160 protein-coding genes, 1 pseudogene and 2 riboswitches are annotated in these 172,828 nt (G+C 56.0%); of the genes and pseudogenes, 61 read left to right on the top strand and 100 right to left on the bottom strand.

Translation table 11 applies throughout. From position 1 onward, the window contains the following. Positions 1-47: 47 nt before the first annotated feature. Both CMO10_RS02930 and CMO10_RS02925 read right to left on the bottom strand, forming a co-directional pair. Positions 48-1,055: an ABC transporter permease gene (locus CMO10_RS02930; protein WP_297018792.1), complete on the bottom strand. Its 1,008-nt coding sequence runs from the start codon at positions 1,053-1,055 to the stop codon at positions 48-50. Between the two features lie 195 nt (positions 1,056-1,250). Further along, positions 1,251-2,840 carry an ABC transporter substrate-binding protein gene (locus tag CMO10_RS02925; protein ID WP_297018791.1) on the bottom strand — a complete coding sequence of 530 codons (1,590 nt, stop codon included), beginning with the start codon at positions 2,838-2,840 and terminating at the stop codon, positions 1,251-1,253. Positions 2,841-3,701: 861 nt separating this feature from the next. On the opposite strand from CMO10_RS02925, the gene CMO10_RS02920 reads away from it, so the two are divergent. Together CMO10_RS02920 and CMO10_RS02915 are read left to right on the top strand one after the other, a co-directional pair. Next, positions 3,702-4,115: a universal stress protein gene (locus CMO10_RS02920; RefSeq protein ID WP_044826937.1), complete on the top strand. Its 414-nt coding sequence runs from the start codon at positions 3,702-3,704 to the stop codon at positions 4,113-4,115. 66 nt (positions 4,116-4,181) lie between these two features. Then, positions 4,182-5,852 carry a BCCT family transporter gene (locus CMO10_RS02915; RefSeq protein WP_297018790.1) on the top strand — a complete coding sequence of 557 codons (1,671 nt, stop codon included), beginning with the start codon at positions 4,182-4,184 and terminating at the stop codon, positions 5,850-5,852. A gap of 125 nt (positions 5,853-5,977) precedes the next feature. Here the strand turns inward: CMO10_RS02915 and CMO10_RS02910 are convergent, their stop codons facing one another. Then, entirely contained in the window at positions 5,978-6,436 is a 459-nt protein-coding gene (locus CMO10_RS02910; RefSeq protein WP_297018789.1) for an META domain-containing protein, read from the bottom strand. A 225-nt stretch (positions 6,437-6,661) separates the two neighbouring features. Here CMO10_RS02910 and CMO10_RS02905 point away from each other — a divergent pair, with 225 nt between their 5' ends. The 6 genes from CMO10_RS02905 to CMO10_RS02880 all read left to right on the top strand — a co-directional run bounded on the left by CMO10_RS02905 (position 6,662) and on the right by CMO10_RS02880 (position 12,227). Next, the gene (locus CMO10_RS02905; RefSeq protein WP_297018788.1) at positions 6,662-7,657 is read left to right on the top strand and encodes an Ldh family oxidoreductase; all 996 of its coding nucleotides are present in this window, start codon (positions 6,662-6,664) and stop codon (positions 7,655-7,657) included. A 302-nt stretch (positions 7,658-7,959) separates the two neighbouring features. After that, positions 7,960-8,805: a phosphonate ABC transporter ATP-binding protein gene (phnC, locus tag CMO10_RS02900; RefSeq protein WP_297018787.1), complete on the top strand. Its 846-nt coding sequence runs from the start codon at positions 7,960-7,962 to the stop codon at positions 8,803-8,805. 70 nt (positions 8,806-8,875) lie between these two features. Then, positions 8,876-9,892 (top strand): phosphonate ABC transporter substrate-binding protein, encoded by a 1,017-nt coding sequence (gene phnD, locus CMO10_RS02895; RefSeq protein ID WP_297018786.1) that lies wholly within the window; start codon positions 8,876-8,878, stop codon positions 9,890-9,892. A gap of 68 nt (positions 9,893-9,960) precedes the next feature. Then, entirely contained in the window at positions 9,961-10,773 is an 813-nt protein-coding gene (gene phnE / locus CMO10_RS02890) for a phosphonate ABC transporter, permease protein PhnE (protein ID WP_297018785.1), read from the top strand. Positions 10,774-10,776: 3 nt separating this feature from the next. Beyond that, positions 10,777-11,424 carry an LbetaH domain-containing protein gene (locus CMO10_RS02885; RefSeq protein ID WP_297018784.1) on the top strand — a complete coding sequence of 216 codons (648 nt, stop codon included), beginning with the start codon at positions 10,777-10,779 and terminating at the stop codon, positions 11,422-11,424. A gap of 101 nt (positions 11,425-11,525) precedes the next feature. Continuing rightward, complete coding sequence (locus tag CMO10_RS02880; protein ID WP_297018783.1) at positions 11,526-12,227, top strand: DUF1045 domain-containing protein; 702 nt, start codon at positions 11,526-11,528, stop codon at positions 12,225-12,227. A 53-nt stretch (positions 12,228-12,280) separates the two neighbouring features. On the opposite strand, the gene phnN is transcribed toward CMO10_RS02880, so the two are convergent. Genes phnN through phnG form a run of 8 tightly spaced genes read right to left on the bottom strand, consistent with a single transcriptional unit; the run spans position 12,281 to position 18,700 of the window. Then, positions 12,281-12,895, bottom strand: coding sequence for a phosphonate metabolism protein/1,5-bisphosphokinase (PRPP-forming) PhnN (gene phnN, locus CMO10_RS02875; RefSeq protein WP_297018782.1), 615 nt, complete (start codon positions 12,893-12,895; stop codon positions 12,281-12,283). Further along, entirely contained in the window at positions 12,892-14,034 is a 1,143-nt protein-coding gene (locus tag CMO10_RS02870) for an alpha-D-ribose 1-methylphosphonate 5-triphosphate diphosphatase (protein ID WP_297018781.1), read from the bottom strand. Before CMO10_RS02870 ends, phnN begins: the two co-directional genes overlap by 4 nt. Beyond that, the gene (gene phnL, locus CMO10_RS02865) at positions 14,027-14,731 is read right to left on the bottom strand and encodes a phosphonate C-P lyase system protein PhnL (protein ID WP_297018780.1); all 705 of its coding nucleotides are present in this window, start codon (positions 14,729-14,731) and stop codon (positions 14,027-14,029) included. The genes CMO10_RS02870 and phnL overlap by 8 nt, the downstream gene beginning before the upstream one ends. Before the next feature lie 14 nt (positions 14,732-14,745). Beyond that, entirely contained in the window at positions 14,746-15,528 is a 783-nt protein-coding gene (gene phnK, locus CMO10_RS02860; protein ID WP_363928322.1) for a phosphonate C-P lyase system protein PhnK, read from the bottom strand. Beyond that, on the bottom strand, positions 15,528-16,454 hold the full coding sequence (locus CMO10_RS02855) for an alpha-D-ribose 1-methylphosphonate 5-phosphate C-P-lyase PhnJ (protein WP_297018779.1): 927 nt from the start codon (positions 16,452-16,454) through the stop codon (positions 15,528-15,530). The genes phnK and CMO10_RS02855 overlap by 1 nt, the downstream gene beginning before the upstream one ends. Positions 16,455-16,458: 4 nt before the next feature. After that, entirely contained in the window at positions 16,459-17,592 is a 1,134-nt protein-coding gene (locus CMO10_RS02850; protein WP_297018778.1) for a carbon-phosphorus lyase complex subunit, read from the bottom strand. Between the two features lie 2 nt (positions 17,593-17,594). Next, positions 17,595-18,203 (bottom strand): phosphonate C-P lyase system protein PhnH, encoded by a 609-nt coding sequence (gene phnH, locus CMO10_RS02845; protein ID WP_297018777.1) that lies wholly within the window; start codon positions 18,201-18,203, stop codon positions 17,595-17,597. Beyond that, entirely contained in the window at positions 18,203-18,700 is a 498-nt protein-coding gene (phnG, locus tag CMO10_RS02840) for a phosphonate C-P lyase system protein PhnG (protein WP_297018776.1), read from the bottom strand. Before phnG ends, phnH begins: the two co-directional genes overlap by 1 nt. Positions 18,701-18,833: 133 nt before the next feature. Between phnG and phnF the strand changes: the two genes are divergently transcribed. After that, positions 18,834-19,547, top strand: coding sequence for a phosphonate metabolism transcriptional regulator PhnF (gene phnF, locus CMO10_RS02835; RefSeq protein WP_297018775.1), 714 nt, complete (start codon positions 18,834-18,836; stop codon positions 19,545-19,547). A gap of 24 nt (positions 19,548-19,571) precedes the next feature. On the opposite strand, the gene CMO10_RS02830 is transcribed toward phnF, so the two are convergent. Both CMO10_RS02830 and CMO10_RS02825 read right to left on the bottom strand, forming a co-directional pair. Beyond that, on the bottom strand, positions 19,572-20,207 hold the full coding sequence (locus CMO10_RS02830) for a trimeric intracellular cation channel family protein (RefSeq protein ID WP_044826950.1): 636 nt from the start codon (positions 20,205-20,207) through the stop codon (positions 19,572-19,574). Continuing rightward, on the bottom strand, positions 20,204-21,181 hold the full coding sequence (locus CMO10_RS02825) for a LysR family transcriptional regulator (RefSeq protein WP_297018774.1): 978 nt from the start codon (positions 21,179-21,181) through the stop codon (positions 20,204-20,206). The genes CMO10_RS02830 and CMO10_RS02825 overlap by 4 nt, the downstream gene beginning before the upstream one ends. A 104-nt stretch (positions 21,182-21,285) precedes the next feature. Between CMO10_RS02825 and pcaH the strand changes: the two genes are divergently transcribed. The 3 genes from pcaH (at position 21,286) to map (ending at position 23,513) form a co-directional block, all read left to right on the top strand. Further along, positions 21,286-21,999, top strand: coding sequence for a protocatechuate 3,4-dioxygenase subunit beta (gene pcaH / locus CMO10_RS02820; RefSeq protein WP_297018773.1), 714 nt, complete (start codon positions 21,286-21,288; stop codon positions 21,997-21,999). A 3-nt stretch (positions 22,000-22,002) separates the two neighbouring features. Further along, positions 22,003-22,632 carry a protocatechuate 3,4-dioxygenase subunit alpha gene (gene pcaG / locus CMO10_RS02815; protein ID WP_297018772.1) on the top strand — a complete coding sequence of 210 codons (630 nt, stop codon included), beginning with the start codon at positions 22,003-22,005 and terminating at the stop codon, positions 22,630-22,632. A gap of 131 nt (positions 22,633-22,763) precedes the next feature. Then, a complete protein-coding gene (gene map, locus CMO10_RS02810) occupies positions 22,764-23,513 on the top strand; it encodes a type I methionyl aminopeptidase (protein ID WP_297018771.1) in 750 nt (249 codons plus the stop codon). A 113-nt stretch (positions 23,514-23,626) separates the two neighbouring features. Here map and CMO10_RS02805 read toward each other — a convergent pair whose 3' ends face one another. Together CMO10_RS02805 and CMO10_RS02800 are read right to left on the bottom strand one after the other, a co-directional pair. Continuing rightward, positions 23,627-25,819 (bottom strand): malate synthase G, encoded by a 2,193-nt coding sequence (locus CMO10_RS02805; protein WP_297018770.1) that lies wholly within the window; start codon positions 25,817-25,819, stop codon positions 23,627-23,629. A 212-nt stretch (positions 25,820-26,031) separates the two neighbouring features. Further along, a complete protein-coding gene (locus tag CMO10_RS02800; RefSeq protein WP_297018769.1) occupies positions 26,032-27,453 on the bottom strand; it encodes an MFS transporter in 1,422 nt (473 codons plus the stop codon). 442 nt (positions 27,454-27,895) lie between these two features. Between CMO10_RS02800 and CMO10_RS02795 the strand changes: the two genes are divergently transcribed. Together CMO10_RS02795 and CMO10_RS02790 are read left to right on the top strand one after the other, a co-directional pair. Then, positions 27,896-28,849, top strand: coding sequence for a TAXI family TRAP transporter solute-binding subunit (locus CMO10_RS02795; protein WP_297018794.1), 954 nt, complete (start codon positions 27,896-27,898; stop codon positions 28,847-28,849). Between the two features lie 74 nt (positions 28,850-28,923). Next, the gene (locus CMO10_RS02790; RefSeq protein ID WP_297018768.1) at positions 28,924-30,690 is read left to right on the top strand and encodes a TRAP transporter permease; all 1,767 of its coding nucleotides are present in this window, start codon (positions 28,924-28,926) and stop codon (positions 30,688-30,690) included. Between the two features lie 64 nt (positions 30,691-30,754). Here CMO10_RS02790 and CMO10_RS02785 read toward each other — a convergent pair whose 3' ends face one another. The 4 genes from CMO10_RS02785 to CMO10_RS02770 all read right to left on the bottom strand — a co-directional run bounded on the left by CMO10_RS02785 (position 30,755) and on the right by CMO10_RS02770 (position 34,629). Continuing rightward, on the bottom strand, positions 30,755-30,946 hold the full coding sequence (locus CMO10_RS02785; protein WP_044827285.1) for a PLD nuclease N-terminal domain-containing protein: 192 nt from the start codon (positions 30,944-30,946) through the stop codon (positions 30,755-30,757). A gap of 121 nt (positions 30,947-31,067) precedes the next feature. Next, complete coding sequence (locus CMO10_RS02780; protein ID WP_472910347.1) at positions 31,068-32,267, bottom strand: BaiN/RdsA family NAD(P)/FAD-dependent oxidoreductase; 1,200 nt, start codon at positions 32,265-32,267, stop codon at positions 31,068-31,070. A 67-nt stretch (positions 32,268-32,334) separates the two neighbouring features. Further along, on the bottom strand, positions 32,335-33,426 hold the full coding sequence (locus CMO10_RS02775; RefSeq protein WP_297018766.1) for a GGDEF domain-containing protein: 1,092 nt from the start codon (positions 33,424-33,426) through the stop codon (positions 32,335-32,337). A gap of 186 nt (positions 33,427-33,612) precedes the next feature. Further along, positions 33,613-34,629, bottom strand: a complete 1,017-nt coding sequence (locus tag CMO10_RS02770) for a GGDEF domain-containing protein (protein ID WP_297018765.1) — start codon at positions 34,627-34,629, stop codon at positions 33,613-33,615. Between the two features lie 245 nt (positions 34,630-34,874). Here CMO10_RS02770 and CMO10_RS02765 point away from each other — a divergent pair, with 245 nt between their 5' ends. Further along, positions 34,875-35,813, top strand: a complete 939-nt coding sequence (locus CMO10_RS02765; RefSeq protein ID WP_297018764.1) for a TPR end-of-group domain-containing protein — start codon at positions 34,875-34,877, stop codon at positions 35,811-35,813. A gap of 90 nt (positions 35,814-35,903) precedes the next feature. On the opposite strand, the gene CMO10_RS02760 is transcribed toward CMO10_RS02765, so the two are convergent. Beyond that, positions 35,904-36,581 carry a D-lyxose/D-mannose family sugar isomerase gene (locus CMO10_RS02760; RefSeq protein ID WP_297018763.1) on the bottom strand — a complete coding sequence of 226 codons (678 nt, stop codon included), beginning with the start codon at positions 36,579-36,581 and terminating at the stop codon, positions 35,904-35,906. A gap of 269 nt (positions 36,582-36,850) precedes the next feature. Here CMO10_RS02760 and CMO10_RS02755 point away from each other — a divergent pair, with 269 nt between their 5' ends. From CMO10_RS02755 to CMO10_RS02745, 3 genes are read left to right on the top strand one after another with little or no spacing between them, the layout of a single operon-like run. Beyond that, the gene (locus CMO10_RS02755; RefSeq protein ID WP_297018762.1) at positions 36,851-37,585 is read left to right on the top strand and encodes an SIMPL domain-containing protein; all 735 of its coding nucleotides are present in this window, start codon (positions 36,851-36,853) and stop codon (positions 37,583-37,585) included. 35 nt (positions 37,586-37,620) lie between these two features. Further along, on the top strand, positions 37,621-38,445 hold the full coding sequence (locus tag CMO10_RS02750) for an rRNA large subunit pseudouridine synthase E (RefSeq protein WP_363928321.1): 825 nt from the start codon (positions 37,621-37,623) through the stop codon (positions 38,443-38,445). A gap of 6 nt (positions 38,446-38,451) precedes the next feature. Further along, complete coding sequence (locus tag CMO10_RS02745; protein WP_297018761.1) at positions 38,452-39,339, top strand: 23S rRNA (adenine(2030)-N(6))-methyltransferase RlmJ; 888 nt, start codon at positions 38,452-38,454, stop codon at positions 39,337-39,339. Positions 39,340-39,414: 75 nt separating this feature from the next. On the opposite strand, the gene CMO10_RS02740 is transcribed toward CMO10_RS02745, so the two are convergent. Next, positions 39,415-40,119: a ChrR family anti-sigma-E factor gene (locus tag CMO10_RS02740; protein ID WP_297018760.1), complete on the bottom strand. Its 705-nt coding sequence runs from the start codon at positions 40,117-40,119 to the stop codon at positions 39,415-39,417. Next, positions 40,116-40,706: a sigma-70 family RNA polymerase sigma factor gene (locus CMO10_RS02735; RefSeq protein WP_297018759.1), complete on the bottom strand. Its 591-nt coding sequence runs from the start codon at positions 40,704-40,706 to the stop codon at positions 40,116-40,118. The genes CMO10_RS02740 and CMO10_RS02735 overlap by 4 nt, the downstream gene beginning before the upstream one ends. 213 nt (positions 40,707-40,919) lie before the next feature. Between CMO10_RS02735 and CMO10_RS02730 the strand changes: the two genes are divergently transcribed. From CMO10_RS02730 to CMO10_RS02710, 5 genes are all read left to right on the top strand, one after another. Next, positions 40,920-42,263: an NAD(P)/FAD-dependent oxidoreductase gene (locus tag CMO10_RS02730; protein ID WP_297018758.1), complete on the top strand. Its 1,344-nt coding sequence runs from the start codon at positions 40,920-40,922 to the stop codon at positions 42,261-42,263. Then, positions 42,260-43,093 carry a DUF1365 domain-containing protein gene (locus CMO10_RS02725; RefSeq protein WP_297018757.1) on the top strand — a complete coding sequence of 278 codons (834 nt, stop codon included), beginning with the start codon at positions 42,260-42,262 and terminating at the stop codon, positions 43,091-43,093. Before CMO10_RS02730 ends, CMO10_RS02725 begins: the two co-directional genes overlap by 4 nt. Positions 43,094-43,098: 5 nt before the next feature. Further along, positions 43,099-44,376 carry an SAM-dependent methyltransferase gene (locus tag CMO10_RS02720; protein ID WP_297018756.1) on the top strand — a complete coding sequence of 426 codons (1,278 nt, stop codon included), beginning with the start codon at positions 43,099-43,101 and terminating at the stop codon, positions 44,374-44,376. Continuing rightward, positions 44,363-45,709, top strand: a complete 1,347-nt coding sequence (locus tag CMO10_RS02715) for an MFS transporter (protein WP_297018755.1) — start codon at positions 44,363-44,365, stop codon at positions 45,707-45,709. Before CMO10_RS02720 ends, CMO10_RS02715 begins: the two co-directional genes overlap by 14 nt. A gap of 86 nt (positions 45,710-45,795) precedes the next feature. After that, positions 45,796-46,287, top strand: coding sequence for a DUF3833 domain-containing protein (locus tag CMO10_RS02710; RefSeq protein ID WP_297018754.1), 492 nt, complete (start codon positions 45,796-45,798; stop codon positions 46,285-46,287). Here the strand turns inward: CMO10_RS02710 and CMO10_RS02705 are convergent. From CMO10_RS02705 to CMO10_RS02695, 3 genes are read right to left on the bottom strand one after another with little or no spacing between them, the layout of a single operon-like run. Then, positions 46,250-46,696, bottom strand: a complete 447-nt coding sequence (locus CMO10_RS02705; protein WP_297018753.1) for a nuclear transport factor 2 family protein — start codon at positions 46,694-46,696, stop codon at positions 46,250-46,252. The two genes, CMO10_RS02710 and CMO10_RS02705, sit on opposite strands and share 38 nt — an antisense overlap. Continuing rightward, on the bottom strand, positions 46,693-47,460 hold the full coding sequence (locus CMO10_RS02700; protein WP_297018752.1) for an SDR family NAD(P)-dependent oxidoreductase: 768 nt from the start codon (positions 47,458-47,460) through the stop codon (positions 46,693-46,695). The genes CMO10_RS02705 and CMO10_RS02700 overlap by 4 nt, the downstream gene beginning before the upstream one ends. Continuing rightward, positions 47,457-48,239 (bottom strand): DUF6134 family protein, encoded by a 783-nt coding sequence (locus CMO10_RS02695; protein WP_297018751.1) that lies wholly within the window; start codon positions 48,237-48,239, stop codon positions 47,457-47,459. The genes CMO10_RS02700 and CMO10_RS02695 overlap by 4 nt, the downstream gene beginning before the upstream one ends. Before the next feature lie 153 nt (positions 48,240-48,392). Between CMO10_RS02695 and CMO10_RS02690 the strand changes: the two genes are divergently transcribed. Then, a complete protein-coding gene (locus tag CMO10_RS02690; protein WP_297018750.1) occupies positions 48,393-49,181 on the top strand; it encodes an RluA family pseudouridine synthase in 789 nt (262 codons plus the stop codon). On the opposite strand, the gene CMO10_RS02685 is transcribed toward CMO10_RS02690, so the two are convergent. From CMO10_RS02685 to CMO10_RS02675, 3 genes are all read right to left on the bottom strand, one after another. After that, positions 49,128-50,054 (bottom strand): AEC family transporter, encoded by a 927-nt coding sequence (locus CMO10_RS02685; protein WP_297018749.1) that lies wholly within the window; start codon positions 50,052-50,054, stop codon positions 49,128-49,130. The genes CMO10_RS02690 and CMO10_RS02685 overlap by 54 nt on opposite strands. A 29-nt stretch (positions 50,055-50,083) precedes the next feature. Further along, positions 50,084-50,530 (bottom strand): methylglyoxal synthase, encoded by a 447-nt coding sequence (locus CMO10_RS02680; protein ID WP_297018748.1) that lies wholly within the window; start codon positions 50,528-50,530, stop codon positions 50,084-50,086. A 158-nt stretch (positions 50,531-50,688) separates the two neighbouring features. Further along, positions 50,689-51,636: a LysR family transcriptional regulator gene (locus CMO10_RS02675; RefSeq protein WP_297018747.1), complete on the bottom strand. Its 948-nt coding sequence runs from the start codon at positions 51,634-51,636 to the stop codon at positions 50,689-50,691. Positions 51,637-51,759: 123 nt separating this feature from the next. Between CMO10_RS02675 and dctP the strand changes: the two genes are divergently transcribed. Genes dctP through CMO10_RS02650 form a run of 5 tightly spaced genes read left to right on the top strand, consistent with a single transcriptional unit; the run spans position 51,760 to position 55,970 of the window. Continuing rightward, complete coding sequence (dctP, locus tag CMO10_RS02670) at positions 51,760-52,776, top strand: TRAP transporter substrate-binding protein DctP (RefSeq protein ID WP_297018746.1); 1,017 nt, start codon at positions 51,760-51,762, stop codon at positions 52,774-52,776. 30 nt (positions 52,777-52,806) lie between these two features. Continuing rightward, positions 52,807-53,310, top strand: coding sequence for a TRAP transporter small permease (locus CMO10_RS02665; RefSeq protein ID WP_297018745.1), 504 nt, complete (start codon positions 52,807-52,809; stop codon positions 53,308-53,310). A 16-nt stretch (positions 53,311-53,326) separates the two neighbouring features. Then, a complete protein-coding gene (locus CMO10_RS02660) occupies positions 53,327-54,607 on the top strand; it encodes a TRAP transporter large permease (protein WP_297018744.1) in 1,281 nt (426 codons plus the stop codon). A 14-nt stretch (positions 54,608-54,621) separates the two neighbouring features. Continuing rightward, positions 54,622-54,975: a hypothetical protein gene (locus CMO10_RS02655; RefSeq protein ID WP_297018743.1), complete on the top strand. Its 354-nt coding sequence runs from the start codon at positions 54,622-54,624 to the stop codon at positions 54,973-54,975. Further along, positions 54,972-55,970 carry an alpha/beta hydrolase gene (locus CMO10_RS02650; RefSeq protein WP_297018742.1) on the top strand — a complete coding sequence of 333 codons (999 nt, stop codon included), beginning with the start codon at positions 54,972-54,974 and terminating at the stop codon, positions 55,968-55,970. Before CMO10_RS02655 ends, CMO10_RS02650 begins: the two co-directional genes overlap by 4 nt. Before the next feature lie 157 nt (positions 55,971-56,127). Here the strand turns inward: CMO10_RS02650 and lpdA are convergent, their stop codons facing one another. The 8 genes and pseudogenes from lpdA to CMO10_RS02610 form a co-directional block, all read right to left on the bottom strand. Then, the gene (gene lpdA, locus CMO10_RS02645; protein ID WP_297018741.1) at positions 56,128-57,534 is read right to left on the bottom strand and encodes a dihydrolipoyl dehydrogenase; all 1,407 of its coding nucleotides are present in this window, start codon (positions 57,532-57,534) and stop codon (positions 56,128-56,130) included. Positions 57,535-57,558: 24 nt separating this feature from the next. Then, the gene (gene odhB / locus CMO10_RS02640) at positions 57,559-58,833 is read right to left on the bottom strand and encodes a 2-oxoglutarate dehydrogenase complex dihydrolipoyllysine-residue succinyltransferase (protein ID WP_044827268.1); all 1,275 of its coding nucleotides are present in this window, start codon (positions 58,831-58,833) and stop codon (positions 57,559-57,561) included. 108 nt (positions 58,834-58,941) lie between these two features. Further along, positions 58,942-61,854 (bottom strand): annotated as a pseudogene (locus CMO10_RS02635) (2-oxoglutarate dehydrogenase E1 component). A gap of 70 nt (positions 61,855-61,924) precedes the next feature. Further along, positions 61,925-62,800, bottom strand: a complete 876-nt coding sequence (gene sucD, locus CMO10_RS02630) for a succinate--CoA ligase subunit alpha (protein ID WP_297018740.1) — start codon at positions 62,798-62,800, stop codon at positions 61,925-61,927. A gap of 2 nt (positions 62,801-62,802) precedes the next feature. Then, positions 62,803-64,032, bottom strand: coding sequence for an ADP-forming succinate--CoA ligase subunit beta (sucC, locus tag CMO10_RS02625; protein ID WP_297018793.1), 1,230 nt, complete (start codon positions 64,030-64,032; stop codon positions 62,803-62,805). 140 nt (positions 64,033-64,172) lie between these two features. Next, positions 64,173-65,123, bottom strand: coding sequence for a malate dehydrogenase (mdh, locus tag CMO10_RS02620; protein ID WP_044827264.1), 951 nt, complete (start codon positions 65,121-65,123; stop codon positions 64,173-64,175). Positions 65,124-65,741: 618 nt separating this feature from the next. Further along, on the bottom strand, positions 65,742-66,869 hold the full coding sequence (zapE, locus tag CMO10_RS02615; protein ID WP_297018739.1) for a cell division protein ZapE: 1,128 nt from the start codon (positions 66,867-66,869) through the stop codon (positions 65,742-65,744). 97 nt (positions 66,870-66,966) lie between these two features. After that, positions 66,967-67,956 (bottom strand): CorA family divalent cation transporter, encoded by a 990-nt coding sequence (locus tag CMO10_RS02610; protein WP_297018738.1) that lies wholly within the window; start codon positions 67,954-67,956, stop codon positions 66,967-66,969. 218 nt (positions 67,957-68,174) lie between these two features. On the opposite strand from CMO10_RS02610, the gene CMO10_RS02605 reads away from it, so the two are divergent. Continuing rightward, positions 68,175-70,793 (top strand): mechanosensitive ion channel family protein, encoded by a 2,619-nt coding sequence (locus CMO10_RS02605; RefSeq protein ID WP_297018737.1) that lies wholly within the window; start codon positions 68,175-68,177, stop codon positions 70,791-70,793. A 36-nt stretch (positions 70,794-70,829) separates the two neighbouring features. On the opposite strand, the gene CMO10_RS02600 is transcribed toward CMO10_RS02605, so the two are convergent. The 3 genes from CMO10_RS02600 to nadA form a co-directional block, all read right to left on the bottom strand. Next, positions 70,830-71,255 (bottom strand): NUDIX hydrolase, encoded by a 426-nt coding sequence (locus CMO10_RS02600; protein ID WP_297018736.1) that lies wholly within the window; start codon positions 71,253-71,255, stop codon positions 70,830-70,832. Between the two features lie 6 nt (positions 71,256-71,261). Next, positions 71,262-72,101: a carboxylating nicotinate-nucleotide diphosphorylase gene (gene nadC / locus CMO10_RS02595; protein WP_297018735.1), complete on the bottom strand. Its 840-nt coding sequence runs from the start codon at positions 72,099-72,101 to the stop codon at positions 71,262-71,264. Positions 72,102-72,179: 78 nt separating this feature from the next. Then, the gene (gene nadA, locus CMO10_RS02590) at positions 72,180-73,202 is read right to left on the bottom strand and encodes a quinolinate synthase NadA (protein ID WP_297018734.1); all 1,023 of its coding nucleotides are present in this window, start codon (positions 73,200-73,202) and stop codon (positions 72,180-72,182) included. A gap of 368 nt (positions 73,203-73,570) precedes the next feature. Here nadA and CMO10_RS02585 point away from each other — a divergent pair, with 368 nt between their 5' ends. Next, positions 73,571-73,795 (top strand): hypothetical protein, encoded by a 225-nt coding sequence (locus CMO10_RS02585; RefSeq protein WP_297018733.1) that lies wholly within the window; start codon positions 73,571-73,573, stop codon positions 73,793-73,795. A gap of 100 nt (positions 73,796-73,895) precedes the next feature. On the opposite strand, the gene CMO10_RS02580 is transcribed toward CMO10_RS02585, so the two are convergent. From CMO10_RS02580 to fsa, 7 genes are all read right to left on the bottom strand, one after another. After that, positions 73,896-75,284, bottom strand: a complete 1,389-nt coding sequence (locus tag CMO10_RS02580) for a glutamine synthetase family protein (protein ID WP_297018732.1) — start codon at positions 75,282-75,284, stop codon at positions 73,896-73,898. A 68-nt stretch (positions 75,285-75,352) separates the two neighbouring features. Continuing rightward, positions 75,353-75,844: a class I SAM-dependent methyltransferase gene (locus CMO10_RS02575; protein ID WP_297018731.1), complete on the bottom strand. Its 492-nt coding sequence runs from the start codon at positions 75,842-75,844 to the stop codon at positions 75,353-75,355. Between the two features lie 105 nt (positions 75,845-75,949). After that, positions 75,950-76,555, bottom strand: coding sequence for a glutathione S-transferase family protein (locus CMO10_RS02570; protein WP_297018730.1), 606 nt, complete (start codon positions 76,553-76,555; stop codon positions 75,950-75,952). Positions 76,556-76,641: 86 nt separating this feature from the next. Continuing rightward, a complete protein-coding gene (locus CMO10_RS02565; protein WP_297018729.1) occupies positions 76,642-76,947 on the bottom strand; it encodes a YrhK family protein in 306 nt (101 codons plus the stop codon). Positions 76,948-77,037: 90 nt separating this feature from the next. After that, the gene (locus tag CMO10_RS02560) at positions 77,038-77,988 is read right to left on the bottom strand and encodes a tyrosine recombinase XerC (protein ID WP_297018728.1); all 951 of its coding nucleotides are present in this window, start codon (positions 77,986-77,988) and stop codon (positions 77,038-77,040) included. Continuing rightward, positions 77,967-78,656: a DUF484 family protein gene (locus tag CMO10_RS02555; protein WP_044827252.1), complete on the bottom strand. Its 690-nt coding sequence runs from the start codon at positions 78,654-78,656 to the stop codon at positions 77,967-77,969. Before CMO10_RS02555 ends, CMO10_RS02560 begins: the two co-directional genes overlap by 22 nt. Before the next feature lie 128 nt (positions 78,657-78,784). Further along, positions 78,785-79,441: a fructose-6-phosphate aldolase gene (fsa, locus tag CMO10_RS02550; RefSeq protein ID WP_297018727.1), complete on the bottom strand. Its 657-nt coding sequence runs from the start codon at positions 79,439-79,441 to the stop codon at positions 78,785-78,787. A gap of 171 nt (positions 79,442-79,612) precedes the next feature. On the opposite strand from fsa, the gene CMO10_RS02545 reads away from it, so the two are divergent. Beyond that, entirely contained in the window at positions 79,613-81,844 is a 2,232-nt protein-coding gene (locus CMO10_RS02545; RefSeq protein WP_297018726.1) for a primosomal protein N', read from the top strand. A 22-nt stretch (positions 81,845-81,866) separates the two neighbouring features. Here CMO10_RS02545 and CMO10_RS02540 read toward each other — a convergent pair whose 3' ends face one another. Next, on the bottom strand, positions 81,867-82,652 hold the full coding sequence (locus CMO10_RS02540) for a substrate-binding periplasmic protein (protein WP_297018725.1): 786 nt from the start codon (positions 82,650-82,652) through the stop codon (positions 81,867-81,869). A 345-nt stretch (positions 82,653-82,997) separates the two neighbouring features. Here CMO10_RS02540 and CMO10_RS02535 point away from each other — a divergent pair, with 345 nt between their 5' ends. From CMO10_RS02535 to atpC, 6 genes are all read left to right on the top strand, one after another. Continuing rightward, on the top strand, positions 82,998-83,636 hold the full coding sequence (locus tag CMO10_RS02535; protein ID WP_297018724.1) for a glutathione S-transferase family protein: 639 nt from the start codon (positions 82,998-83,000) through the stop codon (positions 83,634-83,636). Between the two features lie 418 nt (positions 83,637-84,054). After that, the gene (locus CMO10_RS02530; RefSeq protein ID WP_044827248.1) at positions 84,055-84,612 is read left to right on the top strand and encodes a F0F1 ATP synthase subunit delta; all 558 of its coding nucleotides are present in this window, start codon (positions 84,055-84,057) and stop codon (positions 84,610-84,612) included. Continuing rightward, complete coding sequence (gene atpA, locus CMO10_RS02525) at positions 84,612-86,144, top strand: F0F1 ATP synthase subunit alpha (RefSeq protein ID WP_297018723.1); 1,533 nt, start codon at positions 84,612-84,614, stop codon at positions 86,142-86,144. The genes CMO10_RS02530 and atpA overlap by 1 nt, the downstream gene beginning before the upstream one ends. Positions 86,145-86,174: 30 nt before the next feature. Then, positions 86,175-87,065, top strand: coding sequence for a F0F1 ATP synthase subunit gamma (locus CMO10_RS02520; RefSeq protein ID WP_297018722.1), 891 nt, complete (start codon positions 86,175-86,177; stop codon positions 87,063-87,065). A gap of 52 nt (positions 87,066-87,117) precedes the next feature. Continuing rightward, positions 87,118-88,536: a F0F1 ATP synthase subunit beta gene (atpD, locus tag CMO10_RS02515; protein WP_297018721.1), complete on the top strand. Its 1,419-nt coding sequence runs from the start codon at positions 87,118-87,120 to the stop codon at positions 88,534-88,536. 41 nt (positions 88,537-88,577) lie between these two features. Continuing rightward, positions 88,578-88,982 carry an ATP synthase F1 subunit epsilon gene (atpC, locus tag CMO10_RS02510; RefSeq protein ID WP_044827245.1) on the top strand — a complete coding sequence of 135 codons (405 nt, stop codon included), beginning with the start codon at positions 88,578-88,580 and terminating at the stop codon, positions 88,980-88,982. A gap of 81 nt (positions 88,983-89,063) precedes the next feature. On the opposite strand, the gene CMO10_RS02505 is transcribed toward atpC, so the two are convergent. The 4 genes from CMO10_RS02505 to CMO10_RS02490 form a co-directional block, all read right to left on the bottom strand. Further along, the gene (locus CMO10_RS02505; RefSeq protein WP_297018720.1) at positions 89,064-91,604 is read right to left on the bottom strand and encodes an ABC transporter permease; all 2,541 of its coding nucleotides are present in this window, start codon (positions 91,602-91,604) and stop codon (positions 89,064-89,066) included. Positions 91,605-91,664: 60 nt separating this feature from the next. Beyond that, a complete protein-coding gene (locus CMO10_RS02500) occupies positions 91,665-92,111 on the bottom strand; it encodes a response regulator (RefSeq protein WP_297018719.1) in 447 nt (148 codons plus the stop codon). Between the two features lie 322 nt (positions 92,112-92,433). Then, complete coding sequence (gene ccmI, locus CMO10_RS02495; RefSeq protein WP_297018718.1) at positions 92,434-93,693, bottom strand: c-type cytochrome biogenesis protein CcmI; 1,260 nt, start codon at positions 93,691-93,693, stop codon at positions 92,434-92,436. Between the two features lie 20 nt (positions 93,694-93,713). Beyond that, entirely contained in the window at positions 93,714-95,696 is a 1,983-nt protein-coding gene (locus CMO10_RS02490; protein WP_297018717.1) for a heme lyase CcmF/NrfE family subunit, read from the bottom strand. A 226-nt stretch (positions 95,697-95,922) separates the two neighbouring features. On the opposite strand from CMO10_RS02490, the gene CMO10_RS02485 reads away from it, so the two are divergent. Further along, a complete protein-coding gene (locus CMO10_RS02485; RefSeq protein WP_297018716.1) occupies positions 95,923-96,942 on the top strand; it encodes a cation diffusion facilitator family transporter in 1,020 nt (339 codons plus the stop codon). Between the two features lie 97 nt (positions 96,943-97,039). On the opposite strand, the gene CMO10_RS02480 is transcribed toward CMO10_RS02485, so the two are convergent. The 5 genes from CMO10_RS02480 to CMO10_RS02460 all read right to left on the bottom strand — a co-directional run bounded on the left by CMO10_RS02480 (position 97,040) and on the right by CMO10_RS02460 (position 101,781). Continuing rightward, positions 97,040-97,795, bottom strand: coding sequence for a PhoH family protein (locus tag CMO10_RS02480; protein WP_044827239.1), 756 nt, complete (start codon positions 97,793-97,795; stop codon positions 97,040-97,042). 339 nt (positions 97,796-98,134) lie between these two features. After that, the gene (arsJ, locus tag CMO10_RS02475) at positions 98,135-99,361 is read right to left on the bottom strand and encodes an organoarsenical effux MFS transporter ArsJ (protein ID WP_297018715.1); all 1,227 of its coding nucleotides are present in this window, start codon (positions 99,359-99,361) and stop codon (positions 98,135-98,137) included. A 5-nt stretch (positions 99,362-99,366) separates the two neighbouring features. Continuing rightward, complete coding sequence (locus CMO10_RS02470; protein ID WP_297018714.1) at positions 99,367-100,392, bottom strand: ArsJ-associated glyceraldehyde-3-phosphate dehydrogenase; 1,026 nt, start codon at positions 100,390-100,392, stop codon at positions 99,367-99,369. 12 nt (positions 100,393-100,404) lie between these two features. Further along, positions 100,405-101,436 (bottom strand): ACR3 family arsenite efflux transporter, encoded by a 1,032-nt coding sequence (gene arsB / locus CMO10_RS02465; RefSeq protein WP_297018713.1) that lies wholly within the window; start codon positions 101,434-101,436, stop codon positions 100,405-100,407. Continuing rightward, complete coding sequence (locus tag CMO10_RS02460) at positions 101,437-101,781, bottom strand: ArsR/SmtB family transcription factor (protein ID WP_297018712.1); 345 nt, start codon at positions 101,779-101,781, stop codon at positions 101,437-101,439. Positions 101,782-101,941: 160 nt separating this feature from the next. Between CMO10_RS02460 and CMO10_RS02455 the strand changes: the two genes are divergently transcribed. The 3 genes from CMO10_RS02455 to CMO10_RS02445 all read left to right on the top strand — a co-directional run bounded on the left by CMO10_RS02455 (position 101,942) and on the right by CMO10_RS02445 (position 105,050). Then, positions 101,942-102,265 carry an ArsR/SmtB family transcription factor gene (locus CMO10_RS02455; protein WP_297018711.1) on the top strand — a complete coding sequence of 108 codons (324 nt, stop codon included), beginning with the start codon at positions 101,942-101,944 and terminating at the stop codon, positions 102,263-102,265. 51 nt (positions 102,266-102,316) lie between these two features. Beyond that, positions 102,317-103,354 carry a permease gene (locus tag CMO10_RS02450; protein WP_297018710.1) on the top strand — a complete coding sequence of 346 codons (1,038 nt, stop codon included), beginning with the start codon at positions 102,317-102,319 and terminating at the stop codon, positions 103,352-103,354. 103 nt (positions 103,355-103,457) lie between these two features. Next, entirely contained in the window at positions 103,458-105,050 is a 1,593-nt protein-coding gene (locus tag CMO10_RS02445; protein WP_297018709.1) for a peptide chain release factor 3, read from the top strand. Positions 105,051-105,127: 77 nt separating this feature from the next. Here CMO10_RS02445 and CMO10_RS02440 read toward each other — a convergent pair whose 3' ends face one another. The 3 genes from CMO10_RS02440 to CMO10_RS02430 all read right to left on the bottom strand — a co-directional run bounded on the left by CMO10_RS02440 (position 105,128) and on the right by CMO10_RS02430 (position 107,374). Beyond that, positions 105,128-105,457, bottom strand: a complete 330-nt coding sequence (locus CMO10_RS02440; protein ID WP_044827231.1) for an AzlD family protein — start codon at positions 105,455-105,457, stop codon at positions 105,128-105,130. Further along, positions 105,454-106,299 (bottom strand): AzlC family ABC transporter permease, encoded by an 846-nt coding sequence (locus CMO10_RS02435; RefSeq protein ID WP_297018708.1) that lies wholly within the window; start codon positions 106,297-106,299, stop codon positions 105,454-105,456. The genes CMO10_RS02440 and CMO10_RS02435 overlap by 4 nt, the downstream gene beginning before the upstream one ends. 166 nt (positions 106,300-106,465) lie before the next feature. Beyond that, positions 106,466-107,374 (bottom strand): LysR family transcriptional regulator, encoded by a 909-nt coding sequence (locus CMO10_RS02430; protein WP_297018707.1) that lies wholly within the window; start codon positions 107,372-107,374, stop codon positions 106,466-106,468. 156 nt (positions 107,375-107,530) lie between these two features. Between CMO10_RS02430 and speB the strand changes: the two genes are divergently transcribed. Further along, positions 107,531-108,586 carry an agmatinase gene (speB, locus tag CMO10_RS02425; RefSeq protein WP_297018706.1) on the top strand — a complete coding sequence of 352 codons (1,056 nt, stop codon included), beginning with the start codon at positions 107,531-107,533 and terminating at the stop codon, positions 108,584-108,586. A gap of 53 nt (positions 108,587-108,639) precedes the next feature. Here speB and CMO10_RS02420 read toward each other — a convergent pair whose 3' ends face one another. Further along, entirely contained in the window at positions 108,640-109,422 is a 783-nt protein-coding gene (locus CMO10_RS02420) for an AraC family transcriptional regulator (protein ID WP_297018705.1), read from the bottom strand. A 488-nt stretch (positions 109,423-109,910) separates the two neighbouring features. On the opposite strand from CMO10_RS02420, the gene CMO10_RS02415 reads away from it, so the two are divergent. The 6 genes from CMO10_RS02415 (at position 109,911) to CMO10_RS02390 (ending at position 120,025) form a co-directional block, all read left to right on the top strand. Beyond that, complete coding sequence (locus tag CMO10_RS02415; RefSeq protein ID WP_297018704.1) at positions 109,911-112,022, top strand: methyl-accepting chemotaxis protein; 2,112 nt, start codon at positions 109,911-109,913, stop codon at positions 112,020-112,022. A gap of 336 nt (positions 112,023-112,358) precedes the next feature. Beyond that, positions 112,359-113,510, top strand: coding sequence for an efflux RND transporter periplasmic adaptor subunit (locus tag CMO10_RS02410; RefSeq protein WP_297018703.1), 1,152 nt, complete (start codon positions 112,359-112,361; stop codon positions 113,508-113,510). 2 nt (positions 113,511-113,512) lie between these two features. After that, complete coding sequence (locus CMO10_RS02405; RefSeq protein ID WP_297018702.1) at positions 113,513-116,704, top strand: efflux RND transporter permease subunit; 3,192 nt, start codon at positions 113,513-113,515, stop codon at positions 116,702-116,704. A 1-nt stretch (position 116,705) separates the two neighbouring features. After that, positions 116,706-118,157 (top strand): efflux transporter outer membrane subunit, encoded by a 1,452-nt coding sequence (locus tag CMO10_RS02400; protein WP_297018701.1) that lies wholly within the window; start codon positions 116,706-116,708, stop codon positions 118,155-118,157. A gap of 95 nt (positions 118,158-118,252) precedes the next feature. Then, the gene (locus tag CMO10_RS02395) at positions 118,253-118,864 is read left to right on the top strand and encodes an alpha-ketoglutarate-dependent dioxygenase AlkB family protein (protein ID WP_297018700.1); all 612 of its coding nucleotides are present in this window, start codon (positions 118,253-118,255) and stop codon (positions 118,862-118,864) included. Between the two features lie 117 nt (positions 118,865-118,981). Then, positions 118,982-120,025: a LacI family DNA-binding transcriptional regulator gene (locus CMO10_RS02390; protein WP_297018699.1), complete on the top strand. Its 1,044-nt coding sequence runs from the start codon at positions 118,982-118,984 to the stop codon at positions 120,023-120,025. Here CMO10_RS02390 and CMO10_RS02385 read toward each other — a convergent pair. After that, positions 120,017-120,601: a DNA-3-methyladenine glycosylase I gene (locus tag CMO10_RS02385; RefSeq protein WP_297018698.1), complete on the bottom strand. Its 585-nt coding sequence runs from the start codon at positions 120,599-120,601 to the stop codon at positions 120,017-120,019. The two genes, CMO10_RS02390 and CMO10_RS02385, sit on opposite strands and share 9 nt — an antisense overlap. A gap of 289 nt (positions 120,602-120,890) precedes the next feature. Between CMO10_RS02385 and CMO10_RS02380 the strand changes: the two genes are divergently transcribed. From CMO10_RS02380 to folD, 3 genes are read left to right on the top strand one after another with little or no spacing between them, the layout of a single operon-like run. After that, positions 120,891-121,187: a YggT family protein gene (locus tag CMO10_RS02380; RefSeq protein ID WP_297018697.1), complete on the top strand. Its 297-nt coding sequence runs from the start codon at positions 120,891-120,893 to the stop codon at positions 121,185-121,187. A gap of 37 nt (positions 121,188-121,224) precedes the next feature. After that, the gene (locus tag CMO10_RS02375) at positions 121,225-121,557 is read left to right on the top strand and encodes a DUF167 family protein (protein ID WP_297018696.1); all 333 of its coding nucleotides are present in this window, start codon (positions 121,225-121,227) and stop codon (positions 121,555-121,557) included. Beyond that, positions 121,554-122,453, top strand: a complete 900-nt coding sequence (gene folD / locus CMO10_RS02370; protein ID WP_297018695.1) for a bifunctional methylenetetrahydrofolate dehydrogenase/methenyltetrahydrofolate cyclohydrolase FolD — start codon at positions 121,554-121,556, stop codon at positions 122,451-122,453. The genes CMO10_RS02375 and folD overlap by 4 nt, the downstream gene beginning before the upstream one ends. 62 nt (positions 122,454-122,515) lie before the next feature. Here folD and CMO10_RS02365 read toward each other — a convergent pair whose 3' ends face one another. Then, on the bottom strand, positions 122,516-123,400 hold the full coding sequence (locus tag CMO10_RS02365) for a DMT family transporter (RefSeq protein ID WP_297018694.1): 885 nt from the start codon (positions 123,398-123,400) through the stop codon (positions 122,516-122,518). Between the two features lie 42 nt (positions 123,401-123,442). Between CMO10_RS02365 and CMO10_RS02360 the strand changes: the two genes are divergently transcribed. Further along, positions 123,443-124,456, top strand: a complete 1,014-nt coding sequence (locus tag CMO10_RS02360; protein ID WP_297018693.1) for a LysR substrate-binding domain-containing protein — start codon at positions 123,443-123,445, stop codon at positions 124,454-124,456. Here CMO10_RS02360 and CMO10_RS02355 read toward each other — a convergent pair. Next, on the bottom strand, positions 124,436-126,442 hold the full coding sequence (locus CMO10_RS02355; protein WP_297018692.1) for an SLC13 family permease: 2,007 nt from the start codon (positions 126,440-126,442) through the stop codon (positions 124,436-124,438). The two genes, CMO10_RS02360 and CMO10_RS02355, sit on opposite strands and share 21 nt — an antisense overlap. A 175-nt stretch (positions 126,443-126,617) precedes the next feature. Here CMO10_RS02355 and CMO10_RS02350 point away from each other — a divergent pair, with 175 nt between their 5' ends. Beyond that, positions 126,618-127,856 (top strand): winged helix-turn-helix domain-containing protein, encoded by a 1,239-nt coding sequence (locus CMO10_RS02350; RefSeq protein ID WP_297018691.1) that lies wholly within the window; start codon positions 126,618-126,620, stop codon positions 127,854-127,856. Positions 127,857-127,953: 97 nt separating this feature from the next. On the opposite strand, the gene CMO10_RS02345 is transcribed toward CMO10_RS02350, so the two are convergent. The 7 genes from CMO10_RS02345 to CMO10_RS02315 form a co-directional block, all read right to left on the bottom strand. Next, positions 127,954-128,724 carry an SDR family NAD(P)-dependent oxidoreductase gene (locus CMO10_RS02345; RefSeq protein WP_044827215.1) on the bottom strand — a complete coding sequence of 257 codons (771 nt, stop codon included), beginning with the start codon at positions 128,722-128,724 and terminating at the stop codon, positions 127,954-127,956. 78 nt (positions 128,725-128,802) lie between these two features. Further along, positions 128,803-129,810 (bottom strand): ABC transporter ATP-binding protein, encoded by a 1,008-nt coding sequence (locus CMO10_RS02340; RefSeq protein WP_297018690.1) that lies wholly within the window; start codon positions 129,808-129,810, stop codon positions 128,803-128,805. 38 nt (positions 129,811-129,848) lie between these two features. Beyond that, entirely contained in the window at positions 129,849-130,679 is an 831-nt protein-coding gene (locus CMO10_RS02335; RefSeq protein ID WP_044827213.1) for a carbohydrate ABC transporter permease, read from the bottom strand. Between the two features lie 10 nt (positions 130,680-130,689). Continuing rightward, positions 130,690-131,562, bottom strand: a complete 873-nt coding sequence (locus CMO10_RS02330) for a carbohydrate ABC transporter permease (protein WP_044827212.1) — start codon at positions 131,560-131,562, stop codon at positions 130,690-130,692. A 148-nt stretch (positions 131,563-131,710) separates the two neighbouring features. Beyond that, the gene (locus CMO10_RS02325; RefSeq protein WP_297018689.1) at positions 131,711-133,021 is read right to left on the bottom strand and encodes an ABC transporter substrate-binding protein; all 1,311 of its coding nucleotides are present in this window, start codon (positions 133,019-133,021) and stop codon (positions 131,711-131,713) included. Positions 133,022-133,218: 197 nt separating this feature from the next. Continuing rightward, positions 133,219-134,169: a sugar-binding transcriptional regulator gene (locus CMO10_RS02320; protein WP_297018688.1), complete on the bottom strand. Its 951-nt coding sequence runs from the start codon at positions 134,167-134,169 to the stop codon at positions 133,219-133,221. Between the two features lie 192 nt (positions 134,170-134,361). Then, positions 134,362-135,384 (bottom strand): aspartate-semialdehyde dehydrogenase, encoded by a 1,023-nt coding sequence (locus tag CMO10_RS02315; RefSeq protein ID WP_044827209.1) that lies wholly within the window; start codon positions 135,382-135,384, stop codon positions 134,362-134,364. A 483-nt stretch (positions 135,385-135,867) separates the two neighbouring features. Between CMO10_RS02315 and CMO10_RS02310 the strand changes: the two genes are divergently transcribed. The 4 genes from CMO10_RS02310 to sigJ all read left to right on the top strand — a co-directional run bounded on the left by CMO10_RS02310 (position 135,868) and on the right by sigJ (position 139,252). Beyond that, positions 135,868-137,013: an SAM-dependent methyltransferase gene (locus CMO10_RS02310; protein ID WP_297018687.1), complete on the top strand. Its 1,146-nt coding sequence runs from the start codon at positions 135,868-135,870 to the stop codon at positions 137,011-137,013. A gap of 247 nt (positions 137,014-137,260) precedes the next feature. Beyond that, entirely contained in the window at positions 137,261-137,677 is a 417-nt protein-coding gene (locus CMO10_RS02305) for a hypothetical protein (RefSeq protein WP_297018686.1), read from the top strand. A 134-nt stretch (positions 137,678-137,811) separates the two neighbouring features. Next, on the top strand, positions 137,812-138,246 hold the full coding sequence (locus tag CMO10_RS02300) for a carboxymuconolactone decarboxylase family protein (protein ID WP_297018685.1): 435 nt from the start codon (positions 137,812-137,814) through the stop codon (positions 138,244-138,246). 103 nt (positions 138,247-138,349) lie between these two features. Next, complete coding sequence (gene sigJ, locus CMO10_RS02295) at positions 138,350-139,252, top strand: RNA polymerase sigma factor SigJ (protein ID WP_297018684.1); 903 nt, start codon at positions 138,350-138,352, stop codon at positions 139,250-139,252. Between the two features lie 56 nt (positions 139,253-139,308). Here sigJ and leuB read toward each other — a convergent pair whose 3' ends face one another. The 20 genes from leuB to ccoN form a co-directional block, all read right to left on the bottom strand. After that, complete coding sequence (gene leuB / locus CMO10_RS02290; protein ID WP_297018683.1) at positions 139,309-140,412, bottom strand: 3-isopropylmalate dehydrogenase; 1,104 nt, start codon at positions 140,410-140,412, stop codon at positions 139,309-139,311. 89 nt (positions 140,413-140,501) lie between these two features. Then, the gene (leuD, locus tag CMO10_RS02285) at positions 140,502-141,113 is read right to left on the bottom strand and encodes a 3-isopropylmalate dehydratase small subunit (protein ID WP_044827204.1); all 612 of its coding nucleotides are present in this window, start codon (positions 141,111-141,113) and stop codon (positions 140,502-140,504) included. Positions 141,114-141,117: 4 nt separating this feature from the next. Continuing rightward, entirely contained in the window at positions 141,118-141,306 is a 189-nt protein-coding gene (locus CMO10_RS02280) for a hypothetical protein (protein WP_044827203.1), read from the bottom strand. 11 nt (positions 141,307-141,317) lie between these two features. Further along, on the bottom strand, positions 141,318-142,724 hold the full coding sequence (gene leuC, locus CMO10_RS02275) for a 3-isopropylmalate dehydratase large subunit (RefSeq protein WP_044827329.1): 1,407 nt from the start codon (positions 142,722-142,724) through the stop codon (positions 141,318-141,320). 582 nt (positions 142,725-143,306) lie between these two features. Further along, positions 143,307-143,711 (bottom strand): 50S ribosomal protein L19, encoded by a 405-nt coding sequence (gene rplS / locus CMO10_RS02270; protein WP_044827202.1) that lies wholly within the window; start codon positions 143,709-143,711, stop codon positions 143,307-143,309. 3 nt (positions 143,712-143,714) lie between these two features. Then, a complete protein-coding gene (gene trmD, locus CMO10_RS02265; RefSeq protein WP_044827201.1) occupies positions 143,715-144,431 on the bottom strand; it encodes a tRNA (guanosine(37)-N1)-methyltransferase TrmD in 717 nt (238 codons plus the stop codon). A gap of 3 nt (positions 144,432-144,434) precedes the next feature. Then, positions 144,435-145,109 carry a ribosome maturation factor RimM gene (rimM, locus tag CMO10_RS02260; protein ID WP_044827200.1) on the bottom strand — a complete coding sequence of 225 codons (675 nt, stop codon included), beginning with the start codon at positions 145,107-145,109 and terminating at the stop codon, positions 144,435-144,437. A 47-nt stretch (positions 145,110-145,156) separates the two neighbouring features. Continuing rightward, a complete protein-coding gene (gene rpsP, locus CMO10_RS02255; RefSeq protein WP_297018682.1) occupies positions 145,157-145,570 on the bottom strand; it encodes a 30S ribosomal protein S16 in 414 nt (137 codons plus the stop codon). Positions 145,571-145,719: 149 nt separating this feature from the next. Continuing rightward, positions 145,720-147,207, bottom strand: a complete 1,488-nt coding sequence (gene ffh / locus CMO10_RS02250) for a signal recognition particle protein (protein ID WP_044827199.1) — start codon at positions 147,205-147,207, stop codon at positions 145,720-145,722. A gap of 266 nt (positions 147,208-147,473) precedes the next feature. Then, positions 147,474-148,331, bottom strand: coding sequence for a pantoate--beta-alanine ligase (panC, locus tag CMO10_RS02245; protein WP_297018681.1), 858 nt, complete (start codon positions 148,329-148,331; stop codon positions 147,474-147,476). A 45-nt stretch (positions 148,332-148,376) separates the two neighbouring features. After that, positions 148,377-149,222, bottom strand: coding sequence for a 3-methyl-2-oxobutanoate hydroxymethyltransferase (gene panB / locus CMO10_RS02240; protein ID WP_297018680.1), 846 nt, complete (start codon positions 149,220-149,222; stop codon positions 148,377-148,379). A 213-nt stretch (positions 149,223-149,435) separates the two neighbouring features. Beyond that, positions 149,436-150,134: a cyclic nucleotide-binding domain-containing protein gene (locus CMO10_RS02235; protein WP_044827196.1), complete on the bottom strand. Its 699-nt coding sequence runs from the start codon at positions 150,132-150,134 to the stop codon at positions 149,436-149,438. A gap of 79 nt (positions 150,135-150,213) precedes the next feature. Next, entirely contained in the window at positions 150,214-150,402 is a 189-nt protein-coding gene (gene ccoS / locus CMO10_RS02230) for a cbb3-type cytochrome oxidase assembly protein CcoS (RefSeq protein WP_044827195.1), read from the bottom strand. 4 nt (positions 150,403-150,406) lie between these two features. Beyond that, positions 150,407-152,779, bottom strand: coding sequence for a heavy metal translocating P-type ATPase metal-binding domain-containing protein (locus CMO10_RS02225; RefSeq protein ID WP_472910346.1), 2,373 nt, complete (start codon positions 152,777-152,779; stop codon positions 150,407-150,409). Between the two features lie 47 nt (positions 152,780-152,826). After that, a complete protein-coding gene (locus CMO10_RS02220; protein WP_044827193.1) occupies positions 152,827-153,345 on the bottom strand; it encodes a FixH family protein in 519 nt (172 codons plus the stop codon). Positions 153,346-153,377: 32 nt separating this feature from the next. After that, positions 153,378-154,883, bottom strand: coding sequence for a cytochrome c oxidase accessory protein CcoG (ccoG, locus tag CMO10_RS02215; RefSeq protein ID WP_297018678.1), 1,506 nt, complete (start codon positions 154,881-154,883; stop codon positions 153,378-153,380). Between the two features lie 314 nt (positions 154,884-155,197). Then, positions 155,198-156,070 (bottom strand): cytochrome-c oxidase, cbb3-type subunit III, encoded by an 873-nt coding sequence (gene ccoP / locus CMO10_RS02210; protein ID WP_044827191.1) that lies wholly within the window; start codon positions 156,068-156,070, stop codon positions 155,198-155,200. A 15-nt stretch (positions 156,071-156,085) separates the two neighbouring features. Then, entirely contained in the window at positions 156,086-156,247 is a 162-nt protein-coding gene (locus CMO10_RS02205) for a cbb3-type cytochrome c oxidase subunit 3 (RefSeq protein ID WP_082049488.1), read from the bottom strand. A 15-nt stretch (positions 156,248-156,262) separates the two neighbouring features. Continuing rightward, positions 156,263-156,994, bottom strand: coding sequence for a cytochrome-c oxidase, cbb3-type subunit II (ccoO, locus tag CMO10_RS02200; RefSeq protein WP_044827190.1), 732 nt, complete (start codon positions 156,992-156,994; stop codon positions 156,263-156,265). Between the two features lie 14 nt (positions 156,995-157,008). Then, positions 157,009-158,466, bottom strand: a complete 1,458-nt coding sequence (ccoN, locus tag CMO10_RS02195; protein ID WP_044827328.1) for a cytochrome-c oxidase, cbb3-type subunit I — start codon at positions 158,464-158,466, stop codon at positions 157,009-157,011. 419 nt (positions 158,467-158,885) lie between these two features. Here ccoN and CMO10_RS02190 point away from each other — a divergent pair, with 419 nt between their 5' ends. From CMO10_RS02190 to CMO10_RS02180, 3 genes are all read left to right on the top strand, one after another. Then, positions 158,886-159,392: a hypothetical protein gene (locus CMO10_RS02190; protein ID WP_297018677.1), complete on the top strand. Its 507-nt coding sequence runs from the start codon at positions 158,886-158,888 to the stop codon at positions 159,390-159,392. 109 nt (positions 159,393-159,501) lie between these two features. Beyond that, on the top strand, positions 159,502-160,347 hold the full coding sequence (gene dapF, locus CMO10_RS02185) for a diaminopimelate epimerase (RefSeq protein ID WP_297018676.1): 846 nt from the start codon (positions 159,502-159,504) through the stop codon (positions 160,345-160,347). A 186-nt stretch (positions 160,348-160,533) separates the two neighbouring features. Then, complete coding sequence (locus CMO10_RS02180; RefSeq protein ID WP_297018675.1) at positions 160,534-161,730, top strand: phosphoglycerate kinase; 1,197 nt, start codon at positions 160,534-160,536, stop codon at positions 161,728-161,730. An 82-nt stretch (positions 161,731-161,812) separates the two neighbouring features. On the opposite strand, the gene CMO10_RS02175 is transcribed toward CMO10_RS02180, so the two are convergent. The 10 genes from CMO10_RS02175 to gpmI all read right to left on the bottom strand — a co-directional run bounded on the left by CMO10_RS02175 (position 161,813) and on the right by gpmI (position 172,272). After that, the gene (locus tag CMO10_RS02175; RefSeq protein WP_297018674.1) at positions 161,813-162,799 is read right to left on the bottom strand and encodes a squalene/phytoene synthase family protein; all 987 of its coding nucleotides are present in this window, start codon (positions 162,797-162,799) and stop codon (positions 161,813-161,815) included. Between the two features lie 94 nt (positions 162,800-162,893). After that, entirely contained in the window at positions 162,894-163,472 is a 579-nt protein-coding gene (locus tag CMO10_RS02170) for a hypothetical protein (RefSeq protein ID WP_297018673.1), read from the bottom strand. Between the two features lie 317 nt (positions 163,473-163,789). Further along, the gene (locus tag CMO10_RS02165; RefSeq protein ID WP_297018672.1) at positions 163,790-164,635 is read right to left on the bottom strand and encodes an alpha/beta fold hydrolase; all 846 of its coding nucleotides are present in this window, start codon (positions 164,633-164,635) and stop codon (positions 163,790-163,792) included. A 36-nt stretch (positions 164,636-164,671) separates the two neighbouring features. Further along, entirely contained in the window at positions 164,672-165,478 is an 807-nt protein-coding gene (locus CMO10_RS02160; protein WP_297018671.1) for a methyltransferase domain-containing protein, read from the bottom strand. A 120-nt stretch (positions 165,479-165,598) separates the two neighbouring features. Continuing rightward, entirely contained in the window at positions 165,599-165,787 is a 189-nt protein-coding gene (locus tag CMO10_RS02155) for a hypothetical protein (RefSeq protein WP_044827183.1), read from the bottom strand. Between the two features lie 78 nt (positions 165,788-165,865). After that, on the bottom strand, positions 165,866-166,417 hold the full coding sequence (locus tag CMO10_RS02150) for an RNA pyrophosphohydrolase (protein ID WP_297018670.1): 552 nt from the start codon (positions 166,415-166,417) through the stop codon (positions 165,866-165,868). Positions 166,418-166,460: 43 nt separating this feature from the next. Next, positions 166,461-167,984, bottom strand: a complete 1,524-nt coding sequence (locus CMO10_RS02145) for a divergent polysaccharide deacetylase family protein (RefSeq protein ID WP_297018669.1) — start codon at positions 167,982-167,984, stop codon at positions 166,461-166,463. Positions 167,985-168,042: 58 nt separating this feature from the next. After that, a complete protein-coding gene (locus tag CMO10_RS02140) occupies positions 168,043-169,344 on the bottom strand; it encodes a S41 family peptidase (protein ID WP_052657436.1) in 1,302 nt (433 codons plus the stop codon). Then, the gene (locus CMO10_RS02135; RefSeq protein WP_297018668.1) at positions 169,341-170,651 is read right to left on the bottom strand and encodes a murein hydrolase activator EnvC family protein; all 1,311 of its coding nucleotides are present in this window, start codon (positions 170,649-170,651) and stop codon (positions 169,341-169,343) included. The genes CMO10_RS02140 and CMO10_RS02135 overlap by 4 nt, the downstream gene beginning before the upstream one ends. 28 nt (positions 170,652-170,679) lie before the next feature. Next, the gene (gene gpmI / locus CMO10_RS02130) at positions 170,680-172,272 is read right to left on the bottom strand and encodes a 2,3-bisphosphoglycerate-independent phosphoglycerate mutase (RefSeq protein WP_297018667.1); all 1,593 of its coding nucleotides are present in this window, start codon (positions 172,270-172,272) and stop codon (positions 170,680-170,682) included. A gap of 273 nt (positions 172,273-172,545) precedes the next feature. Further along, positions 172,546-172,651, top strand: a riboswitch (glycine riboswitch). A gap of 3 nt (positions 172,652-172,654) precedes the next feature. Next, positions 172,655-172,777: riboswitch (glycine riboswitch) on the top strand. Positions 172,778-172,828: the final 51 nt, after the last annotated feature.

Below are 172,828 nucleotides of genomic sequence, written 5' to 3'. Positions count from 1 at the left end.
AATGCCCAGAATTCCGATCCAGGCGGTCAGCGGGATTTCACGTAATCTCATCGCGGATGCCTCAGTCTCGGATTGGCGACAATGGCGACGATATCGGCCGCCATGTTGAGCAGGATATACACCGCCGCAAAGATCAGGCCACAGGCCTGCACAACGGGCATGTCACGCACTGTCACGGCATCAACCATATACTGGCCCATACCCGGATAGACGAAGACAACCTCGACCACGACAACACCAACCACGAGATAGGCAAGGTTAAGCGCCACCACGTTGACGATCGGGGCAATGGCGTTCGGTGCTGCGTGTTTGACAATCGCCTTGAACGCGCCAAGGCCTTTAAGCTCGGCCGTCTCCATATAGGCCGATGACATGACGCTGATGATCGCTGCACGCGTCATGCGCATCATGTGGGCCAGAACAACCATCACAAGGGTGGCTGTCGGCAAGGCAATTGCCGCCAGTCGTTCCGACCAGGGCATATTGTCATAAACCGTGGACGGGAAGGTCGCGCCCCCCATCTGAACGGCAAAGAACACGATCAGGATATAACCGATAAAGAATTCCGGCAGCGAGATCGCCGCAAGCGAGACCACGTTGATCACGCGATCCGGAATGCGGTTGCGATAGTGAACTGCAACCATGCCAAGACCAACCGCAAGCGGGACGGAAATTGCTGCAGCAAAGAAGGCCAGGAACAGCGAGTTGCCAAGACGTTTGGTGATCTGTTCGGTCACCGGCGCGCCACTGGCCCAGCTATTGCCAAAGTCGCCTTGGACAACCCCGCCAAGCCATTCGAAATAGCGCGTGGTGATCGGGCGATCCAGACCAAGGTCTTCGCGGATATTGGCAATCGACTGCGGTGTTGCAGACTGCCCAAGATAGGTTTCGGCGAAATCACCCGGAAGGGCTTCAACGCCAGCAAAAATCAGGACTGAAACAGCCCAGAGCAACAACACACTCAAGCCCAGTCGTTCGGCAATCAGTACCGATAACGGATGGGTTTCTTTCAGTCTGTGTCGTGCGGCTCGCACGCCGGCCAAAGGACTGGCCATGAACACATACTCCCCTAATTGGCCTGAACGGAAATTCAAGACGGGTGGGACGGCAAAGGGTGTTTTGCCTCCATCTGGAAATTTCGATCAGACCATGTGTCAAACAAACAGGCGAACAACAAGACGGGGACCACGGCCCAAAAGGCCGTGATCCCGCAAGTCTTCAGTCAAAGGAATGCAAGGCACTCCGACGAATTAGCTGTTGAGCCACAGACGCGTCGCAACATAACCGTTCGACATGTCATTACCGATGTCATCGACAAAGCCGGAAACGTTGGTCGTGGTTGCGTTCACGAAGTCGTTGAACATCGGCAGGATCAGACCACCGGTGTCACGGACCATCAGCGCCATGTCGTGGTACATTTCCTTACGCTTGGCCTGGTCGAGTTCCGCACGTGCTTCAAGAAGGATCTTGTCGAACTCGGTATTGAAGAAGCGGGTGTCGTTCCAGTCAGCGCTCGACAGATAGGCGGTCGAGTACATCTGGTCCTGGGTCGGACGACCACCCCAGTAAGAGGTCGAGAACGGCTGAACGTTCCAGACGTTCGACCAGTAACCGTCACCCGGCTCACGTTTGATTTCGATGTCGATACCGGCTTTTTTCGCGGTTTCCTGATACAGGACCGCAGCATCAACGGCACCCGGGAAGGCCACGTCGGACGTACGCAACAGAACCGAACCGTCATGGCCGGACTTCTTGAAGTGGAAGGCTGCCTTGTCCGGATCATATGCGCGCTGCTCGATTCCTTCCGGGAACAGGGCATAGGTTTCGTTGATCGGGAAATCGTTACCGACCTTGCCGTAACCGCCAAGGATCTTTTCGACCATGGTTTCGCGGTCCATCGCATATTTCAGCGCCAGACGCAGGTCGTTGTTATCGAACGGTGCGGTGTTGCAATGCATGATGAAGACATAGTGGCCGCGACCCGAAGTGGTCTGAATTTCGACATTCGGTGCACGCTTGAGAAGGCCAACGGTCTTCGGATCAACGCGGTTGATGAAGTGAACCTGACCCGATGACAGGGCTGCCATACGTGCGGTCGCGTCGTTCATCACGATCATTTCGACGGAATCAACAAAGCCGCGATCGGTGCGCCAGTCATTTTCGTTTTTAACAAACGTTGCGCGCACGCCGGCTTCGAAATTGTCGATCTTGAACGGGCCGGTACCGATACCGGCATTCGGGTTGTCATAACCACCACCCGGCTGGATCACGAGGTGGTAGTCACTCAGCAACAGCGGAAGGTCGGCATTGCCTTCAGACAGCGTCAGAACAAGGTCGCCGCCCTTGTTTTCGATGCCCTTGATCGAGCCCAGAACACCCAGCGCGCCGGACTCGGACTTTTCGTCGGTGTGGCGGTTCAGGGTTTTGACAACATCGTCGATGGTCAGTTCTGCGCCATCATGGAACTCGACACCCTTGCGGATTTTGAACGTCCAGACCGATGCATCTGCATTCGGTTCCCAGGATTCTGCAAGCGACGGAACGGCAAGGCCGCTGGTCGGATGCGATTCAACCAGGGTGTCACCCCAGTTGCGGTTCATGGCAAAGGTGAATTGCGAAGAAGATTTTGCCGGATCAACAACGTCGGTCGAAGAGCCGCCCTGAAGGCCAAGTTTCAGATGCCCGCCGCGTTTGGGTTCCTGCGCCATGGCCGACTTGCCATAGAGGCTTGTGGCTGCAGCAAGGGTCAGGCCGGCGGCCATCGAACGGCCGATGAATTCACGACGGTTCATTTCATGTGCGGTGACGCGTGACGCGAAATGCTTGATAGGGTCAGTCATCCCTGTTCCTTCTCTGATGCTTTTGGTCTTGTTGAATTATTTAAATGGTGTGGCAGTACCTGCCCGCGATTTGGTTGTGCTTGGTTTTGCGGGTTTGGGTGTCGTTCGGACACAAACGGGCATGCAGCAAAAAGACGTGCTGTTGCGCCATGTCACCGTTTTGCACAGTTTGTGAACTCCCCCGTTTGGCCACAATAAATTTCCCCTTTCGGGTGTGTGCACGGCCATGGATGGTTGCCTCTGACGAGGTGCATCCAGCAAATATGTTCGCTCCGAACCAATGATGTCCGGGCGCGAAAGCACATGTTGTGTGGGACAGACAGTGCACAAATCGCGCACATCGTGACACGAGTTTGGGGCCTGCATCAAGCCAAGTGCGCGGTGCAGTATGTTTTTTCGGCATCCGGGGATAGATTTCTGGTCGCAAATCTTCTCTGAAAAATAGAATAGATATCCGATGGATTTTTCCAAGAAACGCCTTGCCTGATAAGGGGTTTACAGGTGGGGAAACCGCTGTCGCACTTGGCGTGATCTTCGTATGAAAAAAAAATTAAAATTTTCGGGTTCGAACATCAAAAATGCCCATCAAGGGCCTGGTTGGGCCTGTTGGCAAATCAAAAAATAATCGCTTTGACGATTCGACGAGAAGCCCAGAGTTGCACTGGAAACAGCGTAATTTTCACGAACAAATATTGTCAAATATGACGCACAAGTTTTGCAGCAAATATTGCAGTAATGTTTGTGTGCACTTTCGAAAGTGCCTTTTTGATTTTGATGACCGTCGATGTTAGGCTCTGAGCGCTACCCTGATATTTTGTGAAATCATGAAGTTCAGGGGTGGTGCACATAACGGAGGAATGAATGTATCAGAAGATGCTCGTGCCTGTCGATTTGGCCCACGTTGATAAATTGGATAAAGCAATTAAAACGGCGGTCGATCTAGCCAAGCATTACAAGGCCGAGATAAGCCTTCTCGGTGTCGGTACCAACACACCGTCATCGGTTGCGCATACACCGAAGGAATTTGAACAGAAACTGCAGGCATTTGCCGAGGATCTGGCGTCCAAACACGGTGTAAGCACCAAGGCCGTTACCCACATTTCGCATGATCCCGCGGTGGATCTTAGCAAGGAACTTGTCGCCAAGGCCGACGAACTGGGCGCTGACGTCATTGTCATGGCATCGCATGTGCCCGGTATTGCCGACCACATTTTTGCGTCTCATGGCGGATATGTGGCGTCTCACTCGGATCTTTCCGTATTCCTCGTGCGTTAGGGAATACGAACGAACAATTTTACGGCTAGGGGTAGCTGTATATTCATTTAACCTAGGGAGTTTCAAATGGGGTCTGAAGCTGACACGGGCATTGAAAGCCCGGACGGTGCAGCGAACCCGATTGATACAGAATATGAAATCGGGCAGGACAATATCCAGGCAGAGATCGGGCCATTTGGATTGGATGTCCATAACCCGGTCTTTCTGATTTCGGGTCTTGCAATTGTTGCTTTCGTCTTTCTTACCCTGGCCTTTCAGGAAAGTGTCGGGCCGATGTTCAACGACCTGCGTGGTTGGCTGACATCGTCGCTTGACTGGTTCTTCCTGTCTGCGGCCAACGTATTTGTCGTGTTGTGTCTGTTCCTGATTGTTTCACCGCTTGGCCGTGTGCGCCTTGGCGGTGCGGACGCAACACCGGATTATTCCTATTCCGGCTGGTTTGCCATGCTGTTTGCTGCAGGCATGGGCATTGGTCTGATGTTCTATGGCGTGTCTGAACCGATTTCGCATTTCACGTCCTCGATGGGCGGGATTTCGGTCGGCGATGATGGCATGCGTACCGACTGGGCGCCGCTGGGTGCTGCTGCCGGTGATACGGATGCTGCCTTCGATCTTGGCATGGCTGCGACCATCTTCCACTGGGGGCTGCACCCTTGGGCGATCTATGCCACGGTGGCGCTCGCACTGGCGCTGTTTTCGTTTAACAAGGGTCTTCCGCTGACCGTTCGTTCGATCTTCTATCCGATCTTTGGCGAGCGCGTCTGGGGTTGGACCGGTCATATCATTGATATTCTGGCCGTGTTTGCGACCCTGTTTGGTCTTGCGACCTCGCTTGGTTTCGGCGCGGAACAGGCCAATGCCGGGCTTGATTACCTGTTTGGCATTTCTGTTTCCGATACCTCGAAGGTCTTCCTGATCATCGGGATTACCGGCGTGGCACTGATTTCGGTTCTGGCTGGTCTGGATGCAGGGGTTAAACGCCTTTCGGAGATCAACATGATCCTGGCAGCCCTTCTGCTGCTGTTTGTTGTGGCGGTTGGCCCGACGATGGAAATCATTACTGGTTTCTTCTCAAGCCTGCTTTCCTATGCGGAGTATCTGCCGGCGCTTTCGAACCCGATCGGTCGTGATGATGCCAACTTCAGCCAGGGCTGGACGTCCTTCTATTGGGCGTGGTGGATTTCCTGGTCACCGTTTGTCGGCATGTTCATCGCACGTGTTTCGCGTGGCCGTACGGTCCGTGAATTCATCACCTGCGTTCTGATCATTCCGTCGCTGGTTTGTGTCCTGTGGATGACTGCCTTTGGCGGTACCGCCGTTCACATGGTGACCGAAGGCGTTTCGTCGATTGCCGAAGCCGGTCTGCCGATCAAGCTGTTCACCATGCTTGACCAGCTTCCGATGCAAGCCATCACGTCCTTCATCGGCATTGTCCTTGTGATCGTGTTCTTTGTGACCTCGTCTGACTCCGGTTCGCTCGTGATTGATACCATCACGGCAGGCGGCAAGGTCGACGCACCTGTTCCGCAGCGTGTGTTCTGGTGCACCTTCGAGGGGCTGGTCGCAATTGCACTGTTGCTTGGCGGTGGTCTCGGCGCATTGCAGGCAATGGCCGTATCGACGGGCTTCCCGTTTGCGATTGTGCTGCTGTTTGCCTGCTACTCGATCATTCAGGGTCTGCGCTCTGAACCCAAGGCGGTTGGCGCGAACTCCGAAGCGACCGAAAGCAAAGACTAAAATATCGACATTTATGTATCGCGGCGATCTGATCGCTGCGATACATCGTCAAACGAAAGGGGCACCATTTGGTGCCCCTTTTTGCTGTGCGCAACATGCTGCGCTGAAATCTGTACCTGGAATGTTCAGGGTGCAGTGGAAGTCAGCTCGATCACGACGTTGCCGGCGCTGTCTTTGAGAACCAGGTTGCCATCGACCATGTCCCAACTGTTGACCAGAACAAGCGCACCGCTAAAGGCACTTTCGATCCGCATGGCTTCTTCTGCGATACAGAACTTCCGTGTCATGGCAAGCTGCGCAACACCAAGCGACGCTCCGGATTGCTCGTAGCCGCCGGAATACTGATTGCAGCCGGCATTGCCAGAAACCATGCCATCGGCGGAAAAGGTGGCGGTTGCCATTGCAGTTTCTGTCGGCGACAGGGTGCCATTGCCGTCTTTGACCTGCACCAGATGCCATTCCTGACCGGCAACATCTGACCACGGTGTGTTCATTGTGCTGGTTGATGTCGCGCTGCAGGCTGCAAGCAACAGCGACGAGGCCAGAGCGACTGATGAAACGATTGCGTGCTTTGCCCGATGCATTTCCGATTTCCTGTTCTGCGTGTTCCGTGATGGGCAACACTGCCATCTGTGCGTGGAATGAGGATAGCACATTTTAAATGTCGATTGGCCAAACGTGGTGTCGGTGTGCGCTGCAATGAAAACGCCTTTGCGCGCGGGCATGGCTTGCGGCTATGGTGAGTTTCCCTTTGGCGCAGGATCCGTGCGCCGATACAGCCCCAGTTTCAAAGCCAAGGTCACCAGACGATGAAGATTTCCCTCAAAGATGCCCACGCGCTTGTGTGTGAAACGCTGATGCGCTGCAACGTGCGGGCGGATAATGCCGCATCGGTCGCGACTGCGTTGGTCAATGCCGAGGCATCTGGCCAGGGTGGACATGGATTTCGTCGGGTGCCGGCCTATTCCGCACAGGCAAAGATCGGCAAGGTCGATGGCATGATCAGTCCGGTCTTTGAAAAGCCCGTACCCGGTGTGTTGCGCATTGATGCGCAGCATGGCTTTGCCTATCCGGCCCTTGATCTGATGATGGAACATCTGCCGGATATGGCGCGCAGTCAGGGGATCGCGATTGCATCAATCCATCGATCGCACCATGCAGGTGTTATGGGCTTGACCGTCGAACGCCTTGCCGAGCAGGGATTGGCAGCCATGATGTTTGCCAATGCGCCCGCTGCAATGGCGGCATGGGGTGGTCGCCGTCCGATGTTTGGTACAAACCCGATTGCCTTTGGCGTGCCGGTTGGTGATGCCGGTGATCCGATCATTATTGACCTCGCCCTTTCAAAGGTTGCCCGCGGCAAGATCATGGCGGCCCGACAAAAGGGCGCGGAGATTCCCGATGACTGGGCGCTTGATGTCGATGGCAATCCGACAACGGACGCCCAAAGGGCGCTGGATGGCACGATGATCCCGGCCGGTGGTGTAAAGGGTGCAGCCCTTGCCATGATGGTCGAGCTTCTGGCCGCCGGTTTGACCGGTGCACAGTTCGGTCATCAATCCTCGTCGCTTTTTGATGACAAGGGTGCGCCGCCTGCATTGGGCCAGTTGATCATCGCAATCGATCCGATGGCAACCGGCGGGGCCGGGGTAATGGATCACCTTGCCAGCATCGCAAACGAGATCGCCGCCGAAGAAGGCGTGCGCTTGCCCGGCCGTCGTGGCAAGCAAGCCCGTGCACTTGCCGAAGCCGAGGGGCTTGATGTCGAAGACGACATCATCGATACGATCAATGGCATCAAATAAAGATTTCCGATTTTAAAGAGTAAACCGGACCTGCGGATTTCACGGTTGGTTATTTATTTTTGCAAACTCTTGGGATGCGGAATTACTCACACAAATATGATGCCAATTTGTGTGAATGTTACAGAAAGTCGTTCATTTTTCGATATGAACGCTGTTTTCAATATTTGATGTATAGACAAGTTTGATTGTTGTCGGGGCGATATGCGCCGCGTAATCATCGAACTGTAACATCAGTGTCACCGTAGAGTCGCGGTTTGTGCGTAGCTTCTTGATCCAGCGAAACACATTCAGGCGACTCTTTGATGCTGGTTGTAGATATCTCTGGACTGAACAAAAGCTTTACCCGCGACAAGCGCGCTCTTAGGGACGTGAAACTGCAGGTACGTGAAGGCGAAATGGTCGCCCTGATCGGCGCATCAGGTTCAGGCAAATCCACTTTGATCCGTCATATTGCTGGTCTGTTGCGCGGGGATCGCGATGGCGGCAAGATCGCTGTGTTTGGTGAAACTATTCAGGAAAATGGGCGGATTTCACGCGGGGCACGCAAAGTACGTTCTGAAATCGGTGTTGTTTTCCAGCAGTTCAATCTGGTCAGCCGTCTTTCGGTTCTCACCAACGTTCTGATGGGGCTTTTGGGTCGTGTTCCGGCATGGCGCGGGTCGCTTGGCCTGTTTACCAAGGCCGAAAAGATGCGCGCCATGAGTGCGCTGCATCGCGTTGGCATTGATGCCCATGCTGCCAAAAAGGCTCGTAACCTTTCAGGTGGTCAGCAGCAGCGCGCAGCAATTGCACGCACCATCACACAGGGTGCCCGCCTTATTCTTGCTGACGAGCCGATCGCATCGCTTGATCCGGCATCCTCGCGCAAGGTGATGAATACGCTTGATCGTGTGAACCGCGAAGACAACGTCACCGTCATCGTATCGCTTCATCAGGTTGATTACGCCAAGGACTACTGCAAACGCACCATCGCCATGCGCGATGGTGAAGTTGTTTTTGACGGACCGTCAACCGAACTGACGCCGCAATTCCTGCAGGAATTGTACGGCGAACATTCTTCCGAGCTTTTTGCCGATGGTGCGACGGAGGCCGCAGCGCCTGCCTCAAAACCCGTCGCAGAAAAGGACCTGGCTGTCGCAACAAGCTAGCCGGGCCAGTTGTCATGACTGCCTTACCTTCTCGAAACATGTCCAAATCTATTCTGACAGGGGACTTCTAATGAACGTTAAGACAATCGCATCCGCAGCATTTGCGGCCACGATGCTGGCATCCGTCGTTGCCAAAGCCGATGTAGAATTCAAGCCGCTGGAGCAGGATCCGGAAAGCCTTGTTTTCGGCATCATTTCCACGGAATCGACTTCCAACCTTAAAGCTCAGTGGCAGCCGCTGATCGACGACATGTCCGAAGCACTCGACATGGAAGTCGAAGCGTTCTTCGCACCGGACTATGCCGGCATCATCGAGGGCATGCGTTTTGGCAAGGTTCACGTTGGCTGGTTCGGCAACAAGTCCGCGATGGAAGCTGTTGACCGTGCGGGTGGCGAAATCTTCGTTCAGACCTCCAAATCCGATGGTTCGAACGGTTACTATTCCCACATCATCACCCAGGCTGATAACGACAAGCTGAACTCGCTTGAAGATCTTCTGAAATGTGATGGTTCGCTGAACTTCGGTATCGGTGATCCGAACTCGACCTCGGGCTTCCTGGTTCCGTCCTACTATGTGTTTGCACAGAACGGTGCTGATCCGAAAGAGTGCTTCAAGACTGTTCGCAACGCGAACCACGAAACCAACCTGATGGCGACTGCCAATGCACAGGTTGATGCCGCTGCCAACAACTCCGAGCAGCTTGCACGTACCCAGATGAACAAGCCGGAAGTCACCGAAAAGGTCAAAGTGATCTGGACCTCGCCGCTGATCCCGTCTGACCCGATGGTGTATCGCAAAGACATGTCGCGTGAACTGAAATCACGCATCAAGGCATTCTTCCTCGGTTATGGCCGCTTTGGCGATGTTGAAGGTGCCAAGGAAGTTCTCGCCAACAACTCTGATGGCATGGGCCTCTTCATGGAAAGCTCCAACGCGCAGCTTTATCCGATCCGTCAGCTTGCACTGTTCAAAGACAAGCTGAAAATTCAGAACACCGAAGAGCTTTCTGATGAAGAGAAAGCAAAACGTGTTGCTGAGATCGACGAGAAACTTGCTGAGCTCGACATTCTGGTTTCCTACCAGTAATCGGACTTTCGACGGGGAGTGCACGCATCGTGCGCTCCCTGTTTGCTTTTACTTCCGGGATTTAAATGATGAACAGCAGCATTTCTTCGACATCATCTGTCGCAACGGAGCTCCCGCCGCGTGATCTGAAACGCTCGGCCTCAAGCTTCCTGCTTTGGGCGGTTATCCTTGGTCTTCTGGCTATGTCGTGGGAGGGCGCGGACATGCGTCCGATGACGCTGTTTGAAAACAGCGGCAACATGGTCGACTTCGCCGAGGGCTTCTTCCCGCCGGACTTTCTGATGTGGAAGATGTATGTCGAAGAAATGTGGATCACCATCCAGATCGCGATCTGGGGTACAGCACTTTCCATCGTGTGTTCCATCCCGTTTGGTATTCTTTCCTCTGAAAACATCGTGCCGTTCTGGGTCTATCAGCCGGTTCGTCGTTTGATGGACTCCTTCCGTGCGATCAACGAAATGGTCTTTGCCATGCTGTTCGTTGTTGCGGTCGGGCTTGGTCCGTTTGCCGGTGTCCTGGCGCTTTGGATTCACACCACGGGTGTTCTTGCCAAACTCTTTTCCGAGGCGGTCGAGGCAATTGATCCTGAACCGGTCGAAGGCATTCGGGCGACCGGTGCCAATGCCCTTCAGGAAGTTATTTTTGGCGTCATCCCGCAGGTTCTGCCGCTGTGGATTTCCTATTCGCTCTATCGCTTTGAATCGAATGTGCGCTCCGCAACGGTGCTTGGCATTGTGGGGGCCGGTGGTATCGGCATGGTGCTTTGGGAATATATCCGCGGTTTCTATTACGCCGAAACGGCCGCCGTCATGATCATCATCATCATTTCTGTCAGCCTGCTCGACATGGGTTCGCAGCGTCTGCGCAAACTGGTGACCTGATCGATGGGGTTCAAGATCACGCAGGCCAAACCGGCGATGAAGGCATTGTCGGAACGGCCAACGATTGATGACAGTGCGATTGTTGTCGATTGCGACATGGGGGTCTGGACCGAAGTCGGTGCACGCACCTCCATGCGCGAAACGAAAATGGATGATTATTCCTATGTCGTGAATGACAGCGAGATCATCTACTCTGATATAGGCAAGTTCGTAAACATCGCCGCGCATACGCGCATCAACCCGGGACAGCATCCGATGGACCGGGCCTCGATGCATCATTTCCAGTATCGTTCCAGCGCCTATGAACTGGGTGAAGACGATCGTGCCTTCTTTGACTGGCGCCGTGAAAAGCGTGTTCGTCTTGAACATGATGTCTGGATCGGGCACGGGGCGATTGTGCAAGGTGGTGTGACCATCGGCATCGGTTCTGTTGTTGGTTCCGGTGCGGTGGTGACCAAGGATGTCGCGCCCTACACGATTGTGACGGGCATTCCGGCCGCCCCCCTTCGTCCAAGGTTTGAGGCCGACATCGTCGATGCCCTGCTGCGCATTCGCTGGTGGGACTGGTCGCACGAAATGCTGCGCGAAAGATTGCAGGATTTCCGCAAGCTTTCGGTTCGTGATTTCTGCCTGAAATACGATACCGTCTAAGCAATCGGACTTTCTCAGTGATAAGATCCGCGCCGGAGGTTAGTCTAAATTACTCCGGCGCTTCTTGTTTCCTCATCTGTTTTTATTTCCAGAGCTCATCCATGATCGAACAATACCAACGCTATGGCATCTACTACGCGCCAGAACCGCAAAGCGCGTTGGGGCAGTTTGGCAATACCTGGCTTGGGCGTGATCCGGAAAGTAGCGACAGTTTGGCGCGTCCGGCAGTCACGGGCTTAAGCGATGCTGACATCGCGGCAGGAACAACATCACCCCGCCGCTATGGCTTTCACGGCACACTTAAACCGCCCTTTGCATTATCGGTCGGTAAAGATCGGGCTGAGCTTGAAGCATCCCTTGCCAGCCTTTGCCAAACAATCGCGCCGGTCGCCTGCGGGCCATTGATGTTAAAATCAATCGGCCGGTTTCTGGCGCTTGTCCCGACCAAGCCGGTTGCGCCTTTGGCCGATCTTGCGGCAACGCTGGTGCGTGAACTTGATGCTTTCCGCCAACCTGAAGATGAAGCGGCAATGAACAAGCGCCGTGCGGCGGGCCTGACGGATCGGCAGGAAGAAAATCTTGTGCGCTGGGGTTATCCCTACGTCATGGAAGAATTTCGCTTCCACCTGACATTGACCAATAAGCTTTCTGATGACCAGATCGTGCCGTTTACAAACGCACTATCTGATTTGGTCGCAACGCTTTGCGAGGCGCCGTTTGTGGTTAGAGAAGTCTGCCTGTTTGGGGATCCAGGCGATCAGAAACCGTTCAGATTACTGAAGCGGTTCCCGCTTGCAGGATAGAAAAATGCTGCGCTTTCAGGGTGCAGCATTTTGGGTGTGCCAGTGCGAGGGGTTTAAGCGCGGTTGGCGATGGATTGCGGTATTTCCAGTGCGTGGATGAAGCGCGCAATGCCGGTCTCAAGGTCTGCATCATTATCGACGTGAACAACGTAATCGCCTTCGACCTGATAAGCCGATGCGCGCGCAAGGCGGCGCTCGATATCAAGGGCATCTTCGCGCCCGCGGGCCTGAAGACGGTTGCGCAGGGCCTCGCTGCTGGCGCGGACATTCACAACCCGGATATTGTTCTGCCCAAGCAGGGCACAGGCATCCTCGATCACGCTGCGTGACACATTGACGATAACGGTTTTGCCCGCTTCGACTTCATCGAGCACATGGCGCGGAATACCATATCCCAGATCATGTGCCTTCCAGCTTAGAAGGAACGCGCCCTGACGTGCCATCTGCCCGAAATCTTCGGGGCGGACGGGGATGTGGATTTCGCCCACCGATCCGGCCGGGCGGGTGATGCAGCGCCGCGGAAAGCAGAACTGCTTGTCCCTGGCCAGTCTGTCACGGGCTGCATCAAGAAGGGTGTCCTTGCCAACGCCACTGGGGCCGACGACGAGGACAAGGAGCCCGTATCCAGAAGTACTGGTATGTGTGGGGGCTGCGGGGGTGCCGGTCATGACACCCTTATCCCTTCGCGCCAGACACCGCGCACAATCGGATGGTGCGGGGAATGATGCACCCGGATCAGATCACCGCGCTTGCCAACCGCGATCTCGCCGCGATCATGAAGGCCGACCTGTGTGGCCGGATTAAGCGACACGGTTCGAATAGCGCGCGGCAGGTCATAGCCATCAAACTCGTCAAACAGCTTCATCGCCCCGTGCAAAAGACTGTGCGGGACATAGTCGCTTGAAATGATGTCGAGATAGCCCTGCTTTGCCAGCTCACCGGCGGCAACATTGCCGCTATGCGATCCGCCGCGCACAAGGTTCGGCCCGCCCATCATAACACCAAGCCCGCCTTCATGTGATGCCTTGGCGGCTTCAAGCGTGGTCGGGAATTCAGCCACGGTCATTTTGTCTGCCACTGCCTCTGCCACGTGGGCTTCGGTTGCGTCATCATGGCTGGCAAGGGCTAGGCCCTTGGCGTGGGCTTGTTCAACCACATGGCGACGGTGTTTTTCGGAATAAAGCTCCGCATCGCGACGGCGGGTGGCGATGAATTTGCGCATCTCCTCGTCGCTGAGGCCATACTTGCCCTGGTAATAGGTGTAATAGGCATCAAGGCTGACGAACTGACGCTGCCCCGGTGTGTGGTCCATCACCGAAAGCATGCTGACCAGTGGCAGGTCGATCAGTTGACCAAGGGCCTCAACCATGCCCGGGAAGGATGTCTCGCAACGCAGATGCAGTTTATGGTCCGCACGCAGCAGCGCATTTTCCAGCGCGTGCTCAAGTGCCTTGACCGATTCAATCAGTCGCACAATGCGCTCGGAGCCTTCGTTGACATCGCCAATGGAAACCGCGTCAAACACGGTGGTGATCCCGGCACTGGCGACCTGGTTGTCATGGGCGACAACGGCGGCAGTGGCCGGCCAGCGGGTTTTCGGGCGCGGGGTGAGGTGCTTGTCGAGATTGTCGGTATGCAGCTCGACCAGACCCGGCATCAGATAATCGCCGCCCATGTCCTCTGCACCCGGAAGGTTCGAGGCGCGATCAGAAATATCGCTGATCTTGCCGTCCTTGACCTGCACGGCTCCGTCAATGACTTCGTTTGCCAGAACCAGTTTGGCATTGGTGAAAATCTGTTCAGTCATTGGCCCCAACTTTAAAGGAAGTCACATCAAACGACCCGGTGCAGACTGCATCACGGGTTTCATGGTCGTGGAAAATACCGGCGATTGCCGCACCACGGCTTTTGGCTTCTTCAATCAGCGCCAGAACTGTGGCGCGATTTTGGGCGTCAAGCGATGCGGTCGGCTCATCAAGCAACATGATCGGATAATCTGCAATAAAGCCACGCGCGATATTCACGCGTTGCTGTTCCCCACCCGAAAAGGTCAGTGGCGAGAGCTGCCACAAACGTTCGGGGATGCGAAGGCGGGTTAAAAGGTCACGCGCCTTTTCGGTTGCCGCCGTGCGATCCGTGCCAAGTGCAACAAGCGGCTCGGCAACGATATCAAGGGTCGGCACACGCGGGATCACGCGCAGGAACTGCGACACATAGCCCAGCGTCCGCTTGCGGATCTCAAGGATCGAATGCGGGCTGGCGGTGGTGATATCAAGCCAGTCGCCATCATGGAACACCTTGATGGAACCTTGGGAGCATGTGTAGTTGGCATAAAGCATGCGCATGAAGGTACTTTTCCCGGAACCGGATTCACCGGTCAGCGCGATGCAATCGCCAGCCGAAAGCATGAATTCGATGCCTTCAAAAACCGGGATGGTCACGCTGCCCTGAGTATGGAGGGTAAAGCTTTTCGCGACGTTTTGAGCATGAAGCATTTCAGACATTTTCTTCGCCCCGATCAGTTCTGCAGAATGGAAGAAACAAGCAGCTGCGTATAGGGATGCTGCGGGTCATCAAGAACCTGATCGGTCAGACCATGTTCAATCACCTTGCCCTGTTGCATCACCATCAGCCGGTGCGAAAGAAGCCGTGCGACTGCCAGATCGTGGGTGACGATGATCACCGCAAGATTAAGATCGTGAACCAGCCCGCGCAGCAGATCGAGCAATCTGGCCTGAACAGAAACATCAAGCCCACCCGTGGGTTCGTCCATAAAGACGAGGCGCGGGCTGGTTACGAGGTTGCGGGCAATCTGCAAACGTTGCTGCATGCCGCCCGAAAAGGTTGATGGCAGGTCATCAAGGCGCTCTGACGCGATTTCGACCTTGCCAAGCCAGCTGTCCGCATTGCTGCGAATGTTGCCGTAATGACGATCCCCGATCGCCATCAGCCGTTCGCCAATATTGGCGCCGGCGCTCACATTCATGCGCAATCCATCACGCGGGTTCTGATGCACAAAGGCCCAGTCGGTCCGCATCAGAAGGCGGCGCTGTGCTTCTGACATCTGATAGACATCGCGCACACCATCAATGCGGGTCTGGTATTCAACAACACCCTTGGTCGGTTCCTGCTGGGCGGAAATACTGCGCAGCAAAGTGGATTTACCCGATCCGGATTCCCCAACGATGCCAAGAACTTCACCGGGGCGGAGTTCAAAGCTGACATCCTTGCAGCCAACCCGGTCGCCATACATCATGGTCAGGTTGTCAACGCGCAGAAGCGGTTCGTTCATCTGGGTCATTATTCTGCTGCCTTTCCGCGATCTGCGGTGCCAAGGGGTTGGTCATGATGTTGCGGGCCGCGATGGCCGGCGTCCTGTCGTTCTGCGCAGTAATCAGTGTCGGAGCAGACAAACATCCGGTTGCCCTGATCATCGAGAATGACTTCATCAAGGTAACTGTCACGCGCACCGCACATGCCGCATTCGTCTTCCCAGGTCTGGACTTCGAACGGATGGTCTTCGAAATCGAGGCTTTTGACCTTGGTGTAGGGCGGCAGGGCATAAATGCGCTTCTCACGACCGGCGCCAAAAAGCTGAAGGGCTGCCATATCGTTCATTTTCGGATTGTCGAACTTTGGCGTCGGCGACGGATCCATCACATAGCGATCATCGACCATCACCGGATAGGCATAGGTGGTCGCGATATGGCCATGACGTGCAATGTCTTCATACAGCTTCACATGCATCAGGCCATATTCTTCAAGCGCATGCATCTTGCGTGTTTCGGTTTCGCGCGGTTCAAGGAAGCGAAGCGGCTCAGGGATCGGCACCTGATAGACCAATACCTGATCTTCGCGCAGTTCCTTTTCCGGGATGCGGTGACGGGTCTGGATGATCGATGCCTCGGCGGTTTTTTCTGTGGTGGCGACCTGTGCGGTCTTGGCAAAGAACTGCCGGATCGAGACCGCATTGGTGGTGTCATCCGCCCCCTGGTCAATGACCTTAAGCGTATCATTCGGTCCGATCACAGCAGCTGTTACCTGAACGCCGCCCGTACCCCAACCATAGGGCATCGGCATTTCGCGTCCGGCAAACGGTACCTGATAACCCGGTATGGCCACGGCCTTAAGCAGCGCGCGCCGGATCATGCGTTTGGTCTGTTCATCAAGATAGGCAAAGTTATAGTCCGGTGCCCCGTCGGCCGGATTTTTGACAGTCTGTTCCATGGGATTACTCCGCGGCCTCGGGTTGGGATGTGCCATTTTCGGCTTCGGACTTTGCCAGGCGTTCCTCGACCTCGGCGCGCATGCGGCGCACCAGCTCAAGTTCGCCCTGGAAATCGACATAGTGTGGCAGTTTGATATGTTCGACAAAGCCGGTGGACTGGACATTGTCGCTATGTTCCATCACGAACTGGCTGTCCTGTGCCGGGCCCATGATCTGTTCGCCCATTTCATTGGCGCGCATGGCACGATCAACCAGCGCCATCGAAATGGCTTTGCGTTCGTTTTGACCAAACACCAATCCGTAACCACGGGTAAATTGCGGCAGCTTGGTTTTCGATCCCTTGAACTTGTTGACCGTCTCGCACTCGGTCAGTTCGATGTCACCGATATCAATCGCAAAGCCGAGTTCCTCGGGCTCGATCTCGACTGACACGGTGCCATAGCGGATTTCACCGACAAAGGCGTGGCTGTTGGCGTAGCCCCGCTGGGTGGAATAGCCAAGTGCCAGAACAAATCCCTCATCCCCGCGCGACAGGTTCTGCAGGCGCAGATCACGTCCAGCCGGGAATTTGACCGGCTCGCGGGTCAGGTCGGCCACCGGGGCGTTTTCATCGACCGGAACCGGTTCGTCCTGAATAAGACCTTCATAGTTCAAGATGTCATCCAAGACCCGTGGCATGTTTTCATCGACTGGTTGTTCACCACTTGGTGCTTCGGTCGGTGCTTCGCCATTTGCCATCAGGGTGAAGTCGAGAAGACGGTGCGTGTAATCAAAGGTTGGTCCCAGGATCTGCCCGCCGGGCAGGTCCTTGAAGGTTGCCGAAATGCGGCGCGACACATCCATCTCGGCGGTCTTGATTGGCTTGGAAAACGCAAAACGTGGCAGCGTCGTGCGATAGGCCCGCATCAAAAAGATTGCCTCGATCAAATCACCCCGGCCCTGCTTGATGGCAAGGGCAGCCAGATCACGGTCATAAAGTGACCCTTCTGCCATGACGCGGGTCACCGACAGCGACAGTTGCTGTTCGATCTGATCGGTTTCGATTTCGGCAATATCCTTGTCGCCCCGGCGCTGCTCGGCCAGAAGCTTGTGAGCATTGTTGATGGCGCGTTCGCCACCTTTTACCGCAACATACATGATTAATTGACCTCGATCCGGGTGGTGCGCGACAGGGCGGCGATCTGGGTTGGGCTTGCGAAAATCACATCAACACCGCACGGAAACAGGTGATGGTTCTCTGCCCGCCAGGCGTGGAAACTTGCCGGCAGGTCCTTGATCGCAAGGCTATGCGTGTCCTTGATGCCCGGACCCGAAAGGGTCATAGACGGGCGATCGGAAATCTCATCAACCATCAGGATCAGGGTCGCCGATTGATCCGGGTATTCCGCATTGCCAACGGCAAGGTCGGTAATGAAGGACAGGTCATCGGAAATGCGCGCGACCGCAAAGTCGGCCTGTTTGACATCGGTGCTGATCGGGCAACCGCAATGGAATTTCAAATGATCGCAAGCGGATTTGGTCGCGCATGAGGGCGCCAGCCACACGGTGGTATCCATATCCGCCATGGCAAGAAGGGCTGCCGTCGCAGCTTCGTTCAACCCATCAGGCGCTGCAACATTGACCGGCAGATCATAAATCCGACCGGGGCGCGACATGGCATCAAGCAGGGCGCGAAACACGGCGTTTGAATCAAAGGCCGCGTGGTCAAAGCCCGGCAGCAAGTCACTTGTCTGGGATTGCAGGGTCATCAATCGTCTCCGCGGACAAGGGTGAAGAAATCAACTTTGGTGGCGGCAACCTTGCGCGCATGATCGCGTTTGGCGGCGGCCTGTTCGGTGGCGAGGGTTTCGATGAAATCGCTTGCCGATCCGTCGCGCAGCATCACTGCATCAAAGAGCGCGGCATATTGCGCCTGAATGCGGTCGCGTCCCTTGACGTAGGAATGCCCGACGGTGCCATCCGATAGGGTGACGGCACAGCGAGTCACCGTCATTTCACCAAGGTTAAACCGCTGCCCGGTGCCGCCAGCGCGAGCACGCACCATCACCATGCCGATCTGCGGTTCGCGCAGGTGGGTCCAGTTTTCGCTGCTGTGATTTTCCGACCACTGCGCTTCAAGCCGGGCACGCGATGTACGGGCCAGAACTGACATCCATTTCTGACGTGCGGCAATTTGCGGGTCGGTGGGGGTGTCTGCATTCCGGTTCTGATCGGTCCGGGCATTCGGGGCGGGGTGCGCCGTCATCAAACTGATCCCTTTTCAACTTATGTCGACAAATTCAAAGTTTGTCTAGACGTCTATACCTATTGACGTTATAAGACGATCCAGAACCAAAGGCAAAGGTCTTGCGGTGAAAGTTTTATGAACGGGGAATGTAATGGATTGGGAGCCGGGCCTATCTATCTGGAAGCAAATAGAAAAGCAGCTTCTGGCTGATATCTCCGACGGTGTATTTGCGCCCGGTGACAAGATGCAGACCGAGATGGAACTTGTCCGGCGTTTTGGTGTGAATCGCCATACCGTGCGTCGCGCAATGGCCGCACTTGTCGATTCCAATGTTGTCCGTGTCGAGCAGGGGCGTGGTGCCTTTGTTCAGGAACAGATCCTTGATTACCCGCTGGGATCGAAAACCCGCTTCTCGCAGATCGTGTCGGGCCGGCACCGGTTGCCAGATAAGCGCTTGGTTTCGTCCGAAGTGCTTAAAGCCACTGCAACCGTCGCACAATTCCTTGATGTCAAGCCGGGTACGCGGGTGATTGAACTATTCTCGGTTTCCGAGGCTGACGGTGTGCCGCTTGCGGTGGCGACAAGTTACCTGCCGGCGGCCCGCTTTGACGGTATCGTCGAAATATTTGTCGAGACCAAGTCACTGACCGAGGCATTTAAACGTTTCGGGATTGATGATTACAGCCGCAAGACCACCCGTATCTCCGCGACCCTGCCGTCATCCCGAGTGGCGAACTTGCTTAAGCAGGCGCGCAATCGGCCGGTGATTTCGACCGAAAGCGTTGATGTCGATTCTGCTGGCGTGCCGATTGAATATGGCGTGACCGCCTTTTCAAGTGATCGGGTTCAGTTGATCGTCGAGTAGGCGCGCAAACCGGTAAATTGCCGTCTAGTACTCCCGGCCCGGACGTGCCTTGTAGACCGGGAAGCTTAGCTTGAACTTGATTGCGCAGGCGCGCATCAGGAAGGCGGCAAAGAAGGCAATCACCGCAATCGGACCACTGGGCAGTGCAAGGATAGCCGTGCCGATTACATAGATCCCGGCGCCTACCAGCGCACAGGTAATATAAATCTCTGGCCTCAGGATCAGCGGTATTTCATTACACACAACATCCCGCACCATCCCGCCAAAGGTCGCGGTGATCATACCCAGAATGACGGCCACCAAGGGCGATACGCCGAGGTTCAGCCCAATGGCTGCTCCGGTTACGCCAAACATTGCAAGCCCCAAGGCATCGAGCCACAGCAAGGCAACATAACGTCGCTCAACCAGATGGGCGGTGAAGTATGTTAGGACTGCAGCCCCGATACAGGTCACAAGCCAGGTGATGTCCCGGATCCAGAAGACCGGTGTCGCGCCGGTAATCACATCGCGCACTGTGCCGCCGCCGATCCCGGTAAAGGTCGCAATCAGCACGAACCCCATAATGTCCATCTGACGCCGGGATGCCTCAAGCGCGCCGGTAATCGCAAAAACAGCAACCCCGGCCAGTTCAAGCCAATAGATGATTTCTGTAATCGTCATGATGTCCTTTGCGGGGCCTGCCCCTGATCGGGTTGCGAAACGGGTTCTTTGGTTGGCATGCGTAATCGGGTTGCCGCAACATCTTCAAGCTGTTCGCGCAACCAGCGATGCGATGGATCATGCTGATAACGTTGGTGCCAACACATGAAAATCGGCAGATCAAGCGTACCGTCTTTAAGTTCGGTTATCGGCATTGGTGCGCGGGCGAAATCACGCAGGGCATGCTTTTGCAAAAGGCTGGGCAAGGTTGCGATCATGTTGCTTCCGCGCAAGAATTCGGCAATGGCGGTGAAGTTGGGCACCCGCAAAACGATGTTGCGATCAACGCCCTGACTTTCAAGCATGTCATCAAATTCAAGCGTGCGGTTATTGCCATAGCGCACCGTGACATGACGTGCTTCAAGGTACTCATCGACGCTTTGTGGGGCGCCCCGCATATCCGGATCATAAAACACCATATAATGATCGGTCAGAAGGCGCTTTTGCACAATATCGACCCCCTCGGGCGGGCGCGGCGAAATCAGAAGGTCACAGTGATTTTCGCGCAGCAAGGCCGGGCCTGGCAAAAGTGATGGCACCACCGTCATCCGGATGTTGGCAAGTGCATCCTCAAGGTTACGAAACAGGGTCGGTAGCAAAAGATCACGCTGCAGATCATTGGCGGCAATCGTCAGCGTCATCGATGCGCCATCGGGTTCGAAATCCGCACCGCTGGCAAAGGCCTGCATCTGATCAAGAAGAAACCGCGCCTGTTCGGCCAGGTTCTGCGCATGCGCCGTTGCCACAATGCCGCGGCCGGATTTGGTGAAAAGCGGGTCGCGCATGATCCGGCGCAATTTGGTCAGATTGTGACTGACCGCAGATTGCGTCACGCCAAGCCGTTCGGCCGCCGCCGTTACCGACCCTTCTTCGAGAACGGCCAGAAACAGACGCAGCGCATGGCCGTCCAGTTCCAAATGATCAAAATTGCTCATGAATAATATGATAAATGATGCATTTATTTTATGCAATTGGCCGCGCAGGATGCCCTTAACGCGGACATTCAACTGTCCGGAGCATCATCTGCGGAGGAAACATCATGGAATTTTATCAGCGTGACAGAACGCTTCAGCCCGCTGGCTACACGCCGATTTACAAGACATCGGTCGCGCGTTCGCCGCGCCAGTCACTGCTGTCGCTGCAAGGGTCCTTGTCCGAGGTCACCGGTCCGGTTTTTGGTCAGAATGAACTGGGTCCGCTTGATAACGATCTGATCCGCAACTATGCCAAGGATTGCGATCCGATCGGCGAACGCATCATCGTTCATGGTCGGGTTCTGGATGAAAACAACCGTCCGGTGCCCAACACACTGGTCGAATTCTGGCAGGCCAATGCCGGTGGGCGCTATCGCCACAAGAAAGATACCTATCTCGCACCGATTGATCCGAACTTTGGCGGCTGTGGTCGGGCACTGACCGATGAAAATGGCTACTACTTCTTTCGCACCATAAAGCCGGGCCCGTATCCGTGGCGCAACTACGTCAATAGCTGGCGTCCGGCCCATATCCATTTCTCGGTCTTCGGATCCGGTTTTGCCCAGCGCCTGATCACCCAGATGTATTTCGAAGGCGATCCGCTGATCAAGGAATGCCCGATTGTCCATGTCATTCCTGACGAGGATGCGATCAACCGTCTGATTGCACCGATTGATCTGAATGGCTCGGTGCCGCTCGATACCATTGCCTACAAGTTCGACATCGTTCTGCGCGGCCGTCGTTCGACCCTGTTTGAAAACCGTCTGGAAGGAAACTGATCCATGGTGCAAAACCTTGATTATCTCAAAGAAACAGCCTCCCAGACGGCAGGCCCCTATGTGCATATCGGGCTTATTCCCAAGCAGGCCGGTTTTGACATCTTTGAAAACAACTTCACCAACATTCTGGCCGATGAGAACACCCGTGGGGAACGCATCATCATCGAAGGCCGGGTGATTGATGGCACCGGTACGCCGCTTCGTGATGCACTGCTTGAAATCTGGCAGGCCAATGCGGACGGTCGCTACAACCACGAACTTGATCGTCAGAAATCTGGCAAGGTCGATGACGACTTCCGCGGTTGGGGCCGGACGGGAACCGATTTCGATACCGCAGTCTATCGTTTTGAAACCATCAAGCCGGGCGTGGTTTCGGGCCGCAATAATCGCGATATGGCACCGCATATCAATTTTTGGATCGTGGCACGCGGGATCAATATCGGTTTAAACACCCGGATGTATTTCGCGGATGAAGCCGACAAAAATGCCAATGATCCGGTGCTGAACCTGATCGAGCAGCATGAACGCCGCAAAACCCTGATTGCAAGCCGTGATGACAGCGGCCCGGTGCCGGTCTATCGCTTTGACATCGTGCTGCAGGGTGAAAACGAAACCGTGTTCTTTGATATCTGATCATCCCTTGATCGGATCGAACCCCAATATGTTGCGACGGCCATTCATGTTGGCCGTCGTTTTTTTTGTGGGGTCTTTGATACAGAGCAGGTTTTCTTGACTTTGCATTACGGCATCGCAATAAGCATTCCATGACAATTTCATCGGAAAAAGAACTCGAACAGATGCGCAAGATCGGGCGCATTTGTGCCCGTGCGCGTGACGTCATGGGGGCCGCTGCCGTTCCCGGGATTACGACCGCCGAGCTGGATCAGATCGGGCGCAAGGTTCTTGAAGATGCCGGGGCCATTTCCGCCCCCGAAAGCGAATATAAATTCCCCGGTGCGACCTGCATCAGTGTCAATGATGCCGTCGCCCACGGCATCCCGGGGGATCAGGTGTTGGCCGACGGTGATCTGGTCAATATCGATGTATCGGCATCGCTTGACGGGTATTTTTCCGATACCGGTGCCAGCTTCATCTGTGGCACGGCAAAACCCGAACTCGTTAAACTGTGTGAAGACGGCAAGAAAGCGATGTGGGCGGGTATCAAGGTGGTGCGCGACAAGGCCCCGATCCGCGAGATCGGCCTAAAGATCGAAAACTTTGCCCGCAAGGGCGGCTATACCCTGATCCGCAATCTTGCGAGCCACGGCATTGGCAAATCCCTGCATGAACATCCCCACACTATTCCGACCTGGGATGACCCAAAAGAACGCCGGGCGCTCAAGAAAGGGCAGGTGATCACGATTGAGCCCTTCTTGTCGCTTGGCGCGAAATGGGCGCTTGATAGCGAGGATGGCTGGACGCTTTATGCCGATACCGGTGATGCGACCGTGCAGTATGAACACACCCTTGTCGTGACCGACAAGGGTTATGAGATCATGACACTGGGCAACTGAACCCGGTTAGAAATGCTGCGCGTTATGCTGCAGCATTTTCTTGCAACATAAAAGCCGCCCGAACGGATCGGGCGGCTTTTGTTTTTGGTCTGCTTTGGTGCGTGGTATTGCGATCAGGCGCCGTATTTTGCCTTGGCTTCGCGACGGCGTGCATGCAGGACCGGCTCGGTGTAACCGTTCGGCTGCTCACGCCCCTTGAAGACCAGATCACAGGCTGCCGCAAAGGCGACGCTGTCATCAAAGTTCGGGGCCATGTTGCGATAGGTCGGGTCCCCTTCATTCTGCTTGTCGACGACAGCCGCCATACGCTTCATGGTTTCCATCACCTGTTCTTCGCTGCACAGGCCATGATGGAGCCAGTTGGCAATATGCTGGCTGGAAATGCGAAGCGTCGCACGGTCTTCCATCAGGCCGACATCATTGATATCAGGCACCTTGGAACAACCAATGCCGCTATCGATCCAGCGGACAACATAACCCAGAATGCCCTGGGCATTGTTATCAAGCTCTTCCTGGATTTCGCTTGGCATCGGTTTGATGTCACCCAGACGCGGGATCGCCAGAATGTCATCAAGGCTTGCACGTTCGCGTTTGCCGATCTCGTCCTGAACGGCACGGACATCAACCTGATGATAGTGAATGGCATGCAGGGTTGCAGCCGTCGGCGACGGAACCCAGGCGCATTTCGCCCCAGCCTTCGGATGGCCGATCTTGGCTTCCATCATTTCGGCCATGCGGTCCGGCTTAGCCCACATGCCTTTGCCGATCTGGGCAACGCCCTTCATGCCGCATTCAAGACCGATATCGACGTTCCAGTTTTCATAGGCGGCGATCCAGTACTGGTCCTTCATCGCTTCCTTGCGGACCATCGGGCCTGCTTCCATGCTGGTGTGGATTTCGTCACCGGTACGATCAAGGAAGCCGGTATTGATGAAGACCACACGGTCCTTTGCGGCACGGATGCATTCCTTGAGGTTCACCGTCGTGCGGCGCTCCTCATCCATGATGCCGACCTTGAGCGTATGTTCGGGCAAATCAATCGCCTGTTCGACAAAGCCAAACAGATCGTTGGTCAGCTCGACCTCTTCGGGGCCGTGCATTTTCGGCTTCACGATATAGACGCTGCCATGGCGCGAATTCGAAAGTTCGTTATTGCCGATCACGTCATGCTTGGCGATCAGGCTGGTCACCATGGCATCAAGGAAGCCTTCCGGGACTTCGTTGCCATTGGCATCAAGCACCGCATCGGTAGTCATCAGATGACCGACATTACGGATCAGCATCAGGCTGCGACCCGGCAAGACAACTTCATTGCCATCAACACCCTTATAGGTGCGGTCCGGGTTCAGGCGACGGGTGATCGTCTTGCCACCTTTCTCAAACTTTTCCTCAAGCGTGCCTTTCATCAGTCCAAGCCAGTTGCGATAGGCAACGGTCTTGTCGTCGGCATCAACGGCGGCGATCGAATCTTCGCAGTCCTGAATGGTGCTGACAGCGGATTCCATAATCACGTCGCACACGCCTGCGGCATGTTCCTTGCCGATCGGGTGGGTCGGATCGATATGGATTTCGACATGCAGGCTGTGACGACGCAGCAGGATGTCGGTAAGTTTACCGTCCTTTTCGTTGTACCCGATGAACTGCGACGGCAGTTCAAGTGCGGTTTCGCTGCCATCTGACAGGGTCACAACCAGCGTCCACCAGCCAGAACCGTCTTCACGGACTTCGTAATTGGTGGCATCGGCATGTTTACCGGTCGCAAGCGGGGCGCATTCATCAAGGAAGTTCGCCGCATAGGCGACAACGGCTGCACCGCGTTTCGGGTTGAAACCCTTGGTCTTTTCCTTGCCATCGGCCTCGTCGATGACATCGGTGCCATAAAGCGCATCATAAAGGCTGCCCCAGCGTGCATTGGCAGCATTCAGCGCATAGCGTGCATTCATCACCGGCACGACCAGCTGCGGGCCTGCAACCCGGCCGATTTCCGGGTCGACATTGGTGGTGGTGATATAGAAATCATCACCTTCAGGCAGGAGATAACCGATCTCGGTCAGGAATTCCTTATAGGCTGCCGGATCACGCGGCTGGTCCTGACGCGAAAGATGCCATTCGTCGATCTTGGCCTGCAATTCGTCGCGCTTTGCCAGCAGCGCCTTGTTGCGTGGTCCAAGTTCGGTGACGAGCTTTTCAAAGGATGCCCAGAACTGATCGGAACTGATCCCTGTTCCCGGAATGACTTCGTTGGCCACCAGATCATGCAGCACTTTTGCAATCTGAAGACCACCTTCTTGGATGCGTTGGGTCATGTTTTCTCTCACCAGACTTGGAACTGTTTCGGGCGGCAAATGTGGTTTTGCCAGCAAGCGCAACGCGCGCCGCAAAGCCAACCCGCCTATCGTTGGTTCACAACATATGGGTTGAAGCCGGGGCGGGTCCACAGCCTGTTTCAAATTTACGGGATGTTTTCCGTATTATGGAAGCGCCCCCGATGGGTGCCGAGTGATTCGGTAACCTGTGCTCAGGTTTTCGTGTCCGTTTCCGGATCGGCCGTTTCATCACCGTCTGCTGCCGGAACCTGACCGATATCGTCCGGATGGGCCGTACCATCCGGGGTTAGCAAATCTTCCAGATCGTGCGGATCAAACGGCTTTTGCCCGGTTTCATCCTTGGCCGGGTTGCCTTCATCATTGTCTTCGGTGCTGACATCGTCGGTAATCGGTGACAATTCAAAGGCCATCGGCGTTGTACGTGGAACAGCAACGAACTGACCTTGTTCCTCGATCGAGATACGACGACCAAAGCCTGCGCGATACATCGCAAAACTCGCAACGGAGATACCGATAATGGAAAACAGAACCGGCAATGCCCACGGGCCAAAATGCCCGATTGCACTCGACCCCAGAAGCGGACCGGTGGCAGCCGACGCACCATAAATGATCAAAAGACCACCCGATGCCGGAACGATATCTTCGGGTTCGAGATAGTCATTCACATAGGCCACGGCCAATCCGTATACCGGCATGATAAACACACCCGTGATCCCGCCCCATACCGTCAGATTTTCGCGCACAAGATCGGGTGCAATCAGCGGGAAGATCCCTGAAATCGCAAGCCCGGTCAAAACAAAGATCATGACATATTGCCGAGGCACCATGTCCGATATCTTGCCGATCGGGAACTGCATGATCATGCCGCCCAGAATGACAAAGAACATGAAATAGGCGATGTCATTGGTTGCAAGGCCAAGGTCGGCGGCAAAGACTGGACCGACACCATAAACCGCACCAGAAAGCACGCCGGCACCAGATGCTGCGACAAAGCCAAGCGGGGAAATCTTGTACAGGCGACGGAACGTCATGCGTTCGCCACTAACCGCAGAAGGCGGTGGCTGACGGGTAAGGGCCAGTGGAACCAGCGACAGTGACAGCAAGACGGAGGCAACCGTAAACAGCTCGAAACTGCTGACCGGCGCACCATTGAGCAACAGCTGACCAATCGCCAGACCGCCAAGGGACACCGTCATGTAGATCGCAATCGTCCCGCCGCGCGAGGTATTGTCAGCCTGCGCATTCAGCCAGCTTTCAATCACCAGATACAGACCGGAAACACAAAGCCCGGTCATGATGCGGAAAAGCGACCATGTGATTGGATCGACCAGAACAGCATGCAAAAGCGTGATCGCGGAGGCGGCCGATGCCAGGGCGGCAAATGTCCGGATATGCCCCACCCGGTTCACAAGGCTTGCGCCCCAGATGATGCCGGCAACAAAGCCGATATAATAGGATGCCATGATGATACCGGTATAGACCGGTGCAAATCCCTCGGCAGAGGCGCGCAGCGCCAGAAGCGATGATTGCAATGACGCCCCACTGTTAAGCGCAAAGGCAGCAAACAGTGTGGCAGACAGTGCAATGATCAGGGCGACCGGCGAACGCGGCATGGCTTCCTCGTTTGAATTTCAAGATGGCAGGCACCCTGCGGTAGGGGATCAGGCCTGTCAATCTTTACAAGCCTTTGGCCAATAAGGGGATAAGTGCATTTTGGGTTTAACACCACAGTGCACAAGAAGTTCCGTCAAATTTGTTGCCTTTCTTTAAGCCTGCGGAACTTGCGCGCATAGTGCCGCTTTTGCGCAACTGCTATGTGTAAACGGGCCATGTTTCGGGCCGAAACCGCCTTTGAATTGTGAAAATCGCACAAGCAGCTTGACCTTGGGGGAATTGATGCTTTCTATGGACCCAAATCAGGCGCATTTTGCCAAAATCGGATTGAAACGGGGTTGGTTTTTGCGCTTCGCCACCAGACTTTCGGTCCACCGGCCATAAACGGCATTCAAGCCAGACGGTGAACCCACCATACAAGGGGAGGAAACCTTGAAAATTATGCGCACTCTCGGCGTGATTGCCGCCGGTATGATGGCCCTGTCGGTGGCAAATGCCGCGCAGGCCGAAACCCGTGTCACCCTGAAATCGGCCAAGGCCGCTTCATCCTACTATCAGATGGCAGCCCAGTTTGCCGAAGCGATGAAAACCGGTACCGACGGTGACATCATCGTCACGGTCGAGGAAAGCCAGGGTTCGGTTCAGAACGTCATGGAAGCCATGGTACGTCCGGGCAACTATGTCTTTACCTCCCCGCCCGGTCTGGTGAGCCTGGCACAGAACGGCAAAGGCCCGTTCGATGGCCGTCCGACCGAAAAGTTTGCCGAAGTCCGCGCCCTGTTCCCGATCCCGTCGCTGACCATGCATTTCGTCATGCGCGCGGATTCCGGTGCGACCAGCTTTGCCGATCTCGAAGGCAAAACCATCCTGCTCGGCAAGGGATCGTTTGGCGCGCGTGAAGGTGAAAAATACCTTCAGCTGTTTGGCCTTGAAGGCAAGGTTGATCTGGCCGATGCCGAACTGTCCAACGCCGTTGCGGCCCTTAAAAACGGACAGATCGATGGTTTCGTAACTGCTGGCTCCTGGCCAGCTCCGAACGTGATCGAAGCTGCTGCAGGTACTTATGTGACGGTGCTGTCGCTTTCCGAAGAACAGCTTGCCGAAACCAAGCGTGACAAGACGGTTATTCCGGCTGGTACCTATAACGGTCAGAGCGAGGACATCACCACAGCATCGCTTTCGGTTGTTGCCTTTGCCACCACCCAGATGGACGCAGACACGGCTTATGCGCTGACCAAAACCTTCTGGGACCAGAAGACTGCAATGGGTGAAAGCTCATCCTGGTGGAATGGTGTGACGCCGGAAATGCTTGCCAACATCACTGGTAAAATGCATCCGGGTGCGCTTCGCTATTATGACGAAGTCGGTTTTTCCGTTCGCGATGATCAGCGCTGATCGCTGATCCGATCACATGTTAAAGGCCCGGCAGAACTGCCGGGCCATTTCTTATCAAGCAAGCCATTTACGATATGTCAGCCTCTACTCGCCCCTTCTGGATCGCCCTTGGCGCCGTTTCGATTGCCTTTCACCTTTGGCTGATCTTTTCAGGATTGGTGCCCAATCTTGTCAGCCGTCCGATCCACATGGCGCTGGCCTTGCCCTGGGCGCTGATCTTTGTCGCCAAAACCCCGGCTCAGAAAATCTCGGGCATCTTTTTGACCATTATTGGTCTGATCGGATGCGGCTGGCTTGTCATCAATCATCAGACACTTGGCGATCAATACGGATTTCTGATTGGCAATAGCCAGATCATGCTGGCAGTCGCACTGTTGCTGGTCGTGCTTGAAATGGCGCGCCGCGCGATTGGTTGGCCCCTGCCAACCGTGGCGGCGATTGCGCTTCTTTATGCGTTGTTCGGGCAACATGTCCCGGGCGAGTTTGGCCACGCTGGCCTGCCGATCGAAAGCATGCTGGGTACCCTGACCATTGCCGAGGGCGGCCTTTGGGGCAGTCTGACCGGTGTGTCGGTCAATATCGTTGCAATTTTTGTGATTTTTGGCGCGGTTCTGAATGGCGGCGAGGCCGGTCAGGGCTTCATGAATGTTGCTGGCGCGGCTGCCGGTCGGCTCAAGGGCGGGGCGGCGAAGGTTTCGGTGGTGTCATCGGCCCTGTTTGGTTCGATATCCGGGTCAGCGTCCGCCAATGTCGCTTCGACCGGGGCGATTACCCTGCCGGCCATGACCAAGCTGGGTTACCCCAAACGCCTTGCCGCGGCGGTTGAGGCGGTGGCATCAAGCGGTGGTCAGATTATGCCGCCATTGATGGGGGCAGGGGCCTTTGTCATGGTCGAGCTTACCGGCAAGCCCTATGTCGATATCATGGTCGCGGCCATGTTGCCGGCCGTGCTTTACTTCCTTGCCGTATGGGTTGGCATCAATGCTTTTGCCCTTCGCTTTGACTTGCCGGGTGTGCCCAAGGAAGATCGCCCAAACATGCGTGCGGTTCTGATTACGTCGGGCTTTTTCCTGGTGCCGTTTACCATCCTGCTGTGGGGCATGTTTGTCGGTGACTATACGCCGCAATATGCAGCCTGCCTGGCCCTTCTGGCCGGGGCGGCGTTGTTGTTGCTTGATGCGGATCTCAGTGTTGATCTTGCGCGCAGCAAGGAACGTTTTACCGATGTGTGCCTGAATGCCGGGCGTCAGGTGGCGATGATCGGGTCGATCATTTTGTGTGCCTCGATCGTGATCGGGGTGCTTGGCCTGACCGGGCTTGGTGTGAAGATTACCTCGCTCCTGATTTCCGGATCGGGCGGGATGCTATGGCCTGCCCTTCTTTTAACTGCCCTTGCCTGTCTGATCCTTGGCATGGAAGTCCCGACCACGGCGGCCTATGTCATTTGCGTCTCGGTCGCCGGTCCTGCCCTGATTGAATTGGGGTTAGAACCGCTTCAGGCGCATCTGTTCATCTTCTGGTTTGCGCTGCTTTCGACCATTACGCCACCGGTCTGCGGGGCGGTGTTTATTGCCGCCGGCATGGTCGAGGAAAACTGGCTCAAGGTTGCCGGGACGGCCATGGCGCTGGGCATCGGGCTTTATATCGTGCCGCTTGCCATGATTGCCAACAGCACCCTGATCGAGCTTGCCAGTCATCCGGTTTGGGCGGTGGTTGCCGGGCTTAAGGTTGCGCTTGGATTGACGGCGATTTCCTATGGGCTGATCGCTCCAAAACCGATCCTGGTCAGGGTCGGGTTGATTGGCGTTGGGGCTGTTGTGATCTTTGCCGCCGGTATATAGACAAACAAAAAGGCCGACAGTTTCCTGTCGGCCTTTTTGTCATTGAGGGAAATGATGTCCGGTTTTATGCGGTCGCGCGTCCGCTGCGCGGTCCGGCAAAGAACCAGATAATCAGGCCGAGGACCGGCAGGATAACAACAAGGACAGTCCACAGGACTTTCGAGCCGGTGCTTGCACCACTGCCCATAATATTCACGATCGCCCAAATATCGGCGATCAGGACGAGAAGTCCGAGAATTCCACCATATTCAAACATGTTCCAACCTCACATTTGTTGCAGCGGTGTTTGCACCGCGCTTACAACTCAAACGGTTGATGTCACAAGTTGTTCCCGCACGGCCTAAATGGTGTGCAAAGAATGGTTGGTGAAAGATCGTTTAAACGACTTGTCCGGCGGACCAGCCCGACGACCAGGCCCATTGAAAATTAAAGCCACCTAGATGTCCGGTGACATCAACAACTTCGCCGATGAAATAAAGTCCGGGCACATCGCGGGCTTCCATGGTTTTCGATGACAGGGCGTTGGTATCGACCCCGCCAACCGTGACCTCGGCCGTGCGATATCCTTCGGTGCCGCTCGGTGTCAGGGCCCATTGATTGACATCCATCGCAAGCTTGCGAAGCGCCTTATCACCGGTTTCACCAATCGGACGATCAAGGCCATGGATGGATGTAATCATCTGCGCAAGCCGGTTGGGCAAAATGCGCGACAGAACCGTATGCACTGCCTGTTTCGGGTTCTCACCCTTGGCAGTTTTCAAAAGATCAAACGCGTCTTCTTCCGGATTGAGGTTGACCGTGATGGCATCACCTTCGTTCCAGTAAGATGAAATCTGCAGGATGGAGGGCCCGGAAAGTCCACGATGGGTAAACAGCAACCCTTCGCGGAATTGTTTTTTGTTGCATTGCACAATCGCATCGACCGAGATACCGGAAAGCTCGCCAGTGCGGGCGCGCAGGTCGGGATCAAACACGAACGGCACAAGGGCCGCACGGGTTGGGATGACATTGATGCCGAACTGTCGGGCAATCTGATAACCAAAGCCGGTCGCGCCGATTTTCGGGATCGACAGTCCACCACAGGCAACGACAAGCGATTCACATGTCCATTGCGCGCCGGTGCGCGTGGTGACGTCAAAGCCGCCATCTTCGCTCTTCATGATGTTGGAAATCTCGGTGTTGAGTTTGATCGTCACATCGGCGGCGTCGCATTCATCAAGCAGCATGTCGATGATCTCAAAGGACGACTCATCGCAAAACAGCTGGCCCAGTGTCTTTTCGTGCCAGGCGATGTTGTAGCGATTTACCAGATCAAGAAAGTCATGCTGCGTATATCGCTTGAGCGCCGACACACAGAAACGCTTGTTCTCGGAGATGAAGTTTTCCGGGCTGGTATGGATATTGGTGAAGTTGCAACGCCCACCGCCGGAAATACGGATTTTCTGCGCCGGTTTGGCCGCATGATCAACCACCACGACGGACCGTCCGCGTTTTCCTGCTTCAATCGCGCACATCAGGCCGGCCGCACCCGCCCCGATGACAAGAACATCAATCTTTTTCAAGCCCGTCAGATCCATTCAAATGAGTTTCGGACCTGCTTATACGTGGAAATCGTGCCCTTGTCAGTGCCAGTGGCGGAAATTGCTATTGGGCTGCGATATCTCTGATGTCACGTGGCTGAGGTGCGCGACCATCTGTGGCGATCTGCTTCTCGCTGGCGACCTGATTACGACCGTTTTCCTTGGCGAAATAAAGCGCCATGTCGGCCCGCTCAATCAGTTTTGCCACCGGTTCACCCGGGCGGAATTCGGCAACCCCGATGGATGCCGTCACCTTGCCAATGATGGTGCGGCCCGTTTTGGTCACGACCTTGTGGGTTTCGATATAATGGCGCAAATGATCGCCAAACAGCATCGCATTGCCAAGCGATGTGCTGGGCAGGATGATGGCAAATTCCTCGCCGCCATAACGGGCAGCGGTATCCTGACCCTTGACGTTGCGTTTAAGCGATTCCGCCAGCAACCGGATCACCTGATCGCCAATTTGATGGCCATAGGTGTCATTGAATTTCTTGAAGTGATCAATATCGAGAAGCAACAGGCTCAGCGGCTGGCCATCTTCCATGGCGTGCATCATGCCTTCGCGCAATTGCATGTCGAACGCCTTGCGATTGGCGATGCCGGTCAAACCATCCGTGAGGGCCTCGCGTTTGAGGTTTTCCATATCCTCGCGCAAGCGCGTGATTTCGCATGAGCTGTTGGTCAGCCGGTTTTCAAGCGTGCGGTTGACACCTTCCATCTCGCGCGTTGCACCAAGCAGGGTATGAAGCGCCTGTTCAAGATTGCTGAGATCACGGTTCTTGTCCCCGACATAGGAACAGAAATGATCCAGCGCCTTGTTATATTTCCGCGTATCGACGCCGACCTTGTGAACGGTATCAAGAATGCTGCCAAGTTGTTGGCGCAGGTCATTTGAAATGCGTTCGATGATTTCGTTTTCGCGCTTGTCGCTAAAGAAACGTGTATGGAGTTCTTTGCATTGGGCCTCGTCGAACTCGCGATGGTTGCTGCGCAGAATGTCGATCGTCCGGCAAAGATCGAAATTGGTTTTCGCGACATAGGTAAAGAAAATCTGGAAATTGTCCGGGTGTGAAATCACGCCAAGTTCTGCCATCAACGCCAGCGCTGCATTGGTGTGCCTTTGTGCTGTGTTGTGATTAAACCCGTACGCGCTCATCAATTGCCTGCAGTAGAATTATGTCTCCGAAACTCGCGGCAATATCCTATGCAAACGAATAGAGAAACGGTTTGATTTAAGTCATGAAACGCAGGGCTTTAGACCAAAGTTTCTGATTTTCTGGTGCGGAGCAATGAATTGATGCGCCAGACTGGCCTGGCATGATCTGGTTGGGCGCGAATTGCCCTATGCGCTTTCGGCGTGATTGATCGGTTGGGTCAGAAGGTCATTCTGGTTCATCACGCAGTTTCGACCATTTTCCTTGGCCAGATAAAGCGCCTGATCGGCGCGTTCGATCACCCGGCTCAGTGGTTCACCCAGCTGATAGGTCGCAACCCCGATGGATGCGGTAATGCGGCCCAGGTCTTCGTTGCGGTTGATGCTTTTAAGATGCAGCGATTCAATTGATGTCCGGATGTTCTCCGCGACCCGCATGGCATCGCTTAAGGTCGTAGCCGGAAGGATCACGGCAAACTCCTCGCCGCCATATCGGGCGGTGGTGTCGCGCCCTTTGACGTTTTGCTGCAGGGTCTTTGCCAGGGTACGGATGACCTGATCCCCGGCCTGGTGGCCGTGCGTGTCATTGATCCGTTTGAAGTGATCGATATCGATCAAAAGGATGCTGAGGCACTCGCCACCTTCCATGGTTGCCATGGCGGCATCGCGCAGGCTTTCGTCAAACGCCTTGCGGTTGGCAATCCCTGTCAGCCCGTCGGTGTGAGCTTCACGTTTCATTTCCTCAAGATCGAGAAGCAACTGGGTGACTTCGACCGGCGCCTGATCCGTGTCTTCCTGCTTCTTGGTGCTTTGATGTGCGGTGGATGGCGTGCCAACGCCCAGAAGGTCGTTGGTTGCATCGCGCAGGTCGGCAGTATTGATGACGTCCTTGCCGTTCGAGATGCGATCAATCAGATCTGACATCTGCTGCAGCAGGTCATTTGAAACGGTTTCGCGCAGAAGCTCGACCCGGCCCGGTTCGATAAACCGTTGATAGAGTTCATGACATTTCACATCATCAAGCGCGCGCTTGTTGCTTTGAAGAATGTCAATCAGGGCCACAAGGTCTTCGTTGGACTTTTCCACATAGGCAAAAAACACAGCATAATTGATCGGGTTTGCGCTCAAACCCAATTCATCAATTAATTCCAGCGCTTCACGCGACAGCGCGTAAGAACGCTGACGGTATTGTTCTTGCTGAGGCATTCCGGGGAACCTGAAGGAGTGGTATCGTGGAATTTGTAGGCACTTCTTTAAGTCTGGGACGCGCATTGTGCACCTGCGTTATATCAGTTTTGTCACATGCGCGTATAGAGTGCGTAGGTTGTAATTTTATCGGTTTATTCACGTCTGCATCCTAGGCTGCTTTGCCCCGGGGTGCTTTCATCGGGAAACGGCTTCGGTCCGAAAAAGAAAAACGGGAAAACAAGATGCGGAAACTATCGGCTTTGATGGCTGCAATCGCCGTCCTGTTGGGCTTTGTTGTGTCGGGCACACCTGCCATGGCACAGACCAGCGGTTCCGACGACCAGACAACCGTCAATGGCCATGTCACCGACAGTACGACCGAAACCCCGACGATTGATTATCGACCGATCTCTGCCGAAGAACGCTCCAACATGCCCCCCCTGATGGAGCGTTACGTTCTTGATGAACTGAAAAACCTGCGCACCGAAATGCAGGGCATGCGCGCCGAATTGCTGCGCGAGGTCGTTAACCGCCAGCTAGAGGCCATCGACAAGGCGATTTCATATTCGTCGAACACGGTGACCTATTTCTTCTATTTCGTGGCCGCCGTCGGTGCGCTTCTGACCATGCTGGGCTGGCAGTCCTTGCGCGAATTGAAGTCAAGCGTGCGCAATCTGGCCAATACCGAACTGCAACGTCTGTCGCAGGAATTCGAAGGGCGCCTGACCTCGCTTGAAAACGAGCTGCTGTTGAAATCCAAACTGATCAACGAACATCAGCACGAGATCGAGCGCCCCCAGACCATTCATGCCCTGTGGCTACAGGCCAACCAACTGAGCAACCCGCGGGCAAAGATCGAAACCTATGACAAGATCCTCGAACTCGCACCCGGCGATCCGGAAGTCATGGCCTATAAGGCCGATGCGGCGCTTCAGCTTGGCGATCGTGACTGGGCACTTAGTCTGTGTAACCGGTTGCTGGCCGAGGAGCCCGAAAGTGCCAATGGCCATTATCAGCGCGCATGCGCCAATGCCGGTCTTGGGTTCAAGGAAGCCGCCCTTGCCGATCTGCAGCGTGCGGTCGAACTGTCCGATGCCATGCGCCAACCGGCCTGGGCCGAAGAAGAATTCGAACCGCTCCGCGACATGCCGGAATTCACGCAGATCCTTGGCAGCAAGGAAGACCTGCCACCTGCCGAGTAATCCGGGAATATACAATATCCAAGCAAAAAGCCCTGCAGCACTGCCGCAGGGCTTTTTGTATTTCGGACTGTACCGTCGCTTAAACGCCGCTTAGCTGCTGGGCAGTTCGTTCCAAAGCGGATGGATCGGTGCGACGTCTTCTTCGATTTCGGTAAAGCGCGCATCGCAGTCAAAGAAGTAGTTGTCCGTCAGGTCATCATTTACCTGCGAAACTTCGCCGACAATCACCGGGCCTTTGCCTTCTTCACCATAGAAGCGATGAACCAACGTGCGTGGCAGGGTAACGCTCTGCCCCGGCTCGAGAATAACTTTGCCACCAGCGGGCAGGATATTGAGCTTACCATCGGTGCGCACGCGCACTTCATTCTCGCGGTCCATCTGGCCATCATCGGTCAGGTTGCAAAGCTCGATCACGAGGTTGCCACCCCCACGCACGATGATGTCTTCCATTTTGACCTTGTGGTAATGCCACGGGCATTCCTGGTTCTCACCAACGATCATGATCTTTTCGGCATAGGGCACTTCGCCCGGCTGGCGCAGAATGCCATTGCGCAGGCAAAACAGGATCAGGCCACGCTTGTCGAAATTGCCTTCGCCGTAATCGGTAACATCCCAGCCCATCTGATGGTCACGGCACCATTTCGCCAGATCGGCTTCGCCATCCCATTGTGCCGGGCCGTAATGTGCCCATTCCGGCAGCTTGAATGCGATGGATGCATAAAGTTCCTTGGCATGCTCGATACAGGCATTGATTTCAGAACGCAGCATGGATGACCTCTTGTGGCGTTGTGTGTGGCTGTTCGGTTGAATGATTTGGCCGGGTTTTACCACGCCCGGGCGGTGAATGCGACAGTTTTTGAATGCATTCAAAAGATTTTCATTTTGGCAACAGGTGGAGAGCTTTGTCGCGTTAAACTGCCCCGCAATCGCCGTTTTTTGCGCGGATAACAGGCAGATACCGTGAAAGTCAGTGCGCGATATCATATCTGTCATATCGCCCGGAACCGGATAGACGAACTGCAGAAGGAAACTGCACCATGGCGCAATCATCGGGATTTGCAAAAGTTGTCGCGGCCATCGTGGTCGCCGGTGGATTGGCGGCATCAGGCTGGCTGGTCGGGACCGGCATTGAAAACATGCGCGCCCTTGATCGCTATGTCACGGTTAAGGGACTGGCCGAGCGCGATGTAAAGGCCGACAAGGCCGTCTGGCCGATTACATATGTTGCGACCGATGATGTGCTGCAAAACGCACAGGCCAAGATTGATGCTGATACCAACACCCTGTTTGAATTCCTCGCAAGCCACGGCATCGGGCGCGAAGCCACCGAACTGCAAAACCTGCAAGTGACCGATCAGCTTGCCCAGTCCTATCGATCCGGCCCGATTGAAAGCCGCTATATCGTCAACCAGACCATTCAGGTCCGCACTGATGATGTAGATGCGGTGGTTGCCGCGTCCCAGGATATCGGCAAGCTGTTGCAGGGCGGTGTGGTTCTGGGCGGGCAGGGATATAACCCGGGGCCTAGTTACCTGTTCACGGGGCTTAATGACATCAAACCGGAAATGATCGCAGCTGCAACCGTCAATGCCCGCGAAGCAGCCCAGCAATTTGCCACGGACTCTGGGGGTGAACTGGGCGGTATCCGTCGCGCGACACAGGGTCTGTTCCAGATTTTGGCAGCTGATGGCGCGCCCAACATGATGGAAGCCAACCAGATCAACAAGACGGTGCGCGTGGTCACCACCATGGAATATCTCATCCGGGATTAGTTGACAGCTTCGCCAAAGCTGGTTTTATGCGCGCCATGGCGCAATTGATCCTGTTTAACAAACCTTACGGCGTTCTGACGCAATTCACCGACCGTGAAAACGGCCGGGCGACCTTGGCTGACTATATCGATCTGCCCGGTGTCTATGCTGCCGGGCGTCTTGATCGCGATAGCGAGGGTTTGTTGCTTCTGACAGATAATGGCCCGCTCAATGCCCAGATTGCCCATCCGAAATTCAAAAAGCCCAAAACCTACCTGGTGCAGGTCGATGGCGAACCGACTGACGAAGCGCTTGAAGCGCTTAGGCGCGGGGTGGAGCTTAAAGACGGCATTACCCTGCCCGCGAAGGCCCGCCGGATTGATGAGCCAGCCGGACTTTGGGAACGTGATCCACCGGTACGCTATCGCAAGGCCATCCCGACAAGCTGGATTGAACTGACAATTACCGAGGGCAAAAACCGTCAGGTGCGCCGGATGACCGCCGCGGTTGGTTTCCCGACCCTGCGCCTGATCCGCCGTGCCATCGGCGATTGGACACTCGATGGTTTGCGACCTGGCGAATGGAAAGTGATCGAGGTCGAAGCACCCCAGCCAACCCATCGCAGATTATCGCCCGGATCGGCCAAGCCGCCGCGCCGCAATCAGGTGCCAGGGAACAGCAGTGCGCAAACTGATAGCCCATCCGATGGTGAACGCACTGGCACCAAACCCGGCAACGCCCGTCGCAAGGGTGGCTACAAATCAGCTCGCCAGCGCAATGCTCCCAACGATGCGGTAAACAAGGCATCCGACACTGGCCAGCGTAACGGACCGGGCGGGGCAAAGCCGGCACGTCATCGTTCGCGCCCGAAGAAAGGATAAGCCGCTATGCTCAGCTACCTGCACGGCTTCCATGCCGGGAATTTTGCCGACATGCACAAGCATGCAGCCCTTTGGCTGGTGCTTGAACACTTGCGCAAAAAGAAAAAGCCGTTCTGCGTGATCGATACCCATGCCGGATCGGGCTGGTATGATCTGGGCAGCGAACAGGCGGCCAAAACCGGCGAATGGAAAGATGGCTACGCGCGTGCCAAAGCTTGCTCCAATGCACCGGAAATGCTGCAGCATTTTCTAGGCTACGTCGCGGGCTTTGATCCGGTTGCCAAGGGTCGGGATTTTGGTGTGCGGGAAGGCGATGACTATCGTGGTCCGTTCTATCCCGGATCACCGTTTATTGTGCGCGATATGTTGCGCGAAGATGATGAACTGGTCCTGATGGAGCTGCATCCGCGCGAACATGAAACACTCCATCACCGTGTGAAGCGCGATGCGCGCATTCATCTGCACAAACGCGATGGCTATGAAGGTGTGGTCGGCATGATGCCCCCGGGCATTCGTCGCGGATTGGTGCTGATGGATCCGAGTTACGATGTAAAACAGGATTACCAAAAGGCCGCCAAGGCCGTGCGTGAAGCCTGGGAAAAATGGCCAACTGCAACCTTCATGTTGTGGTATCCGATCCTCGAAGACGGATTTGACGCCGAGCTTCGCAAATCATTTGCCGGGATCAAGGCATCTGGTGGTGTACTCTGTGCCGAACTTTCCACCGATCAGGGCGGGGCAAAGGGGCGCATGCGCGGTACGGGGCTTTTGGTTGTTAATCCGCCCTGGCAGTTTGATCAGCAACTTGGCGAAATCGGCGACTGGCTTGCGAAAACCTGCAAGCTGCCCGGGCCGGCAAAACATCAGATGCGCTGGTTGGTGCCCGCCGAATAACTGCCCATAAAAGTGAGACCCCGAAGGCAGTTTGCCAACGGGGCCTCGATGCGTTGGGACGCATTGGAACTGGTATCAGATGCCAAAGAAAGGCTGCAGCAATTTCGGCAGCAGGCGATTGAACTTCATCGGGGCATCGGTTGCGATCAGGCAGATGCATTCCTCGGCCGTGTCGGCAATCGGCTGATGATCAACGTCATCATCAAGATCCGCTACATCACCGGCACGGAACCGACCGATCTCGTCGATGTAGGATCCCTTGATCAAAAGCGTCATTTCATGACCATGGTGCCCGTGATCGGGGATCGACACACCCGGTGCGATCTTCATCAGGCGCACGGTGCCCTTGCTTTCGATTGATTTCAGCTGGAAATGCTTCACACCCGGTGCAAGCGTTTTCCAAGGAATATCATCAAGCGACATCACATCTTCGGGCAGCAAATCGGCAAGTGGCCTTGGAAGCGCACTCATGGCGCTGCCGGTGATGCTTTCTCCAACCGCAACCCGGCGGAGCGATGGCAATTCCTGTGTGACGATGTTTTCGTTCGCGGTTTCACGCTCAAGCATTGCCATGACGTGATCAAGCGAATGATCACCCATCGCCATGCTGTCTGTGGTTTCAAGCGCAGCACCGCCCATGGTTTCATACCCGGTGACCTTGTCGCGGCAATGCGGGCACACGGTCATGTGGGTTGCAACCAAAAGCTCCATGGCTTGCGATAGGGAACCACTGGCATAATCCATCAATGTCTGATCGGTTGGATGATGCTTGATATTCATGCGACACCTTCCAGTCCGCCACGCAGCTTGCCAAGCGCAAGCCGCAAACGGGACTTCACAGTCCCCAGCGGGATATCAAGACGCTCGGCAATTTCGCTGTGTGAGCAATCTTCAAAAAACGACAATTCTACGACCACCTTTTGATCGGCTGGTAATTCCGCCATCGCGGCTTTGACAAGGACGGCCTCCTGGTCACGATTGACAACGTCATCTGCCAGCGGGTCTTCGTCGACAATCAAAGTCGGGTCGGAATCATCAACCTCGATATGTTTGCGTTGCCGGAACCGGTCAATCCGAAGGTTCCTGGCGATGGTGAAAATCCACGTACTGGCCGCTGCCTTTGAGGGATCAAACAGGTGCGCCTTGCGCCAAACCTGCATCATTGCTTCCTGCGCCATTTCCTCGGCGGTCTCGGGATTGCCGCCAAACCGGAACATGTAAGCCTTCACGCGCGGAGCGAAGTGCGCAAACAGTTGCGCAAACGCTTCCCGATCGCGCGAGGTCGCGACGGAAACAATCCAGTCGGCACATCTTTTCGCCTCGACCGGATCAGCTGGTCCGGTGCGTCGTGGTGTGGTGCCGCTCATTTTGGTCTCTGGTCCCTTTTGGGGCCGCGCCAGGATCGTGTTCATCATACCAATCCTACGTCGGCCGCATTCATTTGGATCAAATAAAAATGTATGTTTTCTGCCAGATACTTACAATGACATCGCACAAATAATTCACGGTGATCTGCACGCCTTTACCGTGCGTACTCATATGTAACGCTCACACATTAACTGCAAGCAGGCCCAGCCGATATGAACATCGTCACCCCGGGAAAACTCAATATCGCTGTCGTCGGGTCCGGTATTTCCGGATTGTCTGCGGCCTGGTTGCTAAGCCAATCGCATAATGTGACGCTGTATGAAAAGGATGACCGTCCCGGCGGACATTCCAATACGGTTGATGCGGGCGCGACCCCGGTTGATACCGGCTTTATCGTTTATAATACCCGCTGCTATCCGAACCTCTGTGCATTGTTTGATCATCTCAATGTGAAAACCACACCGACCGATATGTCCTTTGCTGCCTCGATGGATGAAGGCGGGATGGAATATGGCGGTGGTGATCTTTCGGCTCTGTTTGCGCAAAAGCGCAATCTGTTCCGCCCGCGCTTTTGGAAGATGGTGCGCGATATTCTGCGTTTTTACCGCGAAGCACCCGCCGCCCTTGAAGATGGCACCGCCGAACATATCAGCCTTGGCGATTACCTGCGCGACAAGCGCTATTCCAAATCCTTTATCAATGATCATTTGCTGCCGATGGGGGCTGCGATCTGGTCAACGCCGGTCGATACCATGATGGCCTATCCGCTGGCGGCGTTTGTCCGGTTCTGTCAGAACCACGGCCTGCTTCAAATCAAGGATCGCCCGCAATGGCGCACCGTGGTTGGCGGATCGCGTGAATATGTAAAACACATGACCGCAAACATTTCCGGTGGCGTGGTTCTGGATCGTGCGATTGCCAAGGTCGGCAAGACTGCGTCCGGTGGCGCCTTTGTCGAAGACCGCTATGGCAAGCGCGAAGAATATGATCACGTCGTTTTGGCCTGCCACGGCGATCAGGCATTGGCCCTGCAGGAAACACCAGACCCGCGTGTTAGCGAATTGCTGTCGGCCTTCAAATATGAGCGCAACCTGGCGATCCTGCACAATGACGCCAGTCTGATGCCGAAAAACCAGAAGGTCTGGTCAAGCTGGAACTACCTGGCCGAGGATCATGACGGCGAGCAGAAAGTCTGCGTGACCTATTGGATGAACCGTCTGCAGCATCTTGATCCGACGCAGCCCCTGTTCGTAACGCTGAACCCGCCGCGTCATCCCGAAGAGGGCAGCGTGATCCGATCATTCCTGTACGACCATCCGCTGTTTGATGCTGGTGCGATGGCAGCACAAAAGGACCTGTGGTCGATACAGGGTGTCGATAACATCTGGTATTGCGGCAGCTACTTTGGCTATGGCTTCCACGAAGACGGCATTCAGTCCGGTCTTGCTGTGGCCGAGGCGCTTGGCAATGTCCGCCGCCCGTGGAACGTCGAAAATGAAAGTGGCCGTATTCATGTGGGTGCCGCCGCGCGTGAGCAATCAAGCGAGGCCGCATGACACTTCCTGTTGCGCATAAACCGGCATCGGCGCTGTTTGAAGGGGTGGTCACCCATCACCGGCTGCGCCCGAAAAATCACAAGTTGCGCTATCGCGTATTTTCCTTCCTGCTTGATCTTGATGAGATCGATGGTCTTGCCGCAAAGCTGAAGCTGTTCAGCCGCAACCGCTTTAACCTGTTTTCCTTCCACGACCGCGATCACGCCGATGGCGGTAAAGCCGATTTGCGTACCCGGCTTGAAGCCATTCTGTCCGATCACGGACTGGCTGATTGCGGCCACAGGATCCGCTTGCTGTGTTATCCGCGGTTGCTTGGTTTTGTGTTTAACCCGCTGTCTGTCTATTTCTGCCATCGCGCTGACGGGTCGGTTGGGGCGGTGCTTTATGAAGTCTCCAACACCTTTGGTGATCGCCATAGCTACCTGATCCCGGTGACCGATGGTGCACTGGATGACAAGAACGTGCTGCGCCAATCCTGTGCGAAGGGGTTTTATGTCTCGCCCTTTATCGACATGGTCGCCGACTATCATTTCCGCATTCGCATCCCGGATGAAAATGTTGCGGTCGCCATTCGCGAGACCGATGCCAAGGGCGCGTTTCTCAATGCCGCCTTTGTCGGTGATCGAACCGAGCTTTCTGACCGTATACTGTTAGGAGCGTTCATTCGCTACCCGCTCATGACGCTCAAAGTCGTGGCAGGTATCCATTGGGAGGCGCTCCATCTTTGGCGCAAGGGTATGACGTTCCACAAACGGCCGGCACCGCCAGAACAGGCAGTGACTTATGTGCTGGAAACCGGGACGGCAGCGGCCCAAGCAGGAAAGAGATAAAAACAATGCCAAACCGCAATCGTAATGCATCCGCCTATGCTCTTCCGCTGCGTGACCGCATCCTGCCGATGCTGGGCAGCATGACGGGCAGTCGCAGCCTTCTAAAAGCCATGCTCAAGCGTGTATTGGCGCATCTGCATTACGGGCGTTTGACCATTGTCCTGCCCGACAACGATACCCTGCATTTTACCGGTGATCAGGAAACCGACCTGCGCGCCGCCATCCATATCCATGACTGGCAGGCAATCCGCAAACTCGCCACCGGTGGCGATGTTGCCTTTGCCGAGGCCTATATGGATGGCAGCTGGAGCAGCCCGGACATCACCCATCTGATGCATTTTGCCATGCGCAATGAAACGATTGTACGCGCCCGTCTGGCGGCAGGCTTTCTCGCCCGCACGGTGGCGCGCATCGGTCATTTGCGCAACGCCAATACGCTTGAAGGCTCCAAGCGCAACATTGCCTATCACTATGATCTCGGCAACGAATTCTATCGCGCCTGGCTTGACCCCAGTATGACCTATTCCTCGGCCCTGTATCAGTCGCCTGATATGTTGCTGGACGCCGCGCAGGCAGCAAAATACGAACGCATTTGCGAACTTTCGGATCTTAAGCCGGGCGAGCGTGTGCTTGAAGTCGGCTGTGGCTGGGGTGGCTTTGCCGAACTTGCAGCCGGTAAATATCGCTGCAACGTCACGGGCCTGACGCTTTCGAACGAACAGCATGCCTATGCCCGTGAACGGCTATTGCTGCAGGGGCTGCACGATCGCACGGATATCGTTCTGCGTGATTACCGTCATGAAGAAGGTCAGTATGACAAGATCGTCTCGATCGAAATGTTCGAGGCGGTTGGCGAAGAACACTGGCCAACCTATTTCGAGATGATCCGCAAGCGCCTGAAGCCGGGCGGCAAGGCGGTTCTGCAAATCATCACCATTGATGACGACCGGTTTGAAACCTATCGCCGTGGGGCGGATTTCATTCAGCGTTACATCTTCCCGGGCGGCATGTTGCCATCCCCGACGGCACTGTCAGCAGCGGTCAGCAACGCTGGCCTTGAACTGCGTCATTCGGAATTCTTTGGCAAATCCTATGCCCGCACGCTGGCCGAATGGCAGCGCAGCTTCCAGCACGCCTGGGACGGTATTGCCAAGCAGGGCTTTGATCTGCGCTTCAAGCGCATGTGGGAATATTATCTCGCATATTGCGAAACCGGTTTTGATCAGGGCTCCATCGATGTTGGCCTGTTCGTGATCGAACATCGCGAAAATGCGTCCGACTGAATACCCCACCCAGACATCCATCTTCTATGCCCTCCCGGCAATGGCGGCAGCCGTGCCGACCATTCCGGCATATGTGTTGTTGCCCAGTTACTATGGCGACGACCTTGGCCTTGGGTTGGCGATCACGGGCGCAGTTTTATTGCTGGTGCGCATGATCGATATGCTGACCGATCCGGTGGTTGGGTGGCTGTCGGATAAAACCGGCAATCGTAAAATCTGGACCGGGGTCGGGGCGGTGATTGCCGGGATCGGCCTTTGGTATTTATTCAGTCCCCCCGAAAAGCCCGATGCGCTTTATCTTCTGATTTGGGCGAGTGTGCTGTTCCTTGGCTGGACGATGTTTCAGGTGCCCTATCTTGCGTGGGGGGCGGACCTGTCTGGTGATTATAAAAAACGAACATCGCTGACCGCCCTTCGCGAAGGGGCCGGTCTGATCGGTATTGTGCTGGCCGGGGCCATTCCGGTTCTGATCAATGCCCCGGATCGAGCTTCTGAAATCCAGACTCTTGCCATCGTCACCCTGACATTGGGGGCTGTTTTTATTGCCCTTATGATCTGGCAGGTGCCCGATCCGATTGCGCAGCATAAACGCACAAAATCGGCGGCAAATGGTATGGGATCGGGCAACCTTGTTAAGACGTTGCGTCTTGGTATGCGCAGCCTGCGCGATAATCGTTTGTTCATGCGTCTACTTGCGGCCTGGATGATCAACGGGCTTGCCGCGGGCTTGCCCGCTGTCTGCTTTCCGCTGTTTGTCCGCTATTACCTCAAGCTCGATCAGGACAGCGAGAATATCCTGATCCTGCTTTATTTCGCAGCCGCCATCATCGCCATCCCGCTTTGGGTTGTGATGGCATGCCGGGTTGGCAAACACCGCGTCTGGTGTCTGGCCATGGTGATGGCGATTATGGCCTTTGTGTTTGTGCCGGTTCTTGATGCCGGCGACTTTGGTGCCTTTGCCGTTATCTGCCTTGTGACCGGGGCTGCCTTGGGGGCGGATCTTGCCCTGCCACCGGCCATTCAGGCTGATGTGGATGACTGGGATCGATACCGGTTTGGTGTGCGACGCACCGCCCTTTTATTCGCGCTTTGGAACATGACCAACAAGCTTGCCATGGCCTTGGCGGCCGGGATCGCGCTTCCGATCCTGGGGGTCTTTGGCCTGACTGACGGGGGCGATGAAAAAACCGGTGCCTTGATCGTGCTGGTTTTGATCTATGCGGTGATCCCCATCGTATTGAAAGCAGGAGCAATCGGGATGATGTGGCGCTTTCCACTGGACAGCACCCATCAGGTTGCCATTCGTCGGCGCCTTTCACGCCGCACCGTTTGATCTTGGGATGTCAGGACAGGAGAAAATCGATGCTGCGGAATTTCATGGCGCTGTGTTTTTTGGTGCTATTAGCCGGATGTGGGTCGATGAAACCGCAGGATTTTGCGCAAAAGGAACCCCGCTTCGACGTGTTTGACTATTTCGATGGCAACAGCCGGGCCTGGGGTATTTTCGAAGACCGGTTCGGAAAGTTGCGTCGTCAGTTCACCGTCGAAATTACGGGTACGGTCAAGGACGGTGTGCTGACACTGGAAGAAGACTTTATCTATGATGACGGCGAAACGGATCGCCGTGTCTGGACCATCACCAAAACCGGTGAACACACCTATGAAGGCCGTGCCGATGACATTGTAGGCACCGCCATTGGTAGTCAGTATGGCAATGCGCTTAACTGGTCCTATGACATGGATCTTAAGGTCGGCGATGGTGCCTGGCGTGTGGGCTTCAACGACTGGATGTTCCTGCAGCCAGATGGTGTGTTGGTCAACCGCGCACGGGTGAAAAAGTGGGGCTTTGAGATTGGTGAAGTCACGCTATTTTTCACAAAGACCCAACACGTCGCGCAAGCCGCTGAATGAACCAGCGCAGCAACGGGATTTTGGCATAAAAGTTCTGCCCGGAATCCCAGTGGTCAAAATGCGATGTCAGGTGCGTACCATCTTTGTCAAAGGTGAGTTCCGACATGCCTGTGAATTCCCAATCGCCGATGACCTTGACCCGCGCACTGAATTTCCATCGCAAAAATCCTCGGTCCCCGTCAATCGCCTGATGCGTGACGATAAAGCGCGGATTATCCGCATCGGTAAAGGCCTTTGCCAGATAGGCGCAAACGTCCTTGGGGCCGCGTACCGTGGTGAACGGATCACAAAAAACAAAATCCTCTGTCACCAGATCGTTTAGCTGATCAACCGTCTCAAGCGACAGGTTCTCGTAATAGGCTGCATATGCCGCCAGCAACTGGCACTTGTTCTCGGTGATGTCGGTCATGCTCGGATCAGTTTGCGCATCAGTTTGAAGAAAAGCGGATAGGGCAGAATTCGCGTCAGCTTCAATTGCCGCACGAATGGGGGTGGAAATGCAATCTCGAATTTGTCATTGCTGCAAAGCCCGCGATAGATGAAGTCTGCGGCCTGCTCTGGCTCAAGCAAATAGGGCATTTCAAAATCGTTCTTGTCGGTCAGACGCGTTTTAACGAACCCCGGATTGATTACGCGCAGCAAAACGCCACTGCCGCTCAGTTCCGTATGAAGCGACTCACACAGATTGATCAGGGCGGCCTTGGTCGGGCCATAGGCCGATGCATTGGGCAAACCGCGATAGCCCGCGACTGATGCCATTACGGCAATCTCGCCGGACTTGCGCGCGCGCATCTTTGCCAGCAGCGGCTCGAGACAATTCACAATGCCCATATAGTTGGTATCAACATGGCTTCGGATGGTTGCAGCCGAAAAGGCATCAAGCTTCATAGGTGAATAGATCCCGGCTGCCAAAATCACCAGATCGGGCAGGCCAAACTGCGCTTCCACCGTGCCAACAGCACTATTTACCGCATTTGGATCGGTAATATTGACCGTAACCGGAGTTATATCCGGCATTTCGGATGCCAATTCATTCAATTTATCGGCATTCCGCGCGGAAATGATGACTTTTTGGTCTTCCGAAGTCGGATTTTCATGGAATTTGCGCGCTAATGCTGCACCAATGCCCGAAGATGCCCCGATAATCCAGATGGTCTGGAAGTTTTTGCTCATTCCTCGTCCTTTTGCGCGGTTTGTGTCGCGCAACTCATGCAGCGATAGGTGATGGTGGATCCATCACGTGCCTCGAACGCGAGGCCCACCCAACGGCCATCGGCATCATACCATGCGGTGGTTTCAAGCTCCCCGTCATAGGTAAACCGGGTCGCACGCAGCGTGCCGTTTGTTGTGCGCAGCATTTCGGTTTCGCTTGCGCGGATATCAACCGTGTTTGCCTTGCCGGTGATGGTATTGAGCACCGCCTCGCTGCCCAATACGCCGCAATGCCAATGATCGGTTGGAAAAATGCCCTGAGGCAAGGTTTGTTTGCCTTTCGGGCCGGTCACAATAAGCGCGCCCTGATCATCGGGTTTGGCGGTCACTTCCGTCTCATCACCATCATCATCGACCCGCACCGATAGCGCAGCCAACCGGTCATCCTGCCACAGGCTTTCGGATCGATAGTCAAAGCTATAGGCATTAAAGCCGAGAAAACTGATATCGATATTGCTTTGCGCAACTACCTGCAGGCCATCGCGCCCGTGATTGAACTGCACCACATGACTCCCGACCGGGGAATCATTGCGTCGGATCTGAAAACGAAGCTCGTTGCCATAGCGTGCAATGGGATCAAAGTTACGGCAGGTATCCGCACCTTCAAACGCATTCGTCAGGCTGGCTTGCTCGATCACCGTTTCATTGCTTGCCGCCGCGTTTGACGGCAGCGCCATGACGCCAACAAGGACGCCGGTGCCAAGCAGGACTTTCATCGAAGGTGCTATGTACGTCTTCATGATCGTTACCAAAGCCGGGTTGCAGAAGGAGTACTTCCTTCTTGTTACGCAATGGTGTGATCTGCGGATCAAACGTCATGATCATTGCTCGCCATTGCCTGATGGGGTAAGCAGGGGCTCAACGGGCCCTGACCCAAAATGAAAGGCCACGCCATGCCCCATCCGATTGCAGAAGACCTGATCGCGCATGTTCTGCACCGCGATTCCAACATCATCGTTTTGAACAAGCCGCCCGGGCTGGCGTCGCACGGTGGGCCGAAAACCTATTTCCACGTTGATGCCTATCTGCCGGATCTGAAATTTGGCATTCAGCCCGAGCCAACGCTAGCCCATCGTCTGGATCGCGATACGGCCGGCTGCCTGTTGCTGTGCCGTCATCCGAAATCATCGAAAAAGATCACCCGTCTTTTCACCGAAAAGAAGATCGGCAAGACCTATTGGGCGGTGGTGCGTGGCGCCATGGAAGACGATCAAGGTTTCATCGATGCGCCGATTGGCAAGATCAATGATGAAAGCGGCTGGACCATGCTGGTTCACGAAGACGGCCAGCCGTCCAAAACCGAATATACAGTGCTGGGCCGTGGCAAGGACGCGGATGGCAAAGACATCACCTGGCTGGAACTGATCCCGCATACCGGGCGCACCCATCAGCTGCGCGTACATCTTGATCATGTCGGACATCCGGTGATTGGTGATCCGTTCTATGGCCGCGGCGATGAACCGCCGATCTTTGGCGCACCGCCGACCCTGATGCTGCTTTCGCGCCAGATCGTCGTGCCGTTCCATGCCGACCGTGATCCGGTGATTGTCGACGCCCCGCCGCCCGAACTGATGCGCGCCGGTCTGGAGCCGTGCGGGTACGCAGGCGATTACGCCGCCCATGCAAGCTCAATTGATGCTCAATACACCGGCGATGACAGCGACGCTGAAGGCGGAGAGTAAAGTCTCAAGCGTGATAATCGATGCTATCGCTTCGGCATCGCCATTGAGTTGTCGGGCGAGGATATAGGCATTGCCCGCGCATGGCATGCCAGCATACAGAACCCCCATCGCCAAAACCATGCCATCGACACCCGCGAGATAAAGGCAGACACCGGTAATCACCGGCAGCACCGCAAGCTTGATGCTGGTGGCAAGGGCAATCGCGCCAAGCGCCTTCTTGTCCATGATAAAGCGAAGCCCGGCACCGACCGATAGCAGGCTCAGCGGCAGCGCGGCTGTCTTGAAAAGGGCTGCGGTATTTTCGATGGGCAGCGGAACGTGAATGTTGCTCACATTCAGGATTGCACCGGCGCCGGCGGCAAGGATGATCGGGTTTTTGACAATCCCGCCCATGATGCGTTTGAGGTTGCTTTTCCCGCCGCTAAAGGCGCTGAGTACGACAACGCCCAGCATGTTGGTCGCAATCACCATCACCGCAACAAAGATAATGGCAAGGGCAAGTCCCTCTGCCCCGTAAAGGGCATCGGCAACGGCCAGCAGGACGTAGCTATTGTATCGAACCGATCCCTGAAAGATCGATGTGAAAAGCGGCGTGTCACGCGTGATCAGTGGGCGGAGCAAAAGAAGGGCTGCCGACAGACCAAGGGTTGCTGCAAGCGTGACACCAACCGCAGTTCCAGCATTGCCGCTTGAAAAATCGGCGCGATAAATTTCGACGATCAGAAGTGACGGCAGCAGCAGATAATAGGTCAGCCGATCAATCCCGGCCCAGACATCGGCTGCCTTGATCAGATATCGCTTAAGCGCCGCGCCAACAAGGATGGCGGCAAAGATCGGAAAGATCGCAGCAATCAGTTCATAGGCAAGTTGCATGGCAGGCGGGGCGCTCCGGCGGCGGGGTTTTAAACTTGGCGATTGCTGTAATCGGCAAAGACCTGCTCGGGGGAATGATCGCGATATTGTTCGCAGATTTCCTCGAACTTGGGATTGCTGATCAGAAGGTCCGCTGTGCTTTGGTTGCACGCAATCGGAACCTCATAAAGGTTGGCCAGTCGGATCAGGGCGCGGACATCAACATCATGCGGATGGGGCGTCATCGGATCGGTGAAAAAGAACATGGCTTGCAGTTCGCCATGCGCAATCATTGATCCCAATTGCTGATCACCGCCAAAAGGCCCGCTTTTGAGCGGATGGATATCAAGTTCGCCAAACCGTTCCTGCAAAACCCGTCCCGTGGTGCCGGTGGCAAAGATGCGCATATTGGCGAAGGCACCCTTGTGCTTTTCAAGCCAGTCAGCCATTTCGCGTTTGCGACGGTCATGGGCGACAACCCCAACAGACAGCACCATATTTCGATCTCCGGGCCAGTAAACAGGATTTGTCATACTAATCCTGAACCCGACTTTGCGTCACGCGACAATCATCGGACCAATGCGATTTTCGTCAAAAAGCCGAATGTCGGACATCGCCAGTTTATATGACAGAACAAGTATTTAGGATGAGGTGCCTAGAGGTCTGAATGGCGTGCCACCGGCCATTTGCCCTCGGCAATCAGTTCCTGACTGACAGAATGAATTTCATCAAGAACCCGCAACAATACCGGGTCTTTCATTTTGATGCGCTGGGCGCACACCGATACCTGCCGGATCATCGGCGGGGAAAGTGGAACGGCCTTGATGGTGTGATTTTCAAGTTCGTCATAAATCGCGCATTTCGCCAGAAGGCCATATCCCTCGCCACTGGCGATCAGTTTGACCAGATGCGTACTGGCATCAATTTCCATCCGGATATCAAGGCCGCTGCCCAGCGCTGCAAATGCCTTGGCCTTCATGCGAATACCATGGATGGTGGTTGGCATGATCAGTGGGAAGCTTCCCAGCATTTCCGGTGTAATCCGGGCGGGGACGTCGCGCATCAGCTCCTGATTGCCGACAAGGAATATTTCCTCGTCGCAGATCGGATGGCAGACTATGTCGGGCAATGATGTACGGTCAAAGGAAATGGCAAAATCAAGTCGGCCTTCCTGAAGCCAACCCCAAAGATACCCGGAAAAAGCTTCGACAACGCGCAAGGAAACCTTGGGCAAGGTCTGACGCAGACGCTTGATGAGCGGGATGGCAAGCACGGTCGATGTTGCCGCAGGCAGGCCAATTGCAACTTCGCCTTCTGGTTCTTCATTGGCGGTGCCGACGGCATCAATTGTCGCATTGGCAATGGCCAGCATCTCATAGGCGCCCTTCAAAAGGACTTCACCCGCTGCCGTCGGGGTCGACCCACGGGCATGGCGAATGAGAATCGCCGTCCCCAGATCTTCCTCGAGTTTCTTGATCATATTGCTTAGTGCAGGCTGTGCGATGCCCAATCGAAGCGAGGCCTGACTAAGGCTTCCTTCCTCGCAAATAGCGGCAAAAGCAGAAAGCCGAGATAAATTAAGCTGTTGTGGAAGCAACTTCATAAGCGACCATCAAGGTATATAAGTTTATATATGGGTACTTCAGAATTATATATCACAAAAATGATATCACCGCTGCTAGCGTCAGAATTGGAATAGAAGCAAAAAATATCCGGAGGAAACATCTTGCAGATTTCAACGATCCTGTCGGCAGCCCTTGTTGCCGCCACCGCTTTCACTTGGCAGGCTGACGCGGCTGATTACACCATTGATGTGTCGCTTGATACGTCGCCGAACCATGTGCGTAACCGTTCCTTCCGCGAATTCGCAGAAGCCCTGAACGAAAAATCCGACGGTCGCCTTGAGCTGCGTATTTTCGATTCCGCTTCGAAATACAAAGGCCCGATGGTTGCAACCGCTGTTGCCCAGGGCGCGATTGATATGGCCGCACCGGCCCATCAGCACCTGTCGAAATTCGTGCCGGAAACCGGCATCCTGTTGCTGCCGATGTTCTATGGTCAGGAAAAGGACGTCATCTATAACGTGGTTGATGGCGAAGTCGGTCAGAAGCTGAACAAGATGATCGAAGACAAGCTTCGCGTTGTTGTTCTTGGCCGCCCGTTCGACCTTGGTTATGGCACGGTATTCTCTACCGATCTTCGTATGACGAAACCGGCTGATCTCGAAGAACAGATCGTGCGTGTTCCGGGCGGTGCCGCAACGCTTGAGCGTTACAAGGTCTTTAAGGCCAACCCGACCCAGATTCCGTGGTCCGACGTTCCGCAGGCCCTTCAGACCGGCGCTGTTTCGACCATCTGGGCGACCCAGGAAAGTGTCGCCAGTGCCCAGCTTTGGGATGCCGGCATCAAATACGCCTTCGAAGACAAGCAGGCCTTCATCGAATATGTCCCGATCCTGAGCCAGAATGCATGGTCGAAACTGCCTGAAGACCTGCAGCAGCTGATGATCGATACCTGGGACGAGATGGTTGACGATGTGCGTAAAGTCGCGACCAAGGCGCAGGAAGACGGCCGTCAGACCAACGCCGATCACGGTATTGAAACTGTCGATCCGGATCCGGCTGACCTTGCCGTCATGCGTGAAAAACTGATGGCAGCACAGCCGGCTATTGTTGAAGAACTCGGTATGGATACCGACTTTATCAACGAAGTATCCGCAGCTGTCGCAGCCGCTGAACAGTAAGTTCGGTCCGTAATTGGGGAATGTTTGATCATGTCACTTCGCAGCATTGCAAACGTTCTGAACTGTCTTGAAAAAGGCCTGATCGGGATGATGGCGCTTGGCGCCATCATTCTGGTGGTCATCGAGACCGTACTGCGTTATGCCGCCCCCGCCCATCTGACGGATTGGAGCGGCGAGGTCACGATCTATCTGGTTGGCTGGGCCTTGATGCTTAGTCTGCCGCATCTGGTCGCGCATGAAAAACATGTCCGTGCCGATCTTCTTCAACATCAATTCTCGCCGGCAGTGCGCTGGTTCCTTGATGTCTGTGCGACAATCATCGGGATCGTTTTCTGCGCGATCATTCTCTGGGCCGGCATTGATGTCGTGTCATTCGGAATGATGTTTGGCGAAATCAGCGACAGCTCACTGCAATTCCCGATGTGGGTGTTTTACCTCGCTGTACCGGTCGGGTTTGGAACATCGCTGCTGCGTTATGTGGTTCTGCTGATCTCCAAGCTGATGGAATTGCGGGCCTCACCGGCCGCTTCCTGACAAAGGAATTTCTTTCATGATAATCTGGTTGATGCTGGCGCTGTTCTTCGTGCTGCTGCTGGCTGGGGTTCCTATTTATCTGGTTCTTGGCAGCCTGGCTGTCATTGGCTGGCTGGTTGAAGGCACGCCATTGATTGCGTTGGCCCAACAGTTCGCCAATGAACTGAACTCCCAAACCCTTGTGGCGGTGCCGCTGTTTGTTGTGGCCGCGACCTTTATGGAACGCGGTGGCATTACCCGCGCCCTGATTGATTTCGCAAGCCTGATTGCCGGGCGCAGCCGTGGTGGCCTTGCCATCATCTGCGTCATTGCGACAACGTTCTTTGCTGCTATTTGCGGCTCGTCGGTTGCAACCGCGATGGCAATGGGAACGGCGCTTATTCCAACCATGGCTGCACGTAAATATCCGTCCAGTTTCTCGGTCGGGACCGTGGGGGCTGCCGGTACACTTGGCATTCTGATCCCGCCAAGTCTGCCTTTGCTGATTTATGGTCTGGTTGCCGAAACATCGGTACCGCAGCTGTTCCTTGCCGGTGTCATTCCGGGCCTTCTGCAGGGTGTTCTGTTTGTCGGTTATATCATCTGGTATTCCCGCAAGAACGAGCTGCCGGTTGAAGACAAGCTCGAAGCCGGCGAGGTCTTTGAACGCTTCCGCAACGCTTTGCCTGCCCTTGCCATCCCGATCCTTGTTCTTGGCGGGATCTATAGTGGCCTGGTGACGATTTCCGAAGCTGCCGGTGTTGCTGCCTTCATCGCGTTGATTGTCAGTGTGTTTGTTTACCGTGCAGTCCCGTTGCGCGACATCCCGGGCGTTCTGACCGATGGTATCCGCCAGACCGCAGTGATCATCGTGATCATCATGTCGGCCCTTGCACTGGGTCACTGGCTGACAAGTGAAGGCATCACCCGATCCATCGTAGATTTCGTCAACGAAACCGGTCTGACGAGCTGGCAGTTCCTGATCCTTGCCAACGTCGTGATGTTTGTCCTTGGCATGTTCCTTGAGGTCATCTCGGTCATTCTGATCTTCGTACCGCTGGTGCTGCCGATCATCGAACATCTGGGCATTGATCCGGTGCATTTCGGTCTGATCGTCGTGATCAACATGGAGCTGGCACTTCTTACGCCGCCGGTTGGTCTGAACCTGTTCATTCTCAAGAACATCTCAGGCGAAAACATCGGAACCGTCATCCGGGGCACCATGCCCTATGTGATGATCCTGATTGTTTTGCTGATCCTCGTGACTTTCGTTCCGCAGATCAGCATGTGGCTGCCTGAACTTGCATACGGCAAATAACGGACACAAAAAGAATGCCAATACTGACAGTAACCGTTGCCCCCGATCTGGTCGAAGAGGTGCGTTCGACAAGTGATGAACTTTCAGAAGCCCTGCTTGGCCTGATCCGAAAGCATCTGGCACCGGCCAAAGGCACCGAACAGATCATGTTCGTGCCGGCCTTTGGCGTGGTCACCGGGTGTTCCATGCTGGCGCATCTTGTTCATCGTGCATCCGAAAGCCGCACGTCAGAGGTTCGCAACAGCTGTGCACAGGCCATTGCGGACCATCTGAACGCTACGTATGGCTGTTCTGTTCGTGTCCGTTTGATTGCCACCAGTTCTGACGATATTGCGGCTTCTGATATTTTCACGGAGGTCAGCCAATGACGATGTCCGAACCTGCAATGGCCCGCACCGGGGTTTCGATTGCCTCGATCGACAGCTTCCATGTTGGCGGCGAAGTCGTCAAATTGACTGACCAGCCGAAACTTGAAATGCGTGTTGCCGGCAAGGGTGTCGCCCGTGAAGTCGATCTGAACGGATCCTATGTGACCGGGCAGGTCTATGCCAATCACGTGCGTCTTAGCCAACCGCAACACGACGCGCCCGTGATGTTCTGGCACGGCGGTGCAATGACCGGCGTTACTTGGGAAACCACCCCCGATGGTCGTCCAGGTTGGCAGTGGCTGTTTCTTGAAGCCGGTTACGACGTAATCGTCACTGATGCGGTCGAACGCGGTCGTGCGTCCTGGTCGCCTTATCCGCAGATCTACAAAGCCCCGCCAGTCTTCCGCACCAAGGAAGAAAGCTGGGCGATGTATCGCTTCGGTCCAAAATCGGGTTTCAAGGACGATGTCGCTTCGCGCCAACCGTTCGAAGGACAGCGTTTCCCGATGAGCGGGTTTGACGCCCTGGCCGCCCAGCTTGTGCCGCGCTGGACGACCCATGATGAAATGACCCTGGCGGCTTACGAGGCGCTGCTGCGCAAGGTTGGCCCGGTGCATTTGGTAACGCATAGTCAGGGTGGATGGTTTAGCCTGAACATGGTTCTGCGCGCACCAGAGCTGATCAAGTCGCTGGTCGTGATCGAACCGGCGGGGGCGCCGACCCTTTCCAAAGAGGATGCCAAGCGAATCTCGCATATCCCGCATCTGTTCGTCTGGGGCGACTATATCGAGGATGTCCCGGCCTGGAAAAACTACCGCAATGCTGCCGACGAGTTCATGCATGCGCTCAAAGGCTTTGGCGGGACGTCGAACCTTCTGGACCTGCCGCGAGAAGGCATTCGCGGCAACAGCCACGTGCCGATGATGGACGATAACAGTGCTGACATTGCCAAGCTGGTTGCGGACTGGATGGAACGCACATCCAACGCGGGCTAGCGCCTTAGCAATTTTGATTTGCCGACACCTACCAAGCCTGTCGATCCTATGATCGGCAGGCTTTTTTTGTTGCGCAGCAAACCCGTCCAAACGCGCAAAACAAAACGGCCGCCCCAAGTAAATGGGACGGCCGTTTTCAGATCAGTGAACTGATCAATTACATGTGGATTGCGCGCTTGTCCGCGTCCAGCGCAGCTTCCTTGACGGACTCGCCAAGGGCCGGGTGGGCGTGGCAGGTTCGTGCGATGTCTTCGGCAGATGCGCCGTATTCCATCGCCAGAACCACTTCGGCAATCAAATCGCCCGCAGCCGGGCCGACAATATGCGCGCCGACGACACGGTGCGATTTCTTGTCTTCGATGATTTTGACGAAGCCCTCGGTGCTTTCTATCGCCTTGGCACGACCGTTGGCGGTGAAGGGGAATTTGCCGACTTTGTAGTCGACGCCTTCTTCCTTCAGCTGCTCTTCGGTTTTGCCGACAGAGGCAACTTCCGGCCAGGTGTAAACAACACCCGGGACCTTGCCGTAATCGACATGGCCTTCTTCGCCTGCCAGCATTTCTGCCAGTGCAACGCCGTCTTCTTCAGCCTTGTGGGCAAGCATCGGACCGACGATGGTATCGCCAATCGCAAAGATGCCACCGACATTGGTCTGGAAGTGTTCGTCGGTTTTGACGCGACCACGATCGTCGAGTTCAACACCAACCTTATCCAGGCCAAGGCCCTTGGTGTAAGGACGGCGACCGATGGCAACCAGAACCACGTCAGCTTTGAGTTCCTCTGCATCGCCGCCCTTGGACGGTTCAACAGTCAGGGTCACGCCGGACTTGGTGGTTTTGGCACCGGTAACCTTGTGGCCGAGTTTGAATTCAAGGCCCTGCTTGGCAAAGATGCGTTGGGTCTGTTTGACCAGATCGCCATCCATGCCCGGCAGAATGCGGTCAAGGAATTCAACAACGGTAACTTCGGCACCCAGACGACGCCAGACGGAACCAAGTTCCAGACCGATGACGCCTGCGCCAATCACAACCATCTTCTTCGGCACTTTCGGAAGAACCAGTGCACCGGTCGAAGAGACGATTTTTTCTTCGTCGATTTCGACACCCGGCAGCGGGGTGACTTCCGAACCCGTCGCGATGACGATGTTCTTGGCGGTCAGGGTTTCTTTGCCGCCGTCCAGAAGGGCAACCTTGACTTCGGTCGGCGAGGTGATTTCGCCAGCACCTTTGACATAGGTAACCTTGTTCTTCTTGAACAGGAACTCGATCCCCTTGGTGTTGCTTTCAACAACCTTGTCCTTACGTGCCATCATCTTTTCGATGTTGACCTTCGGCTTGGAGACTTCGATGCCATGGGTATCGAAATGCTCGGTCGCTTCTTCGAACAGGTGCGAGGAATGCAGCAAAGCCTTGGACGGAATGCAGCCTACGTTCAGGCAGGTACCGCCAAGCGCGCCACGTTTTTCAACGCAGGCAACTTTAAGGCCAAGCTGTGCGGCGCGGATGGCGCAAACATAACCGCCAGGACCGCCACCGATCACGACAACGTCGTAGTTCTCACTCATGAGTTCTGTGATCCTTTTGTCTGATCAGATGTCGAGCAGAATGCGTTCCGGGTTCTCGATGCATTCCTTGACGCGTACCAGGAAGGAAACGGCTTCGCGGCCGTCAATGATACGGTGGTCATAGGAAAGCGCGAGATACATCATCGGACGAATTTCGACTTTGCCATCGATTGCAACCGGACGCATCTGGGTCTTGTGCATGCCAAGAATACCGGACTGCGGTGCGTTCAGGATCGGGGATGACAGAAGCGAACCAAAGACACCACCGTTGGAGATGGTGAAGGAACCGCCGGTCATTTCATCCATGCCCAGTTTGCCGTCACGTGCACGCTTGCCGAAATCGACAATGGTGCTTTCCAGATCAGCAAAGGTTTTTTCCTCTGCCGAACGGATGACCGGAACAACCAGACCCTGCGGGGTGCCAACGGCAACGCCGACATCGCAGTAGTTCTTGTAGATGAAGCTGTTGCCATCGATCTCGGCGTTAACAGCCGGCCATTCTTTCAGCGCCGTGGTGCAGGCTTTGATGAAGAAGGACATGAAGCCAAGCTTCACACCGTGTTTCTTCTCGAAACCGTCTTTGTACTTGTTACGGCAAGCCAGAAGGTTGGTCATGTCCACTTCGTTGTAAGTGGTCAGCATGGCCGCAGTGTTCTGGGCTTCTTTCAGGCGGCGCGCGATGGTCTGGCGCAGCTTGGACATTTTGACACGCTCTTCGCCGTCACGCAGTTCACGTTCCGGTTTCGGAGCCGCCGGGGCAGCCGGTGCCGGTGCAGCAGCGCGGGACGCCGATCCACCACCTTCGAGGAAGTTCAGAACGTCGCCCTTGGTCAGGCGGCCGTCTTTGCCGGTAGCCGGAATTTTCGACGGATCGAGGTTTTTGTCTTCGACCAGTTTGCGAACGGCCGGTGCCAGCGGATGATCGCTGTTCGACGCAGTTGCCGCTGCCGGTGCAGCAGCAGGGGCTGCTTTCGGCTCTTCTTTCTTCGCCGGAGCTTCTTCTTTTTTCGCAGCCGGGGCTTCTTCCTTGGCCGGTTCATCAGAAGCAGCAGCGCCTTCGGCGCCTTCGTTGATCATGGCGATCAGCGCACCAACTTCGACTTCGTCGCCTTCGCCAACAACCAGTTCGGCAATTGCGCCAGCAACCGGGGCGTTGACTTCGACGGTGACCTTGTCGGTTTCAAGTTCGACAATCGGTTCATCGGCAGCAACAGCTTCACCGACTTTTTTGTACCATTTTGCCACCGTGGCTTCAGATACGGACTCGCCCAGTGCGGGAACTTTAACTTCAGTCGCCATTTTTTCCTCGACCGTTTTTTCAATCAGGCAGTGTGGGTCTGCCAGGATACGAATGAATTCTAAATGAACGGATCGAACGGGCGATTGCTCGCCCGTTCGATGAAAGTGTTAGACGCTCAGTGCCTTGTCGACCAATTCGGCCTGTTCACGCAGATGAGCCTTCAGAAGACCCGTTGCCGGCGAAGCAGATGCTGCGCGACCGACATAAACAGGACGACCCGTCTTGTGCTTGATGCTCGAAAGCGTTGCTTCGATCCGGCGATCAACAAAGTACCAGGAACCCATGTTCTCTGATTCTTCCTGACACCAGACGACATCAGCATTCGGGTATTTGGCCAGTTCNGCNGCCAGTTCTTNTTCCGGCCACGGATAAAGCTGTTCAACACGCACAAGCGCAACATCTTCGATGCCACGGTTTTCGCGTTCGGCAAGCAGATCGTAATAGACCTTGCCCGACGACAGAACGACGCGNTTGACCTTTTTGTCNTCNACCAGCTTGCCGGTTTCGCNGATCACNGTCNGGAANNTNGTNCCNGNNNCNAANTCGGANAGGTTCGACACACACTGNTTGTGACGCAGAAGCGATTTCGGCGTCATCAGGANCAGNGGCTTACGGAANGANCGACGNATCTGACGGCGCAGGATGTGGTAATAGTTTGCCGGNGTCGTGCANTTCGCCACCTGCATGTTNTTTTCACCACAAAGCTGCAGGTAACGTTCCAGACGNGCGGAACTGTGTTCCGGACCCTGGCCTTCGTAACCGTGCGGCANCAGCATCACCAGACCNGACATACGCAGCCATTTGGCTTCGCCCGAGCTGATGAACTGGTCAATNATGACCTGTGCACCGTTGGCAAAATCACCGAACTGGGCTTCCCAGAGAACCAGCGAATGCGGTTCTGCAAGGGTGATGCCNTATTCAAAGCCAAGAACACCNGCTTCGGACAGTGGCGAGTTGAGAACNTCAAGCTCGGCCTGNCCNGTACGGATGTTNTTGAGCGGGGTGTATTTTGCCTCGTTGGTCTGATCGANCAGTTTGGCATGACGCTGCGAGAAGGTACCNCGCTGGCANTCCTGACCCGACAGACGCACCGGTGTGCCTTCGCACATCAGNGTCCCGAANGCCANNGCTTCTGCNGTNGCCCAATCNATGCCTTCGCCGGTTTCAAACATCTTCGCNTTGGCCTTCANCTGACGAAGGATNTTGCGGTTGATGTCANAGTCACTCGGCGNGGTNGAAAGNGCNCGNCCNACTTCCTGAAGAAGNTNTTCTTCAACNCCGGTNTNGCCGNTCCAGTCNGCATCNTCGCCATGCGAGGATGCNAGACCCGACCATTTGCCNTCAAGCCAGTCAGCCTTGTTCGGACGGTAGTTTTCNGACGCCTTGAACTCTTCATCAAGGTAATCCTGGAACGANTTGTCCAGTTCCTTGANGCGTTCTTCGNTCAGAAGACCTTCCTTGACCAGCTGNTNTGCATAGATGTCNTTGGTGGTCGGGTGTTTGCCGATCACGTCATACATCTTNGGCTGGGTGAATGCCGGCTCGTCGCTTTCGTTGTGNCCAAAGCGGCGATAGCAGAACATGTCGATNACNACGTCCTGCTTGAANTCCTGACGGAATTCGGTCGCGATNCGNGCNGCNTGAACNACAGCTTCGGGATCGTCACCATTGACGTGCAGGATCGGNGCCTGAACGACTTTGGCNATGTCCGAGCAATACGGCGAAGAACGGGAATCNGTCGGNTTGGTCGTGAAACCGATCTGGTTGTTGACCACAAAGTGGATCGTACCACCGGTACGGTANCCNTTGAGGTGCGACAGATCGAAGGTTTCNGCNACAAGACCCTGACCGGCAAAGGCCGCATCACCGTGCAGGAGGATACCCATAACCTGCTCGCGNNNNGTGTCTTTNCGCTGGGCCTGCTTGGCGCGGACCTTACCAAGAACAACNGTGTTCACNGCTTCAAGGTGCGACGGGTTTGCCGTCAGCGACAGGTGAACAACNTTNCCGTCAAATTCNCGGTCGGCGGAGGTGCCAAGGTGATACTTAACGTCACCAGAGCCCATCACGTCGTCCGGNTTGGACGGGTTGCCCATGAATTCCGAGAAGATCGCCTGGAACGGCTTGCTCATNACGTTGGCAAGAACGTTNAGACGACCACGGTGCGGCATGCCGAACACAACCTCGCGGANGCCAAGCTGGCTACCNCGTTTNAGGATCTGTTCAAGNGCCGGCATCAGGGCTTCNCCACCATCNATNCCGAAACGCTTGGTNCCGACATATTTGGTGTGNAGATAGTTTTCGAAACCTTCGGCTTCGATCAGGCGCTCAAGGATNGCTTCCTTGCCACGNGNNGTNAACTGCGTCTGNTTGCCGATGCTTTCGATACGCTGCTGAATCCAGGATTTCTGTTCCGGTTCCTGNATNTGCATGAANTCGATNCCGATCGANCCGCAATAGGTNTTGCGTGCCAGCGAGACNATCTGNCGGATGGTCGCGGTTTCAAGGCCAAGAACATTGGCNATGAANATCGGACGNTCCANNTCGGCNTCGGTAAAGCCNTANGTNTTNGGATCAAGTTCCGGATGCGGTTCACGCGGNGNNAGNCCCAGCGGATCCAGNTTCGCTTCAAGATGGCCGCGTACNCGNNAGGAGCGGATCAGCATCAGNGCGCGAATGGAATCATTGGCNGCAGCACGGATGGCNTCNGAATTNACCTGNNCNGCNGNNGGNGCTGCNTGGGGTGCCGGTGCGTAGCCCGCNATCGGAGCCGGGCGTTCGGCNTGCCCNTGTGAGACGTCGTATCCCTCCATGCCGCCAACAACCTTGGTTTCCCGTGGCTGCCAGCTCGGCCCNCGCATTTCTGCGAGGAGTTCGGAGGCGTCGTCCTGCAACCCGTCAAAAAACTCAGCCCAGCTCTGGTCAACCGCAGACGGGCTTTCCAGATACCGGGCNTAAAGTTCAGCGATGTAGGTTGCGTTCGACTCGTTNAGAATCGTGTCGAGATCTTGAGGTTTCATTTGTGGTCTTGGAAGGCATGGTCCNCAAGAAGGACCACGCCCCCCCTTGCCTTTCCTCTGACTACCCAGATTAGCCCTTCAAAGCCTTCAGCATGGTCGAGCCGAGGCTTGCCGGGGAATCGGCAACNAGNACGCCAGCGCTGCGCATGGCTTCCATTTTGGCATCCGCGGTACCTTTACCACCNGAGATGATCGCACCGGCATGGCCCATGCGTTTACCCGGAGGTGCGGTNACACCGGCGATGAAGCCAGCAACCGGTTTNTTGACNNNGGAAGCCTGCAGGAATTCACATGCTTCTTCNTCNGCCGAACCACCGATNTCACCNATCATGATGATGCCTTCGGTTTCCGGATCCTTCAGGAACAGGTCGAGGCANTCGATGAAGTTGGTGCCGTTGACCGGGTCACCACCNATACCGATACAGGTCGACTGACCCAGGCCAGCGGCCGTGGTCTGTGCAACTGCTTCGTAGGTGAGCGTACCGGAACGCGAAACGATACCGATTTTACCGCGGCGGTGAATGTGACCCGGCATGATGCCGATCTTGCATTCGTCCGGGGTAATGATACCCGGGCAGTTCGGGCCGATCAGGCGGGTCGANGAACCNTCGAGCGCGCGCTTGACNCGGACCATGTCAGCAACCGGAATACCTTCGGTGATGCAGACAGCCAGNTCGACTTTGGCGTCGATGGCTTCAAGNATTGCATCTGCNGCGAAGGGCGGCGGAACATANATGACCGAGGCATTGGCGCCGGTCNCGTGAACCGCTTCGTCAACAGTGTTGAAAACCGGCAGGTCAAGGTGCTTGGNGCCGCCTTTACCCGGGGTTACACCGCCAACCATNTTGGTGCCGTATGCCAGTGCCTGTTCGCTGTGGAACGTACCCTGCGAACCAGTGAAACCCTGGCAGATAACTTTGGTGTTTTTATCGACGAGAACAGCCATAGTTACGCGGCCTCCTTCACAGCTTTGACCACCTTCTCGGCGGCATCGGCAAGGTTGTCAGCCGANACAATCGGCAGACCCGATTCTTCGAGGATCTTCTTGCCAAGTTCGACATTGGTACCTTCAAGGCGAACGACCAGCGGNACGTTCAGGCTGACTTCGCGGGCTGCTGCCACAACGCCGTCTGCNATCACGTCACAACGCATGATACCGCCAAAGATGTTGACCAGNATGCCTTCAACNTTCGGATCCGACAGGATCAGTTTGAAAGCAGTGGTCACNCGTTCTTTGGTNGCGCCGCCACCAACGTCAAGGAAGTTAGCCGGTTCGCCACCATACAGCTTGATGATGTCCATGGTTGCCATGGCAAGGCCTGCGCCGTTGACCATGCAGCCGATGGTGCCATCGAGCTTGATGTAGTTGAGGCTGTGTTTTGCAGCTTCGAGTTCGGCCGGGTTTTCTTCGTCTTCGTCGCGCAGNTCTTCGATGTCCGNATGNCGGAACAGCGCGTTGTCGTCGAAGTTCATTTTGCAATCAAGNGCGATGATGTCGCCTTCGCCGGTGACGACCAGCGGGTTGATTTCAACCATGGCAGCATCGGTGTCGAGGAAGCACTGGTACATCGCCGACATGAATTTGACAGCTTTGGAAACCTGCTTGCCTTCAAGGCCAAGTGCAAACGCCAGTTTGCGACCGTGGAAGCCCGAGAAGCCGGCAGCCGGATCGATGTCAACGGTGACGATCTTTTCCGGGGTTGCTTCGGCAACTTCTTCGATGTCCATGCCGCCTTCGGTCGANGCCATGAAGATCACNCGNGANNANGCGCGNTCNACGAGAACCGANAGATACAGTTCGCGTGCGATGTCGCAGCCTTCTTCGATNTAAACGCGTTTGACTTCTTTGCCNTCCGGGCCGGTCTGGTGGGTNACCAGGGTGGAGCCGAGCATCTGTTCAGCGTTNNCGCCGACTTCTTCCGGGCTCTTGACGACGCGAACGCCGCCNTTNTCACCTGCNTTGGCTTCCTTGAAGGTGCCNTTACCGCGGCCACCTGCATGGATCTGGGANTTTACCACGTAAACCGGGCCAGCCTGGGACTGGGCAGCTTCGATGGCTTCCTGAGCGGTATATGCAACCTTGCCGTTCGGCACGGTCACACCGTATTTGCGAAGAATTTCTTTCGCCTGGTACTCATGAATATTCATGTTCGGTCGCTTTCTTGCCTTCCGTACGATTTCCGGTGGGTCAGAAATCTGGATTTCAATGTCCCTGCAAAAGCATATGGGACTTTGTTAAGAGGCCGCGATCATTGAAGTTTGAATAACAACAATGATTGAAAAACGGGCCGGTCAATGACCAGCCCGTTTCGCGTTCTTTAGAGCATGCCCTTGGCAGCATCGACAAGGCCGCGAACAGCGTTCACGGAATTCTCGAAGTTTGCCTTTTCGGACTCGTCGAGATTGATCTCAACGATGCGCTCCACACCGCCAGCGCCCAGAACAACCGGGACGCCGACGTAAATACCATCAACACCGTATTCGCCGCTCAGGTAAGCAGCAACCGGCATGACGCGTTTCTGGTCTTTCAGGTAGCTTTCTGCCATCGCAACAGCCGATGCTGCCGGTGCATAGAAAGCGGAACCGGTCTTGAGCAGGGCAACGATCTCGGCGCCGCCGTCACGGGTGCGCTGAACGATCTCGTCGATTTTTTCCTGCGTGGTCCAACCCATTTTGATCAGATCCGGAACCGGGATACCGGCAACGGTCGAATAACGGATCGACGGGACCATGGTGTCGCCGTGGCCGCCCAGAACGAAGGCGGTAACGTCTTTGACCGAAACGTTGAATTCTTCTGCGAGGAAGTAACGGAAACGCGCAGAATCCAGAACGCCTGCCATGCCGACAACTTTCTTCGGATCGAAGCCGGTTGCCTGCTGCATGACCCAAACCATCGCATCAAGCGGGTTGGTGATCACGATGACGAAAGCGTTCGGAGCGTGTTCCTTGATGCCCTGACCAACCTGGGTCATGACTTTGGTGTTGATACCAATCAGGTCATCGCGGCTCATGCCCGGCTTGCGAGCAACACCGGCGGTGACGATGACGACATCAGCGCCTGCGATGTCTTTGTAGTCACTGGTACCCTTGAGGTCGGCATCAAACATGTCGACGGGGGAGGATTCAGCAATGTCAAGCGACTTGCCCTGTGGCATGCCATCAACGATGTCGAAAAGGACGACGTCGCCAAGCTCTTTCAGACCGACGAGGTGAGCAAGGGTGCCACCGATATTGCCGGCGCCGACGAGCGCGATCTTGTTGCGGGCCATTCCGTTACCTTCTTCCCTATTGCGCTTCCTGGGGGTCGAAACTCAACTTGGGAGCGCGATTGAAAATTTAAACCTGCGAACGCGAAATAATCGTTCGTAAACATCGAGTGTCGTAAACTGAATCGGCACGAATGACAAGGGGAAACCCCACTGTTTTTACGAGGAAAACCGCCGGTTCGCGGTTTATTGCAACTATGGTCTAAACGCTCAAAAACCACTCACGTTGCATGTGCGAAGGTGGGCAAATGCGCAGCAAAACCAAAGCTGGTTTGCGATTGCGGCCTGCCTAAATGAAAGGCAGTACGCGCCTTTGCTGCGAATTCGTGCGTATGAACCTGATTACACTGCCGCAGCATTGCATGAAACGGCCATCAGCCATGCGATCCAGGTGGGGACATGATTTGGGCTATATGACGAATTTTGCGTGAAGCTTCGTTTACCCTGCGTCAAACGCAAGAATCACCCGGTGATAAGCGCCCATATGGCGAATAATTGCGATGATTACAAAACGGCCCGGGCGGAGTCGTTTTTGTCCGGCTTCCCGCCAGTTGGGATACTTGTACGCGACCCGGGCAACACCCGCAGGTTTGGTCGCCCGATTGTGCCAGTTTTCCGCAATCAGGTCAGGTGCGCCATATCGAGATATTCCTGACTGCGCATTTCGGTCATGCGCGACACCGTGCGCTGGAATTCAAAGGAATAATCGCCGTCGGTATAGATCTCGGTCGGATCGCATTCGATTGCACAGATCAACTTGGTTTTGTGTTCATACATCGCATCGACCAGCGTGCCGAACCGCTTGGCCCAGTCACGACGGGAGTCCGGCAGTTTCGGAATGAAATCAATCACGATGGTGTGGAAATGGGTCGCAAGCGCGATGTAATCCCCCGGACCCAGTGGCCGGGTGCAAAGCTCGTCAAAGGTGAATTTGGCAACACCGGCCCCGGCGGCAGCAATTTCGATCTTGCGACCCTTCACCGTCAGGCTGTCTGGCGCAACGCGCGCGCCTTCGGTAAGTGTGGCGAACATTTCATCAATGCGCGCAGGTGCTTCTTCGCGGGTTGTCGGATACAGGAAGACCTCGGCGGCGGTCAGGTTGCGCATGCGGTAATCGGTCGGACTGGCGAGTTCGAGCACATCAAGCTTCTGCTTGATCATGTCGATAAACGGCAGGAAGTTCTGGCGCTGCAGGCCATCCTTATAAAGATCATCAGGCACGCGGTTGGATGTCGTGACAATCACCACCCCATGTTCAAACAGCTGTTCGAACAGGCGGCCGAGGATCATCGCATCGGTGATGTCGGTAACCTGCATCTCGTCAAAGCACAGCAACCAGGCATCCTTGGCAAGGTCCTTGGCAATTGGCGGGATCGGGTCCGCGTCATCCTTTTTCTTGGTCTGGCGATAACGGTGCATGCGTTCATGCACGTCCTGCATGAAGTCATGGAAATGCACGCGACGCTTTTTTTCAATGTCGATGGTTTCATAGAACAGATCCATCAACATGGATTTGCCACGCCCGACTTCGCCGTAAATATAAAGCCCAAGCGGCGGTGTCGGCTCATCGCGCCGACGCGTCAGGCCAAACCGTTCGCGCCAGCCGCCTGTGCCGGTTGCCGGCTCGTAATGGTCCAGCGCGTGTTTCAGGCTTTGCAGCTTTTCGGCGCACAATTCCTGCATCGGATCGTGGGCCAGCTCACCAGCGGTGATTTTCGCGCGGTAACGGGAAAGCGGGCCGTCGGTCATCAACAAATCTCGGATGCAGTGAAAGAAATCAACGTCGTGACTTTGTCATAGCTCCAACTTGCATCGCATTGCAACAAGACGCTTTGCAATGCTGCTATCAGATCAGGCGCATCTTTTTGAACAGCCAGATTTCGAAAGCCGTGATCACGGCAAGAATAATTGACACCCCGACGAAGCCATACGGGCTGTCGGTTGCCGGAACACCGCCGACATTGATCCCCAGAAGTCCGGTGACAAAACTGATCGGTAGAAACAGACCGGCAATCACGGTCAGCCAATACATGGTGCGGTTCATCTGTTCGCTTTCGATCGCCATCAGGTTTTCATTCACGATCTGAAGGCGTTCACGTAGCGAATCAAATTCCTCGACCAGACGCACGGTCTTGTCGGTCAGGGCGCGGGCACGACGTTTGAATCGCTTGTCCGACCAGGCGGGTTTCAACTCGACATAATTGGCCAGCGCATCGCGTTGCGGTCCCAGATGGCGGCGCAGGCGCGATAACATATGACGGATGTCTGATCCACGTTTGCGTAGCGGGAGGGTCTTGCCTTCGGCCACGGATTCCTGATCATCTTCAAGGGCTTCGACCTCGTCCTCCATGCCGCGCACGACATTTTCAACGCGGTAAGCAAGCCGTTCGGCAACGGTCAGGACAAAGTCATCAATGCTGTTGGGTGCCTTGCCCTCGGCAATGGCGGCGCGCATGTCATCAAACGCCTTAAGCGGCTGATTGCGGAGCGTGATCACCATGTTGTTTGTGACCCAGAAACGCACCGAAATCATATCGGCCGGATCGTTTTCCGCATTCAGGTTCACCCCGCGCAGATTAAGGGAATATCCCGGATCATAGAAAAACACCGCCGGGCGGGTGCCGCGCGTTGATAGTGTGTCGGTGATGGTGGCATCAATGCCTGCCACATTGATCAGCCAGTCGCGCACCCCATCGCCCATCCAGTCCAGATGCACCCAAAGGTAATTGCCCTCGGCAATCTCGGGCAGGCCGGTTTGCAGGGCATCCCAGCCGACTGCTTGTGCCGTGCCGCTCGGGGTAATTTCAAAAGCATTGATCAACGCGGTTTTGCTCATCGCGGGCTCCTTGGCTGACCATGCGCGTACGGGTCAGGAACGGGTTTATTATCAACGCATCACTGAACGGGAACGAAACGTTAGATGATTCGTTACTGTTCTCAGTGTAGGGTTTGGCTCTGTGAACAAGTATCAAGCCAACCTGTTTACAAAACGCGAAAAGCACTCAAGAAACGGAAGCCGGGTTTGACCCCGGGCATCAATATGGATCATCAGGCATGACATCAGTTCGTCAGGTAATCGCAGGTCTTGCAATCTGTCTGTTTGCAATGACGGCCTCCTTCGGGGTGGTGGCGCAATCAAGTGCCCAGCGCTCCGAAACCGTTCAAAGGATCGAACTCGATAATGCCCAGGACCGCATCGCGGAATGGGAAAGCACGCTTGATGAACTTGAAGATTCTATTTCCGGCGAAGATATTACCGGCCGCGTGATTGCCGATGGCCGCGACCGGATCGAGACCATCCAGCTTGCCATCAATGAGCTGCGCGGGCGTGCCAATGATCGCCTGCAGCGCTTTGAAGCCGCCCTTGGCAAGCTTGGCGAACCGCCAGCAGAAGGCGAAGAAGAAGTTCCCGAAGTCGCGCGTGAACGCGAAGACATTAACGAGAATATCGCGCGCGTTGGCGGGGTGATCAAACAGCTTGAGCTGGTCAATTTCCGCGCCAGCGAACTCTCTGATCAGCTTGCCGGTCTGGCCCGCGAACGCTTTACCCGGCGTATTTTGGGTCGGGTCGATGTGCCGCTTGATCCGGTTGTCTGGTTCGATGCCTGGGGCGAAATCGTCAAGCTGCCCAGCATGGTGCAGGCGCGCTATTCCAACCTCGAACTTGAAGGCGAGGTCGCCGATCAACTTGCCGAAGTGGCCCCCGGACTGGTTCTTTTGACCTTCATCGTCATCGCCGCCCTGATTGGCGGCGAGGTGATTGTGCTGCGCTATATCCCGGCGCGCTGGAACTCTGTGCCTGACGAAGACAGGGTGTCTCTGATATCAGGCACGCGGTTCCTGTTCACCGCGCTTGTGCCTGGCATCGCGCTTTTGATTGCCTATGGCATCCTTGATTCGCGCGAAGCGTTGCTTAGCGGTGCGATGGGCGACTTTGTACTGCAATGCTTTGCTGCCGCCCTGTTCCTGTTGTTTGTCGGGGCTGCAATCCGCAGTGTTCACTCGCCGTTTGCCCCCACGTTGCGCCGCTCGGGCACAACGCCGCAGGGTGCGCGGGTTGTCGGGTTCTGTTCGCTGGCTGTTGCGGTGATCTTTGCCTTTGACATGGTGCTGCTGCAAGGGGCGACGACGCTTGGTACCTCGCTTGATATTGCGCTTGTCCAAAGCATATCAAACGTTCTGGTCATTTCGGTTCTGCTGTTCGTCTCCTCGCTTGGGCTGTTCTGGCAGCATGACGAACGCGACCGCCACGAGTTCTGGGCAAAAATCGAACGTCGTTCGCGCCGGGGGCTGAAGGTCGTCGCAATCCTGATGCCCGTGCTGATGGTTGTCGGCTATGTGGCGCTTGCCCGTTTCATCCTTGAAAACCTGATGATGGCGCTGGCCTTCCTGACTTGTTACTGGCTGCTGCGCGCCTATTGCCGCGCGCTTATGCACACCTATCTGGTGCGCCCCGAAAGCAGCGAGGACAGCACGGTCAGCGATGCGGTGCATGGCACACTGTATTTCTGGCTGCGGGTTCTGATCGATGTGGTGATGGTCTCCATCGCCGTGCCGGTCGCGGTCATGATCTTCACCGACATTGCCTGGGCCGATCTTATTCTGGCGGTTCAGCAGGCCTTTATCGGCATTCAGGTTGGCGGCATTCATTTCTCGCTGCGTTCCATCCTGCTCGCCGCCCTGATGTTTGTCATCGTGCTGGCAGTGATGCGCTTTTTCCAGCGGATGCTGAGCACACGTGTTCTGCCCAACACCAAGCTTGATCAGGGGCTGCAGCATTCTGTCTCGGCGATCTTTGGCTATGCCGGGATCTGCCTTGCCATCCTGCTTGCGGTATCTGCTGCCGGGCTTGATCTGTCCAACCTTGCCATCATCGCCGGTGCCATTTCGGTTGGTATCGGTTTTGGCATGCAAAGCATCGTGAACAACTTTGTCTCGGGCCTGATCCTTCTGGTCGAACGGCCGATCAAGGTTGGGGATTGGATCGTGGTCGGGGCCGATCAGGGCTTTGTCAAAGACATCCGGGTGCGTGCGACTGAAATCGAGACCTTTGACCGTTCCTCGATCGTTATTCCGAACTCCGAGCTGATTTCAAACCGGGTCCTGAACTGGACGCTTAAGGAACGCTCGGGCCGTGGCATCATCAAGATCGGTGTGTCCTATGGTGCGGATGTCGAAAAGGTCCGCGAGATCCTGTTTGAAATGGCCGACAAGCGCCGGGAAATCCTGACCTATCCGGCGCCGCAGGTGGTGTTCATGGACTTCGGGGCCAGCTCGCTTGATTTCGAACTGCGTTACTTCCTGCGTGACATTGGTGATGTGATTGCGGTGGCAAGTTCGATCCGGTTTGAGCTGGTGCAGCGCTTCCGCGATGAAGGCATCGAAATTCCGTTCCCGCAGCGTGATCTTAACCTGCGTGATATCGACAAACTGACCGATGCCATCCGCGATGCCGGCAAGGGTGCGCCGAAAAAGATCACCGAGGTTGAGCCAGAGGCAAAAGAAACGTCCGAGGATAAAACCGACGACACGTCGTCTGATACGGATGATAGCGGAGCCGATCAAAAGGCCGCACCGCCGTCGGCGGCCAAGGATATCTCGCGCGATCGCGATGCATCGGGACGTGAAATACCCGATGCCGGCGGCAATCCGGACGGCGATGCGCCGCGCTAATGGCGTAGCTATTCTGGGATTGTCTGGCTTTGCAAATCAGATGTCGAACAAGGCAGCCGTGATCTTCTGGCCCATCGGGGCCAGAAGGTGGCGGTCGCGTGGTGACAGCCATCTGAGTTCGGCGATCTCGCTTGCCGGGGCAAGGGTGCCTGTATAGGTGCCGGTAAAGCAGGTCATGCGAATGATCGCGTCGTCGGGCTGGTTATGCCCTTGGCCCGCAAAGGTACCCAATTGGCGCAAGGTGCCGGGCACAAGCTCGACACCGAGTTCTTCATTGATTTCACGTTTGATGGCTTCGCGCGCGGTTTCGCCCGGATCGATCTTGCCGCCGGGAAGATAGAACCGGTCGCGGCCGTGACTTCTGACCGACAGGATGTTCTCGCCATCGCGCAAAATCCAGTTGGCAGTCTCGATCACCTTGATAAGGGCAGGGTCTGTTGAGCTGTGACTGCTTTCACGCATGCGGCCTCACAGGATTGCAACATCAAGTCCGATATCAACGGCCGGTGCGGATTGGGTAATCCGTCCGACGGAAACATAGTCGACCCCGGTTGCGGCAATCGCACCGATGGTCTGAAGGTTTACACCCCCGGATGCCTCAGTCTTGCAGCGACCGGCGACAATTGCAACCGCTGCGCGCAACATATCCGGTCCCATGTTATCAAGCAGGATGATGTCTGCACCGGCGTCAGTAGCCTCTTTCACCTGATCAAGCGTGTCGCATTCCACCTCGATCTTGGGCAGGTTGGCGGCACGCGCGGCCTCGACACATTTGGTGATCGATCCGACAACACCGATATGGTTGTCCTTGATCATCACCCCGTCATAAAGCCCCATGCGGTGGTTCTGTGCACCGCCCATGCGGGTGGCGTATTTTTCCATCTTACGCCAACCCGGAAGGGTCTTGCGGGTATCAAGAAGCTTTGCCGTCGTCTCGCCCATTGCCGCGACATAGGTGCGCGTTGTGGTGGCAATGCCCGAAAGATGCTGCAGCGTGTTAAGGGCGGTACGCTCCGCGGTCAGGATACCGCGTGCATTACCCTCGACCACGGCCATGACGTCCTTGGCGGAAATCGCATCGCCGTCTTCGCAGCGCTTTTCGATCTTTGCATCCGGAACCAGCGTGCGGAAGCATTCAAGGGCGATATCAAGCCCGGCAACCACAATATCCTCGCGGGTTTCAAGCGCGACACGCAGGCGCGCATCGGCGGGAATGACATTGTCTGATGTGATGTCACCGGTGCCGATATCCTCGGCAAAGGAACGATCAATGAATTCCGCAATTTCGGCTTGGGTCAGGACGGTCATGATGGCGGGCTGCTTTGAATTCTGATGGGGAATGACAAACAGCCCCGCAAGATTTGCGGGGCTGTGAGATCAACCGGCTTAGGCCGCGTCGTCTTTTTTGACCGGAATGTTTTTTGACATTTCCAGCATGCGTTCAAGCGGCTTCACGGCATTGACGCGCAGGTCTTCAGGCATGACGATCTGCGGGCCGTTATTGACCAGACAGAGATAGAGCTTCTCAAGCGTGTTAAGCTCCATGAACGGGCAGTTGTTGCACGCGCACGATCCGTCGGCACCCGGCACCGGAATGAATTCCTTCTGCGGGGCGGCCTTCTCCATCTGGTGGATAATGTGAGGCTCGGTCGCGATCAGGTATTTCTGATCCGGACCGTTGATCACATATTCCAGAATAGCGCGGGTCGAACCGATGTGATCGGCGTGCTTGAGGATACCGTCATGGCATTCCGGGTGGGCCGCGATCTTGGCATCCGGGTTCTGGGTCTTGAGACGGATCAGCTCGCGTTCAGAGAACTGCTCATGCACGATGCACGACCCGTTCCAAAGCGTCATGTCACGGCCGGTTTTCTTGGCAAGATAGGAACCAAGATGGCGGTCCGGCGCCCACAGGATCGGCTTGTCGAGTGGGATCTGATCAATAATCTCGGCCGCATTGGACGAGGTCACGATGATATCGGACGCTGCCTTCACCTCGGCCGAGCAGTTGATATAGGTGATCGATACGTGATCAGGATGCTGTTCACGGAACTTGCGGAACGGTTCCGGCTGGCAAGAATCTTCGAGCGAGCAACCCGCCTTGGAATCCGGCAGCAGAACGGTTTTGTTCGGGCTCAGGATTTTGGCAACTTCGGCCATGAAGCGCACACCGCAGAACACGATGACATCGGCATCGGTTGCTGCTGCCTTGCGCGACAGATCAAGGCTGTCACCGACAAAGTCGGCAAGGTCCTGAATTTCCCCATCCTGATAGTAATGGGCCAGAATGATCGCGTTCTTTTCCTTTTTCAGGCGCTGAATCTCAGCTTCCAGATCAAGGGTGGGATCAATCTGCATTTCCGACATTGCGTCGGCGGAGGCCTCGGCAATGGTGATCATTTCATTCATGGCGTCTTCTCATCTCGCCTGGTTGCAAGCCGGAGATAATGCGCGGGGCCCGGCATCGCAAGTTAATGACAGTTTGAAGACTTCAATATCGCCATTGGGCAGGGATGGCAAGGAATTGGGCGGCAAAGAAAGGCTGCCTTGCGTCAACAACAGCCCATCTGATTGATAAATCTCAGTGCTGCTACCTTTGAGCAATTCTATGTTCGGCCCCGATTACGTAACGGATTGGCGATGAAACGCGCGTTCACAAACACAGTTTCGCTGTTTTTTAGCCCGCTGTTACATACCTGCCTTGTAGAATAAGAAATATGCGCGGGGTCCCGATCAGGGCATAAAGCGCATAACGAATACATATGAGAGTCTTGAATATGGATTGGGTCCCGATCGCCTTTGGTACGTTTAAAGCTGCCGCACTGCTTATCGCGATGTTCTTCGCCATCAAATGGCATTACGACCAGGGCCAAAAGTACGGCAGGCAAGCCGTCCTGCGGGCCAGCGCCAAGGTAACCGGCCTTTTCGTGCTCGCCCTTCTGGTTGTTGGCGGCATCACGCTTGCGCTTAGCAATTTCCTTGGGTTGGATCTGTCCTACTAACGATACTGCCATCTAAACGACATCGGCCCTGCGGGAGATCCAGCAGGGCCGATGTCGTTTTATCTTGATGATGCTGCGGCTTGCGCGCGGTGATCAGTGATCAAACGGAAAATCCGTAATATTCCCACTCTGCTGCCGAAACTTTCAGTGCCATCTGTTCGTATTCGGCCTGTTTGATTTTGGTAAATGCCGTGTGGAAACGTTCGCCAAGGGTGCGTTTGTTGAATTCGGATGCACCGAACTGATCAATCGCATCCAGCCAGTGACGTGGCAGGTCGTTGGGGGCCTTCGCCTCGCCAATCTCATCTTCGCACGGTTTGCCCGGATCGATTTTGCCTTCGATCCCGTCAAGCGCTGCCCCCAGGGTCACGGCTGCGACCAGATAGGGGTTGGCATCGACACCGGCAATCCGGTGTTCGAAATGGCGCGTTTTCCCCGGCGTGCCGGGTACGCGGAGCGCCACAGTGCGGTTTTCAACGCCCCAATCGTCCGAGGCTGGTGAATACATCGCCGATGCAAAGCGGCGCCAGGAATTCATGAACGGGGCGAGGAGCAACATGGTTTCGCCAATCGTGCCGCGAATGCCACCAATGGCATGCAGCATAAGCGGGCTTAGCGATCCATCCGCCTGATCGGCAAACAGGTTGTTACCATCCTGACCGGCAAGAGACAGGTGCAAATGCATGCCTGATCCGGCTTCATTGCCAAATGGTTTGGGCATAAACACCGCTTCCTTGCCAAACCGCCGTGCGACCGTCCGGATCAGGCGTTTGGCGATGATCACGTCATCGGCGGCCCGCATCAGATCGCGATAACGGATGGTCATTTCATACTGGCCCGGACCATATTCCGAAATCAGGGTTTCAAGCGTCAGATCAAGATGCTTGGCACCCTCGTAAACCGCATCAAAAAGCGGTGACATCTCGTCAATCTCATCGACCGACATGGTGTTGCGCAATTTGCTGCGCCGCTTGGTGATGGCATAGGAAGCCGGGTGATAAAGCCCCTGGGCATCCGGTGCCTGATCGACCAGATAAAATTCAAGTTCGAACGCACCCATCGGATAGAAGCCAAGCTTTTCGGCACGTTTGACCTGTGCGCCAAACACATGGCGCGGGTCAACGTCATGAGGTGTGCTGTCTTCTTCATACATGGAAATCAGAAGCTGCCCACGTCCGGTATGAGGCAGATAGCCAAGCGTGCCCGGCACCGGCCAGCAGCGGCAATCCCCGCCGCCACCGGTCTGCACAAGACCGCAATCATCAACGTCCTCGCCACTGACATCCTGCCCGAATAACGAGCTCGGCAAGCCACGGCCGGATTTATAGATGCTTTCAAGCTCGTGACGACGGATCGTCTTGCCCCGGCCAATCCCGTGAAAGTCGGTCAGGATGATGTCGATGGCTTCGACATCGGGATACTTGGCCAGAAAGTCCTGTGCTTCGGACAATTGACTTCCACTGGGTGAAGGGGCGTTTGCGGTGGCCACGGCACGATTTCCTAAGATGCTAAAATTTGGTCCGCCCAAAAGGCAAAGAACCGACGCAGGGCAGAATATTAGCCCTGATAACGACGGAAGAAATAGCGATCTTTTGGAACGCCTTCCGGGAGCGGCTCGGCAATCGTGCCCGGAACATCGATTTTCTGATCGGATGCGACGATCGCACCCTTCATCAATGCCGGCGGCAGGGTCGATCCGATAAAGGATGCGATCTTGGCATTAAGCGCCTCATCCCCGGTGCCGACATCGGAATGCACGAGTGCGACCTTGCCCTTGAAACGCTCAACCGCCTTGGGCAGGGTTTCAAAGATATCACCCAGGAACAGATGGTCATCATCGGGGATACATTTCGGGTGTGCCGCAATCTGACGATCAAAGACGAAAATCTCGCGGTCGGGCATGATTTCGCGCAGGTGATCAAAGGTGCGTCCGTTACCAAGCCCGACTTCAAGCACGATCCCGTCCTGATCCTTGATCATTTCGGCGGCCGCATTCAGGCAATCGCGTTGGGCTTGAAGGCGGCGGATAACGCTGTTCAGACGGGACATTGTGTAAAAGGCTCCGGGTTGTTTTTAGTAGGTAGGCACTTGATTTAACGGCTTTGGTCTTTGGCGCAAGCGAACATGTGTCAACTTGCGCCAAGGGGGCGCAGATCAGGCGACAAATTTGGTGGCCTCAAAGGCCGGCACGCGCGCATCAAAGGTTTCAAGCCAGCTTACCAGCGTCGGATAGCTTTCGCGCCATTTGCCGTCAAAGCGCAGATCAAGATAGCCCAGCGCACAGGCAATCGCGACATGGCCAATTGTCAGGTCACCCTCGAGCGACGGCGCATTGGCGCTCAGATGATCCAGCGACCGTTTGACCTTGGCAGCCTGATAAGACAGCCAGTCGTCATGGCGTTTGTCCTCCGGGCGCATGCGGGTTTCATAGACCTGCAGGATCGATGCATCGACAATGCCATCGCCAAGCGCCTGAAGGGTCAGGGCTTCCCACCGGGCATCGCTTTCGGTTGGATGCAGGGTGGTGCCGTCGACCTGTGCGTCAAGATACTCACAGATGACACGGCTATCGAAAATCTTGCGGCCATCATCAAGGATCAGGATCGGAATTTTACCCAGCGGGTTTTGCTGGCGCAGAGTATCGGCCGGGTCGTTGGTGTTCGACATTTCCACCGTCAGCTGGTCATAGATGCCAAGCATCTTGGCAGCGATTTTGACTTTCCGGCCAAACGGCGACGGACCACTGGAACGCAGAATCATGGATTTCCTCCGGGGATTTCGGTTATTTGCACGCAGTCTAAGGGCGAACAGTGATCGCAAGGAACTAAAATTTTCTCAAATGAGACTCAGGAACCGGAACGGGTTGCCGCCGTCGCGGTTTCGGTACCGTCTTCCTGATCCCCTTCGCCCAGTCCGGCCAGATGCAGCTCACGCGCAAGACGCACAGCCGGGCGGGCGGCAAAGAACACCGATCCAATGATAAACAGCCACGTCCCGGCCTTGACCGTTTCGTCATCGAGAAACAGGAAGCTTCCAACAATGAACAGCACAGCCGCCAGAAGGTCGACGGCGGAATAGGCAATCTCATAGGCGCTGTAAATCTGGCGGTGGCGATGGCTGGCATCAAAGCGGCGGGATCGAAAAAGCTTCATCAGACTTCTGTCTCTTGTCGCGGGGCAGGAAGGGCGGATTGTCTGCGTTAATAAACGCATGGGCGCAAAGGAGGGTTCCGACGCGCTTGGTCAGCGCCGGGCGCGCGGATGGGTGCCGTTATAGACCGCCATCAATTGCTCGGTATCCACGGCCGTATAGCGCTGGGTGGTCGAAAGCGACGCGTGGCCCAACAAATCCTGAATGGTGCGCAAATCACCCCCACCGGCCAGAAGGTGGGTGGCAAAGGAATGGCGCAGCGCGTGCGGGGTCGCAGTATCGGGCAGATTTAAAAGTTCGCGCACCTTGCGCATTTCGCGCTGGGCGACCTGTGCGACAAGGCGTTTGCCGCGTGCGCCAAGGAACAACGGATCATCGCCATTGGGCGCAAAGGGGCAGGTGCGCACGTAATCCTCGATCGCATCGCGTACGATGGGCAGAACCGGGACAAGGCGCTGCTTGTTACCCTTACCGGTGATCACCATCGAATCCCCGGCCGGGCGTTGATTGGCATTAAGATCAAGCGCCTCGGAAATACGCAACCCGCAGCCATAAAGCAGAGTGAACAGGGCTAGGTTACGTTTGCCAAGCCACGGTTCATCCTGCCAGGCATCGGCATTCTCAAGCACCGCCATCGCATCATCAGGGGCGAGTGGCTTGGGCGTGGATTGAGGCAGGCGTGGATTTCGGATCGACTGCACGGCGGCATTTTGCCCGCGCCCGGACCGTTCAAGGAACCGATAGAAATTGCGCAAGCTGGAAAGGGCCCGCGCGGTAGATGTCTTGGCCATGCCATCCATGCTGCGTCTGGCCAGCCAGCTTCGAAAATCGCGCGGGTTCAGGCGCAGCAAATCGCGGAGCGTCGGCGCATCGCCAAGATGGTCTTTCACAAAGCCCAGAAAGGCATAAAGATCGGCGAGATAGTTTTCCGTGGTGTGGTTGGATGCGCGGCGCTCATTGGCAAGCCAGCCATGCCAGTCGGCAATGGCGTCGCGCACATCCTGCGGCAGGGTGATGGCGGTCAGACCGTTTGGGTCAACCATCGACGCACACCAAACTCGATAACAGAAGCCAGGAACATGATCAGATCATTGGCCTGTGCCGGACTGAAGTAATCCGGCTCCTTGACGCCAAAGGCAACAAGCCCGACCGGATCACCATAAAACGGTGCCAGACGCACAATCGCGGCAGAGCGGATATCAGATGCCTTCGGGCCAAAGATAGCCTCATCCCCCGCATCATCGGGCAGAAGCCAGACATCCTGTTCTTCGCCAAGAACCTGATCAACCGCACCAGCGACCAAGCGACGCACCCGGCCATCACAGCTTGGAACCGGGGCTTCATTGCATTCCTCGAAACACAGCGCGATGGCATCAAGGTCGAGCAGTTCGGGCACAAGATCCTGCAACGCCTCGACAAAGGTTTCAAACCCGCGCGCGTTCAAAAGTGCCAGAACCGCACGGTGAATGCGGCTTTGGGTTTCGAGGTTGGATTTGGAAATATTGATCAGCTCGCTGGTGGCACCACGCAGCTTTTCGCGTTCATCGCGCAGGCGGGCGACGACATATTGCTGCATGTCGGCAACGCCATTGCCCAGTTCGCGCATCGGCAGATCAAGACTTTCAAGCAAGTCCGGGCGCGTAGTGAAGAATTCGGGATGTTCGGCAAGGTAGTCCGCGACATCATCGGCGCGCAAAGCTGTCTTTTCCATCGGTTCCGGCTTGAAAAGTGAGAAACAAAAAACCCGGCTGCCACAATGCGGGCTGCCGGGTTAAATGCATGTTAAAAACCTCACACGGTGCGGGTTTTTATGTGTTGGTCTCGATCAGCGATCCAAAATTACAGGATCGACTGGCCGGTTTTTTCCCAATCGGCGAGGAAGGCTTCGAGGCCTTTGTCGGTCAACGGGTGTTTGGTCAACTGACCCAGAACCTGCGGCGGGATGGTGACAACATCAGCACCGAGACGGGCCGAGTCGACAACATGCTGCGGNCCACGTGCCGANGCNACAAGNACTTCGGTGNTCCAGTTCGGGTAGTTGCCATAAACATCAACGATGTCNGCAATCAGCTGCATGCCNTCAGAGGAAATGTCATCCAGNCGGCCAACGAACGGCGAAACATANGTCGCACCGGCNTTGGCAGCCAGAATGGCCTGACCAACCGAGAAGCAAAGCGTGACGTTGGTCTGAATGCCTTCGTCNGTGAAGGTNCGGCAAGCCTTGAGACCATCAGCGGTCAGCGGCAGNTTGACGACGACATTGTCGGCGATCTTGGCAAGCTTGCGGCCTTCGGCAACCATGGTTTCNTAATCGGTNGCAGCAACTTCNGCGCTGACCGGGCCGTCNACAACGTCACAAATTTCCTTGATCAGTTCNAGAAANGGTCGGCCNGNNTTTGCTACCAGCGAGGGGTTGGTGGTGACACCGTCNACGAGGCCGGACATGGCCAGTTCGCGGATTGCGTCGATGTCAGCGGTATCGATGAAAAACTTCATTGGAATTCCTGTTTAGGACCTGTTGTTCAATGATGCGGTTAGCTGCTAGGTTCTGGATCATCTGATGACGGAACCAGATCCTTGCTGTGGGACCGTTAATTTCTGTGCCCAGTAGCTGGCGATCCTGAAAGGGCACCGGTCGGATGGGCAACCTCACGGGGTTTATAATATATGAGTGCCGCAAAGGCCACCTCTGGAAATTTGTTTGCGAATGATCCGGCCTTTGAGGTAACCGCCCAGACCGTGAGCGTCCTGCCGCCCCTGCCTTTGGCAGGCCCGTACGACTATCTGGTGCCCGATGGTTTGTCCGTTGCACCGGGCGATTTCGTTGAAATTCCTCTGGGTCGACAAATCCAGCGCGGTGTCGTCTGGGGCGATGCCAAGGGCGATGTTGACGCCGCAAAGCTGCGCGAAATTTTTGGGGTGCTGCCAACGCCCCCCATGGATGACGTGACGCGCAAATTCATTGACTGGGTATCGGCCTATACCATGTCCCCGCAGGGGGCTGTTCTTCGCATGGCGATGAGCGTCCCCGACGCGCTTGAGGCCCCCAAACCGATCTTTCGTTTTACCCTGAACCCGGAATTTGATCCGGCAAGCTTGCGCATGACGCCACCGCGCAAACGGGTTCTGGCGTTTCTGGCCGATCACCCCCCGATGGAGCAGGGCGATATCCTGCGCGAAACCGGTGCCGGGGCAAGTGTTGTTAAAGGCTTGGTCGAAGCCGGTGCCGTGCAACGTTTGATGGTCAGCCCGCCATCGCCGTTTGAGGCCCCTGATCTTGAAATTCCGCGTCCCGATTTGTCAGCCGAGCAGAACGAGGCCGCCGATGCCCTGTGCGCCCGTCTGGAGCAGGGCGGTTTTTCCTGCACGCTTCTTGATGGGGTGACCGGGTCGGGCAAGACCGAGGTTTATTTTGAGCCCGTCCGTGCCGCATTGGCAAAGGGTCAGCAGGTTGTCGTCCTGTTGCCGGAAATCGCGCTGTCGGCCCAGTGGTTGCAGCGTTTCCGCGACCGGTTTGGCGTGGAGCCCGCGCTTTGGCATTCCGAAGTCGGGCAAGCACGTCGACGTGATACATGGCGGGCGGTTGCCGATGGTTCGGCACGGCTGGTTGTCGGGGCGAGGTCGGCTTTGTTTTTGCCCTATCACGACCTTGGCCTGATCGTGGTCGATGAGGAGCATGAACACGCTTTCAAGCAGGAAGACGGCGTGATGTATCATGCACGCGACATGGCGGTGACGCGCGCGCATCTTGGCAACATTCCCGTCGTTCTCGCGTCTGCGACCCCATCGCTTGAAACATTGGCCAATGTCGAAGCCGGACGCTATCAGCGTGTTCAGCTAGGAAGTCGCCATGGCGCGGCGGTATTGCCCAGTGTCGAGATCATCGATATCCGCCAGGACAAACCCGAACGCAATCGCTGGATTACCCCGACGCTCAAGAAACGTCTGGCGGAAACCTTCGCCAGTGGTGAGCAGGCAATGCTGTTCCTCAATCGTCGTGGTTACGCCCCGTTGACACTCTGTCGCGCCTGTGGTCATCGCTTCCAGTGTCCGAACTGTACGGCCTGGCTGGTCGAACATCGGGCATGGGGTAAATTGCAATGCCATCATTGCGGCTATCAGGCCAAGGCACCCGATGCCTGCCCGTCCTGCGGGGCCGAAGGCAAGCTCGCCCCCTGCGGTCCGGGGGTGGAACGCTTGTACGAGGAAGCGGTTGAAACCTTCCCTGATATCCGGGTAGAGGTCGCGACATCCGATAACATCATGGGGCCCAAGGCCGCAGCCGAACTGATCAAGCGTGTGCATAATCACGAGGTCGATCTTTTGATCGGCACGCAGATTTTGGCCAAGGGCTATCACTTCCCGATGCTGACCCTTGTGGGGGTGGTCGATGCCGACCTTGGCTTGGCGGGGGGGGATTTGCGCGCAGCCGAACGAAGCTATCAATTGCTGACCCAGGTGGCCGGGCGTGCCGGGCGTGGTGATCGGCCGGGCACGGTGATCTTGCAAACCGCCGATCCGGCCAACCGGGTGATCAAGGCGATTGCAGCAGGTGATCGCGATGCCTTTAACGAGGTAGAGCTGTCGCAGCGCATGACCCATGGCATGCCGCCACATGGTCGGCTGGCCGCCCTTATTATAAGTGGCAAAAAGGAAAACGAGGTGGACGAAGCCGCCTGGCGTATTGGCCGTGCTGCCCCGCGCGGTGATGGGCTGATGGTATTGGGGCCTGCCCCGGCACCGCTTTCGCTGTTGCGCGGGCGCTATCGCCGCCGTTTCATGATCCGGGCTGACAAGTCGGTCAAGATGCAGGCGCTGATCCATGATTGGCTGTCAAAGGTCAAGACGCCGGGCAGTGTCCGCGTGCAGGTCGATATCGATCCCTACAGCTTTATGTGAACGGAGCTTTCGACCTCGGCGCTTACTGGGAATATTGCGACTGCCACCAGTCATAACCATCTGCACCAAGATAGCGTTCAAAGATTTCAAGCAACCGGCCATCATCGCGCATCTCGCGGATGATCTTGTCGTAATCGGCCAGAAACGCATCCTTGCCCGGATAGTCCGACGCACGAGAGAACACATTATAATAGGGCGCACGGCGCAGCGGCGGATAGAGGAAGGCAACCTTGTCGCGATAACGATTCTGCAGGCTGTCATAAATGGTGTTGAGGTAATTGACCGGCACCGCGTCAAAACGCTTTTGCAGCAGCATCGGAATCAGAAGGTCATTACGCGCTACGGTCTGGATATCGAGACCGGAATTCCAGAACGCACTGGTATAGGAATAATCGGCCGCCGCCCCGATCCGTACGTTTGACAGATCGGAAAACTCTTCAAACCGGATTGCATCCTTGTCCTCCGCCCGGACGGCAAAGCGCCAATCCAAAAGCAGATGCGCTTCATCCGGATACATAAGGTACTTGGCGCGCTTGTTGTTCATGGACAGGGTCAGAACGATATCTGACGTGCCATTGCGCGCATTGTGCAGCAACCGGCTGCCGGTATCGACAAATCGAAAGACATAATCACTGATCCCCATGGTGTTGAGGACCTCGGTCATGATGTCGATATCAATGCCTTTGGCTTCTTCGTGCCCCATCCACTTAAGCGGCGCTTCTTCGAGCCCCTCGATAATCAGGGTGCGCGCCATTGCCTGCTGGCTCATCACAAAGAGCAGCATCACGGTGGCAAGAGCACTGATCACGGATCGGGCACGCCTGTTATTAACGCATGGATGTTGGCTGTATTTCATCCGGCTTCACTTGATTGGTGCGGGCTAAATGATACGGTATCTCTCTGCGATTAACGAACAATTTCAAAAGAAATCTCTGTTCTACATCCTTGCCGCGTCCTGATCTGGCACAATGCACGTAGATGCTGCATAACAGAAAAATCGGCCTAAATGCGAAATGGTTCGTTCACTTCGAATCGCTGCTGCAGACAAGAGGATACTGTTAATAGATGACGGAAACGCCACTTCCTGCCCGGATCGAAGTCGTGCGCCGTTGCGATAACCGCATTTGAACAGATAGCTTCGAGAGTAAGATTGATGGAATACAAGCTTTTCTATGCGCCGGGGACGGCAAGTATGGCGGTGCATTGGATGTTGATCGAACTCGGCGTTCCGTTTGAGGCTATTTTGGTCGATATTGAACGTGGCGATCAACGCAATCCGAACTACCTCAAGCTAAACCCGACCGGGCGCGTGCCGACACTGGTTGTTGATGGTATGCCGTACGGGGAAACCGTTGCCCTGATGATGTTGCTGGCAGAGCGACATGCAGAAAGTGGCTTGGTGCCCGAACCTGCCAGCCTCAAAAGGGCCGAATGGCTGCAGCTTGCGATATATATTGCCAACACCCTGATGCCGGCGATGCGCGATTGGCTCTATGCGGCCAAGGATGGCGATCCAGAAGGGGCCAGTGCAGTCAAGGCGCTGGCGGAAAAACGGATCAGCTCCGTATGGGATGATTTCGAAGCCCGCCTGTTGAAAAACGGCGATTACCTTTTAGGTGATGACTTCGGGATGGTCGATATGTTGGCGATCATGCTGATGCGCTGGTCGCGCAACATGCCGTGCTCTGCCATCGACCGGCCCGGCTTGCGCGACTATGTCGAACGCATCATCCGCCGCCCTTCCTTTATTGAGCTCAGCACCCGTGAAGGATTGTCTGGCTGGCCGGCGTGACGGGGATCAAGAGAAGCAAGATCGGTGCTTCTGCTTCGTTCCGACTAAAATAACGTGATCTCGGTCACAGTAAGGACAGTTTCCTGCGCTGTTTTTGGTAGGCGATCGGTTAACTGTTCCCGTTTTGGGGGATTCGTCACCGGAATCAGGAATTCGTTAACCTTCTGCCCCGATCCCCCATGACGGGCGTCTTATAAAATAGTTGTAAGCCTGCCTTAAAAATGGGCGATTTCGGGGTGTTTTGGCCGAACTTTGCCAAAGAATGGAAAAGAGGGCGCAATTGCGCTTGCGCGGGGGTTGCCCACTCAAAGGACATGTGATACCAAACGCTCGCTTCCCGGAAGGAAACCCTTTCGGGGGATCATTTTTTTATACGTATCCGAGTCGTTCTCATAACCAGAATTGAGGGCTTTCACCGGTGTCCCAAAATACTGCCGCGACCGGGCTCCAAGGGCGCTACGCCACAGCACTATTTGACTTGGCCAACTCGGCCAACCAGCTTGATGCTGTCAAAAGCGATCTTGAATTGCTCGACCAGGCCATCGCAGACAGCGATGACCTCCGGAATGTACTCCGCAGTCCCGTGATTTCCCGGGACGTGCAGGCCAAGGCGATGGCGGCTCTTCTGGATAAACTCGGCGTTTCCGAGTTGACCAAGAAGACCGTTGGGCTTCTGTCTCAGAAGCGTCGTCTGTTTGCCCTGCCGGCTGTTATCGATTCCTACCTTTCCATGCTCTCGGCTCACAAGGGCGAAGTAACCGCACAGGTGACTTCGGCTTCCGAGCTGAAAAAAGAGCAAATCGAAGCCGTTACCGGCGCTCTCAAAGAAGTTGTCGGCGCCACTGTTAAAGTGGACCTTAAAGTTGATCCGGCTGTTCTTGGCGGTCTTGTCGTCAAGGTCGGTTCCCGGGTTTTTGATGCCTCGCTTCGTACTAAACTGCAGAAGCTCGAGCTCGCTATGAAAGGGGTTGCGTGATGGAAATCCGCGCCGCGGAAATCTCCGCTATTCTCAAGGATCAGATTGCCAATTTTGGTGCTGAAGCCGAAGTTGCCGAAGTCGGTCAGGTTCTGTCCGTAGGTGACGGTATTGCCCGTGTTTACGGTCTGGACAACGTTCAGGCTGGTGAACTCGTTGACTTCCCGGGTGGCATTAAGGGCATGGCCCTTAACCTCGAAGAAGACAACGTCGGTGTCGTGATCTTCGGTTCTGACCGTTCGATCAAGGAAGGTGACCAGGTTAAACGTACTGGCGCCATCGTTGACGTTCCGGTTGGTAAAGAACTTCTTGGTCGCGTTGTTGACGGTCTGGGTAACCCGATCGACGGCAAAGGCGAGCTGGGCGCCAAAGAACGTCGCCTTGCCGACGTCAAGGCACCGGGCATCATCCCGCGTAAATCGGTTCATGAGCCGGTACAGACCGGTATCAAGTCGATCGACTCCCTGATCCCGATTGGTCGTGGCCAGCGTGAGCTGATCATTGGTGACCGTCAGACCGGTAAAACCGCCATCATCGTTGACACTATTCTGAACCAGAAGCCGGTGAACGATGCAGCGAAATCCGACAGCGACAAGATGTTCTCCATCTATGTTGCAGTTGGTCAGAAACGTTCGACCGTTGCACAGGTTGTTAAGGTCCTTGAAGAGCGCGGCGCGATGGACAACACCATCATTGTCGCTGCGACCGCATCCGACCCGGCGCCGATGCAGTTCATCGCACCGTTCGTTGCTTGCGCAATGGGTGAGTACTTCCGTGACAACGGCATGCACGCAACCATCTTCTATGATGATCTGTCCAAGCAGGCTGTTGCTTATCGTCAGATGTCGCTGCTGCTTCGCCGCCCGCCGGGACGTGAAGCATTCCCGGGTGACGTCTTCTATCTGCACTCCCGTCTGCTGGAACGTGCTGCGAAGATGAATGACGAAAACGGCGCTGGCTCGCTGACCGCACTTCCGGTCATTGAAACCCAGGGTAACGACGTTTCCGCGTTTATTCCGACCAACGTGATCTCGATCACCGACGGTCAGATCTTCCTTGAAACCGACCTGTTCTACAAAGGCGTACGCCCGGCTGTGAACGTTGGTCTGTCGGTTTCGCGTGTTGGTTCGTCCGCACAGATCAAAGCGATGAAGCAGGTTGCTGGCTCGATCAAGCTGGAACTCGCTCAGTATCGTGAGATGGAAGCATTCGCACAGTTCGCATCGGATCTTGATCCGGCGACCCAGAAACTTCTGGCCCGTGGCGCACGTCTGACCGAGCTGCTCAAGCAGCCGCAGTACTCGCCGCTCAAGGTCGAAGAGCAGGTCGTTGTGATCTATGCTGGTGTTAAAGGCTATCTCGACAGCATTCCGGTGAACAAGGTTCGCGCCTTCGAAGAACAGTACCTGTCCGAAATTCGTTCGGCTGGCGCTGATATCCTCGATGCGATCCGCACCGAGAAGGTTCTGTCTGATGACAGCGAAGCCAAGCTTAAAGCGTTCCTCGACAAGTTCGCGAAAACCTTCGCGTAAGACTGAAACTTAGGCGAAGGAGGAAACGCAATGGCTAGTTTGAAGGATCTGCGCTCGCGCATTGCCAGCGTCAAGTCGACGAGGAAGATTACCTCGGCGATGAAGATGGTGGCAGCCTCCAAGCTCCGTCGTGCACAGGATGCAGCGGAAGCAGCCCGTCCCTATGCTGAACGCATGGGGACGATGCTGGGCCGTCTTGCAACTGCCGTCGGCAGCAATGAAGGGGCTCCAAAGCTTCTGGCCGGTACCGGTAAGGATGACGTGCATCTGCTCGTCGTCTTCACCGCAGACCGTGGCCTTTGCGGTGGTTTTAACGCATCGATCGTGAAAGCGGCTCGTCTGAAGGCAATCGCTCTTAAGGGCGAAGGCAAGACAGTCAAGATCATCTGCGTTGGCCGCAAGGGCTCAGATGCGCTCAAGCGTGAATTTGGTGACAATATTGTCGCCCGGTATACTGGCATCGAGGGCAAGAAGGGGATTGATTTCTCTTCGGCAACCGAGGTGGCAGACAAGGTTCTGGCGCTGTATGACGAAGGCGAATTCGACGTCTGCACGATCTTCTACAACAAGTTCGTGTCCGCGATTTCGCAGGTGGCAACCGCTCAGCAGCTGATCCCGTTCGCGGGTGAAGACGTTGACGGCGAGGAAGAAGCAACCGGTTCTTCCGCGGTTTATGACTACGAACCGTCCGAAGAAGCCATTCTGGCTGATTTGCTGCCGCGTAACGTTGGCGTCCAGATCTTCGGTGCAATGCTTGAAAGCAGCGCATCTGAACACGGCGCGCGTATGTCCGCGATGGATAACGCAACCCGCAATGCCGGCGACATGATCGACCGACTGAGCATCCAGTACAACCGCTCACGTCAGGCTCAGATCACCAATGAACTGATTGAAATCATTTCCGGCGCCGAGGCTTTGTAAGCGGGTCGCAGGAAGTTAACGGATAGCTTTGTCCGAGCAGGAGACAATACCTATGGCGAACAAGAAGGCGGGGAAAATTTCCCAGGTAATGGGCGCCGTCGTCGACGTTAAATTCGACGGCGAACTGCCTCCCATTCTGAATGCGCTGCATGTTGACAACAACGGTCAGCGCCTGGTTCTCGAAGTTGCACAGCACCTTGGTGAAAATGCGGTTCGTACGATCGCAATGGACACCACCGAAGGTCTGAGACGCGGTCAGGAAGTCATCGACACCGGTGATGCGATCTCGGTTCCGGTTGGTCCGGAAACCCTTGGTCGTATTCTGAACGTTATCGGTGAGCCGGTTGACGAACGTGGTCCGGTTACTGCAACCAAGACCGCACCGATCCACCGTGAAGCACCGGACTTCATCGACCAGTCCACCGAAACCGAAATCCTTGTGACCGGCATTAAGGTTATCGACCTTATCGCACCGTACACCAAGGGTGGTAAAATCGGTCTGTTCGGCGGTGCGGGCGTTGGTAAAACCGTCCTTATCATGGAACTGATCAACAACGTGGCAAAAGGCCACGGTGGTTACTCGGTCTTCGCCGGTGTTGGTGAACGTACCCGTGAAGGTAACGACCTCTATCACGAGATGATGGAATCGGGCGTTATCAATCCGGAGGGCGAATCCAAAGCGGCACTGGTCTATGGCCAGATGAACGAACCCCCGGGAGCCCGTGCACGTGTTGCTCTGACCGGTCTGACCCTTGCGGAATACTTCCGTGATGAAGAAGGCCAGGACGTTCTGTTCTTCGTCGATAACATCTTCCGCTTCACCCAGGCTGGTTCGGAAGTGTCGGCACTTCTCGGTCGTATCCCGTCTGCTGTGGGTTATCAGCCGACGCTGGCAACCGACATGGGTGCGCTGCAGGAACGTATTACCTCGACCAAAAAAGGTTCCATTACCTCGGTCCAGGCAATTTATGTCCCGGCCGATGACTTGACTGACCCGGCACCGGCAACCTCGTTTGCTCACCTTGACGCAACCACCACGCTGAACCGTCAGATCGCCGAGCTCGGCATCTACCCGGCAGTTGACCCGCTCGACTCCACTTCGCGTGCTCTGGATCCAGGCGTTATTGGCCAGGAACACTACGAGACCGCTCGTGAAGTTCAGCGTGTTCTCCAGACCTACAAAGGTCTGCAGGACATCATCGCCATCCTCGGCATGGACGAGCTTTCGGAAGAAGACAAGCTGATCGTGGCACGTGCCCGTAAGATCCAGCGTTTCCTTTCGCAGCCGTTCCACGTTGCAGAAGTCTTCACCGGTACTCCGGGCGTGTTCGTTCAGCTCGAAGACACCATCAAGGCTTTCAAAGCGATCTGCGCTGGTGAATATGACCACATGCCGGAACAGGCATTCTACATGGTCGGCACCATCGAAGAAGCCATCGAAAAAGCCAAGAAGATGGCCGAAGCTGCCTAAGGCAGCTTTGGTCCCCCTCCGGCTAAGGAGCGAGGATTGTCATGACTGATACGACTGTACTGGAACTTGTTTCACCGTCTGCCCTGCTCAAATCAGAGCCGGTCGAGATGGTCGTTGTTCCGGGCACGGACGGGAATTTTGGTGTTCTGCCCAAGCATTCGCCGATGATCTCGACCATTCGTCCGGGTGTCATCGACATCTATGCAGGTGGTAAGGTTTCCGAACGTATCTTCGTTGCTGGCGGTGTCGCAGAGGTTAATCCCGAGCGTTGCACCATTCTGGCAGAAGAAGCGGTTCCGGTTGCCGATTTGAAAGCTGACGAAGCACAGGCCCGTCTTGAAGCGGCAGAAGCCGCCCTCAAGTCCGCCGAGACTGCACACGACAAAGCCAATGCCGAGCGCGCGCTCGACATCGCTCGTGCACAGATCCAGGCCCTGACCAACTAATCGTCGGTTTCAGAATATCATTTAAAAAAGGCCGTCCCGCTGGGACGGCCTTTTTGCTTTTCGGATTTGAATTGTCTGGGTTCAGCCCCGCCAACCGGCTTGCGCCCGCAGGCCTGCCGCCTGCAAGGCCCAACCGCCGCCAAAACCAAGCACGACGATGGCGACAAAGGCTGCGGCCATCACAGGCCCGGCCAAGAGCGCAACTTGGCTGAGGTTGATGGAGCCAATCGCCTGCGCGGCGGCAATCGCAATCCCCGTCCCGACAGTCAGTCCGATCAGGCCACTGCTCGCCACCATCAGTCCGGTCTCATACGCCCCTGTTCGGGTGATCTGGGCAGGGCGTATGCCAAGTGCACGCAGCATGGCGAGTGTCTCTGTCTGGCGCTGACGCAGTGCAATCAGGCCGCAAATGATCACCAGCACCGCCCCTAGGGTTGCAAGGGTCGTCAAGCCAACCAATGCCGCAATCACCCCGTCAAACAGGCGGGTCAGCTTTGCCAGAACCACGTCGACCATGATCACCGGAACATCACGGTGGGCTGCAAGGACCGGGGCCAAGGCATCTTTTGCGTCGATCCCGTCATGCAGCGTCACCGCACTGATCACCCCGTGATCAAAGGCGGGTGTCATCGGTGACAGCACAATCGGGAAATCAAGGCCAAGGCGAGTCCAGTCGATCTCGCGCAGATTGGCTATGCGCACCGTATGTGAATGCCCCATGATATTGAGGGTCAGGCTATCGCCGATATCTGCGCTGATCGCTCTCGCGACGCCCGCATCAAGCGATGCCAGGTTTTCATTGCTGCTTTCCGCCTGCCACCACTCTCCGGCCGTGACCGGGGTGTCCGTCATATCTGTGGTCGGTCGATCCGCCCATGACATACCGCGATCCCCGCGCAGGAACCAGTGATAGCGCCGAGGGACATTTGATTGGGTTAGGGCCTCGCCATTCAGATGCGTCACCCGACCATGGAGAAACGGCATCTGACTGACCGCCTGCACCGCATCAATACCGCGCAAATCGCCTGCAAACGCATCTTGCCGTGAAGGCGGGATATCAAAGAACACAACGTCTGGCGTCTGCGATGGCAAAACCGATTTCAAATGCTGACCGGCCAGTCCGCCGAACAACACGACTGTGCTCAGGCAGGCCATCGCCAGCCCAAACGACGCGGTAATGGTCACAGTCGGGGCCGTGGGGCGGGCGATGTTGCGCAGCGCCACCCGCAGCGAAGGCGCAAAACCTTGTCGGGTTGCCAGTTTGCCCGCCAGCGCCCGGATCATCCGGCCCAGCAGGATAAAAAGACCCTGACACAGGATCAGAACGGCGAGCAGCGCGATCCCGAACAAGCCGATATCAATCAAGGCCGTCGCACTTCCAAGCAGCCCGCAGGCAAGGACGAGCTTTGCGGCAAGCAGCTTGGTCGAACGTTTGGTAGCGCCGCCCGTTTGATGGCTGTCCTGATGACGAAACAGAAGGGCCGGCGCGGACTGACACGCCTCACGGATCGGGCTGATGGCAACCAGCGCAACAAAGCCAAATACGAAGCCCGCAATCATCGGAAGATTGATGAAATCCGGCGCGATGGCAAAGCCAAGCTTTTGGCTGAGCAGTGGCGCTGCCAAATTGCCAGTGACGAGGGTCAGGGCAACTGCAATCAGGATGGCGAGGCCGGTAATCAGCACCATCTGCCAAGTGATGCTGGCGGCGATTTCCTGTGGTCGGGCACCAAGACTGCGCAGGGTGGCAAACCGGCTGCGCCGGGTCGCAAGGTCGGCAGTCAGGGCGTTATGGATGGCGCTTGTGGCAATGGCAAAAATTGCAATCCCCATCAGGCTGACAAAGGTCGATGCGAAATCGCCAATCCTTTCCAGTCCCGGAACGCCATCGGCTGCATTGACGATCCGCCAGCCACTCTCGGGAAACCGTTCCTCGATGGCGGCAATCGCCTGATCCGCACTGCGGTCGCCATCGTCTGGCAGCTTCAGCCGCACATACCAATAGACCTGCTTGCCCGGCGCCAGAAGCGGGCTGGTGCGATAATCCTCCAGTCCGACAATCACCCGTGGCCCAAGCGAGAAGAGCCTGAACTTGCGTTCGGGCTCGGCTGTTATGCTTGCCCGAATTTCGTAGGGCTGCTCGCCCAGATACAGCATATCGCCAATCATGTACCCGCCCTCATTCAGGAAGGCCGGATCAACGACAACGCCGGGCATTCCGTTGCGGCTGCCAAGGGCATCTTCAAGCGCGATATCGGGTGACAGGGCCAAACGGCCAAACAGGGGATAGGTGTGACCAACTGCTTTCAGCTCAGACAGCACTGCTGACGCGTCACCGGATGGCTGCACCATGACCCTTTGTTCGATGGTCAGGCTGACCGTGCCAAGTGTTTCAAGGAAGTGGAGTTCATCCGTCGTTAGCGCGCGGTGAAACAGCCGAAGCGAGATGTCACCACCGATGGTTTGCTGTGCGGACTGGCGCATGCCATCGCGCACCGACTGCGTCAGGCTGACGGTCAGGATCAGGATGGTCGCGGCAAAGACAAGGGTGGCAAACAGGATAACAAGGCCGACACCGGGGCGGCGCAATTCACGCAGCGCAATCCGCAAATTTGTCGGCATGAGTAGGAAGTTCATAAGCAGAGATGTCGGGCGGCGCACGGCAGTCTCGCTGGCAGAGGGTTACGGGGTCGGGGTCAACGCCAGACCCAGCCAGAATGATTCGATCATTTTCATCAGATCGATGAATTCTGTCACATCCACCGGTTTGCGCAAATAACAGTTTGCCCCGGCGGCATAACACAGATCGACATCGTGCTCGGCACCGGATGTGGTCAGGACTATGACGGGGATGGATGCGCAATTGGGATCGTTTCGGATATCGCGCAGCATTTCGCGGCCATCCTTGCGCGGCATGTTCAGATCAAGAAGGATCAGACGTGGACGTGGCGCATTGCGATACGGACCGTCCTGCTGCAAAAACTGCAGCGCGGTCATCGCATCCTTTACGTGATGCAGTTCAACCGGTTGTTTGAACTCCCGCAATGCTTCACGCACAAGGCGTGCGTCACCGGGATTGTCTTCAATCAACAACAGGTTGTTGGTTGGGCCATTCCTCTGATCCGGCATAGTGATCCGCTATCCTTACGGGTGATCTTTCTATGATCCTGATCTTCCCGCAATTTTTGTTTTATGAGCCTGACAGTCACTTGATCCCAAAGAAAAAGATGGTCCCCACCATCATGTGCATTTCCCGGGAAAAGGATGGATAAGCAATAACTTATCTATCCTTAAGTCTTAATTTCATACCGCAGCACGAACTTCAATTCAATAAGACATCAGTAAAGTTGCAGATATTAACCGTCTGTATGAGATATAATGGCTCAAAAGAACAGGGAAAAGGGCGGATGGAAAACATTTTTTCTCGGTGATTTTACGTAAAAAACACCGATCAGTTGGCTGAAATGCCGATTTCACGCGCCAGCGAATCGAATCGGGCAACAAGGCCCGGCTGGTCGGCAAAGACTTCGCCTGCCTTCTCATAGGCCGCACGTGCATCATCCTCCTGACCCAGAACCATATAGGCCTGCATCAGGCGTGCCCAGCCATCCGGATCGTTGGGATCTTCGTCAAGCCGTGCCGCCAATCCGTTGACCATCGACATGACCATTTCCTGCTGCTCTTCAGCAGTCATCTGCTGGGCGGCAGCAATATCTTCCTGACTTGGTCCGGGCGCGCGCTCCGCAAGGTTCAGGCGTCCTTCAATGTCGATGCCCTGGGCAAGGGCGGCTTCATTGATCCGGCCCACCACCATCGGCAACCACGGCGCATCAGCGGGCGCACCGTTGGCAAGCGCGATCCAGCGATCAACGGCCGCGACGACATTGCCTTCCTGGGCATCGGCAAGACCAAGATAGAACTGGATACGGGGGTCGGTGCTGTCGGTTTCGGCGGCTTCGCGCAGCACGCCACGGGCCGTGGCATTGATCTGGCCATTACTGCTGCGCACAAGGCTTTCAGCATACATCGCCAGATAATCGCCATCGCGTCCCGACCGTTTGACGGTTTCAAGAAATGCGGTCTGGGCTTCTTCCGGGCGGCCAAGCGCCATCAGGCTGGCACCAAGTAACTCCCAGGCGCGGATATCATCCGGGTTTTCCAGAAGCTTCTGCGAAAGGTCACTGACCGCACGGTTCAGAACCGACTGGCGATCCTGATTGGCATCCTGCGCCATACGCACAGCATTGATCTCATCGGTACGGCTGGCGATCGGACGATCACGCATCTCGGGGCTGCCGAGATCAAGATAAAGCCCGAACCCGCCGGCTATGAACAGCACGATGAAACCGGCGGCAATTGCCCGGATCGGGGCACTGGCCGATGTCTGTTCGCGGGTCTCACCCGACTGTTGGCGTTTGATGCGCTGATCGGCAGCCAGAATGCGACGCTGCACTTCGGTGCGCGCGGCATCGGCCTGCTCGGCACTCAGAACACCGCGTTCGATGTCGCGGTCGATCTCGGAAAGCTGGTCGCGATACACCGCAAGATCACGCGAAAGCTCATCCTCCGGGCTGCCATCGTCCAGCTCGGATGCGGTTGCTGCATCGGCGGCCTCGTTTGCCTTGGCCGCGCGGTTGCTTTGAAGGATCGGCCACAGAATGAACCCGGCCAGCAGCAGGGTAATCGCGCCAAGAACAATCCAGATGGTCATGAGTGTTTCCTGTCCTTGGCTTATTCTGCAGGTACTGCTTTGGCAGCAGTCTTGTGGGAACGGGTCGGTGCGCCGATGCGATAGCGACGGTCAGACAGCGACATCAGGCCGCCAAACACCATGACCAGCCCGCCAAACCACATCCACGGGATCATTGGTTTGACATAGAACCTGGTAATCCATTTACCGCTTTCATCCTGATCCCCGATCACGGCATAGATATCGCCGGTGAAGCTCGATTGAATGCCGGCCTCGGTGGTCGGCATGCCTTCCACCGTGTAAACGCGTTTTTCCGGCGTCAGGACGACGGTGCGCTCACCCGGTGTAGTGATGGTGATTTCCGCTTCACGGGCGGCATAGTTCGGCCCCTGATATTCACGGATGTCTGACAGGATAAAGGTATGCCCGGCAAGGTCGGTGCTTTCGCCGACCGCCAGTGACTGAACGGCTTCTTCGGTCCAAGCCTGCGATCCGGTGATACCGGCAACCACAATCGCGACACCGGCATGGGCCAGCATGGTGCCGTGGGCCGAGCGCGGCAGATTGCGCATGCGTCGCAGGCTGGTGCTGATCGGTTCGCGGAACAGTTTGATGCGGCCCGACCATTCAAGGATCGATCCGACAAACAACCAGGCCGCCAAGCCCATGCCAAATAGGGCAAAGGCCGGACCACCAGCAAGCCACAGTGTGACCAGCACGACAACAACGGTTGCCGCCAGCGCGATCTTGAGCTTGTTAAACACGCCCAGAAGATCGGCACGTTTCCACGGCATCAACGGGCCAAAGGCCATGGCGACAATCACCGGGGTGATGATCGGAACGAAGGTCGCGTTAAAGAACGGCGCCCCGACCGAGATTTTCTCGCCCGTCACGGTTTCAAGCAGCAGCGGATAAAGCGTTCCCAGCAACACCATGGCTGCCGCAATCGACAGCAGCACATTGTTAAAGACAAGCGCCCCTTCGCGCGAGATCGGCTGGAACAACCCGCCGCCCTTCAATGTCGGCGCCCGCCAGGCATAAAGCGTCAGCGATCCGCCCACAGCAATGAACAGCAGGATCAGGATAAACACCCCACGCGTCGGATCGGTGGCAAAGGCATGCACCGATGTCAGCGCACCCGAACGCACAAGGAACGTTCCCAGAAGCGAGAAGGAAAATGCCAGGATCGCCAAAAAGATCGTCCAGCTTTTAAGCGCGTCACGCTTCTCGACAACGATCGCCGAATGTAAAAGCGCAGTACCGGCAAGCCAGGGCATAAAGGATGCGTTTTCAACCGGGTCCCAGAACCACCAGCCGCCCCAGCCAAGCTCGTAATAGGCCCACCAGGAACCAAGGCCGATACCCGCAGTCAGGAATACCCAAGCGGCCAGCGTCCAGGGACGCACCCAACGCGCCCAAGCCGGATCAACCCGGCCTTCGATCAGGGCTGCAACCGCAAAGGCGAAGGCAACGGAAAAGCCGACATAGCCGAGATAGAGGAACGGCGGATGAATGGCGATGCCCGGGTCCTGAAGCAACGGGTTCATGCCTTCCCCGTCAAGCGGCGGGTTTAAAACGCGCTCAAACGGGTTGGAGGTCAGAACGATAAACAGGATAAAGCCAGCCCCGATGAGGCCCATCACACCCAAAACGCGGGCAAGCAGGGTTGGCGGAAGGTTTCGACCAAACGCTGCAACCGCTCCGCCAAACAGGGTCAGGATCAGCACCCAAAGCAGCATCGATCCTTCATGATTGGCCCAAACCCCGGTGATTTTATAAATCATCGGTTTGGAGGTATGGCTGTTATTCAGAACATTGAGGACAGAGAAGTCGGAACTGACATAGGCATAAGTCAGCGCAAGGAAACTTGCCGCGACAAGGGCAAAGCACGCAATTGCCAGACGCGGGGCTACGACAAGAAGCGCCGGATCACGTCGGGATGCCGCCAGAAACGGAATGGTGGATTGGGCGACTGCCATCACCAGTGACAGTATCAGGGCGTAATGTCCGATCTCTACAATCATATTATCGTTTCTCGTCCCTAGCAGGCCTGTTGCGGGTTCTCTCGTCTGCCCGAATGCGACATATAATCCCTTTAAAAAGGCTTGGAAACCTTGCGGAATATCAAATATGCGCTATTTGCTGCCCTAGGACGGGCGAAAATATGGCAATAGACATTACATATTGTACGCAAACAGGCTATAAAACGGTGGTCAGCAAGCGTATTGACAGGCCAGAGGTCAACAAAGCATGAGTCAATGTCCCGTCATTGACATAGCACAGAAAGAGATGTGGGCGCGTCGTGCAACGACGGCCTCCATTGTCATTGCTGCGACACTGATTTTGATCAAGGCGTTCGGTTGGTTCATGACCGATTCCGTCAGCCTCCTGTCTTCGATGATTGATAGCATGCTTGATGTTGGCACATCTGTGATCAACTTCATGGCTGTGCGTTCTGCCTGGCGTCCTGCGGATTACGACCATCGCTTTGGCCATGGCAAGGCAGAACCGCTTGCCGGTCTGTTCCAGTCGGCCTTCATGATCGGGGCGGCTGTACTGGTGTTGGCGGAGGCCGCATCGCGCCTGAATGAACCCAAGATGATCTCTTATGCCGTCGAAGGCCTGTGGATCATGGGCATATCACTGGTCATGACGATTGGTCTTGTGCTCCTCCAACGCAAGGCCGTGCGGATCTCGGGGTCTGCTGCGGTTGAAGCCGATTCGATGCATTATAGCAGCGATATCCTGTCTAACCTGGCCGTCATGGTCGCACTGTTTGGCGGCATGTCTGGCCTGGCCTGGGTTGACCCGGCGATTGGTGGTCTGGTTGCGGCCTTCCTGCTGTATTCCGCAGTCAAGGTCGGCCGGTCGTCGGTCAAGGTTCTGATGGATGCGGAACTTCCCGAATCTGATAGCCAGCGCATCATTGAACTCACCATGAAAAACCCCGACGTCATTGGCATTCACCGTCTGCGGACACGCTCATCGGGCGTGCATCGTTTTGCGGAGATCGAGCTGATCATGGATGGCGGCATGTTGATGCGCGAATCGCACACCATTTGCCACATGGTGATGGACAGCATCCGCGCGGAATATCCCGATCTTGATATCACCATCCATCCCGAACCGCCCGAAGACATCCATCTTGATGAATTCAGCGGCTATACCGAAGATCCCGAATTCTGGCACACCGGCCGTGCCAAACGCGCCGGGCAGCACGACATCCCGGTCAATAATGCCGGCGGCGAAGTCGCGGCCATGGGGCGCTAAGCCTTATCCATTTTCGGATGATACCCACAAAAAATGGCGGACCCTTTCGGGCCCGCCTTTATTGTTTGCAGTGTTTTGCAGTTTGCTGTGTCGGACCTTAAAGAACGGTCAGCATGCTTGCGACCAGCGGATGGCGGACGATGTCCTTGTCACGCAGCTGAACACAGGCGACATCCTCGACATTTTCAAGCCGTTCGGACATTTCCGAAAGACCGGACATTTCCGGCAGAAGGTCGGTCTGATCCGGGTCGCCGGTCAGGATCATGGTCGAATTCCAGCCAAGGCGGGTGACCAGCATCTTGAGCTGCCCATAGGTGCAGTTCTGGGCCTCATCAATCACGACAAAGGCGTTATTAAGCGTTCTGCCACGCATATAGCCGATCGGTGCGATCTCGATCGTCCCGTCCGAGATATAAGTCTTAAGGCGTTTGGCACCCAGACGATCATTAAGCGCATCATAAAGCGGGCGAAGATACGGGGCCATTTTGGCCTCCACGTCGCCTGGCAGGAAACCGATATTTTCCCCGGCCTCGACCGCCGGGCGGGCCAGAACGATGCGGGCGATATCGCCGTTATCAAGCGCCTCGACGGCTTTTGATACCGCAATATAGGTTTTGCCGGTGCCGGCCGGGCCAAGGGCCATGACAAGATTGAAGTTATCGATGGCATCCATCAGGGCTGCCTGGTTCTCGCTTTTCGGGCGGATGTTGCGGCGGTAGCTTTGATCGCGTTGTCCTTTCTGTTCTGGTTCGCCAAGCGGATGCCAGTCGGCATTGTTTTCATCAAACAGCTCATGAACATTGGTATTAGACTGTTGCGGACGGTTACGACGACGTGCTGCGCGCTTACCCATGACGATCACCTCAACAAAGTTGCCAAAAAAGCAAAACGCGCCATTCCGTCATGGAAAGGCGCGCATTCAATTTTCATCTTGCGATGGAAGTGGCGGTAGGAGTTTCCGCCGGTCGCAGCATGTTGCATGTGCGATCCGGGTGGCGAAAATTCTCGTTTTAAGACGCTTTTTCGCGGCACTCGGGAACCCCTCCTGCGGTCCAGTTATTGACCGTTGATTGGAATCGTACCCCTATATGCAGTGTCTTGTCACGGGTTTTTGCGCGATTAAATTTTCATGAAACAGGATTGTGAGTCTTTTCAGATGTTTATCCCGCATCTGCGAAGGAAGTTTTTTCGATCAACCCTGCGTTGACACATCTGATCGCGATGGAAGGGCGGCACTTATCACCCAGGCAAGCGTCAAAAACGCAATCGATGTCACAAGGCATCCGACCAACCCGCCATACAAATACGCAACCCCTGAAAGCACCGTACCGCTCAAACGCCCGATGGCATTCGACATATAATAAAACCCGACATTCATCGCGACCTTGTCGCCCTCGGCATAGGCAAGGATAAGGTATGAATGCAGCGATGAATTGATGGCAAAAACCACCCCGAACACCAGCAACCCACCCAAAACCGCAAGTTCAGGCGCGATGTCACGCGTGATCGCTGCGGCAATTACTGCGGATACTGCAATCAGGGCTGCGATCCAGATTTGGGCCGTTCTGCCATCCGGCTCACGGGTTTTGGCGCGCAACATCTTGGGTGCGATGGCCTGAATGAAGCCATAACCGATTACCCAAAGCGCCATGTAACTGCCAACCTCGATATGGCTCCAGCCAAGCTCGGAGGCCAGAAATACCGGCAACCCGACGACGAACCAGATATCACGCGATCCAAACAAAAACAGCCGGGCGGCGGACAACACATTGATCTTGCGATCACGCGAAAATACATCGCGGAATTTCGGCTTCATCGCACTGGCGGGGCCCGTCATCGCCGAGCCGAGCGAGATGGCAACGGCGATGAGTGTCAGTGCCAATCCCGCCGCCATCGCAAGCAACGCGCCTGAAAATCCAAGCCAGGAAAGCAGCGCCCCACCCATGAAAAAGCCGACACCCTTAAGCGCGTTTTTCGACCCGGTCAAAAGTGCCACCCAGCGGAAAAGCACGCCTTCGGCGTTGGCCGGCACCAAAACCTTGATCGCCGATTTGCTCGACATCTTGGTCAGGTCCTTGGCGACACCCGATGCCGCCTGAAGCCCCATGACATAGGCGACCGAAATCGCGGGCAACCAATCGGGACTGGTAAATGAAAGCGCAGTCAAGGATGCGATTTGCAATGCCAGTCCGGCAAACAGGGTAAAGCGCAATCCGCGCGCCTGTGCCAGCCATCCGCCCACCAGATTGGTAACGATCCCGGCCACTTCATACAGGATGAACAGAAGCGCGATCTCAAATGCCGAATAACCCAACGCATGAAAGTGCAACAGCACCAACATACGCAGCGCCCCGTCGGTCAGCGTAAAGCCCCAATAGGCCCCGGTGACCAGCGCATAGTTGCGGATTGCGGCCGACATGCTGGTCAGTTCCCCAAAATATGCTGCGCGACTTTGACGGTCAGATCCGCCATGCGGCAGACATATCCCCATTCATTGTCATACCAGGCCAGAATTTTGACCTGCCGTTTATCAATCACCATGGTTGATCCGGCATCAATGATCGAAGACCGGCTGTCATTAAGGTAATCGGCACTGACCAGTGGGCGATCTTCATAGCCAAGGATCCCGGCCAGATAGGTTTCCGACGCTTCACGCATCAGGCGATTGACTGTTTCAACATCGGTGTCTTCTGCCACTTCGAAAACGCAATCGGTGAGCGACGCATTGAGCAACGGCACGCGCACGGCAATACCGTTCAGTTTGCCCTTAAGCTCCGGGTAAATCATCGTGATCGCGGTCGCCGATCCGGTGCTTGTCGGGATCAGAGATTGCAGGCACGACCGCGCCCGGCGCAAATCCTTGTGCGGCAGATCGACAATCGTCTGGGTGTTGGTCACATCATGAATGGTGGTGATGGATCCATGCACGATGCCAAGCTTCTCATGCATGACCTTGACTACTGGCGCCAGACAGTTGGTGGTGCAGCTCGCCGCTGTCAGAAGGTGATGCTGGGCCGGATCATACAAATCATCATTCACGCCATAGACGATATTAAGCGCGCCTTCCTTGACCGGGGCGGCGACGATGACCTTTTTAACTCCCTGATCGAAATAGGGCTGCAATGTTTCGGGTGTTTTGAACTTGCCGGTGCATTCCAGAACGACGTCGCATCCCATGCCGACCCAGTCGGTTTCGCCCGGCGTGGCGTTTTCGCTAAAGCTGATCTTGTGGGTCTGATCGATCACCACGTGATCATCGATGCAGGCAACACCATTGCCCCAGCGGCCATGGACCGAATCAAATTCCAGCAAGTGGGCAGCGGTAACCGCCCCGCCCTTGATTTCGTTGATATGGACAAATTCAAGGTTCGGGTGCCCCCAGCCGGCGCGCAGAACCAGTCGTCCCATGCGGCCAAAACCATTGATGCCAACGCGAATTTTACGGCTCATCTCAGGACTCCGTTAAGATGCAACGTTTGAATTGGGAAACCAGCCACGGGTGCGATTGGCAATGGCAACAAGCGATAGCATCACCGGCACTTCAACCAGCACCCCGACGACGGTGGCAAGGGCCGCACCCGATGAAAACCCGAACAGCCCGATGGCGGTTGCCACTGCCAGTTCAAAGAAGTTCGAAGCCCCGATCATCGATGACGGCGCGGCAATTTTATGCTCCACGCCCAGCACCTTGTTGGCGATATAGGCAATGGCGGCAATGAAATAGGTCTGCAAAATGATCGGCACCGCCAGAAGGGCGATGATCATCGGCTGGGCAATGATCTGTTGTCCCTGAAAGGCAAACAGCAAAACCAGCGTGCTGAGCAACGCAATCATCGAAACGGGTTTGAGCTTGGCATCAAAATCATTGAATGCCACAACCCCGCCCTTCATCAGACGGCTTCGGATGATCTGGCCGGCAATCACCGGAATAACGATAAAGGCCACAACCGAAATGGTCAGCGTTTCCCACGGGATGGTGATCGCCGAAATACCCAGCAACAAGGCGACAATCGGCGCAAAGGCAAAGATCATGATCGTGTCATTGAGCGCGACTTGGGTGAGCGTAAAGTTCGCATCCCCCTTGGTCAGGTGCGACCAGACAAACACCATCGCCGTGCACGGTGCGGCCCCCAACAGGATCAGACCGGCGATATAGCTTTCGATTTGTGCTTCCGGCAGGAGCGGGCGGAACAAAAAGCCGATAAACAGCCAGCCGAGGGCAGCCATGGTGAACGGTTTGATCAACCAGTTGACCCCAAGCGTCACACCAATCCCGCGCCATTGGCGGCCGACTTCATGAAGCGCGCCAAAATCGACCTTCATCAACATCGGCACAATCATGAGCCAGATCAGAACAGTCACCGGCAGATTGATCTCATAGGCGGTCAGATTGCCAATCGCCTGAAACAGTTGGGGGAACAGCTCGCCAAGGATAATGCCGACCACAATGCTGGCCGCGACCCAGATGGTCAGAAAACGTTCGAAAATGCCCATCTAGCAGCATCCTTTTTCAGTGTTGGTGGCAGCACGGCTTGGCAGCCCGCACAGTTCTGGTTGCCCCTGACAGCAGTCATCGGCAAGGAACCCCAGAAGATCGCGCATCGCGTCGGGCACAATCCGGTAAATGATCGACCGGCCTTCGCGCGTACTTGTGATCAGTCCTGCCTGACTAAGTGTCGTCAGATGCGATGACATGGTGTTATGCGGGATCGACAGCTGCCGGGCCAGTTCGCCCGCGGCAATGCCGTCATTGCCAGCGCGGACCAGCAACCGAAAAGCCGCCAGTCTGTGTTCCTGTGCCAAAGCGCCAAGGGCGCTGATTGCGTGTTTTGTTTCCATATGTCGGGAAATATCGACATATGGGCTTTCTGGCAAGTGACATTTGTATGTCAGCCAGCGCAATTGCCGCGCCAGACGTTAGAAAATCTTTTGAAGTCATTGGTATAATGGTTCCGGAAAAATATATTTAAATAACTAGAAATATAGTTATAATCGCCGCATGAGTGAAAAAACCATTGCACCGGCCTTTGCCGCCCTGGGTCACGAAGCCCGTTTGAAAATCTATCGCCTGCTGGTCAAGGCAGGCGACGATGGCCTTAACATTGGCGATATCGGACGGCTGCTTGGTCTGCCGGCATCGACCCTTTCCCATCATCTGGGGACTTTGGTTCAGGCCGGTCTGGTCAAACAGGAAAAGCTGGGTCGTGAAACCCGCAATCGGGCGGATTTCGATGTGATGCGCGGCCTTGTCGGCTTCATCACCGATGAATGCTGCAGTGGGGTTGATCTTGAGATTGCCGGTGAACCGGAAAACGCCTGCTAGGTCGGGCCTCTTTTTTTGCGTTAAAGAAACTAATTTTCTAGGGATATGGATATGAGTGCCCTGACAGTTCAATTGCGCCGCTTCGGGTCATCTGCACGACAGATTGATCGTGTTCTGCTGGCCGCCTGCATCATCCTTGCCGCGATCTTTATCTTTGATGCGCCACAATTTGTGCCAAGCGTCCTGTTCACGGCCCATTCCTTTGCTGAAACCGCGCCGTTCCTCGTGCTTTCCATCGGGATTGCCGCCTATGCCACTGCAACCGGGGCCGATAACCTGATTTCACGTGCCTTTGCCGGGCGGCCGGTGCGCATGGTCTTTACTGCTGCTGCCTTTGGCGCGCTATCGCCCTTTTGCTCTTGCGGCGTAATACCGCTGATTGCAGCCCTTTTGGCCATGGGGGTTCCACTGGCCCCGGTCATGGCATTTTGGCTCGCAAGCCCGGTGATTGATCCGGCGATGTTTGTTCTGACCATGGGGACGCTCGGCACTGACTTTGCGGTGATCAAAATGATCTCGGCGATTGCGCTTGGTTTGATGGGCGGTTTTGTCACCATGTGGCTGGGCGCGCAGGGCTTTCTTTCTGATCCGCTGCGCGACGGCGTTGGCAATGGCGGTTGCGGCGGGGCGAAGGTCCGTTCGCACAATGCGGTTTTCTGGAAGTTCTGGCAGGATGATGAACGGATCAAAAAGTTCCGCACGTCCGCTGTGTCGAACATGATCTTCCTGGGCAAATGGCTTGCTTTCGCCTTCCTGCTTGAAAGCATCATGGTTGCCTATGTTCCGGCCGAAAGTGTCAGTGGATTGCTCGGTGGGGACGGGCTTGGCCCGATTGCGATTGCGACCCTTGTTGGGGTGCCGGCCTATTTGAACGGCTATGCTGCCCTTCCGATCATGGAGGGCCTGATCGCGCAGGGCATGCAATCGGGGGCGGCAATGGCCTTCCTGGTGGCTGGCGGTGTGTCATCCATCCCAGCCGCCATCGCTGTCTTTGCGTTGGTGAAAAAGCCGGTCTTTGCGCTTTATCTGGTCTATGCGCTGGTCGGGTCGTTCGCAATCGGCGTCATTTCGCAGTTTTGGCTGGGTTAAACCGTCCGCTTCATGTCCGATATGATGATTTCACGGTGGCAATACCGTTAAAAATCGCTACATTGCGCGCCAAGAAATTCATATCGGATTAAAGTTGATAACCATGTCGATGATTGACCAGCAGGTATCGCGCCGTCGTACCTTCGCCATCATTGCCCACCCGGATGCGGGTAAAACGACCCTGACGGAAAAGCTGCTGCTGTTCGGGGGTGCCATTCAGATGGCCGGTGCGGTGAAGGCGAAAAAGGAACAGAAGGGTGCCCGTTCGGACTTTATGAAGATCGAACAGGACCGCGGTATTTCCGTATCCTCGGCTGTGATGACCTTCGAGTTTGAAAAGAACATCTTCAACCTGCTTGATACGCCGGGCCACGAAGACTTTTCCGAAGATACCTATCGCGTGCTGACCGCAGTTGATTCCGCCGTCATGGTGATTGACGGTGCGAAGGGCATCGAGGCCCAGACCCGCAAGCTGTTTGAGGTCTGCCGTCTGCGTGACGTGCCGATCACTACCTTCGTCAACAAGCTTGACCGCGAAGCCCGTGATTCGTTCGAACTGATCGATCAGATCGAACAGGATCTCGCCCTTGATGTCTCGCCGGTCACCTGGCCGATCGGTTCGGGCCGTGATTTCCATGGCTGCTACGATCTGGTCAATGATCAGCTTCTGTTCATGGAAAAAGGTGGCAATGTCGTCAAGGAAGCCATTCCGATCAAGGGTCTTGATGATCCGAAGCTTGATGAACTGATCCCGGATTATCTTCTCGAAAAGCTGCGCGAAGAAGTCGAAATGGTGCGCGAAATGTGCCCGCCTTTTGATCTGCAAAGCTATCGCGAAGGGCATCTGACGCCGGTCTTCTTTGGCTCAGCCGTCAATAACTTTGGCGTGCGTGAGTTGTTGCGCGGCATTGGCGAAATCGCACCGACCCCGCGCCCGCAGGAAGCGGCAACGCGTCTGGTCGAGGCAGTCGAGCCAAAGGTTGCTGGCTTTGTGTTCAAGGTACAGGCCAACATTGACCCGAACCACCGTGACCGCATTGCGTTTATTCGTCTGTGCTCCGGCCACTTCAAACGTGGCATGAAGCTCAAGCACGTTCGTGCCGGTAAACTGATGGCGGTGCATAACCCGATGCTGTTCTTTGCCAATGAACGTGACATTGCCGAAGAAGCCTGGCCGGGCGATATCATCGGCATTCCGAACCACGGGACCTTGCGTATCGGCGATACCCTGACCGAGGGTGAAGACCTTCGCTTCCGCGGTGTGCCGGCCTTTGCCCCGGAATTGCTACAGAAAGTCCGTCTGGATGATCCGCTCAAGGGCAAACACCTTCAGCGCGCACTTGAACAGCTCGCCGAAGAAGGCGCATCCCAGGTCTTCAAACCGATGATGGGTGCAGACTGGATCGTCGGCGTGGTCGGACAACTGCAGTTCGAGGTCCTGAAGGAACGCATCTCGGCCGAATACGGCATCAAGGTGCATTTCGAACAGACCCCGGCCTATGCCGCGCGCTGGGTGGTTGGTGATCCAGCGGAAATCAAGAAGTTCCGCGATACCAACCAGTCGGCCTTGTTTGAGGATCACGACGAAACGCTGGTCTTCATCGCGCGAAATGCCTGGCATCTCGAAACGACCCAAAGCGATTGGCCGAACCTCAAGTTCGAATCCCCCCGCGAACAGAACCTGATTGCGGCGTAATCATCGCCTGCCATTAAATGTAAAAAGCCGCCCTCATAAAAGGGCGGCTTTTTCTTTGTGATCTCTTCGGTGGATGGTTAGTTACCGATGAAATAGCGGCCAACACCGACCAGAACCATACCGACCGCCATTGCAGCAAACAGGTTACGTGCAACCGCCATGGTAATCACGGTGGCCGCTGCACCGGCAATGCCGATCGCACCCGCCGAAAGCGCACTGGGTACCCAGACGGAAATCAGAACTGCACCGGGCAGGCGTTCCAGAACATGGGCCCAGCGGCCATGTTGCGGCAAACGATCCGCCATCAAAAGACCGCCAAGGCGCATGCCATAGGTCACGGCTGCCATGCCAAGGATGGTCAAAACGGCCTCAAGGCTGAAGCTTGTCAGATCGGGGAACTGGGTCATTTGCCTGTCTCCGTAACGGGTGTGGCATCCGTAATGCCTTCCGGCGCGCCGTAAGCCTCCCGGCCTTCAACGGCACATTCGGCTTCAAGGCTGTCAGCATCCATGTCTTCGCGCCATGTGAGGGCGGCAACAAGTACCCCGGCACCGGCACCGGCCAGAATTGACCAGGTTCCGGGCAGGACGAAATGCCCGATGATCGAACCAATCGCTGCTGCTATCCATGGCAAAAGGTCCACGCGGCCTTTCCACATGCCAATGGTCAGCGCAGCAAACACGGCGGTAAAAGCGAAATCAAGCGCATAGACTTCCGGGTCGGGAATGCCACCGCCCAGCAGGTACCCCACCGTGTTGCCGGTTGCCCAGACAACACCCAGGAAGATCCCGCCGCCCAGCAGGAAACCCGGATTGGCGAGGTCCTTTTGCGTCATGGTCACCGCCCAGTTTTCATCGGCGACCATATGCATGCCACTCACCTTGACCCAAAGCGGGCGGCCGCGAAACACAGGGCGCAGTGACGCGCCGATCAGGACATAGCGCATATTGATCACGGCAGTTGCGATGATGATCGTCGCACTCGGAATGGTTTCGCGCCACAGATCGACCGACACAAACTGGGCCGATCCGGCAAAGACGGCGAGGCTCATGAACAAAAGTTCGCTAAGCGACAATCCACGCTGTGCTGACAGCACGCCCAGCACCGCACCAAAGATGATGGTGCTCGGCAAAAGCGGCAGGCAGGCAATCGCGCCGCGCCGAATGGTGTCTGCGTCAAAGTGCCCGGTCTGGGGTGACTTCTCGGGCGCGTTTTCGGTTTGATTCTCGGTCTGTCCGGGGCGTGACATGTCCGACGTTTCCTATTCAATCTTGGGTGCCGGTTCTTTGGGGGGTGACCGGCACTTCCTTTTTTATCGCTGGTGGGCGAGGAGCCATTATTTCAGGCACCATCATCGCCGATATCAGATAGTCGGTATTGGACGATATTGCTATTGCCGCTTTTTCACATGTCCGTCAGGCAGGCGCGTCTGCGAAATCGGCGATCAGCATATCAAGGAACATCTTGGTGATCGGATCGGGTTGTTTGCTGTCATCAAGGCTGGCCTGAAAGGTGACATTCACCTTCAACCGTTCGGGCAGGATCATGCGCATCCGCCCGGCCTCGACAAATTGCTTGGCATAATGTTCGGGCAAGTAACCCAGAAACGCACCTGACAGGATCAGGCGTGCCTCGGCCTCCATGTCCGACACGGTGGCATGTGGCCTCGAAATGGCGAATTCCTTCAAGTCCCGACCGAGCCAGGATTTGCGCCCGATCAGGCGATAACGCCGGATTTCATCAATATCGATTTCCGCATCGGCCAGCGGGAAAAGCGGGTGATCCGATCCGCAATAAAACCGGTGGACCTCGTCGTAAAGCGGTATGTAGCGCAGGCCCAAAACCGTTTTCGGAAAGCTGCAAATCCCGATCTGGATATTATCCATCACCACCTCGCGCAGCAGATCATTGGGTGGATGTGTCACGACATTCAATGTCACATCCGGCGCCCGTTCCATAAATCGTGCGATGGTTTTCTCGATCCGCCGCGCACCGGGATCGGTGATGGTGTTATCGGTAAGCCCAATTGTCAGCGTGCCGCTTAGTTTGTCACGAAGGGCCCGCATCTTGGTTTCATATTGCGCGACTGATTTGAAAAGCCGGTGGGCTTCTTCAAACACCACCTGACCTTCGCGTGTCAAGGCAAAGCCGCCCCGACCACGCTTGCAGAGCGTAAAGCCAAGCCGTGTCTCAAGGGCGGTGACATAGCTTGAAATTGTTGAAAGTGACAGATTGAGATCACTTTGCGCCGCGGCAAAACCCCCGGCCTCAACGATGGTCAGGAATATGCGCAAAAGCTTTAGATCGGCCTGTTCCGTGAACATCGGGCGGGGTTCCTGCGTATGAACTCATTACTTTGAAGATTGCCAAAGTAAAGTTCAGGAATACGTGATTTTTCCAATCAACGCAATTTGATCTGATCGGCGCATCATATGAATTTGGCCGTCTGTCCCGTTTGGCCAGATGTTTCAGGAGGTCCCATGTTCACAAACGACAAGCTCGCCAAACTGCGCGAAAAATACGGTAATGCCAAAGGCGGGGACATGTTCGACCCGCATTTCCGCGAAGTGGCGGCCTCGCAATTTACCGAAAGCGGCGGGCGCAAATGGCCGTTTGCCGGCGTGCCGACCTTCCTGGATGCGCCGTTTGCTGCAGACGCCGAGAGCGAGAATTTCGAAGGTCTTGATATCGCCCTTGTCGGGGTGCCGATGGATCTCGGTGTGAGCAACCGGGCGGGTGCCCGCCTTGGTCCACGCGCGGTGCGCAATATCGAACGCATCGGTCCGTATGAACATGTGCTGCGCATGGTGCCCGGTGCCATGGCGCGCATTGCCGATATCGGCGATGTGCCGTTTCGCAGCCGTTACTCGCTTGAAAGCTGCCACGAGGATATCGAAGCCTATTTCAAGAAGATTGTCGGTGCCGGTGTCATCCCGATTGCGGTGGGCGGCGATCATTCGATCAGCTATTCGATCCAGAAGGCCGTCGGCAAGGACCGCCCGGTCGGCATGATCCATCTTGATGCCCATTGCGATACCTGCGGCGAATATGATGGTTCGCGCTTCCATCATGGCGGCCCATTCCGCGAGGCGGTGATGGATGGCGTGCTTGACCCGGAACGCACCATTCAGATCGGTATTCGTGGCGCGTCGGAATATGTCTGGGAGTTTTCCTATGACAGCGGCATGACGGTGATCCATGCCGAAGAAGTGCCGAAAATGGGCATTGATGCCGTGATCGCAAAGGCCCGTGAAGTGGTTGGCGATGGCCCGGTTTATCTGTCCTTTGATGTCGATTGCCTCGATCCGTCCTTCGCGCCCGGGACCGGTACGCCGGAAGTCGGTGGCCTGACTTCGCGCGAGGCATTGGCAATTTTGCGCGGGCTTAAGGGACTTGATTTTGTCGGGGCGGATGTTGTCGAAGTTGCCCCGCAATATGATGCCACCACCAACACCGCCCATATCGCCGCACAGGTTCTGTTCGAAGAACTGTGTCTGGTCGTCGATGCGATGAAACGCCGCAACGGCGAAGCTTAAGCCAGAATCAAACTGCCTGCCCGTGTACGCGTCGTCATGGGCAGGCGCCTCGATTAAGAATCAAGGCTCGCGATAAACGCACCGGGGCTGACACCCCACATGGTTTTGAAATGCCGGTTCAAATGGCTTTGATCGGCAAAGCCGGTCGCGGCTGCCGCATCCGCAATGCTCGATCCGTCAAACAGCAGCCGTTTGGCACGCCTCAACCGCATATGATTGAAATAGGTATGCGGCGGCAATCCGGTTGCGGCCCGGAACACGCGCAGCAAATGAAACCGGCTGAGCCCGGTTATGGCCGCCAGATCATCAAGCGATATGTTCGCATCAAGGTGGGCGGCCATATAATCAATCACGGCCTGAACCCGTTTGTCCTCTGAGCCCGGCTGATAAAGATAGGGCGGGGCATCGGCATGGCGCAGCGAAAACCGTGCGGCACTGTAAAGAAGCTGGCTATCGCGTTCGAGACGGGTTGCCTCATCCTCTGCCCCCGGCCGAAACAGGCGATGCAGCCCTTGTAGCTGCAAATGCAATTCCGGGTCGCTCACCACACAATTGCCAAAAAACGGCAGGCCGGCGCTTTTGGGGGAAATCTCGCTGACCAGATCGCCAAACACCTTCGGGTCGATGAACATGATCTGGTACTGATAGCCATCATCGGATGCCGGTCCGCCATCATGAACCTGCATCGGGTTCATCATCAAAAGCTGCCCGCGTGCGGCGACATAATTGGTCCCGCGCGTCATGAACCGCTCCGCCCCATTAAGGATCGTGCCAAAGGCGTAATAGTCGTGGCTGTGCTTGGGGAAGGAGAAATTCTTGTAATCGGCTTCGAACATATCAATGCCCTCGGCTGCCCGCCAATGTCGGGCAATCTCGCGGGGGCGCCGGGTCGCCGGTCTGGATGAGGTTTGGCGACGCTGGGCGGCCGTGTTCTGTCGCGCAGCATTGTTCATCGGGTCAGTATAACCGCGCTTTTACGTGCCAGCTTGTACAATATTGTCATGGCGACATTTTAATTGGCATCATTCCAGAAAATAGACGCACGCACCGCCGACGTAGCGGCAAGGGATCGAGTCGCACGGGGTTCCTTGAAAAATCGCCATTTTGACGCATTCCGAAACGGATAATGACCCTCGTCCAATTGTATAGGGATGTGTTCATTTGAACATTTTCGGCCGGTCGAAATGTTGTTTTGCGCCAGATAAATGTCCGCCCCGCACCCGGTTTGATGGATGAATGCGGATTTCATCCAACTGTTACAATTCCGGGCCCGGCACGCATGTATGGATCACGCCAAACGTAAATTTCGCTGTTTGGATATTCCATGTTTCTTGACCGAATTCGCATCGGATCGCGCATTTTTGCCGGCTTCTTCGTGCTGGTGGTTTTGCTGGTCGGCCTGTCGGCCCTGTCATCGACCTATCTTCTGGGCTTTGGTGCCCATGCAGATCGCATTGCCAAAAGTACCGGCATGGTCGGGCTTGCCAATGACTATGCGCTGAAACTTGAACGCCTATCCAACCAGGTTCTTTTGTTTGCCCAGACGGTCGATCCGCTCGATCGCGAAGGCATCACCACCATGCGTGAAGCAGCCGAGCAAAGTGGCGCGACCCTTGTGTCCGAGCTTCGCGCCAATGGTGATCTTGATCGCGCCAACGCACTCGAAAGTCTCAGTGCCGATTACATCGCAACGCTCGAACCACTGGTGCTGCGTGCAGAAAACCTGTCTGCCGCGTCCGAAACCATGTTGCTTGGTGCCAATCAGCTCGGCAAATCTGCCGCAAGTCTTGAAGATTTCATCGCCAAGCGCGATCCCGCCATTGCCGAAAAATTCGCCGACAAACTGGGGGCTGCTAATCTGGCCGCCATCGTCAATTCGCTGCAATTCCCGATCCTGCGCACCGCCGAATCACTCGAAGCTGCGCGTACCCAGACATCCGCCCTCACCGACCTGCAAGAAGAAATCAAATCCGCGTTTGATGGCCTGACCCGTAATGAGAAAAAGCTGTTTTCCTACGCCGTTCGTGACAATGACCTGCTTAAACAGGGCGCAAATCAGCTTGAAGCCTCCATCGCAGGCTTCCGCCAATCAATGGATGACTTCAAATCTGCTGTCCGCGAAGTCCAGACCATCACCCAGAATATCCGCACTGAGGCCATGGCAAATCAGACGGCCCTTGTTGATGCCGCCCACAGCCAGTCGGAAAACTCGGCGCTGACCAACATCGTGGTTGCGGCCATCGGGGTTCTGATTGCCGTTGCACTCGCCCTTGGCATTGCCATGAGCATCCTGCGTCCGCTGCGTCGCGTGAATGGCGACATGACGCGGCTCAGTGAGAATGATACCGAGATTACGCTGGCCGATATCAAACGTCGTGATGAATTCGGTGCCATGTCGCGTACGGTGGCGATCTTCCGCGAAAATGCGCTCAAGATCGAAAAAATGGCCGAAGAACGCATTACGCTTCAGCGCATCGAAGAAGAAAAACGTCGCGCTTCACTGGGTGCGATGGCCGAAACGATTGAGGGCGAGACCACCGGCCTTGTCAAATCGGTCAATCATCAGGTCACCCGTATGCGCGAAGCCGTCACCGAGGTCGCGGCTGCTGCCGAACGCGTCACGGTGCAGACCGAAACCGCCACCAGTGCCGCCCATGACAGCCAGTCACATTCCAACGCCATCGGCGATGCGGCCAATCGTCTGCGCGAAGCGATTGTGTCGATTGCCAACCGCGTCGAACATCAACGCGAAATCGCCCAGAATGCCGTCGGATCGACCGAGGAATCGGCGCGTGCGGTGGATGACCTGCGCGAAGTCGCGACCAGCATCGAACAGATTGTTGATCTGATCCGTGGCATTGCCGGACAGACCAATATGCTGGCCCTTAACGCAACGATTGAGGCCGCCCGTGCGGGCGATGCCGGCAAGGGCTTTGCCGTCGTCGCGGCAGAGGTCAAAAACCTCGCAAGCCAGACCGAACGTGCGACCGAACAGATCACCGAACATGTCAACGCCATGGGGGCGGTGACCGATCGTTGCGTCGCCTCGATGGAGGATGTCGGGGTCACGGTGCGGTCCATGATGTCGATTTCTGACGAGGTCGCAGGTGACGTAGAACATCAACGCCGCGAGACCGAGGAAATCACAGGTGCCATTTCCCTTGCTGGCGATGCGGTGCGCAATGTTGCAACAGCCATCGGTGCTGTGTCCGAAGATATCGATGTCACCCGCAAGCTCAGCCTTGATCTGAACCGTCGCGCTGATGAGGTCGACCGCAATGTGACCGAGCTCACAGCGTCCCTTGATCGCGCGGTGGCCTCTGCTGCTGGTGATGAAGGGGTGGATGATGCGGATGATGAAACCGATGCGTCCGATATCTGGCGTCAGGACAATCTGGTCGCCTTCCCTCAATCGCAAAGGCGCGGTGCCGCCTGATCTGCGCTTGCTTGCGCGGTCTTGTGATCCCGACAGTAAAAGTTGAACAATCCGGGCCTGCACACCGTATATCGGGTGTGCAGGCCTGTTGCATTTGGCCGAATTGTTCGGGTCAAAACACAGGTTTTATCGGCTGTTAAGATACAAATTGCGACGTTTCTGATACACTTTTTGTGTGGTTCTGACCGGCCGGTTGCAATATCGTTTCGGGCAACGGGATTTCAGAAAAAGCATAAAGCCCCATCGGGGGTATAGAATTGAAATACCGACACTTTCCCGGGGCGGGAACAGGGTTTTTAAGGTTGTTTGGTCAGCCCGACTTGGAAGTTCAATGTGATGGCGCGTAAATCCACGCTTGTGATCGCAGGTGTTGCACTGATTGCAGTTGCGGCCTCTGCCTATTTCTTTGCCAAAGACGACATCACGGCGCTGATCGCGCCCGATGCGCAACCCGCAAGCACGGCACAGCGTGGCGGCGGCGAACGCAGTCTTCCGGTCATTGCCGAATATGCCAGCCTGATGGATGAAAAAACCGTGGTCGAGGCGGTCGGGACGGGCAAATCCGCCCTTGGTGTTTCGATCTATCCCGCGGTATCGGGTGAAGTCGCCGATGTGCTGGTTCGTGCCGGCGACAAGGTGACCAAAGGTCAGGTTCTTGTCATCCTTGATGCCGAACGTGAACGCCTTGCCCGTGATCTTGCCGCCGTTCAGGCTCGCGATGCCGAACAGCTTCTTGCCCGTTATGAAAAGGCCCGCCCACTCGGTGCGGTTGCCGAAAGCGAAGTTGATAGCGCGCGCACAACATTGGCCGAGGCCCGCATTGCCCTTGATCAGGCCGAGGTCAATCTGGCTGATCGCACCATTCTGGCCCCGTTTGATGGCATTGTCGGCATCCCGCAGGTCGAGGCGGGCGATCGTGTTGATAGCGCCACGGTCATTGTCACCCTTGATAACATCGAAAGCATTCTGGTCGATTTCGAAGTCGCCGAAACCCGGTTTGACAATGTCCGCCCCGGCCAGTCGGTCCGGGTTGAAACCTGGAGCCTTCCGGGTGAAGTCTTTACCGGGGTTGTTGAATCCATCGGAAGCCGCATCGATCCCGAAAGCCGCACCTTTGCTGTGCGCGCGCGTGTGCCCAACCCCAATAGCCGCCTGCTCGCAGGCATGTCCTTTGCGGTTTACGTCGATATCGAAGGCAAACAATACCCGGCTGTTGCCGAAATTTCCGTCCTGTGGGGCGACGAAGGCACCTATGTCTGGCGCATCGATAATGAAAACAAGGTCTCGCGCGTACCGGTCCGTGTGGTGAAACGTACCAATGGCCGCATCCTGCTGGATGGTGGCATTGCCGAAGGCGATCTGGTCGTGGTCGAGGGCGTCTTGCGCCTGCGTCCGGGCCGAACCGTTTCGGCCTCAATCCGCGGTGATAATGTTCAGTCCGACGGCGGTGGCGTTGCCACCCGCGAAGGTGCGGGCGAGGGGTCCTGATCATGACGACGGGAACCGACAATCACGATCATAACGACCTTGCATCGCTCAGTATCCGCCGCCCTGTTCTGATCAGTGTGGTCGCCATGCTGATCATTCTGGCGGGCTTGGCTGCCATGCTGGGTGTGGAAATTCGCGAACTGCCCAACGTTGATCGCCCGACGATTACCGTTACCGCCGATTATGACGGGGCATCACCCGAAACCGTTGATGCCGAAGTCACCGGCATCATCGAAAGTGCGGCATCACGCGTCAGTGGCATCAAGGAAATCAGCTCGCAAAGCGAAGAGGCCAATGCCCGCATCCGCATCGAATTCTATCCCGATGTTGAAATCAACGATGCCGCAAGCGACATCCGCGAAGCCATCAGCCGGGCGGAACGCAGCCTGCCCGACGGGGTTGAAAACATCCGCGTGGTCAAGGCCGACGCCGATGCCAGTGCGATTATGCGCATTGCGGTTGTCAGCAACCGCCTGACCGAAGAAGAACTCGCCAATATCGTCGAAGACCAGATCAGCCCGGCCTTGCTGTCAGTGCCCGGTGTCGCCGAAGTCGGCGTCAATGGTGATCGTGAACGTGTCTTGCATGTGCGCGTCGATCCGCTGCGCATGGCAAGTTACGGTCTTTCGGTTCAGGATGTCGCCGATCTGCTGCGTACCGCCCAGTTCGATATTCCGGCCGGCAGTTTTGAATCCTCCGATCAGAAGCTTTTTGTTCGTGCTGATGCATCGGTCTGGGAAGTCGACAAGCTTAATCAGATGCTGGTGCGTGACAGCGTTCTTCTGGGCGATGTTGCCGATATCTATTACGGCCCGGATGATGCGTCGTCCTATGTGCGCCTGAATGGCCGCACCGTGATCGGGCTTTCGATTACCCGTCAGGCACAATCAAATACCATCGCCATTTCGACAGGTGTGCGCGACGTCGTTGAACGCCTGAACGCGCAATATGACGACCTTGATGTCTTCGTGAACTCCGACGATGCGGTCTTTATCGAAGGCGCGCTGTGGGAAGTGATCTATAGCCTCGGCCTTGCCGTGGTCATCGTGATCGGGGTGCTGTACCTCTTCCTGCGTTCCTTTACCGCGACGCTGATCCCGACCATCACCATTCCGATTGCCCTGATCGGCACGGTGGCCGCCATCTGGGCGATGGGCTTTTCGATCAACATCCTGACCCTTCTCGCACTTGTTCTGGCGACCGGTATGATCGTTGATGACGCGATTGTCGTTCTGGAAAACATTCAGCGCCGCCGCCATCAGGGCCTTGGTTCCATGGCCGCTGCGGTTCTTGGAACCCGTCAGGTGTTCTTTGCGGTCATCGCCACCACGCTGACGCTGATTTCGGTGTTTGTGCCGATTTCCTTCCTGCCCAGCACGGCGGGCCGCCTGTTCCGTGAATTCGGTTTTGTGCTGGCCTTTGCGGTGGCGGTGTCATCCTTTGTCGCGCTCTCGCTTTGTCCGATGCTGGCATCACGGCTTAAGCATATCGATCCGCATGACGGCAAAACCGATGATGCGCCCAATATGCTGGAACGTGTCGGCTTCTTCTTTGCCGGGATTTATCGCCGCATTCTCGAAGCCGCCCTTGGCAGTCCGGTCATCACCGTGATGATCTGTATCGTATCGGGTGGTCTTGCCTTTGGCGTCTATACCAGTGTCACACAGGAACTCCTGCCCGATGAGGATCGCGGCCGTATTCTGGTGTCCATGCGCGGGCCGGATGGTGTTGGCATCGACTATATGGATCGCCAGGTCGAGACAGTGGAAAACATCCTGCGCCCGGTGGTCGAGGCGGGCGATGCCTATAACATCTACACCATTGTCGGCCTGTGGGATCCGAACCGCGCGCTTGTGATTGCACCGCTGAAACCATGGGAAGAACGCACGCGATCCCAACAGGAAATTACCGATTCAATTCGGGGTGATCTGAATGCGCTGCCGGGGGTGCAGGCCTATGTCTGGCAGCCCAACAGTCTGGGCTTGCGCGGTGGCACCGGCGAGGGGCTTGAATTTGCCCTGACCGGGACAAGCTATCGCACCCTTGCCGATAACGCGCGCGCCATGCAGCAGGAGATCGAGGCAAACTATCCCGGCCTCACCGGTCTTCGGGTGTCCTATCAGACCACCCAGCCACAGCTTCTGGTCAATATTGACCGCAAGCGCGCCTTTGATCTTGGCATCCCGATCGAGGAACTTGATACCACGCTGCGCGCCATGATCGAGGGGTATGAAGTCACCGAAATCAATGTCGATGACCAGAATGTGCCGATCAAATTGCGCAGCGCGCTCGGCAGCATCAATGACCCGTCCGATCTTGAAAACCTGTTTGTCACCGGCACCAATGGTCGCGTTCTGCCGCTGTCTTCTGTGATTACGCTCAGTGAGGAAGCTGTCGCCTCCGAACTTGAACGCGAAGGCCAGCAACGCGCTGTCACCATCTCGGCCAACCTCGCACCGGGCTATACCCTGGCCGAGGCGGTCGAAGACGTGAACGCGGTCGGTGATCAGTTGCTGCCACCCGGTGTCGGCATCCTGTTCCTGGGGAATGCGGCCGCCCTTGGCGAAACCGCCAATGATGTGCAGATCACTTTCCTGATTGCGGTTCTGGTCGTGCTGCTGGTGCTGGCAGCCCAGTTCGAAAGCTTTACCTCCGCCCTTGTGGTGGTCCTGACCGTGCCGTTTGGTCTGGCCGCGGCCATCTATGCGCTGGCTCTTAGTGGCACCTCGATCAATATCTATAGCCAGATCGGGTTGGTGATGCTGGTGGGTCTGATGGCCAAGAACGGCATTCTGGTTGTCGAATTCGCCGATCAGCTGCGTGATGCGGGCAAGTCGGTGCGTGAAGCAGTGCATGATGCCGCCATGGTCCGTCTGCGCCCGATCATGATGACCATGATCTCGACCGTGCTGGGCGGCTTGCCGCTCGTGCTTGGTTCGGGTGCCGGGGCAGAAGCCCGCGCAGCCATTGGTTGGGTCGTGTTTGGCGGTCTTGGCTTTGCCACGGTCTTTACCTTGTTCCTGACCCCGGTGCTCTATCTTTTGCTCGCCCCACTGGTTTCGGCCCGTGCTGATGGCGGCAAGAAACTGCAAAGCCAGTTGCGCGCCGCAGAAGCCATTCCCGATCACGGCGAGGCGGCATCACATGTGGCGAATGAGCCCGGAAGTGGCGGCCTTCAAGGAAGTGCGAAATAATATGAATAATCCTCACATTTCTGCTGTTTCGGGACTTGCCCTGTTGCTCGCCCTTGCCGGGTGCCAGTCGGTCGGGCCGGATTACACTGCACCGAAATTTGATCTGGTCGGGGCCTATACGCCGGAAATCCCGGTGATTGCCGCCAATCAGACCGAACAGGGTCGCTGGTGGGAAAGCACCACCGATCCGGTTTTAAATGGTCTGATTAATGAAGGGGTCGAAAACAACCTCGACCTTCAGATCGCGGTCAGCCGCATCCGGGCCGCTGCTGCAACCGCGCGCGGTGTTGCCGGGGCCAATGGTCCGCAGGTTGGCGCATCGGTCGATGGCTCTGCCAGCCGGTCGACATCCAGCCGCGCCAGCGGTGATCAGGTAACAGATATGGGCTATGGCGCGGGCATTGATTTCTCCTGGACTGCCGATATCTGGGGCGGTCAGACGCGTGAGGAAGAAGTCGCCGAGGCGGATTACCTTCAGCAAGTCTATCTGCGCGAAGATGTCTATCGCACCATGATTGCCGACATCATCGGAAACTATATCGAACTGCGCGGGGCGCAGCGGCGTTTGGCGCTTTTGCAGGACTCGCTTGATCTGCAACGCCAGACCAGCAACATTGTTCAGGTCCGCTTGCAGACCGGTCTTGGATCGGAACTCGATCTGTCGCGCGCCCGGGCCGAGGTCGCTGATCTTGAGGCCACGGTTCCGATCCTGCAAACCACCATTGACCGCTCGATCAATGCGATCTCCATTCTGGTTGGGGCGCAGCCGGGCACCCATCGCGATCTGTTGCTGGATGCATCGCCCCTGCCGGAATTTCAAAGCAGCCCGCCAATCGGCATCCCGGCTGATTTGCTGCGCCGTCGCCCGGATGTGCGTGCAGCCGAACTGGCGCTAATTTCCGCGACCTCGCAAATCGGCGTGGAGACGGCGACACTCTATCCGGAATTGTCCCTTGATGGTTCGCTTGCCCTTGGTGTGACCGGCTATGGCACCGGCCCGATTGTCCGCACCGCCATGGCCGCCATCGGAGCCCTGATTGATGCCACCCTTTATGATGGCGGGGAACGCCGGGCCAATATCTCTGTTGCCGAGGAAGAGGCAGAACAAGCCTTCCTCACCTATCGCCAGACTCTTCTGACCGCGATCGAGGAAGTCGAAAGCGCGATTTACGGTTATGTCGGGGCGGTGGCACAGCGTGATTCCCTGATCGCATCGGTGCAATATCACCGCGACGCGTTTGAACAGTCGCGTGTGCGTTATGTGCAGGGGCTTTCGGACTTCCTTGATGTGCTCGATTCCCAGCGCAGCCTGACCGCATCGCTGCAATCGCTTGCCGATTCCGAAACCGATCTCGAGCTTGAAACCATCAATCTCTATAGCGCAGCGGGCCTGAGTGTCGAGGACGTCGAGCGCTATGCCAGTGAGGCGGGTGTTACCCTCGTCAACGGCTAGAAGCTGTTGCAAAAACGCATATATCAGCGAACTGTGGCTTGAGTTTCAGCAAGGAACATCCTAGGTCTTTGGCAATCTGAATTCCGGGGAAAATCATGACCGGCGATCTGTTTGCCAATGAACCACCACGCAACCTTTTGCCCTTCGATGGCGAAGTGCTGTTGCTGCGTGACATCATGGCTGATGATGAGGCCGACAAGACCTTTGCCCGCCTTCAAAGCAACATCGTCTGGCAACAGGAAACCGCCAAAATCCATGGCAAAGAAATTGCGGTCCCGCGCCTGACCGCTTGGTATGGCGAAGTCGCCTATCGCTATAGCGGCGTCTATCACCCGGCAAGCCCGTTTCCCCGCATCGTCGCCCCGTTGCGAACCTTGGCCGAAGACCTCGCCGGTGTGGCGTTTAATACCGTGTTGCTCAACCAGTATCGTGACGGGCGCGACAGTGTTTCCTGGCATGCCGATGACGAGGAAGTTCTTGGTGAAAACCCGGTGATCGCCAGCCTGACCTTCGGGCAGGAACGCCGCTTTCATTTCCGGCACAAGAAAACCGGGGATCGCATCAGCGTCGATCTGCCCCATAATTCGGCACTGATCATGTCGGGTTCGACACAGCATTGCTGGGTCCATCAATTGCCCAAAACCGCCCGGCAAGTTGGTCCGCGTATCAACCTGACCTTCCGCAATACCCGGCCTGAGTCCCGTTAGGGCTTTCAGAGGGCTGTTGAAAAACTTTGGTCACTGATCTCTGGTCGTGGGGCCTTGCTTCTGGCTATAGTGTCGCCAATTCAAACGAGTAATGACGGTTTCGGGGATCAGGCAGGCATGGCAAAACGCGTAAAACTTCTCGATGTCGCCAAGGCGGCCGGGGTTTCGCAGGGCACGGCCTCCAACGCCTTTGGTAAGCCCGATCTTGTCCGCCCGGAAGTCCGCGAGCGCATCTTTGAAGCCGCGCGTGAGCTTGGCTATCGCGGCCCGCATGTCATGGCGCGCATGCTGCGTACCGGCAAGGCCGGGGCACTCGGTGTCGTTTTCCCGGATAATCTTGAATATGCCTTTAGCGATCCGGTGGCGATTGAATTACTGCGCGGGATCGGGCGCGAATGCGCGCGCCATGGTGTCAATGTCATGATCATCTCGGCCGAAAATCCCGAACAAGCGATTACGGCTGTAAACAATGCGGCGGTCGATGCCTTTCTGGTGCATTGCTATTCCGACAATAATGACATCATCAAAGCTATCCAGCGCCGTAATCAGCCGCTGATCAGCATCGATACCGACATTGCCGGTGCGGCGGGCACCGTGGGGCTTGATGACTTTTCGGCTGCCAAAAATGCCGCCCGGCACCTGCTTGATTGTGGTGCTTCGAAATTCGCCATCCTGTCTCTGCAGGCAACCGAACATGATCACTTCGGCCCGATGAGCCCCAACCGTCTGGGCGCTGCCAGCCACCGGGTGGTGCGCGAACGTTTGGCGGGTTATCACGCTGCCCTTGAGGTCGCCGGGATTGCGGCAAGTGATGTTGTCCATATCGAATGCGACAACCAGTCCGATCACAGTGCCAAAATGACGAAAGAGCTTCTTGCAGACCATCCCGACATCAACGGCATTCTCGCCATGTCGGACGTGATCGCCATCGGCGCCATCGACGCCGCACGCGCTATCGGCCGCAACGTGCCGGGTGACCTCAAGATCATTGGTTTTGATGGCATTCAAGCCGGCGAACGCACCGATCCGCCACTCACCACTATGCATCAGGATTCCGTTGAAAAGGGCAGATTGGCGGCCGAAATGGCCCTGTCCGAAGAGCAGGGCAAGACCATCACGCTTGAAACCAGCCTGTTACTGCGCGGTTCAACCTCAGCTTAGCGCCTCGTAGCGGTAACAGTCGGTGGTGTGGTCCATCACGATGCCGGTGGCCTGCAGGAAGGAATAGATGATCGTGGTGCCGACAAACTTCATGCCGCGTTTTTTCAGATCCTTGGAAATTTTGTCGCTGAGTTCGGTCGAGACCGGAACATCCGACATGCTTTTCCAGTGATTGATCACCGGCTTTCCTCCTACAAATGACCAGATGTAGGAATCGAAGCTTCCGAACTCTTTTTGGATCGCGATGAATGTTTGCGCATTTTGAATAGACGCCGCGACTTTTAATTTATTTCGAATAATCCCCGGATCAGCCAGAAGGGCCTCCTGCTTCGCGGTGTCGTAGGCCGCGACCTTTTTCACATCGAAATTGTCATAAGCCGCGCGATAGGTATCCCGCCGGGCCAGAATGGTCAGCCAGCTCAGGCCTGCCTGGGCACCCTCAAGGATCAGCATTTCAAAGAAATGCCGGTCGTCATGCACCGGAACACCCCACTCGCTGTCGTGATAGTCGACATAAAACGGTTTGTCGGCATGGCTCAATGCCCAGCCGCAGCGCGAGTGATCGGTATTCGACATGATAGCTCCTCCTTCAATGGCCACATTCTGGCGTTGAAGCGGGCCTGTATACAAGGCGTAATCGGGGCGGGACTGACATCTCCTGACAGTTTCTGGCAGGGCGTTAAGGGCCTGCGTTTTTAGCGCCTTTGGTGAGCATGATCACAAAGCGATGAAAACTTGGCGCCAATTGCACCAAAATCAACGCTGTGTGCTTGCGTTAGCGGCCATTGCCGACTAGGTTTTGCTGCGTGCAAACATCTTTCCGGGCCCAAAACATCCATGTGCCCGGCGATTGTAAGGAGCGGCGATGCTGGCGATTTTCTGGCTGATTGACACTGTGGTGGGGATCTACATTTTCATGCTGATTGCTTCGGCAATCCTGTCATGGCTTGTGGCGTTCAACGTGATCAACACCAACAACCGGTTCGTCTATATGGTCGGTGATTTCCTGTATCGTGTCACCGAACCGGCACTGCGCCCGATCCGGCGGATCATGCCCGATCTTGGCGGTATTGATATCTCGCCGATCATCCTTATCTTGGTCCTGCAATTTGCCAATATGCTGATCCAGACCGACGTCCGGATGGCGCTTGTCGGGTATTGATGTCTCATTTCACCTATTAAATTGTCTCATTTAGACAATGTCTGATCCCGCGCCCGTGTTACGGTCCGAGCCATCAGGGGTTCGACTGTTCGTTCGGTTGACGCCAAAGGCATCACGCAACGCGATTGGTGATGTCATGGTCGATGCCAACGGGCAGGAGCAGCTAAAGGTGTCGGTGACGGCCGTGCCCGAGAACGGCAAGGCCAATCAGGCGCTGATAAAACTTTTGGCAAAAGCGGCCAAATGTCCTAAATCGTCGGTCAGGATTGTTTCCGGGCAAACTGATCGCACCAAAACGCTGCTGATCGACGGAAATCCCGAAGAGCTGATGGCGAAAATATCCCAACTCACGGGGCGGACAGACATATGAGTGACGCGAAAATCATCGACGGCAAGGCATTCGCAGCCAACCTGCGCACCGATATCACAGCCGAAGTATCAAAGCTTAAATCCGAACATGGCGTAACACCGGGTCTGGCCGTCATTCTGGTCGGTGAAGACCCGGCAAGCCAGGTCTATGTGCGCAACAAGGGCAAGCAGACCCTTGAATGCGGCATGAATTCCTATGAGCACAAGCTGCCGGCGGAAACCAGCGAGGCTGATTTGCTGGCGCTGATCGCCAAGCTCAATGCCGATGAAAACGTGCATGGCATTCTCTGTCAGCTTCCCGTGCCCAAGCATATCAACGAACAGGCCATTCTGGCCGCCATCGACCCGACCAAAGATGTCGACGGCTTCCATGTTGTCAATGCCGGCGCCCTGGCGACAGGCGGCGAAGGCTTTGCCCCCTGCACACCTTATGGCTGCCTGATGTTGCTTAAAGACACCCTTGGGGATCTGTCGGGGAAACGCGCCGTCGTTGTGGGCCGTTCGAACATCGTTGGCAAGCCGATGGCGCAGCTGCTACTGAAGGAAAGCTGCACGGTCACCATCGCGCATTCGCGTACCCGCGACCTGCCTGATGAAGTCCGTCGTGCCGATATCGTCGTTGCCGCCGTTGGCCGCCCGAACATGATTAAGGGTGACTGGATCGCTCCGGGTGCCACCGTGATTGATGTTGGCATCAACCGCATCGACGGGGAAAACGGCAAAACCAAACTGGTCGGTGATGTCGAGTTTGAAACCGCATCCAAGGTCGCTGGCGCCATTACCCCGGTCCCGGGCGGTGTCGGCCCGATGACCATTGCGTGCCTGCTCAACAACACCCTGATCTCGGCCTGCCGCGCCAATGGCGTTGCGGTGCCGAACCTTGGTTTTGACAGCTAAGCCGCACGACCATATCGAAATGCGAAGGGCAGCCATCGGCTGCCCTTTTTGTTTTGCCAAGCCTATTTGGCGGTCTTGCCTGCCTTGAGCCGTTTCCGCGCAGTGGGGCGTTCGACAATAACCAACGCAACACCTGCGATGATGATGGCGCCCCCTATTACCGACATCCGGGTTAGGCTTTCATCGAGCCATAGAACCCCGCCAAAGATTGTCGTGACAGGCACCAGCAGCAAAAACGGACTGACAAACGCCACCGGATATTTCCCGATCAGGTGATACCAGATACCGACACCGCCGACTGTCATGGCCATGCCAAGATAGATCACCGTCATCCAGACCGCTGGCGTGGCATTCAGAATCAAGCCTATCTGATCGTCTTCGAGAAGTGCGGAAGTCAAGAGCAGCTGAGGAAAAGCAAAAGCCGAAATCCATGCCAGATTCCGCAAGCCGCCGGTTTGCCCAAGTTTGCGGATTTTAATCTGTCCGACAGCCCATGTCAGGATGCTGCCCAGCACCCATGCAACAGCGGTAATGTTGCTCCGAATGTGAGGGTCGCCAGCGATCAAAACGATGCCAGCAAAAGCGATCATGGTGCCGATGGTTTTTTTGTAGCCCGGCATTTCACCAAGCATGAGGGCACCGAGCATAATCAAAACCGGTGCTTCAAGTTGGACCAGAAGAATGGTCGCTGACGCATCAAGGTCCTTGAGGCCGACATAAATCATGGCATAGGGAACCGTAATGGCCAGGGCGGAGATGAGCATGATGTTGCGCATCTGGCCGAATGGCGGTTTGACAAACCAGATCAAGACGATGGCTGCGACAGCAAAGCGAAACGCTGCCAAGAGGATGGGCGGGAAGTGGTCGAGTGCGGCCTTGGCCAGAACCCAGCCCATGCCAAAGATGATCGACATCAGGGCTGCCAGAAGCAGATGTTTAGGTTTCACGTTTAAGTTCAATTAAGTTGTGATTGTTCAAGATCGGATGTTGTGATCCAATATTCCAAAAGAAATTTGGTGAAATCCAATCATTTGAAATTTGCAATGAAGTCAGAAAAACTAAATTCTGAAATATCCGGGTGGTTGCCATCTCTTAAATCCATCCGCGCGTTAGAAACCGTGGCAAGACACGGAAGCTTCCAGCAGGCCGCAGAGGAACTGGGGGTTAGTCCTGCGGCCGTTCATCAGTTGGTGCGCGGTCTTGAAGATGTGATTGGGCAGGACCTTGTCATTCGCGATGGTCGCAACGTGGCTATTACACGAGCAGCCGAGGCCGGTTTGGCCGAGCTTCACGTCGCCTTTGGAAATCTCAGCGCCGGGGTGCGCAAAATTCGTGAATATGATGGACGGCGACAATTGAGAATTTCGGTCGATCCGTCTTTCGCACAGGCATGGCTTGTGGGGCGTCTTGGCCGTTTTCAGGCGGACAATCCCGAGATCGATATTCTTCTGGATTCAACAACGCGCTTTGCGGATGTGGCGCATGGTCATGCGGATGTCGCGTTGCGATACACAAAAGAAGTTCAAGGTGATCTGAAGGTGGTCAGGTTTTTCGAAGATGAAACCATTGCCGTTTGCAGCCCGTCATTGATCGCCGACAAGAAGCGTCCGCTTGATATTGCATCTATGGCCGAGTTTTCGCTGCTTCATTTTGACTGGACGCAATCGGCGCAAATTCAGCTCAGTTGGCAACGCTGGGTGAGCCTTGTCGGTGGGCCTGCCTTACCGCTTAGCGGTGGTGCGCGGTTTAATGATTATAATGCCGTCGTTCAGGCTGCAATTGCCGGGCAGGGGATCGCGCTGGTGGGGAGGCCACTGGTAAATGAGGCCCTGAGAACCGGCATCCTTACCGAGCCATTTGGCTGCAGTTATCGCAATGGATATGGGTACTTCGCCATCAGAGCCCCAGGGGATGAGGGTCGTGAAGACAACTACGCCGAAAAGTTCGTTTCATGGGTCGTTGAAGAAAGCGAGCGAGACAAACTAAAGCGGCCAAACCCATAGAAGGGTGGGCACCCCAACTGCCACGACAATGATCTCAATCGGCAGGCCTAGGCGCCAGTAGTCTCCGAAGCGGAAGCCGCCGGGGCCGAGGATGAGGGTGTTGTTCTGATGGCCGATGGGGGTCAGGAAGGCGCAGGACGCGCCGATGGCGACCGCCATCAGGAACGGGTCGGAGCTGGCGTCGAGTTGGGCGGCACTGCCGATTGCAATTGGGCACATGACGGCTGCGGTCGCGGCATTATTCATGAAATCAGAAAGCGTCATGGTGACGACAAGGATCAGGCCGACGGCGATCACCGCATTGCCTTGGGCGACCGATTCCAGCAGGAAGCGCGCAATCAGATCGGCACTGCCGGTACTTTCCATGGCATTGGCGACCGGGATGAGGGCCGCGAGCAGCACCACCACGGGCCAATCGACCGCGTCATAAAGTGTGCGTGGTGACACCACACCGGTCAGCAAGGTTGCGAGCACACCGAGTGCGAAGGCAATGGCGGCGGGCAGGATGCCAAAGGCGGCAAGGGCGATGGCAATCGCCATGATGCCGGTCGCCTTCAGCGCCTGGGTCTTGTCGCCAAGGTTGAGCGACCGTTCGGCCAGCGGTACACAGCCCAGGCGGTTGCCAAATTCATGAATGGCGGCCGGTGTGCCCTGCATCAGAAGCACGTCACCGGCGCGCATTTTCATGGTGCGCAGGCGGCTCATGGAGCGGTGGCCCTGACGGGAGATCGCAAGCAGGTTAACGCCATAGCGGCTGCGAATGCGGATATCGGCAGCCGACCGGCCAATGAAGGCGGCGTTTGGCAGTACCGCGACTTCGATCAGGGAAATGTCATCGGACTGGACGGGCTTTTTATGCGGCTCGGCTTTTTTGTCGGCCTCATTGTCGTCGTGTTCGTCGCCCTTATCCGCACTGTCTTTCGCATCGTCTTTTTGCGCAGCAATTTCCTTCTCAGCAGGTTTTGTTGCCTGTTGTGCCTTGGTCTTTGCCGGCTCTTCTGCGTTGTCTGATTGCTCGGCCTCTTTCTCGGCTTCTTTTTCCTCAAGCGCCTTTTGTTTTTCCGCCTCCTTGGCGGCTTCCTTGGCGCGGGCGTCGCGCCATTCGGCCTCCAAGGTAAGCTCGAGGCTACCAAGCGCGCTTGCCAATCCTTCCGGTTCGGCTTCGATCAGAAGGATGTCGTCCTGTTTGAGTTCGCGGTATTGGCTTGGGGCCGGGATGCGGGTTTCGTTGCGGATCAGGCCGATGATCTGGGCGTCGGACTTTTCCAGCTCTTCGTTGATATCGCGCAGCAACATGCCGGTGGCCTTGCTGCCCTCGGTAATGCGGGCCTCGGTCAGATAGGATCCGGTTTCAAATCCCTCGGCCCCTGCACGTTCGCGGTTGGGCACCAGAAACCGGCCAAACAGAATGACAAAGGCGAGCCCCGCCAGCGCAATGGCGATACCGACCGGGCTGTAATCAAACATAGAAAAGCCCGATCCGGTCGCCTCGGCCCGGAAGCCCGAAACGATCAGGTTGGGTGGCGTGCCGATCAAGGTCGTCATGCCGCCAAGGATCGAGCCAAAGGCCAGCGGCATCAGGATTTTTCCCGGCGGCAGATCCTGTTTGTTGGCGACCTGAAGGGCGATCGGCATCAAAAGCGCCAATGCGCCGACATTGTTCATGAAGGCCGAGAGGATGGCGGCCAGAAGACTAAGGGCGGCCATGGTAACAAACGGGCCAGCCGATTGCGGCAAGACCGTGCGTGACAAGGTATCGACCGCACCGGATCGTTGCAGGGCAGAGGACAGGATCAGGATGCAGGCCACCGTGATTACAGCCGGATGGCCAAAGCCCACAAAGGCCGCATCGGTTGGCACCAGCCCCAAAACCACACAAACCAGAAGGGACGCCATGGCGACCATGTCATGGCGCCAGCGGCCCCACAAAAACAGCACAACCGTGCCAAGCAGTACGGCCAGAATCATGATCTGCGGGGTGGTCATTCGGGCTGTCCTGTTTGTTGGGGCGTCATTTGTAAAATGCTGTCTCGAGCCTATGAGCGTCGTTGTGTGCGGTCAAGTTCGCGAGCAGGGGGAACCGCAAAATCATCCTGCCAGAATTGTCAGGAGCCTGTGTTAGCATGCATCTGTTTTTATTCGACATTCCAAGTGTACCCCAATGCCAATTGACAGTGCCGCCATGCCATCGCCCGCCGTTTCGATTTCCGCCAAACAGGCGCGCAATCTTGCCCTTGTCGGGCAGGGATTTGATGCCAATCCCGACCGGGATGTGAGCAAGCGCCGGATTTTGAAAACCATCCGGGCGACCAACATGTTGCAGGTCGATAGTGTCAATGTTCTGACGCGCGCACATTACATGCCGATCTTTTCCCGGTTGGGCGTTTATGACCCGAAATTGCTTGATGAAATGGTCTGGGGGAATGCCCGGCAGCGCAAGCTGTTTGAATATTGGGGGCATGAAGCATCGATGATCCCGGTTGAGGATTATCATCTTTATCGTTGGCGGATGCGCGATGCCGAGCAGGGCTTGGGGACCTGGGGCAATATCGCACGGGTTCAGCGAGAGCAGCCTGATCTGATTGATAACATCCTGCGCCATATTGATCGTGAAGGGGCGGTTGCCGCCAGTTCACTGGAAACAGAGGACCGTAGCAGCGAGAAATGGTGGGGTTGGTCAAATACCAAGACCGCGATGGAATATCTGTTCTGGAGCGGTCAGGTCATGGCGCGCAAACGGCGCAGCAGTTTCGAGCGCGAATATGATCTGCCCCATCGCATTATCTGCGATGCGGCCCACGAACCCGACCGGGATCGGCAGGACGCGATGTGTGATTTGATCTGTCAGGGGATTGCCGCCATGGGGGTGGCTGCCGAGATTGATCTGCGCAAATATTTCCGCCTGCCAACCGATGAAACCAAGGCCTGTCTGGTGCGCCTTGTCGAAGAAGGCCGGTTGTTGCGGGCCGATGTTGAAGGCTGGAAACAGCCGGGCTATTTGTGCCCGAAGGTCAATCCGAGGTCGCGCGCCAAGCCGACTTGCCTGATGGTGCCGTTTGACCCGGTGATGTGGGAACGTGACCGGGTGGAGCGGATATTCGGTTTTACCTATCGGATCGAGATTTATGTGCCGGCCGAGAAACGCGAATACGGCTATTACGTTTTGCCGTTCATGTTAAATGGCGAATTTGTTGCGCGGGTCGATTTGAAATCGGATCGGCAGGCCGGGGGGCTTCGGGTGCAAAGTGCGCATCTGGAAGACCATGCCAAGGCCGGGGACGTGGCCGGGCCGCTGATGGAAAACCTTGTGCGGCTTTCGGTTTTCTTGGGACTGGACGGGGTCGAAGTCATGCCCGCTAACAATTTTTCCAAGTACCTCGCCAGTGTGGCGATAAGGTAAACGGGGCGCAGGTCCCACATCCGCGCCCCGTCTATCCGTCATTCTGGCTGACCACAAAAGCTTCAGGACATTGTGGTCATTATTGTTGCACCTGGCCTTACCAGCAGGTGTAACCCCCATCTGCCAGAACGATGGACCCGGTCATCAAGCTGGAAGCGTCTGACGCAAGGAACAGCACGACCGAACCGATTTCTTCGGTCAGGCCCAGACGGGCCATCGGGGTGCCATTGATCCAGGCGTCATACATTTCCGGCTTGGATTTCACGAACTCGTTAAGCGGGGTTGCGATATAGGTCGGTGCAACCGCATTGACGCGGACACCACGTGCGCCCCACTCGGCGGCAAGCGATTTGGTCAGGTGATGCACGGCGGCCTTGGACGCGTTGTAATAGGCCTGCTCCTGCGGCTTGTTCACGATGAAGCCCGACATGGAACCGACATTGACGATGACGCCATTTTTCTTGGCCAGCATCTGCTTGCCGAATTCACGGCAGCACCAGAAGGTGCCGTTGAGGTTGACATCAATGACATTGAGCCAATGTTCGTCGGTCACGGTTTCGGCCGGCGTTTCGGAGCGTGCGATACCGGCATTGTTGACAAGAATATCAACGCCGCCCTGTTTGGCCATCTTTTCGGCGCTGTCGCGGACCTGATCGGTGTTGGTGACATCCATGATGTCGATGTCAGCCGAATAGCCTTTGGATTTCAGGTAATCGCGGCCTTCTTCGGCAACGCCGTCACTGATGTCGCCGATGATGACATGTGCGCCTGCTTCGGCGAGGGCTTCGCAGCAGGAAAGGCCGATGGCGCGACCGCCGCCGGTGACATAGGCCCGACGGCCGGTAAGGTCGAACTTTTTCAGGTACATTTTGGACTCACAATTAACTTGGTTGGTAAGACGGGACCGTAATGCGTGTGGGACATTGCGATCCGGTTCATGCACGTATCAGGAATTGCCCAAAGCCAGCCCGTGGGCATCAAAGCGATGGATGCGATCCTGTTCCGGGGTCAGGAAAATTTTGTCATGTTCGCCCAGCGGAACTTCGCCGGTCGCACGGACTGTCATCGGGCCATAACCGTCGGCCTCGACATGCAGATAGGTTTCTGCACCGAGATGCTCGGCGATTTTGACCGTTGCGGGGATTTCCCCGTTTTCCGTGCTAACGGCGACATGTTCCGGGCGAATGCCGATTTCGTGGCAGCTGTGTTTTTGTGCAAGCTCCCCGCCCAGGAAGTTCATTTTCGGTGACCCGATGAAGCCCGCGACAAACTTGTTTGCCGGGCTGTTATAAAGGTCCATCGGTTTGCCGACCTGCTCAACGCGGCCAGCCTGAAGAACCACAATCTTGTCGGCCATGGTCATGGCTTCGACCTGATCGTGGGTCACGTAGATCATGGTGGTTTTGAGTTCCTGATGCAGACCGGTGATTTCAAGCCGCATATTCACACGAAGGGCCGCATCAAGGTTGGAAAGCGGTTCGTCAAACAGGAAGGCAGCCGGATTGCGGACAATCGCACGACCGATTGCGACACGCTGACGCTGACCACCTGAAAGCGCGCTTGGGCGGCGTTCGAGATAGTCGGTCAGGTTCAGGATCTTGGCCGCAGACTGGACTTTCTCTTCGATAACTTCCTTGCTTTCGCCGGCCATTTTCAGGCCGAAGGCAATGTTGTTATAGACCGTCATATGCGGATAGAGCGCATAGGACTGAAAGACCATGGACAGGCCGCGTTTGGCCGGGGCCTCGTTTGCGACGTCGGTTCCGTTAATCAGGATTTTGCCGTCGGTGACGTCTTCGAGGCCTGCAATCAATCGCAGAAGCGTTGATTTGCCACAGCCCGACGGGCCGACAAAGACAACGAACTCGCCGTCATTGATATCAAGATCGACACCGGGAATGACGTCCAGTGTGCCGAAGGTTTTCTTGACTTTCTCCAGTCGGATAGCACCCATTTTGGTGTTCCTTCTTCCAGATTTCTATCAGGCTGCGGTTACTTGACCGCGCCGAATGTCAGACCACGAACCAGCTGTTTCTGAGAGAACCAGCCAATCACGAGAATTGGAGCAACCGCGAGCGTCGATGCGGCTGAAAGCTTCGCCCAGAACAGGCCCTCGGGGCTTGAATAGGAGGCGATGAAAGCTGTCAGCGGGGCTGCATCAGACGTTGTCAGGTTGAGCGTCCAGAAGGCTTCGTTCCATGCCAGGATCACATTGAGCAGCATGGTCGATGCAATGCCCGGAACCGCCATGGGCAACAGCACAAAGATGATTTCCTTGGGCAGGGTTGCGCCATCCATGCGGGCCGCTTCGAGAATGTCGGTCGGGATTTCCTTGAAGTAGGTGTAGAGCATCCAGACCATGATCGGCAGGTTCATGAGGAACAGAACCATGATCAGACCAAAGCGGGTATCAAGCAGTCCCCAATCGCGGAACATCAGATAGATCGGGACCAGAACGCCGACCGGCGGCATCATCTTGGTCGAGAGCATCCAGAGCAGCGCATCCTTGGTCCGCTTGGTCGGATTAAACGCCATCGCCCAGGCACAGGTGACCGCAAAGACCAGACCGACAAGGGTTGAACCGACCGCGAGGATCACCGAGTTCATGGCGAACTTGAAATAGTTCGAGCGTTCCTGGACCTCGGCATAGTTTTCGAGCGTCCAGTCAAAGGAGATGAAGCTCGGCGGGATGGAAACCGCTTCGAGTTCGCTCTTAAAGCTGGTCAGCACCATCCAGAAGATCGGGAAGAAGATCAGAAGACCCACAATCCACGCAAAGACCGAGAAGCTGACATAGCCAAGGGGTGTTTGTTTTTTTTCCATGTCGTGGCCCCTAATTATCCAGGTTCTTGCCGATAAGGCGGATCAGGAAGATCGCCACGATATTGGCCAGAATGACCGCAACAATGCCGCCAGCAGAAGCACCACCCACATCGAACTGCAACAGCGCCTGCGTATAGACGAGGAAGGCGATGTTGGTCGTTGCCAGACCCGGGCCACCACCAGTGGTGACAAAGATTTCGGCAAAGACGGTCAGCAGGAAAATGGTTTCGATCAGGACAACCACCGTGATCGCACGGCTCAGGTGCGGCAAGGTGATATAGAAGAAGATCGAGATCGGCCCGGCACCGTCCATCTGGGCGGCTTCTTTCTGATCGCGGTCAAGCGACTGCAGCGCGGTCAGAAGGATGAGCACAGCAAAGGGCAACCATTGCCAGGACACCATGATGATGATCGAGGTCAGCGGTGCATTGGTAAACCAGTCGATCGCGGGCAGGCCAAACAGGCTTGCGATCCAGGCAAACATGCCTGACACCGGATCCATCAAAAGGTTTTTCCACACCAGCGCGTTCACGGTCGGCATGATGAAGAACGGTGCGATCACCAGCAGGCGCAGGATGCCGCGGCCAAAGATCGGCTGATCAAGCATCAGGCCCAGCAGAATGCCACCCACCACGGTGATGACCAGAACAGATCCGACCAGCAACAGGGTGTTGGCGAGGGACGCGAAGAATGCCGGATCTGTCAGGAAGAATTCGTAGTTAAGTGTTCCGATCCACTCTTCCATACCTGGCGACAACAGGTTGTAGCGCAGGAAGGAGAAGTAAATCGTCATGCCCAGCGGGACGGCCATCCACAAGAACAGGACGATGATCGACGGTGCGGACATGATGCGCCCGGTAAGGGTCGAGGCCCGTGTCGACATGATGTGCTCCCCGAAATTACGTTTTGTCCTTGCCCTTAAGGGAAAAAAAGGGCGGTGCGTTTTGCAACCACCACCCAAGTTTCTCTCAGGTTAAGGAGGTGCAGACCGGAATTCCAATCAGGTAAAGAATTCCGGTCTGGGAAGTGTATCAGTAGTAACCAGCCTTGCGCATGGTGCGATCGGTGGAGGATTGTGCAGCCGACAGGGCCTGCTCAACGCTCATCTGACCGGCAAGGGCTGCGGAGAACTGCTGACCAACCGTGGTGCCGATGCCCTGGAATTCAGGGATTGCAGCGAACTGAACGCCAACATAAGGCTTCGGTTCCAGGGTCGAGTTGATCGGGTCTGCGCTGTCGATCGCCAGAAGGGTCTCGTCTGCGAACGGTGCCGCTTCGAGATATTTCGGGTTTTCATAAAGCGACATACGGGTGCCCGGCGGTACGTTTGCCCAGCCTTCCTTGGAAGCAACGAGTTCCAGATAAGCTTTCGAAGTTGCCCAAGAGATGAACTTCTGTGCGGCTTCTACTTTCTGCGAGCCCATCGGAATGCCAAGGTTCCAAGCCCAGAGCCAGTTGGCACCGGTGCAGGTTACAGCGCACGGTGCTTCGGTGAAGCCGACCTTGTCTGCAACTTTGGATTCTTTCGGGTTGGTGACAAAGGATGCTGCAACGGTGGCGTCAATCCACATGCCGCATTTGCCGGAGTTGAACAGCGAAAGGTTTTCGTTAAATCCGTTCGAAGTCGCGCCCGGAGGACCGTAGTTACCAAGGATGTTGGTATACATCTCGAGCGCATCTTTCCATGCGTCGCCATCGAAGGTCGGTTTCCATTCTTCGTCGAACCAGCGTGCGCCATAGGCGTTGCCCATGGTCGAGATCAGCGCCATGTTCTCACCCCAGCCGGCCTTGCCGCGCAGGCAGATGCCGTACACGCCTTCGTCAGGCTTGTGGAGTTTCTTGGCGATCTCAAGGGTCTGGTCCCAGGTCAGGCGACCGTTGATTTCAATGCCCGCTTCTTCGAACAGGTCGGTGCGGTACATCATCATCGAGCTTTCGCCGTAGAACGGTGCAGCATAAAGATTGCCATCGTTCGAAACAGCGGAGCGGATCGCGGGCATCAGGTCATCGACGTCATAGTCGGAACCAAGATTATCAAGCGGTGCGAGCCAGCCTTTTTCAGCCCAAATCGGAACTTCGTAGGTGCCGATGGTCATGACGTCATACTGACCGCCCTTGGTGGCGATGTCGGTGGTGACGCGCTGACGCAGGGTGTTTTCCTCGAGCGTAACCCACTCAAGGGAAATGTCGGGGTTCTTGGAGGTGAAATCATCCGTCAGCTTCTGCATGCGGATCATGTCACCGTTGTTGACGGTTGCGATGGTCAGTTTCGTTTCGGCATTGGCGTGTGCGATACCGCCAGCCAGCAACGCACACAGCGCTGCTCCCATTACGCGTTTCATATTTCCTCCCAAAGGACTATTTACCCGCTGAGCAACTTCGGCTGCTCATGTTGATCATTTGTTCAGGTGATGAGCATTCACTCAATTTCACTATGTCTTGTCAAACAAAATCGTTTTTGCGGCGCACAAAGAAACGCCCCGGCAGCGGGGCTGTCAGGGCGTAAAGGTATTCGAACCATGTGCAAAACCGCCACGTGCTAGCGCAGCAAACTTTCGGCAGTGGCTTCATCGGTAATGAGAGTTGAAATCAGTTTACCGCGCATCGCACCCCGAATCGCTGCGACCTTTTTTGCGCCCTTGGCGACTGCAATGGTGTTGGTTGCGGGCTGCAGCGCAGGTGCGCTGGTGACACAATGGTTGACCGGATGATCAAGGATATTGCCGTCCTGATCAAAGGACCAACTGATCACCTCGCCAATGCCGCCGCTGTCGCGCAGCGAGACCAGTTCGTCTTTCGAGATAAAGCCATCAATATGAAGCGGTGCATCATCGCCAAGATGCCCAACCCCGATAAAGCGGATATCGGCCTCACGCGCGAGCTTGAGAATATTGTCCATCGGCGGCTGATTTTGCATGCGTTCGCGCATTTGCGGATCGGCAATGATGACCGGGATCGGCAGCGGATAGTGCGGCGCACGCGTGCGATCGGCAAGGTCGGTGACCGCGTCATAGAAACTGGCGGCGCCATCATGGGCAATTGTACCCACCAGCGAGACGATCTTGTGATGATGGGCATCAATGCGCCCGATCTCATCGACCATGGCACGCATGGCACGACCCGTACCGAGTGCGATGATTTGCGGGTCGGTTGAATGCAGCGCACGTTCAAGATAGTTGGCGGCTGCCTGCGCCATACCAAACATTGCATCGGGGGCAGCAGGATCGGTCGGGACCACATCGCAACTGGCAATGCCGTATGTTTCGCAGATCGCCTTGCCCAGTTCCATGCAATGGGCAATCGGATGATCGAGGCGAACCTTTACCAGCCCTTCGCTGACTGCGGCTGACACCAGACGCTGTGCGGTTGGGCGCGACACGCCAAGCTTGTGGGCGATTTCATCCTGCGTATTGCCAGCACAATAATAAAGCCAGCCAGCACGGGCTGCTTCATCCAGGCGGGCCGCTTCCTTACGTGTGCGTTTGACCATCCGATTCCCCAGATTTTTTTGATCCGCCGCCGCAAGGACGCCGGGTGTTTTTTGCTTTTGAAATGTCGTGTTCTTTTTCCCTAGCGCCTTTTGCTGCGTCTGACCAGCATCTTGCCGGGATACGGAACGACAAAACCCGCCCAATGATGGGCGGGTTCTGGTTTCAAATCGATGAAGGGATCAAATGATCGCTTATTTCTTCGGCAGGAAATCGGCGATGAGTTTTTCGGCGATCTGCACGGCATTGAGTGCGGCACCCTTGCGCAGGTTATCGCCAACGCACCAAAGCGACAGGCCGTTCTCGACCGTCGGGTCCTTGCGCACGCGCGAGACAAAGACATTGTCTTCGCCCTGGACTTCCTGCGGGGTGACATAACCTTCGTCCTGACGGTAATCGACGACGGAAACACCCGGGAAGTCCTTCATTGCCTTGCGAGCGTCTTCAACCGTGATCGGTTTTTCAAACTCGATATTGACCGCTTCGCCGTGGCCGACAAAGACCGGAACGCGGACACAGGTTGCGTGGACGGCGATTTCCGGGGCAAGGATCTTGCGGGTTTCGACCGTCATTTTCCATTCTTCGCGGGTCGCGCCATCATCCATGAAGCTGTCGATATGCGGGATGACGTTAAAGGCGATCTGCTTGGTGAATTCTTCTTTCTTGGGCGGGTCGTTCACATAGATGCCGCGCGTCTGGTTAAACAGCTCGTCCATGGCGGCACGCCCGGCACCCGATACCGACTGATAGGTCGATACGACAATACGTTTGATTTCGGCCATGTCATGGAGCGGCTTAAGGGCCAGCACCATCTGGATGGTCGAGCAGTTCGGGTTGGCAATGATGTTTTTCTTGCCATAACCCGAAAGCGCTTCGGGGTTTACTTCGGGCACGACCAACGGCACACCCGGCTCCATACGCCAGTAGCTGGAATTGTCGATCACGACACAGCCAGCAGCGGCTGCCTTGGGGGCAAGTTTCTTGGCGGTTTCGCCACCAGCAGAAAACAGCGCAATGTCGGCCTTGGAAAAATCAAAGGTTGCGGCATCGGACACCGACAGGTCGTCATCTTCGCCATAGGAAACCGTGCGGCCGATTGATTTCGACGAGGCCAGTGCAAAGATTTCGTCTGCCGGGAATTTGCGTTCGGCAAGGGTGTTGAGCATCTCGCGCCCGACATTTCCGGTCGCGCCGACAACGGCGATTTTATAGCCCATCAAGGTGCCTCTTTTCAGTCTGTCAGGCCGCGGCAATGCGCGCGCTGGCCTGTGAATAATGTCTGATAATCTGGGGCGACATGTAAGGGTTTCTGGGCGATTGCGCAAGCGTATCGTTGGAAAGGCGATAATGATTACTACTTGAGATTGTTGAAAAATCTGGCAGAATTATTACAGGGGTTCTTGCATGGAACCTGAAATCAGAATCGTTTTGCATTTGCCAGGTTGATTTCTGACTTTCTACCTGGCGGGCGTTGGCGCCACCCGTGCCACCACCTGACGACTTTTCCGGACGACCAGCCAAAACGTTCCTGATCAAAGGTTAGATGCAGATATGCAGTAACGCTGCATATGGGGCGATCACTATTCCGACTTTTGCAAAAAGGACGGCCAATGACGTACCCGATGACTTTGGATTGGACACAGAAAAAGGTTCTCGATTTCTTTCGGGAACATGTCACACGCGGGACTTTGGTTTTTCGCGTGGATGATAAGCACGAAATCGTGCTGGGGGACGGGACAGACCCACGGGCGGGCATGACTGTCCCGGACTGGACCAACACACTTAAAATGGCACTGAGCCCCGACCCGGGCTTTGGCGAGGCCTTCATGCATGGCGGCTTCAATCTTGTGAAATGCGAGATGGAGGACCTGATCAGGGTCTTGCGTCTTAATTTTGAAGGCGGCCATTCGACCAGCGGATTTGGCAGCTTTATTGAAAAGCTGCAGGCGCTGAAATTCCAGATCGGGCAGTTTACATCTGTCCGGGCGGCGTCGCACCGTGTGCGTCATCACTATGATATCGGCAATGATCTTTACACCCGGTTCCTTGATCCGGAGATGCAATATTCATGTGCCTTCTGGGATGACGGGGCGCACACCCTTGAAGAAGCCCAGCACCGTAAAATGAGCCTGACGACCCAGCGTCTCAAGATCAATGAACCGGGCCTCAGGGTGGTTGATATCGGCTGTGGCTGGGGCGGGTTAAGCCGCTTTATCCACCGGGAAACCGGGGCCGAGGTGCATGGCATCACGCTTTCGACCGAGCAGTTTAACTGGGCGCAGGAAAAACGCGCCGAGATGGGTGCGAACATGAAGGCGGGGCTTGATTACCATCTGCTGGATTATCGCCTGTTTGCCGATGCTAATGCCGGGAAGTATGACCGGGTGGTCTCAGTCGGTATGTTCGAGCATGTCGGTCGCCATCAGTTCAAAACCTATTTTGAAAAGGTGGGCGAGCTTCTCAAGGCCGGCGGGCGTGCAGTGATCCATACGATCATCAAGCCACGCGCGGAATTCACATCCCCCTGGATCGACAAATACATCTTCCCGGGCGGTTATATCCCGGCGGTGCATGAAGTGGTCGAGGCGGCCGAGCATGCCAACCTGACGGTGGAAGCATCGCATTTCCATCCCGGGCGGAACTATGCCCAGACCCTGATTGCTTGGCGGGATCGTTTCCGCGAGGTGGCCGATGATCTGGACCCGGAAAAATATGACGATGAATTCAAACGCATGTGGGAATTCTATCTGGCGGGTTGCATCAATGCCTTTGATGATGCCGAGGGCGGCGGTGGCATGCGGGTAGGCCAGTTTGTCTTTACCAAGCCGGGCTTTGAATATGCCTAAGGATACAGGGCGGGGAACGACGGTTTCCCGCCCTGTTTGTTTTACGCGTACCGCTTCCCATATCAAATAATGCGGTGCTCGAAATTGCTGCGGTGAAAGCTGCAGCATGACTGCAAATCAAAATCAAACCAAAGCAGTCGCAAACGTGCCTTCAAACCAAGCCACATCGCGTGATGGACCGGCACGACAGATGTGAAAAGAGACGATCAAAATCGATAGGCCGGTCATTTTGTCGGGAGGAAACGACATGCTTAAAGTGATCACCTGGGATGACGCCGACCATCAGACACAAGATAACGCCAACCTCGCCCCGCATATCGGCCGGCCAGAGGACTATGTCCGCGCCTTGGCCGAAATTGAAATGTCGAGCTGCGAACGCGATATGCTGCGCGCGCATGCCAATGCACCGGGGCGGAAGATTACCGGTCTGAAACTGGCCGAAACGGTCGGGCATTTCGGCTGCCGGATCGGTAACAAGAAATACGGTCGCCTTGCCGCCAAGATCGCAACAGCCGCAGGTTTGCCAATGTGCAAAACCGATGTCAGTGACTATTTGGCAGCGATCTTTACCCTTGCCGATGGCACGCAAAGCGATGGCGAAGACTGGACATGGGTGATGCATGACAATGTCGTCCGCGCGCTTGAAGATGCGGGCATGGTCTGAGCTTAAAAGACCCCTGAATTTATAAATTTCGAACTTTGCGGGCGGGTCGTGTAACGCGGGCCGCCCGTATTTCGTCCTTGTTGGCAGAGGGGAGTTTTCCTCCGCTATTCCTCGTGCCACCAAGGAGAATTATCATGACCCGTTTTGCCTTTCACGAAGTCAGCCCGAAACTGTTTCAGGCCCAGTTGGCCGTTGCCACAGAGCTTGGCGACGCGCCGCTGATTGAACCTGTGTTGCGTGACCTTATTGAATGCCGGGTGTCGCAGATCAATGGCTGTGCCTATTGCGTGCGGATGCATTCAGACAGCTTTGCCAAACATGGCGGTGATCCGATCAAACTGGCGATGCTGCCGGTTTGGCAAAGTGCGGACGGGTTTAGTGCGGCCGAGCGTGCTGCACTGGTCTGGGCCGAATGCCTGACCCGGGCAGAATGCCAGGTCACGATTTCGAAATGCCATCGCATGCTTCTGGATCATTTCGAAGAGGCGGAGATTTCCGAGCTGACCTGCATCATTGCCACGATGAATGCATGGAACCGGTTGGGCATTGCGCAGCATGAATTTGCATAATCTTCGCAAGCTTCCTGACGGGGCTGGGAAAAGCCCCTACAATCAGACACACACAGCGATACGGGATTTGCCCGTGTCGCTTCACGCGTTTGGTGGGACATCCTTGGCAGATCGTATTTTTGAACAACATCGCGGACGGCTTACAGCCCTTGCCTATCGCATGCTGGGCAGTCATGCCGATGCCGAAGACGCGGTTCAGGATGTCTGGCTGCGCTGGCGCAATCAGGATCAGGACACGATTCAAGACGCCACAGGGTGGCTTGTGCGGGTGTGCAGCAACATCTGCCTTGATGTGTTGAAATCCGCCCGCCGTCAGCGCGAGAATTATGTCGGTCACTGGTTGCCTGAACCGTGGTTGCCGCCCGAACAACCCAAAGCCGAAGCCGAACTGATCGAGCGTGATGGCCTTGGCCAGGCTTACATGTTGATGCTCGAACGCTTGGCACCGATCGAGCGGGTGGCACTTGTGCTGCATGAGGTTTTCGAGTGGATGCATGATGACATCGCGCCCCTGATCGAACGCACGCCGAACAATACCCGCCAGATCCTGTTTCGTGCGCGCCGCAAGATGCAGCGCGAGAGTGACCGTGATGCGACGCCGGAACCGGATGGGACAGCGTGCGATCGCGACCGGTTGGATGCATTTGTTACGGCCATCGGGACCAGTGATGTTGGTCGGTTGCTGGATCTTCTGGCCCCGGATGTGATTTTGCATTCCGATGGTGGCGGCAAGGCACTGGCGACAGCCAATCCGCTGTTTGGACCGGATCATGTTTCGCGCTTCTTCATCGGTGTCTGGGGCAAGCGCAGCCCGGATGAGCGGGTGTTTGCCATCACCCTTGCTGATGCATGCTGGCTTCTGATGGTTGAGGACGGGATTGTGACGACCGCGATCAGTGCGACTGAACGCGACGGGCAGATTGTTGATTTGTTTGTCCATCGCAACCCGGACAAGCTGGCATTGTTTTCAGCGGTTCTGGCCGATGCCAATGAAATTGCGCTTTAACGCAAAAAGGCCGGATTTCGATCCGGCCTTTTCATATTCGGGATCGTAAAGAACGATCAGACGAGCTTGTCGAGTTCGTTGATCAGCGACTCACCCATGACGGTGGTCGAGACCTTGGCCATGCCCGGCTGCATGATGTCGCCGGTACGAAGCCCGCCCTTAAGGACGTTCTGAACTGCGTCTTCGATCAGGGTGGCATCATCGCCCATGTCGAACGAGTAACGCAGCATCATCGCGAATGACAGGATGGTTGCCAGCGGGTTGGCGATGTCCTGACCAGCAATGTCCGGTGCCGAACCGTGTACCGGCTCGTAAAGTGCTTTGCGGGCACCATTATCATCGGCAGCACCAAGGGATGCGGATGGCAGCATGCCAAGAGATCCGGTCAGCATGGCGGCACAGTCCGACAGAATGTCGCCAAACATGTTGGTGGTGACCATCACGTCGAACTGTTTCGGGTTACGCACCAGCTGCATGGACGCGTTATCGACATACATGTGGCTCAGTTCGACTTCCGGGAAGTCCTTGGCAACACGTTCGACAACTTCACGCCACAGAACGGTGGATTCCAGAACGTTGGCCTTATCGACAGAGCACAGGCGCTTGTCGCGTTTCATGGCCATGTCAAAGGCAACGCGTGCGATGCGTTCGACTTCCGGCTCGGAATAAACCAGGGTGTTGAAGCCGTGACGGACACCGTCGCGTTCTTCGATGCCGCGCGGTTGACCGAAATAGATGCCACCGGTCAGCTCACGCAGGATCATGATATCCAGACCCTTGACCACGTCTTCTTTCAGCGTCGATGCACCAACCAGCGCATCAAACACCAGTGCCGGACGCAGGTTGGCAAACAGGCCCATTTCCTTACGGATTTTAAGAAGACCGCGTTCCGGTTTGATGTCGAACGGCATGTCGTCCCATTTAGGACCACCAACAGCACCGAGCAGAACCGCATCAGCCGCCATGGCATCAGCCAGCGTTTCGTCGGTCAGCGGGTTGTTGTGGGCATCGATGGATGCGCCGCCGATCAGACCTTCGGTGATTTCGAAATTCACGCTGCGCTTTTTCGCCATCCAGTCCATGACGCGCTGAACCTGACGCATGACTTCCGGGCCAATGCCGTCGCCCGGCAGCATCAGTACTTTTTTGGTGGTGCTCATAAATGCTTCCTTCCCATATTCTTGGGGTCGCTCACCCCGTAACGATCAGAAAACGGGCGACAAACCGATGTTTGCCGCCCGTTTTGCAATTACAGCGAAAGCCAGGGCTGCGAGGCAGCGCGCTTAGCTTCGAAATCATTGATGGCGTCGCCCTTCTGCAGGGTCAGGCCGATATCGTCGAGGCCGTTGAGCAGGCAATGCTTGCGGAATTCTTCGACTTCAAACTTGATGCAGCCGCCATCCGGACCGGTGATTTCCTGATTTTCAAGATCAATCGTGACAGTGGCGTTCGCACCGCGTTCGGCATCAGACATCAGCTTGTCGACATCTTCCTGCGGCAAGCGGATCGGCAGGATGCCGTTCTTGAAGCAGTTGTTATAGAAAATGTCGGCAAAGCTCGGTGCGATCACGCAGCGAATGCCGAAATCAAGCAGCGACCACGGAGCGTGTTCACGCGAAGAACCACAGCCGAAGTTATCGCCCGATACAAGGATCTGGGCATTGCGATACGCCGGTTTGTTCAGAACAAAATCCGGGATTTCGTTGCCGTTGTCGTCGTAACGCATTTCATCAAACAGGTTCTTGCCAAGGCCGGAGCGTTTGATGGTTTTGAGGAACTGTTTGGGAATGATCATGTCGGTATCGACATTGATCATCGGCAGCGGTGCTGCAACACCGGTGAGCTTGGTGAATTTTTCCATTGTCTTATCCCTTGCTTCCAGTTTCCCAGGCCAGACCCAGTGCTTCGATCAATTCTTCGGTCGCGTCGAGTTCCTGTGCAACGAAGTCCGGCAGGTTGATACCGGTCAGTTGCGGCAGGAGGTGCTCAAGCACCGGTGCGCGTCCCAGACGAGGCGCGCTTTCGCGGAAATTGATGAGTGTCTGTTCGGCCATGGGAACCTTCCTTAACCGAGTTTGCGAATGTCGGTCAGATGACCGGTGATCGCAGCCGCAGCTGCCATGGCCGGGCTGACGAGGTGGGTACGACCACCACGGCCCTGACGGCCTTCGAAGTTACGGTTCGAGGTCGAAGCGCAACGCTCGCCCGGGGCCAGACGGTCCGGGTTCATCGCCAGACACATCGAGCAGCCCGGCTCACGCCAGTCAAAGCCTGCTTCGATGAAGATCTTGTCGAGACCTTCTGCTTCTGCCTGTTCTTTCACAAGGCCGGAGCCCGGAACGATCATGGCATTGACAGTTTCGGAAACCTTGCGGCCCTTGGCGACTTCGGCAACTGCACGCAGGTCTTCGATACGACCGTTGGTGCAAGAACCGATAAAGACGCGGTCGATCTTGATTTCCTCGATCGGGGTGCCTGCGGTCAGACCCATATATTCCAGCGAACGGGCAATGGCCTTCTGCTTGCCGGCATCCTTGGCGTCAGTCGGGTAGGGAACGGTACCAGTGACCGGAACGACGTCTTCCGGGCTGGTGCCCCAAGTGACCTGCGGGACGATGTCGGCAGCATCAATTTCGATGATCTTGTCGTAATGAGCGCCTTCGTCAGACGGCAGGGTCTTCCAGTATTCAACTGCCTGCTCGTATGCGGCACCCTTCGGTGCCATCGGGCGGCCCTTGATATATTCAAAGGTCTTTTCGTCCGGTGCGATCAGGCCGGCGCGTGCGCCGCCTTCGATCGACATGTTGCAGACCGTCATGCGGCCTTCAACCGACAGCGAACGAATGGCCGAGCCGGCATATTCGATGACATAGCCGGTACCACCAGCAGTTCCGATGCGACCGATGATCGCAAGGGTGATGTCCTTGGCGGTCACACCCGGATGCAGATCGCCTTCGACCTTGACCAGCATGTTCTTGGCCGGTTTCTGAACCAGCGTCTGGGTGGCCAGAACGTGTTCAACTTCCGAGGTGCCGATACCGAACGCCAGCGCACCAAATGCGCCGTGGGTCGAGGTGTGGCTGTCACCGCAAACCATGGTCACGCCCGGAAGGGTGAAGCCTTCTTCGGGGCCAACGATGTGCACGATGCCCTGACGGAGATCGTTCATCGGGAAATAGTGAATGCCGGTGTCCTTGGCGTTCTGATCAAGGGTTTCAACCTGAATACGGCTGTCTTCTTCCTTGATGCCTTCGGAACGGTCAGACGTCGGAACGTTGTGATCAGGCACAGCAAGGGTCAATTCGGGATGGCGCACTTTGCGGCCCGAATTGCGCAGGCCTTCGAAAGCCTGCGGGCTGGTCACTTCGTGGACGAGATGACGGTCAATATAAAGCAGGCAGGTACCATCATCCTGCGTGTCGACCACATGGCTTTCCCAAATCTTGTCAAAAAGGGTTTTAGGCTGACCCATCTCGACCTCCTCATAAAACATCGATCTTTTGAGCAGCAACTCTCAATCCGTCAGGTGCGGTTCCGAATGTCTCGAAGATCGGTGCAATACCTGCCGGGATTGGCGGGCGGGACTTGTCGTTTCTCCGGCGCAACCGGCTTTATCCGGTTTGCGAAATTTTATTATTCAGAACCACGCGGGTTTGATCGTTTTTGCCGCGGGAGTGCCTTTATACACGCCGCCTTCCAAATCGCAAGGTGTGGGGCGCGTGTTTTTGGCGGAAATACACCCTGAAATAGAGTTCGGTATTTTGCAGCATCCCAAAGTAGCCAAATCAGGCTTTTGCGATATAGGTAAGGGATATCTGATATAACGGAACCTGATGAATTTATCATCGGGTTTCTGCGGAACTGCCTGCAACAGCGGTGAATCGAACGATTCGCTATAATGCAATTTTAACGTGTATTTGCGGGGTTTTGATCCCCCGGCCGGGCTGTGATGCAGGCTGGCCGGTGATCGGGCAGGAGACAAGCGTTGCAAACGAAAACGGGCCCACCCGAAGGTGAGCCCGTCTTTTTCGTCCGACGTTGCGGAACGTGCGAATTACTTCTTCGCGCGTTCTGCTGCGGTCAGCTTGCCTTTGTGGCCGGTGGTCTGCTCGGCGATACGTGCAGATTTACCGGTACGACCACGCAGGTAGTAGAGTTTCGCGCGACGTACGTCACCGCGGCGAACGACTTCGATTTTGTCGATGGCCGGGGAGTAGGACTGGAAGATACGCTCAACGCCTTCGCCCGATGCGATTTTACGCACGGTGAAGGAAGAGTTGAGGCCGCGGTTCTTACGCGCAATGCAAACGCCTTCGAACTGCTGGATACGCTCACGGGTACCTTCAACGACTTTCAGGTGCACACGAACGGTATCACCTGCATCGAATTCCGGAACTTCGCGCTTTTCAGCGATTTTGTCGAGCTGCTCTTTCTCGAGCTGCTGGATGATGTTGGTCATGGTTTAACCCTCTTTGATGTTCCCGTTTGCCACGTACCGGTCCCAAAGGTCCGGGCGTCGCGCGCGGGTAATTTCTTCTGCCTGAGCATGCCGCCAGGCTTGTACCTTGGCATGATGTCCGGAAAGCAAGATCTCCGGCACGTCACGCCCGTTCCAATTGGCCGGGCGCGTGTAATGCGGATATTCAAGCAACCCGGTTTCAAAGCTTTCCTCGTCGACAGACTCGGTCTTGTTGACCGTTCCCTCGATGAGGCGAATGCACGATTCAATCAGGACCATGGCCGGCAGTTCGCCGCCCATGAGGATGTAATCACCGATGCTGATTTCCTCGGCCTCGTGTTCATCCAGAACCCGTTGGTCGATACCTTCGTAACGACCGCAAAGCAGGATGGCACCCGGGCCTGCTGCCAATTCACGGCAGCGTTTCTGGTTCAGCACTTTTCCCCGCGGGCTGAGATAAATCAGCGGTAACTGCGGTGCTTCGGCACGCAATTCACGCAGGGCGGCGTCGACAATATCCGGGCGCATGACCATACCGGCCCCGCCCCCGAAGGGATTGTCGTCTACAGTGCGGTGGCGGTCGGTTGCATGATCACGGATGTCTTTGACATCAAGCGACCAGATCCCGTTCTCAAGCGCCTTGCCAGCCAGAGACTGACCAAGGACACCCGGGAACATTTCCGGGAACAGGGTTGCAACTTTTGCCTGCCACACAGACATCGATCAGGCCTCCTTCCCGCTGCCGGTCGCGGTTTCCGCGCCTACTGCATCTGCAGTAACGGCCTCAGAATCGCGGTCGGCCTGAGAGTCCTTGCGGGATTTGTTCGGACGACGGTTACGATTACCGGGTCCGTCCTCATCCTGCAGTAGCCCCTCGGGCGGATTTACCACCATCTTGCGTTCCGAAAGAATGACCTCGGGCACGACTTCCTTGGTGAAGGGAAGAACAACCACCTTGTTCTTGGCTTCTTCGAGCGCGACTTCGATTACGTCGCCAGCGCCAAAATCAGCCACACCCCGAACGGTGCCGAAAATCGAACCATCAATGTGGAACGCTTTCAGACCGACAAGGTCCGCAAGGTAGAATTCATCTTCTTCAACCGTGTCAGGCAGTGCAGCACGCGGTACATGCAGCTTGGTGCCCCGCAGCCGTTCGGCAGCGTCCCGGTCGTCCACGCCTTCGATCTTGGCGATCAGCTGGTCGCGGACATGTCCGACAGGAGACAGCTTGTATTTCACGCGTCCCTTGGCGTCGAACAACGGGCCGTAACCGACAAGGTTATCCGGATCGACGGTATAGCTTTTGACGCGCACGGCACCACGCACCCCGTGCGGGGCGGTGATCATGCCGACGCAGACATAAGCTTCGTCGTTTTTGGATTTGCGGGTTTCAGCCATTTCGGTTCACAAGTTTTTGGTATCTGATCAAAGCGTGCGTTCAGCGATTACTCGCCTGCAGCTTCTTCTTCAGCAGGTGCTGCTGCTTCGGCAGCGGCTTCCGCAGCAGCGGCAGCAGCAGCTTCGGCTTTCTCAGCTTTCTCGCGAAGACGTTCCTGAGCTTTCGCTTTCGGAGCAGACTTCTGCGGCTGTTCGGTCGGTTTGAACGCTTCTGCCAGGCCAGCTTTGCCCAGGAAACGTGCAACACGTTCGGTCGGCTGTGCGCCAACAGACAGCCAGTATTTGATGCGCTCTTCTTTGAAGGTCACGCGGTTGTCAGCATCCTTCGGGAGCATCGGGTCATAGGTACCGACACGCTCGATGAAGCTGCCGTCACGCGGCGAACGAACGTCAGCAACTACGATACGGTAGTACGGACGCTTTTTGGCACCGCCACGGGAAAGACGAATCTTGACAGCCATTCGGATAAGTTCCTTTCAGCTTGGGTTTGTAGTCTTCTAAATCACGACCCCGAGGGGCCTATTCACTTGGTCTTTGATCCGGCTTTAAGGGCCGGGTTTGGTTCGTAAGAGGAATTCCGGAAGAACTCATTTTAGAACCGGGGGCTTGGCTATTTCTTTTTGCCGAACCCCGGGAATCCCGGAGGCAGGCCACCGCCGCCTCCCAATCCCGGCAACCCGGGCGGCAATCCGCCCCCGCCACCGGTCAATCCTTTTGGCAGGTTGCCCAGGTCCGGCATTTCGCCGCCCTCAAGCATTGCCGGGTCCATTTTCGGCATGCCGCCAAACAGACCCTTCTTGCCCATTTTGCCCATCTTTTTGATCATGGTGGACATGGTTTGATATTGCTTCAGAAGCTTGTTCACATCCTGAACCGTCAGACCACATCCCGCAGCAATACGTTTTTTGCGCGATGCCTTGATCAGAGCCGGGTTTTCACGTTCTTTCGGCGTCATCGACAGGATGATCGCTTCCTGGTGGGTCAGAAGTTTGGGATCAAGCTTGGTCTGCGACATCTGTTTTTTCAGCGCGCCCATGCCCGGCAGCATCCCCATGATGCCGGAAAGATCACCCATTTTCTGAAGCTGTTTGAGCTGTGCCAGAAGATCGTTCAGGTCAAACTGACCTTTACGCAGCTTCTTGGCCATTTTCTCGGCGTCTTCGGCCTTGATGTTTTCAGCAGCCTTTTCAACCAGGCTGACAACATCGCCCATGCCGAGAATACGGTTGGCGATACGATCAGGATGGAAGGCTTCCATCTCGTCGATTTTTTCGCCGATACCGATCATCTTGATCGGGCAGCCGGTGATCTGACGCATCGACAGGGCGGCACCACCACGGGCATCACCGTCAACACGGGTCAGAACGATACCGGTAATGCCGACCTTTTCGGCGAATTCCTTGGCCACGTTGACCGAGTCCTGACCGGTCATCGCATCGGTGACCAGCAGCGTCTCGACCGGGTTGACCGCATCACGGACCTGGGCGACTTCGCTCATCAGTTCCATGTCGATATGCAGACGACCGGCGGTATCGAGGATGACCGCGTCATAGCCTTCCTTGCGACCGGTATCCATGGCGCGCTTGGCAATCGACACCGGCTTTTCGCCCATGATGATCGGCAGAACGCCAAGGCCGTTATCGTCAGCCAGAACCTTCAGCTGCTGCTGGGCGGCCGGACGATAGATATCGAGCGATGCCAGAAGGACTTTCTTGTTGCGCTTCTTGGTCAGGTTGAGCGCGATCTTTGCAGAACTGGTGGTTTTACCCGAACCCTGCAGACCGACCATCAGGATCGGCACCGGCGGGGTGGAGGCAAGATTGATTTCCTCGCCTTCGCCCAGCATGTTTTTCAGTTCGTCATGGACGATCTTGACGACCATCTGACCCGGGGTGACCGAGCGCAGAACGTCCTGACCAACTGCACGTTCGGTAGCATTGGAGATAAAGGTTTTAACGACCGGAAGTGCCACGTCCGCCTCAAGCAGGGCGACGCGTACTTCGCGCATGGCTTCCTTGACGTCGGATTCTTTCAGCGCGCCACGTTTGCGCAGCTTATCGAGAACCCCGCCAAGGCGATCGCTTAGTCCTTCAAACATTCCAAATCCCGTCTGTGTTGCTGGTGTTTCCACCGTGTGCGCACAAAAAACTAAAACCCAGTGCTCGAAACTCGAGGACTGGGGGAGTCACCTCTTGGGCGACCTTTGGTGGGGAGGGTTTATTGGATCAGGGGGTGGGAGTCAAGCGCAATCGGGCGCAAAAGCGCGTTATTCTGCGCTTTTCATCGGCTTTGCCGTGCAATTGGCGATTCCGCCACTGTGCCCGGGTGTTTAACCCCCGGTCATGCTTGCCGTCATGCCCGAAGTTACGCAGGTTCAATCGCGTGATTGTCGATCAAACGTGCCTTTCCAAGCCGGGCAGCGACGAAGATTCGCGCCGTTTTCCGAACCGTGTCACTGACCAGTTCGAGTGTCGCGGCATCGCGGACTTCAAGATAATCAATCGGATCAAAGCCGGCCTTGAGGATATCTTCGCGCCCCTTGGCCAGAAGCGGGCCAAGTTCGGCACCCTTGGCTGCCTTGGCGGTGATTTCGGCGAGCACCGCATTTAGCGTCGGGGCAATCGCGCGTTCTTCAGCCGTCAGGTAGCGGTTGCGTGATGACATGGCCAGACCATCGTCTTCGCGCAGGATTTTCGCCCCGATAATCTCGACCGGGATATTCAGATCAGCACTGAAACGGCGGATGACCATCAGTTGTTGGTAATCCTTCTGCCCGAAGATCGCGCAATCCGGCAGGGCCTGCAGCAGCAATTTGGTCACGACCTGTGCCACGCCATCAAAGTGACCGGGGCGGGCCGCCCCACAAAGCACATTGGTCATGGCACCATCAACGCAGACCTTGGTGGCAAAGCCGTCGGGATACATTTCCTCGACCGAGGGGGCGAAGCACAGCTCGACACCAGCGGCATCAAGCAGCTTCTGATCAGCAGGCAGGGTGCGCGGATAGGCCCCGAAATCCTCGTTGGGCGCAAACTGGGTCGGATTGACGAAGATCGATACGATCACCCGGTCGGCACGTTCACGGGCAAGATGGGTCAGGCTGACATGGCCATCATGAAGCGCGCCCATGGTCGGAACGAGGGCGACACGCAGACCTTGCGCGCGCCAGTCGGCAACAGTCGCGCGCAAATCAGCGACAGTGTGAACAGTCGTAAGGGACATCGTTATCGTCGTACCGAAGATTGCTGAAAATCGCGGCGGGCTTGATCAGACCGCGCGCAAGTTACCTTTTTTCGCCACACCAAAGCAATGTTCATCCGCCGGGAACTGGCGGGTGCGGACTTCATCGGCATATTGGCCGACGGCCTCGGAAACGGCATCGCCAAGATTGGCGTAGCGTTTGACGAATTTCGGCGTGAAGTCCGAGAACATGCCAAGGATGTCTTCGGTAACCAGAACCTGACCATCACAAGCGACCGAGGCGCCAATGCCGATGGTCGGAATGTCGATGGTTTCGGTAATCTGACGAGCGACGGGTTCGACCGTGCCTTCGATCACGACCGAGAAAGCCCCGGCCTTGGCAACGGCCTTGGCATCAGCAAGGGCCTTCATCGCAGTTTCTTCGTCGCGGCCCTGGCTTTTGAAGCCACCCATGGTGTTGACCTGTTGCGGCATCAGGCCGATATGGGCCATGACGGGCACACCGCGCATGGTCAGAAATTCGATGGTTTCAGCAAGTTCCGCGCCGCCTTCAAGCTTGACGGCAGCGCAGCCGGTTTCAGCCAGAATGTGGGATGCGGTGCGGAACGCCTGTTCCTTGGTTTCCTGATAGCTGCCAAAGGGCAGATCAACAACAACGCAGGCGTTTTTGGAGCCGCGCATCACGGCCTTGCCATGGTTGACCATCATATCGACGGTCACGGCAAGCGTGCTTTCCATGCCATAGACAACCATGCCCAGTGAATCGCCGACCAGAAGCAGGTCGCAATGTTCATCAAGGCGTTGCGCCATGGGCGCGGTATAGGCCGTCAGGCAGACAATCGGATCTTTGCCCTTACGGGCGCGAAGTTCTGGGACGGAGGTCCGACCCATTTTCTTGCTGGTGGCACTCATGACGTTTCTCCCCCGGTTCAACCGGATTTCGCTGCCCGATCTTTGTCAGGCGTGCGGTCATGTGTACAATATCACAGCCGCAATCGGGAAACTTTTTTTGCAATCGCGAAATAGGCAATTCGGCCAATAACCGGCACTTCTGGCGCGTTCGGGCAATTGGTTCGACGATTCTGCACCAGGAAATGCTATTGGCCGTTTACAGGCACGCCAAACTCACAGACCTTCGGCAAGATCTTCAAGCATGTCCAGACCGACCGCCTCGATATGGCGGTTATCCTTGAGCGAAATGGTCGATTCCTTGCGCAGCTGGGTCAGCGTGCGTGACACGGTTTCAATCGTCAGGCCAAGGTAATCGGCAATGTCAGACCGGCTCATGGGGACGTTGATGGTTTCCGTGCTTTCGCCACGATGCTCCTGACGGCGGGCGAGCATCAGAAGGAAGGATGCGACCTTTTCCTTGGCGGTCTTGCGGCCAAGCAGAAGCATCTGGTCCTGGGCTGCTGCCAGTTCATCGACCGCCATGCCCAGCATGCGTTTTTCAAGATGCGGGAACTTGTCGAACAGCTTTTCAAGTTTCTGACGCGGGAAGCGACAGGCGGTGACCGGTTCGATCGCCTCGGCGGAATAGCTGTAGTTCGAGTTCAGCGCGAGGCCGAGGAAGTCACCTGCAAACAGGAAGCCGGTAATCTGACGACGACCATCACCAAGCAGTTTATACAACTTTACCGAGCCGGCCGTAACGTTAAAGACGTAATCAGCTTCTTCGGCTTCGTGGAAAATTGTGCTGTGCGAGTCGTAATGAGCATGGGTCAGCAATTGACGCAACTGATCATGTTCGTCGCCATGTAGCGCCGAGCAGAAAGTTAAGTCCTTGATAGAACAGGCTTCGCAGATTTGGGGGCGGACTGCCATCGCAGACTCCGATGCTGGTGACCCGGTAGGCGGATTAGGCACAAATCTATCCGATGAGATAGCCTTGTTTCAAGCAATTCTAACTCTCGTCCTGATGGAACTTTTTCGAATTGCCTGACGGTTTGACATCATCGTCATCAAACAGAATGCGATTTGCCGCACCTTCCATATCGTCAAACTGCCCTGAACGCAACGACCACAAGAATGCCCCAAGGCCCAGAAGTCCAAGAAACAATGCAATCGGGATCAGGAGAAGAAGGTTGCTCATGGCATCAAGTTCCTGCCTGCTGCGACAATTCGGTTGCCGGTTTGATGTCGACCCCTTCAGGCTTGCCCGATTTTACGTGTAAACGCAAGGCATTGGCGATCACGATGAGTGAAGAAGATGACATTGCAATTGCAGCGAAAAGTGGGGTGACAAACCCTGATACCGCCAGTGGAATGGTGATCACGTTATAGGCGAATGACAGGGCGAAATTCTGACGCACAAGTCGATCGGCCTTGCGTGCAACGTCGATCGCCTCGATCACGGCACCAAGCCGGTCGCCCTGAAAAACGATGTCGGCGGCATTTTGCGAAATCTCGGCGGCGGTGGCTGGCGACATTGAGGCGTGGGCGGCAGCAAGGGCCGGGGCATCATTGATGCCATCACCGACCATCAGGTCATGCTTGCCATCGTCTGAGCGGGTCTGGATATGGTTGGCCTTGTCGGTCGGAGACATGCGGGCCTGCCAGTTTGGAATACCCAGCGTTTGCGCAAGCTGGCGTACCGTGCTTTCGCGGTCACCCGAAAGCAGGGTCATGTCAAAGCCGCGCTTGCGAAGCGTCTCGACGACATCGGGTGCGTCGCTGCGCATGGTATCGCGGAAAACAAAGCGGGTCGGGGCAACGCCCGGCTCGGCCAGCCATAATTCCGGCCCGGTAATATCGGACGGGACATCGGCATTTTCGGCAATGTCACAAAACGTCCGGCTGCCAAGGCGGATCGGACCCGCCGGGCCCTGCATCATCAGGCCAAGACCGGCCTGCTCGCTGACATTGGCTTGGGGGGTGACGTTTCCGGCCGCACGCACCAGTGCCCGCGATAGCGGATGGTTGCTGTTCGCTGCCATGCCGGCGGCCAGCATCAGCTTGTCTTCGGGTGGCTGGCCAACCAGTTCGGGTTTGCCTGTCGTGAGTGTGCCGGTTTTATCAAATATGATGCCGGTGATCTTGGTCAGGCGTTCAAGGGCAGTTGCCGATTTAACCAGGATCCCGGCCCGCAAAAGACGCCCGGTGGCAATCACCTGCACGACCGGAACGGCAAGCGCCAGCGCACAGGGGCAGGTAATGATCAGAACCGCGATGGCATTCATCAGCGCATCCTGCCAGCCAATGCCGCCAATCAGCCACCAGCCGATAAAGGTTGCCAGCGACAGGGTGTGAACCACCGGCGCATAGGCCTTTGCCACACGATCGGCAATCGCGACATAGCGTGCACGGCCCTGTTCGGCATTTTCCATCAGGCGGACAATTTCCGACAGCAACGTATTGCCGCCGGTCGCCGTCACCTCGATGCGCAGCGGGGCGGAAATATTGGTGGTGCCGGCAAAAACGGTGGTGCCCGGACGGGTCAGGACAGGAATGCTTTCACCGGTGATGATGCTGGTATCGATATCGGACTGACCTTCGATGACCGTGCCATCAATGCCGATGCGTTCGCCGGCTGCGGCCAGAACGATCATGCCCGGTGTGGCCTTTTGCGGCGCGATCAGACGCCGAGTGCCATCAGGCTCAATCACCGTGATCGAGCGGGCATTCAGTGACAGAAGATGTTCGGCCGCCGAGCGGGCCTGACCACGTGCGCGCCCATCAAGATAACGCCCGATCAGAAGGAAGAAGAGAAGGGTTATCGCGCTGTCGAAATAGGCATGCGGTTCGCCGCGAATGGTTTGGGCCAAGCTCATGCCAAGGGCCAGAATGACGCCCAGACTGATCGGCACATCCATATTGACCCGGCGATTGCGAATGGCGCCAATTGCCGAGCGATAAAACGGCAATCCGGCATAAGCGGCGGCCGGAAGGGCGATCAGGGCCGAAATCCAGTGAAACAAATCACGGGTTGCCCCGCCCATGCCCTGAAAATACCCGGCCCAGACCGAAACAGACAGCAACATCACGTTACCAGCGGCAAAGCCCGCAACCGCCAGACAACGCAACAATTCCTTGTTGCGCGATGTGGTGGCCTGTTCAAGGGCGGCCGGATCAAACGGTATCAGGCGATAGCCCATCTGCATGACCGGGCGAATGATGTCTTCGATATCGGCGACTTCGCCCTGCCAGCTGAGGCGCAGACGACGGGTCGTCATATTGACACGCGCCTGTATTACCGCACTGTTTCGCTGCAACAGGGTTTCGATCAGCCAGACACAGGCCGCACAATGAATGCCATCGACCATCAGGTTGAGGTGATGGTGGCCTTCGTTATCAGTGCTGGCGAGTTCGGTGAAATCGAAATTGGCGACTTCTTCTTCGTCCGGGCGAAGGGCGCGGACTTTGGGGTCGATGGCACGTCGGTTGTAATAGGATGTCAGCCCCATCTCACCGAGAAGCTCATAGGCACCCGCACACCCGGCACAACAAAAGTCGGGGGCTGCGGGTGACATGGCTGTCACCGGCTCGCCGCAATGGCGACAGGACTGAAGGGGGGCGTTCATGGATTTACGACGACATACTCGACGGTCTGATAATCATCACCCATCGCATTGGCGACGGTGCGCAGCTGCCAACGCCCGTAAACCGGGAAGGAGGCACTTGCACGGTATTCACCCGGAGCGATTTCCGCCATCGGGATGGTGGCATCGAGGTCATCACGATCGGCACGCGACATCATGACAGACATCTTGGCACCCGTGATTGGTTTGGAGTCCTTGTCACGGAAAAGGATGGTGATGGTGCCATTCTGATTAATGACACCATCGACACTCAGCTTGCTGCGCCAGCCAAGTTCTTCCTGGCGGGCGGCACCGGAAATGGCCGCGTTATAGTTGTTGCCCTCTTCGAAGGCATGCTTGGTCACAAGGCCATTCCAGCTGGTCATTGAAAACGTGATCAGCGAGATATTGGCAATCAGCATGACGGCGAAGCCACCGACAAAATACCACGGAATCCAGCGGTCCGATTTACGCGGGCCATTCTGATTTGTGGAAGGTGATGTCATCTGCATTGCCATTTCTTGTCTCCTGTACTGAAACGCTTTTGCGATCAGCGGTCGTTTTCCGGACCGGCGAACACTGTATCATAAGTTTCGGTGTTGCCGGTTTCCTTATCGGTCACCGTGAATTCGAACGGTGTCGATTTACCATCAAGTGCCTTGGGGCTTGCTGCTACAAAGACGCGGAAGCTGCCGACCCGGTCAGGGGCCACATCCAGATCATAGGTGCCGTCCTGGTTCGGGGTCAGACCAATGATCTGAAGATCCGTCGCGTTGATCCCTTCAAGGGACAGGACATAGGTTTTTTCAGCCTGTTCCTTGTTCAGGACCTTAAGCGTGTAACCGTTGCGTACGTCACCGTTCGACAGGGCAACAAACAGCGGGTTGCGGTCACGCAGAACATTGAGTTCAAGGACCGAACGGTTGGCCAGGCCAAACATCATCACCGATGCAATGATCACCAGCAGCACCGAATAGAAGATGGTGCGCGGGCGAATGATGCGCACGCGGGTTGCCTTGCCCTGCGAACGAAGCTGGGAGTTCTGGACGGAGTCAAAGCGCACCAGATCCCGCGGGAAGCCGACCTTGTCCATCATCTCGTTACAGGCATCGATGCACAGACCACAACCAATGCATTCAAGCTGCAGGCCATCGCGAATATCAATGCCGGTCGGGCAGACGTTCACACAGGCATGGCAATCGATGCAGTGGCCGGTTTCCGGCACTTCGCCGCGCACAAGGTTCTTACGTTTGAGCGGACCACGTGTTTCACCACGCCAGCTTTCATAGGTGACAATCATGCTTTCATCATCAAGCATGGCAGACTGGAAGCGCGGCCACGGGCACATATAGGTGCAAACCTGTTCACGCGCCCAGCCGGCCAGAAGATAGGTCGAGCCGGTCAGGAACGCGATCGTGACATAGGTGCCGTACGATGCATTGGCGGTGAAGATATCGACCATCACCGTCGGTGCGTCGTGGAAATACAGAACAAAAGCACCGCCAGTCGCCAGCGAAATCGCAATCCATGCCAGATGCGTTGCACTGATTTTCCAGATTTTTTCAAAGGTCCATTTCGACTTGTCGAGGCGGACACGGGCGTTACGGTCACCCTGAATGTAGCGTTCGACCAGCATGAACAGGTCGGTCCAGACCGTCTGCGGGCAGGCATAGCCACACCAGATACGCCCGAACAGCGAGGTCGCCAGGAACAGCCCGACAGCCGCCATGATCAGGATGCCGGTGATGTAATAGACTTCCTGCGGCCAGATTTCGATAAAGAAGAAATAGGCGCGGCCAAGGTCCATGTCGATCAGAACAGCCTGATCCGGGGCGCTTGCCCCACGGTCCCAGCGCAGCCAGGGCACGACCCAATAGATGCCAAGAAGGGCGATCAGAGCAAACCATTTGAGGTTTCTGAACCGTCCGGATACGCGTTTCGGATAGACTTTGTCGCGCTTTTTATAAAGCGGGATTTCGTCTTCTTCCGCCTCGTGCGAAAGGTCCGGATTAGCCTGCGGGGGGACTTCGGAATGCTGCAAATTGGACATGGCCATTTTCGCTACCTGGTTGTTGCTCTGAACCTTGCGACTGCTCTCTGTGCGGGACGGACCCGCCAGTCGCTTTGAAGGTTAGGCTGTCAGGAGAAGTTGGGTTTCTGGCAGCTTTGCAGGGCAAACTCTAATTATTCAAATCTCAGGCAGAAAATACGAGAGGCCCGGCATAGACACCATGACACATGTCAATTTAATCGCGCATATTCGTATGAAATGTGTCGGACAAACCGCAAGATCAGGAGGCCCGTAAAAACGGGCTGAAAAAGAAAAAGGCCAGTGATCTGTGATCACTGGCCTTTTTCGGAAATGTTGGCTTACTGGCCGCCACCAAGTGAGTGGACATAAACCGTCAGCATTTTGATGGTTTCTTCGTCCAGACGGCCACCCCATGCCGGCATGACGCCGCGGCGGGAATTCATGACCGTTTCGGTGATGGTTTCTTTCGAACCACCATAGAGCCAGATGGCATCGGTCAGGTTCGGTGCACCGAGATCCTGAATGCCTTTGGCATCTTCACCGTGGCAGGATGCACAGTTTTCTTCAAAGACGACCGCACCACGATCCGCAGCAGCGGTGTCGGTTGCACGATCGGTGAAGGCAAGAACGTACTGAACCACATCTTCGATCTGGTCACGTTCAAGCAGTTCATCACGACCGAAAGCCGGCATGTCGTTGAAGCGGGTATCTTCGTTGGCATCCCAACGTACACCGACATGCAGTGTTTCGTTGATCGCCTCAAGCGTACCGCCCCAAAGCCACGCATCGTCCTGAAGCGACGGGAAGCCCGGGTTACCCGAACCACCGGTGCCATGGCACGGTGCGCAGTTGTCGGCGAAGACCGCCTTGCCGCCAGCCATGGAGAAGTTCAGAAGTTCACTGTCATTGGTGATTTCCGAGACATCCAGGGCTGCCAGACGTTCCATGTAAGGTGCACGTTCGGCCGCAACATTGGCCATGGTTTCGTGCAGCTGGGTACGGTTGGTGGTCGCAAACATACCCTTGAGATAATCATTGGCAGTCGGCCAGGACGGGTAAACCACCCAGTAACCAACGGACCAGATGACGGTGATCCAGAAGACATAGACCCACCAGGAAGGCAGCGGAGTGTTGAGTTCCTTGATGCCATCCCATTCGTGACCGGTGGTATCTGTTCCGGATACCTGATCTTTCTCGACTTTAGTCGACATTGCTCTGTTCTCCCCTCAATCCTGATCCCGGAAGGGGATCTGCGCATGTGCTTCCATGTCCTGGTTGCGCTTTTTGCTAGGCCACATGACCCAGGCAATAATCGCGCCGAACAGCAGCATCAGCCACAAACCCCACAGAGGGCGGAAAAAGTCAGCGAGTTGCGTAAAGAATTCCATGACGATCCCCTAGCGTTAGCGCAGGTTCATCTGCGGGTTGTAGGTGGTGAAGTCGACCATCCGACCAAGGACCTGCAGGTATGCGACAAGCGCATCCATTTCAGTCAGCTCTGCCGGGTTGCCGTCAAAATCACCTGTTGCCGCATTCGGGTAGCGCGCGAGGAAATCATCGTCATAGGCCGCATCCTCGCTGGCCTGCAGGTAAAGGTCTGCCTTGGCCGCCTCGATCATCTCGTCTGTGTAGGGAACACCTACCAGTTTGAGGGTCTCGAGATGTGCCTGAGCGTCATCGAAATTCAGTTTGCGTTCCGCCAGGAACGGATAGCCCGGCATAATCGATTCCGGCACAACAGCGCGCGGGTCAATCATATGGGCAACGTGCCATGCGTTGGAGTATTTGCCACCAACACGGGCCAGATCCGGACCGGTACGTTTTGAACCCCACTGGAACGGATGGTCATACATCGATTCTGCTGCAAGGCTGTAATGGCCATAACGTTCGACTTCGTCACGGAACGGACGAATCTGCTGGGAATGGCAGTTATAGCAACCTTCGCGGATATAGATGTTACGACCGGCCTGTTCGAGCGGCGAATAAGGACGGACACCTTCTACTTTCTCAATGGTCTGTTCCATCGTGAACAACGGTACGATTTCAACGATACCGCCGATGATGATGGTCATGAAGATACCAAGGATCAGAAAGAAGACGTTCTTCTCTACGATATGGTGTTTTTTAAGAAGCATCTCTGTTTCCCCCCTTATTCGGCTGCAACGGTTGCAGGTGTGCCGATCGGTGCTTCGTTACGGAGGTCACCCTTGATGGTCTTATAGACGTTCCAGACCATCAGCAGCGAACCCAGCAAGAACAGCAGGCCACCAGTTGCACGAATGATGTAGTAGGGATGCATTGCCTCGACAGTTTCGATGAAGGAATACTGCAGGAAGCCAAGCTCGTCATAGGCGCGCCACATCAGGCCCTGCATGATCCCCGAAACCCACATCGAGGTGATGTAAAGAACGATCCCGATGGTGCCGAGCCAGAAGTGATGAGCAACGAGGCGCATCGAGTACAGGCGTTCACGGTTCCAAAGGACCGGGATCAGGAAGTAGATCGCACCGAACGATACGAAGGCAACCCAGCCAAGCGCACCGGAATGCACGTGACCAATGGTCCAGTCGGTGTAGTGCGACAGGCCGTTGACCGCCTTGATCGACATGACCGGGCCTTCGAAGGTCGACATGCCGTAGAAACCGACAGCAGCCACCATGAAGCGCAGAACCGGGTCAGTGCGCAGTTTGTCCCAAGCGCCCGAAAGCGTCATCAGACCGTTGATCATCCCGCCCCATGACGGCATCCACAGCATGATCGAGAAGGTCATGCCAAGGGTCTGTGCCCAGTCAGGAAGTGCGGTGTAGTGCAGGTGGTGCGGACCAGCCCAGATATACAGGAAGATCAGCGCCCAGAAGTGGATGATCGACAGGCGATAGGAATAAACCGGACGTTCGGCACGTTTCGGAATGAAGTAGTACATCATGCCGAGGAAGCCAGCCGTCAGGAAGAAGCCCACAGCGTTGTGGCCGTACCACCACTGGGTCAGCGCATCCTGCACGCCAGAGAACATCGAATAGGATTTCGCGCCCATGAACGAGACCGGAATGGCCAGGTTGTTGCCCAGATGGAGCATCGCAATGGTTACGATAAAGGCCAGATAGAACCAGTTCGCAACGTAGATGTGCGGCTCTTTACGTTTGAGCAGGGTACCGACGAACATCGCCAGATAACCAACCCAGACAATGGTCAGCCAGATATCGACGAACCATTCCGGTTCGGCATATTCGCGACCCTGCGTGGTGCCGGTGACATAGCCGATCGCGGCCATGACGATGAACAGCTGGTAACCCCAGAACACGAACGCCGGAAGTGCCCGACCGCCATAAAGCGGTGCACGGCAGGTGCGCTGTACCACATAGAATGACGTTGCCAGCAGCGCGTTACCGCCGAAGGCAAAGATCACAGCCGAGGTGTGTAGCGGACGCAGACGTCCGAAGTTCAGAAACTCGGTATCAAAATTGAGAACCGGAAAGGCGAGCTGCCATGCAATGACATCACCCACCAAAAATCCGACTACTCCCCAAAATACGGTCGCAAGTGCGGCCCAGCGCACAACGTCCATATTATAATCGACAGCAACTGAAGGCGATGCTGCCTGTGCCATGCTCCCCTGGCTCATACTTGACTCCCGTTCAAGGTGGTCGGGTGAACTGCCCAAAACCCTCTTGGGCAGTTTCAATAGTCCTGATGAACCGACGACCTTTCTTGATCTTCGGTTCACCTGCACAAAAAGCCCCACCCAAAATGCGCCTTGGCTCAATGTCGCGGCGCGTTATTCCGGGCGAGGTTTCCTAATTCGTTCGATGAGTATGCGGACTGTTCGTCCGAAAGCCATTGACCTACGTCAATATTGGCTTGCTAACCCGTCAGAAATTCAATCGGAGGAAACGTGTTGGCCCTTCGGATGGGTACTTCTGTACTGGCTGTGTTTATGCGCGCCAAACCCTTAAAAGGTGTTGATGCACATCAAGGTGAGCGCGAATTATTTCCGGCATGATCTGATAAATTCTAGAGGGCAGGATCATGTCAGAAGCCTATAAGTCACTTCCACTTACAGCACAGACCGCGGATATGACCTATCCGTTGGTTCAGATGTTGAAAGTCGACATGTCATTTGATCGTTGGCGTGCATTCGTCGATCAGTATTGCATGCCGGTGGCAAAGGACTCTGTCGGGGCCAAAGCCGACGCCGATGACATCCTCTGGCAGCGCCAGCGGGGCATCATCGTGATTGCCAACGAGCGCGGCTATATCCACGGCCTGTTTTCCTATTATGTTCGCGATGACATGACCGATGGCCTTGTTTTGCATGTCGACAACGTCATGGCGGTTGAAATCGTGTCGGGCGACTATGTGCTGGATGCGATGCGTGATGCCATGTCCCGCCTTGCGCGTGTGCATGAATGCAGCAATGTCTATGTCTCGCTTGGTGAACCGGACGACCGCCTTAGGACCTATTTCGCGCGTTCGGGCTATGCGCCAAGCAAGGTGCGTTATTGCGCCCCGGCAGCCCCGCGCATGTCGGCCTAAGTTACCTTCGAGTTCCTTTCCGTTCTGATCTATCATCGTTGCATGAATCCCCTATCCATCGGGGATTCCACCTGTGGACGCGTTGCGCATTCAGGATTATAAGGCGGGTATGAACGGTATTCCTTTTGTCAAAATGCATGGTCTGGGAAATGATTTCGTTGTCTTTGACGGACGACGCGATCCCGCTGTGCTTGAACTTGATAACGCGACCGCGGCCCGCATTGCCGACCGCAAGACCGGTGTTGGCTGTGATCAGCTGATCGTCATCGAGCCGGCACGCGATGATCTGGCCGATGCCTTTATGCGCATCCGCAACAATGATGGCGGCGAGGTCGAGGCATGTGGCAATGCCACGCGCTGTGTCGCCAATGTGATTATGGGCGAACTGGGCCGCAAGGAAGTCATCATCGAAACCGTTGTTGGATTGCTTGATGCCAATGGTCTGGCCGATGGTCGGGTGACGGTTGATATGGGCCAGGTCAAGCTGGACTGGCGTGATATTCCGCTGTCCGAAGCGGTCGATACCAATCACATTCCGCTTTCGCTGGGTCCGCTTTCGGATGCGGTCGGGGTCAATGTTGGCAACCCGCACGGGGTGTTCTTTGTTGATGATGCCGAGGCGATTGATATCGAAAAGCTGGGGCCGGTGCTTGAACATCATGAAATGTTCCCGGAACGCGCCAATATCGAGGTTTGCAGCATCATTGACGAAAACACACTGCGCATGCGGGTTTGGGAACGTGGCGTCGGGGTAACCCGTGCGTGCGGCACCGGTGCCTGTGCGGCGGGTGTTGCGGCCGCGCGCCGTGGCCTGACCGGACGCAAGGTTGAAGTGATCCTTGATGGTGGTCCGCTGACCATTGAATGGCTGCCCGATGATCACGTCCTGATGACCGGTCCGGTGGCGACCAGTTTCTCGGGCTTTTTGCACGCGTCCCTGTTGGGGCATCACTGATCTGATTTCGAAAACCGTGCGCCGTTTGATGGCGTTTGCGGTTTTCCGGCCCGTATTTTTGCGGAGTCCATCCATCCTTGCGTCCCCGGCGCTGATCGGGCAAAACAGGGCGCATCAGGATTTGGTTCAATCCATGTCGGGACACCCAATCCCGTCTTTTGTGAAACTCAAAAGCAGGTTCAGATAATGGCTGACTTCAATACGCTTGACGGTGTCAATGTCGCTGGCAAGCGCGTTTTGCTGCGCGCTGATCTTAACGTTCCGATGAAGGATGGTGTTGTGGGTGATACGACTCGTATCGACCGCACCGTACCGGGCCTGATCGAACTGGCAGATGCCGGGGCGAAACTGGTGGTGATCACCCATTTCGGCCGCCCGAAAGGTGCCCGCGTTCCGGAAATGAGCCTGAAACCGGTTGCCGAAGCGCTTGCCAAGCAGCTGGGCCGTCCGGTGAAGTTTGCTGATGATTGCATTGGTGATGCGGCGGCAAGCGTTGTGAACAGCCTTGCAGATGGCGAAATCGCCCTTCTGGAAAACCTGCGCTATCACGCCGAAGAAGAAAAGAACGACCCGGCCTTCGTGGCCGAGCTCGCGAAACTTGGTGACGTTTATGTCAATGACGCGTTCTCTTGTGCGCACCGCGCGCATGCCTCGACCGAGGGTCTGGCACGTGCGCTTCCGGCCTATGCCGGCCGTCTGATGCAGGCAGAGCTCGAAGCGCTTGGCAATGCGCTTGAAGCGCCGAAACATCCGGTGATGGCGATTGTCGGCGGGGCCAAGATTTCCACCAAGCTTGATCTGCTGGGCAATCTGGTTGCCAAGGTTGATCAGCTGGTGATTGGCGGTGGCATGGCCAATACCTTCTTGGCGGCCAAGGGTGTGAATGTTGGCAAGTCGCTGTGTGAGCATGACCTGCTTGAAACCGCGCGCGAGATTTTCAAAAAGGCCGAAGCTGCCAATTGCGAAATTGTTCTGCCGGTTGATGGTCTGGTTGCCAAGGAATTCGCCGCCAACGCACCGCATGATGTTGCCGACATCAATGACGTTGCCGCAGACGGCATGATCCTGGATGCGGGGCCCAAAACCATTGTCGATCTGAACAAGCGTCTCGAGTCTTGTGAAACGCTGGTCTGGAACGGTCCGCTTGGTGCGTTTGAAATCACGCCATTTGATACCGCAACCGTTTCGGTCGCCCAGCATGCCGCAGAACTGACCAAGGCAGGCAAGCTTCTGTCGGTTGCCGGTGGCGGTGATACGGTCGCAGCCCTGCGCCATGCCGATTCTGATCAGGCATTTTCCTATGTCTCGACGGCTGGTGGGGCCTTCCTTGAATGGCTTGAAGGCAAAACCCTTCCGGGTGTGGCAGCACTTCGCGCGAGCTAAGCCTGTCGCATTTGATGCAAAACGACAAACCCCGCCAAACTGGCGGGGTTTTCTTTTGGTGGGTTCGGGAAGGCCCCGGACCCTAATCCTTTTTGACGTCGGGCAGGCTGTTTTGCGCGGTGCTTTGCATAATGGCATCGCGGTCCTTGAGGAACGCGGCATAGCCGTTTTCAGTCATCGCACCGGCCAGTTCGATATAGACGGTGAAGAGGCGCGATAGCGTATCGGCCTCGTCTGTATCAAGAACCGACAGCAATTCACTGGATCGGGCCTGACCGGTTTCAAAATGCTCCCAAGCGTGTTCGAGCAGGATTTTGCCAAGGTAGTCCAGATCATCATATTTGCCCTGACCGATCGCATTGCGGATTTCGCCAAGGGTGATGTCGGCGGCAATCAGCATTTCGGACGGGATGGTGACGAGGCGGTCCGGGCCTTTGATGTCTTCGGGCAGGTCGCGCAGGATATGAATGATATAGCAAAAGATCGCCATATCGCGCGCGTGATAAAGTGGCGGATTGGTCAGCGGCGAGGTATAGCCTATTTCCGGATCATGCCGTGCTGACAGCAGATAAACAAAGATCGATGCCGGTGCAGCCGTCGCCCCTTCGCAATAGGCGATGAAATCGTCCCATTCATCCATCGGTTCTTCGGCGATATCGCGATGAAGCGCATCGGCCAGTTCGATCCACGGATCAGCGGGAAGGTCACTGCGGCCAAGGGTAAGGCGGAGCGCGTCATAAACCGCACCGGTCAACGGGCCGCCTTCGGGCATCGGATTGTCCATATCGGCCTTGGCCGCCATGACCTGAGCTTGCCATTGATGAACGGTTTCAAGAACGGTTTCGCGTTCGGCGTCACGCTGGGCATCAGGCAGTTCAAGGAACCCGTCATCGACGATATCGTCAATCACGCGCATTGAGGCATAGGCAGCCAGAAAGAATCGTTGGCGTTCCGGGCTAAGACGCATGGCCGCGCGATAGAGATTGGCGTTTTTCGCCGCGGCCAGATCGTTACAGGCATCAAATGGTGCGCCAAGCACAGCATGTTCTGGTGGAAGCGAATGGCTCATGCGCGTCTGAATGTCCCCTTGGGTTTCCTTGGATCAGGTTAATCGGTCCTGACCTCAGAAGCCAGTCATACAGAACTGCCCGGCCCGCGCAAGATCAGAATTCGATCCGATACCGTGCGGTCAGGCCCAGCATGGCATCAATGCCATCAAGCAGACCGTCTTCTGAATTACGGGGTGTCAGATCGCGCGAAACCGACCCATGCAGGCCGATCCAGATATCTTCAAGCGGCATATAGGATAGCGACCCTGCAAGCCCGGCATCATGCGCATCACCCGTCCCGGAACCACCGAAGCCCGGGCGAATGCGGCGTTGGGCGCCAAACCGGTCGGTCTGGTAAATGCCGACATTGCCCGGCGTTGCGGCATCCAGATCCAGAAACGGACCGACCGTAAACCCAAGGTCAGGGGATGGCGAATAGCCAAGCCCGATCTGCGCATTCATGCCGCGATCCGTGCGCGGAACGCCGCCAAATTCAAGCCAGTATTGCGATGTGTTTTCGGGATCGGTTGGTGTGGGAGCAAGTGCAATGCCATAGCGTGACGAAGGGGTGAAGCTCTGATCAAAGCCGTGCGGCACCGTTGATGAAATACCACCGGGGCCAAAGGCCGAGCCGCCGGGAACCAGTTGTATCCCGGGTTTTGACGTCGGCGCATTTTCAATGGTTTGAGCCAATAGACTGGGGTTCTGAGCCAGACCTGCGAAAAGCAAGGTCGTCAGAAACGTCACGGTCCGGTGTCTTTTTAGCCAATCTAACCAATGCAGCTTTGTCATGTCGCCTGTTCCCACAGGTGATTGAACAACCACAAAATTCGAGGCAACAGCCAGACTGCGTCCCGTCCCGGACGCTTGAATGGTTTGATTTTGTCGGTCCCAACCAACAACCGTTAAACCCGTGCCGCGTTCTTGGCGCGCGGCAAATATCGCTGGGTTTATGACGGACGGGGATTTCAGGCGTGACTTGATCCTGCCTTTTTTCGGCCTTTGGCCGGTCAGGATATGCTCTTGCTCAGAAAGTCCCGAATTGCGTCGATTTGCGCTTTATCATTTAAGTGGGGAGCGTGCCCGCAGTTCGCCACTGCAAAAACCGGCATTTCCGGTTTTTTCTGTTTCATCTTCTCGACAATCGCCTTGGGAATAAGGTCGGATTGCTCGCCGCTGATCAGCATGACCGGGCAGGGCAGGGCTTCAAATTCGGCCCATGCATCAAACTTATCAATATGTTCGGCAAAGACCCGCATGACTTCCGGGTCGTAATGCATCATGAAATTGCCATTCGGCAGACGGCGGACCGATCGCGAGGCCAAAAACGCCCAGGTGGCGTCATCAGCCACCCCGAAGGATGCATAAACAAGCCGGACGAGCTGTTCGACTTCGTCAATTGTTTGAAATTCAGGTGCCGCCCCGACATAGGATTTGATGCGTGCGACCGCATCGGGATCAAGTTCCGGGCCGATATCATTTAGCACCAGCCTTTCGATGCGTCCGGCGACCTCGGTTGTCGCATAAAGGCCAATAAGCCCGCCCATCGATGTGCCGATCCAGTCGCAGGTGTCGATGTTGAAATGATCAAGCAGTTCAAACATCTGCGCGACATAGAAGGGCACGGTATATTCCGCATCCGGATCACTGGCCCAACCGGAAAAACCACGCCCGATCATGGATGGGCACAGCACATAATATTTGTCGGTGAAATGCGGCGCGACATGATCAAAGTCATCGGCCAGACGAGCAAGCCCGTGCATCATCAGAAGCGGTCGATTGGCCGGATCACCCCACGCCCTGACATGCACTTCATAGCCACAGCATTTGACGAAATGTTCGCGAAAATCGGCCATGGTGTGCTCCTTGTCAGGGATGTCTGGTTCTGGTCGTTACGTGGATTTTTTGCGTGCGATCATGAACAGGCGATTGAACGGAAACAGGGTACGTCCGTCATCGCGGGACGGATAGACCTGATTAAGGCGTTCCTTGTATTTCGCGGTGAATTTTTCGCGTGCCTCGTCATCGGGCAGGGCATCCATGACCGGACGCAGGATGGTCGAACTCGTCCAGTTATAGACGGCATCCGGACCGGTCAGGACATGGCAATATTGCGTCTGCCAAAGATCGACCTCGTCACAGACCGGGGCCAGAACATCGAAATAATCACCCGGGCGCATGATGCGGGCCGCATGCATGGCTGTGGCCACTTCCTTGCGCCAGTCCATGCCGGCTTCGCCGATCAGCTGATGACTGGGGGCGAGGAAGTTGTTGGGCACCTGAATGGCGATCATGCCGCCAGGGCGGACATGTTCAAGAAGGCGCGGGAAAAGCTTCGAATGATCGGGCACCCAATGAAGCGCCGCATTGGAAAACAGCAAATCCACCGGTTCATCGGGCTGCCAGTGGGCGATATCGGCCTTTTGCCAGGTGATGTTTTCAGAACGCTTGCGCGCGGTTTCGAGCATCTCGTCAGATGAATCAACACCCGTGATGCGCGGTCCTTCGCCATCACTTGCGCCATATGCGTCGACAAGCAGGGCGGTAACCGATCCCGGACCACAGCCAAGATCGACAATATGACGGGGCGAGAACCCGCTTGCCGGTTTGGGCAAACGTGAAATCAGATCAATGGCCGGTCGCAGGCGCTCATTGCCGAACAAACCGTAACGGGCAGGGTCCCAATGTGTATTGCTCATGGGGAAGTCTTATCGCGTTTCGGGAGTCGTTTGAAGCATTGAGAAGAGGCAGGCACAAAAACATGCGCCCCAGACCAGAGGTTGGGGCGCAGCAAATAGACGTTACTTCAGAAACAGCGATCAGTGATCGGCTGCTTCGAGCTGGTCATAGTGGCCCTTGATCAGATGGAACATGAACAGCACGGCACCAATGAACACGGTCAAGCCGACGAAATAGGAATAACCGTCGTGCGAACCTGACGCGTAAAACAGGCCGAAAAGACCGACCACAATGGTCAGAACACCAAAGATCAACCGATCCATACCCATGCTGGAACTCCTCTAAGCCGAATGTCTGTTTATTAAATCTAGCGAAAACTCAGCAGCGATCAAGCCGCAAACGTCGTCTTATGCCCGACCCATTTCACGAATTCTTTGCGGTACATCATGAAATTCGGCTGCGATTTGCAAATAAACCGGTCTTTTGAACGGCACGATCAGATCGGGCAAGGTGGCAAAGTCGTTCCAGCGCCAGCTGTCAAATTCCGGGTTTGGCACATCGATGTTGATGTGTTTGTCCTTGCCGGTAAAGCGCATGGCGATCCATTTCTGCTTCTGGCCACGATACTTACCCTTGAAAGCCTTCCCAACCAGATGTTCAGGCAAATCGTAGGTCAGCCAGTTTGGCGTTTCGGCAACGATTTCAGCCTTGTCTGTGCCGATTTCTTCCTTGAGTTCACGAAGGGCGGCCTCAATCGGGGTTTCACCATCATCAATCCCGCCCTGCGGTAATTGCCAGGCACCTTCAAACCCGAACCGGTTGCCCATCCAGACCAATCCATCGGCATTAAAAAGCGCAATGCCGACGCACGGACGATACGGAAGGTCGTCAGCCGTGACTTTATCCGGCGTGCCGTTTTCCGTCTGTTTGGGTTTATCGGACTTCTTTGCCTTTGCCATGATTGCTCCTGACTGACAGGTCGGCTGGGCCGGGTGCCTGTCCTTAGTTCTCGATTGTGTTGGCGGGTTCGGCTTCTTCTTCCTGGGCGGCTTGCTCAGCCATGGCTTCGCGTTCGCGTTGCTCGGCCTCCTGACGGGCGGCTTCGGCCTCGTCAGCCGATTGTGCCGCAACCTGCTGACTTGCGATCGCACTGACCGGGACCAGAACAACACCCTGACGGCGCAGGCGGAAGGCCCAGTTGCGCAGGCGCTGGATCGTGACCGGATAGGATTGTGCAATCCCGACCGCGACCCCGTTGCGTTTGGCGATCTCGACCAGTTCGCTCAGGCGGCTGTCTATCTGTCGACGGCTTGGAACATCATCAATGATGACATTGCCGATTGCATTTGGTGTACCGGCATTTGCCGCCAACTGTGCGCCGTAGCTGGCAACCCCGCTGCCCGATCCTTCGACATACATAAGCCCCGTGCGCGAGATGAATTCGATCACCGGGCGAATGGCGCTATCAAGACTGCCAAATTTCGATCCCTGACGGCTGACCATACCGGCATAACCGGGGAAGCGCGCCATCAGCCATTCCAGACGGACAAGGTTTTCCCCCTCCGACAGCGACGTCAGAAGGGCGCGCGGGCCCGGATCGGAAAGCGGGAAGTCGGCCGGCTCCATCGGCAGTTCAAGGAACACTTCATGGCCCATCGCGCGTGCATCGCGGGCAACGGTTTGCAGATCGCGGGCATAGGGCGAAATCGCCAGTGAGATGTTCAGCGGCAGATCATTGATGGCGGTTTCGGTGCGCTGATCATTCAGCCCCACACCGGTCAGCATCACCGCAACAACCGGGGTGTCCTGGGGCAGTTCAAACGGGCGCTTATAGGCATCAAATGGTGTTGTGCCATCATCGCCAATACGCGGAACGCGGCCAAAGCTGCCTTCTTCGTCAAGGCCGGGCAACGGGGCCGGACGCAGGGGATCGGGCTCGATCGGCTCGTCGAGCGACCCTTCTTCCTCGATCAGGGCTGCGAGTTCTTCGGGCGTAGGTGCGCTATCGCCGGTGCCGTCGGTCGCTCCCGGCGTGCCAATCAGATCGGACACGCCATCAAGGTTGCCTGCGATATCTTCGGCAGATTGACCTTCGCCATTTGCGCCGTTGGCTGCTTCCTGGGCTGCGCGATCGCGATCCTGCACGTCCTGAACGCCGCGCGCGATTTCTTCTTGCAGTTCGCGCTCGGTACCCGGAACCGTCATTGTGGTTTCAGGACTACCTTCATGGAACAGGCGCCAGCCGGTTTCAGGATCAAGTACGGGGATCATGGCAACGGCCGTCGCCCCGAAGGGCGAGAGGAACAGGGTGATGATCAGCAGTTTTGAAAGCCAGCTTCGGCGTGATTTCGGCCGCTTGGGCAGTTTCTTGAACTGGACTTCGATCGGCAGTTCGTTAAAGGGCAGGTCATCGAGATTGACGTCTTCGCCGTCTTCGGCGTCAGTCATCCCCTCGCCAAGGTCGTCGGCCAGATCATCGGCCATGTCCCCGTCGATGTCGCCGTCCTTCTTCTTTCGGAACGGCAAGGAATTTAGGATTTTCCTGAACACGAACAGCTAGTCTTTCACGATGCCAGGCCCAACCTTACCCGTTCGGACGCGGGCCAAACAGGGAAATACCCCGGATCATGTCAAGCGCACGCGACAGCTGATAATCATCAATTGCCAGCTGCTCGGCCTCGTCACGGCGGGAATTTGCGTCCTGTTCCGCATCGGTGATGCCTTCGTCCTCGTTACGAAGCGCGCCGTTAAGGGATGCTTCCGAACGACGGGTATCTGCCTCGATGCTCTCGACACGTGCCTGCGGAACGATGATGTCCGGCACAATGCCCACTTCCTGAATGGATTTGCCTGACGGCGTGTAATAGCGCGCCGTGGTCAGGCGAAGGGCGACGTTGCCCGGCATCGGCAGGATGGTCTGAACCGATCCCTTGCCAAAGCTGCGCGTGCCCATGATGACCGCACGGCGGTGATCCTGAAGGGCGCCAGCGACAATTTCCGATGCCGAGGCAGAGCCATCATTGATCAGCACAACCACCGGCAGGCCTTCGGCCAGATCACCGGTGCGTGCGTTATAGCGTTCGGTATTCTGGGTGTCGCGCGGGCGGGTCGAGACGATCTCGCCCTTATCAAGGAAGGCGTCGGAAACCGAGATCGCCTGATCTAGAAGGCCACCCGGGTTGTTACGCAGGTCAATCACCAGACCCTTGATTTCCGGGCCGATATCTTCGCGCATGTCGGCAATGGCGCGCTGCAGGCCGCTAAAGGTCTGTTCGTTGAATTTGGTGATGCGGATATAGCCGATATCGTCTTTCGGTTCGGCGCGTACCGACTGTATCTTGATCACAGCACGGGTCAGGGTGACGTCAAACGGCGTCTGTTCGCCCTTGCGGATGATGGTCAGGACAATGTCGGTATTGACCTTGCCACGCATCATCTCAACCGCATCATTAAGCGTCATGCCACGAATGGCGGTGCCGTCAATATGGGTAATGAAGTCGCCCGGCTGCAGGCCGGCCTTTTCGGCCGGGGTGTCATAGATCGGCGCGATGACTTTGACAAAGCCGTCTTCCATTGTGACTTCGATGCCAAGACCGCCAAATTCACCGCGGGTATCGACCTGCATTTCCTCGAAATTATCCATGTTCAGATAGGAGGAATGCGGATCAAGCGATGTCAGCATGCCGTTGATGGCCGCTTCGATCAGTTGTTTGTCATCGACTTCTTCGACATATTTTCCTTTGACCTGTTCGAACACGTCGCCGAACAGATTAAGCAGGCGATAGGTCTCCGCCGAGGAGGTTGAAGATTGCGCCAAAACTGGCGACGCAAGGCCGAAAGTCATGCCGGTCGCGAGTGCGAGTACTGCCAATCGAGAGGTTTTCATCCACTTACCTTGCCGTTTTTCGAGGCCAGCCATGGAAGCGGATTGATTGCTTCCCCGTCCTGGCGCATCTCCAGATATAGTTTTGGCGAAGTTTCACCCATAATACCAACAGGTTCGCCCGCCAACAGATATTGTCCTACCACACTGTCCAGCCGATCAAAACCGGCGATAAGGCTATGGTATCCTTCGCCGTGTTCGATAATCAAGAGTCGGCCGTATCCGCGGAAGGGCCCGGCAAAGACAACTTTGCCGTCAAAAGGTGAGACAACCTGCGCATTTGCGCGCGTGCTGATCTCAATTCCCTTGGATCGGTTTACGGTCAAACCATCCGGACCGCGTGATTTCTCACCAAAAAGTGTAACCACTTTACCGCTGGCAGGCATCCTGAGGTTGCCTTGCGCGAGCGTAATTGAACTGCCAACGGCGAATTCTTCTTCGCTGGTGTCGGCATCGCCACTGCTGCTGTTGCCCGTATCGGTCTTGCTTTCGGGCGGCGGTGGCGGTGTATTTCTGGCAATTGTTGTTGCGCCAAGCGTATCTGCATCGGGTTCGGTGCGCGCAGCCACGCGGACTTCCGGACGCATCCTTGGATTTGGCAGGCCTTCGGCGCGGTTTTGCAGATTGCGCAACAGCTCGCCCAGCGATTTGGCCTCGTCGGCGAGTGCGCTGACAGCCTTGGCGGCTTCTTCTGCTTCGGCCTCTGTCTGGGCGCGCAGGCGGCGCTTTTCATTAAGCAAGGAGGCAAGGGACGCGCGTTCCTGCTGTAGTTCCTCGGTGGCCGATGCCAAGTCGCTTCTGCGTTCGCGGATATCTTCACGCAGGGTGGCAATTTCGCCCAGTTCCTTGCGCAGATCACGCGCATGTTGTTCTACCCCGGGCAAGGCGGCCTTCAGCAAGACCGCAGAACGCAGGGTATCCTGCGGCGAGGTCGGCAGGGCAATCACAGCTTCGGGCGGGGTGGTGGAAAGTCGCTGCAGGGCCATCAGGATGCGGGCATATTGCCCAGCCTTGTCTTCTAGGCTGGTGGCAGCAATCTTTTCACGGGATTCAAGCGTTTCAAGCTGATCTTCCAGATCGGTCAGCGTGGTTTCAAGGCGCTGGGTCCGTCTGGCGACCGAAATTGCTTCGGACTGAAGGGCCTGTTCTTCGGTCCAGAGTTCGCGCGATTTACGCGACAGGAATTCTTCCTGTTTTTGCTGTTCGGAAAGCTGGCTTTCGAGTTGATCAAGCTTCTGATCAACCTTTTGCAGCGATTGGGCAAAAGAAGGCGCTGCCCCGTTCGCAAGCAGCACCGCAAAAGCGGTCATGGCAAACGGGGCGATCTTCGCAGCTGATTTAGCTCGCAAGAAGCGCGTCATTCTGTTTCAGGCCCTTAAGCAAGGGTTTTCCGGTCATCTCGGCCGGTTGCGGCACGCCCAGCAATTGCAGCAGGGTCGGTGCGACATCGGCCAGACGGCCATCTTCCAATGTTACCCCTTCCGGACCGTTAACAAGGATGGTCGGAACGAGATTAAGCGTGTGTGCCGTGTGCGGTTCGCCGGTTTCGGGATCGACCATCACTTCGCAGTTGCCGTGATCGGCAGTGACAAAGGCAACGCCACCGACCGATTTGATGGCGTCAATCACCTTGCCAAGGCAGGTGTCGACCGCCTCGGCCGCCTTCATGGCTGCTTCAAGGATGCCGCTATGGCCGACCATGTCCGGGTTGGCAAAGTTGAGGATAATGGTGTCGTATTTTTCCGACTTGATGGCCGCCACCAGCTTTTCGGTCACTTCCGGTGCGGACATTTCCGGCTGCAGGTCATAGGTCGCGACCTTTGGCGATGCGACCAGAATGCGGTCTTCGCCTTCAAATACCTGTTCTTCGCCGCCGTTAAAGAAGAACGACACATGCGGGTATTTTTCGGTTTCGGCGATGCGCAGCTGCTTCATGCCGGCCTTGGAAACCACTTCGCCAAAGATATTTGGCAGGGTCTGCGGCGGATAGATCGCATCCATGTATTTGGCATGTTCGGACGAATATTCGACCATACCGGCCTGAACCGCGAACTTCACCGGGGTGCCACGATCAAAGCCGTCAAATTCGGGCGCACACAGGGCTGCGAGAATTTCACGCGCACGGTCGGCGCGGAAATTGGTCATCAGAAGGCCGTCGCCATCCTTCATGCCGGCATAATCGCCAATCACGGTCGGCAGAACGAATTCGTCGGTGGTGTCCGATGCATAGGCATTGGCAATCGCGGCTTCGGCACTTTCTGCTGTGCGGCCATCGGCATAGTTGGTGCCCTGAACCATGGCGAAATAGGCTTGGCTCACACGTTCCCAACGGTTGTCACGATCCATCGCGTAATAGCGACCGGTGATGGTTGCGATTTCAACATTGGCATCACCAAGAAGGGCGCGGAATTTCTCAAGGAATTTGGCTGCACTTTTCGGCGGCGTATCGCGACCATCAAGATAGGCGTGGATTTTCACCGGGACCCCAGCACCCGCAACGATTTTGGCAAGGGCGGCCATATGGGCCTGATGGGAATGCACCCCGCCTTCGGACAGAAGACCGGCAATGTGGCAAACGCCCTTGGAATCGGAAAGTTTTGCGATGATTTTTTTGACGGTGTCGGTTTCGCCGATGGTGCCGGTTTTGACGGCTTCGTCAATTTTCGGCAGTTCCTGCATGACCACGCGACCAGCACCCAGGTTCATGTGACCGACTTCCGAGTTGCCCATCTGACCTTCGGGCAGGCCAACGTCCAGACCGCAGGCCTTGAGGAAGCCGGTCGGATTATTGGCGTAAAGGTCATCCCAGACAGGCGTGTTGGCAAGCGCAACAGCGTTGTTCTTGCTTTCTTCGCGATAACCCCAGCCGTCCAGAATGCACAGCACCACAGGGCGCGGGCGCTTTACGGAATTCGATACAGTCACGTTCATAAACCCCACAGATAAAGGAAAAGGCTGAATGTCCCGTAAATATGGTGACTTAGGGGATATTTCGCCATCAATCCTGCCATGCGAACAGGGTGGGCGAACCTTCGCGCATGACAGGTACATGAATTACACGGGCAATCTAGCACGATTACCGGTGCTTAACAGCATTCGGCACAGAAAATTTTGCAGATGCAAACCAGTTCTTTTGACAGTGTCTAAAGACACAGATAGTGTTCAATCTGACGGTGAACCTCAGAGGTGGCAGAAATGCCATTTCGCACCGTGACGGGAGAGTTCGGATATCACGCGACTTGCATGATGCCCGGCGCCGAAGGAGCAATGCCTCATAAACACTCTCAGGCAGATGGACCGTCACGGATAGAGGCTCTGGAGAGAGAAACCAATAAGCGTCAGGGAGAAGGCGCATAAAGGTTTCCACCGAAGGATGAACGCCATTTGGCCGATCTTGATCGGGCACTGGCGGATAATCTCAGGTCAAGGGACAGAGGGGGCAAAAACACCGGTTCGTAAACAGCGCGAAAACAAGCGCTTTATTGAG

Source organism: Thalassospira sp. (genome assembly GCF_002709775.1).
Classification (GTDB): domain Bacteria; phylum Pseudomonadota; class Alphaproteobacteria; order Rhodospirillales; family Thalassospiraceae; genus Thalassospira.
The sequence above is the reverse complement of the archived record's forward strand: the minus strand, read 5'-3'. Positions and strand labels throughout refer to the sequence as shown.

Bases quoted from the DNA above. Each gene is read 5' to 3' on its own strand.
- CMO10_RS02930 (WP_297018792.1), bottom strand. From the start codon at position 1,055: ATGGCCAGTCCTTTGGCCGGCGTGCGAGCCGCACGACACAGACTGAAA.
- CMO10_RS02925 (WP_297018791.1), bottom strand. From the start codon at position 2,840: ATGACTGACCCTATCAAGCATTTCGCGTCACGCGTCACCGCACATGAA.
- CMO10_RS02920 (WP_044826937.1), top strand. From the start codon at position 3,702: ATGTATCAGAAGATGCTCGTGCCTGTCGATTTGGCCCACGTTGATAAA.
- CMO10_RS02915 (WP_297018790.1), top strand. From the start codon at position 4,182: ATGGGGTCTGAAGCTGACACGGGCATTGAAAGCCCGGACGGTGCAGCG.
- CMO10_RS02910 (WP_297018789.1), bottom strand. From the start codon at position 6,436: ATGCATCGGGCAAAGCACGCAATCGTTTCATCAGTCGCTCTGGCCTCG.
- CMO10_RS02905 (WP_297018788.1), top strand. From the start codon at position 6,662: ATGAAGATTTCCCTCAAAGATGCCCACGCGCTTGTGTGTGAAACGCTG.
- phnC (WP_297018787.1), top strand. From the start codon at position 7,960: ATGCTGGTTGTAGATATCTCTGGACTGAACAAAAGCTTTACCCGCGAC.
- phnD (WP_297018786.1), top strand. From the start codon at position 8,876: ATGAACGTTAAGACAATCGCATCCGCAGCATTTGCGGCCACGATGCTG.
- phnE (WP_297018785.1), top strand. From the start codon at position 9,961: ATGAACAGCAGCATTTCTTCGACATCATCTGTCGCAACGGAGCTCCCG.
- CMO10_RS02885 (WP_297018784.1), top strand. From the start codon at position 10,777: ATGGGGTTCAAGATCACGCAGGCCAAACCGGCGATGAAGGCATTGTCG.
- CMO10_RS02880 (WP_297018783.1), top strand. From the start codon at position 11,526: ATGATCGAACAATACCAACGCTATGGCATCTACTACGCGCCAGAACCG.
- phnN (WP_297018782.1), bottom strand. From the start codon at position 12,895: ATGACCGGCACCCCCGCAGCCCCCACACATACCAGTACTTCTGGATAC.
- CMO10_RS02870 (WP_297018781.1), bottom strand. From the start codon at position 14,034: ATGACTGAACAGATTTTCACCAATGCCAAACTGGTTCTGGCAAACGAA.
- phnL (WP_297018780.1), bottom strand. From the start codon at position 14,731: ATGTCTGAAATGCTTCATGCTCAAAACGTCGCGAAAAGCTTTACCCTC.
- phnK (WP_363928322.1), bottom strand. From the start codon at position 15,528: ATGACCCAGATGAACGAACCGCTTCTGCGCGTTGACAACCTGACCATG.
- CMO10_RS02855 (WP_297018779.1), bottom strand. From the start codon at position 16,454: ATGGAACAGACTGTCAAAAATCCGGCCGACGGGGCACCGGACTATAAC.
- CMO10_RS02850 (WP_297018778.1), bottom strand. From the start codon at position 17,592: ATGTATGTTGCGGTAAAAGGTGGCGAACGCGCCATCAACAATGCTCAC.
- phnH (WP_297018777.1), bottom strand. From the start codon at position 18,203: ATGACCCTGCAATCCCAGACAAGTGACTTGCTGCCGGGCTTTGACCAC.
- phnG (WP_297018776.1), bottom strand. From the start codon at position 18,700: ATGACGGCGCACCCCGCCCCGAATGCCCGGACCGATCAGAACCGGAAT.
- phnF (WP_297018775.1), top strand. From the start codon at position 18,834: ATGGATTGGGAGCCGGGCCTATCTATCTGGAAGCAAATAGAAAAGCAG.
- CMO10_RS02830 (WP_044826950.1), bottom strand. From the start codon at position 20,207: ATGACGATTACAGAAATCATCTATTGGCTTGAACTGGCCGGGGTTGCT.
- CMO10_RS02825 (WP_297018774.1), bottom strand. From the start codon at position 21,181: ATGAGCAATTTTGATCATTTGGAACTGGACGGCCATGCGCTGCGTCTG.
- pcaH (WP_297018773.1), top strand. From the start codon at position 21,286: ATGGAATTTTATCAGCGTGACAGAACGCTTCAGCCCGCTGGCTACACG.
- pcaG (WP_297018772.1), top strand. From the start codon at position 22,003: ATGGTGCAAAACCTTGATTATCTCAAAGAAACAGCCTCCCAGACGGCA.
- map (WP_297018771.1), top strand. From the start codon at position 22,764: ATGACAATTTCATCGGAAAAAGAACTCGAACAGATGCGCAAGATCGGG.
- CMO10_RS02805 (WP_297018770.1), bottom strand. From the start codon at position 25,819: ATGACCCAACGCATCCAAGAAGGTGGTCTTCAGATTGCAAAAGTGCTG.
- CMO10_RS02800 (WP_297018769.1), bottom strand. From the start codon at position 27,453: ATGCCGCGTTCGCCGGTCGCCCTGATCATTGCACTGTCTGCCACACTG.
- CMO10_RS02795 (WP_297018794.1), top strand. From the start codon at position 27,896: ATGCGCACTCTCGGCGTGATTGCCGCCGGTATGATGGCCCTGTCGGTG.
- CMO10_RS02790 (WP_297018768.1), top strand. From the start codon at position 28,924: ATGTCAGCCTCTACTCGCCCCTTCTGGATCGCCCTTGGCGCCGTTTCG.
- CMO10_RS02785 (WP_044827285.1), bottom strand. From the start codon at position 30,946: ATGTTTGAATATGGTGGAATTCTCGGACTTCTCGTCCTGATCGCCGAT.
- CMO10_RS02780 (WP_472910347.1), bottom strand. From the start codon at position 32,267: ATGGATCTGACGGGCTTGAAAAAGATTGATGTTCTTGTCATCGGGGCG.
- CMO10_RS02775 (WP_297018766.1), bottom strand. From the start codon at position 33,426: ATGAGCGCGTACGGGTTTAATCACAACACAGCACAAAGGCACACCAAT.
- CMO10_RS02770 (WP_297018765.1), bottom strand. From the start codon at position 34,629: ATGCCTCAGCAAGAACAATACCGTCAGCGTTCTTACGCGCTGTCGCGT.
- CMO10_RS02765 (WP_297018764.1), top strand. From the start codon at position 34,875: ATGGCTGCAATCGCCGTCCTGTTGGGCTTTGTTGTGTCGGGCACACCT.
- CMO10_RS02760 (WP_297018763.1), bottom strand. From the start codon at position 36,581: ATGCTGCGTTCTGAAATCAATGCCTGTATCGAGCATGCCAAGGAACTT.
- CMO10_RS02755 (WP_297018762.1), top strand. From the start codon at position 36,851: ATGGCGCAATCATCGGGATTTGCAAAAGTTGTCGCGGCCATCGTGGTC.
- CMO10_RS02750 (WP_363928321.1), top strand. From the start codon at position 37,621: ATGGCGCAATTGATCCTGTTTAACAAACCTTACGGCGTTCTGACGCAA.
- CMO10_RS02745 (WP_297018761.1), top strand. From the start codon at position 38,452: ATGCTCAGCTACCTGCACGGCTTCCATGCCGGGAATTTTGCCGACATG.
- CMO10_RS02740 (WP_297018760.1), bottom strand. From the start codon at position 40,119: ATGAATATCAAGCATCATCCAACCGATCAGACATTGATGGATTATGCC.
- CMO10_RS02735 (WP_297018759.1), bottom strand. From the start codon at position 40,706: ATGAGCGGCACCACACCACGACGCACCGGACCAGCTGATCCGGTCGAG.
- CMO10_RS02730 (WP_297018758.1), top strand. From the start codon at position 40,920: ATGAACATCGTCACCCCGGGAAAACTCAATATCGCTGTCGTCGGGTCC.
- CMO10_RS02725 (WP_297018757.1), top strand. From the start codon at position 42,260: ATGACACTTCCTGTTGCGCATAAACCGGCATCGGCGCTGTTTGAAGGG.
- CMO10_RS02720 (WP_297018756.1), top strand. From the start codon at position 43,099: ATGCCAAACCGCAATCGTAATGCATCCGCCTATGCTCTTCCGCTGCGT.
- CMO10_RS02715 (WP_297018755.1), top strand. From the start codon at position 44,363: ATGCGTCCGACTGAATACCCCACCCAGACATCCATCTTCTATGCCCTC.
- CMO10_RS02710 (WP_297018754.1), top strand. From the start codon at position 45,796: ATGAAACCGCAGGATTTTGCGCAAAAGGAACCCCGCTTCGACGTGTTT.
- CMO10_RS02705 (WP_297018753.1), bottom strand. From the start codon at position 46,696: ATGACCGACATCACCGAGAACAAGTGCCAGTTGCTGGCGGCATATGCA.
- CMO10_RS02700 (WP_297018752.1), bottom strand. From the start codon at position 47,460: ATGAGCAAAAACTTCCAGACCATCTGGATTATCGGGGCATCTTCGGGC.
- CMO10_RS02695 (WP_297018751.1), bottom strand. From the start codon at position 48,239: ATGAAGACGTACATAGCACCTTCGATGAAAGTCCTGCTTGGCACCGGC.
- CMO10_RS02690 (WP_297018750.1), top strand. From the start codon at position 48,393: ATGCCCCATCCGATTGCAGAAGACCTGATCGCGCATGTTCTGCACCGC.
- CMO10_RS02685 (WP_297018749.1), bottom strand. From the start codon at position 50,054: ATGCAACTTGCCTATGAACTGATTGCTGCGATCTTTCCGATCTTTGCC.
- CMO10_RS02680 (WP_297018748.1), bottom strand. From the start codon at position 50,530: ATGGTGCTGTCTGTTGGGGTTGTCGCCCATGACCGTCGCAAACGCGAA.
- CMO10_RS02675 (WP_297018747.1), bottom strand. From the start codon at position 51,636: ATGAAGTTGCTTCCACAACAGCTTAATTTATCTCGGCTTTCTGCTTTT.
- CMO10_RS02665 (WP_297018745.1), top strand. From the start codon at position 52,807: ATGTCACTTCGCAGCATTGCAAACGTTCTGAACTGTCTTGAAAAAGGC.
- CMO10_RS02660 (WP_297018744.1), top strand. From the start codon at position 53,327: ATGATAATCTGGTTGATGCTGGCGCTGTTCTTCGTGCTGCTGCTGGCT.
- CMO10_RS02655 (WP_297018743.1), top strand. From the start codon at position 54,622: ATGCCAATACTGACAGTAACCGTTGCCCCCGATCTGGTCGAAGAGGTG.
- CMO10_RS02650 (WP_297018742.1), top strand. From the start codon at position 54,972: ATGACGATGTCCGAACCTGCAATGGCCCGCACCGGGGTTTCGATTGCC.
- lpdA (WP_297018741.1), bottom strand. From the start codon at position 57,534: ATGAGTGAGAACTACGACGTTGTCGTGATCGGTGGCGGTCCTGGCGGT.
- odhB (WP_044827268.1), bottom strand. From the start codon at position 58,833: ATGGCGACTGAAGTTAAAGTTCCCGCACTGGGCGAGTCCGTATCTGAA.
- mdh (WP_044827264.1), bottom strand. From the start codon at position 65,123: ATGGCCCGCAACAAGATCGCGCTCGTCGGCGCCGGCAATATCGGTGGC.
- zapE (WP_297018739.1), bottom strand. From the start codon at position 66,869: ATGACCGACGGCCCGCTTTCCCGTTACCGCGCGAAAATCACCGCTGGT.
- CMO10_RS02610 (WP_297018738.1), bottom strand. From the start codon at position 67,956: ATGAGCAAAACCGCGTTGATCAATGCTTTTGAAATTACCCCGAGCGGC.
- CMO10_RS02605 (WP_297018737.1), top strand. From the start codon at position 68,175: ATGACATCAGTTCGTCAGGTAATCGCAGGTCTTGCAATCTGTCTGTTT.
- CMO10_RS02600 (WP_297018736.1), bottom strand. From the start codon at position 71,255: ATGCGTGAAAGCAGTCACAGCTCAACAGACCCTGCCCTTATCAAGGTG.
- nadC (WP_297018735.1), bottom strand. From the start codon at position 72,101: ATGACCGTCCTGACCCAAGCCGAAATTGCGGAATTCATTGATCGTTCC.
- nadA (WP_297018734.1), bottom strand. From the start codon at position 73,202: ATGAATGAAATGATCACCATTGCCGAGGCCTCCGCCGACGCAATGTCG.
- CMO10_RS02585 (WP_297018733.1), top strand. From the start codon at position 73,571: ATGGATTGGGTCCCGATCGCCTTTGGTACGTTTAAAGCTGCCGCACTG.
- CMO10_RS02575 (WP_297018731.1), bottom strand. From the start codon at position 75,844: ATGTCCCGTCTGAACAGCGTTATCCGCCGCCTTCAAGCCCAACGCGAT.
- CMO10_RS02570 (WP_297018730.1), bottom strand. From the start codon at position 76,555: ATGATTCTGCGTTCCAGTGGTCCGTCGCCGTTTGGCCGGAAAGTCAAA.
- CMO10_RS02565 (WP_297018729.1), bottom strand. From the start codon at position 76,947: ATGAAGCTTTTTCGATCCCGCCGCTTTGATGCCAGCCATCGCCACCGC.
- CMO10_RS02560 (WP_297018728.1), bottom strand. From the start codon at position 77,988: ATGGTTGACCCAAACGGTCTGACCGCCATCACCCTGCCGCAGGATGTG.
- CMO10_RS02555 (WP_044827252.1), bottom strand. From the start codon at position 78,656: ATGGAAAAGACAGCTTTGCGCGCCGATGATGTCGCGGACTACCTTGCC.
- CMO10_RS02545 (WP_297018726.1), top strand. From the start codon at position 79,613: ATGAGTGCCGCAAAGGCCACCTCTGGAAATTTGTTTGCGAATGATCCG.
- CMO10_RS02535 (WP_297018724.1), top strand. From the start codon at position 82,998: ATGGAATACAAGCTTTTCTATGCGCCGGGGACGGCAAGTATGGCGGTG.
- atpA (WP_297018723.1), top strand. From the start codon at position 84,612: ATGGAAATCCGCGCCGCGGAAATCTCCGCTATTCTCAAGGATCAGATT.
- CMO10_RS02520 (WP_297018722.1), top strand. From the start codon at position 86,175: ATGGCTAGTTTGAAGGATCTGCGCTCGCGCATTGCCAGCGTCAAGTCG.
- atpD (WP_297018721.1), top strand. From the start codon at position 87,118: ATGGCGAACAAGAAGGCGGGGAAAATTTCCCAGGTAATGGGCGCCGTC.
- atpC (WP_044827245.1), top strand. From the start codon at position 88,578: ATGACTGATACGACTGTACTGGAACTTGTTTCACCGTCTGCCCTGCTC.
- CMO10_RS02505 (WP_297018720.1), bottom strand. From the start codon at position 91,604: ATGCCGACAAATTTGCGGATTGCGCTGCGTGAATTGCGCCGCCCCGGT.
- CMO10_RS02500 (WP_297018719.1), bottom strand. From the start codon at position 92,111: ATGCCGGATCAGAGGAATGGCCCAACCAACAACCTGTTGTTGATTGAA.
- ccmI (WP_297018718.1), bottom strand. From the start codon at position 93,693: ATGACCATCTGGATTGTTCTTGGCGCGATTACCCTGCTGCTGGCCGGG.
- CMO10_RS02490 (WP_297018717.1), bottom strand. From the start codon at position 95,696: ATGATTGTAGAGATCGGACATTACGCCCTGATACTGTCACTGGTGATG.
- CMO10_RS02485 (WP_297018716.1), top strand. From the start codon at position 95,923: ATGAGTCAATGTCCCGTCATTGACATAGCACAGAAAGAGATGTGGGCG.
- CMO10_RS02480 (WP_044827239.1), bottom strand. From the start codon at position 97,795: ATGGGTAAGCGCGCAGCACGTCGTCGTAACCGTCCGCAACAGTCTAAT.
- arsJ (WP_297018715.1), bottom strand. From the start codon at position 99,361: ATGTCGGCCGCAATCCGCAACTATGCGCTGGTCACCGGGGCCTATTGG.
- CMO10_RS02470 (WP_297018714.1), bottom strand. From the start codon at position 100,392: ATGAGCCGTAAAATTCGCGTTGGCATCAATGGTTTTGGCCGCATGGGA.
- arsB (WP_297018713.1), bottom strand. From the start codon at position 101,436: ATGGGCATTTTCGAACGTTTTCTGACCATCTGGGTCGCGGCCAGCATT.
- CMO10_RS02460 (WP_297018712.1), bottom strand. From the start codon at position 101,781: ATGGAAACAAAACACGCAATCAGCGCCCTTGGCGCTTTGGCACAGGAA.
- CMO10_RS02455 (WP_297018711.1), top strand. From the start codon at position 101,942: ATGAGTGAAAAAACCATTGCACCGGCCTTTGCCGCCCTGGGTCACGAA.
- CMO10_RS02450 (WP_297018710.1), top strand. From the start codon at position 102,317: ATGAGTGCCCTGACAGTTCAATTGCGCCGCTTCGGGTCATCTGCACGA.
- CMO10_RS02445 (WP_297018709.1), top strand. From the start codon at position 103,458: ATGTCGATGATTGACCAGCAGGTATCGCGCCGTCGTACCTTCGCCATC.
- CMO10_RS02440 (WP_044827231.1), bottom strand. From the start codon at position 105,457: ATGACCCAGTTCCCCGATCTGACAAGCTTCAGCCTTGAGGCCGTTTTG.
- CMO10_RS02435 (WP_297018708.1), bottom strand. From the start codon at position 106,299: ATGTCACGCCCCGGACAGACCGAGAATCAAACCGAAAACGCGCCCGAG.
- CMO10_RS02430 (WP_297018707.1), bottom strand. From the start codon at position 107,374: ATGTTCACGGAACAGGCCGATCTAAAGCTTTTGCGCATATTCCTGACC.
- speB (WP_297018706.1), top strand. From the start codon at position 107,531: ATGTTCACAAACGACAAGCTCGCCAAACTGCGCGAAAAATACGGTAAT.
- CMO10_RS02420 (WP_297018705.1), bottom strand. From the start codon at position 109,422: ATGTTCGAAGCCGATTACAAGAATTTCTCCTTCCCCAAGCACAGCCAC.
- CMO10_RS02415 (WP_297018704.1), top strand. From the start codon at position 109,911: ATGTTTCTTGACCGAATTCGCATCGGATCGCGCATTTTTGCCGGCTTC.
- CMO10_RS02410 (WP_297018703.1), top strand. From the start codon at position 112,359: ATGGCGCGTAAATCCACGCTTGTGATCGCAGGTGTTGCACTGATTGCA.
- CMO10_RS02405 (WP_297018702.1), top strand. From the start codon at position 113,513: ATGACGACGGGAACCGACAATCACGATCATAACGACCTTGCATCGCTC.
- CMO10_RS02400 (WP_297018701.1), top strand. From the start codon at position 116,706: ATGAATAATCCTCACATTTCTGCTGTTTCGGGACTTGCCCTGTTGCTC.
- CMO10_RS02395 (WP_297018700.1), top strand. From the start codon at position 118,253: ATGACCGGCGATCTGTTTGCCAATGAACCACCACGCAACCTTTTGCCC.
- CMO10_RS02390 (WP_297018699.1), top strand. From the start codon at position 118,982: ATGGCAAAACGCGTAAAACTTCTCGATGTCGCCAAGGCGGCCGGGGTT.
- CMO10_RS02385 (WP_297018698.1), bottom strand. From the start codon at position 120,601: ATGTCGAATACCGATCACTCGCGCTGCGGCTGGGCATTGAGCCATGCC.
- CMO10_RS02380 (WP_297018697.1), top strand. From the start codon at position 120,891: ATGCTGGCGATTTTCTGGCTGATTGACACTGTGGTGGGGATCTACATT.
- CMO10_RS02375 (WP_297018696.1), top strand. From the start codon at position 121,225: ATGTCTGATCCCGCGCCCGTGTTACGGTCCGAGCCATCAGGGGTTCGA.
- folD (WP_297018695.1), top strand. From the start codon at position 121,554: ATGAGTGACGCGAAAATCATCGACGGCAAGGCATTCGCAGCCAACCTG.
- CMO10_RS02355 (WP_297018692.1), bottom strand. From the start codon at position 126,442: ATGACCACCCCGCAGATCATGATTCTGGCCGTACTGCTTGGCACGGTT.
- CMO10_RS02350 (WP_297018691.1), top strand. From the start codon at position 126,618: ATGCCAATTGACAGTGCCGCCATGCCATCGCCCGCCGTTTCGATTTCC.
- CMO10_RS02345 (WP_044827215.1), bottom strand. From the start codon at position 128,724: ATGTACCTGAAAAAGTTCGACCTTACCGGCCGTCGGGCCTATGTCACC.
- CMO10_RS02340 (WP_297018690.1), bottom strand. From the start codon at position 129,810: ATGGGTGCTATCCGACTGGAGAAAGTCAAGAAAACCTTCGGCACACTG.
- CMO10_RS02335 (WP_044827213.1), bottom strand. From the start codon at position 130,679: ATGGAAAAAAAACAAACACCCCTTGGCTATGTCAGCTTCTCGGTCTTT.
- CMO10_RS02330 (WP_044827212.1), bottom strand. From the start codon at position 131,562: ATGTCGACACGGGCCTCGACCCTTACCGGGCGCATCATGTCCGCACCG.
- CMO10_RS02325 (WP_297018689.1), bottom strand. From the start codon at position 133,021: ATGAAACGCGTAATGGGAGCAGCGCTGTGTGCGTTGCTGGCTGGCGGT.
- CMO10_RS02320 (WP_297018688.1), bottom strand. From the start codon at position 134,169: ATGGTCAAACGCACACGTAAGGAAGCGGCCCGCCTGGATGAAGCAGCC.
- CMO10_RS02315 (WP_044827209.1), bottom strand. From the start codon at position 135,384: ATGGGCTATAAAATCGCCGTTGTCGGCGCGACCGGAAATGTCGGGCGC.
- CMO10_RS02305 (WP_297018686.1), top strand. From the start codon at position 137,261: ATGCTTAAAGTGATCACCTGGGATGACGCCGACCATCAGACACAAGAT.
- CMO10_RS02300 (WP_297018685.1), top strand. From the start codon at position 137,812: ATGACCCGTTTTGCCTTTCACGAAGTCAGCCCGAAACTGTTTCAGGCC.
- leuB (WP_297018683.1), bottom strand. From the start codon at position 140,412: ATGAGCACCACCAAAAAAGTACTGATGCTGCCGGGCGACGGCATTGGC.
- leuD (WP_044827204.1), bottom strand. From the start codon at position 141,113: ATGGAAAAATTCACCAAGCTCACCGGTGTTGCAGCACCGCTGCCGATG.
- CMO10_RS02280 (WP_044827203.1), bottom strand. From the start codon at position 141,306: ATGGCCGAACAGACACTCATCAATTTCCGCGAAAGCGCGCCTCGTCTG.
- leuC (WP_044827329.1), bottom strand. From the start codon at position 142,724: ATGGGTCAGCCTAAAACCCTTTTTGACAAGATTTGGGAAAGCCATGTG.
- rplS (WP_044827202.1), bottom strand. From the start codon at position 143,711: ATGACCAACATCATCCAGCAGCTCGAGAAAGAGCAGCTCGACAAAATC.
- trmD (WP_044827201.1), bottom strand. From the start codon at position 144,431: ATGTCTGTGTGGCAGGCAAAAGTTGCAACCCTGTTCCCGGAAATGTTC.
- rimM (WP_044827200.1), bottom strand. From the start codon at position 145,109: ATGGCTGAAACCCGCAAATCCAAAAACGACGAAGCTTATGTCTGCGTC.
- rpsP (WP_297018682.1), bottom strand. From the start codon at position 145,570: ATGGCTGTCAAGATTCGTCTTTCCCGTGGCGGTGCCAAAAAGCGTCCG.
- ffh (WP_044827199.1), bottom strand. From the start codon at position 147,207: ATGTTTGAAGGACTAAGCGATCGCCTTGGCGGGGTTCTCGATAAGCTG.
- panC (WP_297018681.1), bottom strand. From the start codon at position 148,331: ATGTCCCTTACGACTGTTCACACTGTCGCTGATTTGCGCGCGACTGTT.
- panB (WP_297018680.1), bottom strand. From the start codon at position 149,222: ATGAGTGCCACCAGCAAGAAAATGGGTCGGACCTCCGTCCCAGAACTT.
- CMO10_RS02235 (WP_044827196.1), bottom strand. From the start codon at position 150,134: ATGGCAGTCCGCCCCCAAATCTGCGAAGCCTGTTCTATCAAGGACTTA.
- ccoS (WP_044827195.1), bottom strand. From the start codon at position 150,402: ATGAGCAACCTTCTTCTCCTGATCCCGATTGCATTGTTTCTTGGACTT.
- CMO10_RS02225 (WP_472910346.1), bottom strand. From the start codon at position 152,779: ATGTCACCCGCAGCCCCCGACTTTTGTTGTGCCGGGTGTGCGGGTGCC.
- CMO10_RS02220 (WP_044827193.1), bottom strand. From the start codon at position 153,345: ATGGCAATGCAGATGACATCACCTTCCACAAATCAGAATGGCCCGCGT.
- ccoG (WP_297018678.1), bottom strand. From the start codon at position 154,883: ATGGCCATGTCCAATTTGCAGCATTCCGAAGTCCCCCCGCAGGCTAAT.
- ccoP (WP_044827191.1), bottom strand. From the start codon at position 156,070: ATGTCGACTAAAGTCGAGAAAGATCAGGTATCCGGAACAGATACCACC.
- CMO10_RS02205 (WP_082049488.1), bottom strand. From the start codon at position 156,247: ATGGAATTCTTTACGCAACTCGCTGACTTTTTCCGCCCTCTGTGGGGT.
- ccoO (WP_044827190.1), bottom strand. From the start codon at position 156,994: ATGCTTCTTAAAAAACACCATATCGTAGAGAAGAACGTCTTCTTTCTG.
- ccoN (WP_044827328.1), bottom strand. From the start codon at position 158,466: ATGGCACAGGCAGCATCGCCTTCAGTTGCTGTCGATTATAATATGGAC.
- CMO10_RS02190 (WP_297018677.1), top strand. From the start codon at position 158,886: ATGTCAGAAGCCTATAAGTCACTTCCACTTACAGCACAGACCGCGGAT.
- dapF (WP_297018676.1), top strand. From the start codon at position 159,502: ATGAACGGTATTCCTTTTGTCAAAATGCATGGTCTGGGAAATGATTTC.
- CMO10_RS02180 (WP_297018675.1), top strand. From the start codon at position 160,534: ATGGCTGACTTCAATACGCTTGACGGTGTCAATGTCGCTGGCAAGCGC.
- CMO10_RS02175 (WP_297018674.1), bottom strand. From the start codon at position 162,799: ATGAGCCATTCGCTTCCACCAGAACATGCTGTGCTTGGCGCACCATTT.
- CMO10_RS02165 (WP_297018672.1), bottom strand. From the start codon at position 164,635: ATGGCCGATTTTCGCGAACATTTCGTCAAATGCTGTGGCTATGAAGTG.
- CMO10_RS02160 (WP_297018671.1), bottom strand. From the start codon at position 165,478: ATGAGCAATACACATTGGGACCCTGCCCGTTACGGTTTGTTCGGCAAT.
- CMO10_RS02155 (WP_044827183.1), bottom strand. From the start codon at position 165,787: ATGGGTATGGATCGGTTGATCTTTGGTGTTCTGACCATTGTGGTCGGT.
- CMO10_RS02150 (WP_297018670.1), bottom strand. From the start codon at position 166,417: ATGGCAAAGGCAAAGAAGTCCGATAAACCCAAACAGACGGAAAACGGC.
- CMO10_RS02140 (WP_052657436.1), bottom strand. From the start codon at position 169,344: ATGAAAACCTCTCGATTGGCAGTACTCGCACTCGCGACCGGCATGACT.
- CMO10_RS02135 (WP_297018668.1), bottom strand. From the start codon at position 170,651: ATGACCGCTTTTGCGGTGCTGCTTGCGAACGGGGCAGCGCCTTCTTTT.
- gpmI (WP_297018667.1), bottom strand. From the start codon at position 172,272: ATGAACGTGACTGTATCGAATTCCGTAAAGCGCCCGCGCCCTGTGGTG.